The organism is Sulfolobus islandicus Y.N.15.51, from assembly GCF_000022485.1.
Taxonomy (GTDB): Archaea; Thermoproteota; Thermoprotei_A; order Sulfolobales; family Sulfolobaceae; genus Saccharolobus; species Saccharolobus islandicus.
On the sequence record NC_012623.1, the window covers coordinates 172,313 to 402,998 of the forward strand.

A 230,686-nucleotide genomic window follows, 5' to 3' on the forward strand; every position below is an offset into this window, starting at 1 on the left:
TTTCTGAAGTACTTTTCTACTGCATCTCTCGGGAGAATATTTGAAACACTGATAGTTCAACATCTGTATAGATATGCGGTAAGAAGATTTTATGAACTGTACTATTGGTCTTCTGAGGACTCGGAAATTGACGTTATTTTAAAGAGCGGAAAGAAGATTCTGCCTATACAGATAACTTATGAACTAAATGATGAAAATGAGGAGAGGGAGTTAAAGAGTTTAAAGAAGTTTAAGAAATATGCTAATTATGATAATTCGCTTGTGATTACGTTTGAGCAGGAGATAGAGATAGAAGGAATTAAAGTTCTCCCCGCATATAAGTTCCTTTTGAATCTGGAGGATTTGTTGGACTCTTTGATAAGCTGACATTTGGAAAAAACAGAGAATGATAGTCTTTTTTATACTTGCTCAAGTTATAAAGGGAAAGGTAAAATTGGATAATGATCACGTATGAGCTCATAACTTATGAGTTGACTTATACTGATGTTAACCTTTAAAGTCTGAGGAAGTAAAATATAAGTTTAATCTTAATGCAATAACATACTTAGAATTAGATAAAATTGAGGTCTAAGAACTTTCCGGCGTTCAGTAATAAATATTTCGGTTGAACTTCAAGCATAGTGTCAACTAAGATTGCCACGTGAATTGAAAGGATTCACGTGGCGATTTTGGGTCACTTGGGCTCATAAGGCTTATTATTATACCAAACGCTCCACACAACCTTAGCCAACTTTCTCGCCAAGGCAGTGTATAACTTCCTACCGTGAAGCTTATCCTTGTGAGACTCGTAAAACCTCAATAAGGTCGGGTTCTTTGAACAGTTCATCTGCGCAAGAAAGTAGAAAAGGCTGCGCAAATACTTGTTACCCCTCCTTGAGATTCCCTTACTTACCACCGCCTTACCGCTCCTCTCCACTACCGGATCTAGACCGCAATAAGCTACGAAAGACTCAGGCTTAGGGAAGCGCCTAATATCACCTACAACGCCAATGATTATCCCTGCAGCAAGCTTCCCAACTCCCGGAATCGTCAGTAGGACGTGGTCTTCCGGTACTTGGCTCTCTATCATCTCCTTGACCTCTTTTAACTTCTCTTGCGTCTCAAAGAGGGCCTTAGCCAGTATTTTGACTTCTTCAAGTACTATTGGCGTGTATTCAAGTTGGTAGAGTACTTCTTGTGCGAAGTCTCCGCTTGCTAGTCTTTCCAATCTCTCCTTGTTTATCTTGTCGTTGTCGCTTACTAGGAATAGTGCTCTCTTTAGTCTGTTCTTTTGTTTTACTTCCATGTCCTTTAAGAACAGGTATAGAGTTACGAGTTCTCTAAGGACGTTATACTCGTACTCCTTTGCCTTGTCGACCATGTTTTCTAATTTTTCTGCGTCGTAAAAATCTGTTTTCTTTTCCCTGAAGTCCTTTTCCCTTGATAGCACGTTTGGGCTTACTTGTAGTACTCTTATTCCTTTTTCCTTGAAGTATTGGGAAGGCTTTATTGAGTATACTCCGGTGGGCTCTAGGACTATCGTGCAAGGCTTCATATCGAGGATTTTCTCATAGCCTTTTAGGTTGTTCTCGTATTTTCCTCCCCTGCTCGTGATTAAATTATCTTTTGACACGTCTATTCCTAGGACCCCTACCTCCTTGTCACACCTATATGGGTGGATTTTCCCACAATGTTCAGTCCGACAGTAGGGGTCGGTCACGCCGGAAACCGAAGACTTAGCTTCAGAAATACTACCGACCATACTCCCAACCCTAGGAGTATTACTCTTTACTCTCTAGAGCTAATAAAACCTATATAGGTATTCAGTGAGAGAGAGGAAAATTGATTATTGATAACTTGATCCGGTATTATTGAAAAAGTCTTTAAAGTACCGTTATAGTAATAAACGTAAAGTTGGTTTGAAGCGGGTAAGTACCAGAACCCTAAACCTATTTGTTGCCCAACACTGATTGAGCCCACAGACACGTTTAACTGTTTCACACCGTCAAAGTATACGAATATTCTATACGTTGGGAAACTCCCTTTTTCCAGATAAACTACAATCCCATCAGAGGCGTAAGGTAATGCGGATGCATAGCTACCCGTAAACCCTGAAGGGAAATTTACACCGTAGCCTATGGCGATTGAACCGTAGGATCCCGTATTGCTTGAGGACGCCAATAACCATGTGACGTTTAGAGCGATTTGTGATGATGAAAGAGAAAGAGATACGTTATTTGAAATGTACTCTTGGTTCGGCAAAACTTGAAGGTAGTAAGTGTTGTATATCGAAACGTAAGTTGGGTTAAGCCATGGAAGGTTCAGCAAACTAGAACCCGTTTGGCTCACTGTAACGAGTTGTGTAGAAGATGGCTGAACAACAATATTCTCTGAGTACGTAGAGTAGCTAGCCCCACCACCCCAACCGAAACGTGCTATTAATCCGTTTGTTGGTAAGAAGAAGATAGGTAAGAGTAAGAGGGTTAGTAGTAGTAAAGATGGGCCCCACTTCATTAAGCGATAAAAAATTATGTGGCTTTATAAAGGGCTAAACTACTTCCGAGTGTAGCGGCGTATTTTGCTTATCAAACCATTCCTAAGCTCAGGTGAAAAGTAAAAAGTTAACACAGTAGCTACAATACCCGCCACTATAATGAACTCTGGTATATATTGTACATACCATGGTGGTGGTGGTTGATTTACTACTATTGCGGGTTGTTGAGATATTTGAACTGAGGGTGAGGGTGGGGGTGAGATGCATAAAGAAGGAAAGTAAATCTTCATAATCCATCTAATTTAAAAAGGAAAAAAGCAATAAAAAAGATTTTCCTTATAGCCCATATGTAGTTTGACCAGCTCCCGGATAGTAAAATTGGTATAGGTAATCCCATCCGCCATTATTATTAGCCCATCCGTTATATATCTGAGCCTGAGCTACATTGTAAGTTGATGGTTCGTTAAGAGTATAAACGTCTGCATACATATTACCTACGGGATTATTACTAGGCCCAATATGCTCATTGCCATCAGAACCGACATATGAGAAAGTGAAGTGGATCATTCCACCAGATACATATGGTAACTCAGCATAAGGCCCGGAAGTTGAAAATGAAGGTGCTTCGACTATACTCATGGCTGAACCCGTATTAGTCCATGGTATTGATGTATATATTGTTGTAGTCCAATAAGTCCCATTGGCGTAATATACGTAGAGTTGAGCTAGCGCTGTGCCGTTTCCAAGATTTTCTAAGAACACATCCAAATAAGTTGCTTTTCCGGCGGGGACATAGTTTTCATTATTATATACAAGTTGTCCATTTACAATAGTCGTCACAAAATAATTAACTGATACATATGATCCCACATCAATATCAAACCCCGCCTGAATAAAGTTAGTCTGTTCTGAACCAGATGAAGAATCGGTACCGTATCCTATTTGTGCGGGACTTAACCCAATCCATATACTTATATCTTCAGTATATATGTAGTTTGGGTAAGAAATGTAACCTAACGTAAGGTTTCCAACATATATACTTTCACTAGCCCACAGTATGGGCCCCCAGTAGTTTGTAAACCACGATTTCCATTCAACAGAGTAAGCTACACCAGCCCAATTGTCTGAGTTATAAGTATTTACTATTTGACTTGCACCTATCTGACTTGCAGTTATGGCACCGGTAGGTGTTGCCAATATTAGTAACTCTATGGATAGGGTTAGAAGGGCTAGAAGGGCCTTCCTCATTGTAAGCGAAAAAAGAATGTAGACTTTATAAAGAGCTTAAAACGGTGGGGCGTAGTTAAAGAGAAGGATAAATGTGTTTTGTGTGTCTATCAGTATCGACAACACGACAAACGGTAGTAATGAAAGCCACTTATACTTACTTACTTTTAATAGGTCGAAAAGTCCTGTATACCAGTAGACTCCGGTGAAAAATAGAAGTTTTACTGATATCAGCATTAGTAACGCTAAGATAAACGAGATGTGGCCTTCATAATAATAATAGAACCAGATAAAGTAGTTCTCTTCAAAGATTGCGTTCTCTTTCAACCAATATATTGCAGATATTATGACGTCATAAACATTTAGTAGGATGAAGAGAATCCATACTATTTTAAGGATTCTCATCAACATCACCTAACTAACGCAGATATTATGTTTTTTGCAAACATGGTCTAAGAGTGCGTCAGTCTTTGCAAACTCCTTACCGCACACCGGGCAAGTCTTTGCGTGTTCCGTATAACGGATGTGTTGTTTCAGACTAACTGAGGAACTAAGGGGCATCAAACAGAGGGGATAAACGTAAGGCGAGACTGCTTTACTCGTCAGTAACTTATAGAGATAAATAATAAGAAATTCCCGCCGGGCGTATATTATCTAATTCGCAAAAATGGGCGTATGATATTGGTCGTGAAGAAAATTTGAATTTTTTATATTAATGAGAAATTTTGCCTTCCACTTTCAATTCGTCGCGTTTTTACGGCAAAAATTTACGGGTTGTCAATACTTATAAACATGTTTTTGGCAACCATAATACTCGAGGCGAAATGATAGAAAAACAACGTAGATATAAATTCGACGATTATCTCTTGAGGGAAAGAAAAGGTCGGTATTATGTTTACAAGCTAGAGTATGAAAACGGTGACACAAAGGAAACTTACGTTGGTCCTTTAGCGGACGTTGCTGAAAAGCATATTAAATTGAAAGATGAAATTGGGGGTGTGGGGTACCCCCACAAAGCCGCGGCCGGGATTTGAACCCGGGACCTCTGCCTTACCAGGGCTAAATAAGGAGGCCGAACGTCGTAAAATATCGTTAGTTGCCAATTTACGTCAGTATGCGACGGAAGGCAACTTAAACGCCTTCCGTGAATATCTCTTAAATGAGAAGAAGCTCGATGAGACTACAGTGCAAACACGTTTGCTTTATTTAAAGCCGGGGAAGAAAATAGTTTTCAATAATCAAAGCGTTAAGTCGTACCGTGCGTTCGCAAAGTTCTTAGCGTTACGCGGCTTAATAAGCGAAAATTTCGCAAACGAAATATTGAAAGAGTTGAAGAGTGTAAGGACGCAAAGCGATTTAAGAGTCCCAACATTAGACGATGTAAAACGTACACTGCATTTAGCGAAAGAATATAGTGAAAACGTTTATTTCGTTTATCGTATCGCTCTGGAAAGCGGAAGTAGGCTTTCCGAGATTTTATGCGTACTTAAAGACCCGAGTCAAGACGTTTGTGATTCCGGGATCTGTTATTATCCCCTGGCATGGCAACGCGGATATAAGGGCGTTTTCTACGTCTTCCATATAACGCCGTTACGCAAAGTCGACATTACGAGATACGCTATAGCTGATTTCGAAAGGCGTCGAGACGCGATAGCGATAAAATACTTCCGCAAATTCGTCGCAACGAAGATGGCCGAACTTTCGATACCTCTCGACATTATCGATTTTATCCAGGGTAGAAAGCCTACCCGCGTATTAACTCAACACTACGTTTCACTTTTCGGCATAGCGAAAGAACATTACCGCAAATATGCAGAGTGGTTGTCCAAAATGGAACATATGGCGTAAGATTTTGATGGGTTTAAGGTGGTTGTAGGATCCCCGTCACCACCTCTTTCTTTATGCCTACCCCACGGGAGCCACACGTGCTTTTTGCCTATATGGTCTAATAGGCCATCAGTGTTTGCAAACGTTTTCCCGCAATACCTACACGTCTTCTCTTTTTCCTCATACCTTAAATGCATAATGAAAGCCTGGTATGTTTCGAAAGGAGTTAAGCAAATAGGACAGACCCATTTATACACCGCCCTGAGTGAAACGTAAAGCATTAAGTCGTTACTCACGGGCGTGAACTGGTTCTCTATAGCACTCTTTAGAAACTCTAGAAATCTTTTCCTTAAATTCTCCTATTTCCTCCGGTCTAGAAAAGAGGTTGTGTATATAAGAAATGCAAGAAACTGAAGGAGAAGAACAAACCTTGTTAAGCTCATCCCTAAAGTTTTCTATTTCTCCTATTTCATCAAGCATTAAAGGAGATAAAACTTCGTGAAGCCTTATAGTAGAATCCCTTAATTGGAGGCATTCTTGTACAGACGACTCTTTCTTCATCTCATCTATTTGAGTTTTCAAAAGCTCCGTCTGCTTTCTGTAGTAATAGATTGTCCATACTAGGGCTACTGTAGAGACTACAGAGCTCAAGCCAGAAGCTGTGCTTATAACTTGCTGGAGAAATGCCATAGCTTAAGTTTAAGATTTATCAAGAATAAAGTTAATGATGGAATCAAGAATAAAGGAGTACTTACAGAGTGAAGATAAGGAATTAAAGCACGAAGCTTGGAATTATGTTGAGGCTCATTATAAAGAACTTGGCAAAGATTTTATTATAGAAATGTTAAAATTTCCAGACACAGGAACTAGGTATAGAGTCTGGAATTTCGTAAAGAAATTGGTGGAAGAGAAGTTTTTAACAGTTGAAGAATGTAAAGCCCTTTCCCCTTACTTTTTAGAAATGTTAAAAGATAATAACGTCGTAGTAAGAGCCTTAAGTTGGTACGTAACTTTAATTCCGTTAATAGACATCGGAATAATTGATAAGGAGAAAGTTGTTAAGGAATATTCTAGAATATTGAGGGACTTAAATAGCTTGAAGGTTAATGATGCGCGTTTTAAGAATTACGAAGAGTTCGTGGAGGACGTTTATTCCTCGATCTGCAATATTCCTTACTCCTCGTCCAAGGGCGAATGCGAACTTTTAGAAGAGATTGAAAGAATGAAGAACGAATATTCTGAAATTATTAAGTTGACCGACGTACCACTAATTAATGATATAAAAGGTAATATAATGAAGGAGATCGAACTCGGCAAGGAAGTCGGCAAGCTGGGCATTGACGATTTATTTGATGTCGTGGATAAGTTCTCTTTCATAATAGACGGCAAATGCGGAGATAAAACTTGTAAGGACGTTTTCCCACTAAGAGACGTGATAGAAGGGAAGATTAACCCATTGAAGGAAATGATAGAGAATCCAAAGGAATTTTGTAAAAAGTACGGTCTGGAATTGGGATGTGACGAATATAAACCTCTTTTAGTAAAAATAAGGGAAGTAGTAGAGGATGATGAGGAGTCAAAGGTGTTTTATTCAATACTCTACTTGAACTGGATATCTAATCAATTTAAGACAATGGTTAATACAATTCAATTGCCTTCTGAGATTGATATAAAAGTAAGGATGAAAGCTGAGCTTGAGAGAATAACTTGCATTTCGAGTTAGAAAACCTTAATACTCTACTCGATGGCAAATTAATAGATGATGAACACCAACCTCCAGAAGAGTGAAGAAGGCTAGATTGTCTGAGCAGTTAATGTACTTACTTCTTTTCATTGGGTTCTAATTCCGCCAAGGATCTTACACCTACGTCAAGGAAACTCCATTACTCCCCTGATCACTAATTAGGGAGATAATTAATGAATAATAGTTGTAATATTAAACGTAACTTGTCGAGACGAGCAGTGATGTAAAACGTTAAAGCCTTTTAACTTATTATTAACCCTAACATGCTCACTAGGACTGCTATTCCTCCTAACATGAAGTCAATTAAGTAAACCTTCTTAGTCTTAGCAATTTTTAGTAGAAAGCCTATTACAACTAAGCCGGTAAGTAAGGCTGAAATTACAGCGAGAGCGATTCCATCAATACCAATTAATGATACCACATAACTGATGTGATGTCTTGTAAAGAGAAGAGTTGTCCCTACAGAACCTATTGCTGCCGGTATATAAGCTAAGTAAGAGTAGTGAAATGCATCCTCAGGATTTATTCCTAAAACTAACATCGTTGACACAGTCATTCCTGACCTACTTACTCCTGGAAGTGCTGCAATACCTTGTGCTATGCCTATTAATATCATTTCCTTGGTGGAGAGGTTCTTGAACTCCCTTGTTCTAGATCTTGAATACCTAATATAAATTCCGTCTGCTATTAACGCTATGCCTAAGAATATCATCGGAATTGAAGGGTTATATGCGTTCTGAAGTAGTTTGTCAGAAATTACGTAGAGAGGTACTCCCACTATTCCAGTAAGGGCTGTGACCACGACCAGAAATTTTAGAAGGAATTTATCGTGGAAAACCCTCTTAACGTCCTGTCTAAAATAAATTAATGCGGAGCCAATCGACCCCATCTCCATAAATAAGCCAAAGGTGTAAGCGATACTTACGTCTAGGCCGAGTAAATAATGGGAAGCGATTAATTCCTGAGTTTTACTACTTATAGGTAGCCATTCCGAAATTCCTTGTATTATTCCTAGAAGAATTGAAACCAAGAAGTTCATTTTTACCACCTGCTTAAGAGCGCTAACTCTAGGCTTATTGCCGTAATTAAGTCATTATGGAAAGGCAAAGAGAATATTGGAGATACGACAAAATGCCTAGGCAAGCTTTTTCTAGATATAGAAATTATGAGGAGGAGGAATAAAATAGGGATTAAGAAAATATCTTTTCCCAATATACTTATTGATAGAAGGCCTAGAGTACTTAAAGTAGTGAATTTCATATGCTTAGAGTTTTTACCAGGATAATAAAAATAACCTATATAATCTATATATACAATAGAAGGATATATAAAATATGTAGACGGGATTAAGATCTAAGAGTATGATTCGGAAAAATATAAATAGACAAAAAACTAGGGATATTTGTGGAGCATTCACCAGCTTTAACGGCCTTTATCATACTGATAGGGATAATTGCTTCAACTTTTGCAGTAGTTTATGTTGCTTACTCTTTAGTTTCAAGTTTATTTACTCAACAGTCCTCGATTATTCTTTATAGTAGTTGTGTCTTCGAGAATGGTACTCTTAAGGTCAACTTATTCTCTCCTAAGTAACTGACAGTAAGTTATGTTAAAATTAATGGCGAGGTATTTTACCCTGAAAATCAGATTATGATCTATCTTGGAACTAATACCTATTATATCAATACTGAGGACCAGAATTTGTCTCCTCAGTCTAAGGTCATGGTTGAAATATTCTTTAATAATGGTGAGGAAATAAGCTTCAATACTACAGTTATATAAGTAAGCGCAATATTTTTCATCATTTCAGACAAGATCCTCTAAGCTAAAATATGTTTAGCATATTCTAAGGCTTTTACAAAATAGCCTTCTTTGTAGGCGAAATTCCCTCATCTTCGTCACCATATTGAAGGTTCTTTTTCGGTCCTTAACCACATTGAAGCCTAAGTTACATAATTTAATTCTTCTCTTAGCCAATTTGTAATCTATCTTTATTAACCTTTAATAATTCTCTGGATCGTAGGTTTTTGTGCACTTAATAGATAACGCCCTTAACATTTACTTTATAGAGAGCTTTACTATCTCTTGAGATAAACATAGAACGCGAAATATTCTCTTTCAAGTTATATTTTGCGTAATCCTTATTTGCCGATTGTAAATATAAGTTTTACTTTAATCGCTCTGATTTAACGTGGTTCAGTCCTTGGACTTTTTAACTCCGTTGCTAAAAATGATTTGATGGAATCTAAAATACCTACTATTGAGAAACACAGAAATGCTTACGTAAAGATAAGGATAATAGAAAGTTTAGATGAGTTAGCTTTAGGATTAAAATTACTAAAAGAAGGATTTAGTAGAAATTCTGCTAATAAAGTGTTCCTTTCTTGGAAGGCTATAATTAGTGCGTTGACAGTCATGAATCTTGAAAAAATGCCTAGAAATGAAAAAGAGAAGGAATGGTATTATAAATCAGGCTTTCTTGCTCCTACCACTGGATTAAAAGGAATTTCGCAAAGGCTTGAAGAACTGGGATATAATGTAAACTCCCTAACTTCAGTTGCGTTAGAATTACATAGATATGCTTATAATGGCCTTTATAAAGGAGCCAGCGATTATTATGAAAGAGAAGAAGCTATTAACGATATCATTTACTTATCTAAGGAAATTATGAAGGTTATAAAAGAATTCTTTAAAGAATATTGGGATGAGGAAATTGAAAAGCATTATAACCTTGCCGAGAAGGAATTAATGAGTAGTACTAAGAATCTTTAGTGCAACTACGTTCAAGAGAAATTTTGCATTACAGACTTTTCTTTATCCACATTCTAGCAGAGTGTCTTAATCCAACTCTAGTAGGTAAATCCGAAGGTAAGGCGTATTTTCCTCTACCTAGCTTTATTACAAATCCGTAGTTAATGAGAGTGCCCAATAATTCGTTAAGCCTAGAATTCTCAATTCGCTCCTTAAATAATGAGTTAATTACATCCCTTATCTCGCTTAAACTTCCCTTATTCCCTAATCTTGATAAGGCTAGAATTATTTCAGCGTATCTAGTAGGCGAATTTGAAGTTTTTAGGAATCTTGTGAAATCCTTTGAAACCTCCTTTGCTGCCTCTTTCAATATTACTTTAATATCAACTTTGTGAGAATGTTTAACTGCATAAGAGTAACTCCTACCGAATAAAGCCAACCAACCTGGAATTCCGTCGAAAAGCTTCACTGCCTCATCTATAACTTTCTCATCCACAGCAATTCCTTCCTCTTTAAATCCTAGAGATAAAAATTCCTTTGAGGTCTCTTCATTGAACCTCTCTAACTTTATCCTAAAGAATTTCCTACCGAAGAAAGGTTTCTCTTCCTCAACTTGATTTAAAATTTCCTCAGTAACGCCTACAAAACTTCCAGAAACTACGATAACAGTATTGTCACACCATTCGTAAATGTCATGTAAGAACGAACCAAGATCGAAGCCCTTCACTTTCTTAATATTTTGTATTTCATCAATAAAAACCACCAAGAATTTTTTTATTATCTTTAGAAATTGAATCTAAAGCCCTAATGACCTCGTTGATATCTTGGGTATTAAATTCTCTTAGTTTTATTCCTATTTTTATCCAATTTAATTCTAGGATATCGCTAGGATCTACTCCTAGCCTATTTGCAATAATTCTAGAGGGTTCACTTGGGCCTCTTTAGCCTTTATAGCTAATTTCGTATGCTCTTTAGCTTTCACCAAAAGCTATATATTTTATCAAATGATTATATAGCTTATGGAGTCTCACGAAAACACACACTCACAAATTATGGAGTATATTAAGAAGAACCCCGATTTGCAGAAGGCTATAGAACTACTGAGGCGTGAGGGGAAAGTAAGTAGGACTGCTCTACAGTTTGAATTCGGGTGGACTGAGTGGAAAGCCCGTAAGGTCTATGAGGCGTTACGCTATATGTGCTATAAAGGTTTGGCGTTTAAAGAAGACGAGAGCCATGAGACAATTTGTAGGACTTACCACGGCTATGTTGAATTAATCAGCGTAGGGCGTGGATCTGACAGTGACATGGTTATTGATGAGGATCTAAGTGAGGAAAGGGAAGAGAAGATGGAAGAGGAAGAAGATTGGGAAGAAGAGACTGAGGAAGAAGAGGAGGAATAGCCCGAATTGACCTAAAAAATAACGGCTTTTTAGGGTAGATAACGGGGTTTGGGTCACTGTCTTTGTTTCGTGCAGTCCAGTATCAGCATTCTGAGGTATGCACTTAGGCTTAGCCCTTTCTCTTCAGCCTCTTTTTCTAACCTTTCAGCCACGTCTTTGGGCAAATAAACCACAACCCTAGTTGTGTCTTTTCCCACTACCATATAATAAAGTATCACAGAGTGGCATAAAAGTTTATATAGTGATACACTATATATATACTTAGTGACTAAAATGGCACAAATCCAATTCGGGGATAAGTGGGTTCAAGTTAAAGGAAGTATTTTTTATCTAACTCCTCACGCCCTAGAAATCCTGAAAGCGTGGTATGACTGGTCTGTGAACTACGACACTGAGGCGTCTGAGGAGTTCAGGGCTGAGGAAGTTGAGTATTTCGCTAAGGCTTTCGAAATGCTAAAGCCACAAAGCCATGATGAGGCGTTTCACTACTTAACAATATTGGAAAACGCATTCGTGCAGACTGATTACAAAATTAAGGAAATAATAGACAGAATCCACGCAAACAAGAGCGGTAACATATTGGTGAGGGAACTATGAACTTAATGAAGACTGATTGGGATTGTATTGAGGAGTTAATAGAGAAGGCCCTAAATGATAGGATTAGGGTTTACGACAGTTACAAGTAAATGCTGATTGATGACTACCATTTGTTAGTGAAGGTTTATAAAGGCAATCAGTTGATCTTCACAATTAAGTTTCAGCTTAACGGCGAAAAGTTAGAAGTTGTTGAGGCATGGTAAAATGAAGGTTAAGATTCCCTACCGCTTTCTTGAAGATAATACGTGGTGTGTGAAAGAATACGGCGAATGGTACCCTTATGCTGATGATGCGGAATACGAATTCACTGTAGATGAATGCGAATTCGATTATGCTGACCTGGAAGACATAGTTAATGAGTACACTGCTGACATTATCGATATACTACTAAGGAATCATAGGAAGGAGTTAGAAAAAGCGTTAGCGAAAGGCATGACTCGCCTATGAATAACTGTTTACTCATACATGATTCACATATGAATAATGTTTACTACGACAGAAATCCATCTATCTATCCGTATGGATTTCTGTCTATCTATACTCTATCTCTATATACAGTATTACCACATCAAAGTAATACCAGAAAACACCTACGAATTAACTTAAAACTGTTTAACAGTTAAAGTATAATAGTGATAGCAAAATGTCCACTAGAACTATAGCATTCGTTAGGCTAAAGGAAGAGGATAAGATGATAATAAGGAAGATAGCCGAATATTATGACGTTTCGGAATCTGATGCAATAAAAATAGCGGTGAAGCATTTGGCAAAAGAACTAGGCCTACTTTCTTCATAAGTTAATCCGTTTTTTCGTTTTCGTCACATAATCGGAAAAAAGAGGTGATTCGTTTATGAGACCCGGCCTAAATTCATCTTCAGTTAGAAAATATAAAAGGTTTATTGAATGGTTAGCCGAAAGTAGGAAGGAAGTTTCTAACTTATTGCGGTATGATAAGGAGTTAGAAGTACTCCTAATAATATCAAGATTTGAAGAAGGAGTAACTAAGCATAGGTTAGAGAAAGAAGCCCATATAAACGGCAAAAGGCTGAATGAAATCTTATTCAGGCTGAGGAGTAACGGCCTAATTTATGGACTAACTGACGGTAAAAAGCACCTAATCTTCCTCACTGAAAAAGGTAAGGAAGTAGTTGAACTAATTGTAAATTTATCTAAATTGGAGGTGAAAAGTGAATGAGTCTTAGAAATGCTAAAACTAACGCTAACTCAGACTCAAGAGAATGTCCCAAGCGGAAATAATTGAATAAATCTATGTATAAGTTTGTGGATAATTATTCAAAAGAAAAATGAATTACTGACAAATTTTGAATTTTCTCTTCAACTTAAAGGTGGAGTAATACTTAAAGGGAACCGGGACCATGTAGTACCGATTCACATGAAGCCTTGGATAGAATACTACAACGGCCCGGTCCCCTATGAACATTTATCAGCAAGGCATAAAACACTTGTGAAAATGAACTACATGCTGATCACATCTGAAGTGCTGTCGCGTCTCTCTGACCTCTTCATACTGAGAGCGTTAATAGTTATGATTGTGTGGACGTGCTCCTACAGGGACGTGTGGAGCTACTACGAGTCAGACGTGGTGGTAAGGTGGTTCCTAGGCGAGTACAAGTCTAAGTCGGAGATCCATAGGAGGGCAAAGAAATTTAGGGGAGAGGTAAAGTGGGGCTACTGGGTATAGTTGTGTGAGAAAATATGTAAGCAGAAGGTTAAAAGTCTTCATCAAGACTCACCTGGAACCTTGAAGCGTGGAGTTGTTTGAGATGATATGAGTAATGCCTTATCACCGACATGGGCCTGAACTTCCAACGCGAATTACTTTCATGGATCGAAACGTAGAGATAGACCTCCAAGGAGCGAAGAGAGGGAAAGTAACCTCCGAGCTCCTCCTCGAACCTAGCCAGGGTCGAGTTGAAACTCTCCGACGTGTTATTAGTGTAGAGGTAGTGTCTAATCTCCCTGGGGAAGTTGAGAAAGGAACAATACTTGTCAGCAGCGTCAAGAAGCCTCTTGGCTCGGGCTGGAGAAAAGGGTTGGACAAGTTGGCTGAGGGACAATATAGCCTTCCTTCCCTCCTCCACGTTCCTGGAGGACTTTAGATCCCTAACTCTAATCATTAGTTCCTCCTTCTCCTTGTCTGGGAGGACCCTCATGAGGTTCCTAACCATGTGTGTTATACAGAGCTGGTGTTGAGAGGAGGGAAAGAGCGTGGACACGACGCGATCGAGTCCAGAGAAGTCATCGCTCACGATTACGTCAACCCTGCTGACTCCCCTGCTTACGAGTCCGCTCAAGAAGGACTTCCAACCGTCCAAGTCCTCCCTATCCCTAACTTCGTAGTCCAAGACGAACTTATTCCCTTCTAAGTCAACTCCTATGGCAATGTAAATGGCTCTCTCCATGATCGACTCGCTGATTCTGACCTTTACGATCTTCACATCGATGTAAAGGGCTAGGAGATCGTGAGGTAGTTCGCGGCTCTTGTATTCCTTGAGTTTGTTGGATATTCTCTCGGCAACCCGATTCATTACGATCTCACTATACGGTATTCCCTTGGCTGCTAACACGGCCTTGACTTGACTTGGAGTCATGCCTGATAGAACGAGCTGCTGGAGGAAGTCCTCGTAATCTGGGCTGGTCCTCTCGTACTTCTCCGGAAGGATCTTGGGTCTGAAGCCACCCTTTCTGGTTCTCGGTAATCTGAGTCTTAATACTCCGTCTCCGGTTCCCAGATATCTGAAGTAGGTCCCGTTCTTGTGGTCGTCCTCAACTTCTAGGTAGGCTTCCCTCTCTTCCATCATGGCCTCTTGCAAGATTATCTCCTCTATTTCCCTTAGGCTAACTCCTTCTTTGATTGCCTTTCTTATCTTTTCTCTTATTTCTTCCATTACCTTCATGGTATTACTCTCCCTTATGGTATTACCCCTTCCGGGGTTATTTTTACTTTTTGTCATTATTTTTCACCTTTTGCTACCACAACTATAACTGGTAGCCCCCATTTTCACAAGTGTTTTATGCCTTGCTGATAAATGTTCATAGGGGACCGGGCCGTTGTAGTATTCTATCCAAGGCTTCATGTGAATCGGTACTACATCGTCCCGGTTCCCTTTAAGTATTACGCGACTTTTTGCTTCAAGCGAAAATTCAAAATTTCTCAGTAATTCACGATATCTTTTGAATTATTATCTATAAACCTTTACATAGATTTATTCAATTATTTGCACTTGGGACACTCTCTCGACTTGCTTTCCACCGAATCGTTCCATAAACACGCTGAGATGAGGGTTCTCGCCACCTCTTCCCCTTTCTTTCCCTTGAAGTTCAGCATGGAAAGTAATTTATATCCTATTTGTTGTAAGTTGTTTTGGTGAGGGAGTACCGGTGTTACCATCTCACTTACTCACGTGGTAATACCACATCTCCCTCACCTTAAACCTTTCTTCAATTGAATTCTTAATACTCATATAAATCCTGTTATCTATCATGAATCGATATTATTCTGTCAGAATTATTTTTCATAATACGATTTTGGGTCTACCGTACCAAGGCAGCGCTCTAGCCAGGCTGAGCTACCGCGGCACTATTATGCAGATTTTAAGTAAAGGGTTATAAATGTATCGTGACTATTAAGAATACATTTTTACGTTGAAGCTATATCGTCATCTATGCCTTTGCAAGTTTTTAATTATTTATAGCTTAATATTGCTTTGTGGAATTCTTCAGTTTTTCTCAAAAGGAACATATAATTAACTTTTAACTCAACGTAGGATTTAGAATTTATTTTACTTCTTCTAGTCTAAGACCTAAGAAATTTCAACTAATCCACAAAGCAGCATGACAGTTATTTATATAGTTAGTATTCAGCTTACTTAGTTCTTAAATGGATTAAAAGTAAAAAAGTTAAGAAATAATAACACGAAATGTTACAAACTAATTAACACATTTTTATGAGTTTTCTAATAATTCTTCATAATATGATAATTCGTAAGATTAAAAGAGAGGATTTAGATAACGCTGCAAAGGTAATGGTAGAGGCAATGAATGCAAACTTAGAAGGGGCTAAAATAACCTTTAATCTTTTTCTTGAATTAGGAGAATGTTTACTAGCTGAAGAGGAAGGAGAAATAATTGCTACAGCATGTTACATTCCATATAAGATATTATCCTGGATAGGAAACGTTGCAGTTAAACCTCGATATCAGCGTAAGGGTTACGGTAAGAGGTTGATGAGTGAGCTACTTAAGTTAATAAGTACAAAGGTCATAAGACTTGATTCGACTACTGAAGGTTACCGACTTTATAGGAGCTTAGGATTTATAGAAGAGTATGAAACTATCCTTTATGAGTTAAGGGATCTAAAAGGTAGTAATAACGTTAAGACAAGCGATAAATTGGAAGACTGGATGATGGACTTGGACAAGAAAGCTTTTGGTGACGATAGGGGAAAATTACTAGGTCGAATAAACGGATTAATATTATATACACAAGGGGGTTATGGAATATTAAGCCGAAACATTTTAGGACCTTTAGTAGCAGAAGACGATTTTATCGCGGAAAGTATAATAAGAAAAGCTGTAGAACTCGGTGCAAGGATAATAATAACAATAGAGGATAAGACTGAGTTCATTGAAGATTTAGGAGGAAGAAGATTGTATACATGTACAAGAATGATGCTAGGTGAGTCAATTAACGAGAATAGAAGTCTAATTTATGGAATTTATAGATATGCATTTGGATAAAAAGCTATTAAAAGTTCCTATAATTAATTGATATGTAAATTATAATGTATTGTAATTATAACTAGACTTAATGCTCATCCTTATAATGTTAAAAAGCATGTTCCTAACTTCTTTTATAATCAGAAAGGTCTATGAACTCCTCATATTCCTATGCCTTCCATAATATTATGTTATGTAATGAATAAATAAAACCCTTAATTAAGCTTAAATGATCTTCTCTAAGTACTTCATTTAGTGGAAATTTTATAGCAAAATCCTGGAAATAAGTTAATTTACTAGGAAATATGTTTCCATTATCATTTAAAAGTATTTAACAAGGTTATCTTTACTATCAATTTAATTTTCATATAGTGTAGATATTAAGCTATAAATTATTTAGAAGCAATTTATTGCATAGTATAATGTTGCTCATGTCTTTATAAGTTTACTAATCTGTTCGTAGCTTAATAACTGTACTATCTCATTTTTCCACTTATTTCACTTAAAAAAAATTTCTATAATATCTCTCCATTACTTTATAATAACTGTATAAGGCTGGAATTACCTTAATCTCTTTGCAGCCTCCTTATAAATTGGATCTAGGAACTCATAATCTTTAATAATACTTAACTTTTCTAAATTAGTTATAATATTGTCGAATACACTAGAAGATATTGTAGACCCCTCTTCCTCCTGTAAACATTGCAAAAGCGAGGACCACGTATTCTTCCCTCTTGCTAGGCATCTTAAAGTATTTTTATATCTCCTCCCAGTTATTTGAGATACATTACTTTTCTCCTCAATTAAGTGTTCTAATTCTCTTTTAGCTATAGATATAGCTCTTTCTTTAACCTCTTCAATTTTCCTCATATTTAAATACGCATTACCAGCAAATGTTAGCCATCCAGGAATTCCGTCAAAATAGTCTGCAATCTCCTTAATGATATTATCCTCAACTTTTAACGAAAACTCTTCAAATCCTCTTCTTAGAAATCCTTCACTTAAATCTCTGCTAAATCTTTCTAAGGATAATTCGAAATAATATCTACCGTAAAGCGGAGAATTTTCGTTATCTATATCTAATAAATCATGAAGAAGACCGACTTCAGATCCAGTTAGAATGAAGGTTAAATTCTTATCGTAATCGTATGCGTGGGCTATAGCATCTTTCACCTCATTACTCATGGGTCCCCTTAATCTCTGCGCCTCATCTATTGCAATTATTAGTCTTTTTTTATTTAAGTTATCTAAGAGATCTGAGAGACTTAAATACTCCCTACCTTTCCATTTTATTTCAACGTAGTTTCCTAATATACTTATTCCTCTAACTCTCTCAAGAATGTCCCTTAAGTAAGAAAGTTTAGATGATAAGGCTTGAGAGAAAAGAGAATATAGGTCTTTTCTTCCGTAATTTTCCTTTAATTTTCTACAATCTATTAAGATAAAGTTTTCCTTAATCTCGTTTAACGCAACTAGCAATACTGACGTTTTACCTATTCTTCTGACTCCTGAAATTACAATTAAAGGTCTTCTTATGTTATTTTTAATCGTTAAAATTTCATTATCTCTATCAAATAAATCCTCCCTTCTCTCTTTAGGTCTTTCATCAAACAACATATTCTACCCCAGAATTCATATTCTGCCCCAGAAGTTATAAGTATTAATAACGATGATTATAACTCCCTAGATTTCATCATAATTAATAGAGAAAAGTGTTACATTTATTCTATATAATAATTATTTATTAACAAAGAAATACTCTTTATAGAGTAGAAATATAAAATAAAATTTCTATATGTCTTATAAACAAAAACCAAATTTGTAGCTTAATAACTACAGTATCAATTTTCTAAACTTTTCTTATCCTGCAGTTTTCAACATTACGGCTTGTCGGGGAGAAAAAGTTAACGTTATTTAATGTTGTTTAACAATCCTAACCTCTTTAATGAATAGCTCTTAAGTTTTCTCCATATAATGATTTCGACTTCTAACTTTAAAGCAATATAATTTTTATTCAATAAAACTCAAAATTAATGATGTTAATTTACTTCCTCGTTATTTATATTCTTGCTCAATAACCTTATCTTATGGTTTCTAGTGAAGCTAACGAATTAATGGAAAAGGCTAAGAGATACTTAGAATTAGCTAAGATTTCGCTTGAAAAAGGATTTTACTCTGAAGCTTACTTCCTTTCTAGCCTTTCAGCTGAATTGTACATTAAAGGAGTTAGTATTTCATTAGTTGGAGGTTTTCCTACAGTCCATGACATTAGGGAAATTTTAAGCTATATAAGGTTAAAAAGAAAGGATCTTGAAATTATTGAAGATTTTATAAGGAATAATAGGGACAAACTAAAAGATATAAGTAATGAATACCTAGTTTCAAGATATAATCTATCTTATACATATAATAGACAGGATGCAGAGGAGTGTTTAAATACTGCATTAATGGTGATAAAATTTGGAGAAAATCTTCTTCATTCAATTAGCGGAAAAGATTAGACCGATATTTGGAAAGATAGCTATAATTCTCCACGGTAGTAGGATTAAAGGAAATTATTATACCGCTAGTGATCTGGATATTTTAATAATTAGTAAGAATTGCTTAGATAGAAAAGGATTGAAAATCCTTTACTCATTTGGTGAAGAACTTAATGGAATAAAACTTGATTATCAATTAGTTTGCTATAAAAATAAAGATTATTGGATAGTTAAGAACGTTCTTTCTTCACCTCATTTAGTTATTATAGATGATTTTAACGAGTTCATGACATAATTTTTAGGATAAAAGTCAGTGGTGTTTGAAAATGTCGTTATTAAGCTATAAATTTTATATTTCAATATATATACTAATCATTGTACTTAGTGCAGAAAGTATATTATAATGTTATGATGATTTTTGTAGCTTAATAATTACACTATCGCAACTGCTGACGCTTTAGAGCAGAAATCTGAAACAAATACAAAACTATCAGAACTCAAACTTAAAATGAAGCAAGTAAAGAAGGAAATAGGAGCAAAAGACGTGAAAAATATTCATGGGCATCTGTCAATCCTGCCCAGATTTACGTTAATTTTAGTTGTTTGGGCTAAGAATCGCGGGTAAAAAGTTTAGAGAGTGCTGTTTGAAGTACCGTGAAGAATTGGTAAAGTAACGATTTAATGTTAACCTACCTACACCTATAAAACAGGAAACATAACTTAAGCCATGCTTTTCAACAGACTTTTTCAATACGTTAAGCTTTTTCTGGTCATCTATCGTATTAACGTTAATTCTTGACATAAAATCTCCCTACCATTTGCCAACTTTTACACTGTTGCAAATTTAACCTTTACTGTTGCATTCAGTATCATTCTATTAAAAGAGTAGAACATAAAATAAGCCGCGGCCGGGATTTGAACCCGGGACCTCTGCCTTACCAGGGCAGCGCTCTGGCCAGGCTGAGCTACCGCGGCATCATAATGTTTAATTTGTAACTGGTTAAAAAGTCTTCTAGTCATATCTGCACCGTTATCATCTTAATGGTAATTAGATTATTCCACTAGTTGATACGACGAAGCCCATAATGTATAATATTATTGTAGCTAGTCTTCTCATTATATTTTATGGTACTCTAATGATCAAGAATCTAGATATTAGGAGAATCTGCAAAAACTATCCCACTAGGTATTACACGAAGGAAAGTCTCCCGCTATCATCTACAAACTAATAATAAAGATAACGACCTCTATTCCCTCGCCTATTATTGGTAAAAATGCAATTTTGAGTTTTGGATATTCGATTAGTATAAGTGCCGTATCCATACCTAAAGACAGTATTTCCAATGCGAACTTCAAAAAGTGTTCTATAAGATCTGAGACTAAAAATGGTAATAATAAATAGGTGAAATAGGTGAGAGCAATTACGCCAATAATCCCAAAGATCGTACCCAAATTTCCATTATAGACTTTGATGCTAAGAAGGAGAAGAAACCCATCTCCAATCCTTCAAAACTTGAAGGTAAAAATGAAATGAGGAATGCTGGTAGTTCATTTCTTTCTCCCCCTAACTAATAATGCTGTTCCTCCAATTACTCCTATCAGTGACGAATATAGATAAAATTCTGCAATAAAACTATATAAATTATAAAAAGTATAATAATAAGTCGAAATTCCAAGCACAATCAGTAACACTATGAGACCTATAGGAGTCAGTATCTTTTTCCTCACTATTATTAATATGATTCCGACTATTTCTAGAGGCAATAGATATTGCAATGAAGGGGCCGGATAGACTGTAGTATAACTTTTGTAGTCGTTAGTAACTACAGCAATGTAACCATAATGGATAGGATTTTGTAATGGAATCGGATAAGTCCAATTACTTGGTGAGAGAATGATAGGGGACCTTGGCTTAGATGAGAAGTTAAACGCTTGTAATAATCCTTGCAAGTCACTGTTCTCCACGTATTTAGTTAACCACGGTAAATGCCAATTATAGTCAATAAATGCCAGTAACGTATAACCGGAGATGGTGTAATTATCCACGTAACCTTCCTTTGCATAAGGTGAAATTATAAATAACGGAACTCTCTGCCCTAGTCCGTAGTAATTAATTGCAGGAGGAGCTATGTGATCATAATACCCACCGCCCTCATCAAAGGTTATAAATATTACAGAGGAGTTCCAAGACTTACTCTCCATTACAGCATTAATTACTTTAACAAGTTCCATTTCACTAGCAGTAACATTATAGGGTGGATGCATATCATACTTATCGCTATTACCTCCTAAGAACATCACCCAACTAACGGCTGGAAGGCTACCATTGTCCAAATCCTTAAAGAACACTGATAAATCGTAAATATAAGTCATATTAATTCCCGTAAATGCGGTTAGAGGCCATGGTATTCCATTAATGTTATAAACGAAATAACCCCAACTTATATTGCCCTTCTCTAGCTGATACATTATGGTCTCGTTGAAGGGTACTACGTTATACGCTTCATCGCTGAAGAAGTCAGGAGGAAATCCAGTTAAATAAGCTACCCTATTTGGTTCAGTCAATCCTAATACCGGCGAGAAGTAAGCATCGGCTAGTGTGTATTCCTCAGCGTAATCCCAAAGTATTCCAGCTTGTTGATAAGAAAAGTAGGCCATTGACTGTGTACCGGAGTAAAATACGAAACCAATTGGTTTTCCAAGCCAGTAATCTCCATGGTATACAGTCCAACCTTCAGAAGGATCTACTGTATCATAAGCATTAGCGTAATATGGATGGGAATACGACAATGGTAACCAAGGGATTGTAGGTACTGATATCCAATCAAGGACTCCGTTTTTAGTGTTCTCAAGCTGTATGTAGTTATCGTATAGTCCATCCGGCCACATTACGGATAGTGTAATATTGTTTATAATTGGTGGGTAACCAAATGGATAAGTCCCAAATAAATTATCGAATGAGTGATTCTCTTCTATTATTATAATAACGTGTTTTATTGTCATTGAGGTATTTGCATGGAAGGTATTATTCATCAATAAAAGTGGGATTAGTATTATTAGAATTAACAACTTTTTCATATATTAAAATGTAACGTATAGATTTTAAGCGTTGCTATATAGAGTATATAATCCATCTATGGTGAAAACGTATTAGGAAGTCAAAGAGTTTTCAACTTTCATTTAAAAGCTGTAATACTAATAAGGCCGAGTTCTTAACCAGAGTTACGTTATTTAAGGCTTCGTTTTTAGTTAATCCATCTGTAAACATTAGCCTAGCCACTTGAATTGACTTCGGTTCCTTATCATTAGGAGTGAAGAAAAATTCTACATTCATTCTCAATAACTCTTTCTTAATTTGTTCAACTAATCTTGAACTGTTTTTTAATTTCTCTTGATCTAACTCTAGTAATACAGCCACTATGTAGTATGTTGAATCTTGTCTAGGTCTTATAACAGACACTGGAAGACCGCCCATTGGAGGTGCTACTGTAAAGTGAAAATATAAGTCACCACTTTTAATTTGCTCTACCTTCATCCCAAGCTCTTTAAACCAACTGAATAATTCAGTATCACTAACCATTCCTAACACCGCAACGCTGAATCCCCCATTCCAGACTCCATCTTATGTTGTGCTGTAATCTCAGCCAACTCAATTAGATTCTTCCTTATCTCTACCTTTATGTCTTTGGGCAATGATATTAAGTTACGAATTAAAATAGTTCTCGCACCCATGTTGCTTATAGGAATAGCGTAATCTATATGGGGAGTAATGAAAGTAATTGAGCCTAATGGTGAATTAGCTTTTCTAGATATGAACATTAAGACCTCTTTTGAGGGAAAGTATTTATTAGTGTCCTCTGGTGTTATTACGTCTTGTACGAATGTATCTATGTTATGTCTTAAAAGAAGTGATTTAGCGTCTATTTTAGGTAAGTTAGTTACAACGTAAATTCTAGCCCTATAATTTAACTCTTCTAGATACTGTGAGTCAGGGTAGGGTTTAAATTTAGAAATATCGAGATCTCCTATTACTGTCTTCAGCAAATCCTTAGGTGGATAGTATCTTACATTTGAGAGGGATGAAGTGATTATTCTATAGATTTCAATAGAGGATAGATCGAAGATTGCATCTAAGTCAATAATGTATGGTATCATTTCTTACCACTCAACAATTTCTCCAACCAGATCTTAGTTAATATTTTTTGCTTACATTCATTGCAGACATCAGTATACTGTGCAGTTCCAGCGAATCCATATTGTATTAGTAGAGTATCAACCTTAGTCTTGATCTTCTCTGAACCCAATGGTTTTCCACAAAATCTACACTTGGCCACCTCTGCCTTATTTACAACTTTCTTTTTAAGGTTAGAAATCTTGGCGAAACCAGTTACAACTACGGCTTTCTCTGGGCAATTCCTAACACATCGTTGTGAACCAATACAATAAGGTATATTATAGCTTAACTCTAAAGTATTATTACCCTTTAACTCGGGAACTAACATTTGACAAGCCCTTACACACACTCCACATAATACGCATTTGTTTGGATCCACTTCTACGTTATAAACTTCTGGGACAACATCATCTTCGTTTAATTTAACCTTTTTCGACATTTCTTCTATGGACCATATTAGGAGCGCTCTTCTCCTACTACGCTGTAAAATAACGTCTAGGGGTATTTCGGATCTACTAAGTTGTGTCAGCTTAATAGAGAGGAGTGTCCTTTTAAGCTCCTCGTCATCTTTAGCCTTACTAATGGTGAAACTAGTACCGGGAAAATGAGATGGTAATTCGTCTAATCTCTTTAACGCAATATCCCTACTTCCACATTTTGATGAAACGTGAACTATAGGAGTTATTCCAGCGGCATATGATGCAAGAACGAAGGAGTCGTGAACTCCTGCAGTACAAGGCATTAAGAATGGGAATATGCCTTCTGGTACCTCGTCTATTATTGAGTCTGTAAACAATAATGCAGCTTGTTTATCCTCATAGTATCTAACTATTACATTAATGAAACTCACTACTTGATCCGTAGTCGCTGTTGGAATTTCAAGATACCCTAAGTATGAACTCGCGGAGCAATAACCACATACGCTGCATCTCTCTGGATAACCCACTGATGGACCTTCTGGAGCTTTAACTATTAACCCTTGAGGGCAAGACTCAATCGCTCTATTTATTTCCCTTTCTGCATGAACTTCATCGAATAGTACTGGGTATGGTTTGTATTCGCATGTTTTCAATTTAAGCAATGATCTTCTGGAGACCGAGGAAGTGGGAGTAGGTTGAACTCTATAAGCTAAATCCATTAATTCTATTCTCAAAGAATATGCCGTAAGTAAGGTAAAAACGTACTTCTTACTCTTATCTTTAAACCAGCTCGGAGGTATTATAAGAATAGCTAATGGCGAAATCCCCAACTTCTGATCTATATCCTCCATCCATCTTTCTCTTCCATTTTCACTAACTACTAACAAAGCTTTTAGCTCATTATTCTTAACGTCATCTATTATGTAATCACCCATCTCAGCAACATAAGGTAGTTTAGCCTCTTCAAAAACCTTCTTTAGTATCTCATCCCCTATTATCTCCCTAGCTTTTTTCGATACTATTAATCCAGCGTTTAACATTAATTTACACCTAAATATTTTCTCTCAAATTGAAGAAACTTAGCCAATTCAGAACATACAATTTTGTATATATTTGATCTCGGATCGTTAATTACGTCATTGATCCAATCGGGAATCCACGAGAAAATATGGGTTAGTGTGAAATTCTTCTCATCTTGTACTATTTTAAACGGATCTCTTCCTTCACTTCTGTGCTCATACTCTTCCTCAATAAGCAAAGACATGAATGCGAAAATAGAAGAAACGTGATCAGGTTCAGGATTAAATTGGGATGAGAATTTCATAACAATCCCCTTGGATTTGTAGAACCTAATAACATCAGTGTACTTGAAAGTGGCAACTTTCTCTCCCATAAGCTGAAATAATCTCTTACTTTCCACTGGCAACAAGGGTTTAACTCCAAATCCAGAAAGGAATAAGGTTGAGTATTCCAACAGATAATCTGACCTTTTAGTCTCACTAAAAACCCTTTTTATTTCAGTAGCTCTTATCCCCATAACCTCTTCCAATTGTTTATCTAGTTCTCTATCCACTACGTCAATCTTCTCCAAGAGCTGTTTATACTCATCTTCTACAAACTTATAAAGGAAGAGATCCGCGAATAAATCGTATAACGCATGCCTAACGTTTAACAAGACGGAAACTGACAATATAAGTCACCAAACAAAAAAATTATGAACTTGAATTAGAATTTGAGCCATTACCTTCAGTATATGTAGAGTTGTTCCCTTGAGCTCCAAGTTGTACAACGCCGTTAGCGGTCCATACGTTATAGTACTCAGCCTCACTAAGTAATTGGACATCACTTTCAGCGTATTTGCTACGCCATGGTAAATAGCCACTAGCAGGCTGTGCTCCAGTTTCAGGTCCCATTACAAATCCTCCTTTATCGTAGAACAGGATTGTACCAGGATCAGTTGGGTCTAAGATATTAGCCCAAATTCTCGCTTGAACCATACACCCGTGAATACACGCTGGTATTCTCTCTTCTGGAGGTAACGTAGGATCATAAATCCTATCGAAGCAATGGGTGCACTTCTTCGTAACTCCCTCTACATAATCGAAGAATCTGTTCCCATAAGGACATGCGTAAATACAGTACTTAGTCCCTATGCATTCGTTATAGTCAACTAAAACTATACCATCTTCAGTCCTCTTGAATGTAGCGCCTACTGGGCAAACTTCAGTACAAGGCGCATTTACACAGTGGAAACAGTTTATTGGTATATTGTAAACCTTAGTCTGGGGGTATGTCCCCACTTCTACATATAGTACTCTTAACCAGAACATAACGTCTAATTCTCCGTAAGGATTTAGATCTGGTATTGGTCCAAACATTCCAGATGTGTTCCATTCCTTACATGACATTTGGCAGCCTCCACATCCGAAACACTTGTTTAGGTCAGTTATTATGGCGTAGTTTGCCTTTAAGCTGAACGGTGGAGCATGTTGAACCCCACCTTGTCTTATATCTAATTTAATTTGGGGTGTGGTCGTATTTTGGGGAGAAGACATATTTATCACCTTAAGAGGAAGAGGGTTCTGTTGCGAACCCATATCTTATCTTATATTGCCCTATAGTATAAGTTGGGGCTAACGAACCAGGTGCAACATAACTCCATAGACTAGTTGACGTAATATTATTAATGTCAAATCTCAGATGTGGAATATCGATCGGTTGTGCAAATGTTGGTTGTGATGGCGTATTATTTACTGTTATTTGACCTCCCATTTTGCTTACTATTACGCTAAGTATATCTTGGTTTGAAAAGTCCTGACCCATGTAAGTGAACTTATTGGAGACTACTTGGACTTGTGTTGATGTACTTTTACCCACAATTCTTATTCTACTATCATGCCATGAGGTTTGTCCAGTAATTGGATCGAGATACAATATTGGGAACGCATTATCTTTCATAGGATCTAATATTCCACCTCTGGATGGAGGCATATAAGAGATATTAGCCCAATTGTTAAGTATGCTATATTTAACTTGTGGTGAATTAGTTGCTTGACTTCTAAAGCCTGGTAAGGCTTGCGACGATACAATCACCCATGCCGTACCTGGCCTTGTTGCGTTATCTAAGAAGGCAATTGCGGTAATAGTAGTTCTTTGTCCTCCACTAGACGGTTGGTTAACTGCTTCAAATTGTACCATATCACCACTTTGGATTCCCATGCTCTTAACGTATGGATCTGCTGCACTCAGCATTACTGGTGTGTATGGCATTATTGCAGTTAACCATGGTACTACGTAAGACCACGAATGGTACATTCTATCATGTCTTCTAACGAAGAAGGTTAACGGATACTGACTTAAATTTATTCCATCAGAAGTTATATCTGACTGCCATGCTGGTACAGGATAATAACCACCAAATGGTCTGAAGTAATCTAGAATATTCTTCTGTAGAGCTTTACCATAACTATCATTCGGAAGCTGTGATCTTACTAGGAAGCTAGTGTTCTTAGTTTTTAAATAGTAATAGTAGTAGGCAGCGTCATAACCAGTCCATTTTCCAGCAGCTGCTAATCTAAACTTCTGTAGATATTCTAAGTATATTCTATGTACGTATGGTAAACCTATTGGGCCATAGGCTCCAGGCATGTAAGCTCCCCATCCAAGGAAGTAGAACATATTAACATTTCTCATGTATCTTATTGAAGGTGGTAGTACATACACTGCTCCTCCTTTTCCTACTTTAACATAACCAGGGTTGATATCGTCTAGTGTCATTTTTCCCGCAGCGTATTTATTGATTATGGTCTGTAACATTGATTGCAACTTAGGTTGAAACTCTACTGAAATCCTAAAGTAATGTTCTACTCCACTTGATCTATTGCTAGCACTATTCTTGTAAGTTGGAGCAGTAGAGAATTTTTGCCCACTGGGTACACTACTTAGTATCTGATTTATTACCGCATCTTGTGTTGAATTGTTTGGTACGGATGATGCATAAAGCTTTAATTGTTGAGGATTAGGCGATTGTTTACCATTAGCATCTGTCAAAATGTACTGGAATCTATTACCATAACCTGCCAACAATATTCCTTGTTTTAATATAAACATTCCAGTGGATATTAATCCAGGCTGACCTTGTTGTAGAATTGCAGTTCCAGTGAGTGGATCATGTAACGTTATAGGGCTAATCAAGTCTCCACCAGTTATAGGATCTTGAGTAGTATAGAATGGGTTCTTCATGGGGTCAATTGTATTTTGACTTGGATATGCCCTCAATATCCATAGTAATGTTAATAGAGTATCGCCAGTACTTAATACTGGATATAATGAGGGTAATGCAGGCCAGTTCAATGAATCAGAAGGACCTTGAGGTAATGAAGTTGGTCTATCAAAGGTACTGTGGAAACCGTATACTTCAAGGAATGATAAATCTGGCATAATTAGATCAACTACATTATTAGTTTCATGCATGAATAAGTCGAATGAGATTGTAAATGGAATAATGTAATTCCCACTGCTATCTTTTTCAGTTACCATTTGAAGTACTTCTGCAAGGTTATATGCGTTATTCCAGAATGGTGATGTTATGTACCACATCATGGCATTTATTGTGTATGGTATAACTTGCTTTGGATACTTGTTCATAAGATATGAGGTAGCCGCTACAGCTGAAATCGACCTCTGCGTTGTTAGTGGTAGTTCCCAAGAATAACCTCTGTCTACTAATAATGGCCTTCCAGTTTTATATATTACTAAATCATCTGGGCCATCGGGGAACCCATAGGGTCCAGCGCCTACAACTTGTACATTCTTTACATATACTGTTCCATCATTGTATATGTATTCAGTTTTTAAGAACCCACTCCTACTTTTGGGTATCGTTAGATTTAGCCCTTGTATTGCGTTTGCTACATCTGGATCTATTTGCGGAGCATTAGCTAATGGATGTGGTGGTACTGCGTGACCGGGGAGCTTCCGGTATAAAAACCTTTCCATGAAAAATCGAGCATAGTCCACACTACTTACGCAAGTGATGAAACCTGCTTTACTCACTAGCATCAAATGGTTTATTATAATACAGCACAGCCCAAGTAATAACAGCCAATTTCCTTGCACAAGCAGTAATCAACTTCTTACCCTTTAACCTACCCTTGTGCTCCTCATAAAAACGCTTGATAACAGGATTAACCTTGATGGCAGTCAAAGCTGCCAAATAAAAAGCCCTCCTCAAAACAGCATCACCCCTCTTGGATATACCCCTTGAGACAACACTCTTACCACTAGACTCAACAAGAGGGTCGAGACCACAATAAGCAACAAACCTCTTCTTATCACTAAAGCGCCTAACATCACCAACCCTAGCCAAAATAATACAACCCAAGGTTTTACCAATACCGGGAATAGTGAAAATCAAACTATCCTTGGAAACAACATTCTCAAGCTCCTTCTCAATCTCCCTCTTCCTAGTTTTAAGCCTCTCAAGCTCCTCCAAAAGAAACCTAACCTCAGCCAAGACAATACTATCCCCACCCCTCAAAACCTCCTCCAAGTTTTTCTTAGACAAACTATCCCTATAGCCTAAAAGTACCAAATCCCTCCTCAACCTATTCTTAACCCTAGCAATACTCCTAGTAACAAAATCCCACTGGCTAGTCAACTCCCTAGCATCACTTGTTGTAAACCCACTACCCATACTTACAACTATTTCCGCAAGCTTTTTAGCATCATTCTTATCACTCTTCTTACCCCTAAAACCCTTGAACTTCTTGAGAATAAAGGGATTAATGATCCTAACATCATACTCATTATTCAAGTACTTTGCTAGGTTAACGTGGTAAACTCCAGTACTCTCAATACCCACTTTGCAACCCTTAGGCAAGATCTTCCTTATCTCCTCAAACCCTTGCCTATCATTAGGAAACTCGTAGAGTTTACCTTGAAAATACATAATTAATTTATCTTTTGATACATCTATTCCTGCGACTGGGGCCTCCAATTATACTCACCCTTATGTTTTATTCGGGCTTTTTGCCCAACTTCCGGTTCGAATTGGAGGAGGCCAAGCTCCCCGTCGAGCTTTAAGCCCAAGGAAGTCAACGGCCTACACCCCAGTCAGATCTGTGTAATACAGATCTGACTAATATGTTTTATATAAGGTAGTGCGGATAAGGATATTTGTACAGATCAGCACCTGGGTTGTCCCACGCACCTACCATTAATACTAGATAATAGAGCGATGCGGCACTCATAAAACCATTTGCATGGGCAGCTAAACCTCTCATGAAGTAAATGGAAACTGGCCTACCTACCACGTGGTCGTGGAATCTACCTAAATAATCTACCCACTTAGCTGGTTCGTATATTGCCTTTTGGAAAGCTACATTAGCAATCTCATTAGCAATCCTCACTACAGTTTGATGTGGAATTCCGGTAACTGATGCAACGTTCAGTGCTCCATATTGTGGGGACTGTGATAAAGGTGTGTAAGGATCATAGTTCAATAACTCAGCTCTAAATAATTCAAATGCAGTTGTTGCTGTCAAGGTAATTATATCTTGAGAACCTAACGCTTTAGGAACTGTAACTTGGATAGCTGGTATTTTTACTACAGTTCCGTTCTTTAGTTTATAAGGTACTTGAACTATCTGTGATTGCATACTCTGGGGCAATTCGTCTAAAGTAAGAATTGGTATTACACTCTTCTGCCATGGAATATCAACGTATGCATAGACATTACCATCATTGCCCATTACTGCTTCTAGCCAAGGATGATTACTACTATATTGAGGATTACTTACGGACATCCTTACGTGAAGACCTACGTTATTCCCAGCAGTAGGATCTGTTGGATCAAGACAATCACCGTTTTGTGGATTTGGGTTTACAATTACTAACCACGATAAGTTAGTGTAATACCTTAAGAATTCCTCATCTATATGAGCATATACTGCCGTGGAAGGAATATCACCTAAACTTGATAGAGCTACTACTTGACCAGATGGGGTTATTGTTTGCATCCATAATTGACCAGATGCTGGATTAACTGCAAGTTGGACTGGCTGTAACGTTATTGGGTTAAGTACTTTTTGTCCTTGAGAAACCTTATATATGTAGTAGTGGAAGTCAACTAGTACTCTGATCCAACCCATTACTAGTGCTCCATCTGTTGCTGGGTTAACGAATAGATGTTCATCAGAAACTGAATAAAATCCATACCTCTCCGGGGCTATCGTTAGTACCTTTCCACCATTCTCCCTTATTCTAGCAATTATCCTTCTCATCCAATTGGGGAAGTGGTCTCCAGCTAGCCCAGCTAAAATAAAGTATTGTGATCTTTCCTCATCTGGTCCTGCATACTCCCACACTGGTGCACCTGTAACGTAAACTCCTGCTGTATATACATTCATTGAACAGAAACCACCGTGGGCTGCTGCATTTGCTGTACCGAAGTTTGCTGAGAAATACCCACCTGTTATACCAGGTATTAATTGATCCCTTCCTTCCCAAAAGGCTAAAGCATGAGGATTAGTCTCTCTAATTTTAAGCAATCCAGGGAAGTTTCCAATACCTAATTGTTGGGGATTTAATCCTAACTTACTCCAACTTTGTGCAGATGTACCATTTACTATAATGTCAAATGCAATATCGTAGTCTACAGCAATCCACTTTCCAGAACCCCTATCACTTGCTCTCAGTAAGGGATACCTAAGTCTAGATGGTGCAAAATAATAGAAGACATCAGCCGCACCTCTAGGGCAAACTCCTCCATCATTTATATGCCATCCGATAGTTCCAGTCACAAACCTGGGGAAACCGGTAGGAGTTCTAACTACTTCTATTGCACATCTGCCTAAGCATTGGAAACAATTAGTGTATACTAATTCGTCGCTAGGATAATTAAGAGTGTAATTCGTCTCAGAAACACTATCAAATATCCTCTTCGCTACACTATTTCCTCCTAAAATAAACGCAGTTGCTACAGCAGTTGCACCAGATATTTTAAGAAAGTCCCTTCTACTTAACTTTAGCATGATATCTCTTTGTTCACTTCCGTGTGTTATTTATTTAAATATTCATTTCATTTTACCGATATTTCCGATTTCACATATTTCTATTTCTTGAAAAGATTTTCTATAATTGATTTAATGGATGGATCTAACTTAATGGCCTCCTCTACTTCTTGGGAGAACTCCATGTTAAGTTCTTTAAGTATTAGTGCCTTTAGTATATGGTAATTAGCTTTCTCACCCTTTGATAAGGCTAAATCCATGTATGTTAAAGCGTCGTTATACATTTTCAAGTTGTAGTAGCAAGCTGCAGCATTGTAATAATGATCTGGATTATTAGGATCGTAATGGGCAGCTATCTTAAATTCGCTTAAGGCTAGTTTATAAAATCCAGTCTCAAAGTATATTTTACCCTTTAGCTCGTGAAGGGATGAATCCTCTTTCTTAACATTTAATGCACGATTAATTTCTGATAAGGCGTCTAACTTTAATCCCATATTGTAGTAGCAAAACGCTTTCATGACCCTAGCGTCAACATTATTTGGATTTAGTCTTGAGACTTCAGTTAACTCTATATTAGCTTCTTCATACCTTTCCAACTTAAACAATATCCTAGCCTTTATGAATCGATATTCTGAGGAAAAGGGCAAAATTTCCAACGCCTTATTTATGTTTTCTAATGCCTCTTCTAATCTTCCTTCATTCTCCAAAACCTCAGCCTTAGCTGACAATATTGCATAACTGAAAGGAAAAGTTTGAACACCCTTATCTAATTCTACTAAAGCCGCTTTTGAATTGCTCATTCTTAAATAGGCTTCAGCTCTAAGCAAGTATACTTCTACACTTTCAAAGTTCTCTAAGACTTTCAAAACCTCGTTATACCTACCTTTTTCCAATAGTTCTTCAGCCTGCTTAATGACATCCTCCACATTTTAATATATAATTATATTAGCAAAAAAGTTTATTTAAAAATATGTACGATTGAACATATCGGAAGACTGAAATGAAACTTTATTTAAATTATTAGTCAACTTTATAAATGATAAAAATGGGACTATTTAATGCACCTGAACCAGGAACGTCCTTTGGAGTACAAGCTCCCATCATCCAGATAAATCAGTATCCATTATGGGGAGAGTACGTAGCACTAGCGTTATACTTCACTGAGATAGCAGGTATGCTAATGGCCATAATAGGTTTAATGGAAGTAACTGGAAAGTATAAAGCGTTCAATAGGAGGGCATCTGTTGCGGCTTTTATCGCATCCATTTTAGCTTTACTGTTTTTTGATATTGATTTAGGTAGACCAACTGCAGCTATACTTGCCCCAGCTGAAGCCTTATTCTATTTTGCTTTCTCTTGGATGGCTAGAGGTATAATATTTGTAGGTGGGCTATTACTTTTCTAGTTCCTATATATGGTAATTTCTTTACTTAATGTGAAGAACAAGTGGTCTAGAGGAGTCGTAGCTGTATTAGGAGCATTTGCAGGAATATTCTCCACAACTTATAGTGGATTTGAATTAGCTGCTACTACTGGAATACCGTTCTGGAATAACGGTGGATTGCCAGCACTCTATCTAGCTGATGGTGTCTTCGCTGCTAGTGGACTTGGATATTTGATAGCATTAGTAGGTAAAAATGAAGATGTTATAAGGGCTAGGGTAACACTCACTAAAGTATTGTTCTATTCCAGTATCGCAATTTTAGCAACATGGTTTCTATTCCTAGCTAACGTTAATTACTTGAATGTTTTTAATCAAGTAGCCTATGAATATTTGTTATCTCAAGCGACTTTCTATGTAGATATAACATTATCTGTACTAACCTTGATAATATCTGGAATAGGTTATATGTCAATAACTAGGTTCCTAATGTTCGGAATAAAGCAAAAAGCTCCAGAATCAGCGATAGGTCAAATTCCAGTAATGGATCTGCCAACTGTAATTAAATACGTAATAGTTGTGGCTGCAATATTTGCGCTAGTTGCTGGTTTCTTAGCAAGAGCTGATGTATTATTTGCTGGGCAATATGCATATCAACTATCCCCAATGACTCCATTCCAGTCAGTCTCTAATCAGCCAATTCCAATTGGTTCCTTTGGCTGGAGAGGTTAAAAGGAATAATCGTTTTTATACTCTTTTTCATTTATTAGATTTAGTGTTTCTTTAAAAAACTAAGCAATTTAAGAAGTAGTGTTAGTTGAGTAGAGAAACATAAAAATTTTTTTGCCCTAAATCATGATAATAAGAATATATAAACTGACATAATATATTTATTATTGATGAGTATCAAAATCCTCGATGATAGGGATACCATAATATTAGAATTCTTAGTAATATATGGATATCTAACTTCTTATAAATTAGCTATAATCTCAGATATTCCAATGGCTACAGTATGGCGTATACTAGTTAACTTAAAATCCTTAAGTCTAGTGACAAAACAAAAGAAGGGATTTACAATTACTCCACGTGGCTTAGTATTTGCATATTATTTAACAAAGAAAGATAATATACGCTTACAAGCTCTTCAAAAGCTTAAAGAATCATGGAAGTATGACGGTTCCGTGAATGAGATTAGATCATTTTTAGATGCGTTGAATCAATTTTTGAAAAAATATGAAATTTCGCTAATAAGTGTTTGTTTTAACCATCCGCTTTCCGTGATAAGCCTTATGTTACCCAAGGCAAAGGAATTAGATGAGTTTAGTCAACGTTTACTAGCTAGATTCATATTGAAAGCATTTCCAACAGTCGTTCTTCCTACAGGATGCAAGGCTATCATAAGCTTTGACGAAAAAGGTGAACCTTATGCACTAGCTGCAGATTGTAAAGATGAGGGAGTACACATATTCCATAAGTGCCCCTATATAAATAAATACTTTAGTGTAGAGGTTAAACCAAGGTGATTCAACTACAGAGGAAATTTTTCCTTAATCTCTCCCAATTAGTTAAACAAGGTTTCCATCCAGCCCTACTCCTAACTGGTTGTCAGAAGAGGGCATTACCAGTTATGAAGATTATTAACTCGAACGGAGACTTAAGAGGTGATCTTAAGATAAACTTGTGTATTAGGATGGGATTGAGGGAGGATAAAAGTTGTGAATTCTTTTATCCATCCACGAGGGAAATTACTTACAAAAAGGAAATCTCTACGTCTAAAGGTAATGGATTGCTTTTAGCTAGTAGTGAAGGTTTACTCTTAGTAGATGCCATATACCCTGAGAGGAATAAGGAAATACTAAGAGCTACACTATCTAATTTAATAACAATATGGGGAGTTAAGTGGTACGAAATTGAAACTAAGGATAATATAGTAGGTTTCGTATGGGGTTTTACGGATAGGATATATATGGAAGTTAAGGAAGGAATGAAAGTAGGAATGATAAATAGACCAGGAGGAACGTTGCCAGTAAAGTTGCTTTATAAGGCATTAAATGGAAATATTGAATATCTTGAGAAGAGAGGTATTGGTATTAATTATATTTACGAACTAGCAGAAGAGACTTTCAGTAGGGCTACTAAAATATTGAAATTAAACAGTAACGTTTTGCCAATAAATATTACTAGAATAGGAATTAATAATATAAATAGTTTATTTGCAAACTATTCACTAAAAATTCAATTACCAACGCCATGGTATGCAGAAATCATGAGAGAGATTGCTCCCCTTATTCAAGACCCATTACAGTCAGAGTTGTTAGTACTTGTAATAGGCGAAAAAAGAGAGGTAGAAGATGCCCTTCAAGAGGCAGAAAAACAAGGATTTCCATCTTTCCTAGTTGGCGAAGTGTTAAGGAGATAGGAAAATTCTACCATCCCTCTCTTTAGAGAAAAGTTCTTTCAGAGCTTGTTTACCCTCCTCTAACTTAAATATCTTCCATGTCTTTACTTTACAATCCTTACAAATGTCTAATAATTCTACAAAGTCCTTCCTATTACCCCTATTAACACCTAGAATACTAATGTGTTTGCTATATAACTGACTTAAATCAACCTTCACATTGCCACCTAACAATGTTCCAAAGGTGACTAACTTACCCCTAATCCCTACAACTGAAAAGCTCTTATCCCAAAGTTGTTCTCCTAAGGAATTGACAACTACGTCAGCCATCTTAGCATTTGTAATTTCCTTCACCTTTTCCTCTACTTCATTATAATCAACTACAAAATCGGCTCCATATTCCCTTAACCAACTCTTTCTTGATACAGCTATTACTTTTGCCCCAAACTTCTTACCCAATTGTACCAAAAACATTCCAGTATTTCCAGATGCCCCAAATATAACCAGCGTTTGTGATGGCCTCAATTCTGCTTCCTTTAATGCATGATAAGCTGTTAAAGCAGCTACAGTCAAGCTCGATCCCATTTCCCACGTATATTCATTTGGTAACTTAAACACATACTTCTCTTCAACTGCAATATACTCAGCCCATCCACCATTAGCGTCAACTCCTATTCTTCCACCATTTCTACAGACTGTTTCATATCCAGTCATGCACATGTCACAAGTTCCGTCAAATATTCTACCATAAATTGTAACTCTGTCGCCTACACTTAAACTTTTAACATGATCTCCAACCTTAGCTACCTCCCCGCTAAATTCAACTCCGGGTATATGTGGTATCGGGTTCGCTTTTAGTCTCTCAACAGTATAATAGTCAACTGGATTTACGCCTGCCAGTTTCACTCTTATTAATACTTCATGGTTACCTATTTCTGGGTCTTTATAATCTGTAAACTTTAGGTTTTCTATTCCGTTCTTATCAAATACGAGAGCCTTCATCACCTTTAACTTAAGCTTAAAAGGTTAATAAGTTAACTTTAGATTGGTAAAGATAATAAGCAAAGTTAGGAGAAAAATTATCTTAAACGCATCTCGTTAGATTGCTCATAAGTCCAACGATTCATGTTTAATAGTAACGTCTGCTTAAGCACTTTTGTGAGAGGATGAGTATTAAGAGAAGGTCAAAATATACGTTAAGCGTTCTTCTACTTGCTTCATTTTTAGCTATTATAATGGGATTAGCAAACGTTCCAATGGCTCAGACTTCTCCGCAAATTCCCGTTTATAAAGTAGTTGGTAGTGCGGATTTGTCAAATCCTGGATCTGCAAGTTATTGGAACCAAATACCATGGATTAACATTTCATTAACTGCAAATATACCAATGGCTCCCACATCTGGATTAACTCACTATTTATTAGTTAAAGCAGTATGGAATGGATCTTGGATAATAATATTAGAAAGATGGTACGCTCCAGAACCCGCATTTGGTGCTTGGTCAGCAGCCGCAGCAGCACTTTATCCCCCTGCTTCTGGTCCAGGTTTGTTTAGACAAATAATGCTGACACCTAGTACTACTTATACGATAGAAAAGAATTATACTAACTATTTCTCAATAGTTAATGGAAATACTATACAAGGGAGATTAGTATTAAACTACTCTGGAATCTTGTTACCAACTCCAAACAATACACAAATTAGTGTAATGTCTAATGGTACAATAATATTATGGCATTCCCCAAGACCAATGGAAGATCTTCTTTATTCAGATGGAATGTTTTATGGTTATTATACTAACTCAACGTGGTATTATCCAGATAGAGCTGCTATAATGTGGTATATGGGTAGTGTAATACCACCTACTAAAGATGGGATGAATATTGGTGGCAAAGTCCCTGGCCAAACATTTGATGGTGTGACTTTTAAAGATGCCGGAGGCTCTTTAGTACAGTCTGGAGGCGCAGCAAATATATGGATGTGGGTATCAGGGGCTACATGGAACAACGCAACTTATGATCCTGCATTTAAAGCAAATCTCTGGCAGAACACATCACTAACTGGATTATCTTATGTAGACCCTAATAATCACGGATTTGCAGTTCCACTATATACTAATAATACTAACATGTATGAAGTAGACACTTCTGGAATATGGTATGCACCAGTTGCATCAAGTGGATTAAACGGATCGCTATTCTTTATATGGACTGGTGCAACATATCAGAATGGTTATTGGACATTAGAGTTTGCTAGACCCCTTGCAGTTCCTTCGGCTTATGCAAATTGGATGCCTAATATAACAGTTGGTAAAACCTATTATGTAGCGCTTGCAGTATGGCAAGGAAAACTTGGTGAGACGTTATTCGACAAGTCTATTACGTCAAACTTCTTAACATTAGAATTAGTTACTACTCCACCTACGAGCACGACCTCCAGTACAACGCCTACCACTTCAGTTACTAATACAACTAGCGTTATTACAGTTACAAGCATACCCTCTGCTACAATATATGTTACAATAGTTGGCGTCGTGATAGCTATAATAGCACTTATAATACTTTATGTGGTGTTTAGAAGATGAAAATAGTAGATGAATTAAAAGGTAATTTAAACCTTTTTTTAATTTCACTTGGCATTTCCAGCCTTTTACAGTTTTCATTCAAACAAGCCTTTATGTTTCCCTCTATCCTACCTCTTAATATCCCTAATACAAATTTACTTCTCGTTATAGGAAATATCTCGTTCTACTTCTTCTTCGTATTTCTGTTGATAGTCAGTATAATTTTATCCTTTACAAACCTGGGGGCGTTCAGTAATAAATATTTCGGTTGAACTTCAAGCATAGTGTCAACTAAGATTGCCACGTGAATCCTTTCAATTCACGTGGCGATTTTGGGTCACTTGGGCTCATAAGGCTTATTATTATACCAAACGCTCCACACAACCTTAGCCAACTTTCTCGCCAAGGCAGTGTATAACTTCCTACCGTGAAGCTTATCCTTGTGATACTCGTAAAACCTCAATAAGGTCGGGTTCTTTGAACAGTTCATCTGCGCAAGAAAGTAGAAAAGGCTGTGCAAATACTTGTTACCCCTCCTTGAGATTCCCTTACTTACCACCGCCTTACCGCTCCTCTCCACTACCGGATCTAGACCGCAATAAGCTACGAAAGACTCAGGCTTAGGGAAGCGCCTAATATCACCTACAACGCCAATGATTATCCCTGCAGCAAGCTTCCCAACTCCCGGAATCGTCAGTAGGACGTGGTCTTCCGGTACTTGGCTCTCTATCATCTCCTTGACCTCTTTTAACTTCTCTTGCGTCTCAAAGAGGGCCTTAGCCAGTATTTTGACTTCTTCAAGTACTATTGGCGTGTATTCAAGTTGGTAGAGTACTTCTTGTGCGAAGTCTCCGCTTGCTAGTCTTTCCAATCTCTCCTTGTTTATCTTGTCGTTGTCGCTTACTAGGAATAGTGCTCTCTTTAGTCTGTTCTTTTGTTTTACTTCCATGTCCTTTAAGAACAGGTATAGAGTTACGAGTTCTCTAAGGACGTTATACTCGTACTCCTTTGCCTTGTCGACCATGTTTTCTAATTTTTCTGCGTCGTAAAAATCTGTTTTCTTTTCCCTGAAGTCCTTTTCCCTTGATAGCACGTTTGGGCTTACTTGTAGTACTCTTACCCCTCTCTCCTTGAAGTATTGGGAAGGCTTTATTGAGTATACTCCGGTGGGCTCTAGGACTATCGTGCAAGGCTTCATATCGAGGATTTTCTCATAGCCTTTTAGGTTGTTCTCGTATTTTCCTCCCCTGCTCGTGATTAAATTATCTTTTGACACGTCTATTCCTAGGACCCCTACCTCCTTGTCACACCTATATGGGTGGATTTTCCCACAATGTTCAGTCCGACAGTAGGGGTCGGTCACGCCGGAAACCGAAGACTTAGCTTCAGAAATACTACCGACCATACTCCCAACCCTAGGAGTATTACTCTTTACTCTCTAGAGCTAATAAAACCTATATAGGGTTAAGGGAGCGGAAAGCCTCGCCCCTTCTCGGTAGACCCAAAATCATATTAGAAAAAATATTTCTGATAGGATAATATCGAATTTATAAAAGATAAAGAAATTTATAAGAGTATAAAGAATTCAATTGAAGAAAGGGTTTAAGGTGAGGGAGATTGAGTATTACCACGTGAGTTAGTGAGATGGTAACACCCGGTCTCCCTCACCAAAATAACATTCAACAAATAGGATATAAATTACTTTCCATGCTGAACTTCAAGGGAAAGAAAGGGGAAGAGGTGGCGAGAACCCTCATCTCAGCGTGTTTATGGAACGATTCGGTGGAAAGCAAGTCGAGGGCTTATGGCGTGTCCCCACAGACCGTGAGGAATTACGTGGAGGAGCAAGGGGTGGAAGTTATTGAGAAACTCTTGGAAAGCGCCAGGAAGATATCCTTGAAGGTACTGAAGGGAGTCAAGGAGATAGACGTCTCAATAGACTGGACAACCAAGACGTGGTACGGGAGACCGGTGGGAGGGCTCGGGAGTTCGGAGGAGGGAAACTCTTGGAACTACGCAACTGCGACGACAAAGTTTAATGGGAAAGTGCTCCTACTGGCCTTCATCACTCAAGTCAAGGGGATGACTAAGGAAGAGATCGTGAAGGCCCTCGTGGAGCAAGTCGTCGCGATGGGGTTCAAGATAAGGTTGATAACTCTTGACGCTGGTTTCTATACTGTTGATGTGCTCAACTTCATTTCACAGTTTAAGTATATAGTTGCTGTGCCTGTTGGGGATGTTAAGGTTTATGAGGAGTTTGACGGGGATTACACAACTAATAGTAAGAGGCATAGGAGGGATGAGCAGGTCAAGTTCAGGCTTCTCGTGTATAGCAAGGAAAAAGTGAGGAGAAAGAAGAAGAGTCTTGTTTATTTTGCTAGGGCTACTAACCTAGACCTATCCAAGAGGGAAGTGTTGGATTTGTACAATAAGGTAAGAGGTCCCATAGAGACCTCTTACCGGAACATCAAGGCTTTTCTTCCATTTACTAGTTCTACTAAGTTCGTCTTCCGCACGTTGATCTTCGTGCTGGCCGTGGCCTTCTACTCCCTGTACACCGTGTTCAAGGGGGAGGTGAGGAGGGAGCAGTTCAGGATACTCCTAATACTCTTGTTTTCTGATGATTTATTCTATCTAAAAGATTTTCTATTTAAATCAATAGAACCGCTTATTAATAATATAGATTTATTTTCAAGGAGGTGATTTTGGGTCTACCGTTCTAGGGCAGAGAGGAAGTCAGTTTCGCTTTAGATATCTGATTTTTGAGGGGTCTTTTATTAAGAGTCTATAATAGATATCAATGAAAGTTGCAGTCCAGTCAAAACTTTCTGACCCTATATATTTTTTCTTAATCTTTTTCGCTTTTACAAATTTTTTCTCAACTAACAATATCTCTGTTGTACGGTTGTACTTATCTTTAGCGTGAATTTCATACACCCCTTTTTTCAGACTGAACGTGCACGGCTGCCAATTTACGCCGTTTAACGAATACTCGACATATATTGACACATATTCCTCACCAGGTATAATATGTGCGGTGTTCTGCCCTATGAATTTCTGTCTATAAATCACGCCCTCCTTCGGCTCCCATATACCCACCAGTTTCTTTAGGATCCTTAGCATATCATGTTTATTAGAAACTGCTTTGTTGATCTCTTCAATTTATTTCATAAGCATGATATGATACACTGAGAATTTTTCAGTAATTAATATTTATTTCAACGTTATTCGCAAGCTCACACCCTAATACCCGGAGCTCTACCAACTAAAGAATTAGCCAAGTGGACCATCCATGCATAAGCCCAGAACTTGAGCTTAGCCTCAACCACTTGTCCTAAAAAACTCCTACGGGGCAATCCACGCAAAACAAGAGAACGAATAAAACCAAGTATTACAAGAGAAAAGGAAATAAACAAGTAAGGAGAAAAACAACATAAGCTCATAGAAAACATGGGGATAAAACCCCATCTACAAGGCTAGCTGTGAAGCCCCTAGAACGATCTAACAAGAGGGGATAAAAACCCCCGAGTAGGAGGTTGTAACAAAATACTCTAGGGGCTGAAACACTTAACACTATGCAAAGAAAACAAGGTATTATGAGAACAAAAAATATCTCGAGAAACGCGTAATACACAAGCATGGAATTAAAAGTTACAAACAAGGCCTTCGCAATTGATATTTCACAAAGCAAACTAACAGCAGCAAAGGGAGAACTAGTAGTAGAACAAGAAAAATCAGCAGTATACGTCAAGGAGGTAAAGGAATTCAACCACGACAACGAGGGAATAGAGGAACTAATTAAATTCCTAGGAGAATATAAGGAAGGAATAATAGAGGCAACTGGAATATATTACTTCTACCTACACGAAAAACTAACGGAAAAAGGATACAAGGTAACAGTAATAAACCCACTACACCTAACAGAAATACTAGGGAAAAAGACAGACAAACTCGACGCACAAAGGTTACTAGTAGCACACATGACCGGAGTAATCAAGGGATCATACATACCAACAGGAGAAATAATGGAGCTAAGAGAACTAACGAGATATAGGGAAAGCTTAGTAGAGAAGACAACACAAGTAAAGAACGAGATAAGGAAAATATTAGAATTCGCGGGATATAAAATACAACCATTCGACAAGAAGGGAAGAAAACTACTTGAAAAGCTAGTAAAGGGGGAGGGACTAAGCAAGGAAGAGAAGGAGGAACTAAAAGAAAAACTAGGGAGAAACTTAAACGACGCGGAAAAACTAGCGTTAAAACAATTAGTTGAACTGTTAAAAAACTTGGAGAAAATGATTAAGGAGGTTGAGGATATGATAATTTCCAAGATTCCAAAACCAGTAATTGAGTTGAGTAAGATCCCCGGAATTGGTTTGATTAGTGCTGCAACTATTTACGCTGAGTTCGGTGATGTTTCCCGTTTTTCCAGTTCTAAGGCTGCTAGGGCTTATGCAAGCTTTGCACCCAAAACTAAGCAGAGTGGTGATAGCGAGTCTCACTCCGGTATGATTAGGGGTAATAAGTATTTGCGTAGAGCTCTCTACTTGGTTGCCAAGGTTGCTAGGGGTCTTGAGCCTTTTAAAGGGTATTATGAGAGGCTTATTGCTAGGGGGAAGAGTGTTACTCAAGCTACTTGTGCTCTTGCCGGAAAGCTTGCAAGCATTTGTTATCATGTTATAAAGGACGGTGTTTACAAGGGAGTTGTCAAGAAGAGTTTTAGGATTCCTAGGGGTAAGGAAGTTAATGTCAAGGACTTCGACGTGGGAGACGCGCTAGACTCGTTATCCCCATAGGTTTGTTAGAGGCGTCAGCATGTAGTGCCTTGTAGCCCTAACAGATTCCCCAAAAGTACGCTTCACAGCATAGAACAAGGACTCAATCCTCCACCTAACACCATAACCCTTCTCCTCCCTCCAACGATTATAACCCAACTTCTTGAACTCCCTTACAGCCTAGCAGGATGGCCACGCCTAGTAGAAGCGTTCTTCCTAGGTGGGACAACAACCTCAACCCCAGTCTTGTAAATTGACATCATAAGCCTTATCCTCATAAAACCTTCTTTCCCTTATCTTGTAAATCCTTAACCGTCTTAACTGCAGTCTGAACCTCGTTGCTGGTTACTTCAGCGTTTATTACGTTGAATTGGTCCTTATCCATTACTATTTCGATCTTGAGGAATTTTGAGTCCTTGGTTTTACCCCATTTTGCAATTGTCCTCCTTTGTTTGTGCTTATTCCCGTTGCGTCTGCTTCTAGTTGGTCATTTGCCTCTGGGAATTTTATGTTCATGTTTCTTACTCTTTCCCATATTGTTGAGTAGTCTAGGCTTGATGATTTTCAGTCTTTCTAGTGCTCTCAATACTCCTTCTATATAAGGTAGGAAGATGTGGAGGAATGCTAGGAATTCGTTGAACTCCTTTGGTGCCTTGTAGGTTTTCTTGGCATGCCTATTCTCCTCTGCTAGTTAACCAGTGTTGGAAGACGTAGAAGGGGAACATTAGGGTATATCTCGTTATAACGTTCTCGTCGTACTTGTGCCAATCCCTCTTGTACTTACTCTTTCCCATGGGTAATACTCGGTATAATTATTTATAAATTTTTGTATAATTCTGAAGTAGCCCACAAAGCAATTAGAAACAAAATATTTAAATCATGTCTACTTTAAAAGCGCTTCTTTCACATTCCCGTACTGGTCTACGAACACTAAGTGTTTGCCGTTGACGCTAAGAATTTTTTTCGCGTTCACTGTACCGTTTATCGTGTTGAGTTTGATCGTTTCGTTATTATCTCCAATCATTTCGATATCGTTTTGTTTGCGCGAAAAGAACATCATAATTAAAATAAGGTGTTGAGGAAAAAATGATTTTTTGTTAGAATGGGGATTCTAATAAACGCGGTGGCAGTTAATCCTACTCGAATCCCCTATAGCACGCGTGGTTTCCGACAATTTAAAAATTGTTACTTAGCCATTCGGCGTATTTTCTGTAATGCTCTTTTGCTATTCCGAAAAGCGAAACGTAATGTTGCGTTAGTACGCGGGTAGGCTTACGCCCCTGAATAAAATCGATAATGTCGAGAGGAATCCCGAGTTCTGCCATTTTTGTGGCCACAAATTTCCTAAAGTATTTAGGCGGTACTAAGCCCAATTTCTTTGTGTATTTATCTATGTAAGACTTAGAGACCTTAACCCTCCGCAATTGGGTCAAGTGAAACGCATAGAATGAACCTTTCTGACCCCTGACCCAATTAATTTCGTATGCACATATACCGTTTTCACACCTATCACGTGTACTATCGTAATCATTAAGTATCTTTAATGCCTCACTTTCCCTTATCCCGCTCTCTAAGAGTAAACTATATAGTAAATATAAATTAGGATATTGTTTAGCCCTCTCTAATGTTTGCCTAATTTCGTCAAGTGAAGGGATGCGTAAGTCTGCTTTAGTCTTCTTAATTTTTAGAGTTTCGGGCGGGTCTCTGTTTAGCACGAATTTGTAGAAATTACGCCATGCCTTAATGCAGTTATTTGAGTCCTTCTTATTTTGCTTAATGCAATTAATATATTTCCTTATTGTATCCTTAGAGATATTTTTATCTTTTAACGCTATTTCGAATTTCATTATATTATTTGCTGTTATTTCAGAGTTGTTAACAAACGTTTCTACATAGCCGTTTGTGATAACTTCTTTCAATTCATCATAATTAGCATTGGGGGTCTTAGGGGTGTCCCCCCTAATGCGGGCCTCTCTGAACCCCTCCTAGTCCTCGTTAATAACTACGTAAAGGCAATACGTTTCACCCTATTCTGGTTGAAGGAAAATGTCCCGAACCCAGACGAGAAGGGAGTGTTAGGAAAAGTCCACGAGGAGTTATACAAGAGGTTAAGGGAGGAGTACAATCTACCTTCAAAGGTTGCCGAGGATTGTTATAGGGATGCCCTCTCAGTGTACAAGGGATGGTATAATAATCCTAGAAGAGGGCGTTTTCCTAGAGTATATAGGCCAACTGTTTGGCTAACTCCTAAAGCTAGCTATAATGTGGATTTTGAAGCAATGACTGTTAGGATTGCAAGTGTTGGTGATCTTCAAATTCTGGGTTATCCTAGGAACTTAGGGGAGTATGCAAACTGGAGGATGAAGGAGGCTAGGTTAGTAGTTAGGGGTGATAAGGCTTTTCTAAAAGTGGTTTTTGAGAAACCGTTGGAGAAGGTCGAAGTAAAGGAAAGTGTTGCTGTTGATATTAATATGAGTGAGATTGTTGTAGGAAAGGATGATATTAGCTACGTTAGGATTCCAACTCGTTTGAACGAGGTTCATCACTGGAAGTCTTTAGCTGAAAGCCTACAAAGGAAGTATCCAAGGATATGGAAAGAGAATAAGAGGATCTTGTATAGGATTCATTCCTTCCACCTAAAGGCTAGGAGGATTTCGCTAGGAAGGTTGGGAAGTGGGTTGTTGAAATTGCTAGGGATTTTGGTGCCAATGTTGTTAAGTTGGAGAGTCTCAAGAACCTTGTCAAGAATGTAGATAGACTGCCAAGAGAGTTTAGGGATAAACTCTACTTGATGCAGTATCGTAGGATTCAATATTGGATTGTTTGGCAGGCTAAGAAACACGGTATTCTAGTTCAATATGTTAACCCTAGTTATTCTTCTGTTTCATGTCCTAAGTGTGGTAAAAGGATGGAAGAAAGGGGATATCGTTGGTTTAGGTGTTCATGCGGTTATGAGAATGATCGTGATGTTATTGCAGTTATGAATTTAAACGGGAGGGGGTCTCTGGCCCTCTCGTCTGCCTACCAGATGAGAGATGTAAACCCGAATTGATGGTGGGAACTATGAACCCTCTGGGAGGGGAACCATCGCCCTTCCAGGGCGGTGAGAAAGTCAGTTATAAGTCATTAATACCCTTGACAGTTATATTGCTAGTCTCACCCTTTATTACATTAATACCTAACTACGAGAACACTTTCTTGCTATATTCTCTCGAAATGGCCATCTTATATTAGGATTAGCAAGCACTATTGAAGGCTTAATTAAATCCTCGTTATTATCAATTCTCTTAATTCCTACGTTAATCTTAGTAAATCTTGGAATATTTGCATCAATACTTCTTAGTATATTTCATGACGCATTATTTATAAGCTACCTCAGAGTTTATTTAATTTCTATTGCGGGGGTATTTGGCATTTGTAATATTATGGGGCAAAATTAAATCCTTTAGAAATTACATAGCTATTTCAGTTGGCCTCCTTTCAATTATACCATTTTTATTTTTTGAAAATATGATAAGCCAAAATAGGTACTTGGAAATTTTAATGAATATGATATTGCCCGCAACTCTGGGAATAAACTTGTATAATCCTTATCATATTACTCTCTTAGTGATCGCATTAGGTTTAAGTATAATGGGTATTGTTACATCCTTAATAAAGGGTAATGCTGGTGCAAGTGTTGGATATTTTTTGATAATAACTACTGTTTTTCTTGGAATTGATGGTTTCTCGTTATTAATATATATGCTAACTCCAATAATTGGTTTCTTAGTAATTACTTCTGGTGAAATTGAAAGTAAAAAGCGTTTAATTGATATCATAAGTCCAACGAGAAATGGATAAAAGCTATATTTTACTGTTTATTTTTTGTGATTCAAAATGATTAGATTTAAGTCAGATAAAGAAGATAAGCCTATCTTAGACTACTCTAACCTAACATTTATTAGAAAATTAACGAGCAAAATGAGAGATCCTAAGACAAAATTTGATACAAAAGAATTTGTAAATAAGGGTGAAGACTATTTATTCAACTATACAAATAAGAACGTTGGAAGTGTTGACGAAAAAAGACGAAAATTTCTCAAATCATTAATCTTTGGGATAGCGGCTGCTGCGGTAGTTGGTGTTATACCGGGACTTAAAGTATTGGTTCCACCAACAGTTACAGTTACTACTGGTTTCCCTAAGTCGTTATTGGTAGACTCTTCTGGAAATCCAATTAAAGCATCGCAAATTCCAGTTAATAGTCCATTTATAGTTATATTTGAGTATCCAATGACAGGTGAACCAAACTTTTTAATAAATCTAGGTGATTCCTCAGGGAAACCAGTAGAGATTCCTTCTACAACTGTAGAAGTTCCTCAAAATGGTAAAACCTATACTTTTCCTGGGGGTGTCGGACCTAATAAGTCAATAGTAGCATATTCTGCTATTTGCCAACACTTAGGATGTACTCCGCCTTATATTCACTTTTTCCCTCCACAATATGTAGGTCCTTCCCAGTTAACTGCATCTGAACCAGATCAGCTAACGGCGGCAGCATTATTAGCAGCTAAACAAGCGAAGGTCCCTGCATTAATACATTGTGATTGTCACGGTTCTACTTATGACCCTTATCATGGTGCCTCAGTACTAACGGGACCAACGGTTAGACCATTACCAGCAGTGATATTAGAATGGGATTCATCAACTGATTACTTATATGCCATAGGTGCAGTTGGTGTAGCAACTTATCCGAACGGAAGTAACGGGGTACCTACAGATAATCCTACTGACGATTTAAGCTCAAGTTTCGGTAGCTCTGTTAGTGATAAGACAACAGTGCAAGAAACTGAGAATCCTTTTTCATCATAAGTCCAACGTTTAATACTTTTTACCTCTTTTCCTTAATTTATTCTTATGAGATCTAAATTATCAGATTGGTTTAAGGAGAGACTAGGATTAGATGACTTACCCTTCTTCAAAACACCAGATTATATGTACAAGGTAGACTATTGGCTAGGTGCATTAGTTGCGTCTGCGTTCATTTATACCGTAATAACTGGGCTTATCCTTTTGTTATATTATAATGCCCAAGCTGGATACAATTCAACGGAGTTCGTTATAAATAGCGTACCATACGGTTCAGTTGTGCTTTACAGTCATTTATATGGGGCATATGCCATGATAATCCTAGCCTATGTTCACATGTTTAGGAATTATTTTGCTGGAGCGTATAAGAAGCCTAGAGAATTGTTATGGATAATTGGAGTTATAATGCTAATACTTACTCTGGGCACTGCGTTTTTAGGATATAGTTTAATAGGTGATGCATTGGCAACTAGTGCTGTGGATGTAGGAGAGGGTATAATTAGTAGTATACCGGGCCTTTCCATCTTCATTCCGTTACTATTTGGGAATTACGATGCTGGAGATTACGGTAGGGTATTAGCATGGCACATAATATTTACCGCGTTAATAGGCTTGTTATTCGTCTTCCACTTCTTCATGGCCGAACATTATGGCATGATGCCCTCCAGGAAAGTTAAGGATAAAGTACCAGCAGTATATACAAAAGAAGAGTGGCAGAAATTCAATCCGTGGTGGCCTAGGAATTTCGTTTACATGATGTCCTTAATATTCTTGAGCTGGGGATTCATTCTCATAATACCAAATGCCTTAGCATACATTAATGGATTACCGCAACAATTGAATCCATTCTTAAATCCGAAACCAGCTCCCCCACCAAACAGTCCAGCTGCAGCGCATATAACAACTTATCCACCATGGTTCTTCCTGTTCTTATATAAGATAGCGGACTTTACAAGTGATGTAGTAATATTCTTATTTATTGGTGTAATTATTCCACTAATATATCTTATCATAGTGCCATTCTTGGATAGGATAGAATACTTACACCCGTTAAAGAGGAAAGTGTTTGTAGGGATAGGTATTCTAATGTTAACTTACTTAATACAAACAACCATATGGGGTGACCTAACACCTGGCGTAGAGATTCCAGTTAGTCAACAAGTTTTAGTATATTTACCACCGGCAATAATAGTAGCTTTAGGGCTTGCTGCGATCAAACCAAAAACGGATAACAAAGGGAATATAAAAGGGACAATAAGTCCCATAACAGCTCTGGCATTTGTTTTAGTTTCATCTCTGTTTGTTATAGCTGGAATCGAGCTACTAGCTAATCCTACAATTTTAACGGTTGGAGTATTTATCTCTCTTGCAGGAATATTTATACTAACTACTAAAAAGATCGCACCTATAGCATTAAAGGCGGAACAAAGAAGCGAGAATATGACAATAAGTGAAGAAAGAGTACCAGAGTGGAAAAAGAAACTGGCTGAAGGCTTAGTAGCAGTGCTATTCATTTATGCAATAATATTAGCAGCACAAATATGGACAATACCAGCTACTGGATACTTCTCTAATTTATTCGGTATAGATTTAGGACTAATCTTTCTAATGCTAGGTGAAGGCATTTCCCTATATCATTATGTGGTATATAGGAAATAAGGTGTGTCCTTTATGATTAATGTTGGTTTTTATTATAAGGTTAAGATAGGTTTCGAGAAGGATTTTGAGGATAAGTTTAGGGAGGTTTTGAGTTATTTGAGGGCTAATGCTGATGGTTTTATTGATGCAAAACTTTACAAGAGTGTTGATGAACCATCGGAGTATTTGATTTATAGTGTTTGGAGAGATTTGGATTCGTTTAAGAAATTCATTTCCAGTGATGCGTATAGGAGTACTGTAAATTACGGTAAGAGTATTATTGAGAGTAGGCCAACACATAGAATACTACAAGAAATAAACGAATGAAAGGTAAGATTTTTGATTCTCACTTTCTATGTCAAAAGAAGCTTTATTTAATATAAGTGTTTAAGCATAGAGAATTCAAATATAAAGTTTATTAATATAAATAACACATATTAACATATGGCAGAAATAGACAAAATATTAAAAAATCTTAGTATGGGAGAGTTAAAGTTTTGGGTTGACGGCGTATATTGTAATAATTGTGTTAATAGAATTCATAGAGCGTTAAAGACCATAAGCGGTGTAGAGGATGTCGAAGTTAAACCAAATTTCAAGGAACTTAGGGCTCTTGTAATACTAAAATATAGGGGGGAAGTGAGTAAAAAAGACATTGAGGAAGTCCTCTCAGAAGCTTCAGATGAGACTCCTTATCATGAGTATAAGCCAATTTGGGAGTAGAAACCTATCATCGCTTCCATAATTTTTTGTTTACTCTCCTCAATTCCCTTTTCTTCTAGACATTTATAGTAGTTTTCTTGGATTATTTCGAAAATTTGTCTGAACTGACGTTAAGCTTACTTTTAAATCAACGCTTGATTTTGAATTTAAGAAAATTTGATGAGTTTAGCATCTAAGAAAATTGAACTCATCTACAAAGCATTTTTCTTAATATCTCTTAATGTTGCTAATGAAGCTACTTCCCAGCTCGATTGAGGTATTAATAGGAATGGGACTAAGGGAGGGCATTTACTATCGTCCTACTCTGTATCATGTGCTTCGGAGGAATTCTATGATGGATCCCTTCAAGTGGGGGCTTTCTGACTACTCACAAAATGAGAGATGTACTCTCGAATCAATGGTGGGATTAATGAACTACTGACTGAGGAATCTCGCCTCTGTGAGGGCAGAGAAGGAACTAGATAAAGTGGACTACTATTACTGCTATCTTGCATAAAGTGAGAGCATACATTATAAGGCTTATATCCATCCACTTTACAAATCATTTCGGTTATTAAATTAGCCTCAGAGTAAATTTCTTTATAAACTAAGCTGTTGGGGTTTTGAAGTTGCTCTAGAACATATGTCCAGTTGTGTCCAGATATTAATCCTGGATCTATGCTTGTTCCTACTTTATAGTAGTATTCTGTTATTATGAAAGGAATAGATAGATTTCCATACTCCTCCCACATATTATATATTTGAGTCGGTACTTTATCTAAGGGTTGATAATTTCTGTCTTGGTATTCTATGCCATAAAATGATATGTAGGTACTACTATATGTAGAATTTGCAAAAGTAAAGGTAGGAGTATTGGGATATACATCGGTGGAGCTTGAAAGCATATACTCTAAATTAGAGAAATTCCCAAATCTGAGAAGAGCTATAATTAGAGCCCATCTCTCAGCTGCACAATATGGGCACCATTCTGCACCAACATATATTATAGCTGGTTTACCATTTGATGAGAAGTTAAGTGGTAATACTTTAAAGTAATTGGTAGGTAAGGCACTTATATTATAACCTTGATTACTTATTTCCAGTAACTGATTATATACATCATTCGATATTGATTGACCTATTAAAGGTGAGCTAGTACTCCTTAGCTGTAATAATACACTACCCGCTATCACTATAATAGCTACTATTACTATCGTGAAGTAGATGTATCTTAAGGTTTGTCTTCTCATAGAATATTAAAATTAAAAATTGAATATAAGGTTTGCGTTAGAAACTTTCAAACACATAGTTAAATTTCTGTAATTTAGTATACTATTAGTGATTCAAGAAATGAAAAAAGAACCAAGAGCAGTATCTAATGCGGTTTTTGCAGGAGTAGTAATAGTATTGGTAATAATAGCAGCGATAGGCTTCGTACTATATGCTACAAAACCATCAACTATTTCAACCACATCGCCCCCAACAACCTCCACAACCACCTTAACAGTTACTCAAACGTCTACACAAACTACTACAGCGACAGCAACAATGACAGCCACAGTTACTCAGACTGCTACACAAACTACTACAACAACACAGGTTGTAACTAGGCCAGTTACAGTAAATGCAAGTGGATCGTTTCTCGATGGAAAGGTAATAACATTCTTATATACCAGCCAATTTATGTGCACACCTAATGCTACTGTATTCTTCCCTAATGCTGTAAATCAAAGTAAGGTAGCGATGGGTTGTGAAGTAGGTGCAGGAAATATATCAGCTTTTCCTAAGGGAGCAGAACCAGTATTTGTCCTAGTACCAGCGTTTGCTGGATTATCCATTTTTGGAGTTCAAAGTCTAGGTGCAACTCCTCAAGGATTTCCAACATTCCATTATAATGGACAAAACTATACAATAATAACCCAGTGCGGTGCAGCACTTACTCAAACTGCATGTCCAGATCATATGACTCTAATATACTCTCCAGCGTTTACTGTAGTTGAGCAATACTTAGGTATAAAGAATGGAGTTTTCGGACTACCAGAAGGAGTTTTACCTACACCTGCACATGATCACATAGTAACATTTGCCACTAATACGTCAATACCATGGTATATTGTTGTAGTATTAGTATTTAATCCTAATATCTTTCCTAATCCAATCACTGGACAATGCCAACAAATAGTACCTTCTAACCAAACCAATCCAACTGGATTATGCTTGAATAGTATTAACGCATTAGAACAGGCAATGGGAACTTATGATAGTGCAGTAGCAACTGCTAATGCAAACAATCCCATATGGCAAGCCCTAGGTAAACCCGAACTAGATGTAGTGGTACCTGGAATAAGTTCACCATCTCAGCTATTAACAGCCACTAACTCCAATATGTTACTGTTCTTCAGTGATCCAGCAGTTTATCCATATCCAATTTAATGTTAACTGGTGAGTAAAAGTGAATATAAAGGTGACTATTTTTAATTATATTTTAGATAGGTCTTATATTTTTCTTCTATTCATTCTTTTTATATCTTTAATTTTTCCTATAGTTTCAGCATTCATTAGTCTCATATTTGTGGGTTTACTCTTTCAAGGAATTTATTTAAGAAGACAGAGTTCAGCAAATAGCCCTTATATAGTATTAGAGATACTTTCTATGCTATTATTAATTTATACTGTTCAGTTTTTTGTGTATTTATTAAAAATAACGGATATTGTTCCTTTATCCTACTCCGTAGTAATCTTTCTCTCCTTATATAGGTTAAAGAGAGGAATTAAAAAGAAGACTAATTATTTACAAAATTCAAAAATAGCTTTCGCGTTATTATTATTAGCTTTTTTATTAAGTTGGTTTATTAGTGGGTTTTTAGATTTAAGCCAAGGCAACTTTTCTGTCTTTGGTCAATTTGGCTATTTCTCCTATCCCTTTTTAGCTTTCATGAATTTCATATCAGCTTTTGCATCTGTCACTGCTAGCCCCTGGTTCATGATAGATATGGGAATATGGCTTGGAGTAATTGGCATATTTAGAATAATAGAATATAATAAGATAGAGAATAAAATAAGATATTTGCTAATGATGTTTGCTTATGCGTTCTATAGTATTTACCTCCCAACATTCTCACCCATATCGAGTGAGGTGAAATATATTCCTTATATGTGGTTTAATGGATTAGGAACTTATGGACCAGTTAAATCATCTTACCTGCTAGATGGTATTATAGGAACTTTTACAGTTACAGCAATCCTCTCTTTCATGTTTGGCTCAAGACAAATATGCTCTGTAACGTGCACAGCTCCTTATATGTTGCAAGGGACATTCCTTAATTCTATGAAGAAGTATAACAGATCATCAAAAGTTGGCAGGAACACATTAACATCGAGAATAAGCTCTTGGTATAAATGGATAATAACTATAACATGGATCTCATTGCTAATCTTAGCAATTTTATCATATCTAAAATTTTCAATTTTAGGAAATGATCCAACAATGCTTTATACTAGCTTATATTTTAACGTAATCTGGTACTTCCAATTCATGTTAATGCCATTTTTAGGAAATTACGCTTGTGTAAATAATGGGATATGCGCATGGGGCTCTTTCAATCAATTTTTCGGTTATTTAGGGCTTTTCAAGCTTAAAGTTAGAGATCCGAAAAAATGCTTAACTTGTAAAACAGTAGATTGTGCATATGCCTGCCCAGTAGGATTAACAGATATGAGAGCCTCGTTCATAAAGAAAGGAGAATTTAAGTCATTTAAATGTATAGGTGTTGGAGATTGCGTAGAAGTATGCCCTTATAATAACATAACATTTTATGATGCTAGATCTTGGATAAAAGAAAAGTTACATTCAATAAACTTTAACTTATGAACTACTTGTCCTAATGGAAAGAGTTTCTGCTTTACAGCAAAAAACATTTATGGGAAAAATTTGTAACTTCTTGTCTCCAGTTGTTCGTAAAAGCAAGTAAAGGTGTACACTATCGGATGCCATGAGGAGAATTACCATTTAAAAAACAAATGAATTTACCTTATTATTAATAATATATCCTATTTTATAGTTAGCTTATATACTAAGTGAACTTATATTCTTAGACAAATACTTATCTACGAATACTTGTGGTGTTATCATTTTCTGCAATTCTTTTATCACTGCACTAGGCAATAGTCTACCAAGAAATCCTATATTAACCATCATTGAAGATAAAATAACCAATTGAGAGTTTTCTTCATTTATTTTCTTTATTTTGAATCCAAAATTATATATTAGTTTATCTGCAGTAAATTTATATTCAATGAGATCGATATTTAATTTTGGACCCTCTAACTTTCCCACAATGCTTCGCTTTAAAACTAATCCCATTTTATCTTTACTTAACGGTAAATACAATATAGCCTTATCTCCCATTGGCACAATAACATTTGATATTCCGAATAGCAAATTCGGACTTCTCAGAATATTATACAATATGTCATTTCTTATTCTCAAGTTGAGGCTATCGGAGTGATTTATCCTGTGCCAATTCCTGCTTCTTATATGTTTTTTAAAATCTATTTCTGTCTCAAATGTCGATTCACAGCATGCGTATACCATATGATTTTCTATAAAAAACTTACCTTTATTTTTGTGTTAGAACCTATTTAATGTTTTGTTAAGGATAAAATTATAGATTTACTGAAACATATAATCATATATAATCATTACGTCAGCTGTGCTATCTATTTGCCTAGCTAAATCTATATATTTTCTGGCTCTCTCCATATTATCTGCATAACATACTGTTATTCCAGCATAGCCATCAGTAAATTGCCATAATTTACATTCCTGTAATACTACCGTTATTTCATCTATGTTTTTAGAGAATATAGAGAATATTATGATATCGGTTTTACCTAAATCAATTTGTGGGGCTACAAGTATTAAACCTCTATGCCTTAAATATCTTATGTGTTTTTCGATAATTCTGGAACTAATGTTCATTTTCTTAGAAATTTCAGAAGAAGATAATCTAGGATCTACCTTTAGTATTTCAACTATTTTCTGATCCAAATTAGATGCCCTAAATAGAGATTGCAGAGGGAAATAAGACAAAATTGGTTCTCCTAACTCTTTGGTCATGTAACCTATCTTGTCCTTCAATTCGGTGTTATCTGAAGCATATATTCCGTAAACGTTTAGCCACTCAAGACATTTCAGTTTGAACGATATCCAATCCGCGTCTATATCGGTATAATTCTTAAAAGCAATAAAAATCTGATATTTTCCAAAGAAGTTAGGATTGACGTAAAGTTTAAAGCCCTTTAAAATTCCACTATCCATAAGTTTCTTAAATCTATAATTTAGGCTAGCGGGCGTTAGATTTAATAGTGAAGCTATTCTCCTTTGTGATATTCTCCCGTCTTTTAAAAGGTAAAATAGTATTCTCTTATCAATTATATCCATGCCTTTTTCACACTTTCTTTATACTTTGTTTTATCTTGTTTTTCATATCATCTGAGATTTCTTTCATGTGATGCACATTTTTAGCATGAATCTTTAAAATTTCTAGTATTTCCTCTTCTGAACTCGCTCCTTTTACTTCAAATCCACAATCCATACCAACACTTCCACAACTAAACGCAAACTTCTTCTTCTTCCCTATACCAAATACCATTTTCAACCATATATATTTATGGTATAATTAATATATAACCGTTAATTAGAAGAATTCTTACGCTTTTTTATAAACTTAAACTGAAATTATAATATATGCCAAAATACACATTCAAATGTGAGGACGTAGGAATGGATTGTGGATTTGAAGTAAAAAATGCAGGAAGCGAGGATGAGCTATTAGAAATGCTTAAGATACATGCGAAATCGAGTCACGGAGTTACTTCCATTCCTCCAGATCTATTAAATAAAATAAAACAAAACATAAAAAAGGTCGGGAAGTACTATTTCAGCTGTGCTAGCGTAGGAATGAACTGTGGATTTGAAATTATGGGAGCTCAATCTGAACAAGAATTACTGGAAGAGTTAATGGTACACGCTAAGATGTCACATGGGATGTCATCTATTCCACAAGATACATTAAATAAGATAAAACAAAACATAAAGGAAATGTAAAGTAGTTTTTTATTTTGATTTTTCTCTATTTTTCTTTAGCTTCTCTTTAAAAAGTTTTATAATTATAGGAACATCCATTCTTTAAGTTTATGAGGATTAAGGGGACGAAAAGCTTAACCTGCAGAAATAAATAACCCCTCATATTAAAATCCAAAAGCGCGCTCCCAACGAATATTTCTTAGTGATGCTGACGGCGCATTTAGTTCTTTATTGCGAGAAATAGAAGGAAGAATTAAGGTAGAAATGCTAAGGGGAAAAATCCAGGTAAGTCCGGGTCGATATTATTTAATACTAGATATATTGATAGAGTTATTATTGGAGATCCTTTTCCTACTGAAGAGGAGTTAAATGAATTGGGAGAATCAAAGGGATTATACTAAAATTAGAGTCCTTGTATATCTTGGAATAACTGAAGAGGAAAAGAAGATATTTAATATAAGATTTTCGGACGTGAGAGTTAAAAAATACGCCATAGCGTTAAATAAGAGTATCGAAAAATAATATAAAACAAAAATAATAAAGAGATTTAGAGGATCTGTGGCTGTAATGAATGGAAGGAAGAACGTAGTAGAAGTATTGATATTTAAGAAGGAAGTAGAGGCTGACCCTAGATTTAACGTTATAGGTGAAGTCTCACTTGAAGATATAGATATGTTAGATCATATAGGAGAGGGAATTGACGTTAAATTAATCCCAATATAAATGAAATAAAAATGGATTGATTGCTAACAATTTTATTTATAATCAAATTCTCTTGATGGGAATAGTGCACCAACTATTACAAAATTTGGGGCGTTCAGTAATAAACCTTTCGGTCAAACTTCAAGCATAGTATTAGCTAACATTGCCACGTGAGTCCTTTCAACCCATGTGGTGATTCGGGGGAAGGGTTCACCTATTTAGGCTCACAAGGCCTATACCAAACACTCCATATAATCCTAGCCAACTTTCTAGTCAAAGCAGCAGACAACTTCCTATCGTGAAGTCTATTCCTATGAGACTCGTAAAACTCAACAAAGTAGGGTTTCTCGAAGAATTCACCTCTGCTAAAAAGTAAAGCAAGCTCCTCAAGTACTTATTACCCCTCTTCGAAATACCCCTACTTATTATAGCCCTCCCACTCCTATATGCGTGAATTTTATCACAATGTTCAGTCCGACGGTAGGGGAGGGTCACGCCACACCCCGAAGACTCTGCTTCAGATAGTGCCTCGACCATGTTTCCTCAGCCGAGGAGAGATTACTCTCCCCGACTAATATACCTATATAGTCGATAGTGTCGTTATTAAGTTACAAATTTATTAAATAGAGGATTCTCCGATAGAGTATAACCTAGTTCAGATTCTCAGAGACGCTTTTTTTACGTTAAGGTATAAATTTATAGCTTAATAACGACACTATCGACACACTCCGTGAACTCAATAAATTAAAAAACTTATTAGAATAAAATGCGATAAATATTTATGGATTCAACAATAATGGACTACAATCTCAATATAAAATCCATATTTTGGAGAATAGAAAAATTGTATAAAGATAAGGAGATTATATCTCGAACCCATGAGGGAATAGTCCGTTATACATATTCTGATTTCGCATTAAGGGTCAGGAAATTAGCATCTCTCTTGAAGGCTAATAGTATAGCAAGTGAAACGGTTGCCTCAATAGCATGGAATACTCATAGACATTTAGAGTTGTACTTCGCAGTTCCTTTACTAGGTGGGGTTTTGCATACAGTTAATGTAAGGTTTCACGAATCTGAAATGGATTATGTAGTTAAGGCAATAGGAGACAGAGCGGTATTTATGGACAAGGACATAACTTATAAGAATTCCACTTTACCTACTTTCATTTTTGACGAAAGATATGATGAAGATATAAATTCACAAGAACCGACTAGGAACTTTCCTGACGTAGACGAAAGGCAAGGTGCAATAGCTTGTTTTACTTCGGGTACAACCGGGAAGCCAAAGGGAGTTGTATACAGTCATAGGAGTATATTCATTCATTCATTATCACTATTAGCAGCTGACGTACTAGGTATTTCATCTTCTGAAACAGTAATGCCAATAGTTCCCATGTTTCACATATCAGCATGGGACTTACCATTTGCGTCACTTATGACCGGGGCAAAATTAGTTCTACCTGGTCCTAGGCCTAAGGCTGAGGATATAGTAAAATTGATAAAAGAATTTAAGGTCACGGTAGGAGCTGGAGCTCCTACTGTCTGGATTGATGTGGTAAATTATGTGGAAAGGGAGAATCTGGACCTACCACTGAAAGTCGTAGTTACTGGTGGTGCTGAGCCACCATTAGGATTGATCAAGAAACTGAAGGAACTTGGAGTTAAGACTTATCATGCGTGGGGAATGACTGAAACTGAGGCAATAGCTACAGTAAACAAGAGCGATAATATAGAGAGGATCTCGGAACAAGGCTACCCAATTCCAGCATTTGAGGTTACACTAATGGACCCAGAGGGAAATGAGTTACCTTGGGATGGAAAATCGACAGGTGAGTTAGTGACAAGAGGGGCGTTTGTAACTAAAAGGTATCTTAACGATAAATCCGATACACAAATTAGGTGGTTTAGGACTGGAGATGTAGCAAGGATAAATCCTGACGGAAGTGTAAAAGTTGTAGACCGGCTAAAGGATTTAATTAAAAGTGGTGGAGAGTGGATAAGCAGTGTTGATCTAGAAAACGCCATCATGACATATGAGAAGGTGTTAGAAGCAGTAGTTGTTGGAGTTAAGGATGAGAAGTGGGGCGAGAGGCCAATAGCTCTTGTTGTGAAAAAACCAGGGAGAGATGTTAGTGAACATGAAATTATAGAATATTTGAAGTCGTTAAATAAATTTCCAAAATGGTGGTTGCCAGACAAGATAATATTTGTTGATTCAATACCAAAAACTAGTACTGGCAAACTCGACAAGAAATTAGTAAGGGATCAGCTGAGATCAATGATAGAAAGTAGCAAGTGAACGCTCTACACTTATAAGTAAAGAAGGAGAGTTAATATTATGCAATATACTATTCATGCAATAACCCACAACAAATGGGATAATTCCTTACCTCCAATTACGACGATAAGTGATGGGGATATTATAACAGTAGAGACTAAAGAGGCCTCTGATGGCCAAGTTACGCCCTCATCTACAGAAAAGGATCTACTAAAACTAGACTTCTCTAAGATTCACCCATTAACCGGTCCCATAGAGGTAAAGGGGGCAGAACCTGGAGATGCTTTAGAAATAGAGTTTCTGGATTTTAGGCATAAGGGGTGGGGATGGACTGGAGTACTTCCTGGATTTGGATTTCTTGCTGATGAACAATATACTGGACCTATAGATCTCCAAGGCCCTGCCCTCAAGATTTGGAAAGTTGATGAGAGATACGCTTACGCCAAGTTTGGTGATTTAAATGTTAAAGTCCCCATATATCCTTTCCCTGGTGTAATAGGTACTGCATTACCATATAGGGGAAAGCTGAGTACAATACCTCCCAGAGAAAACGGAGGAAACATGGACATAAAGCACTTAACCATAGGCACGAAGTTATATCTCCCAGTGTTTGTAAGTGGAGCGCTACTTTCCATAGGTGATACTCACTTGGCTCAAGGAGATGGTGAGGTATGTGGAACTGCAATAGAGGCTCCCATGGAGGTTACAATGAAGGTTAGGTTAATTAAAAATGTTGGTCTAACTCAACCACTCTTCGTAGCCAAGAAAGTAAAGGAAATGGAATATGACGAATACATAGCTTATCCCGGTATAGATCCTAACTTGTGGAATGCGGCAAAAAAGGCTATTAAGGGAATAATCTCTATGTTGTCCAAACACATGGCCCCAGTAGAGGCTTACATATTGACTAGTGTTGCAGTAAATCTTAGGGTCAGTGAGGTAGTCGATGTTCCCAACTGGATAGTTACAGCGTATTTACCGAAAAATATCTTCGACACGAATGTGGATGTGTTCTGATTAAGTTTAAATACTTTAAAAGGTTTAAATCTTATATTTCTATATTTTGGAAAAATATTCAAGATAACCGTTTTATGATAGAGTTGTGAAGGAAAATAAGGAATTAGCTAAGGGTATCGTTTCGTTTAGATAAGTTGTTACTTAAGGTATTGGTAGTCCCCTGCAATGGCTAGTCTAGTGACACTAACTGAAGGCGCTACTTATGTCTCAATTCCTTCGGCAGTTCTAATTGTAACTTTAGAGTGCTATTAGATACAACCAGATTATCCATTACTGGTAGGTATGTTCAAGAGTGCAAGTGGATATATACCTCTATTTCCGCTGGGTTAGTAAGAGCTAAAGGTTTCATTTCAACAGCATCTATTAACGCCTAGTATTGGCTAGTGGTCACATTATTTATATATGGATGGTAAATGACGCGATTTATAAAATGCTTGCAAATAAGAAAGCAAGTGAAACTTAAAATTTTAAAATCTAAACTTTATTGGATATTTCCACAAAGAATTGAAAAGCTTGTGGCATTTGGGATTGCATGAATATTAAATAATTGTCCTTAATTCCTACAAAGTAGTAAACACTACCATACTGACTAACGAAGCTCAAATTAAAGTACTTCACACCATTAATGGTTGATACTGTGACGTTCTGTCCAGTGCTTCTCAATAAATAGGTAAATAGTGATGATATGTTTGACGAGTTCGCTAGATCTATTGAGATATATGAGTTGTTATACATTATGGTTTCGAAATAAAGGGTGTAGTTTTTAGTTATAGCGTTGCCGAACTCCAAGAGTGAAACGCTACTATTAGCTGGGAATAATAGCTGGTTGAGCTCTGGTTTAAGACCATTTCCACTCTTCAAGGTTTCTATTTCTAGGTTCTCTATACTACTCAAGTCAAACTTGCTTGAGTTACCGGTTATGTTTGCGGAAACCAGATACTTTCCAATCTTAACTCCTTTTAATGTTGTGGTTGAGGAGTTCAATTGAATTACATTGAGCGTTATGGTTTGATTTCCCTTTTGGATGTATTCTTGAAATAAAGCTGTACCTCCAGGGTATTGCCGGTTAACTGCACTACTGTAATTCTCCTCAAATAAACCAGTTATGTTCCACCCATTCCCTAAAATTGAAGAAATTTGGTTTTGGTCAGGAAATACCACTTTTGTCAAATTTGTCTGCTGTTGTGAAACATTATGAATCAGAATAACAATACCAGATACAATTAATATAACGGCAATAACTGCGACCAAAATTATATATAACTTCATGCTAATTAGTCTATGCTGAATATAATAAAGTTATTTTTACAACCGAAAGCCTTGAGGGCAGGGAGCTCCGGTATAAAAACTTTTCCTTGAAAATCGAGCGTAGTCTACACTACTTACGCAAGTGATGAAACCTGCTTTACTCAACGTTAAACTGCTTATTATAGTACAGTTAATTTATCTTTTGATACATCTATTCCTGCAACTGGGGCCTCCATGTATACTCACCCTTATGTTTTATTCGGGCTTTAAGCCCAACTTCCGGTTCGAATTGGAGGAGGCCAAGCTCACCGACGGGCTTTACGCTCAAGGGAATCAACGGCCTACACCCCAGTCAGATCTGTATTACTCAGATCTGACTAATATGTTTTATATAAGGAAATCAGAACAAGGTAAGAAGCCTTAGGGAGAAGAAGAAGTTGCTAAATTAATGTTTACCTCTTTTTCCATTAATTTCATTTCTCCATACACTTCATCTTCGTAGAACCTTAACTTGAAGCCCAGCTTTCTCCCAATTTTTATCATTGGAGTATTCTCTGGTAAGGTGTAGAATTTTATCGCACTTAAACCACACTTTTTAGCCTCCTCAATTAGTGTTTTAACTAGCAAAGTTCCTATGCCTAGAGCCCTATAATTTCTATCTACAACTAGCGAAAACTCTCCATCCTTATGTAAAGAAGCTTCTCCAACAACTTTTCCGTCAACTTCTGCTAGGAATGTAACGTGATCCTCATTAGACGCTATTCTCTTTGCGTCTTCTTCAGTTATCCTATAGAGGTGGAAGAATCTTAAGTATAGATCCTCATCACTCAAAGAATTGTATAACTGATAAATTTTCTCCCAATCCTCCTTAGCAGCCTTCCTTATCTTTATCTGTTCACTCATCCTATTTATACTTTAAAGTATAGGTTTAAATAGATTGCTGTAATCTTTAAACGTAAGATCTAAAACATATATCTATGAAATCTTTTATGAGGAATCGTTCAATAAATAAATATTTTTTTATCAATTACATGAATTTACATGTTTTGCAGTTTGGAAACACGGTGTTCAATACTTTAACTAAACAATCCTCTCTGGATATACCGTTGCATTCGAATAGTTTATAGCCCATTTTAACTGCATCAAGAACTTTATTCCGATCAGTCTGCCTAACTATAAGGATATCGATTTTCTTTGGTATAATTCTATTCATCTTAACTATTAATCCGTTATCGTTTATTAAATAGAAAGTTTCGGTATCATCTTCGAATTTTACAGTTAACTCTCTGTTCATTAGAATATTTATGTAGCAGTACCTTAATAAAGGTAGCATAAAAAAGTTATGTGATATTTTTAATTAGATCTAATGTAGCATTATAATTACTAGAACCTTTCAAATAAGTGAAAACTTTCACAAAAACTATAATTACCGATATTATATAGTTACATAACTTATGTAGTCAATTTAAATCTTTCTTAGATATATCGTCTAATGTTTGGAAAGTTTGTACTGAAGGAAAATCCAGTTTATGAATTCTTAAGTTATTATTAGATTTACATAATATAATAAACTACCTCACTAATATTTTTAAACATTAGGAAGTAAGTACATATTTTTAGTAGGGATACTCTTATTTACCATTATATCTATAATTATATACTGATAACTCATGCGAATAAGCTGGATGATAGGTGGAGCCCAAGGTTCAGGTGTAGACACTTCCGCTAATATTTTTGGCAATGCCGTAGCTGCTAGCGGTTATTACATATATGGAAACAGGGAGTATTACTCCAACATCAAAGGTCGACATTCCTATTTTAACCTAACTATTAGTGACAAACCGCCAAGAAGCATAGCCCAACAAGTTGAGATTTTAACGAGCTTTGATGCAGAAACAATATTTCAGCATTTTAATGAAGTAAAAGACGTATTAATATATAGTACTGAGGTTGAGAGTACCAAGGCTGAACAAGTCCAGAGCATGGAACCAGAAATCACTGAACATGTGATTAAATTCTTGAAAGAAAAAGGTTATGGGACTACAGTAAGAGACGTAATAAATTATTTAAAGAAAGAGAAAGGGGTTAAGGTAATACCAATAGATTACATGGAGATTTTAAAGAAGGTGGCTGACCAAGCTAAGGTACAGCTAAGCGTTGCTGATAGGGCTAGAAACACCATAGCCATAGCTGCTTCCTACAAATTGTTGGGATTAAGAGAGCAATATCTATTAAACTCTATAACCAGAACGTTTAGGCAAGAAGTCTTCGCTAAAATTAACACTATAGCTTCACAATTGGCAATGCAACCAATTCAACCAATGTATAATTTGCCGGAATTACCTAATAATGAAGAGAAAATAAACTTAGATGGTAATACGGCAGCAGCCATAGGTAAGATTTATGGTGGATTAAGGTTCCAGTCATACTATCCAATAACTCCAGCAAGCGATGAGAGTGTTTTCATAGAGGCACATCAAACTGTATTCACTGTAGATCCTAAAACCGGAGAAAAAAGAAAATCTACAATAGTAGTTGTTCAGGCAGAGGACGAATTAGCGGCAATAAATATGGCTTCTGGTGCTGCCTTAACTGGAGTGAGAGCAGCTACTGCCACTTCTGGTCCAGGATTCTCCTTAATGGTTGAGGGAATGGGATGGGCTGGAATGAACGAAGTACCAGTTGTGATCACTTATTATATCAGAGGAGGTCCCTCAACGGGTCAGCCAACTAGAACGTCTCAAGCTGATTTAATGTTCGCTTTAAACGCAGGACATGGTGAGTTCCCCAGAATAGTTATAGCATCTGGTGATCACGTTGAAGCCTTCCACGATGGTACGTGGGCACTTAATTTAGCCCAAAAGTATCAAACGCCGGTAATACATTTAGTAGATAAGGCGCTAGCGAATTCATATTCAATTATTCCCAAGAAACAATTAGGAATGGAGAACATAAGGGTAGAAAAGGGTAAGATTGTAATTAATTCAAGTACACCAGAATTAAAGAGATTTGAAATAACTGAAGATGGAATATCCCCATTTGCCCCATTGGGTACAACTAGGATTCATTATACTGGAGATGAACACGATGAATATGGGTTCATAGCGGAAGCTAGTGAAAATAGGGAGAAAATGTATGAAAAGAGGATAAAGAAATTGTTTACTGCTGACAAGGAAATACCAGAGGAGAACAGGGTTAATATCTTCGGAAATACTGATTCAAAGATAGCCATAATAACTTGGGGATCTCCTAAGGGAGCCATATTGGATGCTATGGAAGAGTTAGAGAGTGAGGGAATTAAACCAATGTTAATTCAGATAAGAATGTTTAGTCCATTCCCCAAGAACCTAATGAAGAAGCTATTAAGCGGGAGAGAGTTTATAATTGATGTGGAAAGTAATTACTTTGGGCAAGCGGGAGAAGTGTTAAAGTTGAACACTGAGATTGAACCTACACATCATATATTAAAGTGGAATGGTAGACCCATGATGAGAGATGAAGTAAAGGAAGCTATAAAAGCAGTTGTTCAAAAAGGAGAAAGGAAGGTGGTCTTACATGGCGGCGCTTAAGGTGGAGTGGAACGATTGGTGCCCAGGTTGTGGTAATTTCGGCATATTAAGCGCTGAGCAGCAAGCAATCCAAGAACTTGGTTTAGATCCCAAAAAAGTAGTGTTGGTAAGCGGTATAGGTTGCTCTGGAAAGATTCCTCACTTTATTAGGTTACCAGTGAGTGGAGTACACACTTTACATGGCAGGGCATTAACTTTCGCCATAGGCGTAAAATTGGCTAACCCATCTTTGGAAGTTATTGTAAATGGCGGAGATGGAGATCAATTAGGTATTGGTGTTGGTCATTTCGTAAGTGCTGGAAGGAGAAATGTAGATTTGACTGTAATAGTTCACAATAATGGTGTTTACGGATTAACTAAGGGTCAAGCTTCACCCACACTAAAGTTGGGTGTTAAGACTAAGAGTTTACCAAAACCCAATATTAATTCTGACGTAAACCCAATAGCTCTTGCGATAAGTGCTGGATACACTTTCGTCGCAAGGGGATATGCTTATGATGTAAAACACTTGAAGGAGATAATTAAGAAGGCTATTAAGCATAAGGGATTAGCAATGATTGATGTATTGCAACCTTGTCCAACTTACAATGATATTCACACTAAAGAGTATTATGATAAGAGAGTTTACAAGTTAGACGACGATCCAGGTTGGGATCCAGTAGTTAAAAAGCCAGAAGAGGCAGAGGACAAGATGAGTAAGGCTATATTGAAAAGCACGGAGTGGGGAAACAGAATACCAATTGGCGTATTCTATCAAAACGAACTAGTGTCAACTTACGAGCAAAGAATTGCTGAAAGATCTCCATCATATTTGGATAATCCACCAGCACACGATGTAATAGAATTTGAAGGAAAGCCGACTACTGATATTGAAGACATTTTGAAGGAAAGAAGAGTAGTATAAGATATAATATTTCCTTTTTCTTTTTATCTCTTTCACAATTTTTATTTTGATTCAGTGAAATCCTTGCAATAAAGGGACTATTTTATACTCTTCACTCGAGAGAGTGTCCAGAATGCAAATAATTCAATAAATATAATGTGATAGAAAAACAATATTATAACTAGTTGAGAATAGAAGTCAATTATATCTTTCAATATGAGGGAAGATTAATATTTTATTGTAATATAAAATAACTTATAGTTGAGAAAAAATGAATTTCAAACATACCCCATATTATTCTAGTTAACCCTAGCCTAGGGTTAACTAGAGAGTTTGACAAATTCCTCTTGCGGAACTTTTGCTAACACGGAAGTGTAAATCAAGGAATTGTAAATTATTCCAATAACGTAAACAAAAACCTCAACCATATCCTTGTTAATAGCGTAAGGTCTCCAATACCTCTTCAAGAAAATACCAAAGAATTCAACATAACGTCTAAAACTAGAAAAACCAATTATCCAAGTTGAGGGCATTCCCAAGAAACCCCTATCAACAACCTTATAACCACTCATACCAAAACCAACCTTATTATCGGGAAAGTTTGCAAACTCAACTTGAATTGCGTGAAGAATCATGGTTGGGGAAATAGCATATAAAACCTTGAAGCCGAAGAAACTCCTACCCCTCTTCTTCGCAAACTCACCCTTAAATCTACGATGAATCTTAGCCCTCATATAGTAGTAAATTAAGTTTGCTGCTTCCCTAAACTTTCCTTGTCTCAAGTTGAGTTCTAGCTTTTTCTTTAATGTCTCCTTGTTTCTCTTTCCGAAGGGTACTTCGATTATGTTGGAATCTATTGCCCAGAGTTTGTTAACTTTGCCGTATAAGGCACTACTTGGCAAGTAGTTTTCTAGTTTGCTTAGCTTTTCCTCAAGTTCTTTTGCGTATTCCTTGAATGCTTTCTTTATTTCTCCCCTAAGTTTCTTTGCCCTTCTGTGGTTTTCGGATTTTGACTTGCGTTCTCCTAGAAACCATCTTACTACAATGTCCGTGTAATAGTATGCTTCTACATCTCTGTAGGAGCATTGCCATATCATCATGACGATGAGTACTCTAAGTATGTATAGGTCTAGTGATGATAGTGCTTTTGAGGTGATTAGTATGTAGTGCATTTTCAAAAGAGTTTTATGCCTTGATGATAGTTTATCATAGGGGACCGGGAGATTGTAGTATTCTATCCAAGGTTTCATATCTCCCAATCCTTGTACTACGTCTTCCCGGTCCCCTTTAAGTATTACTCAAGATTTTACTCCAAGTGAAAATTCAAAATTTCTCAAGAGTTTATGCTTTCTTTTGAGTTATTATCTATAAACTTATACATAGATTTATTGAATTATTTACACTTGGGATGCTCTCTCGAGGACTTTAAATTACATCCTTTTTTGTGAAATCTTAAAAACTATCAAGAATACTCATTATAGAGGTAGAATTGCCGGAACTCAAAGTTGTTGTTTCAATAAAGCAGGTCCCAGATGTGGATGAGCTAAGGATTGACCCAGTAACTAATAATTTGGTAAGGGAAGGAGTACCAGCTGTTATTAATCCCCCCGATTTACACGCAATAGAAGAGGCTGTTAGATTAAAGGAAAGATACGGAGCGAAAACTATAGTTATAACAATGGGTCCCCCACAAGCTGATTCAGCACTCAGGGAAGCTCTGGCTATGGGAATCGATGAGGCTTATCTCATAAGTGATAGGGCAATGGCTGGAGCAGATACTTGGGCAACTTCATATACCGTATCTAAGGCTGTTCAAAAGTTGGGCGGAGCTGATTTAATACTCTTTGGGAGAAGGGCAGTTGATGGAGAGACTGAACAAGTGGGACCTCAGACTGGAAAATGGCTTGGACTCCCAGTTATAGGTTATGTCAGTGAGATAAAGAAGTTAGAAAAGGATAAAATAATAGTAACTAGAACCACTGAATTTGATGAAGAAGTTATTGAAGCTCCTATCCCCACAGTATTAACTATGTTGGAAGTTGCGAATAAACCAAGACAACCTGATATATTAAGCCTAATTAAAGCTAAAACTGCTAAAATTACAGTATGGAACAAGGATGATATTAAGGCTGAGCCAGACAAAATTGGTTTAGCTGGATCTCCTACTAAGGTAATAAAAGTTCAACCCCCACCCAAAACTAGAAAGGCTGAAATAATAGATGGTAGAAAAGATATTGAAAAAGCTGCAAAATGGTTCTTAGATAAGATTTTCGAGTCGTTAAAAGAAGATGAGAGCACATTAAAGGAGTATGTGAAACCTAAACCAAAGGTTAAGGTAAATGGGGAAATTTGGGTATATATAGATCATATTGGAGAAAAACCAAATAGAGCGTCTTTTGAAATTATGGGAGAGGCAAGAAGGATTGCTGATTTAATGGATACTAGTCTTTCTGCAGTAATAGTTGGTGGTGAGGCTACTAAATCCTTAATAGATGAAACTTTTGAATATGGTGCGGATAAAGTATATTTTGTGGAAACTAAGGGATTCGATAGATATGATAATGAAGTGTATACTAGAGCATTGGCCACTGTGATAAAGAAGTACAAGCCAGAGGCAGTTTTCTTCCCAGGAACTAAAAATACGAGGGAATTAGCATCTACTACTGCAATTGAAGTAAATACTGGATTAATTGCTGATTGTACTAACTTCGATGTAGATGATAAAGGAGTTTTACTTTCAACAAGACCAGACTTCGGAGGTAAAGAGATGTCCACCATAATATGTCCTAAACATAGACCAGTGATGGTTACAGTTAGAGCTGGTGTATTTATGCCATTACCAAGAGTGCAGGGTAGAAAGGGAGAATTAGTAAGAGAGGAGATTGATGATCTATTCACTAGACTTAAAGTATTAGATTATAGAGTTATAGAAAAGAGAAACATCTTAGCGGAAGCAGATATAGTAGTAGGCGTAGGTAGGGGTATTAGAAGCCCAGAAAATATAAAGATGGCAGAGGAGTTAGCATCATTATTAGGTGGTGTGGTGGGAGTTTCTAAGCCATTGGCAGATATGGGTTGGTATCCTAAGGAAAGACAAGTTGGTCAAACTGGTACAACAATTAGGCCTAAAGTTTATATAGCGTTAGGAGTTTCTGGTGCAGTGCAACACTTAGTTGGCATATTATCTTCCAGAAAGATAGGGGCAATAAACTTGGACCCAAGTGCGCCAATCTTCGAGAATTGCGATTTTGGAGTGGTTGGAGATATCTTCGAGATAGTACCTAAAATGGTTGAATTGCTTAAGAAAAAGGAGGTGAGTTGAGAATGAAATTCGATATAGTTGTAGTTGGAGCTGGACCAGCTGGTTCATCCGCAGCCATAACAGCAGCTAGAGGAGGAGCCAAGGTTCTATTATTAGAAAGAGGTCCAGAGCCAGGCTCGAAAAACGTTTCCGGAGCAATGATAAGGTTAGAGGATTTCTCTTCAGTTTATGATATAGCTTCTATACCGATAGAGAGAAAAGTAAAGAATGTGGATTTGATCTTACTAAGTAATTCTAATAGAACGAGAATCAGTGTAAATGTTGAATCAAATTTAGCAACTGTTGCAAGGTTAAAATTAGATAAATGGATGGCTCAACAAGCAGAAAAGGCTGGAGCACTACTGATAACAAAAACGACTGTGTTAGGAGTTGAAAGGGAGGGAAATGAATATAAGGTAGAAACTGACAGGGGAGAAGTAAGGGCAGATAGAGTAGTATTAGCTGAGGGCGTCAACGCCCTAGTTTCAATGAAAGCTAATATAAGACCTGATCTAACCCCAGATCATGCTGTGCAAACAGTTAAAGAGGTCTATAGTTTAAATAAGGATGAAGTTAATAAGCGATTTGGATTCAAGGCTGATGATGAGGGTGTGAGTTGGAGGATATTAGGGATAGATCCAGTTCCATACGCGGGCTTTCTTTACGTATATAAGGATGCAGTGGCAATAGGTGCCGGAATTCCGATGAAGATACTTATAAAGAGAAAAATAACACCTTATACTGTATTAGATGAGGTTAAGGAAAGATTGGGCTTTAACGAGTTGGTCAAAGGAGCGTCACTCAGAGAATACTCTGCAAAGGTTATACCAGAATATGGTTTCCCATCTTGGAAAGCTTGTTCAGGTAAAATTTATTTGGCTGGAGATGCAATAGGTCTGGTGGATCCATTAACATTTAATGGTATAGGACCCGCAGTGGCCTCTGGAGTAGTTGCAGGGAAGGCAGCGTTAGAATCTTATGAATGCAGTAAATATGAAAGTGAATTGATGAAAAATAGGGAAGTTAGAAGAGTTGTGAATGGCAGACCATTAGTGAAGGAGTTAATAGAGGAGGAGAACTTCAAATATTATGTGAAAACAATTAATGATCTTCTGCACGGTTGGGTTTACAGTGACTTTTCTAAAGTTAAATTGGACACGTCTAAACTACTTAAACACTTATTATTGGGTATGGGGGTATTTAAGTCATGAGAGTAGAGGAAAAACTTTACACTTTAAGATATAAAAAAGACGAGCAACCTCATTTAGCCATAATCGATCCCAATAAATGTCTTAAATGTGAAGAAGTTAACGGAGTTCCCCAACCTTGTATTGCAGTCTGCCCTGCAAACGTCTATTCATGGATAGATAAAAGAATTGTAGTATCATATGAGAATTGTGTGGAATGTGGTGCTTGTAGGATTGCTTGTCCCTATTCTAACATCTCTTGGAAGTATCCAAGGTATGGGTTAGGCATAGCATTAAGGTATGGGTGAACTATCCAGCCCTCACCGGTAGACCCAAAATCATACTATAAAAAATAATTCTGACAAGATAATATATTGAATTCATAAAAGATAAATGGAATTTATAACAATATAAAGAGTTCAACAAATTGAAGAAAGGGTTTAAGGTGAGGGAGATGTGGTATTATCACGTGAGATAGGAAGATGGTAACACCCGGTCTCCCTCACCAAACATTCAACAAATAGGATATAAATTACTTTCCATGTTGAACTTCCAAGGGGAAAAGGTAGAGAAGGTAGCAAAAACTCTCATCTCCGCGTGTTTGTGGAACAACTCTGTAGAGAACAAGTCCAGAGCGTATGACGTATCCCCACAGACCGTGAGGAATTACGTAGAGAAACAATGGATGGAAGTGATTGAAAAGCTATTGGAAAGAGCTAGGAAAATATCCTTGGAGATATTAAAGGGGGTAAAGGAGATAGATCTTTCAATAGACCGGACAACCAAGACGTGGTATGGGAAACCAGTGAAAGGGAGATCTGAAAAAGGAAACTCGTGGAACTACGCAACAACCAAGTATAAGGGGAAAGTACTTTTACTTGCCTTTATTCCGCAAGTGAACGGTATGACTAAGGACGAGATAGTGAAGGTTCTTGTGGAGCAAGTAATGGCAATGGGGTTCAAGATAAGGTTGATAACTCTTGACGCTGGTTTCTACACAGTTGATGTGCTCAACTTCATTTCACAGTTTAAGTATATAATTGCTGTGCCTGTTGGGGATGTTAAGGTTTATGAGGAGTTTGACGGGGATTACACAACTAATAGTAAGAGGCATAGGAGGGATGAGCAGGTCAAGTTCAGGCTTCTCGTGTACAGCAAGGAAGAAGTGAGGAGAAAGAGTCTTGTTTATTTTGCTGGGGCTACAAACCTAGACCTATCCAAGAGGGAAGTGTTGGATTTGTACAATAAGGTAAGGGGTCCCATAGAGACCTCTTATAGGAACATTAAGGCTTTTCTTCCATTTACTGGTTCTACTAAGTTTGTTTTTCGCACGTTGATCTTCGTGCTGGCCCTTGTACTCTACTCCTTATATACCATATTCAAGGGGGAGGTGGGGAGAGAGGAGTTTAGATTATTATTAATTCTTTTATTTCCTGATTTATTCAATCCAGAGAATTTTACATTTAATCTAGTAGAAACACTTATTTACACTATAGATTTATTTTCAAGGAGATGATTTTGGGTCTACCGAAGGTGGAGGAGGGAAGGAAGGCTATATTGTCCCTCAGCCAACTTGTCCAACCCTTTTCTCCAGCCCGAGCCAAGAGGCTTCTTGACGCTGCTGACAAGTATTGTTCCTTTCTCAACTTCCCCAGGGAGATTAGACACTACCTCTACACTAATAACACGTCGGAGAGTTTCAACTCGACCCTGGCTAGGTTCGAGGAGGAGCTCGGAGGTTACTTTCCCTCTCTTCGCTCCTTGGAGGTCTATCTCTACGTTTCGATCCATGAAAGTAATTCGCGTTGGAAGTTCAGGCCCATGTCGGTGATAAGGCATTACTCATATCATCTCAAACAACTCCACGCTTCAAGGTTCCAGGTGAGTCTTGATGAAGACTTTTAACCTTCTGCTTACATATTTTCTCACACAACTATACCCAGTAGCCCCTCTCCATAGCTATGAGCTGGGTTGGGGAGGGCGAGAAACCCTTGTCAGCTATCTTAATCCCCTTGAGCGGGGACTTAAATCTCGGGGCTACTGGGTAGGCACTTCTCCTCAAGCTTGAAGGAAATTTCCAGCAACTTCTTCCTCACTTCGTATACTCTTCCTACGAAATCGTGTAACGTGCTCTTGCCCACTTTCCTCCCAACGAACCACGCCACAACGACGTTCACGTTGACCATCTTTACCGCGTCTCTATAGGAACAGGAGTAGAGTACCATGACGATTAGTAACTTCAGGTAAACCAGAGTGCCTTCTCTTAGAACTCTTTCTAAATCTAGGGTGTCTAGCACGGGTTTGATATCCGTTAACCATTTTTCCCTCCACGGCATATCCTCTCTTGGGGGGAGAGAATAGTACACTAAGTTTGGGATGCGTCTTAGTGTACGTGCCATGGTACTACTCTCTCCTCCCATAACTTAAGTATTACTACAATTTAATCCAAGATAATGCTAAGAATCAATTTATTCTCAAAAATTAAAATTCAGTTTTTTACATTCCGGACACTCTCTCGTGGTACCGCTTTAATATTTAAATATCAGCTTAGCTAGTTTAACTATAGTGAAACTAGCTTGACTCTAAAAGTGGAAGTTGGAAAGAAAGGTTACATAATTATTCCTAAGGATATCAGAGATCTCCTAGGCATAAAAGAAGGTGACAAGCTTATTCTTAACGTCTATGACGGTAAAATTATCCTTGAACCTGAAAGGAAGGTTGACATTAATGAGATCTTAAAAAGACTTGAGGGACATCACGCTAAAATATCCGCTTATGCAAAAAGCGCTAAATTAGGAGACTTGCTTTATTCGAGCCTTGAGGAGGAATTTGATGATTTTTCTTGACGCAAACTTTATCATATACTTGAATTTGGGTGTAAAGGAAGTAGAAAATTTTTATATTAAAGTCCTACAAGAAGATCGACTAGCTTTAGACCCATTAGTTATAGATGAAGTAATTTATATTTCAAAGAAAAAATATAACGTGAACTTTAACGATACAATAAGTTTTCTAGACGAGATCGTTTTACCTAACTCTCTCATCCTTCCTATAAGAAAAGAAGATTATGATAAAGCAAAAGAGATAATGCTACAATATAACCTAAAGCCTTCAGACGCATTTCACGTTGCCGTAATGTTAAATAACTCAATTAGTAAAATTATAAGTGAAGATAAGGATTTTGATAGAACTAAAGAAATACATAGAGTTTGGATAACTTAAGATGAACTTATCTAGGCTTATTAAATTAACGCCCAATTAATCACATTTTCTCTAATGAGAACTCTAATAGTTTTGAAGAGTACAATTTTAGCTCTTCTTCTATTTTATTAACTTCCTCAATAAGTGAAGGATCTAAATTATAAGTTTCAACCCACTCTTTAACTATGCTAGAATCGACCTCTACGTGAAATTGGACTCCAATAGCTTTACCTAATCTAAATGCTTGGAACCTTTAGGCAAAGAAAAAGTATCGCCGTGAAGTTGAAAAACTTTAATTTTTTTCAGTGCCGAACAATTCCTTAAACTCGTCAATTAGGCTAACTTCTTGAACTCCTACCTCTTGTCCATAAGGACCTTTAATAACCTTTCCACCCAAGGCTTCCGCAATTATTTGAGAACCTGAGCAAACTCCTAGTATCTTTTTTACCTTCGCTATACGCCTTCCGTGAGTTATTACTTTTACTCCTTATATATTAGTCAGATTTGTGTAATACAGATCTGACTGGGGTGTAGGCCATTTTGGGTTTAAAGCCCGAGGGAGAGCTTGGTCGCCTCTGAACCGGAAGTTGGGCATAAAGCCCGAATAAGGGTAAATTTGGAGGTCCCAGTTGCAGGAATAGAAGTATCAAAAGATAAATTAACTGTACTATAATAGGCAGTTTAACGCTAGTGAGTAAAGCAGGTTTTATCACTTGCGTAAGTAGTGTGGACTATGCGCGATTTTCAAGCAAAAGTTAGAAGTCCGAGTTATTATCCTCTCTAATTTTTCAATCTCCCTCTGTAGGGAGTAAGTGTATGAGGGTTGTGTTCTTCCCATGAAAATAAACATGTTGAATAAATAAATAAGCTTAGAGAGTAAACCAAAAGTGAAAAATTGAGGTATTAGTTTCGGCTTTAAAAAGTATTACTTCGTTGAGATTATGCTTTGATGACTCTCCACATTATTCCTTAGGAATCAGTATTACCTTAACCTCTTTAACTTTACTAAGCTCGTGATCGCTCGTTACAGCTGTTGAATTTATACTTTTAGCAGATGCTAATAAAAAAGCATCTCCTAAGGAGAGGTTATACTTAATTTTCAACTTAGCTGTGCTTTTAATTATATCCTCATCGTTAACATCTATTAGCTCAAAGGTGTTTCTTATTAAAGAATATTTTAATAGGGATTCTTTCCAACCTTTGACTTTTGCGTATGAATAAAGGAATTCTGTAAGATTTACTGAATTTACAAAAGCCTCATTCATATTTTTCTCTATTATCTCTTTTGCTTTTTTATTTCCATAAAAATACAAAATTAATGTAGAGGCGTCAAGTACTACTTTCACGTTCTCTTCTCCTCTCCTCTTCCAGAATGTCTAAAGCTTTTATTGCGTCCTTGTCACTACCAAAGTATTTTCTAATATCATCACGAGGAAATATATAAATTCCATCATCGTCAACTATAACGTTAACTTCGTCACCTTCTTTCAAGTTGAATTTTTCTCTTATCTCCTTCGGTATTACAATAATACCTTTCTTATACACCTTCAATCTATACATATAAGAATATTCTCGTTAAATGCTTTAAGTTTAACTTTACCTGAACTTAAGTTAAACTAATGCTGAATTTTAACGGTTTAAATTAATAACTCATTCTTCTCTCTATGACTTATTCCACTACCTAGAAGAGGGATAAAGAGAGATTTTAACAGAATTAAATTGTAAAAATTATCTTAATTTCCAAATATTTTCATAGTGTTAGAATCGTATTAATGAAATTAAACTGGTCTATAAGAGACCAGTTATTACGCAAAACTGGTCGGAAAAAGACGTGAACTCCTACGGCGATTTTCACGAACAACACTCCTAAACAAGAAGACAAGCTTTACAAGAGTAAAACTTTTATAAAGAGAACAAGAAAATAACACAAGCCGAAAGTGAACATGGGGATAAAACCCCATGGGGTAGGCTGGCTATACGTCCCCCGCGATCTAACATGTGGGACAACATCCCGAGTAGGAGTGTGCAAAAATTTAAGGGGACGTTCTCATAGTTAGTTCGCACTATCTCCTAACAAAATTAACAATACAACGCGTATTATTATAGAAAAATTCAAGAATCAGAAAAAGAGTATTACACATGGAAAGGAAGATAAAGCCTAAAGTATTTGCAATAGATGTGGGGGAATCAAGACTTGTTGCAACCAAGATGGAAATAAACAACAACACAGTAAAAGAAGCTGATACGAGAGAATTCAAATACAACGAGGAAGGACTCAAAGAACTTATAAAATTCCTAGAAGGATACGAAGAAGGAATAATGGAAGCAACAGGAGTATACTTCTACCACGTATACAACGTACTGAGAGACAAGGGACTAAAAGTAAACGTGATAAACCCTGTCCAAACAGTTGAAGTCCTAGGCAAGAAGACAGACAAGAACGATTCCATAAGACTCGCAATAGCCTACGCTGCAGGCACAGTAAAAGGATCGTACATACCAACGGGAGAAATGCAAGAACTAAGAGAAATGACAAGACACAGAGAAGGACTAGTAGAGAGAAAGACACAAGTAAAGAACGAGATAAGGAAAGTTCTAGAAACAGCAGGATACAAGCTACCTCCCTTCGAAAAGAAGACAAAGGAAATAGTGAGAAAACTAGCCACTGATGAGAAGCTAACTGACGAAGAGATCAAGGAGTACTCCAAATTATTGGGAAGAAAATTAACTAGAATAGAAGCGTTCATCCTAAAACAACTCCTGGACCTACTGAACATTATAGAAGAACAAATCAAGGAAGTGGAGAACGAGATAATGAAGTTCCTACCCGAGGAAGCAGTAGAGTTGACTAAGATACCCGGAATAGTCCCAATCTCTGCAGCCACAATTTACGCTGAGCTTGGAGACGTGAGCAGGTTTGAGTCTTCGAAACAAGCTGCTTCTTATGCTGGAGTTTCTCCAAGGACTAAGCAGAGCGGGAAGACCGAATTTCACAACGGTCTCATCAAGGGGAATAAGCACTTATCCCGCGTTCTATTCCTTGTTGCAAGGTCCGCTAAGAACACGGTCCAATTTAATGGCTTCTATCAAGCCTTGTTGAAGAGGACAGGTAATTCCAAAAAGGCTACATTAGCCTTGGCCAACAAGATATGTAGGATAGTTTATCACGTACTCAAGGATGGGGAATACAAGGGTGAGACTAAGAAGACTAGGTATAGGGGAGGAGGTGGTGAAGGCCCTCAAGTTGACCCCAATCAAGTAGTTCCTTCGGCTCTTCAAGCCATCGCCTAGCCATGTTAGAGGCAAAGCATGTGGAGCCTACCCCGCCCTCACCGGTAGACCCAAGATCATATTAGAAAAAATATTTCTGGTAGGATAATATCGAATTTATAAAAGATAAAGAAATTTATAAGACTATAAAGAATTCAACAAATTGAAGAAAGGCTTAAGGTGAAAAAGACTGTATTATCACAAGGTGAACCACGATGATAACACCTGGTCTTCCCCACCAAAATAACACTCAACAAATAGGGTATAAATTACTTTCCATATTAGACTTCCAAGGGAAAAAGGCAGAGAACGTAAAGAAAACGCTAATCTCAACATGTTTATGGAACGACCCCATAGAAAACAAGTCAAGCGCATACAACGTGTCACCACAAACCGTGAGGAACTACGCAGAGGAGCAAGGTGTAGAAGTAGTTGAGAAACTCTTGCAATAAATGAGGAAAATATCCCTAGAGACGCTGAAGGGAGAGAAGGAAATAGACATTTCAATAGACTGGGCCACTAAAACCTGGTACGGGAAACCGGTGGAAGTAAGCTCGGAAAAGGGAAACTCATGGAACTACGCCACTGAAATGACTAAACATAATGGAAAAGTGCTCCTACTGGCTTTCGTCACACAAGTAAACGAGATGACCAAGGACTACATCGTGAAGATCCTCGTGGAGCAGGTTACTGCAATGGGGTTCAAGATAAGGTTGATAACTCTTGACGCAGGTTTCTACACAGTTGATGTGCTCAATTTCATTTCACAGTTTAAGTATATAATTGCTGTGCCTGTTGGGGACGTGAAGGTCTATGAGGAGTTTGACGGGGATTACACAACTAATAGTAAGAGGCATAGTAGGGATGAGCAGGTTAAGTTCAGGCTTTCGGTCTATGGTAGTGAGAAGATTAAGAGGAAGAAGGTTGTTTACTTTGCTAGGGGGACTAATCTCGACCTATCGAAGAAGGAGGTGTTAAAGTTGTACGACAAGGTAAGGAGTCCCATAGAGACTTCTTACCGGAACATCAAGGCCCTCCTTCCCTTCACCACTTCCACTAAGTTTGTCTTCCGCATGTTGATCTTCGTTTTAGCCATGATCTTCTACTCCCTGTACACCGTATTTAAGGGTATGGCGAGAAGGGAAGAGTTCAGGTTATTACTAATTCTTTTGTTTCCTGGTTATTTATTCAATCTAGAAAATTCTCTATTTAAGCTACTAGAAACACTTATTAATACAATAGATTTATTTTTAAGGAGGTGATTTTAGGTCTACCGTAAGGAGGGAGACTTCCGCCCCCTTACCCCCCCCCCCATTAATGTTAAAATTCGGGGTATAATCGCCTAATCCCTCTCACTTCCAATAAGTACACTTTTTTATCTTCCATTGCCCATTCAATATTTATATTTCTCTTAAATATATTTTCTACAGCTATAACCATGTTTGCAATCCTTATGGCATCATTATCACTTAGGCTTTCAGCTGATGCTTCCTCCTTACTCAGTTCTACGCTCTTTATCTTTCTGTCCTCGAAATCGTAAGTTAGTTTCATGACCTTCTCAGAAATCCTTTTACTTACCAGTGATCTAGTAGTCTTGCTCACTATATATTGATCTGGAGTGACCATGCCTCTTGTTACACTTTCGCCTAGACCAAAAGATGACTCTATAAATACGTAGTCTGGTTCTTCAGTTATGGGATGTATTGAGAACGCAGTCCCTGCACTAACCGGGTTTATCATTGTTTGGACGAAAATTGCCATTCCAGCTTCATTATGAGTCAGAATTCTATAAGCTATTGCCCTTGGGTTAAAATACGACGCAATAACTCTCTTAATACTCGGAATGAGATTTTCCTTAGTAACAAATAAATCGGTTTCATACTCACCAGCGAAACTTGCACCACTTAAGGGAGATGTGGCTGTAGCCCTTACTGCGACGTATTTTGAACCCAGTTGAGAGAATCTCTCGTATATTTCTTTTTCCATTTCCTCAGGTAATTTCGACATTATGATCATGTTTTTGATCATTTCACTTTTCTTTTCGAGATCTGTCGTATCATTTAGATTAACAGAAGATAGTATTCCTCTTATTTCATCGTCCAGATCTTTAATCGCCTCATTTACTCCTCTTGACGACACTATGAACCCTTTAGGGACGTTGAATCCCATCTTATATAATTCGCCTAGGTAGGCACTTTTTCTACCTACAATTGAAACCATGGATAAACTAACTTCCTCTAGCAAGTATGTATAATTCATAAGTTACATTCTGATAGATAGGTTTAAAATACTACCTATTAATAATGTTAAAAAGTTATCATCTAATATATTCTTTCATCATGAGTGTAAATGTTGAAACTTTTTCCCCGTAGAAAACCTATAAGAGTTAGTCCAGCTTCTTCGGCAATTTCAATAGCTAGGCTAGTAGGAGCTGAAATTCCACATACTATCGGTATTCCCGCTTTTATCCCTTTGCTAACGATCTCATATCCTAATCTTCCGCTAACTTGCATAATGTAATTACTTGCTGGAACCTTATCCTCTAATAGAAGTTTACCAACTACCTTATCAACAGCATTATGTCTCCCCACATCCTCATATATAAGCAATAATTCTCCGTGAGGATCAAATAACGCCGTAGCGTGGAGACCTCCGCTAATGTTAAACACACTCTGTTTCTCCCTCAATTTTTCTGGAAACGAGAAAATCAGCTCTTTTTTAACTTTCAGATCTGATTTAAGTATATTTAACGTATATAGAAAAGCTCTACCACAAACTCCACAACTTGAATTTACAATTAAGTCTCTTATTCTTACTTTAACTGGCTTACTTAATCTAACCTCGACAGCATTATTCTTCACTTGCTCAATACTCTCAACGTCATGAATAGAGTTTATTACACCTTCAGAATATAAAAAACCTAAGGAAAGCTCTTTATCATGCCCTGGCGTTCTCATTATTATGGCGAAATCTTCACACTTTTCAAAACAAACCCTTATATTTAATGGTTCCTCTACTGCAACGAAATCGCTATCCTTATATTCCTCATTCTCCTTAACCCTTACTAAGTTAAACCTCTTTACTTGCACTTCCAATCGCCTTAAGTATCTTTAGTAATAAATATAGTCCTCTCTTTACGTCTGGGTCGTTAAGCTGTTTAATTAATTCAGTTAAACTAATATCCTTAGCTTCCTCTTTCCCACTAAGTACACCATATATTACATTAACATTCCTTATCAACATTGCGTTTTGCTCGGCTAAAAAGGCCAAATTGTGGTCGAGACTATTCACAATTCCTACTAGCAATGGCAAGATTCCAGTCTTTTGTAGAGCGTTAATTAGTTTCAAAAAACTCTCGATGGCTTCTCTACTCTCAATTAATTGTTCAATTAGCTTGTCAATGGTTTGAACTCCTCCCTCTTCCATTTCTTCTCCACCTCTATACCTATTTGTCTTCTCCTTTCATTCACGTGAAATCTCCAATTATCTAAGGGTAAGGGGCTCCCACCCTTGCCCTCTTCTATTTTCTCGATAACAACCGGCGTATCCTTATACCCTGGAGTGCCACTAGCCTTATCTATCACTAACCCAGTTAAGTTATTTACACCTTTGGAAGGATCTGATGCATATAGAGGTATAAAGATCTCCTCGCCCTCTACCCTATCACTAACTATAGCCCTCGCTCTAATTTCTCCACCGAATTTGGACTTAACAAGCACAAGGTCACCGTCTTTGATGGAGTACTTAGAGGCTAACTCTTTAGAGACCTCTACAAATGTCTCTGGAACTTTTCTCCTCAAACCCTCAACTCTCCTAGTCATATTACCTACATGGAAGTGCTCTAATACCCTTCCAGTATTTACAGTCACTTTGTGAACTTCATCCTTTAGTTCTGGTGGCTTCCAGGTTAATGGATAAAGTATAGCCTTACCATCTTTAGTAGCAAAGGCATTTGTATAAAGCAACGGGATATCGCTTCCATCCTCATTAACTGGCCATAATAGACTATTAAACCCTTCTAATCTTGAATAGCTAACTCCAGCGAATATAGGACATAGTTTAGCTATCTCATCCATTATCTCTGCTGGATGTTTATAGCTCCAATTTGCTCCTAATGCGTTAGCAACCATTTGTATTATTTCCCAGTCAGGTTTAGAATCACCCATTGGTTCCATAGCCTTGTAAAACCTTTGTATTCTCCTTTCGGTATTAACGAATGTACCATCCTTCTCTAGGCTAGCAGTTGCGGGCAATATTACATCAGCTAGCTTTGCAGTCTCAGTCATGAACATATCTTGTACCACTAGGAAGTCTACTTTCTCTAAAGCTTGTTTAGTTAAAGGAGTTCCACAATCAACCATTACAGTATCCTCGCCAACTATATATAACGCGTGAATTTTTCCCTCTAGTACACCTTCGATCATCTGTGGTATCTGTAATCCAGCTTTTCTGTTTAACTTAACACCCCAAGCTTCCTCGAATTTCCCTATTATGTTTTCATCCTCTAGTTTTTGATATCCGGGTAAATAATTAGGTAAACAACCGAAATCACTAACTCCTTGAACGTTATTATGACCTCTCATTGGGAATGCCCCACTACCCGGTTTCCCATAATTTCCAGTTATGAGCAATAGGTCTGAAATTATCGTTGAAGTATCAGCTCCGCCTAAATGTTGAGTTACTCCCATTCCCCATAGCACTGCTACACTACTTGCATTATGAACAATTTCAGCAAGTTTAACTATTTTCTCTCTAGGAACACCGGTTATACTTTCCACGTAATCTAATGTGAATCCCTTTATGGATTCCTTAAACTCCTCAAAGCCATTAACCTTCTTATCGATAAATTCCTTATCAACCCATCCTTGATCAATAAGGTATTTAGTAACACCAGCTAAGACTGCTGCGTCAGTACCAGGCTTAGGTTTGATAAACAAGTCAGCCTTTTCAGCGATCTCGTGTTTTCTAACGTCGATTACCACAATCTTTGAACCCTTAATCTTCTTAGCCCTCTTTACCTTACTTCCTATCACGGGATGACTCTCAGTGGTATTGTGCCCAACAATTATAATTAGGTTAGCGTTTTCAATGTCCTTAATTGTACCCGAATCAGCGCCTATTCCCACTGTTCTCCATAATCCAATTGTTGCTGGAGCTTGACAATATCTTGCTGAGTTATCTACATTGTTAGTACCTATTACAGCCCTTGATAATTTCTGCAGTAGATAAGCCTCTTCATTGCTCATCTTATCCGATGCTATGAAGCCAATGGAATCTGGACTATACCTCTCCTTAATCTCCTTTAACCTTTTAGCTATATATGAAATGGCCTCATCCCAACTAGCTTCTCTAAACCTATCTCCTTCCCTTATTAAAGGCTTAGTAATTCTCTCTGGACTATTTACGAAATCCCATCCAAACTTACCCTTTACGCAAGTTAGAATACCATTTGCAGGAGATTCTGGTTTTGGCTCAACTTTTAATATCTTTCTACCCTTGGTCCAAACCTCAAATGAGCATCCAACACCACAGTATATACACACTGTTTTAGTCTTTTTTATTTGCGAACTTCTAGCATTAGCCTCAATTTCACTAAAAGTCATTAATAAGCTAAAGTTATCCTCAGCTTTCCCTATAGCCTCTATTGCCTTTTTCTTTAAATCATTATTAATCCAGGTGAGATAGCCAGCCTCCCCTACCATTGACTTCTCCATTAATGCGTTAACTGGGCAAACAGTAACACATGTACCGCAATTCACGCATGAGGAGTTACCTATTGGATTACCATTATCCCAAACTACCCTTGGGGGATTGAGATCCCAATTAATCCATATTACCTCGTTTACTGCAAAATCTTGGCAAGCCTCAACACATCTTCCACATAATATACATTGAGATGGATCATATACATAGAAGGGTCCACTATCGTCAACTTGATAAGGCTTTTCAATGTACTTCTGAGAGTTAATATTCAATTTTATTACAGACTCGTGAAGAACGCAATCCCCATTATTATTTTCACACATGCTGCAGTACAACTTATGATATCTCAGTATCCTTGAGATTGCGTTCTTCCTTGCTTCCATAGATCTTTTAGAGTTGACTGAAATGTTCATTCCATCTTTGACCCTTGTTGAACAAGCTCTAACTAGTTTCCCATTAACCTCAATTAGGCAGGAATCACAGCTTTCTATGGGAACTAGTCCTTCATTGTAACATATGTGTGGAATATAAATGCCATTCCTCTTTAGGACTGATAAAATTGTCTCTCCTTCGTTAGCTACAATCTCTTTATTATCTATAGCTATTTTTATTGACATAAAAATCATCTCTTGTGGGACTCTTAAAAAGTTTCTTAACTAAAATTTTCAGGAGTTAAAAAATAAGGGGCTTGATAAATTACTTACATGGGTGCACGCAATTAGGGTACATTTCTCCTCACTTTCACATTCAAATATTCTATAACCCGAATGACAGATTGATGTCTTTCGTATTGTATAATATTTTCTCTTTTTTGGATACATAATCTACATTACTTTATACACATATATAAATCTTTATTATTAATTTTGGAAATTTTCCTATTAAAAATGGGCATTTAAGTCATAAAAAGTAATATAGATCCAAATAGACTACCACGAGATACATTATTATCCAAACTAAAGGGATGACGTATTTAAATAGTATTGGATTTTTGATACCTTTTGAAAGTAATAATGACCCAAATCCAGAGACGGTATGCAAGATGAAGAATAGTGCCAATGGAATTATTATAGCTAGATGTAATTCTAAAGAGTTTCCTCTATTTAACAAGTTAAAAGTTAATGTACTAATTATATTTGAAGTTTGTGGACCTGCGCCAAATCCCGAAATACCCTCTAAGATTGATAATATTAGTAGGATTATTGACGTATTTTTTCGAAAATTAGGGCTGTAAATCGAATCCTTAAAAGTTGGGTCAAAGGCCTTAGTAGAAGATATGGAACCTATCATTAGTCCTAATATCCAAACTGGTTGGTAAATTAACGAAAATGATGGAATTATTGCCGAAATAATCATTCCAATGTTACTTTTTCGCATAATCAGGGTACCCCAGAGATTCCCAATAGCCTAAAATGTTTTTAGATGTGAAATGAAGCCTAACTAGCCATTTAATGTAAGTATAACCCCACCATCCTGGTACTGAAAGCCTAACTGGATAGCCATGAACTTGTGGCAATGGTTTACCATCAGCCATGTAAGTTACTAGCACATTTGGATCATTTGCCTTTTCTATAGGCAAATCTGCAGTGTAGCCATCAGCACCGTAACCAACTACTTTTATTACACTAGGCTTAGGTTTAACTATTTCGATTATATTGCTCAATGGTACTCCCTTCCAAACTACATTTGCTCTTAGAAAATAGGGGTCCGAAACGCATTGTATTGTATCCTTAACCTCAATTGAAGGCATGTTAAGTAAATTTTGATAAGTTAATTGTACCGGGTTCTCGACATCACCATCTACCGTTAAAACATAGTTATTTAGTAGAATATCTGGTACGATTTGACTATATTGAACTACATACCAAGAACCAAATGGTGTTAAACCATTTTGAGCATGTTGCATTTCACTAATTGATAACCTACCCAAGACCAACAACGATGAGGATATGAGGAGTAATTTTAAGAAATTCCTCCTATTTGTTAGCTTCATAAGTGAAATAGCCAGGTTAAGCTATTAAGGATTTTTCCCAAATCTAAGCGATTGTTTAAAATATCAATAATATTATACTCTATTTGTGGATAAGGGCAAAATTTGGAATAGGATAGTTATACCGATCCTGGAAAATCTTGTTGCGCCATATTCAGTATTTAAGAGAATCTATATTCAAATAATGCTATTAGGTGTAGCAGTACTCATTAATGCAATAGTTTTTGTGAACTACCAGCATCTAGACTGGATTTCCGCAATTTACGCTGGAGTGAATGTAGTAACAACAGTAGGATTATATTCACCGAACATTTACCAAATGACTTCTACCGAAAAGATAATACTAACGTTGACTATTATCCTTGCGGTAGGATTATATACTAGCATAATACAGAGTATTGTAGCTACCTTAATAAGTAGGGTTACATGGAATGACGCAAAAGCTAGATGGAGAGGTAGACATATGAAAGGTCATACTATTTTAATCGGTAACGGTACTGAAATACTAAGTGCCGTTAGGAGGCTAAATAGACTTGGTGTGGATTACATTGTGTTGACCAGTTCTAAAGACATTGCGAACAATAATAGAGGAGATGCGGTAATTCTAGGTGATCCTAAGGATGATAATAACTTAATTTCAGCTGGTGTCAATTACGCAAAAAACGCTATAGTCATAATGGAAAACGATATGGAAGCTCTATTAATAACACTTAAGCTACAGAAACTTAACCCTCCCCTTAAGGTAATAGTTGCAATTAGGGATTACTCGTTAACTGATATCTTTAAGACAGCTGGTGCAGATTTGGTAATACCTAGAGAAGATATTATAGGTAGAATAGCTGCAAGTGCAGCACTCTCAATCAATATTGCGGGCTTAATATTTCCAGAAAGGACTGGAGATATGATAATTGGAATCTTTGAAGTCAAAAAAGCGAAGAAGATTAGCGATTTACCTAGTGAAGTAGTTCCGTTGGCTATTATAAGGAATAATAAAATAGACCCTTATTTCAATAAGGATACTGAGCTAAAACCTAGAGATCAGTTGATAATCTTAGGAAGTCCGTCGACTTTTCAAAAGGTTAGGGAGCTACTAGAATTACCGGATTAAAATAAGCTTTTCTAAATTTTCCTTAAACTTACTCGCTGGTTTGTCATAAAAATTTTTATCATGATAGATTCTTATTGCGTTTATATATTATGTTCTAAATTTCAACGTATTCCTATAATATTTTCGCTGTTATTTAATTTTCCGATAATGTTTATAAACTTCTACTTGTATATTATTATATGCGAGTTGAACGACGTAAAAGAGGAACAATGGAAATAATGCTTGATATATTGAGGAGTTGTGATCCAGAATGTGGTGTTACAAGGGTAATATATGGTGCGGGTATAAATTATTCGGTAGCTCAAAAATATTTAGATCAATTAATAAAAGTAGGCGCTTTAAGCATTAAAACTGAAAATGGAAAAAAGATTTATGGAATAACTGAAAAGGGTAAATTACTGAGGATGCATATTGAAGAGTTTATAAAGATAAGGGAGAATTTAAATTTAGCTAGAGAGAAAGTCATAGAACTTCTAAAAACCAACTTTCGATGAACAATATGAAGCTAGAGTTTTCTCTTTATTCTCTCTAATCTAATTTTCTCATCAAATGTTTCCTCCAGTTCATTTAATTTATTGGATATATATACCCTCAGCGGCAAATATATTATATACAAATTCTGGAGTAATATGGTAATATTTATTTTATCCTCAATAGCTTGAATATTTATTTTCCCGGAGACACCAGGTGGTCTTTCGAATTCAATAACATGAGTAATATTATAAGAACCTATATATTCTCCACCTTGGAAAATAACTGGTAATCTTCCTATGGCTCCTTCACACCTATATAATTTATTAGAATTTAGAAGAAATTTCCTAACTGGCAGAACTAAAGGTATGAAAAATTCTGGATCAGCAAGTATTTTGACTATCGTATCGGCATCGTGTTTTGTCTTTATTGTCTTCTGCCATTCCATTATATATTAATGGGATCTCGTGTATAATAAAGTTTAAACTATAATGTATAATATAATCTTTTAATACATTTCAATTTTAGTATTGTACTCATCTATTACTTAACTCTTTTTCTTAAGTTCCTAATAAGCCTTATCAAACTCCTCATTTACTAAGCTTAATATATTATTGAGTTGATTTATATCATTAAAATGTAAAATTACAGTGAAAACGTTTGTACCTCCATTTTTTCCCGTAAAATAAATTTCTGGTAATCCGATTTTCATTTTTGAGAAGGAGTTATTAATATAAGCCCTTGCCAAATTAAGTAAGTCATTAGCCGGAACGTCTGCATTAACTAATAATTGATAAGGATATGTTAAGGAGTGTTCAGATTCCAATTTTTGAAATACAGTATTTCCCAGAAACGCTGAATTAGGTATCTTAATAACATTTCCATTAATTGTCTTAACTTCAGTGAAGAGTAGTGATATCTTATTAATCTCTCCGATTATTGGGTTTCCCCATATCCATGATATTAATGAAACGGAATCGTTTAGCCTTATTGTCCTACTAGAAGTCACTAATATTCCGGATAGTATATTTTGTGCAATCGTTTGGACTGCCAAACCAATTACAATACCACCTACAGCTCCACCGACTAATACTCCAGTTAAGTTTACTTTTAATGCTGCTAGTATTACAAGAACGAGAACCGTATAAAATATAATGTCAAGAGCGACTTTTATACTAGACGCTGTACTTTTCTCTAATTTTGTCAGTAATTGACTGTAAATTAAACCTTGTAAAATTCTTATAATGTAAAAACCACCTATGGCTATTATAATAACCGTTATTGCTGTAAAGGCGTCAGAGGTATAGGTGAATATTTTAGGGAAGTAAAATGTTAATGCTTTTAAAATTACATTGGCTAAATAGTCTACGAGGGCTAAAATTACTAGAGTGAAAAGAATTTTTATGAAGGGCTTATAGTCCATAGTATAAAACTTTAAATCATGAGTAATAAGCGTTATCAAAGTATTTCCCGGAATTATTGAATATAAGCCAACTAATATCATAATAATTTAAGAAAATGCTAGGCAAAAATAAAATAGCAAAAAACATTACTATATATAGAATCCCATGAAGATTGAGAATGAAGGTCGTGTCAGCGGCCGACTATGAGACTCTTCATGGGAGTTTTTTCAAAAATCAATAAGATAAAAGGTAAGATAAGGAAGAATAAGCTTACAAAGAACAGTTCATGTATTAAAGTTGTGAGAGAGTTCTGGGAAATATTACTCGTAAGCTCAAGAAAACCATTGTAATTCTTAGAATTAGTCCAATATCCCGAATACGGTAATGAGACTACAAAAGGTGGTTTATCACCATAAATTCTAATCTCTACATCGGAAATGCTATAGTTCCTAACTGAGCTTCCATTTAAGTAATGTGCTAGCCCAGTGAAATTCTCATTATAGTAAACTAGAACTGGACCAAATGTCTTCACTAGTCTTAATCCGGTATAATTTATCTGTGATGCCGAAATGAGATATTTCATTCCGTAGAAAGGATTTGTAAGATTATGAATAAAGCTAGGATTGTAAATGAAGCCACTAAAGCCTGGTAAATATTGCAAGCACTGGTACTGTGTCGCTAAAGAGTAAACATTATTTGGATTGTTTTGAGATAAGTAATCATAGAGTTCATAATACCACGTAGGCATTGGTTGTGGTTTAAAAGAGAAGATTGAATAAGTTGTGGCTTGTAGACCTCCGGTATTGACAAGAAGCACTATTAATAGTAATGAAAGTAAAGGTATTATGAATTCCCTAGTCCTCTTTAAGTAAAACAAACTTAGGTCTAAAAGACCAAAACTTAACAAGTATACTTTAGTTTGAAAAGTTGTTATTGAAGCAAGCAACGCAGAAATGATTGGAATATTAAGTTGAAAGTTCTGTAAAATAGCATAAATTATAAGCAGTAATCCTACCGATGTAATTGTAGCTAACGCGTACTTATTCTTATAAATAAATGCAGTCGTTATTACAATCGTGAATAAAAGTGACGATACTATCGTAGAATAATAGGCTAGCCCTAATCTCACTAGAGTATTCGATGGTGAAATCAATACGTTAGGAACGACGCCAATGTATAGATAAATTTCCCATGAGAGTTCTGATAGAAATCCCAGAAGATCAGCTAAAATAGGATAAAGAAAAAATAGGTATTTTTTCTCCTTGATGGATAATAGGATAAAGGGTAATTGGAAAAAGAAAGAGAAGAGGAACATTTGAAAGAAGAAGATCTGACCTATTACCTCTACAATGCCCAAATAAATGAGATATTTGAATTTATTCTTTACGTCATATAACATCTTGTGCGTAAGATAATACACTAATGGTTGTAATGAGTAAACTAAAAGTATACTTTCACCATCTCCAGTATAAAATATTGAAATGGAAATAGGGTTTAATGTGAAGATCAAGGGTAAAATTAATCTTTTAAATAAATCACCTTTCCTTCCTAACGTAAAATAGATCGAAATTGGTGCTATTAAGAAGGCGAGAAAGTTTAATGTTTTTATTAAATTGTTCTCACCCATCAAGAGGGATAAATAATATTGTATTGTGGCTGACGGCGTGTATAATCCCGGATTAGTTGGAGGAAGTATTGTAGTATCTCCCAGAGTGTAAGGAGGAGATAGCATGTAATTCCTTAGGGCTATTAAAAATACTAGTACAAATACTGATAGATAAATTATATCATCTTTTTTTACTAGTCCTTTTGGGTGCATTAAAATCACCGAGATACAGTGCTAATAGTAAAGCCAAGAAATATATAAGGGACGAATAGAGAAGGAAAGGATACGAGACCAGTTTAATACTATACAGAAGCATAGCCTCCAGTAGGAGTAAAAATAGAGAGAAACCAATGAGCACTTTGATCCAGTTTTGCACGCTATTATCTTAATTGTTTTGGGATTAAACTTTTTCCCAAACCTTATCTTCTTTCAAATCCGAATTTCTCGTACATCATCAACGTTTGTCTATCTAAGCTCGTTTTTACTCTATTCAATACGTTCATGAAATCCTCCAGTTTTACTTCGGTCCTCAAATTACCACTAATTGAGGCCTCTTTTAATAAATTCCTCTTTACCTCCTCCACAACTAGTTTTAAATCTGCTGGGGTGTAATTCTCAGTAAGCTCAGCAACTTTAGAAATAATATTTTTGCTAATAATCAAATCCTTAATAAGAACTTGTAATATTTTCTCTCTCCCATCCTTATCTGGCGGAGGTACATAAATTATCTTATCAAATCTGCCAGCCCTTAATATTGCGGGGTCTAAGTCCCAAGGTCTATTAGTTGCACCAACAACTATTACATTATGAATTTCCCTCAAACCATCCATTTGCCTTAATAATTCCGTCAATGCATTTCTCCACTCATTAGCCATTCTATTCCTCGCTATCATATCTATCTCATCAATGAATATTATTGCTGGGGCATTATCTAGGGCAACATAGAATTTCTCAGCTATAATCTTTGGGGCATCTAGAGGACCTGCACTACTGACCTCTTCTCCAGACAGTTCTATGAAATTGAACCTCAGATCATTAGCTAGGGCCTTAGCAATACTAGTTTTTCCGGTCCCGGGTGGACCATATAACAGTATACCTTTAACCGGATATATTCCCAGTTTCTCTGCAAACTCCTTGCTGGTTATGGGTAATACTATGGACTCCCTTATTATCCTCTTAACCTCTTCTAAATCCCCTAAATCGTTCCAAGAAATGTTAGGAACACCATAAGTCTTTATAATTAGCTTACTCCTCTCGTACTTTCTAGCAACATTTTCAAATTTAATTATAGTTGAAAGTTGAATAGAGGGTTTATAATTCCCAATCTCCCGTAGAAAATCCTCAGTATTTGGACTATTATTCTTACTTAGTACCTTATCGACAACGTTCTTAATGTCTGCAGGAGAAAATCTCTCACTCCTCTTTGCCAATAAGGAATAATCAATATCCTCTCTCTTTATATAACCCCTCCATATCTCCTCTCTACTCTTCTCATCCGGTAATGCTACGTAAATTACTTCGTCAAATCTCCCAGGTCTTAAAAACGCTTCATCAATTTCCTGAGGTACATTCGTTGCTCCAATTATTATCACCCTTAAGCTCTTATCATGTAAATCTTGAAGTCTCATTAACATTATATTTACTAACCTATGAGTAACCTCATGCAAATCACTTTGCCTACTCATAGCTAGGCTATCCAATTCGTCTATAAACACAACAGCTGGTGTGTTCATTTCCACTTGATCGAAGAAATTATCTAACAAGAGTTCACTTTCACCATACCACTTACTCAATATTTTACTTGGTCTTAACTCAAAGTAAGCCCAGCCTAATTTATTCGCTAAGGCCTTCGCTATTGTTGTTTTACCAGTTCCAGGAGGGCCAAAGAGTATAACCCCATATGCCCTTCCATCTTGAACCATTTTAGCTATCTCTTCTAATCTCATTTTAACTTCTTTCAAATCATACACTTCATCCCATCTAATATTAGGAATATAGATCTTAGGTCTTCTACTTCTAGTAGTATTCCCTATCATCATCCTCCTTGAGAAATAAAACCAGAAAATTAATGGAACTAGAAAAAATAATATTGTTAGTATTATCTCTAAGACAAGCTGTATGGTATTATTGCTCAATCCTATAAGTATACTAGAGTTATTAGAAGACACTGTCGACATACATTTTAATTTTACCTCTCAAACTTTTTATCTTTATATGATCCGAGACTTTCTAACTTTATAAAGAAGTGACTAACAAAGAGAAAAGCTAGTTTAATATCTAAGTTATCAAGAACAAAAGTCTATAGTTACTTCACGATACTTATTTAGTAAACTATTTTTCTCAACTAGGAAACTCTTATCACATGAAATTAATAGAAATAACAAGGGATGAGATAAGGGAGGATCTAGTCGGATTAGTGCCAGTTGGAAGTATAGAACAACATGGCCCCCACTTGCCAATGGGTACTGATAGTATAATTTCGGAAAATGTAGCTTCTAAAGCAGAGGAAAAATTAAAGGAGACTACGCTACTCTTTCCCACAGTATATTATGGTGTATCTTTAGAACACAAGGGTTTTCCTTTCATCTCTTTATCCTTTCAAACCGCAATCTCGTTCTTTAATGATTTACTTGAAAGCATTTTCAAGGATTTGGGACTAAGGAGGATAATCATAGTCAATGGTCATGGCGGGAATTCCTATTTTCTTCCATTAGTTCAAAGGGAATTTAATATGAAATATAGCAATGCTAAAGTAATGATTTTCAACATATTTGGTGAAGAGGAGAAACTGCTATTCAACGTAAATGATCTTCACGCTGGTACAGTAGAAACGTCAAAAATATACGCAATAGATAAGAGAGTAGTGAGGTTAAATAAAATAGAAGAGATAAAAAGTTATGATGTTAGAGATGGAGTATTCGTTTATTATTCAACTAAGGAAGCTAATCAATTCGGAGTACTTAATGATGGAAAACCGATCCGAATTGATGAAGAACTTGGTAAAAAGATCTTAGCTGATACCGTGAATAAGTTAATATGGTTGATATTGAACTTTAAGGTATGATAAAGTATGTTAGGTCTCGAGACGGTGAAGATTTGTTAAGAGATATTGTTATTATTCTCGGATTAGACTACATTAATTTAGATAGGGTAAGAGTTGTGTACTCCTATGGAGCTAAATCTAAGGCAATAGCTAGAATTTGGGCAGTCCCCAAAATTGTAATTGAGACTTTTAATTTAGAACCCCTCTACGTAATAGAACTAGTTTCAGAAAGATTTGACAGATTATCCAATGAGGATAAAATTAAAGTAATGATTCATGAAATACTTCATATCCCATATAAGTTTAGCGGAGGGTTAAGAGCACATGGAAGAAAAGTGAATAGTAGAGAGGTTAATAAACTATATAAAAAATATATTAAATTAAAAGAAAAGAGGATTTAATCTAGCCCACTTACTTTACTGGGATAGTTTCAATTACTCTCTGTTTTTTTGCCTTCCTCTGCTGTATCATAGCTTTCTCATATTTTTCATAACACATAAATGTTATGTTTAACTTGCTATCTTATAAATTTTCATTATTAATGAAATAAGCTTGGTTATATACTCTACGTTTTATGCTTATACAAAAAAAAGCAATGTAAGAACTATACTAATTGTTACCTTACGAGCAATTCTTCAAGATTCACAGTATATAATATGTATATAATATTATTTTAGGTTTACGGATGCTTTATAGATAGCTTCAATTTTTATCTGATCTAATGCTAAGCTTACTTTTAATCTAACGCTTGATTTTGAATTTAATAAAATTTAACGAGCTTGACGCCTAAGAAAATTGAAGGATTCAACAAACCATTAGCTCCACAAAGTTAAAAGGAAGTTTCTTAATATAAACTTAATGTATGAGGTTCTAGATTACAAGGCTGATCCTAGATCTTACGTTTACGTAAAAGTAATGGAGACCCTTACTGAAGGTAAACTAGCTTTAGAAATGCTTAAAAAGGGAATGATAACTAACGCCTCATCTAAAGCCTTTATTACAGTCAAGGCCATGGTTAGCGCACTAGTTATAAAGAACTTTGATAAAATTGTACAATCGAAGTCAGAAAAAGAGAAGGACTGGTATGAGAGAGTGGGATACTCGGCACCAACTACTGGTTTAATAGGAATATCTTATGATCTAGAAAAGCTTGGCTATGATGTGCAATTAATAGTTAAAACTGCACTTCTCCTTCATTCCTTCTCATATAACGGCTTTGATCCCAATTTTGTAAATTATAAGGATAAAGGAGAAGTAGAAAGAGATATACTCACTGTAGTGGAGTTCATAAAGCGTAATATTAAAAAATACTTTGAAGATATTTGGGACGAAAAATTAGAAGATAAGCTGAAGGAGCTTAGCTATTGAGTCTGACTTCCACAACTATAAATGGGTGCCTTCCAGGATTGTTTAACTAATCCTTGTAAATCGAAATGATATCCCTATAATCTTCAGCAATCTTAGCCGGTAGTTAGAACTCCTCTCTCAGCTTTTCATAAAGCTCTTGGTGAATAACTCCTAACACAACATTCTCATTAGGGTTTATCTTATTTTCTTTTAGCCAGAAGAGAACGTATCTTAATGTTTTTACATAAAGGTTTGAGAGGGCTAGGAGAGTCTGTTAGCCAATCTTCATGGAAACTATTGCTCTGATTGGATTCCCTCCTAAGCCATTAGATATTCATTAGAAAAGTGCTTTGTTGATCTCTTCAATTTATTTCATAAGCATGATATGATACACTGAGAATTTTTCAGTAATTAATATTTATTTCAACGTTATTCGCAAGCTCACACCCTAATACCCGGAGCTCTACCAACTAAAGAATTAGCCAAGTGGACCATCCATGCATAAGCCCAGAACTTGAGCTTAGCCTCAACCACTTGTCCTAAAAAACTCCTACGGGGCAATCCACGCAAAACAAGAGAACGAATAAAACCAAGTATTACAAGAGAAAAGGAAATAAACAAGTAAGGAGAAAAACAACATAAGCTCATAGAAAACATGGGGATAAAACCCCATCTACAAGGCTAGCTGTGAAGCCCCTAGAACGATCTAACAAGAGGGGATAAAAACCCCCGAGTAGGAGGTTGTAACAAAATACTCTAGGGGCTGAAACACTTAACACTATGCAAAGAAAACAAGGTATTATGAGAACAAAAAATATCTCGAGAAACGCGTAATACACAAGCATGGAATTAAAAGTTACAAACAAGGCCTTCGCAATTGATATTTCACAAAGCAAACTAACAGCAGCAAAGGGAGAACTAGTAGTAGAACAAGAAAAATCAGCAGTATACGTCAAGGAGGTAAAGGAATTCAACCACGACAACGAGGGAATAGAGGAACTAATTAAATTCCTAGGAGAATATAAGGAAGGAATAATAGAGGCAACTGGAATATATTACTTCTACCTACACGAAAAACTAACGGAAAAAGGATACAAGGTAACAGTAATAAACCCACTACACCTAACAGAAATACTAGGGAAAAAGACAGACAAACTCGACGCACAAAGGTTACTAGTAGCACACATGACCGGAGTAATCAAGGGATCATACATACCAACAGGAGAAATAATGGAGCTAAGAGAACTAACGAGATATAGGGAAAGCTTAGTAGAGAAGACAACACAAGTAAAGAACGAGATAAGGAAAATATTAGAATTCGCGGGATATAAAATACAACCATTCGACAAGAAGGGAAGAAAACTACTTGAAAAGCTAGTAAAGGGGGAGGGACTAAGCAAGGAAGAGAAGGAGGAACTAAAAGAAAAACTAGGGAGAAACTTAAACGACGCGGAAAAACTAGCGTTAAAACAATTAGTTGAACTGTTAAAAAACTTGGAGAAAATGATTAAGGAGGTTGAGGATATGATAATTTCCAAGATTCCAAAACCAGTAATTGAGTTGAGTAAGATCCCCGGGATTGGTTTGATTAGTGCTGCAACTATTTACGCTGAGTTCGGTGATGTTTCCCGTTTTTCCAGTTCTAAGGCTGCTAGGGCTTATGCAAGCTTTGCACCCAAAACTAAGCAGAGTGGTGATAGCGAGTCTCACTCCGGTATGATTAGGGGTAATAAGTATTTGCGTAGAGCTCTCTACTTGGTTGCCAAGGTTGCTAGGGGTCTTGAGCCTTTTAAAGGGTATTATGAGAGGCTTATTGCTAGGGGGAAGAGTGTTACTCAAGCTACTTGTGCTCTTGCCGGAAAGCTTGCAAGCATTTGTTATCATGTTATAAAGGACGGTGTTTACAAGGGAGTTGTCAAGAAGAGTTTTAGGATTCCTAGGGGTAAGGAAGTTAATGTCAAGGACTTCGACGTGGGAGACGCGCTAGACTCGTTATCCCCATAGGTTTGTTAGAGGCGTCAGCATGTAGTGCCTTGTAGCCCTAACAGATTCCCCAAAAGTACGCTTCACAGCAGAGAATAAGGACTCAATCCTCCACCTAACACCATAACCCTTATCCTCCCTCCAACGATTATAACCCAACCTCTTGAACTCCCTTACAGCCTTTCTCCTAGCAGGATGGCCACGCCTAGTAGAAGCGTTCTCCCTAGGTGGAACAACAACCTCAACCCCAGTCTTGTAAACCTCATTAGCATCATAAGCTTTATCTCCATAAAACTTCTTGACCTTCTTTCCCTTATCTTGTAAATCCTTAACCGTCTTAACTGCAGTCTGAACCTCGTTGCTGGTTACTTCAGCGTTTATTACGTTGAATTGGTCCTTATCCATTACTATTTCGATCTTGAGGAATTTTGAGTCCTTGGTTTTTCCCCATTTTGCTATAATGTATTGTCCTCCCTTGTTTGTGCTTATTCCCGTTGCGTCTGCTATTACTTCAAGTTGGTCATTTGCCTCTGGGAATTTTATGTTCATGTTTCTTACTCTTTCCCATATTGTTGAGTAGTCTAGGCTTGTTGGGATGATTTTCAGTCTTTCTAATGCTCTCAATACTCCTTCTATGGCCCTATAAGGTAGGAACAAGTGCAGGAACGCTAGGAAGTCGTTGAACTCCTTTGGCGCCTTGTAGGTTTTCTTGGCATTCCTATTCTCTTCTGCTAGTAATTCCCACCAGTGTTGGAAGACGTAGAAGGGGAACATTAGCTCGTATCTAGTTATAACGTTCTCGTCGTACTTGCTCCAATCCCTCTTGTACTTACTCTTTCCCATGAGTAATACTCGGTATAATTATTTATAAATTTTTGTATAATTCTGAAGTAACCCACAAAGCATTAGAAAAGGATATATTTAAATATTTATCATCCCCACCTTGAAAAGATGAGGCTTTCGATCTTTTGTAATCATTGAACTGCAAATTAATTAAGTTAACGGATCTTCAAGAGGAGAAGCCGTCAAACTGATACACTTATATACGTTTTGGGATATTAGGAAGAAAATTTATAACTTAATGTTTACACTACAAGTGAAGACATACTAGTTAGATCGTAGACTGGCTTTTAGTAAGGATTGGTTTACCCCAAATTCCATGGCTTTCATCGACCTCTACGATGTTTCCTAGTTTGATCTTGGTCACAGTTTGGGCATATACTGGAATTGCGGCTTTATTCTATTTAGCAGGGTTTATGAACATAGATAAGACAATAGTAGAGGCAGCGAGGTTGGATGGTACCAGTGCTTTCAAAATACTTTACAAGATACTCATTCCTAATTCGCTAAACTCTTTTATTATTGCCACAGCTCTTCTATTCTTATTCTCCTTTAGAATATTTGATCTGCCTTATGTGTTATCTGGTGGTACTACGAATATTTTTCTTCAAACAAGCGAGTTATATATGTATTACCTTTTCACCGTGGAGTATTTCTCTCAAGCTACAGCGGTTGCTACGATAATAACATTAGTTGCTACGATAATTATTATTCCGTATGCCTTGACTGTAATTAGGAGGTGGATAAGAAGATGAGGCCAGTAATAAAGGCAAGTTTACATTATCTAGCATTAGCAATTATCAGTGTTATATGGCTTATACCAGTTTATGCAATGCTCATAAATGGGTTTAAGAGTAATTTTGAAGTTCTATCTACTCCAGTTTTAGTACCACCTACCAAAATTACGTTCGAAGCTTACGCCTCAGTCCTCTTATCACTAGCTAAACCTCTAATCAATAGTCTAATAATTGTTATTCCTACTTCGTTCATTTCAGCATTCTTAGGTGCCATGGGTGCATATTTCTTCTATACATTATCTTACTCGTTTAGTAGAGCTTCTTCAGCCATAAGTGACGTTTTATTCTCTCTAATATCACTAGCTACATTTATTCCCCAAGAAGCTACACTATTACCGTTGACTAGGCTAATGGTAAGCATGGGATTTTTAGATACTTACATAGGTATAATATTTGCGTTATTGATATTTTATATACCTACTGGAGCTTTATTAATGTCAATGTTTATCACAGTGATTCCGAGGAGTTTAATTGAGGCGGCAAAGATGGATGGGACTGGAGATTTAAAGATATTCATGAAGATAGTGTTTCCACTTTCTATGCCGGGCTTCATTTCAACGTTAATATTTATTATAATACAGACATGGAATAACTTCTTTATCCCGTTAGTGTTAGTAACAACTCCAGGAATGAAACCAACGTCAATAGCTGTATTATCATATAGTGGTGCTTATGGTACTTTATATAATGATACATTCGCGGCTGGAATGCTTGCAAGTATAATACCACTTGCAATATTTGTTTTTCTTGGAAGATACTTTATAAGAGGACTAATGGCATTAGGTGGAGGAGGTAAAGGGGTGTAAAAGATGGTTAAGATTATTGTAAAAAACATCTCTAAAGTTTTTAAGAAAGGCAAAGTAATAGCATTGGATAACGTTAATATAACAATTGAAAATGGAGAGAGATTTGGAATATTGGGACCGAGCGGAGCTGGTAAGACAACCTTCATGAGAATAATTGCAGGCTTAGATGTACCTTCTACCGGGGAACTGTACTTCGATGACAAATTAGTTGCTTCAAATGGCAAACTACTAGTACCTCCAGAAGACAGGAAAATCGGGATGGTATTTCAAACTTGGGCTCTATATCCTAATTTAACAGCGTTTGAGAATATTGCGTTTCCTTTAACTAATATGAAGATGAGTAAGGAGGAGATAAGGAAAAGGGTTGAGGAATAGCCAAGATTTTGGATATTCATCACGTTTTAAATCACCTTCCTAGGGAATTGTCTGGAGGACAACAACAAAGAGTTGCATTAGCTAGAGCTTTAGTTAAAGATCCATCTTTGCTTTTGCTTGATGAACCATTTAGCAATTTAGATGCCAGGATGAGAGATAGTGCTAGAGCTTTAGTTAAAGAAGTCCAAAGTAGATTAGGAGTAACCTTACTTATCGTCAGTCATGATCCCGCTGATATTTTCGCCATTGCTGATCGGGTAGGGGTATTGGTTAAAGGCAAATTGGTTCAAGTGGGTAAGCCTGAAGAGGTATATGATAATCCAGTATCAATTCAAGTTGCTAGTCTCATAGGTGAAATTAATGAACTGGAGGGAAAGGTGACTAATGAGGGAGTAGTTATAGGCAGTTTCAGATTTCCAGTTAGTATCTCTAATGATAAAGTGCTAATTGGTATTAGACCAGAAGATGTGAAGTTATCGAAAGATGTCATTAGGGATGACGCTTGGACTTTAGTGGGAAAGGGGAGGGTCAAAGTTATAGGCTATCAGGGAGGTTTATTTAGGATAACTATAACTCCGTTAAATTCGGATGATGAAATATTCACGTATTCTGATCATCCGATACATTCTGGTGAGGAGGTATTAGTGTATGTAAAAAAAGATAAAATAAAAGTTTTTGAAAAAAATTAAAATCCTTTTTAAAAAGCTGTACTTTTCCATTTTATTCTATGGTTTTTTGTGGTTCTTCAGCCAATTTAGTTCCTAGTGTTTCTGGTCCGAAGTACTGTGCAATACCAACTATTAAAGCTCCAATCATCAATAATACTGCCGTAGAGAACCATATGTTATTCGGTGTATCTAATGACTTAAACAAGTAGTTATGCATTAGAGGCACATATATACTGAACCAACCACCTATGAAAATTCCAGAGGAATAGCCGAAACCCACTCCAGAAGCCCTCATTGATGCTTTAAATCTTTCAGATAAGTAGATTGGTATTATTCCCCAAGGTCCTTGTGTTATTATACCGATGATAATTGAAAATAACATAGCAGTTATAGCGTTACCCGCAATTGCTGCAGTAATAAGCCCATAATAAATTGGTATTGCAATGATAAAGGTGATTATACTCCATATTATTGTTAACCTTCTTCTTCCAACATACTGGGATAAGGTACCGAACATTACTGCACCAGCGAATGCAGCGTAAGTACCAATGCTGTATATGTAGTTTGCCTCTCCAAGGCCAAATATTGATGGACTATGTTCTAAAATAGTAGGTACAAATGCAAATAAAGAATAAGCGAAGAAGAACATCCCCGTCATATATGCCATGACTTGAAAGAAATCTCTTCTATAAGGTGGTTTAAACAAATCCACTAATGGTGTCCTTCTGATTAGGTTCTTCTTTTTAACATCTTCAAAAACTGGTGTTTCTTTCATAGCGAGTCTTACTGCTAAGGCTATGAAAGCTGGTATTACAGCAGTTAAAAACACATATCTCCACGCAAACTCCACAACACCAGATACACCATAAATTCCTATGAAGATGCCCTCTACCACAGCAGCCAAGGCTGCGCCAAATGAGAAACCACCTTGAACTAATCCACTAACAAACCCTCTCCATTTATATGGTGTCCATTCCATAGCAAATGGATGACCAGCTGAGTATTCTCCACCCGCGAAAATGCCTACCGCAACTCTTATTAAAACGAATAGAGCGAATGAGAGAATTCCAGCTTGGGCATAAGTTGGCAATGCCGAAGTAAGTGCACTAGTAATTCCTAAACCCAATACCGTAATTATTAAGTCAGCTCTCCTACCTATCTTATCTCCTAAATTTCCAAATATTGCTGAACCTAAGGGTCTGAATATTATTGTCAGGGAGTAGGAAAGAATGATATTAAATGTCGCAATTAGTGGGCTTGCAGGTGGTAGAATTACCTTAGCTAACACTGGAGCTATGCTTAAAATCATTGTCAAATCATAGGAATCTAGAAGGAATCCTATAAATTGGGATATTATTGCCTTACCTGAATCCCACGTGAACTTTTCTGGCTCCATTTGAGATCTTCTTTAAACTGTTGTTTTAAAAATTAACTTCTTAGAAAAGAATTTAAGTTATTTAAACAGTATATAATGCTCAACATTTTATACCTCGCATAGAGTAAAGTGAGATATGAAAGAGATAAATAGAATAGCGATTATAGGAGGAGTAAGGTCTTTTAGTGGTTCCATAATTTGGCCGTTTATCGGATTTGCATTATATAAAGTTTATGGATTCTCGCTAGATACTATTTCGATATTTTATTTAATCCAAGCGCTTTTAAATGTTATTGCGTCAATCGGTGGGGGAATAGTAGTTGACTATATTGGGAGGAGAAATGCAATGGTTCTTTCCACGATTGTTTCCTCATTGGCTCTATTTACGGCGTATCTAGTCAATCTCCCTATACCTATAGCGGGATTGATTTTATTACAAACATTCTTTAATACTATATACAATATATCTTCTACTGCAATAGTCGGGGATATCTACAAAAGGGCTGATTTAGTTAAGGCGTTTAGTAGGCAAAGGGTCGGAATTAATGCGGGATGGGCTTTAGGGCCCTTAATTGGTGGATATATTTTCACATTCTATGGATTTAAGACGCTATTACTGGTATCAAGTCTGATTGCGATCATCCCAATACCTCTAGTAAGATTATTACCGGAATTTAAGGGTGGGGGAAATATTTTAAATTTTAATGTTAACAACCAATTTATTCTCTTCCTAATTTCTACCTTCCTTACTTTCGTGTTGGTTGGTCAGTTGGGATTCGGTTTACTAACGTATTATAATGCCCAACTTCATTTCACAGAATTTCAGGTCAGTATATTATTTGCCATAAATGGAATTATGATAGTAGCGTTACAAGATCTGGTTGGGAGACTTATAAGTAAGAGGCTGTGGTTAATCGTGATTGGGACGTTAATTTACGCCTCTGGATATTTCGGAGTTGCATTCATCACTAACTTTCTAGTGGCATCCATTGATATTGTGATTATAACAATTGCTGAAATGATAGTGACACCACTATCACAAGCCATTGCTAATTCTTTAACAAATCAGAGTTCTAGGGGGAGACAAATTGGATTATATAGTATGGTTACTGGAATTGGCAGGGTATCGGGATCATCGTTAATAGGTGAGCTTATGAACTATTATTTATATACTCCCGTCATTTTATGGGGAATAATGAGTTCCTTCGGTCTTGTTTCCGCAACTATTTATTTGTATCAAATAAAAATAAAAAGGATAAAAATTTAATATTAACTCATTCCAGCTTTAGATTTTTGCTTAATCAATTTGTACATTGCCGCTAAAATCACCACTCCAATCAAGTCATCTATCGGTATACCAAAATACACTGGATAAAACCAGGCCCATGAAAACGGTAGCTTAAGATCAACTATCCAATACATAATATCCTCAACTATTGACCCGTAAATTAAGTACCATACAGTCTCAACGGATAGTAGTTTACCCGATGCAAGATATGAAGGAAATCCAAAAATTAAAATATAAATTACTCTGTAGAAATAAAGTGATACTGTTGGAGTGAATACGCTTTTCATCCACGCTGGTGAGCTTAAAACCTTGGAAGGATCCCATTGTATTCCTAGTTCGAGGATAGCGTAAATAAACGAGAAAACAGTCATAATTGTTAATCCTCTTCTATTAATCATAATCTTAAAACTTACCTAGACTATTATATATCTATGTTGGATAAAGTGAGGGAGATTGTAAGGAAAATTGACCCAAATGCAGAAATACAAATTAGCAGGAACAAAAAATTTACGAAAATAAGGGTGAAAAGCAATAGATACTGTGATAGAGCTAAGATTTGGATTTCTTTATATGAGTTATTTAAAGATCATGAAGACATCATAATAGAGGTAGAATGATGACAATAGCTAGTAATAATACCGTCATTAAGTAGAAATAATCAAAATTATATTCAGTCAGTTTAAAGAGAATTTTATTATTTTTCACAGATAAACAGTACGTAGTTTCCCTTACAATTACCACTATAATAGGTAAAAGGATAAGACTTAGTTTCGAGAGAATTGAGAGGGTGAGAAGTATTATAAAATTCATCTGAATTATTGAATTCAAGGTTGACCATTGAATAACGTTTAATATTTTAGGTCTCATATTGCTGGGATAGTGGAGAACTTTAGCTATTACGAGTTTTATTAGCACGTGTACCAATAAAAGAGAAAACATTATTCCTCTAGTTAATATATTATCGCTAATGTTAAACAATACTGCTATCATAATACCTATCATATAGTATGTAATACTCGATATGATAGGGACTATGTATGATTCATTCACCTTTCTAAATGAGTAAAAATAATAAGAAAAAAGTAATCCCTTATAGGGATCTAGCCCCTCTACTATCCCTAGGCTAAGGATAGCAATAAGAGTCAGAGGAAGCATCTCCTCCCCTTAACCTAACTTGATGCGACCTAGCCTCTCCAAAATCCACGAAGAACTCCTTATCCACATCTAGACCTCCATCTGGATTAGCATTTAGTTTAACCATCCATCCCTTTAAGCCCTCTGGATAGAACTGGTTATCCCAAGTACTATAAAGGGAATTGGTAACATAAACTCTTTTTCCATCCCTACTAATTTCAATCATTTGAGGACCTCCAGTAAGTTTATGACCAGAGGGGTGGTCAGCCCTATGAAAAATACCTCCTAATCTGACCTTTCCAGTAAGTACTGGTTTAAACGGATTACTCACGTCGTACTGCCTAATCTCTCCTATACCCCATAAGCTAACGTAAAGGAACTTATCATCAAGGCTTAAGTCTATATCAGTAACTAATGGTGGTACAGCCTTAAATGGTTTTAATATCTCCGGCAAACCTCCCTCACTTGGTTCCGCAGGGATTTCAATAACCTTTTCCCCATTCCATTTACCATCTTCGTAGTACCATAACCAGATTGAACTGCTCAGATCCTTTAGGCTTACTACCATATTTATAAATCCCATGAGTTTAGTTGGATCATGTAGTGGTCTAAGCTCTAATGCCATCCTATTCTCTTCACCAAGGGTTACGCTTGATACCTTCTTTCTTCTCCTCAAGTCCCAGAAGTGTATCCTATTTCCATATCTATCTTTAAGATGTTCCAATCGAAGCCCGTTCTCAATAGTGTTTGGCACTGCCCACTCACTAGTTACCATTACTTCATTTGGTAAATTCCACCAGAAATCGTAAGCCAAATATTGGTCACTCCTATCTATCTCCCACTTGCCTAAAGGTTCAAAACTGTAATGGTCTAACATTAAAATTCCCCCCGGACCCTCACCGTTTTCATTGCCAAAAGCACTTATGTAGATACCATCTGGCCCACAATGTACTGTATGTAGCCTACTGTAGCCCGTTACTTTCTTAACCTCCTCTGGTTCTATAGTTTTAACTATATTAGGCTGTCTAGGGTTTAATTTTGTATCTACTATATAAATCCTTGAGGAACGTAAACCGGGTACAACTAAGAATCTTCTCTCAAAATTTGGTCTTCCATTAGGGCATAAGGCGGAACTACAAGCATTCCAACCAAAATGGTGCAGCTCATCATTGACATATGATAATTCAACCTTATGGATTACCTTAGAATAAGTTTCCGATTCAGGCTTTACATCAACTACTGCTATGAAATCTGGCCTATTTATTCCAGTTCCAGTGTATAAGCAAGCAACATAAGCTAAGTCCTCTGGAGGTGATTTCATGGCCATCTTTGGAGATGGATAAAACGTTGGATCTCTCTTAAAGGGAGCAAAAACTGACGGTAATTCCATTAAAGTTATTTTGTATCTAAACCTTATAAAGTTTTATTATTTGTGTAAATTATTGAGGTTGAACATTCATGTTAATTTTCTTATCCCTTATTATGTACCACGTTCCCAATCCAATCGCCCCAAGACTTCCCTCAACGTCTTTAAAAGTAATCTCCACTGCAACTGCAGTTCTACCTTTTCTTATTACATTTGCTTCAACAGTAAACGGCCCCCTATACATTGGCTCTAGGAAATTTACCTTTAGTTCTTGTGTTACCTGATCCATTCCATCGTTTATTGATAGAACTGCCAATCCACCTGTGTAGTCTATGGACGCAACTATCATTCCACCATTTAGAATATTTCCCCTTCTTGTCAGCTCCTTCTTGAACGGTATTTGTGTTTTAGCATATCCCTCCTTTATCTCTAAAATTTTCACACCTAAATAATGAAATACATAATCGCTATCGTATCTCTGTAAAATTTTTTCAATATCATAGTTTTGAGAATCCATTGATATAATAATGTATAAGCATTCTTAAAAATCTACCTATATAGAATTATAAAAAAATATTAATTTCTTGTATCTTATTTGTTAATCTTTTCAAACTCTGCCTTAAACTCCTCTAAAGCTTTTTTAATCTCCTCTACAGAAGCCTCATCCTCCAGTGCAGTTATATCTCCCACTTCTGCCCTAGTTGCAACAGCCCTTACAACTCTTCTCATTATCTTTCCACTTCTCGTTTTAGGCAACTTACCCACGAAGAATATCTTATCTATAGTAGCTATAGGTCCCACCTTATCTCTTACCGTCTTCAGTATCTCTTGTGAAAGCTGCGTATTAGGTGTATAACCTTGCCTCAAAATTACAAACGCATAAGGCACCTCTCCCTTAACTGGGTCTGGGACTCCAATTACCGCTGCTTCCGCAACTGCAGGATGCTCAATCAAAGCTGATTCTAACTCATATGTACCTAGCCTATGCCCAGCTACCTTGATAACTTCATCAGCCCTCCCTAATATCCAGAAGTATCCATCCTTGTCCTTAACAGCGTAATCACCAACATAGAACATTCCAGGGAATCTACTCCAATACGCCTTCACGTATCTTTCAGGATCCTTGTAAATTGTTAATGGCATTCCAGGCCACGGATTCTTTATAACAAGATATCCTCTTTCCTCAAGGTTAACTTGTTTCCCATCTTCATTAACTACATCTGGCTCAATTCCCAATATTGGTGGGCCATTTGTCCCAGGTTTCATTGGCACAAGATACAATCCTGGTAAATGAGATATTAGAATACCTCCAGTCTCAGTCATCCACCAAGTGCTTCCAAATGGTACCTCCTCTCTACCGACTAATTTCCATAGCCACTCCCAAGCTTCCGGATTTATTGGTTCACCTACAGAATGCATTAGCCTAACAGTGGAGGTAATGTGAGCCTTAACCCAATTATCACCATATTTCATGAAGCTTCTAATTGCAGTGGGTGAGGTATAAAGGATTGTGATCCCATACCTTTCAATTATCGATACCCACCTATCCGGTTGTGGATAATCCAAGGCTCCTTCATACATTATTTCAGTTGCTCCTTCCATTAATGGTCCAAACACAATGTAGGAGTGTCCAGTAACCCATCCTATATCTGCGGTACACCAGTAAATGTCGTCATCCCTTATATCGAATACCCACTTCATTGTAGCGTGTAATAATGTCATATACCCTCCAATATCGTGGACTATACCCTTAGGTTTTCCAGTGGTTCCAGAGGTGTAGAGTATATATAACGGGTCTTCAGATTTCATCCTTTCTGGTTCAACGTAAACATTTTGTGGAATGTCCTTGATTACTTCATCAAAGTACTTATCCCTACCTTCAACCATGTTGACCTTATTACCTATCCTTCTAACTACTATTACATCCTTTATTGTTGGGGTCTTCTCCAAAGCCTTATCTACAATTCCCTTTAAGTCAACAACTTTACCCCTTCTCCATCCACCATCTGCGGTAATTAGTAACTTGGCTTCGGCGTCATTAATCCTACTTGCCAATGCGTCAGCGCTAAATCCTGAGAACACCACCGTAAAGACTACTCCGATCCTAGCAGCAGCTAACATGAATATTGGTAATTCCGGTATCATTGGAAGGTAAATCGCTATTGCATCACCTTTCTTTAACCCGTATTTCTCCTTCAAGAGATAGGCTACTCGATTAACTTCCCTATATAGATCGTAATATGTTAACTTCCTAACCTCCTTTGGGTTTCCCTTCTCGTCCACTGGTTCTCCTTCCCATATTATGGCAACCTTATTCTTCCTCCAGCTCTTAACGTGCCTATCTACAGTTAGATAAGAGGCGTTAAGCTCTCCACCTACGAACCACTTATAGAATGGAGGATTACTATCGTCTAGTGTTTTCTCCCATGGTTTGAACCAGTCAATTTCCGAGGCTACAGATGCCCAAAATTGTTTGTAATCTTTTACCGTTTGGCTGTGAATCTCTTTATACGTAGTTATACTTACTAGCCTATTTAAATTCAGTTTTGGGTTTATCTTTTGATCAAAAGGTAGAGCCCACGTTACTGACATATGTTATATAATGGAATTCTAGGTAATAAATGTTAAGTAGAATACTGTAAGGTAATAAACTTTATAAGTATATTATTGCTATATAAAAATGCTATGACAGAACAAAAAAGGGCAAATCCAGCCCCCTTAGGACTTTCTGGTTTCGCACTAACTACACTCGTGTTATCTACCTTCAATGCAGGGTTAATAACACAAGGGGCATCTGTTGTGTTGGGACTAGCAGCGTTTTATGGAGGATTGGCTCAACTACTAGCCGGAATATTGGAATGGAGGGCAGGGAACACTTTTGGCTATACTGCCTTCTTTACTTATGGTGCATTTTGGGAGTGGTATTTCCTAACTGCGGGAGGATTTTTTGGAGGAGTCACACCTCAAGCTATAGGCTTGGTATTAATTGCGTTTGGAATCTTTACGCTAGCAATGTGGTTTGGCACGTTTAAGGCAAATCTAGGATTATTCATGACATTTCTATTACTGTGGATAACGTTCTTCCTACTTGGAGTAGGAGCTATGATTGGAAATGTTGGATTATCCCATGCCGGTGGATATGTAGGAATATTAACGGCAATTGCAGCCTGGTATACTGGACTCGCTATTGTAGTAGCTGAGAGCTTAGGCAAGAGTCCTCCAGTAGGAAGACCAATAATGAAATAAAAAATTATTTACATTTTTTAGCTTGAATCTTATTGTAGTAATTTTTTCATTAATTCATAAAAGTTTTCATAAGGATGAATTGCGGTTACTTCTATTGTTAGTGAATGACCGAGCTCTTTAACTATTGGTAGGGTCTCTAAAATCCCGTCTAATTCCTCATGAGAGTTAACATCTATTATTGCTACAACCTCTCTTCTTCCAGTTACCTTATACAAACCCTTTATCTTCCCAGCCTTAACTGCTGGCATTGCTGCCTCAGCTTCTCTTTTCCATATTTCCATTAACTGCTTTTGCGTTATATTAGTTGGTTGTTTTATCTTAAACCATAGAAGGAATAGCATCAAATAATATTAAGTTTAGTTACTTATAAATTGATTTGTTTGTTTGTAAGTGAATTATATCTACTTATATTTTTGTCCTCTCTCAAATCCATAAAGTACTGAAAAATTAGATACGATTCCAATTGCCAAAAGGAGATGAATTATGGAGATTATTGGAGAAGCGTTTATGGTATATAGATACCCTAATGCGCCAGTAATCACTATCAATCCAATATTTCCTGCAAGGATTCTCTTTTCCATTTGTAGTTTTACCCTAAAATAACCATAGATCGCTAGTGCTAAAAGTATAATTGCAACCAAGACGTGAAGTAGCAATAGATAAGGAGAGTTGTAAAAAACGATTATATTTCCTAAAAGTGTTTGTAAAATAGCTATTCCAGCACTAACTAGCCATATGTTCAAAACGTTATTACCTCATATCCTTGATTGACGTAATAGGATACTCTCTCACCGGCTGGCATCAATGACACTCCTAAATTCTCTAGATGTGGCTTTATGTTCATTGCCTGCGCAACTCCTATGCAAGCAGAGTCTACTATTTTATTTTGAAGGAGCTCTTGGAACATGTTTTTCATATCGCCATCCAATTGTGTTAATTTCTTCTGACTTGGTCCGAAATATATCACTTTAACGTCTTCATATCTCTTATTTTTCACTGAGTTATAAGCCATTCTCATTGCTAGATCGAACTTCTCGTCTCCAGACATTATTAAGAAGAGGACTTTTGCCATATTTTCATCTTTTAAAATCACATTAAAAAGTTTAACTTAATAATGTTCTTGATCTAGAGATTAAAATTCCCAAAAACATCAAGAAAATGCCGAATAACTGTATAGGAAAAGGTAAAACGTGGTACAGTAGGAACTCTACTAGAGTAGTTAGAATAGGCACAGAGAAGCTGAGAACTGTTACCTTAGGTATCTTCTCAGCCTTAACCATCATGTTCCAAAGGAAGAAGGAAATGGCCCCACCTAAAGTTGAAGTATACGCGATTCCTATATAAAATTCTGGGTTTGGATCAATGTTATGGTGTATTGGGAGTAGTAATGCTAGGATTATGCTACCTATCGAGAATTGACTTGCATTTACTGTTATAGGATCGTAACCCTTTAATTTTCTGTAGAAAACTGTAAATAACCCCCAAAATAGGGCATTGACGATAGTTATAATTGAACCAAATAGTGTAAGACCATGAACCAATGGTAAACCGTATAAAATTACGCCTGAGAAACCTATTACTACTCCAACAATCTCAAGTACCGCGGGTCTTTCCAATAAGATGATAAAGGAAATGGGTATTGAAAACAAGGGCATTGTATAGCTTAGCACAGCTGACTCAGCTGGGCTTACATAAAGTAAACCATACGCCCATAATAATGATGATACTGTAGTGTAAACTGCCAATTGTATTACGTCTCTGTTAAAGATAATCTTTCCCCTACTAATTGATAAAAATATAATAGAAGAGATAACATACCTAATGAGATTGAAAAAGATAGGTGACGAAAACGTTATAGCATCCTTTGAGAAGTAGTAGTTAAATGACGTTATTGTTACATAAGGTAGCAGGTATTTTAATATTTTCACGTGCTAAATGTTTGGGAGTAAACTTTAAAGTTACCTAACAAAAGTCAGTGTATTCATTTATAAATTTGTTTTATGATATATTTTTTCATGGTTGATGCTGTAGAACTGTCAAGGAAATACGAGGGAAAAATTGAGATATATCCGAAAGTTCCTATCACCTCTTATAACGATTTCGCTCTCATATACACCCCAGGTGTTGCTGAGGTATCTAAGGCGATTTATAAGGATCCGGATAAGAGCTTTGAGTTAACAAGTAGGTGGAACACGATAGCAGTAGTAACAGACGGAACTAGGGTTTTGGGATTAGGAAATATTGGCCCAACTGCAGCAATGCCAGTGATGGAAGGGAAATCTCTATTGTTCAAATACTTAGGAGGAGTTGACGCAATACCTTTGCCAATTAACGTAAAGAGTGCAGATGAGTTCACAAATGTTGTAAAAGCTCTGGAAACGTCCTTTGGCGGGATTAATCTTGAAGATATTGAGTCACCAAAGTGTTTCTATATTCTGGAAAAATTGCAATCCATGTTGAATATTCCAGTATGGCATGATGATCAACAAGGTACTGCGGCAGCTATCCTAGCAGGGTTGATTAATGCGATGATATTAACCAATAAAGACCCTAAGGAAAGTAAAGTCGTATTTTACGGAGCTGGAGCATCAAATATTGCAGCAGCTAGAATTTTAGCTAAATATGGATTCAAATACGAAAATATTGTAATGATTGATAGCAAAGGTCCATTGTATGCTGATAGAGAGGACGTAGATCACTTAATGTTACATCATAAGTGGAAGTACGAATTGGCTATAAAGACGAATAAATGGGAAGCTAAGGAGATAAAGGACGCGTTTAGTGGCGCAGATGCAGTAGTTGCGGCATCTACTCCAGGTCCCAATGTAATAAAGAAGGAATGGATAAGTCTGATGAATAAGGAGGCAATAGTCTTTGCCTTAGCCAATCCAGTTCCAGAGATATGGCCGCAAGACGCTAAGGAGGCAGGAGCGAAGATTGTTGCAACGGGTAGAAGTGATTTCCCTAACCAAGTTAATAACTCCCTAATTTTCCCGGCAATATTTAGGGGAGTTTTGGATAGTAGAGCAAAGGCGATAACAGATGAGATGACGATTGCAGCCTCTGAGGCTCTAGCTAAATACGCTAGGGATAGGGGGATAAATGAGAACTACATAATACCTAGAATGGATGAATGGGAGGCGTTTTATGAGGAAGCAGCAGCAGTGGCTAGTAAGGCAGTAGAATTAGGGTTAGCTAGAGTTAAAAAGAGTAGAGAAGAGTTCAGGGAAATCGCTAAGGAGAGAATAATAAGGGCTAGGAAGATAATGAATTTGGTGATATCCACATGGTCACCATAAGGAGGGCTACTAAAGAGGACGTCAAAACGTTAATAGATTTTTTCAGTAGGATGTATAGGTTAAACAGCGAATTCGATCCACTACTATTGACTCCAGAGAATTTGGAGGAAAGGATTAACAAAGTGGTAGAGAAGAGTCTTGAAGATCAAAATGAGATGATAGTAGTAGCGGAAGATCAAGGTAGGATAGTTGGCGCTGCCAGGGTTTTAATAATAGATAGGATATTTTATACACCGGAAAAGGAAGCATTAATTAGGGAGTTTTACGTACATCCTTCATACAGAAGGCAGGGAGTAGGTAATGAGATAGTAAATTTCATAATAAGCGAGTTGAAAGAGAGGGGAATAGAGATACTAGGAGCTGAATTCCCTTCTAGAAATTTAATAGCAATTTCGTTCTATAGAAAAATGGGCTTCAGAGAAATATATTGTGAATTCGTTAAGAAAATTTAACCATTTTTTATTCCGGTAAATACTCTTCCATACCAGAAATTCTTCTCAAGTCTTCTAAGGTCTTAGTTACACTCTCTCTTCCAAACTCCCTTTCGTAATCGAAAATGCCTTTAGGAAAGCTTAATCCTAATCTGACACCTAGGTCAATATCTTCCTTGCTTGCAATTCCGTTTTTAACCATCCAATTTGCCTCACTTATCGCAGGAGCTATAATGTATAACGGATTTATTTTTTCAGCTAGTTGTGGAGGTAAATTAGGCTTAATATACTTATTTGATGGATAAGTATAGAACCCTTTTCCGCTCTTTACGCCGAGATCTTCCTTTTTTGTCATCTCCTCTAGTGTCTTACACGGATAGGCCTTAAATCCCCTTTCCATCATTGCAGAGCTTACGTAATAGTTAACATCCACACCAGTGTAATCCACAAGTTCAAAAATTCCCATTGGAAATCCCAATTTATATCTAGCTACTGCGTCTATCGCAGTATATTCACAAATCCCCTTTTCAACAAGCATGCAAGCTGTGGTGATAATCCTCAATAATATTCTGTTAACCACAAATCCCGGTACGTCCTTATTAACCATTATTGGTATCTTTCTAAGGGATTTAATGAATTCATAAGTCTGTTTAACAGTGTCGTCTGAAGTTTTACTTCCCCTTATTATCTCCACTAACTGCATTAACACTGGGGGATTAAAGAAGTGAGTTCCTATAACCCTTTCTTGCCTTTTTACAGCAGAAGCAATTTCCGTAATTGGTAAGCTACTAGTATTAGTAGCCAATATCGCATTATTGGGTAATAGTTCCTCAAGCTTAGAAAATAGTTGTCTCTTTAAATCCAATTTCTCTGGTATTGCTTCTATTGATATATCAATTTCCCTTAACTCATTCGATAACCCTTCTATGGTTTTAATTCTTCCCAAAACGTCCTCAACACTTTCCTTTAAGTTACCTTTTTCATACAATTTCTCCAAACTCCACTTGACCTTCTGTATTGCGTTATTCAATATATCTTTAGATACATCACTCAGATAAACGTTATACCCAGCTATGGCTGAAACTTCGGCAATTCCGTGGCCCATTGTCCCTGCTCCAACTACCAATACATTTCTTATCATGAAATTTCAACCTACTGGAACCAGTTCATAAGTTAGATATCCTTCTGGTTTCCTCTCAATAACCTCAAGTTTAACCTTCATCCCGACTCTAACTTCCTTAGCCCTTACCCAGCCTAGAACATTTACTCCATTACTCATCCTAGCTATACCCACTATATAATCTTGATAGTGAGAGAATGAGGGAGGTTTGACGTTAACTACGGTATATGCCACAATTTCACCTTCCTTAGGCATTTCAATCCATTCTAAATTTGATATTTTGCATTTTGGACAATCATCTTGAGGCGGAAAATATATTGAGCCACACTTTGGACATTTCGTGGCTAGAATTTTACCCTCCCTTAATCCCTCAAAGAATTTGAATATCCTTTTAACTGGAATTTGATACCTTAGGTCAATCTCCCTTACGTCAATCCAAAGGGGGTTATTAGTCTTTTGTTCATTCACTATTGGTAATTTAGTTGTCTTTATCGCGTTATCAAGCATCAACAGTGATTGGGAAATTTCCTTTTGCATCTTATCCCTTATTTCATTTAGACTCATGTAGATGGCCTCCTAGTTGAGTATATTGTTACGTATGCGTAATGTCCAGTTCCTCCAACGTTGTGCGTTATTCCCATCCCGTTCCTAACTTCCACTTGTGTTCCCTTATGTGCTCTGTATAATAACTGTCTTGTTATTGATACTGCCATGCTTACCCCAGTTGCCCCTATTGGGTGTCCCTTTGCTTTCAACCCTCCATCAACGTTTACTGGTATTTTCCCTCCTATGTATGTTTGTTCTTCTCTTGCCAATAGGTATCCCTCACCTCTTTTTGCGAATCCTAAATCTTCATATGCCATTATTTCCGCTATTGTGAAACAATCATGCACATCTGCTACGTCGAAGTTCTTCCATGCGTTATCGAATTCTATTCTAGCTCTCTTATACGCTTGCTGTGCTGCAATGTGAGCTGCTTCTATATGTGTGAAGTCAGTTCTCCTACTCAAGTTTGCAGTGCCACTAGCAACTCCTTGTGATACTATCCATACTGGAGAATCAGTTATCTTTTTAGCAACTTCCTCAGATGCTAAGACTATTGCAGCAGCACCGTCAGTAATTGGAGAGGAGTCCAGAAGCTTCAGGGGATAAGCAACTGGTTTGGACTTCAAATATTCCTCCATAGTTATTTCCTTTTGAAATTGTGCATAAGGGTTCTTAGCCCCATAATAATGATTCTTAATGGCGATCTTTCCTAAGTCTTCCTCTTTCATACCATATTTAGCCATATATGCGGAGGCGTGAAGTGCGTAATATCCTGGGAAGGTAAGCCCAAAGTTCTCAAACTCCCAGAAATAACCCCCAGCCCTGCCAATTAGTTCAACTACTTGGGGATTAGGTGCTTGATGCATTTGTTCTACTCCTACGACTAGTGCTATATCTGCTTCACCAGATTTAATTGCTAGATAGGCATCTCTTATTGCTGCGCTTCCAGTGGAACATGCTGCCTCAACTCTCATAGTCCCCTTTGGTGTTAGGTTACAATACTCCCCTACTATTACTGCTGGTAATTCCTCGGAACTCCAATTCCCTACATTACCAACAACGAAGTATTGTATTTCATTTTGATCTATGTTTGCTTCTTCAAGAGCTTGTTTAACAGCTTCCCATGCTAGTTCTTGCAAATTAACATCTGTCCTTACCCCGAATTTGGTGTGTCCAGTTCCGATAATTGCTACATTTCTCATACTTTAATCTACCACTTGATAGTTTATTTAGTTTGTGTCATGTCTCTAAGTACCTTTTTATCTATCTTATTGGTTGAAGTTAGTGGCATGGAACTTATGAATATAAATCTATCTGGAATCCACCACTTTTGAATTTTACCCTCGTCCGCAAGTTTCAATAGGAATTGCCTTATTTCCTCTTCTGACACTTGCTCTTTCGGAACTATGAATGCAGCTGGTCTTTCTCCCCATTTCTCGTCCTTAATTCCAACTACTGCAACTTGAGACACCTTGGGATGTAATGATATGGCGTTCTCTAAGAGTAGTGAAGGAATGAATTCTCCACCGCTCTTTATTGCGTCCTTCTCTCTATCAACTATATGTATATATCCGTACTGGTCCATGTAGGCTAAGTCACCGGTGTGTAACCATCCTCCCTTCCATAATGCCTTAGTCTTTTCTGGATCCTTATAATACTCTTGAGTTAACCACGGTGCTCTAACTACTATTTCCCCTATCTTACCAGTCTCCTTTTCCTTTCCAGTAGCTGGATCGACAATTTTAATTTGAACTAAAGGAATTGGTGCCCCGGCAGTTATTTGTTCCATAAATTTAGTGTTGTCGTCCAATCCTTCAATTGCAGAGTTATAATAACCGACTGACAATACTGGACAAGTTTCAGATAAACCATATCCTCCTATTACAGTAATACCTAATTCTTTCGCCTTTTTGGCTAATCCTTCTGGTAGAGCGGAACCTCCTATTGTAACTTTCCATCTTTTGAATACGTGAAGGTATTTAGGAGCATCTGGGTTTGTTAGCAATAGATACAGTATAGTTGGTACCATGGCTGAATATGTTACGTTCTCCTTATCCATTAACCTTAGTATAAAACTGTAATCGTATTTACCGGGTAAAACGTATTTAACTCCTGCCATCAGTGCTACATATGGATATCCCCAAGCGTGCACGTGGAACATTGGTACTAGGATCATATATACGTCGTTTGAGGTCAAGCTTAATGGGGGTCTAGCACCAACTAGGCTTACGCTCATTGCATGTAATACTATTTTCCTATGATTAAACCATACGCCCTTTGGTTCTCCAGTAGTACCAGAAGTGTAAAAGATCGTTGCCATATCGTTTTCATTAACGTTAATCTCCTCTTCCAATGGCTCATTTGACTCAATCAATTCCCAAAAATCTATTGTATCTAATGGGCTTCTCACCTTTTCCTTAGAATCACTATAGGATATCACTTTCATTCCCACAGGCATTATTCCCTTTGCTTTTTCAATAAGTGGCATGAACTCGTCTCTTACTACTAAATACCTATCCTCTGCGTGTAATATTGTCTTTGCTATTAACTCCAAGGGATATCTGATATTTACCGTGTGTAGCACTGCACCTACCATTGGTATTGCATAATAATTATGCATATAGACATCAGTATCCCAATCTATAACTCCTATCTTTTCCCCTTTCTTAACTCCTATCTTTCTTAATCCATTTGCTAACCTTTTTACAGAATTTGCGAAAGATCTAAAGGTATATCGTCTAATATCTCTGTATACTATTTCTCTATCTGGAAAACTTCTAGAACCAGAATCTAATATCTTATCTATTGTTAATTGGGACTCATAATATTCGCTATTCATGTTATAATACTTAGAAAAACAACTATAAAAAATTTTACATCTTAATTCCGAGGAGTCTTCTCGCAGTTTCCCTTAATATAACTAGTTTTTGAATATCGTTAGCACCTTCATATATTCTCATTACCTCAACATCTCTCAACAATCTCTCTACACCAGTAGAAGTAGCTACACCATATCCACCATGAACAGTTATTGCCCTAATTGCAACCTTCTCTGCAATATCTGTTGCGTACAATTTTGCCATTGATGCTGCTACTATAGCCTCATTCTCAAGACCACGATCAAATAAACTAGCTGCCCAGTACGTAAGTAGTCTTGCAGTATTTACTTCAGTTAGTGATTCAGCTATCTTCTCTTGAACCATCTGAAATCCTATCAATGGACTCTGGAAAGCAAACCTCTGAGTAGAATATGTAACCATTCTCTCTAGCGCGGCTTGTGCAACACCAACTCCTTGAGCGGCAACACCAACCCTTGTCCTATCAAAAGTCGCCATTGCGTACTTAAACCCGTTTCCCTCTTCTCCTAGTAGATTTTCTGCGGGGACTTCAACATCCTCAAAGGCTAACTCTGCAGTGTTTGAAGCCCTTAGTCCCATAGTCTCAATTCTATTTAATACCTTAACTCCTTTCCATTCCCTTTCTACTATGAACATCGATATCCCTTTCCATCTGGCATTGGGCTCTGGGGGTGATGTCCTAGCTGTAACTACGTAATAGTCAGCTATCCCACCATTGGTGATAAAGATTTTTCTACCATTAATAACGTACTTACCATTTATCTTTTTAGCAATTGTTTGTATTCCAGCAACGTCAGATCCAGCGGCTGGTTCAGTATTAGCAAAAGCTGCGACTTTATCTCCTCTAGCCACTGGAGTAACGTACTTTTTCTTCTGTTCTTCATTACCGAAAAGCAATATTGGAGTTATGAATAGGCCTCCAACAGATACTCTCGTAGATAACGAGGCCCAAACTCTAGATATTTCCTCTTGGGCTATGGCAGTCATTAGTGTATCTCCACCTTGTCCACCGTATTGTTCTGGTACTGCAACGCCATATAGACCTATTTCCTTAGCTTTTTCTAGCACCTCCTTTGGTACTGTACCTTCTTTTTCACCCTTTTCAACATAAGGTGCAACGTCTCTCTCCATGAATTCCCTTACTGCTCTCCTAAATAGTTCATGTTTCTCAGAAACGTTTACAGAAAATGCTTCCACACTATTGAAAGGTAAAACCATATATAGTTAAGACCTACTAGACTGATTATAACTCTTTCTATCATTAGGTTTTATTTTAGCCTATAATTTAGCGTATACTTACCTCAAAAACTAATACGTTACTCATGATGAATTAAAGAAAGGTCAACGTAAAAATATAATATTTAGGTTATCACCTTATGAGAACTACATGTATAAAGAAGGTTAAACTACCTTTAATACAGCTCTTCCCAGAACCTTTCTCTCCATCATTTTCCTATACGCCTCATTTATCCTCTCTAGTTCGTAAATCTCATATATCGCTTTTATTTTCCCTTCTCCCACTAATCTAATAGCTTCCTCGTACTCTGCCTTAGTATAAGATGCCGAACCTATAATTTTTTGTTGTCTCATTATAGTCATGGCTGGCCTTAACAACGTTATTGGCTCGCCTTCAGTATTTCCTATCAAAACTAGAGTACCCTCCTTCTTTAGTGCCCTCAAGGAATCGTTTATTGTTTTAGAGCCTACCAGCTCAAATATTGTATCAAACTTCTCACTTCTTATATCACTAATGGGCGTTACTCCCAATTCTTGTAGCTTTTCCCCTTTAGACGATAGCCCATAAACACTAGAAATACCCAAATATTTCAAATATTGTACGAGATGAATACCCACTCCTCCACCTGCACCAGTTACTAAAACTTTACTATCTCTATTTAAATTTGCAAGCTTAGTTGCGTGAATTGCAGTTGCTACGGGGTCCATGGTTGCGGCGTATTTTTCTAATTTATCGTCTGGTAATGGTATAATGTTTCTTTCTGGAATTATAACCTCCTCAGCATACCCTCCAGTTATCTCTCCTTCTCCTAAAATTCTAGCATTGTCGCACAGATTCTCCTTCCCACTTTTGCAGTACTCACAGCTTCCGCAATTCAGATTTGGATAAACCGCAACAGGTCTTCCCTTATAGTAGCCTACTATTTCATGTCCTAAGATTAAAGGCAATTTAAGGTTTTTAAATCCACCCTTCCATATAACTAGATCTCTTCCGCATATTCCAGCATATGCTACATTTACTTTAACTCCAACCCCTTTAGGCTCAGCGTTACCTATAACAAAAGGTGAGTTAAACTGTGTGAGAATAGCCGCTTTCATGTATTAAAAAGGGAATTGATTGTTAATATATTCATTGTTGACTTAAAGACTTAGGTACAAACATACACTTATCCTCAATCTTTCCAGCTAAAGCGTCATCTAATAGAAGATAAGGATTCTTAACTTCTTGTAAGCGTTTTCCAGTACCTCCTCTAAGTTCTAGCACTACCTCAGATAATATGCTCAACGCTATCTCCTCTGAAGTCTTTGAACCGATATCTAAGCCTAATGGGGAGTGCAATCTTTTCTTAATTTCCTCTAATGGGATGTTTCTCTTTATTAGTAATGAAATCATTAAAGCTGCCCTCTTTTGGCTAGCAAGTAACCCAACGAACCTAGCCTTCTTTTTCATTGCGATATATAACGCATCTATATCGTATGGTTTGCCTCCCTCATTTGCGACAATTACAAATGAATCCTCACTTACCATTTGTTCTAAGAGATTTAGATCATTTGAAATGGCGTAAACTCCAACAAAGTCCTCTTCCTTAACATCACTAGATCCAACTACTGCAACGTAATAGCCCATATCTACTGCTAATTTTGCTATAAACTTGGCAATAATACCAGACCCCACTACTATTATAGCCGGTCTAGGTTCTACTGGTGTAATGACTAATTTTCCATCCTCTACATCCTTTTGAATTACCTCACCCTTTTCTAATGCTTCCAGTGCAAGTCCAATTACTTCCTTATCCAAACTTCCAAGAAGTACTTTTCCATCAGATACTAAAGTCCTCTCTAGCCTATTTCCCTTGTAAATTGAAACTATTGCAAAGCGCTTCCCTTCGGCACTTAACTTTGAAATTAATGGAAAGATCTCACACGAACTCATAGGTAAATATTAAATTGGCTAATTAAATACCTTTTTCTCTAACTAGTTTTAATTCTTTAAGCATCTAGGGAAACGCTAGTCCGATATTAATTTCAATAGATGAGTTCATAAAATTCACGATATTAATTTCTTATTATAGCAATTAATTAAAAAACGATATAATAGAAAAGTTTTTTATATAGAAAAATTAACTTATTTATGCCACAGCAAAATACTGAAAGAGTTGGATTAGAAAATGTTAGGAAAGGAGCTATCTATTTCCTAGTCTACTCCATACTAAACATTATTGCATCAGCGGGAGTTTTTAGTAATACTATTGTCAGTATTCCGTTTACCTTTAACAATTAATAGCATGTTGGCACACTACGGGATTTACGCTGAGATTGCTCTAGTAACTGAAGCAATCTTATTACAAAAATTGGAGGTTAGGGGGCGGAAAACCTCGCCAGCGGGGATGGATAGCCCCTTATATTTAAATAATCCTTTTTTCTGAAATTCTTTTAGTGATGTTAATGATGCTCCTCCCCAGCTCGATTGAGGGCTTAATGGGACTGTGGGAGGAGTATCTAGTATCTCTTAAGGGACTAGACGTTATGGATGAAAGTCCCCTTCTATTCAGATGGGAGTGGATCTCTGATCCACTCGACTGCCAACCAGATGAGAGATGTAGTCCCGAATTGATGGTGGGAACTATGAACCCTCTGGGAGGGAACCCTCGACCTTTTCAGGGTGGTGAGAAATTCAGTCGGAAGCAGATTGCACCTCTTCGCACTCCTTATCACTAACCTTTTCAAGCCACTCTACTGCCTTACCGTTTATTTTTTCTTGAATAGCTATATGGATCATTGTAGTTGTTGCAGTAGCACCACGCCAGTGCTTCACACCGGGCGGAATCCATATTACATCTCCTGATTACATCTCCTGCTTTTATCTTTCTGGGAGGACTTCGCCAAGTTTGAATTAATCCCGTTCCGTAAATACCTATCAATAACTGTCCTAATGGATGGTAGTGCCAATTTATTCTTGCATCTGGTTCAAATGTTACGACACTGGCAGTAACTCTGGATGGTTCTTCCGAATCGTGTACTTGTTTAACAATTACGTTTCCAGTGAAGTATTTCGGATCTCCCTTAGTGAAAGGAACTATACCGTTTTTCTCGATTATTAGATCCATACTAACACTAACTTCTATCCTCTTGTCTTTGCTAATTATCTTTATGTTTTTCACTTTTCTCCTCATCTTCAAGTTCCTTAATAGCCTCTTGTGCTATTCTGAAGCTCTCCATGGCTGCGGGCAGACCACAATAAACTCCTACTTGTAATAGTACCTCCTTTATCTCCTCCTCAGTACAACCGTTCCTTATTGCTCCTTTAATGTGTAATTTAAGTTCATTTTGCCTGTTCAGAGCGCTTAGTATTCCAATATTTATTAAACTTTTTATCTTCCTTGGAATAATATCTTCTCTAGTCCATATTAGCCCCCATGCGAAAATTGTCACCATTTCTTGGAGTTCCCTATTAAAGTCTGTAGCTTGACTTAATGACCTTTCCACGTATTCCTTTCCCATCACCTTTTTCCTAACTTCAAGTCCTTTGTCATAAAGTCTCTTTAGTTCGGGGTCCTTGTCAAATAGGCTACCCATATCTATATCAGTTAAATATTAAGATAAAAAGTAATTTGGTAAATAAAAAAGGCTTAAATTACCTTATGAAATAATCTATCACGACTTTCTTTACCGCTTCATCTAATCTTTTCAAATCACTATCTCTCAGTGACCATTCTAGACTGCCCAAATTCTCCCTAAGGTGATCCTCTTTTGTTGTGTTGAAAATTGCGAATACGTTATCCTTACTGACTAACCAATTTAGAATTATTTGTGCTGGAGTTCTATCTATTTCCTTCGCAATTGAAGATATTTCATCCACAAGTGGTTCTAAGTTTTTAACGTAAGCTTCTCTGGCAAGAACGTACCACTTGTACTCATTTCTGATCTCCTTTCTCCCTATTAGATAACCCAGTCCTAAAGCGTCATATGCCAACAAGGGAATATTTTCCCTTAACATGTAAGGGAGAATCTCCTTCTCAACTTCTCTGAATAAAACGTTATAGTGTAACTCATTCGCCGCAACGTCAGTCTTGGATAAATGTTCTCTAAATTCTCTCAATAAGGGAAGGGAAAAGTTACTTAGACCAATATATCTAATTTTCCCCTCATTAAATAGCCTTTCCATTGCCTTGGCAGTTTCTCTTATGGGCACGTAGTGATTAGGCCAATGGACAAGGTATAGGTCTATATATGAAGTGTTAAGCCTTCTTAAGCTTCCCTCGCAAGCCCTTAAAACGTCATCATATCTTAAGTGGTCAATTGATACTTTAGTTATTATGAATAAATCTTCTCTCTTGAATTTGCCTATGGCTCTTCCAATAATTGTTTCTGAGAGACCATTTCCATAAGATTCGGCAGTGTCAATGGCGTTAATTCCGAGCTCTATTGACTTTTGAATAACTTTTATAGCATTGGTCTCATCAACTATGGAAGGGGTACCGAATTCCCAAGAACCTAAAATAAGTGGAGATATCTTCTCATTCGTCCATCCTAATGTCTTCTTTTCCATGAATAAGTAAGATATTGTTAGATATTTAAATGTTTATCAATTGAGTTTAGCCTAGACCAATTTTCTTTTAATTTTGAGTACGCATTAATTCTTATGGAGAGGGAGATAATTAGGATCTTATCCGTAATTGAATTCCATCCTTTAATCATGGCTTTTCATCTTGGTTTAATGTTAGTAGGAGTTTCTCTGCTCAGCTACTCCGTGTTCTCAATAATTATCAAAAAGGTAGATATTATGTTCCAACTATTAACTGGTTTCATGGTTTATCTTATGTCATTAATACTTCTTATACTAATTTTACTTCTAGAAACTTACCGTTTTCTGATTGTTAATGGAAAAATCTTGGTAAAAAATAGCCTTTTGAGAAAAAATAGATTTGAGTTTAATCTAAAGGATAAAAATTTAATAATTGGGTTTTATGATAAGCCTTTTCTCGCGAAGTTTGCAATAATTTATGGTGATAGATTACTTTTTAAATTTTTAACTCGACAAAAAAATATAGCATTAATAAAAAATTTTGTTCTAAAGTCAAGTTACAGAATGGGTGGAACTTACAAGATTTGTAGTTTTTGTGGAAGCATAAATGAAGAAAACGCAGAATACTGCGATTTCTGTGGCTCAAGAGAATTATCACCTTACGATCTCTACTGGATAGACTAAATAAAAAGGAGTAAAACAAGCAAGAAAAATTTAGAAATTTTTACCAAAAATGGGATTAGGGAACGGGAAGCTTCGCCTTTAGGTGGTACCCCCATAATCGTTGAATTAAATATAATAATTGCAGATTAATAAATCTTTACTATTATCTTATAAATGATAAAATATATCTAAAAGGAAGGATTCTATCTAGATTTTTGTGATATTAGAGGATTTCCTCTCTAATTGTGATTTATAAATTGATTTTTCATTTATGGCTTTTATTGATTTAAAAGGAAATATTTGGTGTCATTCATAAGAAATAAAATACTCACTTTTAAACATAATGTTGCCGTTAACCTAATTTATTTTTATATTACGAGTATTTTAGGATATAATTAAGTATTTTATTGCCCTTAGTCTTGTGGGACAAGACGGTCATCCTTGAATTTATAAGTTAATAACGGCACTTATAACTTTCAAAGGCTCAATAATGTTATAAACTTACTTAACATAGTGTAACTATGCCTTGTAGAGGTTTACACGCAATACCAGCTGGTCCTCCAGAGTTTCCCGAACTAGCAACAGTTTACGTAATTTGTGGGGAGAAGCTTAACGTAATGATAGACGCTGGTGTTACAAATTCAATTATGGACTCCTCTTTTTTAGACAAACTTGATCTCGTTATATTGACACACATTCATATAGATCATATTGGGCTATTACCAGAAATTTTAGATAGGTATAAGAATGTTAAAGTTATGGTAAGAAGTGGTTTTAAAAAGTTTTTGACAACTGACGATGGGGTAAAGAGATTGAATGAGAGCTCAGAGAAAGTATTGGGAGATCTTTATTATATTTACGGCGAGTTCACAAAAATAGATCCAGACAAAGTGGTCGAGGTTGAGGGTGGAGAGATGATTGATCTTGGAGATGGAAAGACTTTGAAGGTAATTTATACCCCAGGCCATGCTAAACACCACATTTCCGTAATAAGTGAAGATATTTTATTCACTGGGGATAGTGGGGGAGCTTACTTTAACGGTATCGTGATCCCAACAACTCCCCCACCATTAGACTACGATAATTACGTTAATAGTTTAAGGTTACAAATTTCCTTAAAACCTAAGGTGGTTGGCTTAGCTCATGGTGGACTTGTAAGTCCTAACGTATTAGAACAACACCTAGAGCAAATGTTGGGTAAAGAGAGTTTGAATATTAGTGAAGAAATTGATATTGGAGGTATAGGCGGGGAAATTCTTAGGAAACAAGTAGAGGTCAACTTGAGAGGCCTAAATGAGGCTTTAGAAAGAAGGAGAAAAATATGATAGTCTTATGACTTATTTTTATTTATAATGACGATTTAAACTTTATCAAATTAAAGAATATAAGATATATCTTTATATTAGACTTATGGTCTGGAAAAGAACTATATCCGCAAAAGCCTTAGAAAAAGCGAAAAGTGCAGCAGTTAAGGTAGAAGATAAAGTTGTTTTTATAGCTAATATTAAGGGAGTGTTATACGCTATGGATGCAGTGTGTTCACACGCAAGGTGTATTTTAGGTCAACTAGATGAAGAGAAACTTACTGTAAAGTGTTATTGTCATCATGCATTGTTTGATTTAAGGAGTGGTCAAATGCTAGAACCACCATATGTTGCCCCAGATGCGCCAAAGGAAAAATTAGGATTAAAAACGTATCAAATAAGAGATAATGGCGGTTGGATAGAAGTGGATATTTAATTCTTCCTAACAGATTCGACTAAAGGCTTTAGGACAAAGTCGACTCCACCGCTTAAACTGGCCCAATATAAGCTAGTGAACGCTTTTTTCATATAACGATAAATTGATGTAGGTCCTAAGGCCTTGCTCTTCTCGTAGTTTAACCAAACTAACATACCTTCATTTGGTCCAGAGTAAACTGCACACATTGCAGTACCATCGTAACTCTCTTTACTCCTATTTCCCTCTATCTCAGCTAGTATATTATTTACAACAACCTCAGCTTGAAAGTGGGCAGCAGCACCAGTTTTAGGTGTCGGGGTATTATTAGCATCACCGACCACGAAGACGCCATCCCTATAAACTAAAGTGCTCTTATCAACTGGAATTAATCCAGACTTATCTGCAAATTCTGGAAAATTCGTTGAGATTGGCGTATCTATAATCAAGTGATCAAAATTGATCTTATCTCCCTCAGTTGATACCACGTATCTCTCGTTATGGTTCACTTCTTCTATCACAAATCCTTTATATACTTTTATTCCTAACTCGTTAGCCTTCTTATTAAACATGTTTGACATTGGAACTTGTAATGGTGGTGGTTGTTTAGCTGGGACTATTACACTGACATTAGCATCTGGATATTTTCTCTTCATCAAAAATGATAATTCCCATGGTGCAGCTGGACACTTTATTATTCCCGGAAGAGACCCAATAACGAAGTTTTTTCCTCTTGGATTTAAAACCTCATTCCTAATTACTTTAGAGTCATCAATTCCATGATAGCCTTTTAAGTTATATATGTCTTTATTTTGACCTCCAATTGCTATTACTAAGTAATCGCCCTCATATGTTTTTCCGTCCTCAGCTACTACAGCCCTATCTTCTGGTATTATTTTGGTAGCTTTAGCCCTTACCCATTCTACAGATGGTTTTAATAATAATCTAGTAGGCATTTGTATTTTAGTCTCATCTACCTCCCCAGTAATATAATCCACTAATCCAGGTTGATAAGTGTGATATTCATTTGGCTCTATTACTGTAATTTCTAATTTTCCCGCTAACAGATTTGCTATTAACGTTCCTGCATTTCCCCCTCCTACTACGACTAATCTTTTCATGAGTAAATACTGTTAATGGTATAATTTAAACTTTCTGTAGAAAAAAGTTTTTATAAAAAATATTAAACTTATGTACAATCCCTTAATACTTCTAGCTTTAAAAAATTATCCTCCTTCCCCTTTTCCTCAATTTTCATTTTAAGGTCATTAATTTTTAGAATGTATTTTAAGCTTAGCAGCCAATCATAGTCATTAATTAAAATTTCAACACCTTCATCGCACTCCTTAATTTTCATAATAACCTCTAGCATTATCGATAATGGACTTCTAGATCCACAAGATTCTAATTTATCTAATTTAACTTTTTCTATGATCTTCATGGTTCAGTTCCTTTCTTAACTGGAGCTCCTACAATGTTTCCCCATTCTGCCCAAGAGCCATCATATACTCTAACAGCTGGATATCCCAGAAGGTATTTTAGAACGAACCAAGTATGGGAAGCCCTCTCTCCTATTCTACAATACGTAATTATCTCCTTTTCTGGAGTTATACCAGCACTCTCAACTAATCTTCTCAACTCCTCTATAGACTTGAACTCACCAGTATCTGGGTTAACAGCTTGAGCCCATGGAAAACTTACAGCACCGGGTATATGCCCACCTACTTGAGTTTGTTCATCAGCGTATTCTGGAGGAGCTCTAATTTCACCAGTGTACTCTTTGGGAGACCTAACGTCAACTAGTATGGTAGTTCTCCCCACTTCACCCTTGGTTATCTTCTGAAGAACTTCCCAGAAGAAAGCCCTATGGCTACCCCAATCTACCTTCTTAACCTTATAACTGCCTTTAGGATATTGAGGTTCTTTTGCCCCTTGTTCTGTAGGTAAATTCTCCTTAGCCCATTTAGTCCTCCCGCCATTTAAAATTCTGACATCATCATGGCCGTAAGACTTAAACAACCAAAAGGCATAAACTGCAAACCAGTTATTATAATCACCATATAGCACTATAGTAGTGTTATTACTTATTCCCTTTGACTCCATTAACTTCTCAAACTGACTAGGTTCTATGAAGTCCCTTAAGACCGGGTGTCTTAAGTCTTCCCTCCACCTTACTAGAACTGCTCCAGGAATATGCCATACATTATAAGCCGTATTTGGATCATAGTCTACTTCCACGATTCTAACCTTCTGATCTTTTAAATGATCTAACACCCACTTATTGTCTACTATTACTTGTTGTTCTTGTACTTGACTCATTTACACTCCCTAAATTATTCCTATTCCCCGTACGTTATATATCTATTGATATGTGCAAATTTGGCATTTAACTGCTTTGTGGGTTACTTCAGAATTATACAAAAATTTATAAATAATTATACCGAGTATTACTCATGGGAAAGAGTAAGTACAAGAGGGATTGGAGCAAGTACGACGAGAACGTTATAACTAGATACGAGCTAATGTTCCCCTTCTACGTCTTCCAACACTGGTGGGAATTACTAGCAGAAGAGAATAGGAATGCCAAGAAAACCTACAAGGCGGCATTTAACGCAAAATTTAAAAATAAGAATAATAGGGTTTCTAAACACATATATCAACTAGATTTCCATAAAATACATCTCAATTTAACAACATCTCCTAAAACCAGCATGGAGGGAGTAGCTAAATTACCAATTTTAGTTAATTCCCTCAAGTTGATAACGTTTACTTTCTGGTCAAAATAAGTTCCTCTTTGTATAACTGCAACCTCTTCAGAAGGATCCCTCTTTGTCATTAGCTCTTTACTTACCTCCTCTAATCTTTTACCGCCCATTAAAACTACTAAAGTCCCATCAGCTGGAATTTTTTCAAAGTCAAAGAGCCTACCACCTTTTGTAACAGCACTTATAACTGTTATCATATCAGAGATACCGTTGAAAGTAAGCGGTATTCCAGCATATGCTGGAACTGAGTTAACTGATGAAACTCCCGGTACCACTTCACACTCTATGCCATCTTTAATTAACTCTTGGCAAATTTTCCCTCCCCTTCCAAACACGTAAGGATCTCCATTTTTTAACCTTATTACTAGTTTATTTTCCAAAGCGTACCTCCTCAGTAACTCAATTTCAATATCGTCACTACTAAGTAGTATAACGCTACAAGATGGCTTAGCGTAACTAATTAGCTCTCTAGATACTAACTTATCGTAAACTATTACATCAGCCATTTGTAAGTATTTAATACCCTTTAACGTTATTAGTTCAGGGTCTCCTGGACCAGCACCTACTAAAACTACCTTACCTATACCTATTCACCTCTTCCAAACGCTTTCTCAACAAGTCGTGATATTCCCTATAACCCTCGATCTTTTTATTAAACTTATGAGGTCTCATTAGGTCTCTAGTCTTCTCATGGCTCTTTAACCATTCAATTATCTTCCTATTACCTATTACTCTGAATACTTTTCCTGGTTCCTCACTTATATCCTTATTTCTCTCGTATAATTCAAACAACGCTTCAGTCACGTCTGCTAATCTATTGGCTGGAACTTGATATAGGTAAATTACATTTTCATCCCAGTCAATTAGCGGCTCTCCCAAATTACCGTTTCCTCCACCTATCTTTAACATATAGAGCTCATATCCACTACCAATCCAACTAATGGGATGAACGGCTGGTCTCGAACATTGAGCGACACATCCCGATAGTCCTATTGAAACTGGAATATCTTTCCATCCTCTTCTCTCCAACTCGTCAATTAGACTCGGAAGGAATCTTTCGGAATCTGTAAATGATAATTTACATGTTGGAAATCCTACACATGCAATCGAATTCGTTCTTAAATTCGAGTAAGGTTTTCCATCTCTAAAGCCATAGTTGAAATCCCTTAGTGTTTTCTCAATTTCCTCCCTCTGATCATCGTCTATTTCCGTAATTAATAAGTGCTGACCTGGAGTTATGTAAAACGTTAAATTATGGAAATTATCCGCAATGTATCTGATCATACTCTTTACCTTACCGTTTTTTCCATCTATTAGTCTACCGTCTTCAACGAAAACACCATAAGCCCACTCGCTATTACCTAAGTCTATCCATCCCAAGTGTAAGTCACTATGATCTAAGTTTACATTCACTATTTTACATAATCGAATTCCTGAATATTCCCATACTTTTTCCCTTACCCACTCTAATCCCATTTTATATACAACGTACTTAAACCTAGCCCAATGCCTATTCTTCCTATCTCCCCATTGCTCGTGTAGTCTCACAATTGCATCCAATACTCTCAATAACTCCTTATCTTTAGATACAGTCCCAATTGGAAGTCCGAGGGCTGAAAAAGTGGGATAGGAGTTATTTTCACCCATTGATCCACCAACGTATATCTGATAACCTATTACCTTTTCCCCTTCTATTAGAGGGACTATGCCTATATCGTTAGCTCGAACCTCAACGCAATTGTCAATTATGTACTTTCCGTCAATTGTCCTCATTACTCCAGCTATTCCAATCTTAAACTTTCTGGGTAGAAGATTATCAGCATATTTGAAGGATTCTTCATTATTAAATTGCCTTTCTTCAGAAAGAGGTATTTCAAAAACTTGAAGATACAGCTCTGAAGGTAATCTAAAGTAGTCAGCAATTTTTCTAGCGAGCGTATTTGAGTCGAAAATCCAAAACTTGGAAAGTGGACAAGCTATCGTATTCCTTAAATTATCCCCACAGCCATTTATGGTAAGAAAGCCAGATTCTGCAATCTCCCTTATAAGGTTAGGCAAATCCTTTTTCTTTACATGGTGAAATTGAATAGCTTGTCTCGTGGTTAGTTTCAGAGAAGGTAAAGGATATCCAGTATATGCATCTGATATGGTATACTTATTTGAAACATCATCTAAAATTCTCCATTGGTCAAGTCTTATTGGACCTCCTCCTGGAATCGGTAACCTTACCATGTAGATCCAGTCTTTTATTGCGTTTGATTTCATCTTATCCCTATTGAATTCCATATAAATTCCAAAACTTTTAGCTATCAAAGATACTTCCTTCTCGAGGTCGTCCCTAGTAAAATCATGAAATGATGAATATATCCCTATGGTATCCTCAGTTAATCCCTTCGTTTTCAGCTTTACTCTCTCTTCCTCACTGTAATCCTTAGGATCTGTTCTAAAATTGGGCTCTATGGGAATCCTCACTTCACCCCTCTATAGTGAAGTCCACACTCCTTGTCACTATTCTGCTCCCACCACCATCTACCAGCTCTTGGATGCTCCCACGGTTTTACTGGTCTAGTACATGGTACGCATCCTATGCTCTTATAACCCTTATCGTAAAGTTTATTGTAGGGCACGTTGTTTTTCTTTATGTATTCCCATACTTGTTCCCATGTCCAGTCAGCCAAGGGGTTTAACTTAACTATACCTCCATTAACCTCATCTATTTCTATCTTCTTAATTCCCCCTCTCGTGAAATTTTGTTCTCTTCTTAGCCCAGTTATCCAAGCCTGCATTCCCTCTAATGCTCTTCTAAGGGGGAGAACTTTCCTCACTTCGCAGCATGCTTTTCTAAGTTCAACACTTCTATAAAATAGATTTATTCCGTGTTTATTGACTAGAGCTTCTACCTCTTTATAGTCTGGAAAATATATCCTTAAATCAGTGTTATATTTTTTGTTTATCTCCTCTATTAACTCATAACTCTCTTGATGAAGTCTACCAGTATCTATTATGAAAACCTTTGGTTTTTCAACTACCTTACTTAACATATCCAGTATTACTAAATCTTCAGCCTGAAGACTGCATGCTAAGACTATTTTAGGATGAAATTTCTCAATTCCCCATTTCAACACTTCTAATGGTTCCTTATCTTCAAACCATTTGTTTAGAGAGTCTAACTCCTCTTTGCTAAGCATCAGAATAACCAAGTAAAGATTAATACTTTAGTGTTTCGATATGTGCAAAATTTGCACAAATAGCTAAATATATAAGCTTACCCTTAACAGGATTAAGACTGTGAATCTAATAGGGCACGGCAAGGTTGAGATAGTTGAGAGAATAAGAAGGATTTCAGACTTTGAAGAACTGCAAAAAATTGAAGTGAAGAGACAGTTAGCCCATGAGATAGTAAGTATAGCTTATGGTTTTTTATCTCCACTAAAGGGTTTCATGAACTATGAGGAAGTGGATTCTGTAGTGGAAAACATGAGATTACCAAACGACGTATTATGGCCAATACCAATAATGTTCGATTATAGCCAAAATGAAATTGTCAAGGAGGGGGATACTATAGGGATAACTTATTTAGGAAAACCATTGGCAGTCATGGAAGTAAAGGAGATCTTCAAATACGATAAGGTGAAATTGGCTGAGAAGGTCTATAAGACTAGAGATATTAAGCATCCTGGAGTGAAAAGAACATTAAGCTACGCAGATGCGTTCTTAGCGGGAGATGTTTGGCTTATTAGGGAACCACAGTTTACTTCACCATACTCCGAATTCTGGTTAACTCCTAGAATGCATAGAGTAATTTTTGAAAAGAAGGGTTGGAAAAAAATAGTTGCATTCCAGACTAGGAACGTTCCCCATACTGGTCATGAATACTTAATGAAGTTTGCTTGGTTTGCAGCGAATGAGAATCAGAAGGTTCATGAACCTAGGACAGGTATCCTAGTAAATGTTGTCATTGGGGAGAAGAGAATAGGTGACTACATAGATGAGGCAATTCTTTTAACTCATGAGGCATTATCTAAATACGGTTACATAAGTAAGAAAGTGCATTTACTTTCATTTACTTTATGGGATATGAGGTATGCTGGACCTAGAGAAGCTTTGCTTCACGCTATAATTAGGAGTAATTTAGGATGTACCCATCATGTCTTTGGTAGGGATCATGCGGGGGTTGGGAATTATTATTCACCTTATGAGGCACATCAAATATTTGACAACATCAATGAAGACGACTTGTTAATAAAGCCGATATTCTTAAGGGAAAACTATTACTGCCCAATATGTGGTAGTATAGAAAACGAAATACTTTGTGATCACAAGGATGAGAAACAAGAGTTTAGTGGCAGTTTGATAAGGAGTATAGTATTAGATGAGGTAAAGCCAACTAAGATGGTAATGAGGCCAGAAGTATATGAGGTTTTAATGAAAGCGGCAAAGCAATATGGGTTCGGGAGTCCTTTCGTGACTGAAGAATACCTAGAGAAGAGACAGAGTATAGTAGGGTGAATGGTAATGAAAATATACATTTGGCTTAGTGAGGAAATGAGTAGAAAATTGGAGGAATTAGAATTGAATTACGCAAGGGAGGTATTGGGAGGGATGAAGCGTATAGAAATAGATGTGGAACAAGAGATAGTAGAAGAAATAGTTAAGCTGTTTCCTAACGCGAAAGTAGATTCTTCAACTACAAAATCAATTGAGCTTCTGCCTAGGAGTTTCAAAAATGAGATATTGAGGATAATCGTGGAAAAGAGAATTGAACCGAAGAAAGCCCTAATGGAAGCCATAAAAAGATTAAATGGTGATATTTAACGTCAGATTTAACTTATTTGTCAGTGATTCTTTTCATTGCCTCTATACCTTCTGGTGCATTTGCATATGGATTTTCGGCCACTGTAACACCGCTATTACTCATAAGGTATACTAATAGACAAATCTCCCCAATACTGAATTTTATAGAAATATTTCAAAATGCTGCTAATGTTATGTTAAATTTTAGGAACTACACTAAAAAATCTCTAATAATCACCATCTACGGAATACCTGGAATAGCTATAGGCTCTTTACTTGGGGCTTATCTTTTGAAAATTTCGGTAAATGACGCACTGCTAAAGGTGATTGTGTATAGCGTATTGATACCATTAATCCTACTGCAAGCTTCTGGTTTTAGAAAGGAGATAAGTTTAGATAAGTGGAAAAAGGTCGGATATTTAGTAACCTTTCCAGTAGGTATGGAGTATCGAAAATAAGTGGACCACCTTTAGCCCTAATAATAAACAATCAAGGGTTGACAAAAGAAGAGTTTAAGTTTGCTATTTCTGCACTTAGGGTTGCAGAGAGTATTACAACGTTTAGTGGTTACCTTACATTAGGAGTGTTTAGTTCTCAAGTTCTTTATTATGTAGCTATCACTTCTCCAGCCGTAATAACAGGGATGGCAATAGGAGTAGTCACGGCAAGGATAATTAAACGAAAGGAGGATTTCAGAAGACTTGTTATGAGTTTTGATAGTTGGGTAAGTGGATATGGACTTTCGTTTAACTTAGGTAAAGTTATTGGCTATGATGTATTATACTGGCCCATGATTGTAGTAATTGCTATTGACTTATACCTTATATCAAAGTACATAGTTAAAAGAAAGAAGATTGTTAGGGAGATTGATTAAATCGCTTTTATAAGGCCTTGAATCTAAATTAATTATGTGGAAAAGCCCGACTTTGAGGAAATATTATACATAGTCTCTGGAGTTATATTTCTCGCTTCCTTAGGTGTCGGACTTGTTATTGTAGGAGATTACGTAATAGGAGATATAATGTTATTTCTCTCAATTTTGTGGGCATTGAGTATATTTCTCTTCATGAGATATGTGGAAAGAAAAGACAGTGAGGAATAGATACTAGTTATCTTGTTACTGAAAATATTGTAAAAGAAAGGAATAGTATAAATAAGGAAAAGGCCGAAAGCAATACAGAAAAGGAAACATCGTATAAGATAGGTAAAACGATAAGGTGTTCCCTTATGAGGCTAAATGTGTCAGTTGAGAAAACAGCTTGTGGAAAGATTACTGACCATAGAGATGGATGATATCTTATAATTTTGACAGAAATTAATTTCAATATGCTTACCAATATTACTATGGGTAAGAGAAATAATGCTAAGTAGTAGAAAACCAAGCTTACTAATTTAGAAAAAGGGGTGATTGCAAAAGAGATAAGTGCAGATAATCCCATTTGGATCCACGTAGCTCCATTTATAATCCCAATTATATCTCTTTTTGTAGTCATAATGCTCTTCAGTATGAGAGCAGTTATTGTAAAGTATATTAAAATACCTATGCTTGCAAATATTAGCGACAATAGAGTTATGTAACTTCTTAGGCCGATTGAAAGAAGTGTGATTGCAACTCCTAGTAAGTGATGTTTAAACGTTACTTGTTTAAGTGACACAAACACCTTATATGCAATTACGAAATAAAAGATTGATAATATCATAAGGGGAATGAAATAGAATGGAGAAGGGTAAGATAAACGTAACCTAGTAATGAGTAAGGTAAGACCTGAAATTATTGAGATAAGGTCAACCATTTCGTATTTCAATCTTTTTAGATTAAGAATGAAGAAAGAAGTTAGGAGGATTAAAAATACTAGGGCAATCCAAAATGAGATTAATGAGAGTAGGGTTAATTTACCTAAATATGATGCTATCGATATTCCGGCAATACCCATAAGCATTGTGAAACATATTGGCTGTCCTAGAATGTCAGTGAGATTCATACAAATAATTGATAGTTTAATGATAAAAAGATTTATCGCCACTAACAAATTGATATAATTATAATTAAGAGTATACTCTATTTTACTGATCTCCTCCCTACCTTGAACGGTAGACTCAAAATCGCTTAATTAAATGTAATAATAGGAAATTAATAAATGTTTACTATCTTATATGTGACAAAATATATCGAAAGGGTGATTCTATCTAAATTTTTGTGAAGCTAAAGTATTTCTTTCCCGTTTTCCTAATATCTATAAGAAAATATGAAAAATTATGTAAATTATACTACTGCTTCTTAAGTTATACATTAACACTGGAATATTTAATAACATTTTCACTTTAAATTTCTGTGATTATTAAGAAATTGTAAACTTTAACTGCTTAACTATTATGATATTTAGGTATAGATTATTTCTGAGAATAGATTTTGGGATTACTGTTTATGGCGGTATTAAAGTTAGACTCATCAAAGATTTATTCTTAACAAATGTAAATTGTTTATCCACTAGAAACTAAAAACTACAAAAATATTTAACCCTTACCATAATATCCTCCGCCACCTGGAGTTTCAATTATCACCTCATCACCTTTATTCAAAATTGTTGAAAACTTACTAGGTATTTTCTCCTTTCTACCATCAACCCTTATTATTGTAACCCTTGCAGGCTTACCGTTCCTACCACCCTTCAAACCCCAAGGGGCAATCTTAAATCTCTCCGCGATAATTGATAGTCTAGTCTTTTCCAGAATCTTAAATGCCCTAATTATACCATCACCACCCTTATACTTGCCATCACCACCACTACCTTCCCTTATTCGATACGTAGTAAACATTATTGGATAATACCTCTCAGCAATTTCAATGGGAGTATTCAAAGTATTAGTCATGTTAACTTGAACAGCTGAAACACCTTCCTTATTTGGCCTCGCCCCAGTACCGCCATCTATTGTCTCATAGTAAGCCCAATATTTACCCCTATAAATTCCACCCATCATAATATTCATCATAGTACCAGAACCAGCAGCGGGAACGTCGATAAGGTGAGATAAAGCCTTAAAGGTAACATCGGCAATTCTCTGTGAAGTCTCTACGTTTCCACCACCAACTGCTGCTGGCTTATTGGGATTAACTATAGTACCCTTAGGCGCATCAACATTAATTAGACTGTAAAAGCCCTCATTAATAGGAAAGGATATTCCTATTAATGACCTTATGACAAAACTAATAGCCGAAAACGTAACTCCATATACTGCATTTAAAGGTCCCTCAATCTGGGTATCAGTTCCAGCAAAATTAGCGTAAACACCATTCTGATCAATCTTTACCTTTAGCCTTATTTTCTTTAGCTCATCACCTATTTCCAAATAATCTTCATCCTCACCAACACCCTTACCCCATTTTGAAATTTCAGATAACGCCAATTTTTTCCCATACTCCATCGAGATCTTCCACGCATTAAGAACGTTCTCGTAACCGTACTTATCAAACATTTGCTTAATTCTAGCTATACCATTGAGGTTCACTGAAATTTGGGCGTTCAGATCGCCTATTGATACCTCGGGTACCTTGAAGTTATGCTTAATTATATTAATAATCTCATTATTTATCTGCCCTTTCCTCATCAACCTCACTGGGGGTATTACAAAACTCACCTCGTAAATTGTCGTTGCCTATGGATTTAAACTACCTGGCATTGGTCCACCTACATCAACGTGATGTGCCTTATTTACAACATATCCTATTAGCTTACCATTATAGTAAACTGGGGCTAAAACCATTATGTCATTCAGATGAGTACCAGATATATAAGGATCATTTAAAATAACCATATCACTCTCTTCTATTTCGCCTATCAAATTTAATGTGTTTTTAACTCCAATGCTAAAAGAGCCTAGGTGAACTGGTATGTGTTCAGCTTGGGCTATAATATTACCCTCGACATCCGTTATTGCACAACTATGATCCATCCTCTCCCTAATGTTTGGTGACATGGCTGATCTCTTTAGCATAACGCCCATTTCCTCTGCAATGAACTCAGAGGCTTTGTGAATTATTTCCCAACTTGTCATTCTCTCACCAATATTATTGAATCATCTATAATTGCATTCCAACCATCCTTTATAACTGTAGTCGAGCTGTATTCCTCAATTATTGCTGGCCCCCTTATTCTAAAGCCTTTAGATAACTTCTCCCTAACATAGACGTCGACATTTACCCAATCGTCATCAATTATGACTTTCCTAACCTCCCTTGGCTTATCACAATTTCCAAATGTTACCTTTATTTTAGGTAATGGTCTCTTCTTGATAGCGAAAACCCTTATTGTAACAATCTCTATCTCCCTATCATTCATCACGAAACCATAAGTCGCTAGGTGCTTCTCCTCAAACACTTTCCTAATCTCATGAACGTTATTTACTGGAATTGTTAACTCCCATCCTTGTCCCTCATATCTCGCATCTGCAAGTCTCAAGAAGTAGTCGACGTTCCCCTTCAACTTATCATATAGCTCCTTTTCCAATCGCTTAAATTCACTCTCTAAGTCTTTAGGATATGATTTCCTAACTTCAAAACGCCAATCAGCTAGTAATAATCCTAAAGCACTGAATAATCCTGGATGAGGTGATATTATAACCTTACCTATCCCCACCTCCTCAGCCAAATATAATGCATGTTGCGGACCAGCACCTCCAAAGGCTATTAAGGAGAAGTTTGATGGGTCTAATCCCCTCTCCACTGTAACTAACCTTATTGCTCTAGCCATCTCCAAGTTTATCAATTCTAAAGCATTCTTACTTACCTCATATGGATCGCCTAATCTACTCATCCCCTTTATTGCACTCTCTTTATCTAACTTTAGATTACCACCAATGAGCTCTGTCCCCAATCTTCCTAAAATCAGATTTGAATCAGCTATTGTAGGCCTATTTCCTCCCTTTCCGTAGGAAATTGGTCCAGGATCAGCACCAGCACTTATAGGTCCAACTTTTAAAGCATTAGCCTCGTCCCTCCATATTATCGTACCCCCACCAGCAGATACTTCGGCCAAATCAACAAATGGGAATCTTACTGGATACCCGCTACCCTTAACTATCCTTCCGTAGTTTACTTCCCCTCCAACTTCATACTCAGTGGTCATTTCAAAATTACCATTAATTATAACGCCAGCCTTAGCGGTAGTACCCCCCATGTCAAAGCTTATAAAACGCTCATTAGGCAAGAAGCTAGCCGAAGCTATTACACCAGCTGCTGGTCCGGATTCAATTAGCTGTACTGGCTTCTCAGACGCTTCTTTAATATCTACTAATCCTCCAGAACTTGACATAATATAGAAGTTTTCAGTTGGTAAAGAGGCTTGTAATTTCTCAAGATATGCAGATACTAATGGCATTAGCACTGCATTAACTACTGTAGTAGAAGTCCTCTCGTATTCTCTAGGTTCTGGTGCTATTTTTGAGGAGATTGAGATGTATTTGAAGTACTTCTTTAACACATTTTCAGTAATTAGCTCATTTTTTGGATTAAGATAAGAGTGCAGATAACTTACTGCAATCGGTATTACATTTTCGTCTAAAAGTTTTTTAGAAATACTCTCTATTTCGTCTGGATTCACCTCCTTTATTATATTCCCTTCAGCGTTGATCCTCTCGTCAATCTCAAATCTTAAACTTCTGAGGACCAATTGTCTTGGCTTCTCAAAATGTAAATCATAAAGCCTAGGCCTATTCTGTCTACCTATTTCGATAATATCCTTGAATCCTTTTGTAACGAGTAAGGCAGTCTTTGAGATGGTCAGGTTTTCCTGCCCTAATAATGTATTTGTTGCAAGTGTCGTGGCGTGAGCTATCTCATTTACGTTGCAGTTTAAAGTGCTTATTACATCTTTAATGACTTGTCCAGGGTCTTTAGGGTTAGTTAGGACTTTTATTGTCTTAATTTCCCGTTTGTCCCTACACTTTCATTTCAATCATTTTATGTTCATTCATGATCGAGTGTAGGGACTTAGCCCTCAACCACTTACTTACTGTAGGTGGGTCATGGGACTCCTTCGAGCCCAACGGCACGGGGCTCACATCTCCAGCCCTCTTCGCTAAGTTGTACAGTGCAACTACATCCCTATGCCACTTTTCCTTCCCCTTCTCACAAACACCAACCCTTGGGGCATGGCCCCCATCGAGTTGGTAAACGATCTTCGCCCCATGAACTGGGCAAACAGTGGAAGTATAAGATGGGTTAACTAAGACCACGGGGACACCAAACTCCCTAGCCTTCTCAATAATAGCGTTCTTCATTGAGGAAAATGCAGATCTATAAATCCTCAACCTAAGTTGTTTATCCTTCACGTCCTTTATCATATGCTCCGGAGTTCTCCTAGGCAAGTCCTCTAAAACTATGACACTCCTACTTTCAAAAGCCTCTTTAACGATCAGCTTGGCTAATTTCCTCCTAATGTCTACTTTCTTATCCCTCTCCCTCAGCCTCTTTAACTTCCTCCTCACTTCCCTATCCTTAGTTGACTTACCAGTGATTGTCAACTTCCTCCTATACTCATACCCCAGAGTAATTTTCTTAGTGTTAGTCTCTAAAAGCATCGGTTTTCCATCAACTAATACAGAGACTGAATTCTCATTTAGATCAACTGGGATGAAACCCTTAGGTTCATAAGGTTTAACATCCTTCTTAAAAATGACGTAGAACTCTACAACATTTCCCTTCATCAGCCTAAACCTGGCCTCACTCGCAATCAACCAACCCTTATTATAATATCTCCAGAAGATCTTAGGGAAGGTTGGTGAAATGAGAATCCTACTCCTCTTTGTGGAAATTGAAATCCTATCAAGGTTGAACTTCCACAGATGATCGTCGAGGTGAATAGTAACTCTCCTCACAGACGGTTTCTCAGTGTAACTTTTACCTCTCTTCTTCAACTTCTCAAAACTGTCTAATCTCTCGCTTGCATCCTCACAAGCTGTGTAGATGTAGTGTGAGGGTAAGTCCTTATGTTTCTCCCTCTCAGTCTTGTAAACTCCAGCTTTAATCCTGGTGAAGGAGGTAGTCTTGTTTGACAGCCCATAATTTATTGCCTCCTCTAGAACCTCTCTGTACTCCTTCTCGACCTCCTTAAGTGCTGAGTATGTAGAATAGTCAACCCTAACCCTTAACTTCACTGTCCTCTCCACTCAACTCACCTATTAACTTTTTTACGCCTTGAACTAGGAGTGTTTTCTTGTGACTCCTCATTCCGTAAATTTTCCCTGCGAATGAGGTAATGATGTAGATTAAGTCCTCAACTAGCTCTTGTGCGTCATCTTTGGGCTCCTCACCGAAAACTACTTCAATCTTAACTCCCATGGTTGAGAAGAACTCCTCAATGTACTCAAATCCAAATCTTGTTAACCTATCTTTGTAGGTTATTAATACGATGTCGACACTCCTTCCCTCAACAAGTTTGAATAACTTAAGCAATCCTTTCCTTTGTGTGTTCAACCCGCTTGCAATATCTTTCAGTACTTCAACTACCTTGTAACCTTTTGCCGTTGCGTAGTTCGTTAGGTAGTTTATTTGTCTTTCCAAGTCTTCTCTCTGATCGGTAGAGGAGACCCTTGCGTAAATTACAGCCCTCGTCTCTTCCCTCCTTTCTAAGTACTTCTTTATCTCGCTGTAAGGTATCCTATACTTCCCTCCTTCAGTCGTTACCACCTTTATTTTTCCTTCTCTAATCCACCGTAGGAGTGTTGAGTATGAAATGCTGAGTAGTTGGCAAGCCTCCTTAGGTCTCAGTAGTCTCTCCACAAGATTAGTTGATAATAAATAAATATAAAAAGATTTCTGTTAACGTGAGAAAGGATTCACCCCTCACTGGATAGGACTATGAAATCAGTAAACGTCCCACCAATATCTATTGCCACTTTACACTCCATATTTATCAACCCTTTGTTTTGGGTATAAATGGCTTATCAAACAATACCTCACCGTTTATTAATCTAGCTCTTATAAGTTTGCAATTAGGTGAACAAGGTGTTTTGGATTCTGGCGGTTTTATGAGTTCACCGGTTATGAGTGAGAAGACTACTAGATGAAATGGACAAATTATATTATCTCCCTCAATTTTGTATCCAATATCAGTTATTGGTTTTTGCTTATGAGGACGTCCAACAAAGTAAGTGGACTCTTTTCCATCTTTTTTCATAAATCATTATCGGATAGCCGTTGATTTCAATTACCTTATGCATATAAGGGAGAATTGTTAACAAGGAATAAGTTGTCCAATAAGGTTAGTATTTCAATTACAATAGCGCTGTAAAAGCGTTAAATAACATTGGAAATAGAGATTTCTGATAAGTATAAGGAATTAACTAGAAGGATAATAGCTTTAAGAAGATTTGGAATAGAACCATAAAGTATTAACTGAAATTGAACAGATACCTCCATTAACCTAATTTATACTTCGAAGTCATGAAAGAGGATTCCTAAAAATAATATAAACGTCGATGAGGTGATATAGAAAGAAGTTCCAAAGTCTTTTTATTAAATATAATAGAAGAGCTTGAGTATACGGGACAGAATGTGAAGATCTGTCCCTCATTTATAGTTGATGACACTTGAAATCCTTAAATATAAGATGTACAACCTCTTAATCTGGATCAATTCATTATCATAATATAATATTTAAGATTTCCCTGAAAAATTAGGATACTGAAATACTAATTTTATTGGTAAATTTTTATGGGATTCTCTAACCTACCTATCTTCTCGACTTCAGCTACCATTAATGCATATTCAATTGGCTTTAGGGTAAACTCGGAAGCGTCAGAAACGTTAGTATAACCAATACTTCCAGTCGATACAACACTAAACGGGGGAATTGTAACGATTTTAGAAAGCTCTACTAATATTTCTTCTATAGAGAATATAAATTCACTTGAATATCCATCTTGTACTAATTCGCCATTGTAATAACTTCTCATCCTTAAGGAGTTAACATCGCCTATCTCCTCCTCGGTTACAATATATGGTCCCATTGGGGCAAAAGTATCTCTAACTTTATTCCTAAAATGAGTACCTCTCATTAATAACTTCTTAACATTACCATCTGTAGGATCTCTTCGCATAGCATAATACGAATCCTCCTTTAGGCCTGGAGGATAAGTTATATCATTAAATACTGTATATCCTAAGATATATTTCTTAACATCACTTCTATTTATGTCTTTCATTTTTAATCTAGTAATAATACCAATTTCTACCTCAGGTCTTATAGCATCCGGGGGCGATATAATAGGTTGTCTATGAGCAATTGCCACAGTAGGGAGTTTAATGAAAAATTTCGGACTTTTCACCATTTCCCTAGCCTCATTTTTGTTATTAACTCCAACCATTTTTGGAGAATTTACTAATGTGCATATTATTGCTAACGGTTGTATCGGAATATCTAAATTTATTTCATTTAATTTATAAGAATTTCCTCTTTCCTTATCCTCACCAATTTCAGAAACCTCATAGACGTAGTTTCCTTCAACTACGCCTATCTTCCTAAGGTTACCTACGTAAAATGAAACATATTTAGCCATATATTCTCATTACTAGTAGAGGTAGATATGTGTTTAATCAAACTAGTTTTATCGCACTAGTTTTAGGAAAAACTATTAAGCAGTAAACGATAATGTTCTAGCAATGATAAAAGAAGATCTTCCGAAAATAAGTGGAAAAGGAATGTATATTGATGACCTTAACCCTATGAATACAGTTTACTTAGGTATAGTTAGATCACCCATAGCCAGAGGTATTATAAAGAGTATATCAAAACCAGAAAAAGCTCTGCTCACTCTAACATGGGAAGATGCGAAGATTTACATGCCAGTAAGAGCTGACCCAGAGACACTAAAGCAATCCAATATAGTGAAAATGCCTATACTTGCTGATGGTAAAGTAAATTTCGTTGGACAGCCAGTCTTAGCCTATGTAGTAGAAGACAGATACGAGATTGAGGACATTACAGATGAGGTATCAATAGAATACGAGGAACTTAAACCAATTATTAACATAGAAAAGGCTATGAACAGTAATGATGAGATACATTCTGGGGCTAAAAGAAACATCTCTGTAGATAAACTGTTAGAAGGAGGGGAATTATCTGCTAAGAAAAGAGCAGAAATTATAGTGAGTAGAAAGATAAACCAAACTAGGATAATTTCAAATCCTATGGAGCCTAAAGGGATTATAGCATTCTGGGATGGAGAGCATTTAAACATATATGGCTCATTCCAATCCTCTTTTAGGGTAAAGAATGATTTAAGGGAAGCCCTAAACTTACCACCAGAAAAAATTAGAGTATATTCTCCGCAAAACGTTGGAGGAGGATTTGGAAATAAAGTACCAGCTCATCCTGAGTATGTAATAGCTTCTATGGCGTCCATGAAATTAGGCAGACCAGTAAAGTGGATAGAGACTAGATATGAGCACTTAAAAAATCCTACTGTTGGAAGAGGAGTTCTCTCTGATATCAAAATGTATGCTACTAAACAAGGTGAAATACTAGGAATAGAAGGTTATATAGCTGTAGATTTAGGTGCGTATAATTATACATTAAATCCTACCACCCCAGCATTCATAGCTCAATTACTTACCGGACCCTATAAAATGAAGTTTGCGTCAATAAGAGCTTACGGAATATTCACAAACTTGCCTCCCACTGGTCCCTACAGGGGTGCTGGTAGACCAGAGGCTGCGTTAATTCATGAGACCCTTGTTGAGGATTTGGCTAATGAATTAGGTATGGATCCTGTTGAGATTAGGAGGAAGAATTTGATCGGTGATAATGGTTATGTTACGCCTTTAGGCGTTAAGATTGATCCTGCTGGTTATAATCAAGTGTTGAATGAGGCTGAGAAGTATTATAGGAAAGCTAGGGAGGTTTACAAGGGTAAGGGAGTATCAATAACAGTATTTACAGATATTGTAAGATTATCTCCGGGAGAAGGTGCAAGAGTGAGAATAGAGAATGGAAAAATTAAGATCTTTGTGGGGACAGGGCCACATGGTCAGGCTCATGGTTATACTTTTTCGAAATTAGCTTCAGAGATATTGGGAGTTCCTCAAGATTTGATTGAAGTAATTACTAACACAACTGATGGAGTAAAAGAAGGAATAGGGAGTTTCGGTTCTAGAAGTGCAACTGCAGGAGGTTCAGCAGTTATCGAAGCTTGCAAGCAATTATTGAGTAAAATTAATATGCCTATAGAGAAAGCGCTAAAGGAGATAAATGGTGTAGAGGCCGAGGTATTCTATAAGTCAGATGATATATTTTCTCCTGGTTCTCATGTGGCGGTTGTTGACGTAGATAAAGATACTGGGTTCGTTAAGGTCCTTGAATACTATGCTGTAGATGACGTAGGTAGAACATTGATAAAAGAAGAAGTTGAAGGTCAAATTATTGGTGGGGTATTACAAGGCATTTCACAAGTATTATGGGAGCACGCGCCGTATGATGAAAATGGAAATCCACTATTCTCGTCAATTGCAGACTGTGGAGTTCCCACTGCTGTCGAAGCGAATTATAAGATTTATGTCAATGAGGTTGAATATCCATCTGTAACATCTGCTAAAAGCAGAGGAATAGGAGAAGCAGGTACTACTGGTGCTTTACCTGCTGTGTTTCTGGCCCTAGAGAAAATTACACATAAAAAGTTCAATAAAACTCCAATATATCCTTGGGATATTATAGAACAATGAGATCTTGTTTTTTGTCTTATTAAAATTTATATTTAAAAAATAAACTACTTTACAAAGTAATGGTTAAGGAGTGGAAAACTTCACCCAAGGAGATGGATAGCCTCTTATATTTAAATAATCCTTTTTTCTGAAATTCTTTTAGTGATGTTAATGATGCTCCTTATATAAAACATATTAGTCAGATCTGAGTAATACAGATCTGACTGGGGTGTAGGCCGTTGACTTCCTTGGGCTTAAAGCTCGACGGGGAGCTTGGCCTCCTCCAATTCGAACCGGAAGTTGGGCAAAAAGCCCGAATAAAACATAAGGGTGAGTATAATTGGAGGCCCCAGTCGCAGGAATAGATGTATCAAAAGATAAATTAATCATGTATTTTCAAGGTAAACTCTACGAGTTTACTAATGATAAGCGAGGTTATGAGGAGATAAGGAAGATCTTACCTAAGGATTGCAAAGTGGGTATTGAGAGTACTGGAGTTTACCACGTTAACCTAGCAAAGTACTTGATGGGTGAGTATGATGTTAGGATCATTAATCCCTTTATTCTCAAGAAGTTCAAGGGTTTTAGGGGTAAGAAGAGTGATAAGAATGATGCTAAAAAGCTTGCGGAATTAGTTGTAAGTATGGGTAGTGGGTTTACAACAAGTGATGCTAGGGAGTTGACTAGCCAGTGGGATTTTGTTACTAGGAGTATTGCTAGGGTTAAGAATAGGTTGAGGAGGGATTTGGTACTTTTAGGCTATAGGGATAGTTTGTCTAAGAAAAACTTGGAGGAGGTTTTGAGGGGTGGGGATAGTATTGTCTTGGCTGAGGTTTCTTTTGGAGGAGCTTGAGAGGCTTAAAACTAGGAAGAGGGAGATTGAGAAGGAGCTTGAGAATGTTGTTTCCAAGGATAGTTTGATTTTCACTATTCCCGGTATTGGTAAAACCTTGGGTTGTATTATTTTGGCTAGGGTTGGTGATGTTAGGCGCTTTAGTGATAAGAAGAGGTTTGTTGCTTATTGTGGTCTCGATCCTCTTGTTGAGTCTAGTGGTAAGAGTGTTGTCTCAAGGGGTATATCCAAGAGGGGTGATGCTGTTTTGAGGAGGGCTTTTTACTTGGCAGCTTTGACTGCCATCAAGGTTAATCCTGTTATCAAGCGTTTTTATGAGGAGCACAAGGGTAGGCTTAGGGGTAAGAAGTTGATTGTTGCGTGTGCTAGAAAGTTGGCTGTTATTACTTGGGCTGTGCTGTATTATAATAAGCCCTTTGATGCTAGTGAGTAAAGCAGGTTTCATCACTTGCGTAAGTAGTGTGGACTATGCTCGATTTTTCATGGAAAGGTTTTTATACCGGAAGCTCCCCAGCTCGATTGAGGGCTTAATGAGACTGAGGGAGGAGCAAAAAGTATCATTTTCCCTTTCACGGGATCCAGACAACGTGGATGATGGATCCCCTCAGTTATGGCTTTCTGTCTACCCCGACTACCCACCAAATGAGATCGTGAATCGATGTTGGGAACAATGAACCCCTCATGGAGGAACCTATATGAGGCGGTGAGGACTCAGTTAAAAGCCTCTTAAGTTAGATTTAAATTATTATAAGAGTAATTTAATATGTGAGTTTAGAAGAAGAAATTAAAAAAGTACTGCTTAATAATCCATCGATATTAGTGGACGTTCTAACTGCTAAACCAGAGATAGTTTATCAGGTTTTAGCTAGGATAACTCCATGGCAAAACCTGGCTACTAAGCAAGATATTGAAAGACTAGATAGGACTATAAATGAAATTAAGAACACGATGGCTACTAAGCAAGATATTGAAAGACTAGACAAGGAGATTGAGGAAACCAAGAAAATAATGGCTACTAAGCAAGAGTTGGAGGAAATTAAGAACGTGATGGCCACAAAAGAAGACTTGAAGGGAATGGCCACTAAGGAGGATCTAAAGACCATGGCCACAAAAGAAGACTTGAAGGGAATGGCCACTAAGGAGGATCTAAAGACCATGGCCACAAAAGAAGACTTGAAGAGATTAGAAACTATTATTACCGGTCTTGGGGCTAGATGGGGAATTATGAATGAGGATTCCTTTAGGCAAGGAATTGGTGAGCTTTTGAGTAATAGTGGTTGGAAGGTTTCTAGGGAAGTGCTTTATGATAGGAGTGGATATGTTTATGATGAGCCTTCTGATGTTGAATATGATATTGTAATTAAAGACGGTAGTGTTATATTGGTTGAAATCACTTCCTCTTTAAAAAGAGGGGACTTACCAACAATAAAGAGGAAGAAGGAGTTCTATGAAAAAGTTAAGAATATTAAGGTTAATTTAGTTTATGTTGTAACACCATTTATTCACGATAGGTATCCTGAAAGAGTTAAGGCAATGGCTAAGGATATGGGGATAGAAATAATATACCCCTCAAGCTGATCAAGTAGTGTAGACTAGGCTCGATTTTCTTTAGAATGGTTTTTATATCGGATGCTTTGTGGCGTTCAGTGATAAATCTTTCGGTTGAACTTCAAGCATAGTGTCAACTAACATTGCCACGTGGGTCCTTTCAACCCACGTGGTTTACGGTAGACCCAAAATCACCTCCTTAAAAATAAATCTATAGTGTAAATAAGTGTTTCAATTACATTAAATGTAAAATTCTCTGGATTGAATAAATCAGGAAATAAAAGAATTAATAATAATCTAAACTCCTCTCTCCCCACCTCCCCCTTGAATATGGTATATAAGGAGTAGAGTACAAGGGCCAGCACGAAGATCAACGTGCGAAAAACAAACTTAGTAGAACCAGTAAATGGAAGAAAAGCCTTAATGTTCCTATAAGAGGTCTCTATGGGACCCCTTACCTTATTATACAAATCCAACACTTCCCTCTTGGATAGGTCTAGATTAGTAGCCCTAGCAAAATAAACAAGACTCTTTCTCCTCACTTTTTCCTTGCTGTACACGAGAAACCTGAACTTGACCTGCTCATCCCTCCTATGCCTCTTACTATTAGTTGTGTAATCCCCGTCAAACTCCTCATACACCTTAACATCCCCAGCCGGGACAGCAACTATATACTTAAACTGTGAAATGAAATTGAGCACATCAACAGTGTAGAAACCAGCGTCAAGAGTTATCAACCTTATCTTGAATCCCATTGCCATTACTTGCTCCACAAGAACCTTCACTATCTCGTCCTTAGTCATACCGTTCACTTGTAGGCAAGTAAAAGTACTTTCCCCTTATACTTGGTTGTTGCGTAGTTCCACGAGTTTCCTTTTTCAGAGCTCCCTTTCACTGGTTTCCCATGCCACGTCTTGGTTGTCCAGTCTATTGAAAGATCTATCTCCTTTACCCCCTTTAATATCTCCAAGGATATTTTCCTAGCTCTTTCCAATAGCTTTTCAATCACTTCCATCCCTTGTTTCTCTACGTAATTCCTCACGTTCTGTGGGGATACGTCATACGCTCTGGACTTGTTCTCTACAGAGTCGTTCCACAAACACGCGGAGATGAGAGTTTTCGCTACCTTCTCTACCTTTTCCCCTTGGAAGTTCAGCATGGAAAGTAATTTATATCCTATTTGTTGAATGTTATTTTGGTGAGGGAGGCTTGGTGTTACCATCTTCCTATCTCACGTGGTAATACTCCATCTCCCTCACCTTAAACCCTTTCTTCAATTGAATTCTTTATACTCTTATAAATTTCTTTATCTTTTATAAATTCGATATTATCCTACCAGAAATATTTTTTCTAATATAATTTTAGGTCTACCGCTCTACACTTTAAATAATTATCCTAAACCATTTAAACCATACTGTTATGCCTCTTAAGGTACGTATTCCTCTCTATTAGTGAGGCTTTACCCTTTTATTACTTCTATTGTATGAAAGGGGTTAAACTTATTAGTTTAACTTATGAGTTAAAATTATGGAAGTTAGGGTAAAGGTTAATAAGAAGGGTATTATAGTAGTTCCTAAGGCGATAAGAGAAGAGGTCAGAATTAATGAGGGCGATATTGTTAAGATGAGAGTAGAGGGAGGTAAGATAATTATTGAGAAAATAGATCTATGGGATAAGGTGTGGAAATGTTGTAAGGGGTCTACCGAAGATGCTGAAAGGGAATTAGATGAGGAGGAAGAGGAATTTTGGAAAAGAGCATAATAGTTGATACTTATGCTATCTTGGCAATGGCATATGGTGAGTTAACGAAGAGGGGAGAGGAGGTTATGGCTGGTATAAGGAGCGGTTTATATGAGGGGGTAATTCCTTCTACCGTAGTTTTTGAATTTATTGTGTATTGGCTTAGGAGTAGAATTCCCTCCCTTAAGTCCATAGATGAAGCCAGAACATTTCTTTTCACTTATTTCAAGGTTAATGAGTTGACTTCTGACGATTTTATTGACAGTGCTAAAATTAAGAAGGAGGGTGATGACATCTTGGCAAAGGAAATAAATGGAAGAAGGTTAAGCATAGTTGACTCTACAATAATTCATTTAGCTAAGAAATTAGGTGTAGGAATAATAACTGGAGATAAAGATCTCACTCTAGTTGCGAGGAAGTTAGGGATAGAAATTATTTGGTAATTTTTTGTACTTTGTCAGATTTTAAAGGGCAAGATTTATATTCTATAAGTAATACTAACTTATTCCAAAATCCCACATGCTAAGATGTTACGCAAAATGCTATCCTATAATTGCACTCATTAACGCTTTCAGTGCTTTATGGATTTCTTCAATTTTCATCAATTCTAACGTTAAACATTCCTTTAATCTAACACTTGATTTTGAATTTAAGCAAAATTTATGAGTTTAAGTTCTGAGAAAATTGAGGGGATCTAATAAAGCTCTGATCTTTAATTTCTTTATCCGCTTGTAACTTACGTTAATCTTTTGCCTTTATATCTTTTATGGTATTGGAGAATATTGTAAATAGCACTATTAGTAGCATTATTGTCGCATTACCTATATAAGTATATGTGATCCCCACGACAGTAGCTATTATCGATACTAAAGTGCTCACTATAAATATTGAGACTTGTGTTAAAACTGCTTGTGTGACTGTGACATTTACATAAACATCTTTATTAATAATATATTGATAAATAGAATTAATATGGATGAAAACATAAGCCACAAGCACTGACTGTAAGAAAGTTAAAACTGAAATAGTTATTAAATCGCCACGGATGAAGGGGAATACATATTCAATTGATATGGCAGGGAGTGATAAGAGCAAGAATTTTCTCGTGGTCTCCGACTTCCACTTTAGGGCAATAATGGCACCAATTGCTTGAGCTAATATACTCACTACTAAGACTACAGTAATGTATTCTGGGAATGTCTCCTTGTTTACGTAAACAAGTTTGAGAAACAAAACGGTCGATGCATTAGCTAAGGCCATAACTGGATATACCCGTGTTTCTAAGAACATGAATATGCGGTTACTCTTTATATAGTTTACCCATACCTTAAAGGAATTGGTGGAAGAGAGGGTTATCTTAACGTCATTTAATCTCATGGATAAAAGGACTACTATCAATAGAGGGAATCCTATAATCGGTAGATAAGTTCTGGGCAAGTATGTATTAAATAGCCCCGCTATTATTAACGCGATGATAGAAGCACCTAAAAAGAAAATTTGCTGAATAGAATTATAATCTATGAATTCACCGTATTTGTCTAGTAAAGTTCTTGCATAATATCCTAATGATCTGATTACTGTTAAAATTAGGAAATCGAATAAAGCTATTAGAAGGCACCACATGCTTCGCCTCTTATATAAAACATATTACTCAGATCTGAGTAATACAGATCTGACTGGGGTTCAGGCCGTAACGCCTCTTGGGCTCAAAGCCCGATGGGGAGCTTGGCCGCCTCCAATTCGAACCGGAAGTTGGGCAAAAAGCCCGAATAAAACATAAGGGTGAGTACAATTGGAGGCACCCAGTTGCAGGAATAGATGTATCAAAAGATAAATTAATTATGTATTTTCAAGGTAAACTCTACGAGTTTACTAATGATAAGCGAGGTTATGAGGAGATAAGGAAGATCTTGCCTAAGGGTTGCAAGATAGGTATTGAAAGTACTGGAGTTTACCACATTAACCTAGCAAAGTACTTGATGGGCGAGTATGATGTTAGGATTATTAATCCCTTTATACTCAAGAAGTTCAAGGATTTTAGGGGTAAGAAGAGTGATAAGAATGATGCTAGCAGAAATAGTTGTAAGCATGGGTAGTGGGTTTACAACAAGTGAGGCTAGGGAGTTAACTAGCCAATGGGATTTTGTTACTAGGAGTATTGCTAGGGTTAAGAATAGGTTGAGGAGGGATTTGATACTTTTAGGCTATAAGGATAGTTTATCCAAGAAGAACTTGGAGGAGGTTTTGAGGGGTGGGGATAGTATAGTGTTGTCTGAGGTTTCTTTTGGAGGAGTTGGAGAGGCTTGAGGCTAGGAAGATTGAGGATAGGCTTAGAGAGTTAGTCCCCAAGGATAGTTTGATTTTTACTATTCCGGGTATTGGTAGGACGCTGGGTTGTATTATCTTGGCTAGGGTTGGTGATGTTAAGCGTTTTCCTAAACCAGAGTCCTTTGTGGTTTATTGCGGTTTAGATCCCGTAGTTGAGAGGAGTGGAAAGGCTGTAATAAGTAGGGGGATTTCCAAGAGGGGTAATAAGTACTTGCGTAGCTTGTTCTACTTTTTGGCAGTGAGGAATTATTCTAGGAACCCAACCTTATTGAAGTTTTATGAGACACACAAGGATAGGTTGAAAGGTAGGAAGTTGTATGTTGCTTTGGCTAGGAAGTTGGCAAGGGTTGTTTGGAGTGTATGGTATAATAATAGGCCTTATGAGCCTAAATAAGTAAGCCCTCCCCCGAATCGCCACGTGGGTTGAAAGGACCCACGTGGCAATGTTAGCTAGTACTATGCTTGAAGTTTGACCAAAAGGTTTATTACTGAACGCCCGTAGGAGCCTCCTCAGAAACGGGGTTGATCCCCTCTTTTCCCTACAATAATGAAAACGTTAGATTTTTTAATTACATATATCCATATCATAAGAGAAATGTTAGCATATGTCTTTTGGCATCAAAGAGCTAGAGATTTTCCAGCTAATGAATATGAAAGTTCGCTGTTGAACTTTCATGACTACTTTAATAAAAAAGCCAAGATTGAGGGCTATTTAGGATCCCTTGTAGTAAAGGTAGATCATGTCCCTTGGATTGAAGGAGAAGTTTATGAAGACTGGTATTTCATAGAAACCTCAAAGACATTGGATTTACTTAATGATATAATATTGGAATCAAATGATATAAAAGCAGTTCATGATTCTATAGCAAAGATTGCTAGAAACGGTAAGGGTGGGTTATATAAGCTCCTAAACGGAGAGCAATTATCCCCATCTTATAGATTTGGTTATTGGATATCTAAACCAGTTGGTATGAGGTATGAAGACTTCTATACTGAGATTAAACCTTTTTCACAAAATTTATGGAGAAAGCAATTAGCTATGGGCCCCCTTAGCGAGTTCTGTATATTTTCAAATGAATATTTTAAAGTTCCAGAAAAATATTTTCCGGTTTATCAGCAAAGAATTTTATTATACTCTTCCGTTCTCAGCTAGATTGGTATACCTCCTTGATATTTGCCACTATAAATCCTTTCAGTTTTCTGATCTAATTCTAAAAATATTAAATGATGAGTGCTAATTCCCTTAGCTAATGAAGAACCATAGACGGAAGTTATAGCTAAGTAAATCTTTCCCTTGTACCCAGCATCAATAACAGTAGGAGGAGCTAGAAAACCGTTCCTAGCCATAGTACTTTTTAAGGTTATCAACACCGCTAAGTTATCTGGCATGTTAAACTCCTCACACGACTCGAATAAGTAAGTATTAAGGGGTGATAGATTAGCAACCTCTTTAAAAGGTATTTCCCTAATTTTAGCCTTTATACTTGGTAATTTAGCACCCTCTTCAACTTCGTAGTATTTTTCACCACATATTCTTAAATCGTAGCCGTTCTCCCTTACGTTCTCCTCAACGTAATTCATTATCACTTTGCCTAACAGCTTTTTAATTGACTGGTGAGAAAGTATCATCAATGAATTAATTCGCGTGAAAAGCTAAAAAGGGATTCTGCTTATTATAACTTTACCTCCCTAAGCTTAGGATGTAATAACCACGAAGCTAAGACAAATACCATTCCCGCAATGCCTAAAATGATGTAGTATATTACGTTAATGGTTATCAAGTATTGGGCTAAGAGTATAATGAGTATCTCAAGTGAGCTTGTAACTAAGACGTCCAATCCTAATACACTTCCCAAAAACTCATCACCAACGCTTTGCTTTATTGTAGCCATTACGTAATTCTCGATAAAGCCACTCCCAAATCCGTAAAGCAATAATGAAATTAGCAAAACGTAGGGTGAAGGATATACTAATACCATGTAAAACAAGAAACCACTCAGTATGTAAGTAACTGCTATTTTAACTGGGTCTTTCATCTTAGTCATTATAAAGCTAGCAATAACTAATACGCCGTACAGTACAGTTTGTGATAGACTATATATTTCCTCAGTACCGTAATATACTAGAATTAATAAAGGTAACAAGTAATTTATAGAATAAGTTAGCCCGTCCGTTACAGAATATAACAATATTATGCCCCTAATCCTCTCATCCTTTCTGAAGAAATCTATTCCAGTAGTTAATTTAACCCTCTCGCTACCACCACCTATGTTAAACCCCTTTAGCATTGCCAATCCAATAAGGCCTAATATGGCAGTTAGTAACAAGTCATAAGCACCAATTGATTGATATATTAAAAACCAAATAGCACCAGACACCACTCTTGAAGCCATTGAGAATATTCTTATATAGAATATTGCCTTAGCCCTAACTTGTTCTGGAACTACAGCATAATAAGCAACGTAACCAACGTTATTTGACAATTCAACAATTATTGTCCTAATGTAGTAAACTCCAAATATCCAAGGTATAGAATGGTAAATAAAGGCTAAGGTTAAGGGTAAGAGTAATATGGCAGCCACACCCCTAGTTATGTAAAATAGTTTAGCCCTATTGTATTTATCAGATATATAACCCATGAAGTAAGAGACGAAAACTCTCACTAAAGGTCTAGCTATTACTCCTAATCCAAACAATGTTATCTCTTGACGGAATAGGAGAATGAAAAGCCAATAAGTGGTTAACTCGTTTTGTATAAAAGAGAATCCTGCAAATACACTAAAGATAGTAAACTTGGTGAATTGTGAATAGTGAAAAGGGGATGACATAGGTTTATACAGAAAAAGAAATTAATAAATATTAATGTGAGGGTGGGAGTAATATTATTTTCTCCAGATTCAAATACTGATTTCATAATATCCTTAACGTTGTTCCGTTAGTATTTTCACTAAATTATTAAGCATTTTCTGCTCAAAATCGCCATCATCAGAAAGCTAGAGACTTATTGAATTTACTTGTATATCTTTGTCCTAAATGTTAATTCTATCTTTACAGTCCCAACGCTGAATAAAATTAATCCCCATAGTTGTAAGAATAGCAATTATAGTACTCTTTTCTTATTGAGTGCAATACCATTTGATTAAACCAGTGTTAAGATCTTTAGCAAACCTTATGTGAGAGGATGGATTATAACTATTATGAAAAAGACTCTAGGACATTCTTTTTCTTTTTAGGAATTACCAACTTTATCAATATATTTTTCCTAAAAATTAGGTTTTGATGGTATGCCATACTCCTAGATATCGAATAAGATGACTGCAAGTGCTTTGCGGGTTGCTTCAGAATTGTACAAAAAGTTTATAGATTATTCCGTTAAGTATTACCCATGGGAAAGAGTAAGTACACTAGGGATTGATACAAGTACGACGAGAACGTTATAACGAGATATACCCTAATATTCCCCTTCTACGTCTTTGAACACTAGTCAAGTGTATAAATGACAAGCTACCATATGATCGTTATCAATAGTTATTAACTGTGGCTCTTTTACTTTACATATGTCTTTCGCAAATGGACATCTGGAAAAGTAACTACATCCTTTTGATTGGTTCTTCGAATCATCTATCTCTGAGATTTCAAATTCCCTTATGTTGGCTTTATATCCGTTTAATGGTACTGCTTCAATAAGCTTTGTGGTGTATGGGTGGAGTGGTTTCATAATCACGTTTTTGCTTTTCCCTATTTCAACTAATTTTCCGTGATATAGTATTGCTATTCTATCAGCCATATATTTAGCTACGGATATGTTGTGTGTGATAAATAGATAAGTTAGATTTTTCTGTATTTGTAAATCTAGTAATAGGTTTAAGATTTGTGCTTGTATTGATACATCTAAGTTGGACGTCGGTTCATCTAATACTATAAATTCTGGATTGCTAATTAACGCCCTAGCTATTAGTACTCTTTGTCTTTGTCCTCCAGATAACTCATATGGATATCTCTCCGTAATTGATGGATCTAATCCTACTTGCTCTAGGCTATTGCGGATTTTATCTATTACATGATCCGGATTAGCCAGTAAGGGTTCCCCAACTATATCCTTTATTCTCAATTTTGGGTTCATGCTAGAGTAAGGATCTTGGGGTACCAATTGCATTAGCTTCCTTATTTCCCTCATTTCCTTTTCCTTTAAGTTGGTTATGTCATTTCCCTTAAAGTAAATCTTTCCCTCATCAACTTTAACTAATTTAAGTATGGCTAATCCTAGTGTGGTTTTCCCACTTCCGGACTCACCTAATACTGCTAGAGTCTCTCCTTTAGTAATACTCAATGTTACGTTATCTATGGCAATCTTCTTCCCTTCTCTTACCTTGTAACTGACTCTTAGGTTTTCTATTTCAACTATAGAGGTGGCATGCGACACTGTGAGACTCACCTATGCTTTTCAATTTAGGTAATTGAGATTTACAAACTGACATTGCCAAATTACACCTCGGGTTAAATGGACAACCTTGAGGTAGTTCAAATATATTTGGAGGAAATCCTGGTATTGAAGATATTTTACCCTTCCCTTTGAAGTAATTGGGTATTGATGCGACTAGTCCCTTAGTATATGGATTAAGGGGGTTCTTAAGTATTTCCTCGGAACTAGCTTCCTCCATGACAATTCCTCCATACATAACAATTACCTTATCACTGATTTGGCTCACTAATGTAATGTCATGACTTATGAAGATAATCGACGATTTATATTCTTCCTTTAGTTCTAATAACATTTTCAATACTTGTGCTTGAGTTATTACATCTAAGGCTGTTGTAGGTTCATCAGCTATGAGTAGTTTAGGTTTTAATAGATAAGCCATCGCTATCATTATTCTCTGTCTTTCCCCTCCAGAAAGTTGATGCGGATATTTATCTAGAATCTCATCAGGGTTTCTGAAACCAACTTTCTTTAGGGATTCTATTAGTTGCTTCTCATCTCTAACTATCTCACTTTTATTTACTTTACCGATAAACCAGTGGCTTAAGGTATTAACACTATTTTCATTGGGTCTGTTCTTTATTATTTCTACCAATTGCTCCTTAACTTTTATTGTAGGATTTAAGCTTGTCATGGGGTCTTGAAATATCATAAAGATCCCCCTTTTGCCTCTGAACCTATAGAAATCACTTTTGTTTATCTTAGCTAGATCCGTCTCTTCGAAAATGATTTTACCCTTTTCAACCTTTGCATTATTAGGCAGTAAACCTATTATGGAGTGACCTAAGGTTGATTTTCCAGAACCGCTTTCACCAACGATACCTACGACCTGATTGTAATTGACCTCTAAACTCACTCCTCTCACTGCATACGCAGATTTATTCCCCTTGTAGTAAGTTATCCACAAATTCTCCAATGATAGTAATTTATTAGACATTTGTCCTTTCACCTAATCTTGGATCTAATATATCTCTTAACCCATCTCCTGCTAATGAGTAGCCTAAGGCCATTAGCGTTATGATTATTGCGGGAAATATTGATGACCACCAGTTTTGTGGAAGTGCCGAGAGGCCATCATAGACCATTCTCCCCAGTTCCGGAGTGGGCGGTGGAGCTCCTAATCCGAAGAACGCTAAAATGGAGTAATTTAATATTATTGTGCCCATATCCAACGTAGTATAGACTAATAATAGGGAGACTAGGTGTGGGATTATATGCTTTTTTATTATCTGAAAATTATTTAGCCCAGCTACCTTAGCTAAGGTTATATATTGCATGTTCTTTACTTGCAAGATTTGTGCTCTTACTAACCTAGCGTAAATCGGCCAATTTACAATAGCCAAGGCCAACGCACTTAAGTAAAGTCTTAGTGATAGATGGGTACTCCCTAAGATCTCACTTATGGCCAAGGCTAATAATATTCCTGGAAATGCTAAGAATATATCTGTAATTCTCATTAGAGCCTCATCCAATAGTCCACCGAAGTATCCGCTTAAAATCCCTATGATTGTACCTATGAGCATCGAGATACCTACGATTAGGAAAGGTATTGAGAAGTCTATACGTAAAGCCGTCAAAGATCTAGTAAAAACATCTCTACCTTCTTGGTCCGTACCGAAGACGTGATTGGAAGAGGGAGGTAAGTTAGCTTGGCTGAAATTGAGTTGATTTGGATTATAGGGTGTTAATATGTGTAAATCAGCTGTAGAAATTATTGTTAAGACTAAGAAGGAGAGAATAATAATCAGTCCTACGGTTAGGTTCATATTTTTGGTTATATCCTTTAGGTTCATAGTGCTTCCCTTATCCTAGGATCTAATAATGCATAGGAAATGTCTGCGACGAGATTCGATATTACAACTACAATTGTTATCACAACTGTAGCTGCTATTAACGTTGGTGTATCTAAGTTTAGTAAGCTTTCAGCTACTAAATAACCAATTCCGTAGTAGTTGAAAATGGTCTCCACTACTAAGCTTCCCTGCATTAGACCAGCAAAAATTACACTTATAAGCGTTATAGAGGATAGTAGCGCATTCCTTAACGCATGCCTCGTTATTACTATTCTCTCTTTTAGACCTTTAGCTCTAGCAGTCTTTATATAGTCAGTATTTAAGACTTCAAGCATTGAGTTTCTAGTGAGCCTAACTATTCCTCCAAAGCCGAATAGTGTGAGGGCTAAAGCTGGTAATATGGAATGATCTAAAGCAGATACGAAAGCCGGAATATCACCCACAAGTAATGAATTCAAAATTGGCATGTTATCTATGAACCAGAAATAATATTTATGCCCTCCTATTTGAATGTAAAACTTGCTCTCATGTAAGGCTAGGATTGGATTCATATAATATGAAGAAGGGAATACGTGAAAGTAATAGGAAAGGATTAGGAGTAATAATAATGCTACTATAAATGGGGGTGCACTTCTTGTTATAGTATATACTACTCTTATTGAGTTATCTAATAGACCATTGGGTTTCAAAGCGGATAAGATTCCTAGTGATATTTCGAGAATTATCTTTAGGATTAAGGCGATAATTGCTAATTCTATTGTAACTGGTAAGTATTCCTCTATCAATGATATAACTGGGGTTTGATATAATGGTGATATTCCCCATTTTCCAGTAAAGAAATTGCCTAAATAATAGTAAAGCTGGATATACCAAGGTTGATTTAAATGATAAAGCTCGGTTACGATTTGGATTTGTTCTGGTGAGGCTTCTGGGCCCGCCCAAACTGATGCTGGATTAGGAGCTGCGATATTGGCTAAATAAAAAACTATAATAAGTTCAGCCATTATTACTAAGAAAGCCTCAATAGCTCTCTTAATCAAGAATTTATAAGAAATCATATTGAAATTTACACCCCACTATCTTTTCAGTATAAGTCAGCATAGAATAACCCATCTAATCCGGGGCTATACCAGAATCCATGAATACTTGACGATGCTACCGTATAGGCTAAAAAGTCATCTAACCATACATACTGTGCTTGTGCTAAGGTTAGTAAAGTTATTTCATTATATATATGCTGTAATTGCTGGGGGTTATTGGTTCTTACAGCCTCTACGATTAACTGATTAATCGTACTATTATCTACGAAAGCTGGATTTCCGTGGTGTAATCTAGCTTGAGACAGTAAGTATATTGCTGGGTCTATGGGGCTGAGCACTGGAGGGAAGTTACCGGCTAATTGGAAGGCAGGATATGCTGATGAATTGGGTGGATTTATATACGATTCTACTATTGTTACCGCGGATTCAGGATTTAGCTGAACTGTTATTCCTATTTGAGCTAGCTGTTGTTGAACCAGTAATGCCTCATCTTGTAGAGCTGTACTACCAGTTTGATATGTTAAGGTAATTGTTGGGAAAGGTTTTCCATTTGGATTTACTGTAGTTCCATTAGGTAGTGTTAATTTGAATCCTGCTTCTTCTAGTAGTTGTATTGAAAGGGAGGGATTATACGTATAACCTATTATTGATGAGTTATAGTATGGTAATGATGGATCTAAAGGTCCAACATAGTTTATTGCAAAACCCTTATAGACTTGTTGTTGAATTTGTACAGGGTTTATTGCATGTGATATGGCCAATCTTACTGCTGTTATGTTAAATGGGTATTGATATGCATCTATTGCCAAGAAGTCTATTTGTGCTGAAGGCCCCCAAATATAAATTGTCACATTACCACTGGTATAGGTTGTTGGGAACGTCTTTCCATTAACCAGATTCTGAAGTTGTTGCACACCAGAGCTACCTATTAGCTCCTGTAAGTTTATCACGTCAATCTGCGAAATTTGTGCCTTCTCTTGCTGTAAGTCTAATATTCTTACTGCCTCGTTAGTTTGATAATCTATAATTATCGTCTTAATCTTAGGTGTCTCCAACATCGGATTTAGATCTTTTGTAGGGACTTTACTTGCCCAATAGTTAGGACTAGCATTTAGCACTACGTAAGACCCTCCTATTGGAGTTTCCAGAATATAGGGTCCAGAGCCTAAAGCATGAGTGGAAAGATAAGTATTAGAAGTATCAATTTGAACTCCGCCATTCTCATCAACAAAAACTGGATTTACTATAGCCCCAGTACTTGTGGAAAGCGCAGCTAGAAATGCTGAATATGGGTAATCTAAATTAAACTCTACGGTATATGGATCGATAACTACTACTGCCTGATGAGGATATGACATTACCTTCTGAATTGTGGTATTGCTTACATTAAAATGGGATAAAATATATGCCAAATCATATGCAGCTTGTTCCATCGCAATAGTTTTATTTGACGAAAAATTATATCCAGCATACTCTAATGCTTGTAGTATGCCATTAGGTAGCATTATTGTACCGTATTTCCCGTTGGGTAATTTTCCTACAAAACCAAGACCATTATTAACAGCTAAAGCTTGACTAGTATAAATTGATATACCTAAATTAATAAGCATCGTCCTGTATATTGAAAACCATACATCTGTAGCGTTAAGAGGATTACCATTACTGAAAGTAATAAAGGGCCATAGATGGAAGATATAAGTAGTACCATTGTTCTCTACAGTCCAATTTTCTGCCAAAACTCCAATAAAGGAAGATGTATTAGTCCCATTATAAAATACTAAAGTTTGATAAACATTCTGAATAATTTCTCCACCTGCTATATCATAGCTACTTGCCGGATCTACACTTACTGGTGTTGCAGCTTCTTCCACGGTAATACTAGAAGGTATTGAAACGCTATTAGGAGGAGATGTTGAGGAAGATGTTGATGGTAGGGTAGTTGTAGAGATAATACTAGAAGAAGTTGTAGTAGTGCTTATATTATTACTAGATGGGTGATTACCTAATAATACTCCAACAGCTATTCCAATTACAACAATTACAACAACAATTATTGCTATAAAGGTTCTACTTAAGCCCTTAAATGCCTTACGAGACTTCATAAGAGATTTATCTCCAAAAGTAATAAAAAAGCCTTATTTAGTTCATCTTAAAAAACTTTTTAATTTTAAAGGATCTTAGTTAAATTATTTAAAATACTATTGTAGGAAACTTTCTATGTTCTTTCGTTAGTGTTTATCATGAATTTATATAGAGAAAGGTAAAACTCCTATAATAAACATAAGAAAGCCCGATTAGAGATAAAAACTCTTTAATTACTTTTAAATGGGACTACCAATAGCTAAACAAACTTCTTAACGCAATATTCAATGAAGTTAAATGGATAGAATTGCCTAGTAGATTGATACTATAGGATTAAATTTAAAATATTTTACCGTTATGTTATCTCGTTAGAGAAAACAGTAGTACTAAATTTTAGGTATATAAAGATATCTATTTCTAATATCACTACTCCTATATTGATGAATGTCATCGCAATATTTAGTCCGATGATAGTGGTTTACCATACCTTTATGAGACGAATTCAAACTTATTCGTTATTTGCTCCAAACAAAGAATGAAAATCCGTTCTCCTCTCCATACCAATCTAATTTGAATTTATGTTCCAAATCCTTCTTTATTTTGCCTCTAAATACTAAAGTATCGATAACTACAAACTTTCCTTTCTCTTTTAACACTCTATAAACCTCATCACTTATCTTAACTCTACCGTCTTTACCAATATTTGATAGAAACATTACACTATATACAGAGTCGAAATAAGTATCTTGATATGATAAAGTGAATTGATCTTTAAACTCTCCTAACATTATCCTAGCTTTATCAATCTCAATATTCCTAATTAAATCATCTCTAGAGACCTTTTTCCAATCATCGACTGCGTGAAATTCCGCATCACTCATCAATCTTGATAAGATCACTGTAATTAGGCCATTTCCACAAGCTAAATCTAAAATCTTTTTTCCATCTCTTATTAATGGATACAGTCTCCTAGCAAGGTAAATCATCTCGTCAATGGATATCCCCATTCTCATTAGTGGCTTATATCTAGTGTCAACATTTTCTATTGTAATTCCAATTCTCATGAATTCTGGATGGGTATTGTTAAACATGCTCATTGGATAACTTCTCTCTACGTATAAAATAAAGATGACTACTAATGATTTAGGAAAAATTTTTAGACGTATGTTAGTATTATTATTAATGAATAGAAGAAATTTAATTACAGCAATAATAGGAATTATTGTAATAATAACTGGAGTTATTGCATATGTTACTCATTTTGTAGTGTCTGCTCAACATATTCCTGCGGGGAAATTCATTAAGATAAGTAATGTTGACTTAGCCCCAAAGGGTAAGGTGATAATAGTGGAGCAGTCTTGGTATGGCTGTCCAGTAGGTGCTGCGGCATCTTGGGCAATATATGATTTTTTGCAACATTATGGCAATTTAAGCTATAAACTATGGTACTCTGACCCATACCGTACCCCAGCTAATATTCCAGGGTTATTATTCACTAATTTTACGAGTAATTCTATAGTAGATTTTTATATAGCATACGTTTATAATGAGTATTTAAATGCCTCATACAATGGAACGCCTATACCTCAAAACGAGTTAGTTCCGGTTGGTGAACAGATAATTAAAGAGGAATATACGCAAATGGGTGCCCTCTCAAGTAGTCCATTACATTATCCAATACGAAACGCAAGTACCAATACAGCAGTATGGAGAGCCTTCAGCGTTTTATGGCAAACTATCGCACTTAAATTTTGCAATACTAATCTCTGGTCCGAATGGTACTTACATTGTGACTACACCGATAGTTAATCCTATAGTTCTTGAAGGGTATACGCCAAGTTACGTTCTCAATAATTTAGACCAGTTTCCACAAATAGTTCAAGCATCTTAAATGATACAAAATACCATATTAGAAGCTGCGGGACCATTGGCTGGAGAGTGCCCAACAATTTTTTAAAAAATAACTTTTTTATATTTAAATAGAAAAATTATTTTTAGTTGCTCACTAGCTTTTCCCCTTAAATTTCCTTTCTAAGTTCAATTATACTATTTAATATTCTTCTGGTCTCTGTTTGCCCTTCGATTGACATTTTATCTATGTTTTCAACTACGTAATCTATTAATTCTTCCACTCTATCACAAGCTTCACAGTCTATACATCTTTTACATTCCTCTGAAAGAGATAAAATTTGAGAATATATTTTCTTCAAGTCAACAACATTCATCAAATATATAATATTCTCTCGGTAGTAAATAAACTTTTAATTTCTCCTAAGGAGTTTGTTGTTTGATGGATTATGCATTACTGAGCTTAATGCTACTTTTTACCTTACTACTTGCATTCATCTTAACTAGGTTAAAGGTCTCACCAGTTATTGCCTACCTCTTAGGTGGGTTAATTGCTTTCAATTATTTTCATTTTGATTTTAACTCCTCATATTTTGAAATACTGAACTTCCTAGCCTTAAACTTGTTGGCATTTGAGATTGGTACGTCCTTCGATATTTCAAGAGCTAAGGAGTTATTTAGAAGGGCTATAGGAATTGCATTAACCGAGTTAATACTCATCTTGTTAATCTCTTATTTCATTGGCCTTTATTTACTCCATCTAGATCCCTTTGATTCACTATTTCTCGTAATGGCCTCCATAGATACTAGTACTTCCATTCTATACAAGATAGCTGGGAATAAACTTGCCAAGAATGATAGGGATTTGTTAATAGCAGTTGCCTCAGTAGAGGATGTTGAAGTTTTCTTCTTATATTCTGTTGCGATAGCCATTAACGGTTACTTTAACTTTTTTAGAACATTTTTCGTAGTCCTAGAAGTTTTTATAGCTTCCCTAATAATTTACGCGTTTGCAAAGTATTTTCTAACCGGATTATCAATATTTAGGCTCACTAGTTTGGAAGATGAGAGCATTTTGATATTATTGCCAATAGTTCTAGTATTTGTATTTGAGTACATTTCTCAAGTTACTCAAGTTCCAACTACCTTAACCATGATCCTTGCTGGTATAGCTTTTTCATCAATAAGTGGTAGTGATAAGATAATAAAATATACTGCACCCATAAGGGAGTTTGCTTTGATCTTCTTTTTCTTGTCAGTAGGGAGTTATCTGAAAATTACCACGGCCATAACTACGTTTATTCTAATATCCTTCATAATTCTTGTAATAAAGTATTTTTCATTCAGTACGGCATCTTGGGTTACTGGGACTACTTTCGTTAAGGCGTTTACTAATGGCTTGTACATGTTGCCATTAAGCGAATTTGGAATAATAGTATCGTTAGAGGCAATGCAACAAGGTGTGAATATTGCCATAGTCTACTACATCTCGGTAGTAGTAGTATTAGTGTCCTCAATCATTGCATCAATTTTAGCTGTAAGAGTAAACGTTCTTCAAAGAATTATTGGAATAGTTTATTCCCAATCATACTTTTTGAGACAGCTTGACTCCACGATGGTATGGCTTAACAAGACGCTTAACGCAAATCTCTCACCAATATTGAGATCAGTGGTGTTTAGGGGATTTGTGAAGATGTTTCTATATTTAATTCTACCTTATGTACTATTTCCTATTATAAACAGTCTAGTAACGAGTATAATAGATCCCATAAATAATTTAATTCTACAATATGTGCTTTACGCAGGAGAAATATCCATTGCCCTTTTCCTCCTATATTTATTTCTGTCACAAGGATCACGATTATATTCTACAATCAATAATCAAATTTTAGTTAAGATAACCAAGGTAAGGAGTAGACTATTTAGGGAGTTCTGGTTTGGACTAACTTCATTCTCTTCAACCTTCTATAGTGTAATACTTACTGTCGTCTATATTACTTTCGAAATAATTCCTCTACTATACAACTTCCCCATAAGACTTATATTCATCCCTCTCCTAGTAAGCTTATACTTTATATATAGATATAGGGTTCCTCCCATAACCTTTACGCGTATAAGTAATAAAAATGGAGAGGAATTAGTAAAGCTTACTGTAAAAGTTATCAAAAGAATGAGAAAAAAGAGGAGGCCCAAGGGAATATCAAGAATAATACATAGTTAATCTGACATAGGAGATTTTCACGACATTATTACAATTATAATAGATTAATGATTAATTACTATCAAGTAATCTCACACTATAACTTTCTTATTATTTAGTCATTCTCCCTGAAATGTTAAATTGTTTTAAACCGCCATTGAGTTTATGGAGTGAGCTTGATAGATGTTTTAGGAATATTACTGTTATAATTGGAAGGGATACGTAAGCTATAAACACTGCTTGCCATAGCGACGTTGTTAAGAATACCAGATTGCTTACTTCTATAGACTCAGCTAGCAAGACTGGTATTGAAACGCAACAGGATGCTCCAGCTATAATACCTATTAGTGGAATGAAGGCAAGATACCCCAATTTTTTATTTAAGGAGATAAGTGTAACTAAACTAGATGTTACTAAAATAGCTATATAGAGACCCATTGATATACTATATAGAGAAAGGTCAATAACTATGTTAGGCGGTATGAAGGCGGTTATGGTTGGGTTAAAAATCAATGATAAACCTAAGTTGGTTAAACTAGGTGAACTGCCAAAGGGAGTACTAAATAGGGAGACAAAGGCTGTTTGGGGATAGGATAGTGCGGGTTTGTAAATATAAGTTAGCAACTCGACTATAGCTATACTGTAAACTATGTAATGAGTTATTAGATAAGAGAAGAAAAGACCCCATTTTGTACGTTTCCTTTTATATAATCTCATAACTTGAAGTTCTCCTCTTAATATTGTATTAAAGAGCAAATATGTTAAAAATATCCAGAAAGTAACTATTGGGATTAGTTCATTAAATGGGAACATATAAGTTAATACTAGGCTTATGACTATTGGGATTATTGAAAGAAAATATAACTTCATAAATAAAAATAAGTGAGAAGGGATTAAAATTATTTTATCAAACTCAACAATTGACTTATGGATGGCATTGAAGTAGAGGCAGTTGCTACATAGCTGATATAGTATACCTTACCTCCATTAAGGACATAAAGAGATTCTGAAAGTCCGTGAGAGTAATATGATATTATATTGCTCCCATATTGTTCAATATTTCCTAGAGAGTTAGCGTAAAAGAAGTTCTGTGCTAGAGAAGAGGATGGGAAGGAGTATTGGGTGATAACCAATACATCTCCTTGAGAATCTATTAAAATTTCGGTCATTGTATTATTCCCAGTATAATAATTCTGAACACTCCAATTTCCACCTAGAGCCTTACTTACTGCACTAGTTGATATGAAGGGATTCCTTCCAGCGAGAACGCCAGATGAGAATACTAATAACACTATCACTACTATTACTGTTATTGGTACTATAATTTTACCTTTTTTCATTACTCTCTCCTAATACTATACTATCTAAAAGCTATTTAATAAACTTTTCTCCTTAATCATAAAAATTAGTATAACTTCCCTAATTATTAATATTTATCGATTTTGAGAGAACATAAATGGAGTGGATGTAACTTGATAATTCATATTTATTAAAATAATTATATTAAATAGAAATAAAAAAGTGATTAACTTTAGTTTATTCTGGATAATACAACTTATAAACAAGGTAGATAATTGACGCGAAAAGTAGCAAATCTGCTGAAGCTAGTATACCAGTAATAAATTGATAGGTTGACATGATAAACATTTCATATGTTACTATAATTGCAAATAATAAATCCAAAATTAATGCGACGTAATAATAACTCATTATGTTTATTGCTCTTCTGGTAGTTTGAACTTCAGATGGGGCTCTAAATTTAACTGATAAGAACACTATACTCCCCATGAAAACTGCGAAAACACCACCTGCTGCTATATAAGTTACACTCCATAATGTTTGCACATATGTTGTTATTGGACTTTGAGTAAGATATACCAAATTTCCGAAATCCCCTATCCATAAAAAGAAGAAGAAAAATGCCAATATCGTGACTATCCACAACACATAATCTTTTGGAGTCATTCTCTTATTGGTACTCATGCTAACTCACCACTATCAAGGTTCCTTTCATTAAGTAATGGCCAGGGCCACAGAATTCAGCACACCATATATCATATACTCCAGGTTTATTAACGATTATATAGAAATCGTACACATATCCCGGTATCGCTTCAAACTTGAACCCTAACTGCGGTATATAAAAGGCGTGAATAACGTCTTTTGATTGGATTTCAAGTACATAGGTCTGATTGGCCTTCAATACCAATTCATTGGTTGTGGTAGTCCCATTAGGATATACGAATTCCCAAGCGTATTGCATAGCTATTACCTTAATAGGAATAGCGTCTTGCCTTTGAGTAGTTGATAGATAGGCTCCAGTGTTTATTGAATTCAGATAAATATCTGAAAAAATGCCCAGAACTGTTAAGATTACAATTGCAAATACTATAGTTGACAGTTCAAATATCCTGGCTTTTTCCAATCCCCATCACCACGTTTATGAAAATTGAGATCGAAAACAAAATTAGGGAAGTACCTAAAAATTGACCTATTAAAAATTGGTTAATCATGGGATTGCTTGAAAGTGAAAACACCTCATATAGAGAATATATTAGCCCACCTAGTATAGACACGTTAATCAGTAGTACTGCTAGCCCACTTAATATCCTCCTTTCCTTATACTCAATTACCACACCTCCATCAGTTAATGGAGAACTCTGCCATTTAGCTAAAACTCTAGGTTGCACAACATATCTTAATAATGGCCAAATCACTGCAAAACAAACTAGGAAAATAATACCGTCAACCTCAGCTCCTATCGGTCCAATATCTCTTCCAGGTGTTAAAGCTGCCCAAACACTGTTAACTATAAAGCTGACAATGAAACCACTACCTATTGCAATAGACGCTGGCCTTAATGCTGGATGTGGAGCCTTATGCCTAAATATATATTCCTCTATAAATGGAAATAGCACAGTAACTACAACCCAGCCTAGGAATATCAGAGAGGCATTAGTTGGACTTACTGCCTTGTAGAAGAAGTAAATGAATAAGAAGTACCAGTCAGGGACTGGTGGAGTTTGCGCAGCTTCCACTGGGTTAAATGCAGGCATTATATATTTAGGAGTACCACCGGTAATAGCAATGTTAAATGGTATCGCTCCTGCTATCAGAAATATCGCACCAAAGGTTAGTAGGAATATCATTATCACCATCCCTATAGACCTCATTAACGGTTGAAGTTCCCATTTGAGATCAGACCTTATCTTATCTTGGTATTCGTCTATTAGCTCGGGGTAGCCTGGCCTAACTTGAGATACTGGTGGAGTTATGCCATGTTTTTCAAATATGTAAAGATGTAGACCTATAAGCGCTAGTATTAATCCACCTACTATCCAGTGAAACACGAAGAATCTTTGTACTAGAGGATCCACACCAGACATTATACCGGGTTGATCGGGATTTACTACAGTAAATAGTGAAATTAGATAACCCAAGTTAAATGGCATGTATGAGAATAAGTTTAGCCCAGTAGTTGTTGCAACCCATGAGATCAAGTTGTAAGGTAGTGAATATCCTAAATAAGCCTCAGTTAATGTTAAGCCAGCTAATCCAGCTCCAACTACCCACATTATTTCTCTTGGTTGTCTATAAGCTCCTACAAAGAAGTTTCTGGTCATGTGAACTAACAATAAGAAGACCATGGCGTAAGCTCCCCAGCTATGAAGACTAAATAATAAGGCACCGTACGGTATTTTACTTATTAAATAAGTGGTTGATGTGTATGGATCGCTTGGCGTATAGTAAAGTGCAACTAAAGCACCAGTTATTACTTCGAGTATGAACGCTGATAATACCAGCCCTCCTAGCCAATAATCTATCGAGTAAGCATATCTAGGCGCAGGTCTTAAAGTATGGCCGTAAATTCCTAACCTATCATCTAACCATTTCATAAATCTATCGAATAAACCAGCCTTTTGCTCATCTACCATGCTAACCACCCTTGCTGCAAGACGGATTAGAAGGTACGCTATAGTCATATCTAGGATCGTAAAGCAGGTTATCAGATGGGGTAGTTCTGGGTATTGATGCACTGAAATAGGGAGCATTAGTGCCTACTGCGTATATGTCACCAGAACTCTGATCATATTCTAATAGTATTATAGGGAGAGGTCTTGGAGCTGGTCCCCCAATAACTACACCACCCTTGGCTAGCAAGTACAAGGAACCATGGCATGGACAATGGAGGACTGAATTTTGAGTATCTAAACCTGGATTATTTTCAGAAGTTACTAAAACTTGTGCAGGGAGTTGGCAACCCAGATGTACACAAACATCAGAGAACGCGTAAATGGAGTTATTTGGACCTACACCACTTATGGTCTTCATTTGTCCTAGTGGACCCGCATATTGCCCATAGTATGGATTTGGTATTTCTGGAACAGGTTGACCTAAAAGCACTTGCAAGTCAACTAGGAAACAAGGTTCATTGGTTAATGGATAAGCGAAGAAGTAGACTGGACAGCCAGAACTTAACTGTTGCTGTATATCTTTAATATTAGCTATCTTATATTTTGGAAATCCAGCTAATCCATCAGTATTATTTACTACTAAGTATTGCTTTGACATGGTACCTAATTCATTGTAGAAATATGCTACGTAATCCGCTAATGGCTTTATTAAAGGGGCTATTGCAACTGCAGCTCCTACTATTAAATACAGTCTTAAGAATGTCCTTCTGTTCATCATTCTAATATACCTTGATAAGATATTTAAGTTTTATCATATAACATTATTAACTTATGTTTACATTCTTTAATATAGAATATGATTATGATACTCTACATAAGGTAATAAATTTATAAATCTTAGTTACAAGAATTTAGCATATGAAAGCACAGTCCTCTATGCTACCCGTAATCGTTGGAATCCTAGTTGCAATAATAGCAGTAGGAGTTTCAGTATACGCTTACTATGAATACCAAGTACTCTCAGCACCTACTCCAACAGTTACAAGCACTTCCACTTCAACCTCAAGCCAAATTCCATTGAATAATAATTCTGCAAATAAAACAGTATTTTTAACAATTGCCGTTTTAACGAGTGGACCAACTTTTAATTTTAATGGTACTAGCAATGGACAACTGAAAATTTATATCCCTGCAGGATGGTCAGTTTACGTGAAATTCGTAAATGAACAATCCTTGCCCCATAACTTAATCCTTTTACAAAACACTACCGCAACTCCTAGTAATCCAGATGTTGGGCAGTTTGGAAAAATATTATATGTAGTAGGCGCTAGCACCAGCAATTATCAAACCAGCGGAATTTCAAGCGGTCAACTAGATAGTGGATTATGGGGGCCATTAAACGCTGGAACTTACATGTTAGTATGTGGCATCTTAGGACACGCACAAAGTGGAATGTGGGCAGTGGTAATTGTTTCATCAAATGTGACTACTCCTTATGCTACAACAAGTTAAGTAGATAAGATACATGTGTTTTTTATTTAATAATCTAAGTAACTCTAAATTGATTAGGTTAGTTGGCTTTTAATAGAAAGATTTAAAAAATAAAATTTTAACACTTATTATGATGAACATAAAAAGAGTTTTAAAAGTAGCATTATACACGACAAGTGCAAGTGATATTGGACAAATGTATATAACACTGGGTATAATTGCACTATTAGCAGGTGCAGTAAACGCAGCCTTAATAAGATACCAGCTAACTTATCAAAGCTTAAGTGCCGTAGATTATTACAACGCTGTGTCATTACACGGTATCTTCATGATATTCTTCATGGTAATGCCTATTTCAGTGGGTTTCGCAAATTATCTTATTCCCAGAATGATAGGAGCCCATGATTTGTACTGGCCTAGAATTAATGCGTTATCCTTTTGGATTTTAGTTCCAGCAGTTTTCTTAGGACTAATAGCCCCATGGTTCGGCCCCATAAATACAGGTTGGTATATGTATGCGCCTCTCTCCATCGAGACATCAGTGAATTATGGGTTAGGTGTAACGTTAGTCGAGATTGCCCTTATATTATCAGGTATTTCATCAACACTAACAGGAGTTAATTTCCTTATGACTATTATAAAACTGAAGAAAATACCGTATTTTAAGATGTCATTATTTACGTGGTCATTCTTCGCCACTGCGATATTACTAGTGGTCGCAATGCCTCCATTAACTGCAGGACTAGTTTTCGCCTATCTGGAAAGATTGTGGAACTTACCGTTCTTTGATCAGGCTTTAGGTGGAAGTCCAGTATTATGGCAAAACTTGTTCTGGTTCTTTGGACATCCCGAGGTGTACATATTAATGTTACCTGCAATGGGGCTAGTTGGTGAGATCTTGCCTAGAATGGTCGGTAGGCAAATTTACGGTTACAAAGCATTGGCACTATCGTCAATGGCCATAGCATTTCTAAGCGTACTAGGAGTATGGATGCACCACATGTTCACAGCTATTGATAATACAGTAGCACAGATAGTGTCATCTGCAACAACAATGGCAATTGCAGTGCCTTCTGGAGTAAAGGTATTCAACTGGACTGCGACTTTATATGGTGGAGAGATTAGATACAAGGCACCTGCAATTTTAGTGATATCGTTTATAGCCATATTCTTGGTTGGAGGAATAACCGGAGTGTTCTTCCCATTAGTACCTCTAGACTATGCTTTTAATGGTACCTATTTAGTGGTTGGACACTTCCATTATATGGTGTTCGCAATACTATTTGCACTACTAGCTGGTTTGATTTACTATTTCCCATACTTTACTGGTAAGTGGTATCACGAGGATCTAGTGAAAAGTGGAACTATAATGATAGTAGCTGGTGCATTTCTAATAGCCACTGGTATGATTATTGATGGAGTTCTAGGAATGCCTAGAAGATATGCCGCAGTCCCCTCAGTAATTTACATACCATTTCAGCAAATGACTGATGTTGGAGGAGTATTAATGGGGATAGGATTAATAATGGCATTTGGTGATTTGTTATACTCATGGATAAAGGGTAAGGTAGTGGAAACAATAGATCCATGGAACGCCATACAGATAGGCTTACCAGATTTCTACATCAAACCAGTAAAATTACCATTAAGTTTTGGTAAGTCATTGGATGGCGCTCATTATGAAGAATATCACGGAGTAAGCTTCCCCTATTACAGCATACTTGGAATTGTAATGTCGTTTATACCTTTAGGTTTCATGTTCATGTTCATCAATTTAATACCAATTGGGATTATATTATTACTAGCTTTCATAGGAACTGGATTATATTGGGCATATGATCAATGGTTCAAACAAATACCTCCGCCTATGCAACTAGACGGTGGTTCACCAGTCTCAGCTGGTAGCGTGAATAATGGTATGGCTTTAACGCCTTCATTAGGAACTATTGTAATGAGGGATGCGAGGTCTGCAGTATTATGGTTCATATTAGCTGAGATATGTTTGTTCGGATCTTTTATAGGAGGATACATGTTTGTAGCAAGCCCAATTACTAATCCTATAGCGTATGCAAATGTACCGCCATTAAGAGTTGAGTACTTCCCGTTGCCAGTAATAATGACAGTTATACTGCTTTCAAGTTCCATACCAGCACATTTAGCATATGAAGAGTTTAAGAAAGGAGATATGAAGATGTTTAAGGCTCTAGGGATACTAACTGCGGTAATGGGATTCACGTTCTTAATGGGACAAGTTTACGAGTTTACGCACGTAATACACTTTACCCCACAACAATCAGCGTTTACAGCGTTCTTCTTTAGTACAGTAAGTTTACACGGATTCCACGTAATCATGGGATTGGTAGTGTGGGCATTTGTACTATTAAGGGCTTATAAGGGAGTAACACCATATGGGGGATCGGTTGCGGCAACGTACTATTGGCACTTTGTAGATGCCATATGGGTCGTAGTATTCAGTACATTCTACCTTCATCTTTTCGTATAAAAGGTGAAAAAGTGAATAATTATTTTTTTATAGCAGTTCTTATTTTCTGTATCTTTCTTATCGCGGTTTCTGTTAATCCATTTACAGAGGAGTATATGTTCATTAGCCCAATACCCTATATGTTAGCTCATTATTCACTTTTTGGGGCTGGTATTCTTCTTTCATATTATATCATAAGGAGGAAAATCGTAGACAAAAGTATAGCTGTAATAGTTGGTGCTTCAATTGCTTTCCTATGGCATTATTCATATTTTTTTAACTTAGGAGCTGAGATCTTATCTGTACGACTAATTGAGGAGGTTTCTTTAGTAATTGGAGGTTTAATGATAGGTTCTTCTCTAAAGGAACTTAGCAGAAACTTTAAGGTTCTTCTTTTAGCCCTATGGATGATAGGAGATAGTATACTTTCCTTAATATTAATGATAAGTCCATCACTCTATACTACTGTATATGCTCCCCAAGGGTTAGAGTATTTAGGTATAATCATGTTCTTAATGATGAACCTAATTGCGGTCTATTTACTGCTGAAATACGTAAATAATTTATTAAGAGATGAGAAAGACGTTGTTAATGAAAACTAACAGAGAAATACCTATCCCAAGAATGAGCACTAAATCGAGTTTAGTATATTTATAAAGAACATATATTAAACCTAACACGCCAACCTTTATTAGAAGGAATACCACAACGAAAATCGGAAATGGTAGTGATGAATATAACGCGTTAATTATTGGATTGCTTTCCATAAGTCCCTTAGATAATCCCAGTGCTGTAGTTATAACGTCAAGCATCATAAAAGTTGTTAGCGGTACTAAAAGGGTTTTCACAAGATAATATTTTAATTTTTACTTAAAAAGACTATATGTATTTTTATGTACTGTTATGTGCAGCTGTGTGCAATTGTATTTTGAGAAATTATTTTTAATAAGGGGGAGTATGATATTATAGTATGAGCTTAGAAGATCAAGTACTAAAATTCCTCACTGATATTTCAAGAAAGGAGGAAGAGATTGAATATTTAATAGTTAATATGTTTAAACCGCAATTGGAGAGCAAGGGAGTTAAATTAGCTAAAATAAAGAGGGAGTTTTTGATAGACGATGAGGGCATTTTAAGAATAGGATTCTCGTTACCAATCATGTATTATGAGGAGGGAGATGAGATTTACTTATTTTTAGCCAAAAACTACGCAGACTACTCCACTATAGAGCAGTTGTTAATTAGAGAAAAAATCCTAAAAAATAAATTTTCTAAAAAAGTGAGAAGTTTCTTGATAGTGTTTGCTATCCCTAAAAAATACTATGATCTAGCCTTAAAGTTGGGAATAGAGGTGATAAGTGAAAAAATTATTAGTTAGATAGAATTCAAATACCTTGCTAACTGAGATAAATACTCCTTAAATATTTGGAAATCACTTAGCCTATTTTCAATCCTAATTTTGAATGCTTCGTTATAGATATCGTATAGTTGAGGGTTTCCAACCTTGTACGCAACTGATTTTATCACATTATCTTGATCCTCCTTTGTCAACGTAGGCATTCCCAATTTGTTCCCAACTGCCGTAATTAAGTAGAAAATAGCCTCCCAATAATATCTCATAGCCTCAGCTAAGTTACCTTGAGTTTCGTAATAGCTTGCAGTGTTCCAACTCTGGTTGTATCTAGTTATATAATCGGCGTATGTTGGTTGTTGAATTTGAATTACATTCTGTTGTTGAGTTACTGGTGTCTTTACTTTAATGTATTTGTCAGCTCTTTTTTGTAAGAATTCGTAAAGGAAGTACAAGAATACAAAGGCTGGTATTGAATAAAGCCATAATATATACGGATTGCTTACGTAAAACTCACTTGATTCAACCAACGCAGCTAAGAATAACTCTATTGGGACAATTATGAGGGTTAGTAGACCTCTCACCCACTCCCTTGGTCTAATTACAATGTATAACCCACTGGATGCAGCTACGGCATAAGAGGGTAGTTCAAGCCATGAGTGTGGTAATGTCATTAAGCCTAAGGCGGACAAAATTCCAGGAACATTAAGACTAGATGAAAACGCACTTAAAACTGCCCCAGTTGAGTATATACTTACAGCCAATATGATCATTCCAACAGCAGGTATGAAATCCAAGAACGCGACCCTTACGTTGTTACCAAAGATCATTAATACCTTACCGAAATAAGATTGGTTTAATACTTGATTTTCCGTACTGTTAAACGCTGATACTAATGAGGGATTATTCTGAGGTATGCTTGAGGCTATTAAGAATAACACTACCTCAAATACGAAAACTATCAAGATAATCTTTGTTAAAACTCTCATTAAGGTTAATTCTGACTTGATATTTAAATTACTTTTCCTAAGTTACCTTTCAACGATTTTTCTAATATTCTCATGGAATGGAGGATATATTATTCCCTTTTCAGTTATAATACCAGTAATATATTTAGGCGGAGTAACATCAAATACTGGATTATATACATTTACGTCCTCTGGAGCTATTGGTATCCCTCTAATTGTCCTTACTTCATTGGGATCCCTCTCCTCAATCTTAATGTCGTTAACGTCACTCTTTAAGTCGAAACTGGAAGTTGGTGCTAGTGCGTAAAATGGTATACCCAATTCATGGGCTATAACCGCTTCCTTAAATGTCCCTATTTTATTGAAGACGTGCCCATCTCTCAATATCCTGTCAGCACCAACCATTACGTTATTCACCATATCTCGATACATTACTAAACCAACTGCAGTATCTGTTATTAACGTGACCTTTATTCCTTCCTCCATTAATTCGTAAACGGTTAACCTACTTCCTTGCAACCAAGGCCTTGTCTCTGGAGCAATTACTGAAACGCTCATCCCTAAGGCCTTAGCTAATTTCACTGAAGCCAATGCAGTTCCTAACCCAGTACCAGTAGCCAAACCACCTGCATTGCACTGCGTTAGTACTGTGTCACCATCGTTTAATTTCTCTAAACCGTAAAGCCCCATTTGTATTTCAGCATCATACTCCTCATCGAAAATCTTCTTAGCCTCAACTTTCATTAGTTCTATTAGTTCATTTACAGCCTTGGCGTTACCACTTTCCACTGTATTTTTAGCTAAAGTTAACATTCTTGAGGTCGCCCAAACTAAATTAACAGCTGTAGGTCTAGCTGAATCTAATATGGTCTTAGCCCTAGTTAATTCCCTAATAGCGTCATCTAATGTCTTTACATTCTTGTTGTTGATCAACGCTAGTACCATTCCGTATCCGGCAGTGATTCCTATGGCTGGAGCACCTCTAACTTGCATATTCTTTATGGCTAACGCTGTGTTTTCAACATCCTTTAAATCCACGTAAACCTTTTGAAAAGGCAATAAGGATTGATCCAGGATTGTCAGGGTATTACTTTCATCTTTCCAAATTATTGGTAATAATTTTGGCTTAAAAAGCTCCTTAACTTCCTTTACTGTAAGCTTCATATGATATAATGGGTAAAGGAAGATTTAAAGCTTAGGGAAGGAAAAGGAATACGTGAACTTAACTATTATTGAATTTGAAAGTAATGTCTTGAGAGATAATCCCTTGAAAGACCCAAATAGGAGAAGAGTGGGAATAATTTACCCTGAAGAATATGAGGGAAGACCAATATTGATCTACCTTAGTGGCTACCTCTCTTCTTCTCTAACCCAAATCAATTACAATCCATTGGGAGAGGATATGAAGAGAAAGGTTGAGAGATTGATTAATGAGGGGAAAATGAAAGGTTCAGTAATAGTCCTTCCAGATATGTTCACTAAGGTTGGTGGAAATCAGTATATAAATTCTTCAGCGGTGGGAATGTATGAGGACTTTCTCATAAAGGAATTAATACCTTTCTTAAAGGACAAGTTCAAGAGCGATAAGATAGGAATATTTGGGCACTCGTCTGGAGGATACGGTGCACTGGCATTGGGAATGAAATATTCTAATGTCATCAAAGCCATAGCTGACCACGCGGGCGATTCCTATTTCGAATACGTCTACTTACCTACATTTCCCAAAGCGATTGAGCAGTTAAGGAGATTTAAGACTCCCGAGGAATGGTTAGAAAATTATTGGAAGAAGGAGAATAAACAACATAGGGAAGATTTGAATACATTGAACGTAATTGGTATGGCAGCATTTTATTCTCCTAAGGACGAAAAAATCGAGTTACCATTCGATTTGGAGACTGGTGAAATACTGGAGGAGGTTTGGAGAAAATGGCTAGACAAAGACCCGGTCAGGATGGTTGATAAATATGCTGATAATTTGAAAATGCTTAAGTTTATATTTATAGATGTGGGCAAAAAGGATGAGTTCAACATACAGTATGGGAGTAGGACTTTACACAAGAAGTTGCAAAAATATGGAATAAATCACTATTACGAGGAGTTTAATGATGGCCATCTTCACACAACCTATAGATATGATATATCCCTAAGCCTTCTTGAAAAGGCACTAATGTCCGAATAATCTTTCCTTAATTGCTAGGAAGCTAGAGTAGGTAACTTCCCACTTACTTACTGCGCGAAGGTTTTCTGTGTATATGCTATCTCCAATATTTCCTACCAACATTTTGATATTAGCTTTCCTTAAAATTGAATAGGATGGATAGCAAAGAGAACCATGCGCAGCAATTACCATTTCGGCTCTTAACCTTACACACTCCTTAGCAACTAATGGCCTTTTCGTTGAGGAGTTTAGGGCTGGATTCTCCTCTTTAAATAGAATCTCCCTATTTTTACTGTCAAATAATACTACGAATTTCCCTCTGGAGAATAAGTCCAATCTATTTGAATCATCTACAACAGTGCACATTATCATAAGAATTTTAATAACTTGCATAGTAAAAAGGTTAATCCTAAACGTTCATATAATCTTATAGTATCTTGCCATTTCCTTAAACGTCTCAACCCTTACGTCCTCTGGAATGTAACCCAATTCCCTTTCGGCCTTCTTATAGGAATACACTAACTCCCTAGAAAGAACGTCATAGGCCATTTTTAACATCTCATGTGAAGACTTGAAAGGCTCTATGAGTTTTACGCTAAATGGGAACCAAGACTTTATTTCTCTATTTATGGCTTTTGCTGCATCGGAGAAAAGACTTGTTAAGTTAACGGGTTCCTTATCGGTTATGTAAAAATAATCGTTACTCTTATATTTACAAGCTAATTCTATTGCCTTAGACGCATTTCTAGTTGAGACTACGCTAAACATATTATCATTTTTTATGCCAATACCATGAGAAGTCAACCACATGAAAATCCTCCACATAAGGATTCTACTATATGGACCGTAGATTATTGGAAACCGAAGTATTACATAATTGGGGAATTTCGATATACTCTTTTCCCCTTCAAGCTTCGTAATTCCATGAAGTGTATTTGGCTTTAAACCTTCTCCATGGGGACTCTCCTCAAGGATAGGTCTTTCTTTACTGTCGATATTTTCAGACACTCCTATACTGCTTATATATACGAACTTACCTGAATTAACTTGAAAGAACTTCCTTCCTATTTCAGTAGGAAATTTTACTTGTAAGTATTGAAATTCTTTAGGATCTTTAGTCCACATCGCGCCTATAAAATAGACTAAACAATCAACGTCTTTCGAATGATCGTCATAAGAGAAAATTATATTTGCACCAGCGTTTTGTAAGGCTTTTGCGTAATCGTTCATATTCCTAGCGTAAACTAGTACATCATGCCCCTTACTCAATGCGTATCTTACGAAATTGCTACCTACGAATCCAGTACCGCCAAATGTTAAGATTTTCATATTAACATTTTTGCAAAAAAGCATAAAAAGATGTCATTAGGCACTTTTGCTTAAAAAGTATCCTAATAAACTAACATGTTGTGAACTATTCAAAATTTTGGACAAGGTTTAAGGAATGGGCTTTAACAACAAATGATGAAGATATCTTACCTTATAAGTTAAGAAAAATAATTGAAATAATCAGACAAAATCCAGACATAACCTTGGTCAGACTAGCTGGTTATTTAGATACTGACGCCCTATACTTGGCTAGGTATTTGCTTAATAGTTATAAGAGTCTCGTTGAAACCTAATCTATAAGCTTTAGGTTTTTTAATTCAGTTCTCGATTTTAGCTATATGAAGAAGAGTGAAATTAAGGAGATTGAACCATGGGGCGTTAACATTCCTTTTATATTCTTGGCAATAGCATATTGGGCTTTGGGTTCGTTATCACTTCCCCTCAATTGGTCATATCATCCCTATTTCATGATGTTGGGAGCTTACGCGTTGTACTTTGGTATGATACAGAGACTATTCTTTCCTGCCAAAAATTACCTAGCATTACATATAGCCTCTCTAATCTTTTTAGCAATTCCGATATATTATTTTCAAATTATTGCATCAGTTGCACTAGCAATTACTGAAGTCAAAGCTTTACTGGATCTGAGAAATTATGGTTATAATGCTAAAAAATTGCCAATTAACGCTTTGGTGCTTTCATCGCCATTTGCATCTATAATTACATGGCTACTCTATCCAAATTACTGGCTTCTCATAACTCCTTTACTCTTATATATATTAGGAGTTAACGTGGGAGTGTTCTCCGTTAATTTAAGAACGAGGCCAGTATTCGGATTATATCAGTTACCAATATTTCTAATTATAATATCGTCATACTTCTTCCCCATTCTATTTCCATTTATCGGAGTGGTGTATTTTCTAACAATATACAGAAAAACATTTACGTTTAAGAACACTAGTGCAATCTCATCTTTACTATCTCTCATAGTGATCCCCCTTTTATCACTCTATTTTGGAGATTTCGTCCACGCATTCACCTTAGGTATTATGTCGACCTTATTCTTCTCCTGCATTACGTACTCAACTAGTAGATATAATTATGATAAGATAGTAATTTCAATAATTCTCTCAGATTTGGCTTATATATTGCGATTCTTTTACTTTAAAATCTCTGGAATTTTCTGGGTCATTGCAGTGCTCTATTTCCTCTATTTAATTAGAGATAATTTCTATTTAACTTCCATAAAATTAGGACTATCAATGAGGTTTATAAGAATGCAGAAAGAAAGTCATGAGTCTCCTTAGCTACGTTTGCCCATGACGAGTGTAATTCTAAAAACTTCTTCACGTTCTCATCTTCATGCTCGCTCTCATATTCCTCATCTTTCATACTCAATATATTGTTTGCAATCTTCGCCATTTCCTTCACATCATACTCTCTCACTGCTCTAACTGGTTTTAAATTGGAAAAAACGAACCTAATTGCTGGTATGTCATATGCTACGACCGAAGTACCTAAAGCTAAGGTATCTAAAACAACTAGGGAAAAACCATCTTGATGGGAAGGATATATTAAAACTTTGGCCTTAGCTACTGTACTATACACCTCCTCTATTGGCCTATAACCCATATATTCAATTTTAGGATGCGACATTAGAATCGCCCTATCCCTCTCGTTGAAAATTTTTCCAAATACAACTATTTTACTATTTAGTAAATCAGCAATTCTAGGCAATTCCCTAATGCCTTTCTGTGGTACTAATCTAGCAAAGAACACTGCATAGTCTTCTTTACCCTTAGTCTTCCTATACTTATAAATAATATCCCTATTGAAAGCGTTGCCGACCTCGTAAACCTTTAATCTCACGTCACGTGCAATCTCTTCAATCCCAGATAAATAAAACGATGCCTTAGATACACCAGCTATTCCCCTTAGTACTCCATCATTTATTGAACGCAAAAACGCCCTCTTATCAAATTTGTAGAACATCCACATTAAGATATCATAGGCTAAACCCTTGATTCCTAGAAATCTCTTGTATCCCCTTCCGAAGGAATTCCTGAATGGTTCATCATGTAGAAGTTTAACTAATGGCTTATCCAATTTTTTTGAAATATGATAAGATAATCGCAACGTTATTGAGTCCTCGTGCATATCGTATATCACGTCAGGTTTAATTTCCTTTAGTTCATCAATGTATTTTCTATCCTGTCCCAAATCATTCCATCTCAAATAGACGGTATGAGATTTTATGAAATAGGGTAATGTACCAACTTCTTCAGCTTCTTTAACTTCATACACGGAATGATGAACGTTAACATGCGCGTTCTCTAAATCCTTTAGCACCTCATAGTTTCTTCTAACTAGAAATGATGGAACGTATAACGTTACTTCGTCTCCCATCTTTACTAGTTCTTTTAACACGTTTTTTATGTGAACTGATACTCCAGAAGGGTTAAACACGTTACCAATTGCTAGCACTCTCATTTCTCTCACTTTAGTTTAACACTATGAGTATGATAGTTTGAAGAAAGAAATTAATGGTTTTTCCCATCTGGAAGTTATGAAAGGTGATATAATCTCTACCTTAACAGCTTTCTGCTTTTAGTCTTACCTTAAAAATTCTCGATATAGTCTTGAATATGTTAGTAATTTATAATCCTCTTCATTAATTATCTTGCAAGGAATTACCACTATTTTTTGTCGCGAGTAGCAATAAGTTATATTACTGTAGTTATTTAAGATGTAAACGTGGATCCTATAATCCTATCATTATTACTAGGTCTTTCCCACGGAATTGAGCCCGATCACGTAGCTACCGCCAGACTCTTAAGGAGTAGATGGAAAATTATCCAATTCGCTTTAGCTCATTCAGCAGGATTCATTATAATAGCAATACCACTTGTAATTCTTATAGGTGATAATAAATTTCTGGAAATGATCTCAGATATAGTAGGTATTATATTTTCAATTCTACTGTTGGTCCAAGCAATATTCAATAAGGAAATAGATATAGGGGCAAATAAGGCAGGATTACTACAAGGAGCTTTCGTTATAACTCCAACTAAAGTATTAGTTATAGTTATTGCTTCAACTGGTTATACTCTTCTCTATTCCATAGAGATAGTTTCGTCGTTTATAATAGCCTCTGCAGCTTCAATAATATCCCTTTCGTTGTTCAATCTTATACCTAAGAGGATATATAAAATAGTAGATATAGGAATAGGTCTTCTAACTATGGCTTACTTGATCTTCCTTCTTGTTAGCTGATAGTTCTTTTCTTACCTCATATATTATAGTAGCTAATTCTAACTCAATCTTTCTCATATTTCTAAAATGTTCTAGAACTTTTCTCCCTTTTTCAGTTAATTTGTATTCACCATCAACCTCTTGAATAAGCCCGTCATCAGTTAGCATTGACAGATACTTTTTTGCTAGTGATGCGCTAAGATTAACATTTTTCATAATACTAGATATCCTATTAATGTTACTATCAATCGCCTCTAAGATATCACCTATTATATCATCTCTAGTCCTTCTCATACATTTACTACTACTCTTTAATCATTTATATTTTTTATCATGGAGTTCCTCAGTAGCGAATGGGACGAAAAGCCTAAAAGTGAGAACGACAAATTTCAAACTAAACACAAGTTAAAATTATTTTCTTACATCTTCTCGAACATCAGATGTAGTTCTAAGTTTATGAGAAACCTTCAAGATGGAAAAACTCTAACGTTGATTCTCAGTTCCTCCCTTTATCTTCTGTAATGTATTTTTAATTTCCTCAGCGTCTTTTTCTCCCCTATATTTACCTACCAAAGAGATGAACGTATTTATTTCATCCTCAGTCATGGATTCTTGTATCAGCGGAGATAGTTTTGACAAAAACTCCTTGTATAGATTTTCCAGAACCTCCATGTATTCTGGCAATGTTAGAGCTGGTAACTCATCTAGCAATGATACTATTGAAGATGAAATGGAGGAAAGCAGATCTTTTAGTATACCCTTGAAAGCTATAGCTTGTTGTTGTTTCTCCATTTTGCTAATATCCTCTACTTTTTTCTTCAATTCGGTTAGATTTTTAGCTAGTCTATACTTATGAAATTCCAAATTAATAATAGCATTTCTCACATTTTTTGACGCAATGTATCTTATCTCGTCTCCATCTTTCAGAACGTTAATATAACCTTGCAAGTAAAGATTCTCAATGGTTTCTTGTATCGTATTTTTGGACAAGATGTAACCTAATGCTGAAAGTTGCGAATAAGTGGTCCCACTAGGTCCCGATTGGGCTATAGCAACTAATACTAGCCTTTCCCTTTTACTTAGGAATTCCATTTGCCAAAGAATTGTAGTTAAAGATTAAAAAGCTAATAAGGAATATGGAATGTGATAAGGATTAGCGCTCCTGGAAAAATACTTTGGATAGGAAGTTATAGCGTAGTATTTGGAGGTATATCACACGTAATTGCAGTTAATAAGAGAGTGAGTTGCAGGTTAAGAGAAATTCAAGAGAGGAGTTTGATTTTCCACACTAGTTATGGCGATTTTAAAAATTCAGGTAATGAGTTAATTAATTCAGTCCTAGATACTTTTAGAGAAAGATTTACCCAACTTCCTCAAGGCTATGAAATTGAACTTTATAACGATAAGGAATTCATATTAGATGGTAAAAAAACGGGATTAGGCAGTTCTTCAGCTGCTACAGTTTCCCTTACCGCCTGCCTATATTACGCTATCAATGGTAAACTGGATTTATTTGAAATACATAAATTGGCGCAAATTGCCAATTTCAAGAGACAAAAGGGAATTGGAAGTGGGTTTGATATAGCTTCAGCTGTTTTTGGAAGTATAGTTTACAAGAGATTTACTGATTTGGAGAAAATGGACTTCTATTACGAGAAGTTAAAGCTGGGTAATTATGATATGGTACTTGGCTTTACGGGAAAGAGTTCTGAAACTGTGGGTTTAGTCAAGAAATTTGTAGAGAAGAGTAATTTAGAGGATTTTCGGGAAATTATGAGGCTTATAGATGAGGAGAATAATATGGCAATTAGACTCGTAAAATTAAATAAAATCGACGAAGCTGTAGAGCATGTAAGGTTAGGGAGGAAGTATCTAAACTATATAGCTGAACGTATAGTCGGTGTTAAACTAGTAAGTAAAGAAGAGGAGGAGTTGATAAAGATAGCTGAGGACGAAGGCGCATTAATAGCCTTGTCCCCTGGAGCTGGTGGTGGGGATTCAATTTTCGCTTTGGGTAATGATTTGAGTAAGGTAAGGGAGGCATGGAAAAGAAGAGGTATTATAACTATTGACGTGAAGGAGAATGAGGGCTTAAAGCTAGATTCTAATTAAAAAATTTTGTCATTCTCTATTCAATATCTTAGGTCCATCTCCAACTTTAGATACTATAATTCTCTTTATTTCTAGAGATTTTAAGAATTCTAAGATGTCTTGTACATATCTTTCTGTAGTGAAAATGTGGGGATTTGGTCCAGCATCGAATGTGTAACCAGCCTTACCGTACTCTTGTATCCATTCCATTATCCTTATTGAAGTATCGTTTAAGTAGAAGAATGACGGCCAACTATCTAATATTATTGCATGCATACTGTTGCTATGTCTCATGACGAGATAGTAGAATTTCCTCTCATCCCTATTCCTTATAGCCTCGATGACTTCATTAAAGGTCTTCTCAACGAATTTTAGCCTACACTCCATTAATTCTGAAGTCTCAGCTGATCTTATCATACCCTTTCTAGAAGATATCTTCTTTTCTTTCTCGCTTAATATCGGAATTATATCGACTAGTTCACTCCAATGTCCATGTTGGAAGATTTGATAGCAATAGGAATCCTCACCATCTTCTCTTAGACCCTTATTCCATACAACAAATCCTCCAAACATACTCCTACAAGCACTCCCAGATCCTAGTCTGGCTATTTTGGAAAGTTCTTCAGGTTTAAGTTCCAATTCCAATAGTTCATTCAGGCCAAAGGTTAATGCGGCAATTCCTGCCGCAGATGACGCTAATCCAGCGTTAACGGGGAATTTTGCCTTTGACTCGACCTTAACGTGAAACTCCTTGCCAACGATTTTCTTAAAGGCTTCCAAGACTCTTCCAGCATATTCTTTCATTTCATCCTCTGGTAAGATCCTTTCATTAACTATTACAATGTTCTTATCGCTCAAGGTAACTTTGGTAATTACTGATAACTGGTCATCTAATGTAATCGACAATGAGTTATTAAGTGGTAAATTTAACCTTTCATCTCCTCTTTTTCCCCAATACTTCACTACGGCTATATTTGAAGGTGCTGAAACTGTTACAGACTTTAGCACGATTCTAAGAATACGTTATTACTTATTAACTTTAACTAACTCATATAATTCCTTTTTAGATACTTCCTCCTCCTTTTTTAATATCCCCTTCTCTCCAATTGTAATATCCCCGATTATAATCTCATTATCCTCAATTCTTAAATCTAAATCAATTAATTTCTCAATCAATTCTAAATCCCTTACTCCATAGTATTTAAGGAGAAGCAAGGCTCTCATATCCTTAACCTTTTTAATTCTACCCACATTGAAGGGTTTTAAATTAACCTTATCGAAAATTAGGCTTAAATAATATGTTGCCTCTAAATTCGTTTCATCAATGAACGTGAACCCATTTACTGTCCTTATCTTAACCTTATCCTTAAATACGTCAACCTTAGAGTAAGGAAGCTCAGTGGATTCTAGCCTATCTAGAATCTCTCTCTTAGAGGGTATATTGTGAAATTCTATGCCAAATCTGGTAGTGTATAATTCCTTTGATTCTTTTAGAATATCTTCCAATTCCTTTATATATAGATTTGATAAGTTTAAAACAGCATTTCCTCTTATTACTCTAACACTAACCTTGTCACGTAGAAATTCAACCTTGTAATTATACGCTTTTACGTTGTATTTTCTTAGTGTCTGTACTAGATCATTTAGGATATTATCATCATTACAATCAGTACGAATGACGTATTTGTTAACGATAACCTTATTCACAATTGTTCTTAGACGATATTAATATATATTATTATAAGGCCACTGGGCCATTCAGGTTTCCATTGCGAATTCACTTTATTTCTATAAAATGAGATTAGAATAATTGATTGTACACTAAGAGGAAGTAATACTAATAGGGGACGAGAAGGATATTATACTATGCAAGAAGCACAATTCATGAACGATCGTGGAGTCCTCCACTCCACGGTCCTCCTCGCCCCAAATATACTTCAACAAAACGCATTATTAAACAAAACGGTTGACGAGATCGAGAAGATAGCCCTTGAAGAAGCAGAAAAATAAGCCCAAAATACGCAAGAGGAAAGAAAATACAAAGAAGAGGCTACTCACACTACAAGTTCATCAAAGGATTCAACATCACAAAGACAGGAAGAAGAATAACTTACAAATTACACTGGATAACTATAACCTCCCAATCCTTTATAAGGACGTGAAGAGAGTAAAAACGAGAACTGAAGAAGAACTCCAAAGAGAAAGCAAACTAATCCTAAAAGAATATTATCCTTCTACTCTGTGCTCGGAGGGAAACTTAACGTTAAGTTATTATTGCCTAAACTTGGGGTTCAAGGAAATTTCAAGTACGTTATAGTTGATGGTAAGTACGTTAAACTCGTTGACGGTGAAAGGGGTGTTTTGCTTGTGGCCTTGAGCGTTACTGAGGAAGGTAAACGGGCAGTGCTTGCTGAAGAGGAGGATTATAGGAGACTTCTTGTGGATTTGTGGGGGAAGTTTAACCCGGTTCTTGTCGTTGCTGATGGTGTTAAGGCTCTCGATAGGGCTATATCTTTCTGTATTAATGTTAGGAGGTTAGTATTGTGTTGTTTATTTGAAGCGTTCCATGAAGAGGAGTGAAAGGGAGGAGTTGAACGAGATTCTTTTCTTGGCTGTTAAACTTTTTGATAATCTGGGTGTTCTTAATTATCTTCTTGCTCCTAAGGAAGTTTGGTGTTGGTTAAAGGTCGAACAACTTGGTTGAGTCTTTTAATTCCTTACTTGAGCGTAGGCGTTTTGGTAAGTTCCACTCGCCTTGGCGCATTCTACAGATAGCCAAGGCGATTGCCTTAGAGTACAATTCATTAACTTGTTTTCTCATCTTAGTAATAATATTACACTAACCCTCATTACTCTCAATAACATAATATATAATCAATTATTTCTTCATAGAATTATTCTTATTGAGCGAAATAAAGTGAATTCGCAAAGGAAATCTGAATCGTCCAGGCCACTTAATATATATATAATTACCTAGAACATAATATTTATTTACTCTATAGCATATTATAGTACAAGAATAATGAAAGAATAGGTGAAAATTTATGATTCTTAACATATTGTTTTTAGAGATTATATTAACTTCAGCATTCTTATTGATTATTTCGACTGGATTGCAGTTTTACCTCGAATCTAGATTACCGAGTTTATCTAAAGACTTGGATAAAATAACATTTTTAGCTAAACTGGAAGCATTACTATCCCTTGTTCAGCTTCTATCATCGGATAAGGTTTCAGATATGCTCGAAGGTACGATAATTGCTAGTCCACTTAACGTCAAAATTGAAGAATTGAAAAAATATGTCTCAGCCAACTGGGATAGCCTTAAGGGTTCTATAAATATACTGAACGAGAAGATTAAGAATGTAGATAGAATAATTTTCTTATCCGAGGAAGTAAGTGTAGCAGTGTCTCACATAGTTAATGAGAACAAAATTTCACTAGTTCTCCTTATTTTCTCGTCGTTATTCTTATTGTTAAATCTTGTGAGTATTGCCTTCATATTTTCTGGTTTAGCCTTTGGGATCTTAGTCATAGCAATTACATCTAGTTTAAATTGTGTAAAATACGCTAACGAGTTGAAGTCCTTTTACTCTAAATACACATTGCATCGTTGATAATTAGTATTTTAATATTTGGTTATACCTTACTTTAAATGTGGTATATAGACAGTGTATAAGATGGAAAAAAGGGCTAGTGAATACACAGTGTGAGATAGAGGTTCAAATTAGCGATGATGATGAAGTTTACATTATAAAAAATGGCATAGTTAAAAGAGTTAAGGGTGAAAACGATATCATACCATATATAAACGCAATATCTCCCGCATTTAGAGCATTAGTACTAAGTAAATTGCCCAATACGATGTCAGAGAACCTTTACAGATTAGTATACAAGACACAGCCATTTAACGAAATAAGGAAAATCTCGGAGAGAACATTCTCCATATGGAATGGCTCCTATCCCAGCTTTATCACTTTCCTCAATTTACCTTCAGAAGTTATAAAATATTTACCACCTTCTAGAATGATTGAGATAGATCCACAATATTATGTTCACATAGAACCTCTGTATAAATCTATTGAAAAACACTCTGAGTGGGCAAACGATACAGTATACTTCTATGGTCAACAAGTCTGTATAGCATTGAGAGGTTGTACTTACTTCGGAGACGAAGCTTATAGCGTAAAGGACATAGATCAAAGTTTAAACGTTATAAAATTATGGTTATTTCACATTATACTAGGTTCTGGTACTGTTGTGGTTGATGGTAACGTAAAAAATCTAGAAAAGTTCTTAATGCTAAGATATGACAAAGGCTTTGAATTTTTGGAAAGTAAAGAGGAAGCTGGAAAATTGGAAATAGAGGTTAATGATAGGAAAATAAGGATGACATTGAACGATAATGAATTATTAAGTCTAGATTACACTTCCCCTCGCTATATTAAGTTTAGTTATCCATTAAGCTGGAAGAGTAGATATTCAATTTCAGATTTCATATCCTCCTTAAAAATGTGGAAAGGAACCTAAATTATTGCAAGTATTCCCCCAGTGAGTATAATTATAACGGTAATCCAATAAATGATCATTCTAGTTCTTCCATATTTGTAGTTCATCATTAAGTTCTTATCCTTTATTAAAATTCCAATCAATACCGAGGGGATTATAACTATAAATGGTGCTATTGACATTAAAGTTAGGGCAAAGTTTATCACATTATCGTAATTGTTGGTGAAAAGTAGCGTAATTGCGAGTGAAGGAATCGATTCGGAAATATATAATAGTAGAAAGTTGCTAAAACTGTTTTTACCTAAAGCTTCTAAAGTTCCCCACGCACTTCCTAAAGACTCCACTATTAATGCTAGAAAAGCTGCACTAATTAAGCCAATTCCAAATATATATGGGGAAATTGGACCTGAAATTAAGGATAGTGAATAAGACATTTCCTTGTAATTTAAAGGATCTACTGATGGTGAAATTCCAGTAGTTGCCATTTCTATAGCCACCATTATAAGCTCTGATACTATGGCCCCGATAAACGTCTCTATGGAGGACCACTTCACCTTAGTTTCTATTGGCGAAGCTACATCTTGGTATTTATAAGCAGTTGCCGAGGTTTGGTAAAATATCATAAAGGGCATGACTACTGCGCCTATATTTGCAGCAACAAGAAACGTAAAGGATTTGGAAAGTGAGAAGTAAAATACGTTTTCTCCAGGTATGATGCCCCTTAATATAGCTTCAAGCATAAATGCAACTATCAAAATTAAAGATATCGGTATTAGGAATTTCTCTATTTTATCATATTTTTTAGTTGATATTATAATTAGATGAAATATAAAGAAAATTGGAAGAGTTATATAAGGTGGAACTCCTAGCACTAATCCCCCGACTGCTATTCCAACGTATTCAACTATGTACGTGAACACGTCAACCATGAACATAGAAAGAGAGGCTAGTAGCGATATTTTAACTGAGTATCTCTCCCTAATAATCTCCCCAAGACCTTTACCATTATTTACTGCACCTAATCTTCCGGCAGCTTCTTGGATAACATATAAGGGAAAGGCTAAGAGTAGCAACAGCCAGATCAGTCTATATCCGTACTCTTGCCCATTGGCTACGCCAGTTAATACGCTTGCTGCGTCAACATCCGCCATCATTACTATCCATGCTGGACCGAAAAGTCTTACTATCTCTCTAATGCTCATATTATGATACACAATGTTCAGTATATATATGCTTTACGCCTAATCGTAAATGTATATATTTATTAATGATGGAATAAAGCTTCACTTTAAATTCTTAAAATTATTATATATCACTCATGACTATAAAAAAGATAGGCGTGGTTGGAGCGGGTACCATGGGTCATGGAATTGCTGAGGTTTCTGCACTTGCCAACTACAAGGTCAGCGTAGTGGATATATCGTGGGATTTCCTAAATAGGGCAAAGGAGAGGATAATGGAGTCATTAAACAGATTTTATGAAAAGGGGCAAATAAAGGAAAGACCAGAGGACGTAATGAAAAGAATAGAATTCTCGACGTCTTATGATATAATGCGAGATGCTGATTTCATTATAGAGGCAGTGCCAGAGATTATAGAGCTTAAAAGAAAGGTGTTTGAGACTTTAGATAATATAACCCCTTCCCACGCGTTTCTAGCCTCGAATACTTCATCAATCCCGATATCGACTATAGCTGAAGTCACTAAGAGGAAGGAGAAAGTTATCGGAATGCACTTCTTTAATCCTCCACCAATTATGAAGCTCGTAGAGGTAGTTCCTAGTAAGTACACCTCAGATGAGACCATTAACGTTACAATAGATTTGGTGAAGAAAATGAACAAAATCCCAGTTAGACTTAAGGTTGAAGTTCCCGGTTTTGTTAGCAATAGGATATTTTTGAGGCTAATGCAAGAGGCTTGCAGGGAAGTTGAGAGTGGTGAAGCGAGTATTGAGGAAGTTGATAGTACTGCTAGGAATAAGCTTAAATTACCAATGGGCATTTTCGAGCTATCGGATTATGTGGGATTGGATGTTGCAGTTGATTTATGGAATGTGATAGTAAATAGCGGAACTGCTGAAGATGTTAAGTGTGAGATGTATAAGAGGAAGTATGAGGCTAAAGAATTGGGCGTTAAGACTGGAAGAGGATTCTATAATTATCCTGCAGCTGGTAAGTATAAAAAAGTTGATTTACCAATTAGTAGTAAGGTTGATCCGGCTAGATTAATATCTTTAGCAGTAAATGAGGGGGCACGGCTCATACAAAATGGTATAGTAAGTGCTAAGGATATTGATACTGTAATGATTTATGGCTTTAATTTCCCCAAGGGTTTAATGCAAATGGCTGATGAACTAGGTATAAAGAACATTTACAATCATCTAGTCGATATCTATTCGAAAGGATATAGGGCGTATAGGCCAAATAGTTTAATAGAGGAATTAGCTAAAAGTAGCAAGGGTTTCTACGACTAAAAAACCCTTTATTCTTTCTTTATATAAAACTTTATCAGTAATTTATAATTACATTTTCAAAAAATAACTTGAAGTTATATCTAGGTTTATGAGTTAGGAAGTTCATACATATTTTATAAATTATAATCTGGCCAGTATTTCCTCATAACCTCATCATCTAAATCAACACCTAATCCTGGATCCTCGGTAAGCTTAATTACACCATCCCCTATAATCCTTCTCTTAGGTTTAACTATCTCATTCCAGAAAGGCACATCATGACCGTGAAATTCCACGAAACCGAAAGTGTTTGCAATCGACCCTACATGAGCGTGAGCCATAGTACCTATTGGTGAAGCAATATTATGAGGAGAATATTCTATATCGTACATCGCAGCTAATTCAGCTATTCTTCTTCCCTCAGTTATCCCGCCAGCCTTAACTATATCTGGAGCCCATACTCTTGTTCCAGTATTCAGTAAGTCCTTGAACTGGTATACTGTATAAAGATTCTCACCAGTTTCTATTGGAACTGAGCACTGAGATGTCAACAACTTCAATTCGTCGTAATTGGGAACAGCCATTATTGCAGGTGTTGGATCCTCTAGCCATCTTAGCCTATATGGTTCTAATGACTTACAAATCCTAATAGCAGTGTTTAAATTATATCTCCAATGCAAATCGAACATTATTTCGACTTCATTGCCAACGGATTCCCTAACAGCCTTAACTATTTCTGCCATGTAGTCGATGTCTTTAAGGGATAAATCCCCATTTCTCACTCTCCTTAAATCTATATAAGGTGTAGGAACGTCTAGGTCAAATTTCATGGCTTTATAACCCTCGTTCTTCATCTTCAAAGCTCTCTTAGCGTAAGCCTCAGGGGAGTAGTCCTCATTCCACTTTTCCATTGACAACCTACCATGAACTGGATTATTGGTTGTGAGCAACCTACTTGTCTCCACTTCAGCTTCCTTTATCCAAGGTAAGTTAACTGGTAAGTGTAAAGCGTTAATCGCTTCTAATCCTTTCCCTCCATGAGCGTCAACATATACTGGTATTTCCGTCTTATCCCCTCCTAACAATTTGTATATTGGTACATTTAGGAATTTTCCAATAATATCGTATAATGCTATATTAATGGCTGAGATCAGATGATACACAGTAGTCCCGGAGTATAGTGCGGCATATCTCAGTTTCTCAACTATCCTATTAATTTTAAACGCATCTTCGCCAATTAGTAATTGTCTAAACTCGCTTTCCATTCCTTTTAAACCCGGTGCTGGACCAGCCTCACCAGTACCATACAAGTCCTTGGAGTAGATTCTCACGAAAGCCCATTCGAAATTGGCCTGAGCTACGAAAACTTTGAAATCAGTGATTTTTAGTTCCATAAAGTAATAAAGAAAACCTAAATAAAATAATCATATCTTAACCTTTTAACCTAAGTATGGATTTGGTTGTTGTGGTTGGGGTTGTTGCTTTGCAGGTGCTGCAGCTATCATATCATCGATCTTTAAAATCGCAGTAGCAGCTTCCGTGGCGCTCTTTAAAACTTGCTCCTTAACCTTTAGGGAATCAATTACTTTAAGCTCGAACATGTTATCGTAAATTCTGGCCTTAACTATGTCAATCCCAGCATTCTTTAATCCGTTTGCGTGTTTATGCCTTATTTCGGTTAACGCACTTATGGGATCCATGCCAGCAGTTTCTGATAGTATTGAAACGTACTCCTCCAAAGCATCTGCAAATGCATTAAATGCCAATTGCTCTTTCCCGGGAACCTTTCTAGCGTTCTCCCTTAACCTCTTAGCCAACTCCTCCTCTACAGCACCGCCGCCAGCCACAATATAGGGTTCTAGTAACAAGTTTCTTATGGAGTTAAAAGCGTCATTTAAACTCCTTTCTGCTTCATCAGTTACCATGTTATTCGAGCCCTTTATGATTACAGTCACCGCTTTAGCTTTATCAGATTGAATGAAGAGGTATTTGTTCTTTCCTAAATTTCTAACCTCCACTAATTTAGCTTCTCCTAAATCACTCTCATTAGCGTCTTTCATGCTACTTGCAATTTTCGCACCAGTAGCTCTACTCAGTAACTCTATGTCGCTCCTCTTTACGTTCTTTAACGCTATTATCCCACTTTTTCCCATTAAATATGAAGCGACTTCATCAATGTCCTTCTGTGTAATAAACAATTTAACGCCCATAGCCTTTATCTTATCCACCATTTGCTTAACATATGCTGTTTGTTCATCCAAGTATCCCTTTATCTGAGTGGGGTCACTTATTCCCAGCTTCATACTAATTTCTGTTTTTTCAAGTTTTAATGGAAAGTCAGCTAACATTACCTTAACGTTTTCCAATCTTCTCGGCATATTCTCATTAGTTGGTTCCTTATCTACAACGATTCCATTTACAAGCTCACTATCGTCAAATTCCCCACCATTAACTTTTACAATCTTTATATTCTTAATATCCAGATCATAGGTTCCATCTCTTTTATCCAATACCGCCAATGAAGCTTCAATAACTAGATTTATTATCTTCTCTAGAGTGTGTTCCGTCGAGAAGAACTTACTTGATAGAGTAGTATATACTAGATCATGAATTATCTTCCTATCCTCTGGACTAATCTTATCTGCAATATTTTTTAGCAAGTCTAATGACGAATTTAGAGCCTTCCTATAACCTTCTATTATGGCAGTTGGATGGATCTTCTGATTCAGTAAATCCTCAGCTTTTTCTAATAGTAACCCGGCAAGAACAACTACTGAAGTTGTCCCATCTCCTACCTCGGTATCAACAGTTTTAGCGGTTTCAATAAGTAATTTTGCAGTAGGATGCTGCACTTCCATGTTTTTGACTATTGTTGCACCGTCATTAGTTATTGTAACGTCTTGTCCTTCCACCAACATTTTGTCTAAACCCTTAGGACCTAGGCTTGACTTTAGCATTTCCAGTAATATTTTGGCTACAGTTATGTTGTTTAGTATTACCTCGTTTCCAGTAGATCTTTGCGTTCCTTCTCTTAATAAATAGGCCATGTTTTCTTTCACTCCGACTCTACTATGTTTAGAAAAGTATAAAGTTTGTGTTTTATCTAAGGATCTGAACAGTAGAATAAAAATAGTGTCAAGTTAAAATCTCAGCTACGACCAGACCACTTCTTTTGCCTCCATATTGTCATGAGAGCAAATATATCAGCGAAGAACATTAATGGAAATGCCAATAAACCTAAAGCAAATCCCCTTATTCTTCTTGTGTATAGCAGGATAGACACAATCATTACAATGCTAACTATTGTTGACACTTCACCCACAAATGTATGAAAAACATAGAAGTAGTGAAATAGAACCATTTCTGTACTCAGTTTATTACCATAAATCAACATAATCCCACTTGGATTGAAGTGATGCGGAAAAAAATGGCTAAATTTATGGAAAATTGGCGTGGGATCTATATCAAATAAATTATCAATTCTGTATACTATTACATTCTCTATGAACTTAGTAGGGTTTGTGATTATTGCTCTTACAATGAAATCCCAATGCTTAGCTACATGTGATAAAATTATTTCAGTATATAAGCTATAACTTAGTAACGTAAGTAAAGGTAATGCGTACCAGTATAATACTGTAAACATGTAAAAGAAACCCTTTTTAAAGATAGTACCATCACCTATTTCCTTAATCAAGAAGAAATTATTTGATCTATACCATCTAACCATTTGCTTTAGTAAACCGCTAATCGTATCTGGAGCTTTAGTCTTGACTACTACATCCTTAGTTACAGTTGCCTTATATCCATTTGAATAGATATAATTGGTTATCTGCCTGTCATCCCCTAAAATTGTGGAGAACCTCCATAATTTAACACTATTAAATTCCTCAGATTCGATCAGCGGCCTTATTACGTCAGTTCTTACTAGTATACATTGGCCGTTGAGTGATACTATACTGCCGAATCTACCTAACGCCCTATAACTTATTTCCCTCAACCTTTGCATCATCTCGGAGACATGATAAGCTATTATATTTTTACCTGGCAATACCGAAATCTCTGGGCTAACAGCAACTATATCCCCTATTAATTTAGAGGATAAGAGATCAACTGAATCATCTGGAAGTATTGTATCACTATCTAAAAGTAAAACATATGGGGTTTTAACGTATTTGAATCCTTCTCTTATTGCCCTCCTCTTACCCATATTCTTATCTAGTTTAATGAACAAACCTCCCTTCGTCCTTACTATACTTTTATATGGTTCATCACAGCCATCCCCTACAACAATAAATTTCAAATCTTGCTTTTTAACAGAATCTATAACTTCTTTAAACACATCCACGTCTTCCTTATAAACGGGAATCAATACGGTAATTTCACTTCTTTTTATACTGGCTTGAGATGACTTAGGCCTATACGTAAATGCTAGAGGTAAGGTAAAGGAAATGTACAGAATAGTAAGAATAGATATCAAGGTAGAGACTAAAAGATAAAATGTAATGTCAAGTCTCATATAAGTCCGAGTATAAACTATTAACCCATCAATATAAAAGATTTTCACTAATTTTTCATTTATACTCACTATAACTCTCCCTTATGTTATATCTTGCTTGAATATAAATACTGAATTTATATCGAACCAAAAACACCATAAAACCTCAAAATCTAATTCAAGTACTGTCATATTAGATATACCATAAGTGGAACCTATCTACACTCAAAAGTTCTGATATAAAAAACTTAGACTTTTATTGTATTATTCCCATAATATTCTTATCTTAATTTCTCCACGTTCCTTTTCCTTTAGCACCTTAAGTAATTCCTTTTCATCATTTATACTCACAGTCTTAGTGACTAACATCTTAGAAGTCTTAGGATACAAAGTCTTCCAAGAGGCTAAATGAACTACAGCTTGCTGAAAGTGGGGCTTCTGACCGTTTACCAAACCTATTATCGTCTTATTTGCATGTACTATTTCTTGTAATGTCTTATAGTCAAGTGGAACTGAACCGGAAGTTGAGAATCCAAAGAGACCTAAAACTCCATTCCTTCCTAACAATGGAATAACATTACTTAATATATTTACATCGGCCCCAGTAGCGTCTATAATCACATCGAACTTACCTACAGATTCTTTCAATTTATCGTATCCATTGGCTGAGTTATAGAAGTTAGTCTTGGTTTCCTCTATGACAGTTTGCTCAACTTCAGTTGGTTCTCTTCTATTTGATACCCAGACTTCTAATCCATAAGTTCTGAAAAGCAGAGTAAATAGTATGCCAATTGGCCCTGTACCTACAACTAAAACCTTTCTACAATTCAAAGTCCCATCATCACACGTCCATACTGGAACCCTCTTCTGAACTTCCAATATTTCCTCAATGGATTTCTCGATGTCAGCTAATGGTTGAGCTAAAATTCCAATATCTTCTATTGACTTGGGAATTCTAACCAAATACTTAGGATCATCGTACCACCATTCCCTCATAAACCCATCCATTTTGTGTATTCCAGCCTCTCCAAATTCACCTGTTTCGCAAAAGTCTGGTCTTCCTACCAAACAATTTCTACAAATACCGCATCCTCTCCTATTAACTGGCATTACCAGATCTCCTTGAGAAAAACCGTAATAAGACTCTTCTACAACGCCTATTGCCTCATGACCTAACACTAAGAAATCCTTTCCCTTAGGTAGAGTTGATAATGTTAACTTGCCATTAACTATCTCTCTATCAGTACCGCAAATACCGTTATAGATAGTTCTTATCCTTAGTTTCCCGTAACTATCCAATTTCTTTTCATCGACGTCCTTGATCTGCACTCCTGCATTTGGGGGTTTCACTATTATAGCTTTCATTAAAAGCTATGTTAAGGTGGGAAAGATATAAACTTTATGCCTAATATAACTTAAAAATTTTAAACCTACGTAAATTTCTAAGATAGTATCCTCAAAATCATTACCTTTTCCTCAGCTAGATAAGGACCCTCTTATTAACCTCTTATTAATCGGAATTGCATTCATAAGAAATAGAGAGGATTAGAGAACCTATCACATATGAAGTATTTTTAATGGTCAAGAGGATTTATTTAGCTCTAAGGCATTTAGCCTCATTGTATGGTAAACATAGTTCACAATAGCTTTAAGAACTCATCTAATTTACTTTTTATATTTTCCTTATTATCTGCTTTTCTAATTTTTTCAATTAATTTTCTAATCTGATATGAGAACTCTACGTCATTAAATAGCATAGTTAAGGAGTCTTGAATAACGTTCTCATCAATATATATCATTTTAACTGTCATCCCTCCATCTATTGTGAAATTCACACCGCTAATCCATGAAGCATCGTCAGACACTAAAAATGCAACTAATGAGGCTACATCTTCAGGCTTTCCAACTCTTTTAGTCAGATGTTGTCCATGATCCAAACTAGATAGATATGACTCTCTAGGAGGGACTTGCCAACTACTAGTATCAATCCACCCTGGACTTATGGAAACCACCCTTATATTGTACTTACTTAGACTAACAGCCAAGGAGTGGGTTAATGCAATTATACCACCCTTAGAGGCTGAATAAGGCTCAGTGTTCGGTTCCGATTGGAAAGCCCTAGTTGATGCTACGTTTACGATAACCCCACCAGTATTCTTCATATACTTCACTACGTATTTGGAACAAAGCCAGACTCCGGTCAAATTTGTCTCAATCACTCTCCTCCATTCATGCAAAGTTTGTTCTTCTATACTCTTTCCACTAAATCCTATACCAGCGTTATTAACAAGGGCATCAATCCTCCCATATCTATCATAGACCCTTTCAACCATATTTGAGACGTCCATTTCCGACGAAACATCAGTCTTAATGAAAAAGGAATCTATTCCCTCACTCCTAAAATGGTTCTCCCTATACTTGCCAGCGTTTTCGTCTATGTCAGCAATAACTACTGCATACCCTTGCTTCCCCAACCTATAACCTATTGCTGCACCTATTCCCTTAGCCCCTCCAGTAACTATACTTACCTTTTTCATTTAACCCCTCACACTTATTGTGAGGATATCCCTATTCTTATATTTTACCTTAATCCTATTACCATCTGTTCTAATGTCCCTCGAAATCTCATTCAGCTCTAGCAAGTCAAGACTCCTAGCTTCAATCACATTAAAAGGTAGTTCAACAACAGCTTCTCCTCTGGTATTCTCGTATTCGTAAAGCCTTAATATAATGCTATTACTATCGCCCTCAGCAACTTTCACAGCCTCTAAAATCAACTTATCGCTAACCCTAATGAAGCTCTCACTTTTAACCTCACTAATTCCCCCAACTACTCTCAATGGTACGTTTAGCTCATAAGCCCTCTTAACCACCTCAGCCCTCTTCCAATCACCAACGTGGGGATATAACGAATAAACGAAAGTGATTTCCTCTAGATCAGTAGAGGGATCTGGATATATTGGAGTTTTAGTCAAACTCAAACCGACTGAAGAACCTCTCAACGTTGCCCCATACTTTCCGTTATTAAGCAATGCAACGCCATAATCGCTCTCAGAGAAGTCAACAAATTTTTGGATTGGAACTTCAAACCTAGCCTTATCCCAGCTAGTATTAGTCCATGTGAACCTCTCAACAACTCCAAAGGGAATATCGGAAACTGCCCTCTCCACGTTTAGGTCAAATTTAAACCAACTCTTTATTAATACTTCCCTATCCTTCATCTTCAATGTAGTTATGAAGTCAATCCTTCTACTATCAGCGTAAACACGGATGATTTGAATAATTTCTGATCTCCTAAATTTATAGGAAAATTTAATTGAAGCTACAATACCATCATTATTGACTATCTCTGATGAAGAGGCCTTAATTTCAAAATGAGTCTCCTCAAATCCCTTCTCAATATCCCACGCATCTGCCCACCCTGGAATATTCTCATACGCGACTAGTAGGTTACCCCTATCCTTTAAAACCTCCCTATTAGCTTCCTTATCGAATATTGACAGAAGCTGTCCAATTTTACTTACCCTTATCCTATAGTATTTGTTCTCAATAAGATACTCATCTTTGTTTTCACTAACTGTGACTTTATCCCTAACTTCAAGAGGTTCCAACAACGAGAAGCCTACTGATGGAACCTTAACCTTAACTAATTTGCCATTAACCTCCACGAACTCCTCCCTATCCCATGATAGTGAATTAAACACAAATGTCTTATCGCCATTACCGCCAACTAGCTTCTGCATTGCCTCATATGCAATATTATTAGCCCTATTTATCACATCTTCTAATTCTTGATAAGCTACCTTGTAAACGTCTTTTATAGCTGATCCCGGCAAAACGTCATGAAATTGATCCTTTAATACTACCTTCCATAATTTGATAAATACTTCTTTATCATAAGTCCTAGCCAAAGTGCTCCATAGCTCAGCTTCCCTTAACGCGATTTCTGCCATCCTATTAAGCAATTTCATTTTTGAATGTGATGTTAATACACCCCTGTGGGTTTCTAAATATAATTCCCCTCTCCATTCTTCCACTGGAACTATCCTTTGTATATAATCATTTACACCACTTAATTCAACCTTAGGTAATATAGGTAAAAGGTTAATTGCCTCGGCTCTAATTAACATATCCTCGTTTGGTCCTCCTCCTCCATCACCGTATCCATAAGAATATAGGATTGGTTGATCCTTTTGAGCCCAGTTATTGTACTGTTCTAATACGCTTGAAGCTGAAAAGTCAGAATTATATCCTCCCTTTCCGTGGCCAAAGGTAACTGCAGGTAATCGATCACCATTTGGCCCTACCCATTGGAAAACATTGAATGGAAATGCGTTGGTATCGTTCCAAAAGACTTTATGAGTTGCGAAAGCCTTTACTCCACCCAATTTGGCTATCTGAGGCAATGATGCTGAAAATCCAAAGGTATCTGGCAACCATAAAATATTGGCAATTCTTCCGAAGTTCTCTAGATAGAACCTCTGAGAGTACAAGAACTGCCTAGCCAACGATTCGCCTGAGACCATATTTGCATCCGATTCAACGTATAGTGCTGCTAACTCCCACTTCCCTTCCTTAACCTTTTCCTTTATCCTTTCAAATAGTTCTGGAGAATCTGCCTTTATCCACTCATAATATATTGCAGCGCTTTGAATGAAGTGAAAGTCGTACTTATCTAAGAGTGTTAAAATAGTTGAAAACGTTCTTAAAACTTTCCTTCTAGTCTCATCAAATGGCCACAGCCATGCAGTGTCGATATGGGCATGACCAGTACCCACTAACTCCCCTCTTTTGCCGTACTTGCCAACTAATCTCGATAATTCACTCTTCAAAACGTTCAAAGCCCTTTCGTATTTACCCCTATTCTCATCTTCCTTGTATATGTCAAGGGGATCATCAATCTCTTGAATCATTCTACTTACATCCAATGTCGTTCTTATCAGCTTTGATAGAACGAATAGTTGCTCTTTTGAGATTGACTCAAAATATGCCTCACGCAAAGCCTTACTTAAGGAATTACTCAAATCGTCCTTAACTTCATTGTCATTTATACTTCTTATCAGGTCTAGAATCTGAGATCCGTATATGTAAAGCCTATAGGCGTTAGAGTCTATCTCAGTATAAAACGGAATTCCAGGTGAAATGTCGACTTTTTCACCAAAGTCCATGTAGTTTGAAAGTTCTAAGCTAATCTTATGACTACCAAAGGGAATAGGTATTAACGTGTGATATCTATCTAACTCGAAATACGGTTTTCCATTTAGTCTAATAAGTCCACTTCCCTTGTGGTCAACGATTACCAAATATGAATTTCCCTTGCCCTCAACCTCTAGGTAAGCCTTATTGTGATTTTCAAGATTCCATCTTAATTGCCTTAAATTTCTAAAGGAGTTACCGAGTATTAAGATCAGTCTCGCTTCAAGCTCGTTAACGCTTCTCATAAATATACTTCTTGCATAGAAGTATATAAATATGAAATTATGATTCTTAAATATGAAAAAGTTCATCTTAGGCTTCAACTATTGGCCTAGGATATCAAATATAAAGATGTGGAGTAGGTTTGAAATTGAAGAAATTAAAAGAGATTTCGAATTAATGAGTGAACTAGGGATAAACACTATTAGGGCATTCGTATTGGATGAGGATTGCGCAGATCAACTAGGTAATCTGAAACATGAATGTAAAGGTAAAATTGGGAGATTTCTTGAAGAGGCGGAAAGGCATTCCATAAAAGTTCTATTAACCTTAATTGTAGGTCATATGAGTGGAAAGAACTGGGGTATCCCATGGGATATTGATAATACAATTTACGACAAGATTGAACAAACGAAGAGGTTTGTAGGAGATGTTGTGAATAGTTTTAAGCAAAGTAAGGCAATAATGGGATGGATACTAACAAACGAGATATCATTAGTGAGAGTACCACAAAATGACGATGTGTTCTTGAGATGGCTTAAGGAATTGTATAGTTACATTAAGGGAATTGATGACCAACACGTAGTCTCGGTTGGAGATAACGTTTCTCCATTTTCCCACAATTTCTTAAGACCAGAAAACGTTAAGGGAATTGTCGATTATGCCTCTCCACATATTTATTTGTACGATCAAGATCCAGTTAGACATTCATTTCAATACTTCATGACCTTGGAATACGATCAAAGTTCCAGATTGCCGGTAATTCTAGAGGAGTTTGGATTTCCTACTTCATTGTACTCTGAGGAAAGTCACGCTAAGTTTATAGGATTAATACTGAGGGGAGCGTTAGTTTACGGTGCTGATGGTGCATTGATATGGTGTTTTTCTGACTTCCCGAGGGAGGGTGATGAACCATATCTATGGGAACCTCACGAATTAACCTTTGGAGTGATAAGACAAGATGGAAGTGAGAAGATTGCTGCAAAAGTGGTAAAGGATTTCAGTAGCAAAATAAAGGATATTGAGCTATCATCTTATAAAGTGCCTAAAAGGGATTCAGCAATACTAGTACCCTCGTGGTTTTATAGGAACTTCCAATTCGTTTACGAGCAAAACAAGAGATGGGATTTCGCTAGGGTATTGAATCAAGCGTTTACGTTCGCTAGACTATCCAACATTCAAGTTACATTTGCAAGAGAGGAGGATGAAAATTTATCAAGTTATAAATTATTAATAATACCCTCCGTTACTAGACTACTTACAACGACGTGGAGGAAATTATTAAAGGTAGTTGAAAATGGTAGTACTATCTACTTCTCAACCTATACTCTAACGCATCTGTCTGCAACACACTTATGGGAGGAACTTTTTGGAGTAATCCCCAGCAATTACGCAGGGAGTAAGGGAGTTAAGGTCCCAGAAAGAATAAGATTAGATAATAATATATACGAGTTGGGACAATCTAATTTATACACCTATTCATTTAAAGAAAAAGATGCTAAAGTAATAGGAGTAGATGATAACAACAATGGTGTAATTTTCATTGCTAAAAGAGGAAAGGGCAACGCTATCCTCTCCACAATACCTCTAGAGTTAATATCCTCAAACAACGAGATAATGGATAAACGCCACTTATCACTTTATAATTATATTGGGAGAGTAGCCAATATAGAACAGAGCTTTCCAAAACAAGACTTTGGTGTTGAAATACAGTACCTTGAAGGAAAAGGAGAGAGCTTAATAGCGGTTTTAAACCACACATGGGAGGATAAGGAATATGAACTTAACGTGAAAGTTAAAGAGGATATGGACTCATGCCAAGGAGTAGTTAGAGCTAAGTCGGGCTGTCTAATGAGAGTTTAACCTATATATTTTTTAATTATTGTTACAAACTTATTTTATGGCTTTAGGTATCGCGTTTTTAGGAAGCGGGTTTTCAGCTAGGTTTCATCTAAGGGGATTAGTGGGAGTTAGAAATGTAGAAGTTAAGGGAGTTTATTCTAGAAATCTAAACTCTTCTAAAGAATTTGCTGGATTATCCGAACAACTGGGATTAGGGAAACCTAAAGTGTATGACGATATTAGTAAAATGCTATCAGATAAGGAGATTAATGCAGTATGGCTAACTGTCCCCAATGATGCACATTTAGAATACACGAAATTAATTAGCGAAGAGGTCTCACAAGGGAGATCTAACGTAAATGGAATAGCCGTAGAAAAACCCTTAGCTAGAAATGTGAAGGAAGCTAAGGAGATGATCAGATTGGTGGAGAAGGCTGGTCTACTGCACGGATACTTGGAGAATCAGATCTTCATGCCTTCTGTGGTAAGGGCTAAGGAGGCTATCTGGGAGATGGGGGCGAGGAATTCCGGAAGACCATACTTGGCAAGAGCAGCTGAAGAGCACTCTGGCCCTCATAATAGCTGGTTTTGGAAACCAACTATTTCTGGTGGAGGGGCATTAATAGATATGACTTGTCACAGTTTGGAGGCAACTAGATTTTTACTAACTGACCCTTCAAAGGATAAATCCTCACTTAAGCCGAAACACGTGTACGCTGTGATAGAAACGTTAAAGTGGAATAAGGAAGAGTATGCTAGGCATTTAAAAGAAAGGCATAACGTGGACTTCGTGAAGGAACCAGCTGAGGATTACGCATTAACTGTTATAACTTATGAGGACGATATAGGGAATTTAATAATGGCTGAGACCAGGACTTCGTGGAACTTCGTTGGAGCTGGGCTTAGATTATCGGTTGAGGTGTTAGGGCCGGAATACAGTGTTAACATTAATACTCTACAATCGGAACTATCAACGTTCTTCAGTAGAAACATTAAACTTCCACCATCTGAAACTTTTGTCGAAAAGCAAAATGCAGACCAAGGATTAATGCCAATTATATCGGATGAGGCGGTAACTTACGGGTATCAAGGAGAGGATAGGCATATGGTTGAGTCTTTCCTATCCCGTAAAATGCCATTAGAAAATTGGTATGACGGATTATTAATAGTCCAACTTATGATGCACGCTTACCTTTCAGCTGAGAATGGGAGGAAGATTAGTTTCGATCCACAGCAAGTAGAGGACTTCATACCCAAGGTAGCTAGAGAGAGTGTCCCAAGCGCAAATAATTGAATAAATATAGTATGATAGAAAAACAATTTTATAATTAATTAAGAATAAAATATAATTATATCTTTCAGTATAACGAGAGATTAAGCTTATATTGTAATGGAAAATAATCAAGTATAGAGAAAAACAGAATTTTCAACATAGTCCACACTACCTTGATCAACTCTCGCGGTACAAGTTAGTGGGCGAGTTGACTCTCCGGAACACGCGATAACACAGAAGTGTAGATGTAGGAGTTGTAAATCAACGCGATAACGTAGACAAAGAGCTCGACCATACCCTTTTCAGTAGCGTAAGGCCTCCAATACCTCCTCAAGAAGATCCCAAAGAACTCCACATACCTCCTGAAACTAGAGAAACCTATCAACCAGGTCGAGGACTTCCCCACGAAGCCCCTATCCACTACCTTATAACCGCTGCGAGAGAAGCCAACCTTATTGTCCGGAAAATTGGCCAGCTCGGGGCTACCAGTTATAGTTGTGGTAGCAAAAGGTGAAAAATAATGACAAAAAGTAAAAATAACCCCGGAAGGGGTAATACCATAAGGGAGAGTAATACCATGAAGGTAATGGAAGAAATAAGAGAAAAGATAAGAAAGGCAATCAAAGAAGGAGTTAGCCTAAGGGAAATAGAGGAGATAATCTTGCAAGAGGCCATGATGGAAGAGAGGGAAGCCTACCTGGAAGTTGAGGACGACCACAAGAACGGGACCTACTTCAGATATCTGGGAACCGGAGACGGAGTATTAAGACTCAGAGTACCGAGAACCAGAAAGGGTGGCTTCAGACCTAAGATCCTTCCGGAGAAGTACGAGAGGACCAGCCCAGATTACGAGGACTTCCTCCAGCAGCTCGTTCTATCAGGCATGACTCCAAGTCAAGTCAAGGCCGTGTTAGCAGCCAAGGGAATACCGTATAGTGAGATCGTAATGAATCGGGTTGCCGAGAGAATATCCAACAAACTCAAGGAATACAAGAGCCGCGAACTACCTCACGATCTCCTAGCCCTTTACATCGATGTGAAGATCGTAAAGGTCAGAATCAGCGAGTCGATCATGGAGAGAGCCATTTACATTGCCATAGGAGTTGACTTAGAAGGGAATAAGTTCGTCTTGGACTACGAAGTTAGGGATAGGGAGGACTTGGACGGTTGGAAGTCCTTCTTGAGCGGACTCGTAAGCAGGGGAGTCAGCAGGGTTGACGTAATCGTGAGCGATGACTTCTCTGGACTCGATCGCGTCGTGTCCACGCTCTTTCCCTCCTCTCAACACCAGCTCTGTATAACACACATGGTTAGGAACCTCATGAGGGTCCTCCCAGACAAGGAGAAGGAGGAACTAATGATTAGAGTTAGGGATCTAAAGTCCTCCAGGAACGTGGAGGAGGGAAGGAAGGCTATATTGTCCCTCAGCCAACTTGTCCAACCCTTTTCTCCAGCCCGAGCCAAGAGGCTTCTTGACGCTGCTGACAAGTATTGTTCCTTTCTCAACTTCCCCAGGGAGATTAGACACTACCTCTACACTAATAACACGTCGGAGAGTTTCAACTCGACCCTGGCTAGGTTCGAGGAGGAGCTCGGAGGTTACTTTCCCTCTCTTCGCTCCTTGGAGGTCTATCTCTACGTTTCGATCCATGAAAGTAATTCGCGTTGGAAGTTCAGGCCCATGTCGGTGATAAGGCATTACTCATATCATCTCAAACAACTCCACGCTTCAAGGTTCCAGGTGAGTCTTGATGAAGACTTTTAACCTTCTGCTTACATATTTTCTCACACAACTATACCCAGTAGCCCCCCAGCTCCACTTGAATCTCGTGAACTATCATTGTTGGCGACATGAGGTTGAAGACCTTGAAGCCGAAGTAACTCCTGTTCCTCTTCTTTGTAAACTCTCCCTTGAACCTCCTCCTCACTTTGCACTTAATGTAAAAGAAGAGCGTGTTAGCCGCCTCCCTGTACTTCCTCTGCCTTAGGTCTAGCTCAAACTTCTTCTTCAATGTTTCCTTGTTCCTCTTCCCGAAGGGTACCTCGATTAGGAAGGAATCCACGATCCACAGCTTTCCAACCTTTCCGTATAACGCACTGCTAGGTAAGTAGTCAGCAAGTCTACTCATCTTCCCCTCCAACTCCTTGGCGTACTCCTTGAACAGAGTCTTTACCTCTCCCCTAAATTTCTTTGCCCTCCTATGGATCTCCGACTTAGACTTGTACTCGCCTAGGAACCACCTTACCACCACGTCTGACTCGTAGTAGCTCCGCACGTCCCTGTAGGAGCACGTCCACACAATCATAACTATTAACGCTCTCAATATGAAGAGGTCAGAGAGACGCGACAGCACTTCAGACGTGATCAGCATGTAGTTCATTTTCACAAGTGTTTTATGCCTTGCTGATAAATGTTCATAGGGGACCGGGCCGTTGTAGTATTCTATCCAATGCTTCATGTGAATCGGTACTACATCGTCCCGGTTCCCTTTAAGTATTACGCGACTTTTTGCTTCAAGCGAAAATTCAAAATTTCTCAGTAATTCACGATATCTTTTGAATTATTATCTATAAACCTTTACATAGATTTATTCAATTATTTGCACTTGGGACACTCTCTAGAGGATTATATTCCACCATTTAAAAATAATACATTTAATAGTATAACTGATAAGTTTAGAGTTTCTATACTATAATTATAGAATATGTACTTTTTACTTAGTATGATGAAAGTAAAGTTTTTAAGCATAGATTTTCAATATATAGCCATGGGATAGGGCCAGGGCAAATGGGGTAATAAAAGGGGGTTATGGGGATTTAATGGGGAGTTGCCCTGGCCTCCCTTTCAAGAGATAAGGTTTAAACTCTTTTGAATAGGTTAATATAGTTATCCTTTACTTGTTAAGTTTACCAAGAGATGTATTACGAAAAGACCGTCGTAATAAAGTTTTTATTAACAAAGAACATATCTTAAACCATGCCAAGAGAAATAGGAAGACCCGTTAGGAGGATAATAGAAGATCCCTCTTTAATTACAGGGAAAGGCAGATTTGTGTACGACATTGACTTTAAGGGTACACTTTACGCAGTATTTATAAGAAGCCAGTACGCGCATGCAAAGATAAAGAGTATAAGATGCCCAGAAGGTGCATTATGCTACACTGCTAAAGATTTACCAGATCTCATCGGATTAGCTAAAGAAGAGGCACTTTATCAAGGGCAACCATTAGCAGTTGTTTTAGCTGAAGATGAATACAAGGCTAGGGATTTGGCTGAACAAGTAGAAGTGGAATACGAACCATTACTTGCAGTTATTGACGTTGAGGAAGCGTTGAAAAACGTTAATAAAGCTAAAAGCGACTTGAGCTCAAATATTGTTCTAGAGGATAATGTAGAGATAGGAGATGTAGATTCTGCATTTAAAAACGCTTATAAGGTAGTTGAAGCTGAGGTCATAAACCAAAGAGTGATTCCATCAGCAATGGAACCTAGAGGTGCTGTAGCCTACTTTGATGGAAGAAGGCTAACGGTATGGAGCAGTACACAGAATGTATTTGGATTAAAGGATACTCTTATACAACTCTTATCAAAATATGGAGTAAATGACGTTAGGGTAGTTCAGCCATTTGTTGGAGGAGCATTTGGTAGTAAAATCTATATTTATCCCGAAGAAGCTCTAATATCCTATTTGGCAGTTCTTACTGGGAAGCCTATAAAGTGGTTTAATACTAGGACTGAAGAGTTTATGTCGACAAATCATGGAAGGGACATGAGGTTAAAGTTTAAGGCTGCCTTTGATAAGGAGGGAAAATTGTTAGGAATAGAAGGAACTCTGATCATGGATTTAGGTGCTCCAATAAGGGAGATTTATGAAGATTCCTTTGGAATGGCCACTACGGCAGCTAGATTATTGGTAGGTAGATACAAGGTTAATGCCCTAAAGGTTAAGGTACTAGGTGTTGCTACTAATAAGACGTTTATAGGTCCATATAGGGGTGCTGGTAGACCTGAGGCTACATACTTCGTAGAGAGGATTCTGAACCTTGGAGCTAGGGCTTTAGGTGTTGATCAATTTGAAATTAGGGAAGTTAATATAATTGATGAGGTAAGTCACTATAATACTCCGACTGGAATGTACTATGACAGTGGAAAATACAGGGAGACATTAAAAATCGCTAAACCGTTTTATCATGAGCTATTAAGGAAACGTGACGAGTTAAGGGCTAAGGGTAAGTTAGCTGGAGTGGGAGTAGCTATTGTATCAGAGATAGCGTCCTTCGGGACTGGCACTGCTAGAGTACAACTTACACCCAATGGTAGGATTCAAGTCGTGAGTGGGTTTACTCCACATGGGCAAGGAGATGCCACTGCATTTGCACAAATAGCAGCTGAGATATTTGATGTTGATGTAAGCCAAATTGATGTATTATGGGGAGATACAGACTTGATATCCCATGGTAGTTTAACGGGTGGCAGTACAACTTTAACAGTTGGAGGTTCGGCAGTGTATGAAGCCTCAATAAGATTAAAAGAGAAGTTGCTTAGAGTTGTAGGTGAAAAGTTAGGTGTAAGGCCAGAGGAAATAGAGTATAGGAATGGAAAGTTCTACCATAAAAAGGGTGAAATGAGTTTAGCTGATACCGCTAGAGAAGCACTGCGTATGGGAGTATATCCAGAGGAGGAATACTCTTACACAATTAGACCTTATACCTCACCATATGGAATACACATAGCACTAGTAGAGGTAGATAGGGAGACTGGATTTGTGAAAGTGTTAGAGTACAAGGCAATTGACGATGTGGGAGTTGTTGTAAATCCGCTTTTAGCTGAGGGACAAGTTCATGGAGGTGCTCTTCAAGGTATTTCCCAAGCACTATATGAGGAAACTGTTTACTCGACAGAGGGCTCATTAATAACTTCCAACTTCTCCGATTACGTTATTCCCACTGCTATGGAAGCTGTTAAAGTGGAGTGGAAGTCTCTAGCACTGGCTAAATCAGACACCCCATTAGGGTCTAAGGGGATTGGAGAGCTGCCAGCCATTGCTGCAACTCCAACAATTCTACATGCCGTAGAAGACGCCATAGGTAAAAACATCTATATAATGCCAACTAAACCGGAATTAATTTTAAAACTTTTAAATAGCTAATCATTATATGTTTTTTCAAAAAATTTTAAAGGGAATAACTTTAAAAGATTAAACTATTAATCTCCATTATGACCTCTATTGAAGCCATTGAGACTCTATTCACTTCTTAACAATTTGGCTATTAGTCTCGTAAATCCCTTCGTATCGTTCTTTACTGCATCGTATGGAATAACGGGTGCTTTATTGGCAATAGTATCCTCTGCCAATACTGCATTCCCTGGAATAATCCAATATGTATTAGCAAATTTGTACATAAAAGCCAAAAAGTTAATTGCAATTGGAAGTTTATTTGGGGGTTTACTGTGGATATTAATAGGAGTTTACGCAATATACAATGAGTATTTCGTATTGGTTTACTCGATTATAAGTGCTTGTCTGGGTGCTGCGAACTTCGGTTGGTTACTGATTTTGGATAAAATAAGTACAACCCATAGAGGAAGAACACTAGCATATTATAACTTTTACGCCTCAATAGGTGGTTTAATAGCTACATTAATAACTGGATTTATCGTAGGTAATAATTTAGACTTAATGCGGTACTTTTTTATCATTTCTGGTTTAATATATGCTTTTAACGCTTACGTAATCTATAATTCAGATGTTGATGCGGAGTTTGCAAGAGGTAATGGTATAAAACTGTTTTCATCAAATCTTGAAGTAAGAAAATTCATCTTGACAAACTTTATCTTTACATTTGTATGGTCAATGGCATGGCCGATTTTTCCATTGGCACAAGTGTATAAGTTCCATATGAACGAATTTCAAGTAGCTGTAATTAACGTTACAGGAGGAACATCCACCCTAGCATTACAGAGGCTCGTGGGTAGATTAGTTGATAGGCATAGAAAATTCGTTATGTTCTTTGGAAGATTTGCCTTAGCAACTTTCCCACTAGCTTATGCATTTTCCACCACACCTTATGAGATATATATTGCTAATCTAGTTTCTGGATTTACGAACTCCGCCTCAATCTCTTATACTGCGTTCCTATTTGACCACTCTGACTATTACGAAAAGAGGATTAATATAGCTCTATACAACATGTTTAACGGAATTGCCGCACTTTTAGGTTCAACAATTTCAAGTTTAATGTTCAATCTTATTTCAGAATGGTTCAGTTTAGCAGTTGGCATAAATATCATGCTAATTGGAATAGGAATAATGAGAATGTTAATGTCACTATTGTATCTGAAAATAAAAGAGGTTTTCTAAACATAACCAGTCTCTCATTATAGAAAATACCGATTTCTCTTTATTCTATTTACCAAATTACGGGTTTATTTAAGTACTGACTCTCATCAGCTCTGAGGGATGAAGTTCATCTCACTCTTTCATCATACTAATTAAGGATCTCAGCTTTCATAGAACTAGAGGAGCTTTAATTCTCCAAGCTCAATCAAGTGTATTTTCAGGTGAGTTGAGATAGCAAGATATGAAAGCAGTCCTTTTTATTTTACATAACGCTCGTCAAATAAAGTTTTTAAATCTAATAATTAAATGTTAGATATGAAATTAGGAATTGTAGGGCTAGGAGGATGGGTAACTACTGGCCATCTTCCAGCACTAACTGACTTGGGGATAAAAGTGGACTACTGCGCGGACATAGATGAAAAAAGAGTGAAAGATTTCTCTCAAAAAACAGGGTGTAAAGGTTATTTAGATTACAAGGAAATGCTAAGAAATGAAAATCCAGACCTCGTTTTAGTAGCAGTACCCCACAGCCTTCACGCAACCATAGCATTAGATGCCATAAATAGTGACGCAAATGTTTACGTGGAAAAGCCAATGGCTACTTCATTTCAAGAGGCTTTAACACTAGTGGAGGCTTCGAGAAAAAGAAATAAGGTATTAGTTGTAGGCCATGAAAATAGGTTTAACCCAGCGATGTTAATTGCTAAGAAATTGATAAGAAGTGGTGAAGTAGGTAAAATATACCATATGAGAGGATTTTATATAAGGCAAAGAGGAATACCTACCTCACCGACATTCATTAAGAAGGACTTAGCTAAAGGTGGTGCAGTATTTGACATAGGTACACATATCGTAGATTTATTACTTTTCCTCTCAGACTTCCCAATGCCTAAAAGTGTTACGGGTAAAACATATAGCGCTTTCTCTAATGACAAGACTAAGTTCTCAGTTTATCCCTCACCTAATCTGCCTAACTTTAAGGTTGAGGTTGAGGATTTTGGTTCAGCCTTTTTAAATTTAGGGGACGAAATATCAGCCTACATGGAGGTGAGTTGGGCTTCATATATAAAGGAGAATAAAATGGAAGTAGTAGTTTTAGGAAATAAGGGTGGAATACATATAGATAATGGAATGTTAAATTTTATGAGGAATATTGCGGATGAACTCTTCCTCAGTACACCTTCAACTCAACAACAAAGAGGAAGCGTATATAGAGAGGTGTGGAGAACCGTCATGGATTCCATTTCAAAGGGAATCCCGGAGTACCCATTATGTTCAGCGGAACAAGGTGCTATAGGAGTAGCCATACTAGAAAGTATATACAAATCGGCTTTAGAAGGGAGAGAGGTGAAAATAGATATCCCTCAATGGCTTCTTAAACAGTCTCAACCAGTATCTTAAAGCTCTTCCTATCTATCTTATCCAGATCAATTTCGTAAAGATTATCGTTTTTATCAATCAAAACTACTTTAGAATCTAGGACAACTACGTTCCTCCTTCCAATCGTGTAGACCTTTATTGGACCTTTATTAGTTTCCACGTCCCATTCCAATTGATCACCCTTTATGTTAATCTCGTTTATTTTCCTCACTTGGAATATTAAATTATTATAAGCTAATGCGTTCTCTAATACTTTACGAGATTTTTCGTCCAATTTAGTATAATCATCTATCAAGAATATCTCCTTACCACTCTCGTCATAAAGACCTATAAACGTTGGTTTAGTTATTGGAAATAACATTTTTGGCACTAAAACCCGGTACACCTTCCCTTGATAAATAACATCTACGGTACTTCTCCTAACAGATTGATCTATCTTCACATTATGAATATCAATAAGGTTTACAATAATTTTCTCCTCTTTGCTATTTTGTTTCATTCTGGCGAAGACATTTTCCTCGTTAATCTGTTCCTTAAACATTTTATAGAATTCCCCTTTCTTATTTAGTAACTCAATTGGCTTTCCTTCCTCCACTACTTTACCATTACTTAAGACTATAACCTTATCTGAGTTCATAACCTCATGCACATTATGCGTTATCATTATTACCGTCTTACCTTTAGAGACATCCATCATTGTTTCGTAAACCTCTCTTTCACTTGTAACGTCCAAATTAGAAGTTGCTTCATCAAATATCAACACATCTGGATTCTTTATAATTGCCCTCGCAATACTTAACCTCTGTCTCTGTCCTCCTGATAAATACGTTCCCCTTTCCCCTAAAATTGTATCATAAGCGAACGGTAACTTAACTATCTCATCGTGGATTTTGGCAATCTTACATGCTCTAATTACGTCAACCTCACTTAGATTATCTGTACCATATACAACGTTATATCCTACCGTGGTATCAAATAATACGACGTCTTGAGGTACATACGCCACTTTCCTTCTTAGATAATTTAAATCTATTTCTCTAATATCTATGCCATCAATGAGAATTCTACCCTCATTAACGTCATAGAATCTCAGAAGCAGTTTAGCTATCGTACTCTTCCCTGAACCGCTTTTGCCAACAATTGCTACTTTTTCCCCAGGCTTTATTTCAATATTAATATCCTTAACTACGGGGAAGTGCGGATCATAACCGAAGTAAACATGTTCGAAACGTATCTCAGCAGGCATATTAGGTCTCTTAGGGTTTTCCGGATTTGTTATTTGAGGTTTAACTTCTAACACTTCCCTAATCCTCTCTGCAGATGTTAAAGACTGTTGTATAAATGGCAAAACGTTACTTAAGTTATTGATTGGTCCGTAAAACTGGGAAACGTAAGCTATAAACGCTGTTATCACACCTATTTCTATAATACCAGAGATTACCTCATGTCCTCCTACCCACCATATTAATACAGTTGAGAGATTAACTACGAATCCCATTAAAGGCCAGTATACTGAGTTCATCTTATTAATCGCAATACTGGATTCATAAAGCTTATTTAACATTTCCCTTAGCCTTTTGGACTCATATTCCTCTTTGGAAAAGGATCTAACTACGAGGAAGTTAGGTATTGTATCATTTATCCTAGAGGTAATATCTGCACTTCTCCTCCAATTTCGATGGTAGAGCCTATGGGACTTTCTTCTATATGAGATGATCAGGTATATTATTGCGGGTACTGGGATTAATATGAAAGCTGCTAACGTAGGATTTAATGTAAATAAAATCACTCCTATTCCAATTATTGTAAATAAGTTGGTAACAAGTGTCGGCAATCCCCAAACCAATAGCCAATTTGTATTTCCTGCATCAGTCGTAAGTCTAGAGAGTATCCTACTAGGAGATATTCTCTCTATGAATGAATAATCGTGGTTAATCGCATGTTTGTACAGTATTTCCCTTAAATCGTTTATTATTCTGGAACCTAGATTGTTTAGTGTTCTATTCTGAATAGAAGATAATAAAGCAAGTGCCGAATATGATGCTATTAAATACACTATAATGTTGATGAAGAGCGTGGAAGGGTGAGAGGGCGATAATAATACGCTATCAATTAATATTTTAAGTAAGTATGGAGGAACTAGATTAAGGCCAGTTGTTATTAAGGAAAGAGTAGCGCCAAATATCATTGTCTTCCTATATCTAGAAGCAATGTTCCAAAGCCACCTTAGTGTGCCTACACCAACTCTTACACCCTCCTCACTCTTCTCATCCTTTACTTCTATCTGCTCACCCTTATTAAACGCATCAATAACCTTCTTGAATAATTCCTCTTTTCTCTTGGTGAAATAAGCAATCTCAATTTCCTTACCGTCTGAAGTAAAGCCTATTAGTTTATCCACGCTTATACCTGTCTCCAAGGAAAGTTTTATTACATTATCCACACTGAATACCTCCTTATCGCCATCAAAAACTGACACCCTATTACCATCAATTTTAACTAACTCTTCTCTCAAATTCAATTCCCTATCCAAATCGGTCTTAACTTCAGCCTTAAACTTCGAAGTCACTATAGATGCTCTCTTCACGAATAGCCTTATTTTTTGATTTAACTTAAAAAGATTTCTATTACCGCACCATAAAAGGTAATGTTTAAATATTTAAAAAACTAATTTATTAGGCTGTGAAAATTGCTGTAGTGGGATGTGACGGTTTCGGAAAAGTACATTTAAGGGCTATGAAGAATATAAGCGGAATAGACTATTACGTATTTAGCAGAAATGACGAAAAGGCAAGGGAGTGTGCAAAGGAGTTTAACGCAAAGAGTTATTTTACAAATTACGAAGATGTTATAAAATCAGATGTTGACATCGTTGACTTATTAGTGAGTCATGACCAACACTACCCAATGGGCGCAATGGCCATGAAGGCTGGGAAACACTTAATGCTTGAGAAGCCAATAGCGAGGACAATAGAAGAGGCAATGGGATTGATAAATACTGCAAAAGAGACTAAAAGGAAATTCATGGTTTTGGAACAATTCTATTTCGAATCATCAGTTAGAAAGGCGAGGGAGCTTTTATCGAGATTAGGGAACCTATCCCTAATAATTGTGAGATCAACTCACTTATATCAGCCAAAGGGATGGAGAAGAGAAAAGGAGAAAATGGGAGGAGGAGCACTTATAGATGGGGGTGTTCATTTCATAGATACATTGCTTAATTTAGGTGGAGAATACGAAAGCGTCAAGGGAATTTGTGGGAGATACTTCTCGGGTATAGAAGGAGAAGATTTAACTTTAGCCACTTTTAAGTTTAGAAAAGGACATCTAGGGCTATTATTATATAGTTGGGCAACCCCAAATCCACCAAAAGTGCCAGCGTTTGAGGTTTATGGGGAGAAAGGGAGTTTAATAGAAGATCCGAATACGAGAGTTATGGGAAAGCCTTACGGAGATCTGATATTAAACGTTGATGGTAAAGAGGAAAGAATAGAGGTTGAAAAGGTGAATCCGATAGAGGAAGAAATAAGGGGATTTGTAAACGCTGTGAAAAACAATACTGAAGTACCTATGCCACCTGAAATTGCCTTGAGGGATTTAAGAGCAGCTCTTGACGTTTACAAGTCATGTGGATTTTCCTAATATTTCCTCTATTCTTTTCATATGCTCATCTCTCAAATTCACATTTAACGCAGATAGGTTGTCCTCTAAATGCTCAACTTTACTGGCTCCAATAAGTGGGATTACTGTAACACCGAGCTGTTCACCTCTCTTGAGAAGCCACGCGATAGCCAATTGGGACAGGGTTATCCCCAGTTCTGATGCAATATCCTTAAGCCCCAATAATATCTTTAAATTAGCGTCGGTAAAGTATCTTTTCTTTAAGTCTTCACTTATAGTAGCTCTACTAAGTTCCTCAACCTTCCAACCATTTCTATCCGTATACTTTCCAGTGAGAAACCCTTGAGCTAACGGTGAATAAGCCATAACTGCTAATCCATACCTTCTTGCGATATCAACCTTATCTTTCTCTATATCCCTTTCCAACATGTTGTATTTCTCTTGCATTACCACGAATTTCTCCAAGTTATACCTCTTACTTAAATGTAGGAATTCCATCACATCAATTGCAGAATGATTACTAACGCCCAAATAATAAACTAAGCCATTGTTCACTAAACTATTCAGCGTTCTTAGGGTTTCCAGCTTGGGAGTATCGGGATCTGGCCAATGGATGAAATAGAGATCTATGTATGATGTGCCTAACCTTTTCAAGCTTTCCTTAATTTGCCATTGTATATGTTTCCTGGACAAACCTTCTCCATTAGCGAACTCACCCATCTTACCCCTAACCTTAGTCGAAATTACGACAGATTCCCTATTCACAGTTTTTAGAAATTCTCCAACAATGCGCTCGGCATTACCTACATGTGCCAAATCCACTGGTGCCATAGCGCCGTGATATCTATTTGCAGTATCTATGAAGTTAACTCCCTCATCATATGCTCTTTTAAGGATCTTTAATGTAGTTTCTTTATCCACTTTATGTATACCTAGTTCGTCCTTCTCTTGTAATATAGGAAGAAACCACGTACCTATAGCAACTTGAGATACCTTAACTCCAGAATCACCTAATTTAATATACTTCATATATATAAAACGAGAATACAGCTATTTATAGTTTCAAAAAACACCTATATCCTTTTACCTTTTGCAGATACTTCCAATCGTTTGGATATTCAAGTCTTAAATACTCTTCTGGTAGTTTATCAATTGATATTATTTCTTCTCTCTCTTTTTCATCTTCTTTCTTTGGTTGTTCTTCTTTCTTCCTCAACTGTAGTAAAGCCATTTTGTTTCACTAATATATAAATGTATATTCAAGTTTTTAAAGCTTACTGCCATATACTTATATCAATATAGGAATGTATAAATTACGTTTTCAAACGTTGAAAACTACGTTATCATTTAAAAGATTTTATTTAAAATACAAAGAATATAGTGATCTTTTATTAATACAAGTGATACTATTAAGAATTTTTAACAAACTTAGGGGTAATATATTTCATCTTTTCAACTGTTATTTATACTTAGTCAGACCTTAAAGAGCAAGATTTATATTTGATTAAGTAATACTAGCTTGTTATGCCGAAACCCAGCATGCATGGAATAAGGCTTAACAAGAAGCAAGAGGAAGAGAGAAGGATCAACGCAGTAAAAGACGTGAGGAACGGAATGAGCATTAAGGAAGTGGCGAAGAAGTACGATGTTTCCATCTTCACAAGTGGTTGAGGATGGAGGATTTGAGCGCTAAGCCTAGGAAGGGATCTACGAAGCTGAAGGACAAGGAAAAGCTCATCCAAATCTTGGATAAGAGCCCTAGAGATTTCGGGTTAAACTACGACTTCTAGACCTTGAAGCACATAGCGTACATACTTGAGAAGGAATTTGGGATAAAATATAATCCGAGGAGTTTAAGCTCCATACTTAAGGAATTGGCCTCAAGTACAAGAAGGGTAAGAGGACCTACGTTAGAGATGAAAAAGCCGTAGAAGGATGGATAAAGGAACAAGGGGAGAGGCTTTTAAAAAATAAGGGAAGGGTATAAGATACATGTCTTCGACGAGTCGTACGTATCCTACATAAACAAGGGTAAAGGTTGGATGAAGGTAGGAGGAGGAATAAAGGTTAATCCAAAGAGGAAGAGGTTTGCAGTAGTGTGAGGGATAACGATTAAGGGAATAGCTTTCTCCTATTCGACCTATAAGAAGTCTTCACTTAACTCAAAAGATATCATACTTTACTTGGGAAGGGTGGTAAAGGACGAGAAAATCGTGATAATAATGGACAACGCTAGAATTCACGGTAACGAAGTGAGGGAATTCCTTGAGGAAAATAATTGGAGTTTATCTACCTACCGCCTTACTCTCCAGACAAGAGCCCAACTGAGGGACCTTGGGCAGTCCTCGAGAAAAAGCTTTACTCAAAAATGTACACGGACTTCGAGACCTTAACATGGGACGCAAAGAGATTCTTGCGCTCCATATCTAAGAAAGTAAATGACCTCATATACAGTGTGAATAGATACGGTGAACCTTGGACGTTAATACTGAATGAAGTTACCTTGCCCTTTAAAGTCTGACTAAGTATAAACTTTGCGTATGATAGTTTATAACCTTTTGTAGCATATAATACTTATGAAAATTAGATACGGAGTCATAGGAGTAGGTGGTCACGGAAGAAATAGACATCTAATTCCATTGACTAAGCTGAACGATAAAGTAGAAACCATAGCTATAGCTGATGTAAACAAAGAAAGATGTGAGGAAGTGTCCTTACAGTACAAGATTAAATGCTACTTGGACTACATGGAGATGATAGAAAAGGAGTCCCTCGATGCCGTAAGCATTGTAACGCCAACTGGATTACATTCCAAGATAGCCATTGACGTACTAAATAGGGGAGTTAACGTTTTAGTTGATAAACCATTAGGGGCTAACTTGGATGAAGTTAAGGAGGTAGTTAATGCGGCTAGAAAGAAGGGATTAAAGTTAATGGTAGGATACTGGAGTAGATTCTCTCCAGCATTGCAATATGGCGAAGAGATCGTAGCCAAGGACTTATTGGGAGAGCCTTACGTAGCCTATGGGTATTTAGTTAGGAGGAGAGGCATACCGGGGATACCTACGTTCATTGATAAAACATTTTCTGGAGGAAGGGGTGTGCTATTAGATATTGGATGCTATTTAATAGATAATTTACTTACCTTGTTAAAGTTCAGGAAGCCAAAAAGCGTTGTAGGTAAGGTATATACGAAATTCGGAAATAAAAAGGAAGAAGTTAAGTTCAATTGGGGATCTTGGGATCCAGAGAATTTCAGTTTGGATGACTACGCTGTTGGATTGGTAAAGCTTGAAGGTGATGTAAGTTTAATAATAGAAGTTGGTTGGGCAGCTAATGTGTCTCATATGGAGGAGAAGAGTTACATAAGGGTATTAGGGGATAGGGGAGGAATTGAGGCAACTGGGCATGAGGCGATCACGGATATTTCCTTCCACAGTAGAACTGAGAACTTCCTTACCGATACTAAACCCGCACTAAGAAAAGTTGACATATACTTCGAAATGGTAAAGGCTTTTGTGGATAGCGTTTTACAAGATAAGGAACCTCCAGTAGCTGGTGAGGAGAGTGTAATCCTTCATTCTATTATTGATGGAATATATAGGTCATCAATTGAAGATAAGGAAGTAAAAATATCACTATAAGGGCTTATATAAGGCTTTTGGATTATTGCTAGCCATATCGAACTTTGCTTTTTCGCTAATGTTTATGGACAAAAACTCCTTTAGGTTATATGAGATACTTTTTATACCCGGCCCACCGTAATCACTGCCGTAAATCGTCTTATACCTTATTTCCTCAAGTCTAGGCAAATATTCCAATAGTTTCTTGGGAGGAATGGAAGAGATTTCACCGTAGATGTTCTTCCTTATCCTAACCAGTTGGAAAGCTGTTGGGACGTAATTGGGCCTCCCCATATGGGCTAATACGATCTTTAGCCTTGGAAAATCCACAGCTATGTCATCAACGAATATTGGATCAGCATACTTATTCCTAGCCTTTAAGAACACACTAGTACCAGTGTGAATAATAACTGGTAAGTTGTGATCTTGCGCGAACTCGTAAAGTAACTCAAGTTGTTTCAGCCCACCTTCCTCCTCTCTATAAGCATTTGGCTTTACATGAGAGTGGACTGGATGCAACTTAAAGCCGGAAACCCCGGCCTCATATTGCTTTTCTAACCACTCCTTAGCCTCATTGAGGTTCAACTTGTTTGGCTCGATCCCACCAACAATGGAAAACCTATTTGCGTACTCCTTCACAACTCTTATCATGTTGATTGGAAAGTCCTCCTTAGTACGCCATATCTCTCTGCTGGGATATGCTATTATCACTATATAGTCGATATTAGCACTGTCCATTTCATTTGTAATATCTTGAACGCTAGGTGGTGTATACTCATAGCCCGAATCGTTAAAGAAGAAATCCTTGGGTAGAGCTTCCTTAAACCAAACGTGTGTATGAGCGTCTACATAACCCATAAATACATTTCAATTTGGTACCTTTTAAATTAATCCGTTTATAAATACAAAAATTAATCCTGACACATTAATAAAATGTAGGAATTATACTATACATTTTAAAGCTTTCTATTATGAATAACCTTGTAGTATTACGTTCAAATTTAGAATTTTTAGGTTTGGTATCCATTCACTATTGTAAGTTAACTTTTAATTTCCTAATGGAAAATTACTAGTGAACTTGATTGAAATATCTAAAAATTTTTGCAATCTTATCAAATCTTGCAAATAATCTGGTAAATCCATTCATATCATTTGTATCCGCGTACTTCGGAATGAACTCAGAGGAATTAGCCTTAATCACATCAGCAACTAATGCAGTACCTAACATTTCGCAATATTTCCTAAACTTCATTAAATCCAAAGCTAAACTCCTAATATTTATAGGTACATTAGTTAACGGGCTACTATGGGTTATAAGCGCGTTTATACCCTTTAACCTAACATTCCTTATTGTCTATTTTATTATCACGATAAGTATTGGTATTGCAAATTTTGGATGGAATTTGATAATGGATAAAATAAGTAAGAATAGTAGAGGATCCACATTATCCCTATATCTAGTTTACGGAACAATAGGGGCATTGGCAGCCACTTTAATAACGGGTTTAATTACGGGAAGTAACACGGAGCTAATAAGAGAATTCTTCCTTATCTCTGGATTGATGCTTGTTGGTTCTGCTTACTTGTCTAGAAAGATAGAGACAGATACGACATTAGAGGAAAGGGGAGTTAAAAGTACATCTTTGTTAAAAAGATTTTTAGCTACTGTATTCCTCTTTAATCTAGTATTATCATTAGCGTGGCCAATTTTCCCGTTAGCACAAGTATATAAATTCCACATGAACGATGAAAATATAGCAATATTAAGTGTGGAAACTGGAGTTACCACAATCCTGTTTCAAAGGATTGTGGCTAAATTAACCGATACTAAGAGAAGATTAACGCTTTTCCTCGGTAGCGCACTTTTTACCATTTATCCATTATCTTATGCACTATCTAATTCCATTTACATCATTTATATTACTAACCTAGCCAGTGGGTTTACTAACGCTGTGGGATCAGTGACTTACATTGCTTATATATTTGATAACTCAGATGATTTCACAATAAGGAAAAATTTGGCAGTTTATAATTTAACAGTAGGTTGCGGAGTAATGACTGGATCAATATTAGGGGGAGTAGCGTATAGTTACGTCTCACAGTTTTATAATCCAATGTACTCAATAAATCTCATGCTTATCATTTCATCCATACTAAGATTCTCTGTATCTCCCCTATTCTTGACGATAAAAGATACTCGCTCAAAGCTTAAATAATACTGAGCTTAAATAAAGTTATGTATTCTTTTCCAAAAAACTTTAGGTTCGGTTGGTCTCAAGCCGGATTCCAATCTGAAATGGGCACACCAGGGTCAGAAGATCCAAATACGGACTGGTATAAATGGGTGCACGATCCAGAAAATATAGCAGCAGGATTAGTAAGCGGAGATCTCCCAGAAAACGGACCAGGCTATTGGGGAAACTACAAGACATTCCACGACAATGCACAAAAAATGGGATTAAAAATGGCTAGACTAAATGTTGAATGGTCCAGAATATTTCCAAACCCACTACCAAAACCACAAAACTTTGACGAATCAAAACAAGATGTTACAGAGGTTGAAATAAACCAAAACGAACTAAGAAGACTCGACGAACACGCAAATAAAGACGCATTAAACCACTATAGGGAAATATTCAAGGACTTGAAAAGTAGGGGGATTTATTTCATACTAAACATGTACCATTGGCCCTTACCCTCGTGGCTACACGACCCAATTAGAGTAAGAAGAGGAGATTTAAGCGGACCAACGGGTTGGCTAAGCACTAGAACAGTTTACGAATTCGCCAGATTCTCAGCCTACATAGCGTGGAAGTTTGACGACCTAGTAGACGAGTACTCGACAATGAACGAACCTAATGTAGTTGGAGGTTTAGGATATGTTGGTGTTAAGTCTGGTTTCCCTCCAGGATATCTAAGCTTTGAACTTTCCAGAAAGGCTATGTACAACATTATTCAAGCTCACGTAAGGGCATATGATGGAATAAAGAGCGTTTCTAAGAAGCCAATAGGTATAATTTACGCAAATTCTTCATTCCAACCGTTGACGGAGAAAGATATGGAGGCCGTTGAAATGGCCGAATACGATAACAGATGGGCGTTCTTTGATGCCATAATAAGGGGTGAGATTATGAAAGGGAGGGAGAAGGTTGTGAGAGATGATTTAAGGGGTAGGTTAGACTGGATTGGTGTTAATTACTACACTAGGACTGTAGTTAAGAAGACCGAAAAGGGATACGTTAGCTTAGGAGGATATGGTCATGGATGTGAGAGGAATTCAGTAAGCTTAGCAGGATTACCAACAAGTGACTTCGGCTGGGAGTTCTTCCCAGAGGGGTTATATGACGTTTTAACGAAGTATTGGAATAGGTATCATCTCCATATGTACGTTACAGAAAACGGTATTGCGGATGATGCAGATTATCAAAGACCTTATTATCTGGTGTCTCACGTTTATCAAGTTCATAGGGCAATAAATAGTAGTGCTGATGTTAGAGGATATTTGCACTGGTCCTTAGCTGATAATTACGAATGGGCTTCAGGTTTCTCCATGAGGTTTGGCCTGTTAAAGGTGGATTATGGTACTAAAAGACTGTACTGGAGACCTTCAGCCCTTGTATATAGGGAAATCGCTACAAATGGTGGAATAACTGACGAGATAGAGCACTTAAATAGTGTACCACCTATAAGACCATTAAGGCACTAGACATTTTCAAGTCTCAGCACACCAAAAGAGTTTTCTTTTAACCTCACCCTGACCTCATTTTCATTAGATTGCAATAATTTCATGTCTTCAACACTCTTTATTTTGTACTTTTTAGAATCAACACTTAACGTTAATCTAATTGGGAAGTCATTTAGATTTAAAACTGTCACAACTCCATCTCTTTTAACTATTAATGAAAACAAGAGGGGAGAAGCGGAAATAGCCTTTATACTGATATGCTCTCCAACGATATCCCTAATTATTTGTCTCGCAATACTAGGGTAAAACTCTGAAATCAGATATGGTAAATAGGAAGTAAGGGATATAACGTAAACTTTAGCATTGGAATAGGTATTCTGGAAGACTACTGGATAAAGTTCCGAATTGTCATAGGCGTAAAGAATTGGTGCAGCGCCGTTTAAGGAAAATATAGGCCCAATTGGAAAGTTTCCTTGCCTCTTATAGTATGCCCAATAAAAAGTCTTTCCATCCTTAGTTAACGCATTTGCATTAACACTATCAAAAATTACGTTACTCACGCCAAGGATCTTTAATGCAGTATCTCCCAGAACTTCGATGAGTTTTTTAGCTGCACTGGCCGTGAACAGTAAGTTAACTCCTCTATTTAGTAAGTCGACAATGTCAATATGGTAAATATCTGACTCAGTAATGAGGACTATATCGTTTGAATTTACAACGTTAGAAACTTCTAATGGAATTCCTATTATTCCCAAGTGATCTTCTACATATTTATCCACCCTTTGAGGTACAAAATGCTGTACTGGTAACCTCTTCAAACCCATATTGCCATATTCCTTAATGTCTACTCTCCACTTCTGTACCTTTTCCTTATTTTCCTTAATACCCTCAAATAAGTGCCACCTCTCAAGGTCTAAAATATCCCCAGCCTCAAACAAAGTTAACTCTTCAGTAAGGCCAAATGCACTCAAAATGAATTGTTGTAAATACGTTTTAAGACTACCGTAATCCCCACCTTCTCCACCTATGAAGGTATCAAACCAAACTCCCTTTAACTTATCACCAACTATACCCCTTACGTAGTCCACTATGTAAAGTGAGCCATATCTCGCAGTGTATTCCCTAGCCTCAGTACCTACATAAATGTTATCAAAGATTTCAGACAACTTATCTAACTTAAGACCTTTATGATAGAAGTCTTCTCTCCACTCAGCAACCTTTAGAGTTATCTTAATTTTGCCGTTTATTCTCTTAGCCGGCTCTACAACGTAATCCCTTGAAACGTTATAGACCAGAGAAGAAGAGTAGTCACACCATAAACGTGATATGACTGGATCTCTCAACATTTTAACTAACGTATCTCTAGTGAAGTTTAATCCATACATCGAGTTAAACAGTTTAACGTCAATCTCAGAGTGGCACCAATTAGCCCAAAAATCGTCAATTATTATCTCGTCAAAAACACTTGCGTGCTCTTCAACAACTCTTTTGACTAATTCCCTATTTCTCTCATCAGCTAAACAAGCTACTTTGAAACCAAAATTCTCCATTTCACCCCAACCTTCACCCCACGTGCCAATAGCAATCCCTCCAGCAACTTCAAACTGTTTCCCAAAAACCTCTTTGAACTTAACCATTGTATTCGCATCCAGCGTTAGCCCATCCCTATAATTCTCCAAATAGACCTTAGATACTCCCAGCTCTTTAAGCTTTTCAATAAGATGATTGGTCCTTTCTTCATTTAGACTCTTTAGAGTTGGGGCTGTAACGTAAACGGCTAACTTGAATTCCTTCATTGTTAAGACAAAAGAATAATAAAATAAAAATACTAATGTCTTTTAACCGTAATACTTTCCTTACCATCATATTCTACCTCCACGTCTGGCTTCGAGTACTCAATACCCTTACCTTTTTCAACCCAAGTTATCATGATTCTCTTCCTCATCTCTAGGTCTCCTCTTTTCTTTCCTATGGTGAGCTCTTGTTTATTATCATCCCATCTGATAGGTACGATAAAGTACTTTCCCCTTTCGTAATCATACGTAACACCATCGTCATCGTATATTTCGAAGTAACCATCTTTACCTGGATATATCCTTAAGTGAAGTACATCCCAGTCCTCCATTGCATTACTCACATCTTTTCCCAATAATGGTAGAACGGCACCACCTCTCACAAATAGGGGTATTGTACCTAATGAAACTTTAACGTCTGTTGTTCTTCCTCCTTCCAACTTCTCATCAGTCCAGAAGTCATACCAATACTCGTCAGAGGGTAAGTAAACATCTTTTTCTCTAATACTTGGCAATGTTACTGGAGATACCATTATATAAGGACCAAACATGTATTGTTCATCAAGATCGTAAACGTTTTTGTCGTTACGAAAATCCATAACTAGTGGTCTCATAATTGTGTATCCATTGCTATACGTCATCCATGCCAATGAGTAAATGTAAGGAAGTAATTCGTATCTAAGCCTTATATACTTAAGGATAACGTCTTGATATTCCTTTGGAAATCTCCACGGCTCCTTAGGAAATATTGTACCGTGAACTCTAAGTATAGGGCAAAAAGTGCTCCACTGGAACCACCTAACGAAAATCTCTGCATAAGCCTTAGTTTCCGGATTTCCAGAGAAGAATCCACCAGTATCAGTAGTCCAGTAGGGTATGCCAGAAATTGAAAAGTTAAGACCAGCGGGGATTTGAGACCTCAATGTAGCCCAATCCCCTAATACATCCCCAGACCAACTTATTGCTGAATACCTCTGTTGACCGGCAAATGCAGATCTAGTCAATATTGCAACTCTTTTATCACTAATTCTCCTTTGCCCCTCATAAACAGCCTTAGTTTCCATTAATGGGTAAGCGTTCAAATGTTCATATCCTTTTCCAATTCCTAAATCCACATCATGAATTGGGGAGAAGAAGACTAAGCCTAGTCCAGTTTCGGGCTCTGAGGCATCTAACCAATAGGCATCTATTCCTATATCGTAAAACCTCTTTACGTAACTCCAGAAAAGCTCTCTACATCCCTCCTTAAAGGGATTAACTGCTGTAGTCCCCGGAATTATACACCCTTTACTCTCCATATTCTTAAACACTTCAGTCTCCTTCCCAAAAGTGGGCCATATTGATATTGCCAACTTAGCTCCCATTTTATGAATTTCCTCGACCATATCTTTAGGTCTCGGAAAATCTATCTCATCAAATTTGAAAGCGTTCCACCCATATTTTCCCCAATACCGCCAGTCTAGCACTATTACATCTAGGGGTATCTTCCTTTCTTTAAACTCCTTAACTACGCTTACTAACTCATCTTGTGACTTATACCTTTCCTTACTCTGCCAATACCCATAAGCCCATTTAGGTAAGAGAGGGGTATCTCCAGTCAACTTCCTATAACCCTTTATCACATCGTCTATGAAGTCATCGAAAATTACGTAGTAGTCTATCTTTTTACCAGCTTCAAACCAAACCCTCAATTCGTTCCCCTTAAGACTTATTGATCCTAGGGAATAGTTATCCCACAATATTCCATAACCTTTACTAGAAATCATGAATGGAATGCCGATATCAGTATTTCTCTGAGACAACGTGATGGAAAGACCATTATAGTCTAACTTGTAGGCTGAGGATTGACCTAAACCATTTCCACCTGCATGTTGTCCCAAGCCATATAATCTTTCACCCTCACTCAACCCAAACTCTTGCTCAACGTTGTAAGTTGATAACTCCTCGTTAAATTTCAAATCCCTTCTCTTCTCCTTAACAACAATTCCCCCCTTGTTGTCCTTTATTATTAACTCTCCGTTAGAAGTGTTTATATCTACACTGAGAGATTTACTGGACAAAGAGATTATAGATGGACTCGTACTTTCCCCTTTAATGCTTAGCTTCTCTAGGTTCGGTAATACAACTAGACTATTATCTATTACGGCTTCCCTTCCATAATAGTACAAAACTCTGAGAATATTATCTGCGATAAATTCTATTTCCACATTAAAATTCCCTATTCTCATTATAGAGCTTCTTCATGAGCTATTATATAAGATTTGTGGTATTTACCTTCCCCTTCTCTAATGAGAGAAGTATATGTTATTATAATACTTAAGGAGATTTGATAGTATGGTCTTAAGATTTTGCACCCTTACTAAACGGGCATAAATTGAATGACGTTTTTATTGTTGGAGAAGAGTGAAGACTACTGTAAGGAGAACACTTTTGAGGGATTCAACCCCAATGACTACTGGGAATTTAGTTGGGATGAGTATGAATATCTAAAATTCAAGAATGCTAAATATGGCAAACCAAAGAGCTTATTAACTGACATCAAAAGAAACGTTTACTTATGGCCTATTATCAACTTATAGCCAAATTGGCCAGAAGGATTTTCGATAAGGATTCCCTAATGCTGTGGGTTGGATTTGAGGCAGATGATCTGTTCGCTGGAGGAATATGCTATTTCTCCGTCATAAAGGGTATCCTAAAAGCCAACGTTGGTAGATTTGGAAAAATGGTTGAGATTCCCCTTGATTTCGTTGATCTAAATAAATGCGTAGAGGAAAAACCTTGCGTACTCAGTATAAAATTATATGAGAGTGGAGCTGCATGATAAGTGAATGATATGCCAGTTACATTTACCGTTATTCACGGATGAGGTAGATATTATTAGTTCTTCAAAGCCTTATGCCATAGCTTATTCACCTCAACCATCGATTAACTTACCAGTGCTACTAGATATCGATGGGGGAGATGTGGATAAGGAGTGGATTTGGGGATGGAGTACATCCACTGGGATTAAGAGTGGCAAGTGGTTAAAAAAGGAGTTATTGGCATTAATTTAAGCTATACTTGGGATGAGAAATCATCAATGGAAGTACACCTATACCGGTACTCAATAAGACTTGCATGTTAATAGAACCAAAGGAAGACACAACTTTAGAATTATATTACTTGACAAAAGATCATTCAAGTTTAATAGACGAAGTTAAGCTGAGGGGAAATAAACTTAACGTTATTCCAATAAGCGTTAAGGGAACAATAATGAAACCAATCATAAGACGCTGTAAGGATGTAAATATCGCAAAAGCTAAGATATTATTTTGATAAGTAAATCTATAAAAATATTTTATCTTTTAAATAACAATAGTTAAGATTTTTAACAAGATAAAAAGGCTATCTACCTTTAACACTTCTCACTTCGAAATCATAGTTTCCAGAGCTAGCCTCAACTATTATCCAATCAGATCCTTCCTTAATGGAGAGTATTCCGGGAGTTTTCTCACTGATAATAGATCCGCTCTCTAGCACTTCAACCTTCTCACTAATTTTAGGTAAGTGAATTTCAGCAAATGAAGGTATCGTAGCTTTAAGTTTGAATACGCTATTCCTAAGCTCCCATTCAACGGAAACTAACCCTCTAATACTTCTCACAGATGCTGAAGCGTGACTAAGCCTCTTATAGAGCCAAGGCTTTATCAAAACTTTCTTAAAGCTTGGTTCTAAAACCTCTAAGCCGGCAACATACTTGTAAAGCCAATTATCCACACTTCCAAACATATGATGATTATGAGAATTCATACCACTTCTAGTAAGTTTTTCCCATCTCTCCCAAAGTGTCGTAGCTCCTTCTTTGATCATATAGCCGTAACTGGGATAACTTTCCTGTGTTAAAGTGTCATATGCAAGGTCAACATATCCATACCTTGCCAACGCCTCTGGAACGTATTTAGCCCCAATTATTCCTACGTTTAGATGCTTATCCCAATCTACCTCAACACTCTTAACAAGGGATTTCACAACTTGTTCTAAGGCCTCTTTGGGAACCATATCCTCAACTAGAGGTAATGCGTTACACGCTTGAGACCCACCGAATTTCACCTTTGATCCATCTGGTGAAGTATATGTAGAGTAATAACCCATAGTAGAATAGTGACTCATAGAAACCTCACTCAAGAAATTCCTATTAAAAGCCTCAAGAATCTGCTTTGCTTTCTCCTCAAACAACTCAGCCTCAGTATCTTTCTTAAGTATCTTAGCTATCCTCGATAGAAGTTTTGTATCCCTATAAAGTATCCACGTTGAGATAATCTCTGGTGGACAATGTTCAACCGACCTAACTCTTCCAGGAGGAACCCAGTCACCATACTTATTGAAATATAAGATTCCGTCCTTAGTCATCGAATTTAAGTAATTCCACCACTTCTTCATAGCGTCATAGCTGTTTTCCAGAATCCTCTTATCGTTATAATATACGTAAAGTGCCCAAGGTATGTATATGAGTGCAGTACCCCAGGCTGGATCAGCCGGGTAGATTTCCCAGTATGGAGGTGCAACATCTGATATCGACCCATCTCCCTTTTGGGATTCAATGATATCCTTTATGAACTTCTCGTAATACCTAATCATATTGAAGTTAAGTACTGCTGAATCTGAGGATAACCAAGCATCTCCAAGCCAACCCATTCTCTCATCCCTCTGTGGACAATCAGTTTCAACTCCATTCATCAAGTTCCCCTTAAGACTCCAAAGTGTTATTCTATGAATGCTATTGAGCAGATTGTTTGAAGAGACAAAGGAACCTATGGGCTCTAGATCTGCGTGAATGACTTCTGCCTCAACATCATCCATTGACGGAGTACCCGGGTATCCAGTAATCTCCACATATCTAAAACCGTGAAATGTAAACCTAGGCTCCAAAATCTCAACCTCCTCACCCCTTAAAATAAATACATCTGTTGACTCAGCCCCTCTAAGGTCAAGGGTGTTTAGTGTACCATCAGGGTTCAAAAGCTCTGCATACCTAACTCTTATTTCACTACCCTCAATACCTCCTTTAACCTTAACCCTCACCCATCCCGTAATGTTCTGACCGAAGTCAAAGACGTGAATACCGGTAGCGGGATTTAAGTGGTCCCTAGGTTTCAAAATAGCCATTACTTTCGTTGCTGGTATTGTTGCCGATGATCTAAGTTTACCTATAGGAGGAAGTTTAGAGCAAGACATCCAAGAGGAATCATCGAAACCCGGCAAGTCCCATCCCTTTAGTTCAAGTCTAGCATCGTACCTAAAACCAAGATATATATCATCACTTATTATTGGTCCACTCTGAAGGCACTTCCAGTTTTCATCAGTATTAATTTCCACTAAACTTCCATCAATAAGTTTAACCCTTAACATGACCGTGGCTCTAGGTTCACCGTAATACTTTACACTTCCAAATCTTTGACCAAACCTTCCCCTCCCCAATATTACGCCCGTGGCGTTAACTCCTTTCCTAATTAGCTTAGTAACGTCATAAACGCTATAATACACTGTCTTAGTGTACTCACTCCATGGTGGGTCTAACGCTTTATCCCCTACTCTATTTCCGTTAATCCTCAACTCGTAGTATCCCAACCCACTTATATATACTCTAGCCTCTTCCACCTCTTTGTCAATGACGAACTCTTTTCTCATTAATTGACCTCCTCCTATCCATGTCCAATCCTTTGGCTCAATTACTCCAGCCTCAAACCACGCTATATCACTTGAATATTCCTTACCTTCCTTGTCCCATACCTTGACTTTCCAGTAGTATCTAGTGTAGCTCTTTAATGGAAGTCCTTTATATTCCACGATATTATCGTCAGATTCGACAATTCCAGAATCCCAAACGTCACCGCTATCTTTAGTGATGTTATTTAAACTTCCTACTACAATTCTATATGCCTTTTGTGAATTACCTCTGATTGCTGTCATGAAGATCCAAGAAAATCTAGGTTTTGGTTCGTCTAGCCCAAGGGGATTTATCGTGAACTCAACTCTAAGGTCTATTATTTTTGACATCTAGTAGCTATTCGTAATATTAAATTTAAGTATTATTACTAACTTGTACGTATTCATGGCTTATCTTCAAATGGATGGATATATTACCAGTTTAACGCCATTAACGTTTAATTGGAAGCTAATGCATAGGTTCAGTAATATCCTTAATACTAGTTGAAATCCTTAGGAGTTACGTAATCTCTTTGTAATAATCAGATCCCTATATATGGGCATATTAAAACTATTTTTCATCACAATTTTTCATCACAATAGAGATACTAGTTATAGGATATGTTTTAATACTTTAACGAAAAAGAAGGAAATCAGAGGGTGGTTAAAATTAGAATTAAGGACGTTAAGGTCAAGAGTATAGCTGTCCCAATAAGGGGAAAATTGTTAAGAGTTGCTGGTGAACACCCTGGAAGAAATGTATTCACTTTAGTGGAAATAATTACCGATAAGGGAGTCACTGGATATAGTGAAACTGGAGGTGGTGGATTCTCATTAGCTCCACTCATTGAAAAGTTGAAAGATCAATTAATAGGTGAGGACGCGTTTAATATAAGGAAGTTAAAGTGGAAAACTGCTTCTCCAATAACTGCAACCTATTATAATCAACTATTAACCGTTTGTCCCTACACTTTCATTTCAATCATTTTATATTCATTCATGATCGAGTGTAGAGACTTAGCCCTCAACCACCTACCAAACTTAACAGTAGATGGGTCATGGGACTCCTTCGACCCCAACGGCACGGGGCTCACATCTCCAACCCTTTTCATCAGATTGTACAGTGAAACAACATCCCTATGCCACCTTTCTTTTTCCTTCTCACAAACACCAACCCTTGGGGCATTGCCCCCATCGGGTTGATAAACAATCTTCAACCCGTGAACTGGGCAAACAGTGGAAGTGCGAGACGGATTAACTAAGACTACGGGGACTCCAAACTCCTTAGCCTTCTCAATAATAGCATTCTTCATTGAGGAAAATGCCGAACGGTAAATCCTCAACCTAAGCTGTTTATCCTTAATATCCTTAACCATATGCTCTGGAGCCCTCTTGGGCAAGTCCTCTAAAACTATGACACTGTTGCTTTCAAAAGCCTCTTTAACGATTAGCTTAGCTAATTTCCTCCTAACATCAGCCTTTTTATCCCTCTCCCTCAGCTTCTTTAACTTCCTCTTCACTTCTCTATCCTTAGCCAGTAGTTATCAACTTCCTCCTATACTCATAGCCCACCGTAATCCTCTTAGTGTTTGTTTCAAGCAACACGGGTTTACTGTTGATGAGCACTGAGACCGAATTCTCGTTAAGGTCGACGGGAATAAACGCTTTAGGCTCGTAAGGTTTAGGCTCATCCCTCTTAAAAACTATGAAGAACTCTACAACATTCCCCTCCAACAATTTAAACCTAGCCTCACTCGCAATCCTCCATCCCTTATTATAATACTCCCAGAAGATCTTAGGGAAGGTTGGTGAAATGAAAACCCTACCTTGCATTGTGGAAATTGAGATTTCATCAAGGTTGAACTTCCACAAGTGGTCGTCGAGGTGTACGGTAACTCTCTTCACAGACGGTGTATCAGTGTAACTTCTACCCCTCTTCTTCAACTTCTCAAAGCTGTCCAACCTCTCGCTTGCATCTTCACAAGCGGTGTAGACGTAGTGTGAGGGTAAGTCCTTGTGCTTCTCCCTCTCAGTCTTGTAAACTCCAGATTTAATTTTTGTGAAGGAGGTAGTCTTATTTACGAGTCCATAAATTATTGTGTCCTCTAGTATCTTTTTATACTCTTCTTCAACTTCCTTCAACTTCTGGTAGGTCTTATTGCCCACTTCAACCCTTAACTTCATCGTCCTCTCCACTTAACTCACCTATCAATTTTTTTACACCTTGAACAAGCAGTGTTTTCTTATGGCTCCTCATACCGTTACCAGCGAATGAGGTAATGATGAAGATTAAGTCCTCAACCAGTTCTTGTGTGGCATCTTTGGGCTCCTCGCCGAAAATCACCTCAATTTTAACTCCCATGGTTGAAAAGAACTCTTCAATGTACTCGAAGCCGAACCTCGTCAACCTATCCTTGTAGGTTATTAATACGACATCAATGCTCCTCTCTTCTACCAGTTTGAAGAGGTTCAGTAATCCTTTCCTTTGTGTGTTTAACCCGCTAGCTATATCTTTC

213 protein-coding genes, 1 tRNA gene and 32 pseudogenes (2 of these 246 cut by a window edge) are annotated in these 230,686 nt (G+C 36.8%); 112 read left to right on the plus strand and 134 right to left on the minus strand.

The window, feature by feature from the left end:
• Nucleotides 1-366, plus strand: partial view of an ATP-binding protein gene (locus tag YN1551_RS00940; RefSeq protein WP_012717000.1) — the 3' end only. 951 nt of this gene lie to the left of the window's left edge; 366 of the gene's 1,317 nt are visible here — the last part of the coding sequence; the start codon falls outside the window, past its left edge; its stop codon occupies nt 364-366.
• 307 nt (nt 367-673) lie between these two features.
• Here the strand turns inward: YN1551_RS00940 and YN1551_RS00945 are convergent, their stop codons facing one another.
• From YN1551_RS00945 to YN1551_RS18025, 5 genes are all read right to left on the minus strand, one after another.
• Complete coding sequence (locus tag YN1551_RS00945) at nt 674-1,741, minus strand: IS110 family RNA-guided transposase (RefSeq protein WP_012717001.1); 1,068 nt, start codon at nt 1,739-1,741, stop codon at nt 674-676.
• Between the two features lie 26 nt (nt 1,742-1,767).
• Nucleotides 1,768-2,493 (minus strand): hypothetical protein, encoded by a 726-nt coding sequence (locus tag YN1551_RS00950; protein WP_012716759.1) that lies wholly within the window; start codon nt 2,491-2,493, stop codon nt 1,768-1,770.
• A gap of 316 nt (nt 2,494-2,809) precedes the next feature.
• Entirely contained in the window at nt 2,810-3,721 is a 912-nt protein-coding gene (locus YN1551_RS00960; protein ID WP_012717003.1) for a hypothetical protein, read from the minus strand.
• A 36-nt stretch (nt 3,722-3,757) separates the two neighbouring features.
• A complete protein-coding gene (locus tag YN1551_RS15580) occupies nt 3,758-4,105 on the minus strand; it encodes a hypothetical protein (protein ID WP_012717004.1) in 348 nt (115 codons plus the stop codon).
• A 9-nt stretch (nt 4,106-4,114) separates the two neighbouring features.
• Nucleotides 4,115-4,261, minus strand: coding sequence for a C2H2-type zinc finger protein (locus tag YN1551_RS18025; protein ID WP_012716756.1), 147 nt, complete (start codon nt 4,259-4,261; stop codon nt 4,115-4,117).
• Nucleotides 4,262-4,524: 263 nt separating this feature from the next.
• On the opposite strand from YN1551_RS18025, the gene YN1551_RS00965 reads away from it, so the two are divergent.
• Together YN1551_RS00965 and YN1551_RS00970 are read left to right on the plus strand one after the other, a co-directional pair.
• Nucleotides 4,525-4,734: a putative integrase gene (locus YN1551_RS00965; protein WP_048052411.1), complete on the plus strand. Its 210-nt coding sequence runs from the start codon at nt 4,525-4,527 to the stop codon at nt 4,732-4,734.
• 52 nt (nt 4,735-4,786) lie between these two features.
• Nucleotides 4,787-5,548 carry an integrase gene (locus tag YN1551_RS00970; RefSeq protein ID WP_202943842.1) on the plus strand — a complete coding sequence of 254 codons (762 nt, stop codon included), beginning with the start codon at nt 4,787-4,789 and terminating at the stop codon, nt 5,546-5,548.
• On the opposite strand, the gene YN1551_RS15590 is transcribed toward YN1551_RS00970, so the two are convergent.
• Complete coding sequence (locus YN1551_RS15590) at nt 5,500-5,808, minus strand: C2H2-type zinc finger protein (protein ID WP_012716755.1); 309 nt, start codon at nt 5,806-5,808, stop codon at nt 5,500-5,502. The genes YN1551_RS00970 and YN1551_RS15590 overlap by 49 nt on opposite strands.
• Before the next feature lie 7 nt (nt 5,809-5,815).
• Nucleotides 5,816-6,217, minus strand: a complete 402-nt coding sequence (locus tag YN1551_RS00975; protein WP_012716754.1) for a hypothetical protein — start codon at nt 6,215-6,217, stop codon at nt 5,816-5,818.
• Between the two features lie 37 nt (nt 6,218-6,254).
• Here YN1551_RS00975 and YN1551_RS00980 point away from each other — a divergent pair, with 37 nt between their 5' ends.
• The gene (locus tag YN1551_RS00980) at nt 6,255-7,250 is read left to right on the plus strand and encodes a hypothetical protein (protein WP_238527863.1); all 996 of its coding nucleotides are present in this window, start codon (nt 6,255-6,257) and stop codon (nt 7,248-7,250) included.
• 262 nt (nt 7,251-7,512) lie between these two features.
• On the opposite strand, the gene YN1551_RS00985 is transcribed toward YN1551_RS00980, so the two are convergent.
• Nucleotides 7,513-8,310, minus strand: a complete 798-nt coding sequence (locus YN1551_RS00985) for an undecaprenyl-diphosphate phosphatase (RefSeq protein ID WP_012717006.1) — start codon at nt 8,308-8,310, stop codon at nt 7,513-7,515.
• Between the two features lie 365 nt (nt 8,311-8,675).
• Between YN1551_RS00985 and YN1551_RS16405 the strand changes: the two genes are divergently transcribed.
• Complete coding sequence (locus tag YN1551_RS16405) at nt 8,676-8,864, plus strand: hypothetical protein (protein WP_012717007.1); 189 nt, start codon at nt 8,676-8,678, stop codon at nt 8,862-8,864.
• Nucleotides 8,865-9,509: 645 nt separating this feature from the next.
• Nucleotides 9,510-10,043 (plus strand): PaREP1 family protein, encoded by a 534-nt coding sequence (locus YN1551_RS00995; RefSeq protein ID WP_012716750.1) that lies wholly within the window; start codon nt 9,510-9,512, stop codon nt 10,041-10,043.
• Nucleotides 10,044-10,071: 28 nt separating this feature from the next.
• Here YN1551_RS00995 and YN1551_RS01000 read toward each other — a convergent pair whose 3' ends face one another.
• The gene (locus YN1551_RS01000; RefSeq protein ID WP_148206562.1) at nt 10,072-10,785 is read right to left on the minus strand and encodes an AAA family ATPase; all 714 of its coding nucleotides are present in this window, start codon (nt 10,783-10,785) and stop codon (nt 10,072-10,074) included.
• Between the two features lie 256 nt (nt 10,786-11,041).
• Here YN1551_RS01000 and YN1551_RS01005 point away from each other — a divergent pair, with 256 nt between their 5' ends.
• Nucleotides 11,042-11,425, plus strand: a complete 384-nt coding sequence (locus tag YN1551_RS01005; protein ID WP_012717008.1) for a hypothetical protein — start codon at nt 11,042-11,044, stop codon at nt 11,423-11,425.
• 53 nt (nt 11,426-11,478) lie between these two features.
• Here YN1551_RS01005 and YN1551_RS15595 read toward each other — a convergent pair whose 3' ends face one another.
• On the minus strand, nt 11,479-11,628 hold the full coding sequence (locus YN1551_RS15595; RefSeq protein ID WP_012717009.1) for a ribbon-helix-helix domain-containing protein: 150 nt from the start codon (nt 11,626-11,628) through the stop codon (nt 11,479-11,481).
• Nucleotides 11,629-11,698: 70 nt separating this feature from the next.
• Between YN1551_RS15595 and YN1551_RS01010 the strand changes: the two genes are divergently transcribed.
• From YN1551_RS01010 to YN1551_RS16410, 5 genes and pseudogenes are all read left to right on the plus strand, one after another.
• The gene (locus tag YN1551_RS01010) at nt 11,699-12,022 is read left to right on the plus strand and encodes a hypothetical protein (RefSeq protein WP_012717010.1); all 324 of its coding nucleotides are present in this window, start codon (nt 11,699-11,701) and stop codon (nt 12,020-12,022) included.
• Nucleotides 12,023-12,226: 204 nt separating this feature from the next.
• Nucleotides 12,227-12,469, plus strand: coding sequence for a hypothetical protein (locus YN1551_RS01015; protein WP_012717012.1), 243 nt, complete (start codon nt 12,227-12,229; stop codon nt 12,467-12,469).
• Nucleotides 12,470-12,665: 196 nt separating this feature from the next.
• Entirely contained in the window at nt 12,666-12,818 is a 153-nt protein-coding gene (locus YN1551_RS01020) for a ribbon-helix-helix domain-containing protein (protein ID WP_012717013.1), read from the plus strand.
• 55 nt (nt 12,819-12,873) lie between these two features.
• Nucleotides 12,874-13,218, plus strand: coding sequence for a hypothetical protein (locus YN1551_RS01025; RefSeq protein WP_012717014.1), 345 nt, complete (start codon nt 12,874-12,876; stop codon nt 13,216-13,218).
• A 198-nt stretch (nt 13,219-13,416) separates the two neighbouring features.
• Nucleotides 13,417-13,707, plus strand: a pseudogene (locus tag YN1551_RS16410) (IS5/IS1182 family transposase); the annotation flags it as partial.
• A gap of 46 nt (nt 13,708-13,753) precedes the next feature.
• On the opposite strand, the gene YN1551_RS01035 reads toward YN1551_RS16410, so the two are convergent.
• Together YN1551_RS01035 and YN1551_RS15600 are read right to left on the minus strand one after the other, a co-directional pair.
• Nucleotides 13,754-14,998, minus strand: a complete 1,245-nt coding sequence (locus YN1551_RS01035; RefSeq protein WP_012717015.1) for an IS256-like element ISC1332 family transposase — start codon at nt 14,996-14,998, stop codon at nt 13,754-13,756.
• Between the two features lie 281 nt (nt 14,999-15,279).
• Nucleotides 15,280-15,435, minus strand: a pseudogene (locus YN1551_RS15600) (DUF4322 domain-containing protein); the annotation flags it as partial.
• 583 nt (nt 15,436-16,018) lie between these two features.
• On the opposite strand from YN1551_RS15600, the gene YN1551_RS01040 reads away from it, so the two are divergent.
• Complete coding sequence (locus YN1551_RS01040) at nt 16,019-16,783, plus strand: GNAT family N-acetyltransferase (RefSeq protein WP_048052257.1); 765 nt, start codon at nt 16,019-16,021, stop codon at nt 16,781-16,783.
• Nucleotides 16,784-17,323: 540 nt separating this feature from the next.
• Here YN1551_RS01040 and YN1551_RS01045 read toward each other — a convergent pair.
• Complete coding sequence (locus YN1551_RS01045; RefSeq protein ID WP_012717018.1) at nt 17,324-18,379, minus strand: AAA family ATPase; 1,056 nt, start codon at nt 18,377-18,379, stop codon at nt 17,324-17,326.
• A 497-nt stretch (nt 18,380-18,876) separates the two neighbouring features.
• On the opposite strand from YN1551_RS01045, the gene YN1551_RS01050 reads away from it, so the two are divergent.
• The 3 genes from YN1551_RS01050 to YN1551_RS18030 all read left to right on the plus strand — a co-directional run bounded on the left by YN1551_RS01050 (nt 18,877) and on the right by YN1551_RS18030 (nt 19,916).
• Nucleotides 18,877-19,263: a HEPN domain-containing protein gene (locus YN1551_RS01050; protein ID WP_238527864.1), complete on the plus strand. Its 387-nt coding sequence runs from the start codon at nt 18,877-18,879 to the stop codon at nt 19,261-19,263.
• Nucleotides 19,223-19,537, plus strand: a complete 315-nt coding sequence (locus YN1551_RS01055) for a nucleotidyltransferase domain-containing protein (RefSeq protein ID WP_012717020.1) — start codon at nt 19,223-19,225, stop codon at nt 19,535-19,537. The genes YN1551_RS01050 and YN1551_RS01055 overlap by 41 nt, the downstream gene beginning before the upstream one ends.
• A gap of 304 nt (nt 19,538-19,841) precedes the next feature.
• Nucleotides 19,842-19,916, plus strand: coding sequence for a hypothetical protein (locus YN1551_RS18030; RefSeq protein ID WP_148206578.1), 75 nt, complete (start codon nt 19,842-19,844; stop codon nt 19,914-19,916).
• 226 nt (nt 19,917-20,142) lie between these two features.
• Here YN1551_RS18030 and YN1551_RS01060 read toward each other — a convergent pair.
• From YN1551_RS01060 to YN1551_RS01110, 11 genes and pseudogenes are all read right to left on the minus strand, one after another.
• Nucleotides 20,143-20,217, minus strand: a tRNA-Thr gene (locus YN1551_RS01060).
• 573 nt (nt 20,218-20,790) lie between these two features.
• Nucleotides 20,791-22,320: a phospholipase C gene (locus tag YN1551_RS01065; RefSeq protein WP_012717022.1), complete on the minus strand. Its 1,530-nt coding sequence runs from the start codon at nt 22,318-22,320 to the stop codon at nt 20,791-20,793.
• Between the two features lie 91 nt (nt 22,321-22,411).
• Nucleotides 22,412-22,822 (minus strand): DUF2299 domain-containing protein, encoded by a 411-nt coding sequence (locus YN1551_RS01070; protein WP_012714500.1) that lies wholly within the window; start codon nt 22,820-22,822, stop codon nt 22,412-22,414.
• Between the two features lie 2 nt (nt 22,823-22,824).
• Nucleotides 22,825-23,397, minus strand: a complete 573-nt coding sequence (locus tag YN1551_RS01075) for an HAD family hydrolase (protein ID WP_012717023.1) — start codon at nt 23,395-23,397, stop codon at nt 22,825-22,827.
• Nucleotides 23,394-24,875, minus strand: coding sequence for a 4Fe-4S binding protein (locus YN1551_RS01080; RefSeq protein WP_012717024.1), 1,482 nt, complete (start codon nt 24,873-24,875; stop codon nt 23,394-23,396). Before YN1551_RS01080 ends, YN1551_RS01075 begins: the two co-directional genes overlap by 4 nt.
• Nucleotides 24,875-25,525, minus strand: a complete 651-nt coding sequence (locus YN1551_RS01085) for a TorD/DmsD family molecular chaperone (RefSeq protein ID WP_012717025.1) — start codon at nt 25,523-25,525, stop codon at nt 24,875-24,877. Before YN1551_RS01085 ends, YN1551_RS01080 begins: the two co-directional genes overlap by 1 nt.
• A 22-nt stretch (nt 25,526-25,547) precedes the next feature.
• On the minus strand, nt 25,548-26,390 hold the full coding sequence (locus YN1551_RS01090) for a 4Fe-4S dicluster domain-containing protein (protein WP_012717026.1): 843 nt from the start codon (nt 26,388-26,390) through the stop codon (nt 25,548-25,550).
• Between the two features lie 10 nt (nt 26,391-26,400).
• A pseudogene (locus tag YN1551_RS01095) lies at nt 26,401-28,809 on the minus strand (oxidoreductase); the annotation flags it as partial.
• A 73-nt stretch (nt 28,810-28,882) separates the two neighbouring features.
• Nucleotides 28,883-29,833, minus strand: a complete 951-nt coding sequence (locus YN1551_RS01100; RefSeq protein ID WP_012717027.1) for an IS110 family RNA-guided transposase — start codon at nt 29,831-29,833, stop codon at nt 28,883-28,885.
• 157 nt (nt 29,834-29,990) lie between these two features.
• Nucleotides 29,991-31,868: pseudogene (locus YN1551_RS01105) on the minus strand (twin-arginine translocation signal domain-containing protein); the annotation flags it as partial.
• An 80-nt stretch (nt 31,869-31,948) separates the two neighbouring features.
• Nucleotides 31,949-32,773: a tetratricopeptide repeat protein gene (locus tag YN1551_RS01110; protein ID WP_012717028.1), complete on the minus strand. Its 825-nt coding sequence runs from the start codon at nt 32,771-32,773 to the stop codon at nt 31,949-31,951.
• Nucleotides 32,774-32,883: 110 nt separating this feature from the next.
• Here YN1551_RS01110 and nrfD point away from each other — a divergent pair.
• The 3 genes and pseudogenes from nrfD to YN1551_RS01125 all read left to right on the plus strand — a co-directional run bounded on the left by nrfD (nt 32,884) and on the right by YN1551_RS01125 (nt 35,650).
• Nucleotides 32,884-33,960 (plus strand): annotated as a pseudogene (nrfD, locus tag YN1551_RS01115) (NrfD/PsrC family molybdoenzyme membrane anchor subunit).
• 167 nt (nt 33,961-34,127) lie between these two features.
• Nucleotides 34,128-34,754 carry an IclR family transcriptional regulator gene (locus YN1551_RS01120; protein WP_012717029.1) on the plus strand — a complete coding sequence of 209 codons (627 nt, stop codon included), beginning with the start codon at nt 34,128-34,130 and terminating at the stop codon, nt 34,752-34,754.
• Nucleotides 34,751-35,650: a hypothetical protein gene (locus YN1551_RS01125; protein ID WP_009991440.1), complete on the plus strand. Its 900-nt coding sequence runs from the start codon at nt 34,751-34,753 to the stop codon at nt 35,648-35,650. Before YN1551_RS01120 ends, YN1551_RS01125 begins: the two co-directional genes overlap by 4 nt.
• On the opposite strand, the gene YN1551_RS01130 is transcribed toward YN1551_RS01125, so the two are convergent.
• On the minus strand, nt 35,639-36,631 hold the full coding sequence (locus YN1551_RS01130; protein WP_012714493.1) for an alcohol dehydrogenase catalytic domain-containing protein: 993 nt from the start codon (nt 36,629-36,631) through the stop codon (nt 35,639-35,641). The two genes, YN1551_RS01125 and YN1551_RS01130, sit on opposite strands and share 12 nt — an antisense overlap.
• A 164-nt stretch (nt 36,632-36,795) precedes the next feature.
• On the opposite strand from YN1551_RS01130, the gene cbsA reads away from it, so the two are divergent.
• Both cbsA and YN1551_RS01140 read left to right on the plus strand, forming a co-directional pair.
• Complete coding sequence (gene cbsA, locus YN1551_RS01135; RefSeq protein WP_012717030.1) at nt 36,796-38,211, plus strand: cytochrome b558/566 subunit A; 1,416 nt, start codon at nt 36,796-36,798, stop codon at nt 38,209-38,211.
• A pseudogene (locus YN1551_RS01140) lies at nt 38,208-38,426 on the plus strand (cytochrome b558/566 subunit B); the annotation flags it as partial. The gene cbsA and the pseudogene YN1551_RS01140, both read left to right, overlap by 4 nt.
• A 101-nt stretch (nt 38,427-38,527) precedes the next feature.
• Here YN1551_RS01140 and YN1551_RS01145 read toward each other — a convergent pair.
• A complete protein-coding gene (locus YN1551_RS01145) occupies nt 38,528-39,595 on the minus strand; it encodes an IS110 family RNA-guided transposase (protein WP_012717031.1) in 1,068 nt (355 codons plus the stop codon).
• Between the two features lie 239 nt (nt 39,596-39,834).
• Here YN1551_RS01145 and YN1551_RS01150 point away from each other — a divergent pair, with 239 nt between their 5' ends.
• Nucleotides 39,835-40,893, plus strand: coding sequence for an ISH3-like element ISSis6 family transposase (locus YN1551_RS01150; RefSeq protein WP_012717032.1), 1,059 nt, complete (start codon nt 39,835-39,837; stop codon nt 40,891-40,893).
• 33 nt (nt 40,894-40,926) lie between these two features.
• On the opposite strand, the gene YN1551_RS01155 is transcribed toward YN1551_RS01150, so the two are convergent.
• Together YN1551_RS01155 and YN1551_RS16425 are read right to left on the minus strand one after the other, a co-directional pair.
• Nucleotides 40,927-41,313, minus strand: coding sequence for a hypothetical protein (locus YN1551_RS01155; protein WP_048052259.1), 387 nt, complete (start codon nt 41,311-41,313; stop codon nt 40,927-40,929).
• A gap of 113 nt (nt 41,314-41,426) precedes the next feature.
• Nucleotides 41,427-41,534, minus strand: a pseudogene (locus YN1551_RS16425) (IS5/IS1182 family transposase); the annotation flags it as partial.
• 294 nt (nt 41,535-41,828) lie between these two features.
• On the opposite strand from YN1551_RS16425, the gene YN1551_RS01165 reads away from it, so the two are divergent.
• Entirely contained in the window at nt 41,829-42,989 is a 1,161-nt protein-coding gene (locus YN1551_RS01165; RefSeq protein ID WP_012715521.1) for an IS110 family RNA-guided transposase, read from the plus strand.
• On the opposite strand, the pseudogene YN1551_RS15610 reads toward YN1551_RS01165, so the two are convergent.
• Nucleotides 42,978-43,762, minus strand: a pseudogene (locus YN1551_RS15610) (transposase). The gene YN1551_RS01165 and the pseudogene YN1551_RS15610 sit on opposite strands and share 12 nt — an antisense overlap.
• A gap of 381 nt (nt 43,763-44,143) precedes the next feature.
• Nucleotides 44,144-44,887: an integrase gene (locus tag YN1551_RS01185; RefSeq protein WP_048052261.1), complete on the minus strand. Its 744-nt coding sequence runs from the start codon at nt 44,885-44,887 to the stop codon at nt 44,144-44,146.
• A 3-nt stretch (nt 44,888-44,890) separates the two neighbouring features.
• Between YN1551_RS01185 and YN1551_RS01190 the strand changes: the two are divergent.
• The 6 genes and pseudogenes from YN1551_RS01190 to YN1551_RS01215 all read left to right on the plus strand — a co-directional run bounded on the left by YN1551_RS01190 (nt 44,891) and on the right by YN1551_RS01215 (nt 50,180).
• Nucleotides 44,891-46,020, plus strand: a pseudogene (locus YN1551_RS01190) (RNA-guided endonuclease TnpB family protein).
• Between the two features lie 59 nt (nt 46,021-46,079).
• Nucleotides 46,080-46,811, plus strand: a pseudogene (gene cbsB, locus YN1551_RS17285) (cytochrome b558/566 subunit B); the annotation flags it as partial.
• A gap of 36 nt (nt 46,812-46,847) precedes the next feature.
• Nucleotides 46,848-47,822 carry a Rieske iron-sulfur protein SoxL2 gene (soxL2, locus tag YN1551_RS01200; RefSeq protein ID WP_012714490.1) on the plus strand — a complete coding sequence of 325 codons (975 nt, stop codon included), beginning with the start codon at nt 46,848-46,850 and terminating at the stop codon, nt 47,820-47,822.
• 45 nt (nt 47,823-47,867) lie between these two features.
• Nucleotides 47,868-49,478, plus strand: coding sequence for a proton pump complex cytochrome B SoxC (soxC, locus tag YN1551_RS01205; protein WP_012714489.1), 1,611 nt, complete (start codon nt 47,868-47,870; stop codon nt 49,476-49,478).
• Between the two features lie 12 nt (nt 49,479-49,490).
• Nucleotides 49,491-49,784 carry an antibiotic biosynthesis monooxygenase family protein gene (locus YN1551_RS01210; protein ID WP_012714488.1) on the plus strand — a complete coding sequence of 98 codons (294 nt, stop codon included), beginning with the start codon at nt 49,491-49,493 and terminating at the stop codon, nt 49,782-49,784.
• Between the two features lie 117 nt (nt 49,785-49,901).
• On the plus strand, nt 49,902-50,180 hold the full coding sequence (locus tag YN1551_RS01215) for a heavy-metal-associated domain-containing protein (RefSeq protein ID WP_012712426.1): 279 nt from the start codon (nt 49,902-49,904) through the stop codon (nt 50,178-50,180).
• A 344-nt stretch (nt 50,181-50,524) separates the two neighbouring features.
• Here YN1551_RS01215 and YN1551_RS01220 read toward each other — a convergent pair whose 3' ends face one another.
• The gene (locus YN1551_RS01220; RefSeq protein WP_012717035.1) at nt 50,525-51,409 is read right to left on the minus strand and encodes a DUF929 domain-containing protein; all 885 of its coding nucleotides are present in this window, start codon (nt 51,407-51,409) and stop codon (nt 50,525-50,527) included.
• Between the two features lie 100 nt (nt 51,410-51,509).
• On the opposite strand from YN1551_RS01220, the gene YN1551_RS01225 reads away from it, so the two are divergent.
• A complete protein-coding gene (locus YN1551_RS01225) occupies nt 51,510-52,592 on the plus strand; it encodes a hypothetical protein (RefSeq protein WP_012717036.1) in 1,083 nt (360 codons plus the stop codon).
• Between the two features lie 19 nt (nt 52,593-52,611).
• On the plus strand, nt 52,612-54,030 hold the full coding sequence (locus YN1551_RS01230; protein ID WP_012716735.1) for a 4Fe-4S binding protein: 1,419 nt from the start codon (nt 52,612-52,614) through the stop codon (nt 54,028-54,030).
• A 195-nt stretch (nt 54,031-54,225) separates the two neighbouring features.
• On the opposite strand, the gene YN1551_RS01235 is transcribed toward YN1551_RS01230, so the two are convergent.
• The 3 genes from YN1551_RS01235 to YN1551_RS01245 form a co-directional block, all read right to left on the minus strand.
• A complete protein-coding gene (locus YN1551_RS01235) occupies nt 54,226-54,753 on the minus strand; it encodes a hypothetical protein (RefSeq protein ID WP_012717037.1) in 528 nt (175 codons plus the stop codon).
• 78 nt (nt 54,754-54,831) lie between these two features.
• The gene (locus tag YN1551_RS01240) at nt 54,832-55,602 is read right to left on the minus strand and encodes a winged helix-turn-helix transcriptional regulator (RefSeq protein ID WP_012716733.1); all 771 of its coding nucleotides are present in this window, start codon (nt 55,600-55,602) and stop codon (nt 54,832-54,834) included.
• A 7-nt stretch (nt 55,603-55,609) separates the two neighbouring features.
• A complete protein-coding gene (locus tag YN1551_RS01245) occupies nt 55,610-55,813 on the minus strand; it encodes a DUF1059 domain-containing protein (RefSeq protein ID WP_012717038.1) in 204 nt (67 codons plus the stop codon).
• Nucleotides 55,814-55,908: 95 nt separating this feature from the next.
• Between YN1551_RS01245 and YN1551_RS01250 the strand changes: the two genes are divergently transcribed.
• From YN1551_RS01250 to YN1551_RS16435, 3 genes are all read left to right on the plus strand, one after another.
• Nucleotides 55,909-56,268: a DUF1059 domain-containing protein gene (locus tag YN1551_RS01250; RefSeq protein WP_012716731.1), complete on the plus strand. Its 360-nt coding sequence runs from the start codon at nt 55,909-55,911 to the stop codon at nt 56,266-56,268.
• A 348-nt stretch (nt 56,269-56,616) separates the two neighbouring features.
• Nucleotides 56,617-56,769 carry a hypothetical protein gene (locus YN1551_RS16925; protein ID WP_012716730.1) on the plus strand — a complete coding sequence of 51 codons (153 nt, stop codon included), beginning with the start codon at nt 56,617-56,619 and terminating at the stop codon, nt 56,767-56,769.
• A gap of 15 nt (nt 56,770-56,784) precedes the next feature.
• Nucleotides 56,785-56,970, plus strand: a complete 186-nt coding sequence (locus tag YN1551_RS16435; RefSeq protein ID WP_274378966.1) for a phospho-sugar glycosidase domain-containing protein — start codon at nt 56,785-56,787, stop codon at nt 56,968-56,970.
• 193 nt (nt 56,971-57,163) lie between these two features.
• On the opposite strand, the pseudogene YN1551_RS16440 reads toward YN1551_RS16435, so the two are convergent.
• A pseudogene (locus YN1551_RS16440) lies at nt 57,164-57,393 on the minus strand (transposase); the annotation flags it as partial.
• A gap of 337 nt (nt 57,394-57,730) precedes the next feature.
• Here YN1551_RS16440 and YN1551_RS01255 point away from each other — a divergent pair.
• Both YN1551_RS01255 and YN1551_RS01260 read left to right on the plus strand, forming a co-directional pair.
• Nucleotides 57,731-59,251 carry a long-chain fatty acid--CoA ligase gene (locus YN1551_RS01255; protein WP_012717039.1) on the plus strand — a complete coding sequence of 507 codons (1,521 nt, stop codon included), beginning with the start codon at nt 57,731-57,733 and terminating at the stop codon, nt 59,249-59,251.
• A gap of 39 nt (nt 59,252-59,290) precedes the next feature.
• Nucleotides 59,291-60,247 carry an acetamidase/formamidase family protein gene (locus YN1551_RS01260; RefSeq protein WP_012717040.1) on the plus strand — a complete coding sequence of 319 codons (957 nt, stop codon included), beginning with the start codon at nt 59,291-59,293 and terminating at the stop codon, nt 60,245-60,247.
• Nucleotides 60,248-60,721: 474 nt separating this feature from the next.
• On the opposite strand, the gene YN1551_RS01265 is transcribed toward YN1551_RS01260, so the two are convergent.
• The 3 genes from YN1551_RS01265 to YN1551_RS01280 all read right to left on the minus strand — a co-directional run bounded on the left by YN1551_RS01265 (nt 60,722) and on the right by YN1551_RS01280 (nt 62,828).
• On the minus strand, nt 60,722-61,516 hold the full coding sequence (locus YN1551_RS01265; protein ID WP_012716726.1) for a hypothetical protein: 795 nt from the start codon (nt 61,514-61,516) through the stop codon (nt 60,722-60,724).
• A 399-nt stretch (nt 61,517-61,915) separates the two neighbouring features.
• Complete coding sequence (locus YN1551_RS01275) at nt 61,916-62,398, minus strand: GNAT family N-acetyltransferase (protein ID WP_012717041.1); 483 nt, start codon at nt 62,396-62,398, stop codon at nt 61,916-61,918.
• A gap of 124 nt (nt 62,399-62,522) precedes the next feature.
• Entirely contained in the window at nt 62,523-62,828 is a 306-nt protein-coding gene (locus tag YN1551_RS01280) for a hypothetical protein (protein WP_012714479.1), read from the minus strand.
• Between the two features lie 337 nt (nt 62,829-63,165).
• On the opposite strand from YN1551_RS01280, the gene YN1551_RS01285 reads away from it, so the two are divergent.
• Together YN1551_RS01285 and YN1551_RS01290 are read left to right on the plus strand one after the other, a co-directional pair.
• Nucleotides 63,166-65,064: a 2-oxoacid:ferredoxin oxidoreductase subunit alpha gene (locus YN1551_RS01285; RefSeq protein ID WP_012716724.1), complete on the plus strand. Its 1,899-nt coding sequence runs from the start codon at nt 63,166-63,168 to the stop codon at nt 65,062-65,064.
• On the plus strand, nt 65,051-65,968 hold the full coding sequence (locus YN1551_RS01290; protein WP_012717042.1) for a 2-oxoacid:ferredoxin oxidoreductase subunit beta: 918 nt from the start codon (nt 65,051-65,053) through the stop codon (nt 65,966-65,968). The genes YN1551_RS01285 and YN1551_RS01290 overlap by 14 nt, the downstream gene beginning before the upstream one ends.
• Nucleotides 65,969-66,267: 299 nt before the next feature.
• Here YN1551_RS01290 and YN1551_RS01295 read toward each other — a convergent pair whose 3' ends face one another.
• Nucleotides 66,268-67,197, minus strand: coding sequence for a transposase (locus YN1551_RS01295; protein WP_012715708.1), 930 nt, complete (start codon nt 67,195-67,197; stop codon nt 66,268-66,270).
• Nucleotides 67,198-67,436: 239 nt separating this feature from the next.
• On the opposite strand from YN1551_RS01295, the gene YN1551_RS01300 reads away from it, so the two are divergent.
• The 5 genes and pseudogenes from YN1551_RS01300 to YN1551_RS16445 all read left to right on the plus strand — a co-directional run.
• Entirely contained in the window at nt 67,437-69,269 is a 1,833-nt protein-coding gene (locus YN1551_RS01300) for an FAD-binding protein (RefSeq protein WP_012716723.1), read from the plus strand.
• A 2-nt stretch (nt 69,270-69,271) separates the two neighbouring features.
• On the plus strand, nt 69,272-70,459 hold the full coding sequence (locus YN1551_RS01305; RefSeq protein WP_012716722.1) for an NAD(P)/FAD-dependent oxidoreductase: 1,188 nt from the start codon (nt 69,272-69,274) through the stop codon (nt 70,457-70,459).
• The gene (locus YN1551_RS01310; RefSeq protein WP_012712409.1) at nt 70,456-70,743 is read left to right on the plus strand and encodes a ferredoxin family protein; all 288 of its coding nucleotides are present in this window, start codon (nt 70,456-70,458) and stop codon (nt 70,741-70,743) included. The genes YN1551_RS01305 and YN1551_RS01310 overlap by 4 nt, the downstream gene beginning before the upstream one ends.
• Nucleotides 70,744-70,917: 174 nt before the next feature.
• Nucleotides 70,918-71,951, plus strand: a pseudogene (locus YN1551_RS01315) (ISH3 family transposase).
• Between the two features lie 17 nt (nt 71,952-71,968).
• A pseudogene (locus YN1551_RS16445) lies at nt 71,969-72,340 on the plus strand (transposase); the annotation flags it as partial.
• 37 nt (nt 72,341-72,377) lie between these two features.
• Here the strand turns inward: YN1551_RS16445 and YN1551_RS01325 are convergent.
• A pseudogene (locus tag YN1551_RS01325) lies at nt 72,378-72,855 on the minus strand (IS5/IS1182 family transposase); the annotation flags it as partial.
• Nucleotides 72,856-73,011: 156 nt separating this feature from the next.
• On the opposite strand from YN1551_RS01325, the gene YN1551_RS01330 reads away from it, so the two are divergent.
• Together YN1551_RS01330 and YN1551_RS01335 are read left to right on the plus strand one after the other, a co-directional pair.
• On the plus strand, nt 73,012-73,281 hold the full coding sequence (locus YN1551_RS01330; RefSeq protein WP_012716719.1) for an AbrB/MazE/SpoVT family DNA-binding domain-containing protein: 270 nt from the start codon (nt 73,012-73,014) through the stop codon (nt 73,279-73,281).
• Nucleotides 73,268-73,657 carry a type II toxin-antitoxin system VapC family toxin gene (locus tag YN1551_RS01335; RefSeq protein WP_012716718.1) on the plus strand — a complete coding sequence of 130 codons (390 nt, stop codon included), beginning with the start codon at nt 73,268-73,270 and terminating at the stop codon, nt 73,655-73,657. The genes YN1551_RS01330 and YN1551_RS01335 overlap by 14 nt, the downstream gene beginning before the upstream one ends.
• 271 nt (nt 73,658-73,928) lie before the next feature.
• On the opposite strand, the gene YN1551_RS17940 is transcribed toward YN1551_RS01335, so the two are convergent.
• The 3 genes from YN1551_RS17940 to YN1551_RS01345 all read right to left on the minus strand — a co-directional run bounded on the left by YN1551_RS17940 (nt 73,929) and on the right by YN1551_RS01345 (nt 75,196).
• Nucleotides 73,929-74,111 carry a glutamine amidotransferase-related protein gene (locus YN1551_RS17940; RefSeq protein ID WP_338107615.1) on the minus strand — a complete coding sequence of 61 codons (183 nt, stop codon included), beginning with the start codon at nt 74,109-74,111 and terminating at the stop codon, nt 73,929-73,931.
• A 487-nt stretch (nt 74,112-74,598) separates the two neighbouring features.
• Nucleotides 74,599-74,982: a type II toxin-antitoxin system VapC family toxin gene (locus YN1551_RS01340; RefSeq protein ID WP_012716716.1), complete on the minus strand. Its 384-nt coding sequence runs from the start codon at nt 74,980-74,982 to the stop codon at nt 74,599-74,601.
• On the minus strand, nt 74,966-75,196 hold the full coding sequence (locus YN1551_RS01345; RefSeq protein WP_012717047.1) for an AbrB/MazE/SpoVT family DNA-binding domain-containing protein: 231 nt from the start codon (nt 75,194-75,196) through the stop codon (nt 74,966-74,968). Before YN1551_RS01345 ends, YN1551_RS01340 begins: the two co-directional genes overlap by 17 nt.
• A gap of 579 nt (nt 75,197-75,775) precedes the next feature.
• On the opposite strand from YN1551_RS01345, the gene YN1551_RS01350 reads away from it, so the two are divergent.
• Both YN1551_RS01350 and YN1551_RS01360 read left to right on the plus strand, forming a co-directional pair.
• Nucleotides 75,776-76,927, plus strand: coding sequence for an IS110 family RNA-guided transposase (locus YN1551_RS01350; protein ID WP_012717048.1), 1,152 nt, complete (start codon nt 75,776-75,778; stop codon nt 76,925-76,927).
• 194 nt (nt 76,928-77,121) lie between these two features.
• Nucleotides 77,122-78,168: pseudogene (locus YN1551_RS01360) on the plus strand (ISH3 family transposase).
• A gap of 58 nt (nt 78,169-78,226) precedes the next feature.
• Here YN1551_RS01360 and YN1551_RS01365 read toward each other — a convergent pair.
• The 6 genes from YN1551_RS01365 to YN1551_RS01390 form a co-directional block, all read right to left on the minus strand.
• The gene (locus tag YN1551_RS01365; RefSeq protein WP_012714469.1) at nt 78,227-79,165 is read right to left on the minus strand and encodes a PEP/pyruvate-binding domain-containing protein; all 939 of its coding nucleotides are present in this window, start codon (nt 79,163-79,165) and stop codon (nt 78,227-78,229) included.
• 62 nt (nt 79,166-79,227) lie between these two features.
• Nucleotides 79,228-79,995 (minus strand): formate dehydrogenase accessory sulfurtransferase FdhD, encoded by a 768-nt coding sequence (fdhD, locus tag YN1551_RS01370; RefSeq protein WP_012716713.1) that lies wholly within the window; start codon nt 79,993-79,995, stop codon nt 79,228-79,230.
• On the minus strand, nt 79,976-80,332 hold the full coding sequence (locus YN1551_RS01375; protein ID WP_012712406.1) for a helical membrane plugin domain-containing protein: 357 nt from the start codon (nt 80,330-80,332) through the stop codon (nt 79,976-79,978). Before YN1551_RS01375 ends, fdhD begins: the two co-directional genes overlap by 20 nt.
• The gene (gene fdhF / locus YN1551_RS01380) at nt 80,296-83,235 is read right to left on the minus strand and encodes a formate dehydrogenase subunit alpha (RefSeq protein WP_012717049.1); all 2,940 of its coding nucleotides are present in this window, start codon (nt 83,233-83,235) and stop codon (nt 80,296-80,298) included. Before fdhF ends, YN1551_RS01375 begins: the two co-directional genes overlap by 37 nt.
• A gap of 274 nt (nt 83,236-83,509) precedes the next feature.
• A complete protein-coding gene (locus YN1551_RS01385) occupies nt 83,510-83,986 on the minus strand; it encodes a hypothetical protein (RefSeq protein WP_012714466.1) in 477 nt (158 codons plus the stop codon).
• Nucleotides 83,973-84,602 (minus strand): molybdopterin-dependent oxidoreductase, encoded by a 630-nt coding sequence (locus YN1551_RS01390; RefSeq protein WP_012717050.1) that lies wholly within the window; start codon nt 84,600-84,602, stop codon nt 83,973-83,975. The genes YN1551_RS01385 and YN1551_RS01390 overlap by 14 nt, the downstream gene beginning before the upstream one ends.
• Before the next feature lie 85 nt (nt 84,603-84,687).
• Between YN1551_RS01390 and YN1551_RS01395 the strand changes: the two genes are divergently transcribed.
• Nucleotides 84,688-85,707, plus strand: a complete 1,020-nt coding sequence (locus tag YN1551_RS01395) for a potassium channel family protein (protein WP_012717051.1) — start codon at nt 84,688-84,690, stop codon at nt 85,705-85,707.
• A 179-nt stretch (nt 85,708-85,886) separates the two neighbouring features.
• Nucleotides 85,887-86,201 (plus strand): winged helix-turn-helix domain-containing protein, encoded by a 315-nt coding sequence (locus YN1551_RS01400; RefSeq protein WP_014513167.1) that lies wholly within the window; start codon nt 85,887-85,889, stop codon nt 86,199-86,201.
• A gap of 11 nt (nt 86,202-86,212) precedes the next feature.
• Here the strand turns inward: YN1551_RS01400 and YN1551_RS01405 are convergent, their stop codons facing one another.
• The 4 genes from YN1551_RS01405 to YN1551_RS01420 all read right to left on the minus strand — a co-directional run bounded on the left by YN1551_RS01405 (nt 86,213) and on the right by YN1551_RS01420 (nt 91,364).
• The gene (locus YN1551_RS01405; RefSeq protein WP_012716708.1) at nt 86,213-86,626 is read right to left on the minus strand and encodes a DUF3211 domain-containing protein; all 414 of its coding nucleotides are present in this window, start codon (nt 86,624-86,626) and stop codon (nt 86,213-86,215) included.
• 120 nt (nt 86,627-86,746) lie between these two features.
• Nucleotides 86,747-87,682, minus strand: a complete 936-nt coding sequence (locus YN1551_RS01410; RefSeq protein WP_012717052.1) for a mechanosensitive ion channel domain-containing protein — start codon at nt 87,680-87,682, stop codon at nt 86,747-86,749.
• 89 nt (nt 87,683-87,771) lie between these two features.
• Nucleotides 87,772-89,400 (minus strand): hypothetical protein, encoded by a 1,629-nt coding sequence (locus YN1551_RS01415; protein WP_012717053.1) that lies wholly within the window; start codon nt 89,398-89,400, stop codon nt 87,772-87,774.
• Nucleotides 89,401-89,606: 206 nt separating this feature from the next.
• Nucleotides 89,607-91,364 carry an AAA family ATPase gene (locus YN1551_RS01420; protein ID WP_012716705.1) on the minus strand — a complete coding sequence of 586 codons (1,758 nt, stop codon included), beginning with the start codon at nt 91,362-91,364 and terminating at the stop codon, nt 89,607-89,609.
• 185 nt (nt 91,365-91,549) lie between these two features.
• Between YN1551_RS01420 and YN1551_RS01425 the strand changes: the two genes are divergently transcribed.
• The 3 genes from YN1551_RS01425 (at nt 91,550) to YN1551_RS01435 (ending at nt 93,598) form a co-directional block, all read left to right on the plus strand.
• Nucleotides 91,550-92,251: a creatininase family protein gene (locus tag YN1551_RS01425; protein ID WP_012717054.1), complete on the plus strand. Its 702-nt coding sequence runs from the start codon at nt 91,550-91,552 to the stop codon at nt 92,249-92,251.
• Nucleotides 92,248-92,631, plus strand: coding sequence for a putative metallopeptidase (locus tag YN1551_RS01430; RefSeq protein ID WP_012714457.1), 384 nt, complete (start codon nt 92,248-92,250; stop codon nt 92,629-92,631). Before YN1551_RS01425 ends, YN1551_RS01430 begins: the two co-directional genes overlap by 4 nt.
• Before the next feature lie 457 nt (nt 92,632-93,088).
• Nucleotides 93,089-93,598, plus strand: a complete 510-nt coding sequence (locus YN1551_RS01435; protein ID WP_012714456.1) for a PaREP1 family protein — start codon at nt 93,089-93,091, stop codon at nt 93,596-93,598.
• 106 nt (nt 93,599-93,704) lie between these two features.
• Here YN1551_RS01435 and YN1551_RS18035 read toward each other — a convergent pair.
• Nucleotides 93,705-93,845, minus strand: a pseudogene (locus YN1551_RS18035) (RNA-guided endonuclease TnpB family protein); the annotation flags it as partial.
• Nucleotides 93,846-94,018: 173 nt separating this feature from the next.
• Nucleotides 94,019-94,126 (minus strand): annotated as a pseudogene (locus YN1551_RS16455) (IS5/IS1182 family transposase); the annotation flags it as partial.
• A gap of 294 nt (nt 94,127-94,420) precedes the next feature.
• Here YN1551_RS16455 and YN1551_RS01445 point away from each other — a divergent pair.
• Nucleotides 94,421-95,581: an IS110 family RNA-guided transposase gene (locus YN1551_RS01445; protein WP_012715521.1), complete on the plus strand. Its 1,161-nt coding sequence runs from the start codon at nt 94,421-94,423 to the stop codon at nt 95,579-95,581.
• Here the strand turns inward: YN1551_RS01445 and YN1551_RS01450 are convergent.
• On the minus strand, nt 95,570-96,403 hold the full coding sequence (locus tag YN1551_RS01450; protein ID WP_012717055.1) for an IS5 family transposase: 834 nt from the start codon (nt 96,401-96,403) through the stop codon (nt 95,570-95,572). The genes YN1551_RS01445 and YN1551_RS01450 overlap by 12 nt on opposite strands.
• Before the next feature lie 350 nt (nt 96,404-96,753).
• Between YN1551_RS01450 and YN1551_RS01455 the strand changes: the two genes are divergently transcribed.
• The 4 genes from YN1551_RS01455 to YN1551_RS17305 are packed head-to-tail and all read left to right on the plus strand — an operon-like array spanning nt 96,754 to nt 99,067.
• Nucleotides 96,754-97,155, plus strand: coding sequence for an ABC transporter permease subunit (locus YN1551_RS01455; protein ID WP_238527865.1), 402 nt, complete (start codon nt 96,754-96,756; stop codon nt 97,153-97,155).
• Nucleotides 97,152-98,003 carry a glucose ABC transporter permease GlcU gene (gene glcU, locus YN1551_RS01460; RefSeq protein ID WP_009989853.1) on the plus strand — a complete coding sequence of 284 codons (852 nt, stop codon included), beginning with the start codon at nt 97,152-97,154 and terminating at the stop codon, nt 98,001-98,003. Before YN1551_RS01455 ends, glcU begins: the two co-directional genes overlap by 4 nt.
• 3 nt (nt 98,004-98,006) lie before the next feature.
• A complete protein-coding gene (locus YN1551_RS17300; protein WP_274379005.1) occupies nt 98,007-98,378 on the plus strand; it encodes an ATP-binding cassette domain-containing protein in 372 nt (123 codons plus the stop codon).
• Between the two features lie 8 nt (nt 98,379-98,386).
• Nucleotides 98,387-99,067, plus strand: coding sequence for an ABC transporter ATP-binding protein (locus tag YN1551_RS17305; RefSeq protein ID WP_274379006.1), 681 nt, complete (start codon nt 98,387-98,389; stop codon nt 99,065-99,067).
• Between the two features lie 31 nt (nt 99,068-99,098).
• On the opposite strand, the gene YN1551_RS01470 is transcribed toward YN1551_RS17305, so the two are convergent.
• Nucleotides 99,099-100,442 carry an MFS transporter gene (locus tag YN1551_RS01470; RefSeq protein ID WP_012717056.1) on the minus strand — a complete coding sequence of 448 codons (1,344 nt, stop codon included), beginning with the start codon at nt 100,440-100,442 and terminating at the stop codon, nt 99,099-99,101.
• Between the two features lie 115 nt (nt 100,443-100,557).
• Here YN1551_RS01470 and YN1551_RS01475 point away from each other — a divergent pair, with 115 nt between their 5' ends.
• Nucleotides 100,558-101,688 carry an MFS transporter gene (locus YN1551_RS01475; RefSeq protein WP_012717057.1) on the plus strand — a complete coding sequence of 377 codons (1,131 nt, stop codon included), beginning with the start codon at nt 100,558-100,560 and terminating at the stop codon, nt 101,686-101,688.
• A 2-nt stretch (nt 101,689-101,690) separates the two neighbouring features.
• Here the strand turns inward: YN1551_RS01475 and YN1551_RS01480 are convergent, their stop codons facing one another.
• Nucleotides 101,691-102,107: a hypothetical protein gene (locus tag YN1551_RS01480; RefSeq protein WP_012717058.1), complete on the minus strand. Its 417-nt coding sequence runs from the start codon at nt 102,105-102,107 to the stop codon at nt 101,691-101,693.
• Between the two features lie 33 nt (nt 102,108-102,140).
• Here YN1551_RS01480 and YN1551_RS01485 point away from each other — a divergent pair, with 33 nt between their 5' ends.
• Complete coding sequence (locus YN1551_RS01485) at nt 102,141-102,326, plus strand: hypothetical protein (RefSeq protein WP_012716696.1); 186 nt, start codon at nt 102,141-102,143, stop codon at nt 102,324-102,326.
• Here the strand turns inward: YN1551_RS01485 and YN1551_RS01490 are convergent.
• The 4 genes from YN1551_RS01490 to acs all read right to left on the minus strand — a co-directional run bounded on the left by YN1551_RS01490 (nt 102,307) and on the right by acs (nt 106,801).
• Nucleotides 102,307-102,864, minus strand: a complete 558-nt coding sequence (locus tag YN1551_RS01490) for a hypothetical protein (protein ID WP_012717059.1) — start codon at nt 102,862-102,864, stop codon at nt 102,307-102,309. The two genes, YN1551_RS01485 and YN1551_RS01490, sit on opposite strands and share 20 nt — an antisense overlap.
• A complete protein-coding gene (locus tag YN1551_RS01495; RefSeq protein WP_012717060.1) occupies nt 102,833-104,233 on the minus strand; it encodes a selenium-binding family protein in 1,401 nt (466 codons plus the stop codon). The genes YN1551_RS01490 and YN1551_RS01495 overlap by 32 nt, the downstream gene beginning before the upstream one ends.
• A gap of 49 nt (nt 104,234-104,282) precedes the next feature.
• Nucleotides 104,283-104,726, minus strand: coding sequence for a PaaI family thioesterase (locus YN1551_RS01500; RefSeq protein ID WP_012714446.1), 444 nt, complete (start codon nt 104,724-104,726; stop codon nt 104,283-104,285).
• A 74-nt stretch (nt 104,727-104,800) separates the two neighbouring features.
• The gene (acs, locus tag YN1551_RS01505) at nt 104,801-106,801 is read right to left on the minus strand and encodes an acetate--CoA ligase (RefSeq protein WP_012717061.1); all 2,001 of its coding nucleotides are present in this window, start codon (nt 106,799-106,801) and stop codon (nt 104,801-104,803) included.
• A 93-nt stretch (nt 106,802-106,894) separates the two neighbouring features.
• Between acs and YN1551_RS01510 the strand changes: the two genes are divergently transcribed.
• A complete protein-coding gene (locus tag YN1551_RS01510; RefSeq protein ID WP_009989838.1) occupies nt 106,895-107,455 on the plus strand; it encodes an acetate uptake transporter in 561 nt (186 codons plus the stop codon).
• 29 nt (nt 107,456-107,484) lie between these two features.
• On the opposite strand, the gene YN1551_RS01515 is transcribed toward YN1551_RS01510, so the two are convergent.
• Genes YN1551_RS01515 through YN1551_RS01530 form a run of 4 tightly spaced genes read right to left on the minus strand, consistent with a single transcriptional unit; the run spans nt 107,485 to nt 109,383 of the window.
• Nucleotides 107,485-107,796 carry a muconolactone Delta-isomerase gene (locus YN1551_RS01515; RefSeq protein WP_009989836.1) on the minus strand — a complete coding sequence of 104 codons (312 nt, stop codon included), beginning with the start codon at nt 107,794-107,796 and terminating at the stop codon, nt 107,485-107,487.
• 60 nt (nt 107,797-107,856) lie between these two features.
• Complete coding sequence (locus YN1551_RS01520; protein WP_012717062.1) at nt 107,857-108,198, minus strand: hypothetical protein; 342 nt, start codon at nt 108,196-108,198, stop codon at nt 107,857-107,859.
• Complete coding sequence (locus tag YN1551_RS01525) at nt 108,195-108,527, minus strand: DsrE family protein (RefSeq protein WP_009989834.1); 333 nt, start codon at nt 108,525-108,527, stop codon at nt 108,195-108,197. Before YN1551_RS01525 ends, YN1551_RS01520 begins: the two co-directional genes overlap by 4 nt.
• A 31-nt stretch (nt 108,528-108,558) precedes the next feature.
• Complete coding sequence (locus YN1551_RS01530) at nt 108,559-109,383, minus strand: DMT family transporter (protein ID WP_012717063.1); 825 nt, start codon at nt 109,381-109,383, stop codon at nt 108,559-108,561.
• 87 nt (nt 109,384-109,470) lie between these two features.
• Between YN1551_RS01530 and YN1551_RS01535 the strand changes: the two genes are divergently transcribed.
• The gene (locus YN1551_RS01535; RefSeq protein ID WP_029552528.1) at nt 109,471-110,754 is read left to right on the plus strand and encodes an NAD(P)-dependent malic enzyme; all 1,284 of its coding nucleotides are present in this window, start codon (nt 109,471-109,473) and stop codon (nt 110,752-110,754) included.
• Nucleotides 110,742-111,206 (plus strand): GNAT family N-acetyltransferase, encoded by a 465-nt coding sequence (locus tag YN1551_RS01540; protein ID WP_009989830.1) that lies wholly within the window; start codon nt 110,742-110,744, stop codon nt 111,204-111,206. The genes YN1551_RS01535 and YN1551_RS01540 overlap by 13 nt, the downstream gene beginning before the upstream one ends.
• A gap of 7 nt (nt 111,207-111,213) precedes the next feature.
• On the opposite strand, the gene YN1551_RS01545 is transcribed toward YN1551_RS01540, so the two are convergent.
• From YN1551_RS01545 to YN1551_RS01575, 7 genes are all read right to left on the minus strand, one after another.
• The gene (locus tag YN1551_RS01545; protein WP_012717064.1) at nt 111,214-112,326 is read right to left on the minus strand and encodes a 3-hydroxyacyl-CoA dehydrogenase; all 1,113 of its coding nucleotides are present in this window, start codon (nt 112,324-112,326) and stop codon (nt 111,214-111,216) included.
• 6 nt (nt 112,327-112,332) lie between these two features.
• The gene (locus YN1551_RS01550; protein ID WP_009989827.1) at nt 112,333-112,869 is read right to left on the minus strand and encodes a Zn-ribbon domain-containing OB-fold protein; all 537 of its coding nucleotides are present in this window, start codon (nt 112,867-112,869) and stop codon (nt 112,333-112,335) included.
• Nucleotides 112,866-114,053: a thiolase domain-containing protein gene (locus tag YN1551_RS01555; RefSeq protein ID WP_009989826.1), complete on the minus strand. Its 1,188-nt coding sequence runs from the start codon at nt 114,051-114,053 to the stop codon at nt 112,866-112,868. Before YN1551_RS01555 ends, YN1551_RS01550 begins: the two co-directional genes overlap by 4 nt.
• A gap of 23 nt (nt 114,054-114,076) precedes the next feature.
• Nucleotides 114,077-115,690: a long-chain fatty acid--CoA ligase gene (locus YN1551_RS01560; RefSeq protein ID WP_012717065.1), complete on the minus strand. Its 1,614-nt coding sequence runs from the start codon at nt 115,688-115,690 to the stop codon at nt 114,077-114,079.
• A 34-nt stretch (nt 115,691-115,724) separates the two neighbouring features.
• Complete coding sequence (locus tag YN1551_RS01565) at nt 115,725-116,927, minus strand: acyl-CoA dehydrogenase family protein (RefSeq protein WP_012714438.1); 1,203 nt, start codon at nt 116,925-116,927, stop codon at nt 115,725-115,727.
• A 183-nt stretch (nt 116,928-117,110) separates the two neighbouring features.
• The gene (locus YN1551_RS01570; RefSeq protein WP_012714437.1) at nt 117,111-118,043 is read right to left on the minus strand and encodes an alcohol dehydrogenase catalytic domain-containing protein; all 933 of its coding nucleotides are present in this window, start codon (nt 118,041-118,043) and stop codon (nt 117,111-117,113) included.
• 31 nt (nt 118,044-118,074) lie between these two features.
• Entirely contained in the window at nt 118,075-118,878 is an 804-nt protein-coding gene (locus YN1551_RS01575; RefSeq protein ID WP_012717066.1) for an XdhC family protein, read from the minus strand.
• A gap of 198 nt (nt 118,879-119,076) precedes the next feature.
• On the opposite strand from YN1551_RS01575, the gene YN1551_RS16930 reads away from it, so the two are divergent.
• Both YN1551_RS16930 and YN1551_RS17945 read left to right on the plus strand, forming a co-directional pair.
• Nucleotides 119,077-119,226, plus strand: a complete 150-nt coding sequence (locus tag YN1551_RS16930; protein WP_012716688.1) for a hypothetical protein — start codon at nt 119,077-119,079, stop codon at nt 119,224-119,226.
• Between the two features lie 155 nt (nt 119,227-119,381).
• Entirely contained in the window at nt 119,382-119,663 is a 282-nt protein-coding gene (locus tag YN1551_RS17945) for a hypothetical protein (protein WP_048052264.1), read from the plus strand.
• 23 nt (nt 119,664-119,686) lie between these two features.
• Here YN1551_RS17945 and YN1551_RS01585 read toward each other — a convergent pair whose 3' ends face one another.
• The 3 genes from YN1551_RS01585 to YN1551_RS01595 are packed head-to-tail and all read right to left on the minus strand — an operon-like array spanning nt 119,687 to nt 121,494.
• Nucleotides 119,687-120,118, minus strand: a complete 432-nt coding sequence (locus YN1551_RS01585) for a cupin domain-containing protein (RefSeq protein ID WP_012716684.1) — start codon at nt 120,116-120,118, stop codon at nt 119,687-119,689.
• Nucleotides 120,084-120,521 carry a carboxymuconolactone decarboxylase family protein gene (locus tag YN1551_RS01590; RefSeq protein WP_012714435.1) on the minus strand — a complete coding sequence of 146 codons (438 nt, stop codon included), beginning with the start codon at nt 120,519-120,521 and terminating at the stop codon, nt 120,084-120,086. Before YN1551_RS01590 ends, YN1551_RS01585 begins: the two co-directional genes overlap by 35 nt.
• A 58-nt stretch (nt 120,522-120,579) precedes the next feature.
• Nucleotides 120,580-121,494, minus strand: a complete 915-nt coding sequence (locus YN1551_RS01595) for an aldo/keto reductase (RefSeq protein ID WP_012714434.1) — start codon at nt 121,492-121,494, stop codon at nt 120,580-120,582.
• A 93-nt stretch (nt 121,495-121,587) separates the two neighbouring features.
• Between YN1551_RS01595 and YN1551_RS01600 the strand changes: the two genes are divergently transcribed.
• The 3 genes from YN1551_RS01600 to sdx all read left to right on the plus strand — a co-directional run bounded on the left by YN1551_RS01600 (nt 121,588) and on the right by sdx (nt 123,873).
• Nucleotides 121,588-122,154 carry a zinc ribbon domain-containing protein gene (locus YN1551_RS01600; protein WP_012716683.1) on the plus strand — a complete coding sequence of 189 codons (567 nt, stop codon included), beginning with the start codon at nt 121,588-121,590 and terminating at the stop codon, nt 122,152-122,154.
• Nucleotides 122,155-122,654: 500 nt separating this feature from the next.
• A complete protein-coding gene (locus YN1551_RS01605) occupies nt 122,655-123,458 on the plus strand; it encodes an MBL fold metallo-hydrolase (protein WP_012714432.1) in 804 nt (267 codons plus the stop codon).
• Between the two features lie 85 nt (nt 123,459-123,543).
• The gene (sdx, locus tag YN1551_RS01610; RefSeq protein WP_012714431.1) at nt 123,544-123,873 is read left to right on the plus strand and encodes a sulredoxin; all 330 of its coding nucleotides are present in this window, start codon (nt 123,544-123,546) and stop codon (nt 123,871-123,873) included.
• Here the strand turns inward: sdx and YN1551_RS01615 are convergent.
• The 3 genes from YN1551_RS01615 to YN1551_RS01625 all read right to left on the minus strand — a co-directional run bounded on the left by YN1551_RS01615 (nt 123,870) and on the right by YN1551_RS01625 (nt 126,171).
• A complete protein-coding gene (locus YN1551_RS01615) occupies nt 123,870-124,973 on the minus strand; it encodes an NAD(P)/FAD-dependent oxidoreductase (RefSeq protein ID WP_012717068.1) in 1,104 nt (367 codons plus the stop codon). The two genes, sdx and YN1551_RS01615, sit on opposite strands and share 4 nt — an antisense overlap.
• 68 nt (nt 124,974-125,041) lie before the next feature.
• Complete coding sequence (locus YN1551_RS01620; RefSeq protein WP_012712358.1) at nt 125,042-125,293, minus strand: hypothetical protein; 252 nt, start codon at nt 125,291-125,293, stop codon at nt 125,042-125,044.
• Nucleotides 125,290-126,171: a sulfurtransferase gene (locus tag YN1551_RS01625; RefSeq protein WP_012712357.1), complete on the minus strand. Its 882-nt coding sequence runs from the start codon at nt 126,169-126,171 to the stop codon at nt 125,290-125,292. The genes YN1551_RS01620 and YN1551_RS01625 overlap by 4 nt, the downstream gene beginning before the upstream one ends.
• Nucleotides 126,172-126,305: 134 nt before the next feature.
• Between YN1551_RS01625 and YN1551_RS16460 the strand changes: the two are divergent.
• Nucleotides 126,306-126,455 (plus strand): annotated as a pseudogene (locus YN1551_RS16460) (IS5/IS1182 family transposase); the annotation flags it as partial.
• Nucleotides 126,456-126,508: 53 nt separating this feature from the next.
• Here YN1551_RS16460 and cobA read toward each other — a convergent pair.
• Genes cobA through YN1551_RS01640 form a run of 3 tightly spaced genes read right to left on the minus strand, consistent with a single transcriptional unit; the run spans nt 126,509 to nt 129,805 of the window.
• Complete coding sequence (gene cobA, locus YN1551_RS01630) at nt 126,509-127,201, minus strand: uroporphyrinogen-III C-methyltransferase (protein WP_048052265.1); 693 nt, start codon at nt 127,199-127,201, stop codon at nt 126,509-126,511.
• Complete coding sequence (locus YN1551_RS01635; RefSeq protein WP_012717071.1) at nt 127,194-129,089, minus strand: nitrite/sulfite reductase; 1,896 nt, start codon at nt 129,087-129,089, stop codon at nt 127,194-127,196. Before YN1551_RS01635 ends, cobA begins: the two co-directional genes overlap by 8 nt.
• Nucleotides 129,086-129,805 (minus strand): phosphoadenylyl-sulfate reductase, encoded by a 720-nt coding sequence (locus YN1551_RS01640; RefSeq protein WP_012714426.1) that lies wholly within the window; start codon nt 129,803-129,805, stop codon nt 129,086-129,088. Before YN1551_RS01640 ends, YN1551_RS01635 begins: the two co-directional genes overlap by 4 nt.
• A gap of 100 nt (nt 129,806-129,905) precedes the next feature.
• Here YN1551_RS01640 and sat point away from each other — a divergent pair, with 100 nt between their 5' ends.
• The 4 genes and pseudogenes from sat (at nt 129,906) to YN1551_RS01660 (ending at nt 132,513) form a co-directional block, all read left to right on the plus strand.
• Entirely contained in the window at nt 129,906-131,126 is a 1,221-nt protein-coding gene (gene sat / locus YN1551_RS01645) for a sulfate adenylyltransferase (protein WP_012717072.1), read from the plus strand.
• Between the two features lie 6 nt (nt 131,127-131,132).
• Entirely contained in the window at nt 131,133-131,432 is a 300-nt protein-coding gene (locus YN1551_RS01650; protein ID WP_012717073.1) for a DUF6955 family protein, read from the plus strand.
• A gap of 17 nt (nt 131,433-131,449) precedes the next feature.
• Nucleotides 131,450-132,285, plus strand: a pseudogene (locus tag YN1551_RS01655) (sulfite exporter TauE/SafE family protein).
• A gap of 36 nt (nt 132,286-132,321) precedes the next feature.
• Nucleotides 132,322-132,513, plus strand: coding sequence for a hypothetical protein (locus YN1551_RS01660; RefSeq protein WP_012712350.1), 192 nt, complete (start codon nt 132,322-132,324; stop codon nt 132,511-132,513).
• Nucleotides 132,514-132,520: 7 nt separating this feature from the next.
• Here YN1551_RS01660 and YN1551_RS01665 read toward each other — a convergent pair whose 3' ends face one another.
• The 7 genes and pseudogenes from YN1551_RS01665 to YN1551_RS01695 form a co-directional block, all read right to left on the minus strand.
• A complete protein-coding gene (locus tag YN1551_RS01665; RefSeq protein WP_012717074.1) occupies nt 132,521-133,435 on the minus strand; it encodes an SLAC1 family transporter in 915 nt (304 codons plus the stop codon).
• A 490-nt stretch (nt 133,436-133,925) separates the two neighbouring features.
• Nucleotides 133,926-135,464: pseudogene (locus YN1551_RS01670) on the minus strand (hydantoinase B/oxoprolinase family protein).
• A pseudogene (locus YN1551_RS01675) lies at nt 135,461-137,335 on the minus strand (hydantoinase/oxoprolinase family protein); the annotation flags it as partial. The pseudogenes YN1551_RS01675 and YN1551_RS01670, both read right to left, overlap by 4 nt.
• Nucleotides 137,336-137,345: 10 nt before the next feature.
• Nucleotides 137,346-138,563: an RNA-guided endonuclease InsQ/TnpB family protein gene (locus tag YN1551_RS01680; protein WP_012717076.1), complete on the minus strand. Its 1,218-nt coding sequence runs from the start codon at nt 138,561-138,563 to the stop codon at nt 137,346-137,348.
• Complete coding sequence (locus YN1551_RS01685; RefSeq protein WP_012717077.1) at nt 138,547-139,188, minus strand: IS607-like element ISC1913 family transposase; 642 nt, start codon at nt 139,186-139,188, stop codon at nt 138,547-138,549. The genes YN1551_RS01680 and YN1551_RS01685 overlap by 17 nt, the downstream gene beginning before the upstream one ends.
• 133 nt (nt 139,189-139,321) lie before the next feature.
• On the minus strand, nt 139,322-139,585 hold the full coding sequence (locus tag YN1551_RS01690; protein ID WP_012714419.1) for a Rieske (2Fe-2S) protein: 264 nt from the start codon (nt 139,583-139,585) through the stop codon (nt 139,322-139,324).
• Between the two features lie 520 nt (nt 139,586-140,105).
• Nucleotides 140,106-140,966 (minus strand): fumarylacetoacetate hydrolase family protein, encoded by an 861-nt coding sequence (locus tag YN1551_RS01695; RefSeq protein WP_012717078.1) that lies wholly within the window; start codon nt 140,964-140,966, stop codon nt 140,106-140,108.
• Nucleotides 140,967-141,069: 103 nt separating this feature from the next.
• Here YN1551_RS01695 and YN1551_RS01700 point away from each other — a divergent pair, with 103 nt between their 5' ends.
• The 3 genes and pseudogenes from YN1551_RS01700 to YN1551_RS01715 all read left to right on the plus strand — a co-directional run bounded on the left by YN1551_RS01700 (nt 141,070) and on the right by YN1551_RS01715 (nt 145,537).
• Nucleotides 141,070-143,127, plus strand: coding sequence for a xanthine dehydrogenase family protein molybdopterin-binding subunit (locus YN1551_RS01700; RefSeq protein ID WP_012717079.1), 2,058 nt, complete (start codon nt 141,070-141,072; stop codon nt 143,125-143,127).
• 319 nt (nt 143,128-143,446) lie between these two features.
• Nucleotides 143,447-144,392 (plus strand): annotated as a pseudogene (locus tag YN1551_RS01705) (IS110 family RNA-guided transposase).
• 332 nt (nt 144,393-144,724) lie between these two features.
• On the plus strand, nt 144,725-145,537 hold the full coding sequence (locus YN1551_RS01715; protein WP_012717080.1) for a PD-(D/E)XK nuclease family protein: 813 nt from the start codon (nt 144,725-144,727) through the stop codon (nt 145,535-145,537).
• A 161-nt stretch (nt 145,538-145,698) separates the two neighbouring features.
• Here the strand turns inward: YN1551_RS01715 and YN1551_RS01720 are convergent.
• A pseudogene (locus YN1551_RS01720) lies at nt 145,699-146,729 on the minus strand (ISH3 family transposase).
• A 305-nt stretch (nt 146,730-147,034) separates the two neighbouring features.
• Between YN1551_RS01720 and YN1551_RS01725 the strand changes: the two are divergent.
• Nucleotides 147,035-147,268 (plus strand): AbrB/MazE/SpoVT family DNA-binding domain-containing protein, encoded by a 234-nt coding sequence (locus YN1551_RS01725; RefSeq protein ID WP_009990964.1) that lies wholly within the window; start codon nt 147,035-147,037, stop codon nt 147,266-147,268.
• Complete coding sequence (locus YN1551_RS01730; protein ID WP_012717081.1) at nt 147,253-147,690, plus strand: PIN domain-containing protein; 438 nt, start codon at nt 147,253-147,255, stop codon at nt 147,688-147,690. Before YN1551_RS01725 ends, YN1551_RS01730 begins: the two co-directional genes overlap by 16 nt.
• A 298-nt stretch (nt 147,691-147,988) precedes the next feature.
• Here YN1551_RS01730 and YN1551_RS01735 read toward each other — a convergent pair whose 3' ends face one another.
• Nucleotides 147,989-148,870 (minus strand): hypothetical protein, encoded by an 882-nt coding sequence (locus tag YN1551_RS01735; protein ID WP_012716668.1) that lies wholly within the window; start codon nt 148,868-148,870, stop codon nt 147,989-147,991.
• Nucleotides 148,871-149,088: 218 nt separating this feature from the next.
• Between YN1551_RS01735 and YN1551_RS01740 the strand changes: the two are divergent.
• Together YN1551_RS01740 and YN1551_RS01745 are read left to right on the plus strand one after the other, a co-directional pair.
• Nucleotides 149,089-149,969, plus strand: a pseudogene (locus tag YN1551_RS01740) (IS110 family RNA-guided transposase).
• A 153-nt stretch (nt 149,970-150,122) separates the two neighbouring features.
• A complete protein-coding gene (locus tag YN1551_RS01745; RefSeq protein WP_012717082.1) occupies nt 150,123-150,728 on the plus strand; it encodes a hypothetical protein in 606 nt (201 codons plus the stop codon).
• Here YN1551_RS01745 and YN1551_RS01750 read toward each other — a convergent pair.
• Both YN1551_RS01750 and YN1551_RS01755 read right to left on the minus strand, forming a co-directional pair.
• Nucleotides 150,725-151,204 carry a dCTP deaminase gene (locus YN1551_RS01750; RefSeq protein ID WP_009988366.1) on the minus strand — a complete coding sequence of 160 codons (480 nt, stop codon included), beginning with the start codon at nt 151,202-151,204 and terminating at the stop codon, nt 150,725-150,727. The two genes, YN1551_RS01745 and YN1551_RS01750, sit on opposite strands and share 4 nt — an antisense overlap.
• Before the next feature lie 44 nt (nt 151,205-151,248).
• On the minus strand, nt 151,249-152,403 hold the full coding sequence (locus YN1551_RS01755; protein WP_012717083.1) for an MFS transporter: 1,155 nt from the start codon (nt 152,401-152,403) through the stop codon (nt 151,249-151,251).
• Between the two features lie 557 nt (nt 152,404-152,960).
• On the opposite strand from YN1551_RS01755, the pseudogene YN1551_RS16470 reads away from it, so the two are divergent.
• A pseudogene (locus tag YN1551_RS16470) lies at nt 152,961-153,056 on the plus strand (IS5/IS1182 family transposase); the annotation flags it as partial.
• A gap of 3 nt (nt 153,057-153,059) precedes the next feature.
• On the opposite strand, the gene YN1551_RS01760 reads toward YN1551_RS16470, so the two are convergent.
• The 6 genes from YN1551_RS01760 to YN1551_RS01785 form a co-directional block, all read right to left on the minus strand.
• Complete coding sequence (locus YN1551_RS01760) at nt 153,060-153,998, minus strand: ABC transporter ATP-binding protein (RefSeq protein WP_012717084.1); 939 nt, start codon at nt 153,996-153,998, stop codon at nt 153,060-153,062.
• The gene (locus YN1551_RS01765) at nt 153,973-154,992 is read right to left on the minus strand and encodes an ABC transporter ATP-binding protein (RefSeq protein ID WP_012717085.1); all 1,020 of its coding nucleotides are present in this window, start codon (nt 154,990-154,992) and stop codon (nt 153,973-153,975) included. The genes YN1551_RS01760 and YN1551_RS01765 overlap by 26 nt, the downstream gene beginning before the upstream one ends.
• Nucleotides 154,985-155,848: an ABC transporter permease gene (locus tag YN1551_RS01770; RefSeq protein ID WP_012714410.1), complete on the minus strand. Its 864-nt coding sequence runs from the start codon at nt 155,846-155,848 to the stop codon at nt 154,985-154,987. The genes YN1551_RS01765 and YN1551_RS01770 overlap by 8 nt, the downstream gene beginning before the upstream one ends.
• Complete coding sequence (locus YN1551_RS01775) at nt 155,845-156,906, minus strand: ABC transporter permease (protein ID WP_012717086.1); 1,062 nt, start codon at nt 156,904-156,906, stop codon at nt 155,845-155,847. The genes YN1551_RS01770 and YN1551_RS01775 overlap by 4 nt, the downstream gene beginning before the upstream one ends.
• 26 nt (nt 156,907-156,932) lie before the next feature.
• A complete protein-coding gene (locus YN1551_RS01780) occupies nt 156,933-158,990 on the minus strand; it encodes an ABC transporter substrate-binding protein (RefSeq protein WP_012717087.1) in 2,058 nt (685 codons plus the stop codon).
• Between the two features lie 495 nt (nt 158,991-159,485).
• On the minus strand, nt 159,486-160,067 hold the full coding sequence (locus YN1551_RS01785; RefSeq protein ID WP_009988357.1) for a class I SAM-dependent methyltransferase: 582 nt from the start codon (nt 160,065-160,067) through the stop codon (nt 159,486-159,488).
• Nucleotides 160,068-160,152: 85 nt separating this feature from the next.
• Here YN1551_RS01785 and YN1551_RS17825 point away from each other — a divergent pair.
• Together YN1551_RS17825 and YN1551_RS17830 are read left to right on the plus strand one after the other, a co-directional pair.
• Nucleotides 160,153-160,527, plus strand: a pseudogene (locus YN1551_RS17825) (DUF929 family protein); the annotation flags it as partial.
• Nucleotides 160,528-160,615: 88 nt separating this feature from the next.
• A complete protein-coding gene (locus YN1551_RS17830) occupies nt 160,616-160,861 on the plus strand; it encodes a DUF929 family protein (RefSeq protein WP_187146882.1) in 246 nt (81 codons plus the stop codon).
• 127 nt (nt 160,862-160,988) lie between these two features.
• Here YN1551_RS17830 and YN1551_RS01795 read toward each other — a convergent pair whose 3' ends face one another.
• Nucleotides 160,989-161,195: a hypothetical protein gene (locus YN1551_RS01795; protein ID WP_048051937.1), complete on the minus strand. Its 207-nt coding sequence runs from the start codon at nt 161,193-161,195 to the stop codon at nt 160,989-160,991.
• Nucleotides 161,196-161,260: 65 nt separating this feature from the next.
• On the opposite strand from YN1551_RS01795, the gene YN1551_RS01800 reads away from it, so the two are divergent.
• A complete protein-coding gene (locus YN1551_RS01800) occupies nt 161,261-163,039 on the plus strand; it encodes a cation:proton antiporter (RefSeq protein WP_012717089.1) in 1,779 nt (592 codons plus the stop codon).
• Nucleotides 163,040-163,129: 90 nt separating this feature from the next.
• Here the strand turns inward: YN1551_RS01800 and YN1551_RS01805 are convergent, their stop codons facing one another.
• From YN1551_RS01805 to YN1551_RS01830, 6 genes are all read right to left on the minus strand, one after another.
• Nucleotides 163,130-163,888, minus strand: coding sequence for a hypothetical protein (locus tag YN1551_RS01805; RefSeq protein WP_012716661.1), 759 nt, complete (start codon nt 163,886-163,888; stop codon nt 163,130-163,132).
• Between the two features lie 29 nt (nt 163,889-163,917).
• Nucleotides 163,918-164,358: a hypothetical protein gene (locus YN1551_RS01810; protein WP_009992561.1), complete on the minus strand. Its 441-nt coding sequence runs from the start codon at nt 164,356-164,358 to the stop codon at nt 163,918-163,920.
• Between the two features lie 196 nt (nt 164,359-164,554).
• Complete coding sequence (locus tag YN1551_RS01815; protein WP_009992562.1) at nt 164,555-165,001, minus strand: hypothetical protein; 447 nt, start codon at nt 164,999-165,001, stop codon at nt 164,555-164,557.
• Between the two features lies 1 nt (nt 165,002).
• Complete coding sequence (locus YN1551_RS01820) at nt 165,003-165,443, minus strand: cytochrome c oxidase subunit II (protein WP_009992563.1); 441 nt, start codon at nt 165,441-165,443, stop codon at nt 165,003-165,005.
• Complete coding sequence (locus tag YN1551_RS01825) at nt 165,421-166,953, minus strand: cytochrome b (protein WP_012717090.1); 1,533 nt, start codon at nt 166,951-166,953, stop codon at nt 165,421-165,423. Before YN1551_RS01825 ends, YN1551_RS01820 begins: the two co-directional genes overlap by 23 nt.
• A gap of 1 nt (nt 166,954) precedes the next feature.
• On the minus strand, nt 166,955-167,710 hold the full coding sequence (locus YN1551_RS01830; protein ID WP_012714401.1) for a Rieske 2Fe-2S domain-containing protein: 756 nt from the start codon (nt 167,708-167,710) through the stop codon (nt 166,955-166,957).
• A 140-nt stretch (nt 167,711-167,850) separates the two neighbouring features.
• On the opposite strand from YN1551_RS01830, the gene YN1551_RS01835 reads away from it, so the two are divergent.
• The 3 genes from YN1551_RS01835 to YN1551_RS01845 all read left to right on the plus strand — a co-directional run bounded on the left by YN1551_RS01835 (nt 167,851) and on the right by YN1551_RS01845 (nt 171,507).
• A complete protein-coding gene (locus tag YN1551_RS01835) occupies nt 167,851-168,444 on the plus strand; it encodes a sulfocyanin (protein WP_012714400.1) in 594 nt (197 codons plus the stop codon).
• Nucleotides 168,445-168,556: 112 nt separating this feature from the next.
• The gene (locus tag YN1551_RS01840; RefSeq protein WP_187146883.1) at nt 168,557-170,926 is read left to right on the plus strand and encodes a cbb3-type cytochrome c oxidase subunit I; all 2,370 of its coding nucleotides are present in this window, start codon (nt 168,557-168,559) and stop codon (nt 170,924-170,926) included.
• A gap of 11 nt (nt 170,927-170,937) precedes the next feature.
• Nucleotides 170,938-171,507: a DUF1404 domain-containing protein gene (locus tag YN1551_RS01845; RefSeq protein ID WP_012716658.1), complete on the plus strand. Its 570-nt coding sequence runs from the start codon at nt 170,938-170,940 to the stop codon at nt 171,505-171,507.
• Here the strand turns inward: YN1551_RS01845 and YN1551_RS01850 are convergent.
• Entirely contained in the window at nt 171,472-171,753 is a 282-nt protein-coding gene (locus YN1551_RS01850; protein ID WP_048051935.1) for a DUF5658 family protein, read from the minus strand. The two genes, YN1551_RS01845 and YN1551_RS01850, sit on opposite strands and share 36 nt — an antisense overlap.
• 122 nt (nt 171,754-171,875) lie before the next feature.
• Between YN1551_RS01850 and YN1551_RS01855 the strand changes: the two genes are divergently transcribed.
• Nucleotides 171,876-172,283 carry a hypothetical protein gene (locus tag YN1551_RS01855; protein ID WP_012714396.1) on the plus strand — a complete coding sequence of 136 codons (408 nt, stop codon included), beginning with the start codon at nt 171,876-171,878 and terminating at the stop codon, nt 172,281-172,283.
• On the opposite strand, the gene YN1551_RS01860 is transcribed toward YN1551_RS01855, so the two are convergent.
• The gene (locus YN1551_RS01860; RefSeq protein WP_012714395.1) at nt 172,280-173,245 is read right to left on the minus strand and encodes a stage II sporulation protein M; all 966 of its coding nucleotides are present in this window, start codon (nt 173,243-173,245) and stop codon (nt 172,280-172,282) included. The genes YN1551_RS01855 and YN1551_RS01860 overlap by 4 nt on opposite strands.
• Before the next feature lie 42 nt (nt 173,246-173,287).
• Nucleotides 173,288-174,388, minus strand: a complete 1,101-nt coding sequence (locus tag YN1551_RS01865; RefSeq protein ID WP_012716656.1) for an S-methyl-5-thioribose-1-phosphate isomerase — start codon at nt 174,386-174,388, stop codon at nt 173,288-173,290.
• 52 nt (nt 174,389-174,440) lie between these two features.
• On the opposite strand from YN1551_RS01865, the gene YN1551_RS01870 reads away from it, so the two are divergent.
• Nucleotides 174,441-175,403 (plus strand): alpha/beta hydrolase, encoded by a 963-nt coding sequence (locus YN1551_RS01870; protein ID WP_012717092.1) that lies wholly within the window; start codon nt 174,441-174,443, stop codon nt 175,401-175,403.
• Here YN1551_RS01870 and YN1551_RS01875 read toward each other — a convergent pair.
• Both YN1551_RS01875 and YN1551_RS01880 read right to left on the minus strand, forming a co-directional pair.
• Nucleotides 175,389-175,775: a NifB/NifX family molybdenum-iron cluster-binding protein gene (locus YN1551_RS01875; protein WP_012716654.1), complete on the minus strand. Its 387-nt coding sequence runs from the start codon at nt 175,773-175,775 to the stop codon at nt 175,389-175,391. The two genes, YN1551_RS01870 and YN1551_RS01875, sit on opposite strands and share 15 nt — an antisense overlap.
• Nucleotides 175,776-175,799: 24 nt before the next feature.
• Nucleotides 175,800-176,735 carry an NAD-dependent epimerase/dehydratase family protein gene (locus tag YN1551_RS01880; RefSeq protein ID WP_012717093.1) on the minus strand — a complete coding sequence of 312 codons (936 nt, stop codon included), beginning with the start codon at nt 176,733-176,735 and terminating at the stop codon, nt 175,800-175,802.
• Nucleotides 176,736-176,791: 56 nt separating this feature from the next.
• Here YN1551_RS01880 and YN1551_RS01885 point away from each other — a divergent pair, with 56 nt between their 5' ends.
• Together YN1551_RS01885 and YN1551_RS01890 are read left to right on the plus strand one after the other, a co-directional pair.
• Nucleotides 176,792-177,004 carry a hypothetical protein gene (locus tag YN1551_RS01885; RefSeq protein ID WP_012712312.1) on the plus strand — a complete coding sequence of 71 codons (213 nt, stop codon included), beginning with the start codon at nt 176,792-176,794 and terminating at the stop codon, nt 177,002-177,004.
• Between the two features lie 45 nt (nt 177,005-177,049).
• Nucleotides 177,050-178,018, plus strand: coding sequence for a hypothetical protein (locus YN1551_RS01890; RefSeq protein WP_012716652.1), 969 nt, complete (start codon nt 177,050-177,052; stop codon nt 178,016-178,018).
• On the opposite strand, the gene YN1551_RS01895 is transcribed toward YN1551_RS01890, so the two are convergent.
• The gene (locus tag YN1551_RS01895; RefSeq protein ID WP_012716651.1) at nt 177,981-179,201 is read right to left on the minus strand and encodes a glycosyltransferase family 4 protein; all 1,221 of its coding nucleotides are present in this window, start codon (nt 179,199-179,201) and stop codon (nt 177,981-177,983) included. The two genes, YN1551_RS01890 and YN1551_RS01895, sit on opposite strands and share 38 nt — an antisense overlap.
• Before the next feature lie 264 nt (nt 179,202-179,465).
• Between YN1551_RS01895 and YN1551_RS01900 the strand changes: the two genes are divergently transcribed.
• Entirely contained in the window at nt 179,466-179,984 is a 519-nt protein-coding gene (locus YN1551_RS01900; protein ID WP_012712309.1) for a hypothetical protein, read from the plus strand.
• On the opposite strand, the gene YN1551_RS01905 is transcribed toward YN1551_RS01900, so the two are convergent.
• Both YN1551_RS01905 and YN1551_RS01910 read right to left on the minus strand, forming a co-directional pair.
• Entirely contained in the window at nt 179,946-180,257 is a 312-nt protein-coding gene (locus YN1551_RS01905; RefSeq protein ID WP_012712308.1) for a winged helix-turn-helix domain-containing protein, read from the minus strand. The two genes, YN1551_RS01900 and YN1551_RS01905, sit on opposite strands and share 39 nt — an antisense overlap.
• 189 nt (nt 180,258-180,446) lie before the next feature.
• A complete protein-coding gene (locus tag YN1551_RS01910; protein ID WP_012716650.1) occupies nt 180,447-181,055 on the minus strand; it encodes a hypothetical protein in 609 nt (202 codons plus the stop codon).
• A gap of 51 nt (nt 181,056-181,106) precedes the next feature.
• Here YN1551_RS01910 and YN1551_RS01915 point away from each other — a divergent pair, with 51 nt between their 5' ends.
• Nucleotides 181,107-182,075: a phosphomevalonate kinase gene (locus YN1551_RS01915; protein ID WP_012714386.1), complete on the plus strand. Its 969-nt coding sequence runs from the start codon at nt 181,107-181,109 to the stop codon at nt 182,073-182,075.
• A gap of 9 nt (nt 182,076-182,084) precedes the next feature.
• On the opposite strand, the gene mvaD is transcribed toward YN1551_RS01915, so the two are convergent.
• Entirely contained in the window at nt 182,085-183,062 is a 978-nt protein-coding gene (mvaD, locus tag YN1551_RS01920) for a diphosphomevalonate decarboxylase (RefSeq protein WP_012714385.1), read from the minus strand.
• 18 nt (nt 183,063-183,080) lie between these two features.
• On the minus strand, nt 183,081-183,761 hold the full coding sequence (locus tag YN1551_RS01925) for a hypothetical protein (RefSeq protein WP_012714384.1): 681 nt from the start codon (nt 183,759-183,761) through the stop codon (nt 183,081-183,083).
• 177 nt (nt 183,762-183,938) lie between these two features.
• Between YN1551_RS01925 and YN1551_RS17315 the strand changes: the two are divergent.
• From YN1551_RS17315 to YN1551_RS01940, 3 genes and pseudogenes are all read left to right on the plus strand, one after another.
• Nucleotides 183,939-184,897, plus strand: a pseudogene (locus YN1551_RS17315) (IS256 family transposase).
• A 201-nt stretch (nt 184,898-185,098) separates the two neighbouring features.
• Nucleotides 185,099-185,671, plus strand: coding sequence for a hypothetical protein (locus YN1551_RS01935; RefSeq protein ID WP_012714383.1), 573 nt, complete (start codon nt 185,099-185,101; stop codon nt 185,669-185,671).
• 40 nt (nt 185,672-185,711) lie between these two features.
• Nucleotides 185,712-186,584 (plus strand): hypothetical protein, encoded by an 873-nt coding sequence (locus tag YN1551_RS01940; protein WP_012714382.1) that lies wholly within the window; start codon nt 185,712-185,714, stop codon nt 186,582-186,584.
• Here the strand turns inward: YN1551_RS01940 and YN1551_RS01945 are convergent.
• The gene (locus tag YN1551_RS01945; protein ID WP_012717094.1) at nt 186,581-187,765 is read right to left on the minus strand and encodes an NRAMP family divalent metal transporter; all 1,185 of its coding nucleotides are present in this window, start codon (nt 187,763-187,765) and stop codon (nt 186,581-186,583) included. The two genes, YN1551_RS01940 and YN1551_RS01945, sit on opposite strands and share 4 nt — an antisense overlap.
• A gap of 116 nt (nt 187,766-187,881) precedes the next feature.
• Between YN1551_RS01945 and YN1551_RS01950 the strand changes: the two genes are divergently transcribed.
• Nucleotides 187,882-189,036: a 3-hydroxyacyl-CoA dehydrogenase gene (locus YN1551_RS01950; RefSeq protein WP_012714380.1), complete on the plus strand. Its 1,155-nt coding sequence runs from the start codon at nt 187,882-187,884 to the stop codon at nt 189,034-189,036.
• Nucleotides 189,037-189,149: 113 nt separating this feature from the next.
• On the opposite strand, the gene YN1551_RS01955 is transcribed toward YN1551_RS01950, so the two are convergent.
• The 6 genes from YN1551_RS01955 to YN1551_RS01980 form a co-directional block, all read right to left on the minus strand.
• Nucleotides 189,150-190,409 carry a mandelate racemase/muconate lactonizing enzyme family protein gene (locus YN1551_RS01955; RefSeq protein ID WP_012712299.1) on the minus strand — a complete coding sequence of 420 codons (1,260 nt, stop codon included), beginning with the start codon at nt 190,407-190,409 and terminating at the stop codon, nt 189,150-189,152.
• Between the two features lie 45 nt (nt 190,410-190,454).
• Nucleotides 190,455-192,062: a thermosome subunit alpha gene (gene thsA / locus YN1551_RS01960; RefSeq protein WP_012714378.1), complete on the minus strand. Its 1,608-nt coding sequence runs from the start codon at nt 192,060-192,062 to the stop codon at nt 190,455-190,457.
• 101 nt (nt 192,063-192,163) lie between these two features.
• A complete protein-coding gene (locus tag YN1551_RS01965; protein WP_012717095.1) occupies nt 192,164-193,603 on the minus strand; it encodes a glycosyltransferase in 1,440 nt (479 codons plus the stop codon).
• A 174-nt stretch (nt 193,604-193,777) separates the two neighbouring features.
• Nucleotides 193,778-194,878: a glucose 1-dehydrogenase gene (locus YN1551_RS01970; RefSeq protein ID WP_012714376.1), complete on the minus strand. Its 1,101-nt coding sequence runs from the start codon at nt 194,876-194,878 to the stop codon at nt 193,778-193,780.
• A gap of 272 nt (nt 194,879-195,150) precedes the next feature.
• Nucleotides 195,151-196,050 (minus strand): SDR family oxidoreductase, encoded by a 900-nt coding sequence (locus YN1551_RS01975; protein ID WP_012714375.1) that lies wholly within the window; start codon nt 196,048-196,050, stop codon nt 195,151-195,153.
• The gene (locus YN1551_RS01980; protein WP_012716645.1) at nt 196,051-199,020 is read right to left on the minus strand and encodes an alpha-mannosidase; all 2,970 of its coding nucleotides are present in this window, start codon (nt 199,018-199,020) and stop codon (nt 196,051-196,053) included. It lies immediately after the preceding gene.
• Between YN1551_RS01980 and YN1551_RS01985 the strand changes: the two genes are divergently transcribed.
• Both YN1551_RS01985 and YN1551_RS01990 read left to right on the plus strand, forming a co-directional pair.
• On the plus strand, nt 199,007-200,791 hold the full coding sequence (locus tag YN1551_RS01985; RefSeq protein WP_012716644.1) for a glycoside hydrolase 5 family protein: 1,785 nt from the start codon (nt 199,007-199,009) through the stop codon (nt 200,789-200,791). The genes YN1551_RS01980 and YN1551_RS01985 overlap by 14 nt on opposite strands.
• A 37-nt stretch (nt 200,792-200,828) precedes the next feature.
• The gene (locus YN1551_RS01990; protein ID WP_012717096.1) at nt 200,829-202,064 is read left to right on the plus strand and encodes a Gfo/Idh/MocA family protein; all 1,236 of its coding nucleotides are present in this window, start codon (nt 200,829-200,831) and stop codon (nt 202,062-202,064) included.
• Nucleotides 202,065-202,239: 175 nt separating this feature from the next.
• On the opposite strand, the pseudogene YN1551_RS01995 reads toward YN1551_RS01990, so the two are convergent.
• Nucleotides 202,240-202,521: pseudogene (locus YN1551_RS01995) on the minus strand (IS5/IS1182 family transposase); the annotation flags it as partial.
• Between the two features lie 42 nt (nt 202,522-202,563).
• Between YN1551_RS01995 and YN1551_RS02000 the strand changes: the two are divergent.
• Entirely contained in the window at nt 202,564-203,808 is a 1,245-nt protein-coding gene (locus tag YN1551_RS02000; protein WP_012715675.1) for an IS256-like element ISC1332 family transposase, read from the plus strand.
• A gap of 37 nt (nt 203,809-203,845) precedes the next feature.
• Here the strand turns inward: YN1551_RS02000 and YN1551_RS02005 are convergent.
• A pseudogene (locus YN1551_RS02005) lies at nt 203,846-204,502 on the minus strand (IS5-like element ISC1290 family transposase); the annotation flags it as partial.
• 518 nt (nt 204,503-205,020) lie between these two features.
• Here YN1551_RS02005 and YN1551_RS02010 point away from each other — a divergent pair.
• The 3 genes from YN1551_RS02010 to YN1551_RS02020 all read left to right on the plus strand — a co-directional run bounded on the left by YN1551_RS02010 (nt 205,021) and on the right by YN1551_RS02020 (nt 209,784).
• A complete protein-coding gene (locus YN1551_RS02010; protein WP_012716643.1) occupies nt 205,021-207,192 on the plus strand; it encodes a xanthine dehydrogenase family protein molybdopterin-binding subunit in 2,172 nt (723 codons plus the stop codon).
• A 78-nt stretch (nt 207,193-207,270) separates the two neighbouring features.
• Entirely contained in the window at nt 207,271-208,404 is a 1,134-nt protein-coding gene (locus YN1551_RS02015; RefSeq protein WP_012716642.1) for an MFS transporter, read from the plus strand.
• Between the two features lie 285 nt (nt 208,405-208,689).
• Nucleotides 208,690-209,784 (plus strand): Gfo/Idh/MocA family protein, encoded by a 1,095-nt coding sequence (locus tag YN1551_RS02020; RefSeq protein WP_012714369.1) that lies wholly within the window; start codon nt 208,690-208,692, stop codon nt 209,782-209,784.
• Here YN1551_RS02020 and YN1551_RS02025 read toward each other — a convergent pair.
• Nucleotides 209,759-212,350, minus strand: a complete 2,592-nt coding sequence (locus YN1551_RS02025; RefSeq protein WP_012716641.1) for an ABC transporter transmembrane domain-containing protein — start codon at nt 212,348-212,350, stop codon at nt 209,759-209,761. The two genes, YN1551_RS02020 and YN1551_RS02025, sit on opposite strands and share 26 nt — an antisense overlap.
• Nucleotides 212,351-212,445: 95 nt before the next feature.
• Between YN1551_RS02025 and YN1551_RS02030 the strand changes: the two genes are divergently transcribed.
• Nucleotides 212,446-213,405: a Gfo/Idh/MocA family protein gene (locus YN1551_RS02030; RefSeq protein ID WP_012714367.1), complete on the plus strand. Its 960-nt coding sequence runs from the start codon at nt 212,446-212,448 to the stop codon at nt 213,403-213,405.
• On the opposite strand, the gene YN1551_RS02035 is transcribed toward YN1551_RS02030, so the two are convergent.
• Both YN1551_RS02035 and YN1551_RS16955 read right to left on the minus strand, forming a co-directional pair.
• The gene (locus YN1551_RS02035; RefSeq protein WP_012716640.1) at nt 213,388-214,413 is read right to left on the minus strand and encodes an aldo/keto reductase; all 1,026 of its coding nucleotides are present in this window, start codon (nt 214,411-214,413) and stop codon (nt 213,388-213,390) included. The two genes, YN1551_RS02030 and YN1551_RS02035, sit on opposite strands and share 18 nt — an antisense overlap.
• Before the next feature lie 25 nt (nt 214,414-214,438).
• Nucleotides 214,439-214,615 carry a hypothetical protein gene (locus YN1551_RS16955; RefSeq protein WP_012716639.1) on the minus strand — a complete coding sequence of 59 codons (177 nt, stop codon included), beginning with the start codon at nt 214,613-214,615 and terminating at the stop codon, nt 214,439-214,441.
• A gap of 293 nt (nt 214,616-214,908) precedes the next feature.
• Between YN1551_RS16955 and YN1551_RS15640 the strand changes: the two are divergent.
• Together YN1551_RS15640 and YN1551_RS02050 are read left to right on the plus strand one after the other, a co-directional pair.
• A pseudogene (locus YN1551_RS15640) lies at nt 214,909-215,905 on the plus strand (IS630 family transposase).
• A 55-nt stretch (nt 215,906-215,960) separates the two neighbouring features.
• Nucleotides 215,961-217,028 (plus strand): Gfo/Idh/MocA family protein, encoded by a 1,068-nt coding sequence (locus YN1551_RS02050; RefSeq protein WP_012717099.1) that lies wholly within the window; start codon nt 215,961-215,963, stop codon nt 217,026-217,028.
• Here the strand turns inward: YN1551_RS02050 and YN1551_RS02055 are convergent.
• On the minus strand, nt 217,023-217,865 hold the full coding sequence (locus YN1551_RS02055; RefSeq protein ID WP_012714365.1) for an amidohydrolase family protein: 843 nt from the start codon (nt 217,863-217,865) through the stop codon (nt 217,023-217,025). The genes YN1551_RS02050 and YN1551_RS02055 overlap by 6 nt on opposite strands.
• 224 nt (nt 217,866-218,089) lie before the next feature.
• Here YN1551_RS02055 and YN1551_RS02060 point away from each other — a divergent pair, with 224 nt between their 5' ends.
• Together YN1551_RS02060 and bgaS are read left to right on the plus strand one after the other, a co-directional pair.
• Nucleotides 218,090-219,223 carry an MFS transporter gene (locus YN1551_RS02060; protein WP_012714364.1) on the plus strand — a complete coding sequence of 378 codons (1,134 nt, stop codon included), beginning with the start codon at nt 218,090-218,092 and terminating at the stop codon, nt 219,221-219,223.
• 20 nt (nt 219,224-219,243) lie between these two features.
• Nucleotides 219,244-220,713: a beta-galactosidase BgaS gene (bgaS, locus tag YN1551_RS02065; RefSeq protein ID WP_012714363.1), complete on the plus strand. Its 1,470-nt coding sequence runs from the start codon at nt 219,244-219,246 to the stop codon at nt 220,711-220,713.
• Here the strand turns inward: bgaS and YN1551_RS02070 are convergent.
• Both YN1551_RS02070 and YN1551_RS02075 read right to left on the minus strand, forming a co-directional pair.
• The gene (locus tag YN1551_RS02070) at nt 220,710-222,488 is read right to left on the minus strand and encodes a hypothetical protein (protein WP_012716636.1); all 1,779 of its coding nucleotides are present in this window, start codon (nt 222,486-222,488) and stop codon (nt 220,710-220,712) included. The two genes, bgaS and YN1551_RS02070, sit on opposite strands and share 4 nt — an antisense overlap.
• Nucleotides 222,489-222,520: 32 nt before the next feature.
• Nucleotides 222,521-224,713 (minus strand): glycoside hydrolase family 31 protein, encoded by a 2,193-nt coding sequence (locus YN1551_RS02075; RefSeq protein WP_012717100.1) that lies wholly within the window; start codon nt 224,711-224,713, stop codon nt 222,521-222,523.
• Nucleotides 224,714-224,863: 150 nt separating this feature from the next.
• Here YN1551_RS02075 and YN1551_RS02080 point away from each other — a divergent pair, with 150 nt between their 5' ends.
• The 4 genes from YN1551_RS02080 (at nt 224,864) to YN1551_RS02095 (ending at nt 225,800) form a co-directional block, all read left to right on the plus strand.
• Nucleotides 224,864-225,064, plus strand: a complete 201-nt coding sequence (locus tag YN1551_RS02080) for a hypothetical protein (protein WP_012716634.1) — start codon at nt 224,864-224,866, stop codon at nt 225,062-225,064.
• Nucleotides 225,043-225,306 (plus strand): hypothetical protein, encoded by a 264-nt coding sequence (locus tag YN1551_RS02085; RefSeq protein ID WP_048052267.1) that lies wholly within the window; start codon nt 225,043-225,045, stop codon nt 225,304-225,306. Before YN1551_RS02080 ends, YN1551_RS02085 begins: the two co-directional genes overlap by 22 nt.
• 7 nt (nt 225,307-225,313) lie before the next feature.
• Nucleotides 225,314-225,538 carry a hypothetical protein gene (locus tag YN1551_RS02090; RefSeq protein ID WP_012736163.1) on the plus strand — a complete coding sequence of 75 codons (225 nt, stop codon included), beginning with the start codon at nt 225,314-225,316 and terminating at the stop codon, nt 225,536-225,538.
• A gap of 64 nt (nt 225,539-225,602) precedes the next feature.
• Nucleotides 225,603-225,800 carry a hypothetical protein gene (locus tag YN1551_RS02095; protein WP_012717101.1) on the plus strand — a complete coding sequence of 66 codons (198 nt, stop codon included), beginning with the start codon at nt 225,603-225,605 and terminating at the stop codon, nt 225,798-225,800.
• Nucleotides 225,801-225,869: 69 nt separating this feature from the next.
• Here YN1551_RS02095 and YN1551_RS02100 read toward each other — a convergent pair whose 3' ends face one another.
• A complete protein-coding gene (locus tag YN1551_RS02100) occupies nt 225,870-228,521 on the minus strand; it encodes an alpha-L-rhamnosidase (protein WP_012717102.1) in 2,652 nt (883 codons plus the stop codon).
• A gap of 309 nt (nt 228,522-228,830) precedes the next feature.
• On the opposite strand from YN1551_RS02100, the pseudogene YN1551_RS17835 reads away from it, so the two are divergent.
• Nucleotides 228,831-229,124 (plus strand): annotated as a pseudogene (locus YN1551_RS17835) (enolase C-terminal domain-like protein); the annotation flags it as partial.
• An 11-nt stretch (nt 229,125-229,135) separates the two neighbouring features.
• Here YN1551_RS17835 and YN1551_RS02110 read toward each other — a convergent pair.
• Nucleotides 229,136-230,354, minus strand: a pseudogene (locus tag YN1551_RS02110) (RNA-guided endonuclease InsQ/TnpB family protein).
• A protein-coding gene (locus YN1551_RS02115) for an IS607 family transposase (RefSeq protein ID WP_012716631.1) crosses the window boundary here: on the minus strand, nt 230,338-230,686 show its 3' portion. 287 nt of this gene lie beyond the right edge of the window; the window shows 349 of its 636 coding nt (coding positions 288-636); the start codon falls outside the window, past its right edge; the stop codon is at nt 230,338-230,340. The pseudogene YN1551_RS02110 and the gene YN1551_RS02115 overlap by 17 nt, the downstream one beginning before the upstream one ends.

Excerpts from the sequence above, each read along its gene's own strand:
- YN1551_RS00945 (WP_012717001.1), bottom strand. The coding sequence starts at position 1,741 with ATGGTCGGTAGTATTTCTGAAGCTAAGTCTTCGGTTTCCGGCGTGACC.
- YN1551_RS00950 (WP_012716759.1), bottom strand. The coding sequence starts at position 2,493 with ATGAAGTGGGGCCCATCTTTACTACTACTAACCCTCTTACTCTTACCT.
- YN1551_RS00960 (WP_012717003.1), bottom strand. The coding sequence starts at position 3,721 with ATGAGGAAGGCCCTTCTAGCCCTTCTAACCCTATCCATAGAGTTACTA.
- YN1551_RS15580 (WP_012717004.1), bottom strand. The coding sequence starts at position 4,105 with ATGAGAATCCTTAAAATAGTATGGATTCTCTTCATCCTACTAAATGTT.
- YN1551_RS18025 (WP_012716756.1), bottom strand. The coding sequence starts at position 4,261 with ATGCCCCTTAGTTCCTCAGTTAGTCTGAAACAACACATCCGTTATACG.
- YN1551_RS00965 (WP_048052411.1), top strand. The coding sequence starts at position 4,525 with ATGATAGAAAAACAACGTAGATATAAATTCGACGATTATCTCTTGAGG.
- YN1551_RS15590 (WP_012716755.1), bottom strand. The coding sequence starts at position 5,808 with ATGCTTTACGTTTCACTCAGGGCGGTGTATAAATGGGTCTGTCCTATT.
- YN1551_RS00975 (WP_012716754.1), bottom strand. The coding sequence starts at position 6,217 with ATGGCATTTCTCCAGCAAGTTATAAGCACAGCTTCTGGCTTGAGCTCT.
- YN1551_RS00980 (WP_238527863.1), top strand. The coding sequence starts at position 6,255 with ATGGAATCAAGAATAAAGGAGTACTTACAGAGTGAAGATAAGGAATTA.
- YN1551_RS00985 (WP_012717006.1), bottom strand. The coding sequence starts at position 8,310 with ATGAACTTCTTGGTTTCAATTCTTCTAGGAATAATACAAGGAATTTCG.
- YN1551_RS00995 (WP_012716750.1), top strand. The coding sequence starts at position 9,510 with ATGGAATCTAAAATACCTACTATTGAGAAACACAGAAATGCTTACGTA.
- YN1551_RS01005 (WP_012717008.1), top strand. The coding sequence starts at position 11,042 with ATGGAGTCTCACGAAAACACACACTCACAAATTATGGAGTATATTAAG.
- YN1551_RS15595 (WP_012717009.1), bottom strand. The coding sequence starts at position 11,628 with ATGGTAGTGGGAAAAGACACAACTAGGGTTGTGGTTTATTTGCCCAAA.
- YN1551_RS01010 (WP_012717010.1), top strand. The coding sequence starts at position 11,699 with ATGGCACAAATCCAATTCGGGGATAAGTGGGTTCAAGTTAAAGGAAGT.
- YN1551_RS01015 (WP_012717012.1), top strand. The coding sequence starts at position 12,227 with ATGAAGGTTAAGATTCCCTACCGCTTTCTTGAAGATAATACGTGGTGT.
- YN1551_RS01020 (WP_012717013.1), top strand. The coding sequence starts at position 12,666 with ATGTCCACTAGAACTATAGCATTCGTTAGGCTAAAGGAAGAGGATAAG.
- YN1551_RS01025 (WP_012717014.1), top strand. The coding sequence starts at position 12,874 with ATGAGACCCGGCCTAAATTCATCTTCAGTTAGAAAATATAAAAGGTTT.
- YN1551_RS01035 (WP_012717015.1), bottom strand. The coding sequence starts at position 14,998 with ATGACAAAAAGTAAAAATAACCCCGGAAGGGGTAATACCATAAGGGAG.
- YN1551_RS01040 (WP_048052257.1), top strand. The coding sequence starts at position 16,019 with ATGATAATTCGTAAGATTAAAAGAGAGGATTTAGATAACGCTGCAAAG.
- YN1551_RS01045 (WP_012717018.1), bottom strand. The coding sequence starts at position 18,379 with ATGTTGTTTGATGAAAGACCTAAAGAGAGAAGGGAGGATTTATTTGAT.
- YN1551_RS01050 (WP_238527864.1), top strand. The coding sequence starts at position 18,877 with ATGGAAAAGGCTAAGAGATACTTAGAATTAGCTAAGATTTCGCTTGAA.
- YN1551_RS01065 (WP_012717022.1), bottom strand. The coding sequence starts at position 22,320 with ATGAAAAAGTTGTTAATTCTAATAATACTAATCCCACTTTTATTGATG.
- YN1551_RS01070 (WP_012714500.1), bottom strand. The coding sequence starts at position 22,822 with ATGGTTAGTGATACTGAATTATTCAGTTGGTTTAAAGAGCTTGGGATG.
- YN1551_RS01075 (WP_012717023.1), bottom strand. The coding sequence starts at position 23,397 with ATGATACCATACATTATTGACTTAGATGCAATCTTCGATCTATCCTCT.
- YN1551_RS01080 (WP_012717024.1), bottom strand. The coding sequence starts at position 24,875 with ATGTTAAACGCTGGATTAATAGTATCGAAAAAAGCTAGGGAGATAATA.
- YN1551_RS01090 (WP_012717026.1), bottom strand. The coding sequence starts at position 26,390 with ATGTCTTCTCCCCAAAATACGACCACACCCCAAATTAAATTAGATATA.
- YN1551_RS01120 (WP_012717029.1), top strand. The coding sequence starts at position 34,128 with ATGAGTATCAAAATCCTCGATGATAGGGATACCATAATATTAGAATTC.
- YN1551_RS01130 (WP_012714493.1), bottom strand. The coding sequence starts at position 36,631 with ATGAAGGCTCTCGTATTTGATAAGAACGGAATAGAAAACCTAAAGTTT.
- cbsA (WP_012717030.1), top strand. The coding sequence starts at position 36,796 with ATGAGTATTAAGAGAAGGTCAAAATATACGTTAAGCGTTCTTCTACTT.
- YN1551_RS01145 (WP_012717031.1), bottom strand. The coding sequence starts at position 39,595 with ATGGTCGGTAGTATTTCTGAAGCTAAGTCTTCGGTTTCCGGCGTGACC.
- YN1551_RS01150 (WP_012717032.1), top strand. The coding sequence starts at position 39,835 with ATGGTAACACCCGGTCTCCCTCACCAAAATAACATTCAACAAATAGGA.
- YN1551_RS01155 (WP_048052259.1), bottom strand. The coding sequence starts at position 41,313 with ATGCTAAGGATCCTAAAGAAACTGGTGGGTATATGGGAGCCGAAGGAG.
- YN1551_RS01165 (WP_012715521.1), top strand. The coding sequence starts at position 41,829 with ATGGAATTAAAAGTTACAAACAAGGCCTTCGCAATTGATATTTCACAA.
- soxL2 (WP_012714490.1), top strand. The coding sequence starts at position 46,848 with ATGATTAGATTTAAGTCAGATAAAGAAGATAAGCCTATCTTAGACTAC.
- soxC (WP_012714489.1), top strand. The coding sequence starts at position 47,868 with ATGAGATCTAAATTATCAGATTGGTTTAAGGAGAGACTAGGATTAGAT.
- YN1551_RS01210 (WP_012714488.1), top strand. The coding sequence starts at position 49,491 with ATGATTAATGTTGGTTTTTATTATAAGGTTAAGATAGGTTTCGAGAAG.
- YN1551_RS01215 (WP_012712426.1), top strand. The coding sequence starts at position 49,902 with ATGGCAGAAATAGACAAAATATTAAAAAATCTTAGTATGGGAGAGTTA.
- YN1551_RS01220 (WP_012717035.1), bottom strand. The coding sequence starts at position 51,409 with ATGAGAAGACAAACCTTAAGATACATCTACTTCACGATAGTAATAGTA.
- YN1551_RS01225 (WP_012717036.1), top strand. The coding sequence starts at position 51,510 with ATGAAAAAAGAACCAAGAGCAGTATCTAATGCGGTTTTTGCAGGAGTA.
- YN1551_RS01235 (WP_012717037.1), bottom strand. The coding sequence starts at position 54,753 with ATGGTATACGCATGCTGTGAATCGACATTTGAGACAGAAATAGATTTT.
- YN1551_RS01240 (WP_012716733.1), bottom strand. The coding sequence starts at position 55,602 with ATGGATATAATTGATAAGAGAATACTATTTTACCTTTTAAAAGACGGG.
- YN1551_RS01245 (WP_012717038.1), bottom strand. The coding sequence starts at position 55,813 with ATGGTATTTGGTATAGGGAAGAAGAAGAAGTTTGCGTTTAGTTGTGGA.
- YN1551_RS01250 (WP_012716731.1), top strand. The coding sequence starts at position 55,909 with ATGCCAAAATACACATTCAAATGTGAGGACGTAGGAATGGATTGTGGA.
- YN1551_RS16925 (WP_012716730.1), top strand. The coding sequence starts at position 56,617 with ATGAATTGGGAGAATCAAAGGGATTATACTAAAATTAGAGTCCTTGTA.
- YN1551_RS01255 (WP_012717039.1), top strand. The coding sequence starts at position 57,731 with ATGGATTCAACAATAATGGACTACAATCTCAATATAAAATCCATATTT.
- YN1551_RS01260 (WP_012717040.1), top strand. The coding sequence starts at position 59,291 with ATGCAATATACTATTCATGCAATAACCCACAACAAATGGGATAATTCC.
- YN1551_RS01265 (WP_012716726.1), bottom strand. The coding sequence starts at position 61,516 with ATGAAGTTATATATAATTTTGGTCGCAGTTATTGCCGTTATATTAATT.
- YN1551_RS01275 (WP_012717041.1), bottom strand. The coding sequence starts at position 62,398 with ATGAGTGAACAGATAAAGATAAGGAAGGCTGCTAAGGAGGATTGGGAG.
- YN1551_RS01280 (WP_012714479.1), bottom strand. The coding sequence starts at position 62,828 with ATGCTACCTTTATTAAGGTACTGCTACATAAATATTCTAATGAACAGA.
- YN1551_RS01285 (WP_012716724.1), top strand. The coding sequence starts at position 63,166 with ATGCGAATAAGCTGGATGATAGGTGGAGCCCAAGGTTCAGGTGTAGAC.
- YN1551_RS01290 (WP_012717042.1), top strand. The coding sequence starts at position 65,051 with ATGGCGGCGCTTAAGGTGGAGTGGAACGATTGGTGCCCAGGTTGTGGT.
- YN1551_RS01295 (WP_012715708.1), bottom strand. The coding sequence starts at position 67,197 with ATGAAACCTTGGATAGAATACTACAATCTCCCGGTCCCCTATGATAAA.
- YN1551_RS01305 (WP_012716722.1), top strand. The coding sequence starts at position 69,272 with ATGAAATTCGATATAGTTGTAGTTGGAGCTGGACCAGCTGGTTCATCC.
- YN1551_RS01310 (WP_012712409.1), top strand. The coding sequence starts at position 70,456 with ATGAGAGTAGAGGAAAAACTTTACACTTTAAGATATAAAAAAGACGAG.
- YN1551_RS01335 (WP_012716718.1), top strand. The coding sequence starts at position 73,268 with ATGATTTTTCTTGACGCAAACTTTATCATATACTTGAATTTGGGTGTA.
- YN1551_RS01345 (WP_012717047.1), bottom strand. The coding sequence starts at position 75,196 with ATGTATAGATTGAAGGTGTATAAGAAAGGTATTATTGTAATACCGAAG.
- YN1551_RS01350 (WP_012717048.1), top strand. The coding sequence starts at position 75,776 with ATGGAAAGGAAGATAAAGCCTAAAGTATTTGCAATAGATGTGGGGGAA.
- YN1551_RS01365 (WP_012714469.1), bottom strand. The coding sequence starts at position 79,165 with ATGAATTATACATACTTGCTAGAGGAAGTTAGTTTATCCATGGTTTCA.
- YN1551_RS01375 (WP_012712406.1), bottom strand. The coding sequence starts at position 80,332 with ATGGAAGAGGGAGGAGTTCAAACCATTGACAAGCTAATTGAACAATTA.
- fdhF (WP_012717049.1), bottom strand. The coding sequence starts at position 83,235 with ATGATTTTTATGTCAATAAAAATAGCTATAGATAATAAAGAGATTGTA.
- YN1551_RS01385 (WP_012714466.1), bottom strand. The coding sequence starts at position 83,986 with ATGCGAAAAAGTAACATTGGAATGATTATTTCGGCAATAATTCCATCA.
- YN1551_RS01390 (WP_012717050.1), bottom strand. The coding sequence starts at position 84,602 with ATGAAGCTAACAAATAGGAGGAATTTCTTAAAATTACTCCTCATATCC.
- YN1551_RS01400 (WP_014513167.1), top strand. The coding sequence starts at position 85,887 with ATGCGAGTTGAACGACGTAAAAGAGGAACAATGGAAATAATGCTTGAT.
- YN1551_RS01405 (WP_012716708.1), bottom strand. The coding sequence starts at position 86,626 with ATGGAATGGCAGAAGACAATAAAGACAAAACACGATGCCGATACGATA.
- YN1551_RS01410 (WP_012717052.1), bottom strand. The coding sequence starts at position 87,682 with ATGATATTAGTTGGCTTATATTCAATAATTCCGGGAAATACTTTGATA.
- YN1551_RS01415 (WP_012717053.1), bottom strand. The coding sequence starts at position 89,400 with ATGCACCCAAAAGGACTAGTAAAAAAAGATGATATAATTTATCTATCA.
- YN1551_RS01420 (WP_012716705.1), bottom strand. The coding sequence starts at position 91,364 with ATGTCGACAGTGTCTTCTAATAACTCTAGTATACTTATAGGATTGAGC.
- YN1551_RS01425 (WP_012717054.1), top strand. The coding sequence starts at position 91,550 with ATGAAATTAATAGAAATAACAAGGGATGAGATAAGGGAGGATCTAGTC.
- YN1551_RS01430 (WP_012714457.1), top strand. The coding sequence starts at position 92,248 with ATGATAAAGTATGTTAGGTCTCGAGACGGTGAAGATTTGTTAAGAGAT.
- YN1551_RS01435 (WP_012714456.1), top strand. The coding sequence starts at position 93,089 with ATGTATGAGGTTCTAGATTACAAGGCTGATCCTAGATCTTACGTTTAC.
- YN1551_RS01445 (WP_012715521.1), top strand. The coding sequence starts at position 94,421 with ATGGAATTAAAAGTTACAAACAAGGCCTTCGCAATTGATATTTCACAA.
- YN1551_RS01450 (WP_012717055.1), bottom strand. The coding sequence starts at position 96,403 with ATGGGAAAGAGTAAGTACAAGAGGGATTGGAGCAAGTACGACGAGAAC.
- glcU (WP_009989853.1), top strand. The coding sequence starts at position 97,152 with ATGAGGCCAGTAATAAAGGCAAGTTTACATTATCTAGCATTAGCAATT.
- YN1551_RS17300 (WP_274379005.1), top strand. The coding sequence starts at position 98,007 with ATGGTTAAGATTATTGTAAAAAACATCTCTAAAGTTTTTAAGAAAGGC.
- YN1551_RS01470 (WP_012717056.1), bottom strand. The coding sequence starts at position 100,442 with ATGGAGCCAGAAAAGTTCACGTGGGATTCAGGTAAGGCAATAATATCC.
- YN1551_RS01475 (WP_012717057.1), top strand. The coding sequence starts at position 100,558 with ATGAAAGAGATAAATAGAATAGCGATTATAGGAGGAGTAAGGTCTTTT.
- YN1551_RS01480 (WP_012717058.1), bottom strand. The coding sequence starts at position 102,107 with ATGATTAATAGAAGAGGATTAACAATTATGACTGTTTTCTCGTTTATT.
- YN1551_RS01485 (WP_012716696.1), top strand. The coding sequence starts at position 102,141 with ATGTTGGATAAAGTGAGGGAGATTGTAAGGAAAATTGACCCAAATGCA.
- YN1551_RS01490 (WP_012717059.1), bottom strand. The coding sequence starts at position 102,864 with ATGCTTCCTCTGACTCTTATTGCTATCCTTAGCCTAGGGATAGTAGAG.
- YN1551_RS01495 (WP_012717060.1), bottom strand. The coding sequence starts at position 104,233 with ATGGAATTACCGTCAGTTTTTGCTCCCTTTAAGAGAGATCCAACGTTT.
- YN1551_RS01500 (WP_012714446.1), bottom strand. The coding sequence starts at position 104,726 with ATGGATTCTCAAAACTATGATATTGAAAAAATTTTACAGAGATACGAT.
- acs (WP_012717061.1), bottom strand. The coding sequence starts at position 106,801 with ATGTCAGTAACGTGGGCTCTACCTTTTGATCAAAAGATAAACCCAAAA.
- YN1551_RS01510 (WP_009989838.1), top strand. The coding sequence starts at position 106,895 with ATGACAGAACAAAAAAGGGCAAATCCAGCCCCCTTAGGACTTTCTGGT.
- YN1551_RS01515 (WP_009989836.1), bottom strand. The coding sequence starts at position 107,796 with ATGCTATTCCTTCTATGGTTTAAGATAAAACAACCAACTAATATAACG.
- YN1551_RS01525 (WP_009989834.1), bottom strand. The coding sequence starts at position 108,527 with ATGGCAAAAGTCCTCTTCTTAATAATGTCTGGAGACGAGAAGTTCGAT.
- YN1551_RS01535 (WP_029552528.1), top strand. The coding sequence starts at position 109,471 with ATGGTTGATGCTGTAGAACTGTCAAGGAAATACGAGGGAAAAATTGAG.
- YN1551_RS01540 (WP_009989830.1), top strand. The coding sequence starts at position 110,742 with ATGGTCACCATAAGGAGGGCTACTAAAGAGGACGTCAAAACGTTAATA.
- YN1551_RS01545 (WP_012717064.1), bottom strand. The coding sequence starts at position 112,326 with ATGATAAGAAATGTATTGGTAGTTGGAGCAGGGACAATGGGCCACGGA.
- YN1551_RS01550 (WP_009989827.1), bottom strand. The coding sequence starts at position 112,869 with ATGAGTCTAAATGAAATAAGGGATAAGATGCAAAAGGAAATTTCCCAA.
- YN1551_RS01555 (WP_009989826.1), bottom strand. The coding sequence starts at position 114,053 with ATGAGAAATGTAGCAATTATCGGAACTGGACACACCAAATTCGGGGTA.
- YN1551_RS01560 (WP_012717065.1), bottom strand. The coding sequence starts at position 115,690 with ATGAATAGCGAATATTATGAGTCCCAATTAACAATAGATAAGATATTA.
- YN1551_RS01565 (WP_012714438.1), bottom strand. The coding sequence starts at position 116,927 with ATGGTTTTACCTTTCAATAGTGTGGAAGCATTTTCTGTAAACGTTTCT.
- YN1551_RS01570 (WP_012714437.1), bottom strand. The coding sequence starts at position 118,043 with ATGAAAGCGGCTATTCTCACACAGTTTAACTCACCTTTTGTTATAGGT.
- YN1551_RS01575 (WP_012717066.1), bottom strand. The coding sequence starts at position 118,878 with ATGAGTTCGTGTGAGATCTTTCCATTAATTTCAAAGTTAAGTGCCGAA.
- YN1551_RS16930 (WP_012716688.1), top strand. The coding sequence starts at position 119,077 with ATGCCACAGCAAAATACTGAAAGAGTTGGATTAGAAAATGTTAGGAAA.
- YN1551_RS01585 (WP_012716684.1), bottom strand. The coding sequence starts at position 120,118 with ATGAGGAGAAAAGTGAAAAACATAAAGATAATTAGCAAAGACAAGAGG.
- YN1551_RS01590 (WP_012714435.1), bottom strand. The coding sequence starts at position 120,521 with ATGGGTAGCCTATTTGACAAGGACCCCGAACTAAAGAGACTTTATGAC.
- YN1551_RS01595 (WP_012714434.1), bottom strand. The coding sequence starts at position 121,494 with ATGGAAAAGAAGACATTAGGATGGACGAATGAGAAGATATCTCCACTT.
- YN1551_RS01600 (WP_012716683.1), top strand. The coding sequence starts at position 121,588 with ATGGAGAGGGAGATAATTAGGATCTTATCCGTAATTGAATTCCATCCT.
- YN1551_RS01605 (WP_012714432.1), top strand. The coding sequence starts at position 122,655 with ATGCCTTGTAGAGGTTTACACGCAATACCAGCTGGTCCTCCAGAGTTT.
- sdx (WP_012714431.1), top strand. The coding sequence starts at position 123,544 with ATGGTCTGGAAAAGAACTATATCCGCAAAAGCCTTAGAAAAAGCGAAA.
- YN1551_RS01615 (WP_012717068.1), bottom strand. The coding sequence starts at position 124,973 with ATGAAAAGATTAGTCGTAGTAGGAGGGGGAAATGCAGGAACGTTAATA.
- YN1551_RS01620 (WP_012712358.1), bottom strand. The coding sequence starts at position 125,293 with ATGAAGATCATAGAAAAAGTTAAATTAGATAAATTAGAATCTTGTGGA.
- YN1551_RS01625 (WP_012712357.1), bottom strand. The coding sequence starts at position 126,171 with ATGAGTCAAGTACAAGAACAACAAGTAATAGTAGACAATAAGTGGGTG.
- YN1551_RS01640 (WP_012714426.1), bottom strand. The coding sequence starts at position 129,805 with ATGCTTAGCAAAGAGGAGTTAGACTCTCTAAACAAATGGTTTGAAGAT.
- YN1551_RS01650 (WP_012717073.1), top strand. The coding sequence starts at position 131,133 with ATGAAAATATACATTTGGCTTAGTGAGGAAATGAGTAGAAAATTGGAG.
- YN1551_RS01690 (WP_012714419.1), bottom strand. The coding sequence starts at position 139,585 with ATGAAAAAAGATGGAAAAGAGTCCACTTACTTTGTTGGACGTCCTCAT.
- YN1551_RS01695 (WP_012717078.1), bottom strand. The coding sequence starts at position 140,966 with ATGGCTAAATATGTTTCATTTTACGTAGGTAACCTTAGGAAGATAGGC.
- YN1551_RS01700 (WP_012717079.1), top strand. The coding sequence starts at position 141,070 with ATGATAAAAGAAGATCTTCCGAAAATAAGTGGAAAAGGAATGTATATT.
- YN1551_RS01725 (WP_009990964.1), top strand. The coding sequence starts at position 147,035 with ATGGAAGTTAGGGTAAAGGTTAATAAGAAGGGTATTATAGTAGTTCCT.
- YN1551_RS01735 (WP_012716668.1), bottom strand. The coding sequence starts at position 148,870 with ATGTGGTGCCTTCTAATAGCTTTATTCGATTTCCTAATTTTAACAGTA.
- YN1551_RS01745 (WP_012717082.1), top strand. The coding sequence starts at position 150,123 with ATGAAAACGTTAGATTTTTTAATTACATATATCCATATCATAAGAGAA.
- YN1551_RS01750 (WP_009988366.1), bottom strand. The coding sequence starts at position 151,204 with ATGATACTTTCTCACCAGTCAATTAAAAAGCTGTTAGGCAAAGTGATA.
- YN1551_RS01755 (WP_012717083.1), bottom strand. The coding sequence starts at position 152,403 with ATGTCATCCCCTTTTCACTATTCACAATTCACCAAGTTTACTATCTTT.
- YN1551_RS01765 (WP_012717085.1), bottom strand. The coding sequence starts at position 154,992 with ATGTCTAATAAATTACTATCATTGGAGAATTTGTGGATAACTTACTAC.
- YN1551_RS01770 (WP_012714410.1), bottom strand. The coding sequence starts at position 155,848 with ATGAACCTAAAGGATATAACCAAAAATATGAACCTAACCGTAGGACTG.
- YN1551_RS01775 (WP_012717086.1), bottom strand. The coding sequence starts at position 156,906 with ATGATTTCTTATAAATTCTTGATTAAGAGAGCTATTGAGGCTTTCTTA.
- YN1551_RS01780 (WP_012717087.1), bottom strand. The coding sequence starts at position 158,990 with ATGAAGTCTCGTAAGGCATTTAAGGGCTTAAGTAGAACCTTTATAGCA.
- YN1551_RS01785 (WP_009988357.1), bottom strand. The coding sequence starts at position 160,067 with ATGAGCATGTTTAACAATACCCATCCAGAATTCATGAGAATTGGAATT.
- YN1551_RS01795 (WP_048051937.1), bottom strand. The coding sequence starts at position 161,195 with ATGAATGTTGTTGACTTGAAGAAAATATATTCTCAAATTTTATCTCTT.
- YN1551_RS01800 (WP_012717089.1), top strand. The coding sequence starts at position 161,261 with ATGGATTATGCATTACTGAGCTTAATGCTACTTTTTACCTTACTACTT.
- YN1551_RS01805 (WP_012716661.1), bottom strand. The coding sequence starts at position 163,888 with ATGAAGTTATATTTTCTTTCAATAATCCCAATAGTCATAAGCCTAGTA.
- YN1551_RS01810 (WP_009992561.1), bottom strand. The coding sequence starts at position 164,358 with ATGAAAAAAGGTAAAATTATAGTACCAATAACAGTAATAGTAGTGATA.
- YN1551_RS01815 (WP_009992562.1), bottom strand. The coding sequence starts at position 165,001 with ATGAGTACCAATAAGAGAATGACTCCAAAAGATTATGTGTTGTGGATA.
- YN1551_RS01825 (WP_012717090.1), bottom strand. The coding sequence starts at position 166,953 with ATGGTAGATGAGCAAAAGGCTGGTTTATTCGATAGATTTATGAAATGG.
- YN1551_RS01830 (WP_012714401.1), bottom strand. The coding sequence starts at position 167,710 with ATGATGAACAGAAGGACATTCTTAAGACTGTATTTAATAGTAGGAGCT.
- YN1551_RS01835 (WP_012714400.1), top strand. The coding sequence starts at position 167,851 with ATGAAAGCACAGTCCTCTATGCTACCCGTAATCGTTGGAATCCTAGTT.
- YN1551_RS01840 (WP_187146883.1), top strand. The coding sequence starts at position 168,557 with ATGAACATAAAAAGAGTTTTAAAAGTAGCATTATACACGACAAGTGCA.
- YN1551_RS01855 (WP_012714396.1), top strand. The coding sequence starts at position 171,876 with ATGAGCTTAGAAGATCAAGTACTAAAATTCCTCACTGATATTTCAAGA.
- YN1551_RS01860 (WP_012714395.1), bottom strand. The coding sequence starts at position 173,245 with ATGAGAGTTTTAACAAAGATTATCTTGATAGTTTTCGTATTTGAGGTA.
- YN1551_RS01865 (WP_012716656.1), bottom strand. The coding sequence starts at position 174,388 with ATGAAGCTTACAGTAAAGGAAGTTAAGGAGCTTTTTAAGCCAAAATTA.
- YN1551_RS01875 (WP_012716654.1), bottom strand. The coding sequence starts at position 175,775 with ATGCAAGTTATTAAAATTCTTATGATAATGTGCACTGTTGTAGATGAT.
- YN1551_RS01880 (WP_012717093.1), bottom strand. The coding sequence starts at position 176,735 with ATGCTTTTTTGCAAAAATGTTAATATGAAAATCTTAACATTTGGCGGT.
- YN1551_RS01890 (WP_012716652.1), top strand. The coding sequence starts at position 177,050 with ATGAAGAAGAGTGAAATTAAGGAGATTGAACCATGGGGCGTTAACATT.
- YN1551_RS01895 (WP_012716651.1), bottom strand. The coding sequence starts at position 179,201 with ATGAGAGTGCTAGCAATTGGTAACGTGTTTAACCCTTCTGGAGTATCA.
- YN1551_RS01905 (WP_012712308.1), bottom strand. The coding sequence starts at position 180,257 with ATGAGAAGGACTAGAGATGATATAATAGGTGATATCTTAGAGGCGATT.
- YN1551_RS01910 (WP_012716650.1), bottom strand. The coding sequence starts at position 181,055 with ATGGAATTCCTAAGTAAAAGGGAAAGGCTAGTATTAGTTGCTATAGCC.
- YN1551_RS01935 (WP_012714383.1), top strand. The coding sequence starts at position 185,099 with ATGATTCTTAACATATTGTTTTTAGAGATTATATTAACTTCAGCATTC.
- YN1551_RS01945 (WP_012717094.1), bottom strand. The coding sequence starts at position 187,765 with ATGAGCATTAGAGAGATAGTAAGACTTTTCGGTCCAGCATGGATAGTA.
- YN1551_RS01950 (WP_012714380.1), top strand. The coding sequence starts at position 187,882 with ATGACTATAAAAAAGATAGGCGTGGTTGGAGCGGGTACCATGGGTCAT.
- YN1551_RS01955 (WP_012712299.1), bottom strand. The coding sequence starts at position 190,409 with ATGGAACTAAAAATCACTGATTTCAAAGTTTTCGTAGCTCAGGCCAAT.
- thsA (WP_012714378.1), bottom strand. The coding sequence starts at position 192,062 with ATGGCCTATTTATTAAGAGAAGGAACGCAAAGATCTACTGGAAACGAG.
- YN1551_RS01970 (WP_012714376.1), bottom strand. The coding sequence starts at position 194,878 with ATGAAAGCTATAATAGTGAAACCCCCAAATGCAGGAGTGCAGATCAAG.
- YN1551_RS01975 (WP_012714375.1), bottom strand. The coding sequence starts at position 196,050 with ATGAAAAAGGTAAGTATAGTTACTGGAGGGGCTAAGGGAATAGGTGCA.
- YN1551_RS01985 (WP_012716644.1), top strand. The coding sequence starts at position 199,007 with ATGAAAAAGTTCATCTTAGGCTTCAACTATTGGCCTAGGATATCAAAT.
- YN1551_RS01980 (WP_012716645.1), bottom strand. The coding sequence starts at position 199,020 with ATGAACTTTTTCATATTTAAGAATCATAATTTCATATTTATATACTTC.
- YN1551_RS01990 (WP_012717096.1), top strand. The coding sequence starts at position 200,829 with ATGGCTTTAGGTATCGCGTTTTTAGGAAGCGGGTTTTCAGCTAGGTTT.
- YN1551_RS02000 (WP_012715675.1), top strand. The coding sequence starts at position 202,564 with ATGACAAAAAGTAAAAATAACCCCGGAAGGGGTAATACCATAAGGGAG.
- YN1551_RS02010 (WP_012716643.1), top strand. The coding sequence starts at position 205,021 with ATGCCAAGAGAAATAGGAAGACCCGTTAGGAGGATAATAGAAGATCCC.
- YN1551_RS02020 (WP_012714369.1), top strand. The coding sequence starts at position 208,690 with ATGTTAGATATGAAATTAGGAATTGTAGGGCTAGGAGGATGGGTAACT.
- YN1551_RS02035 (WP_012716640.1), bottom strand. The coding sequence starts at position 214,413 with ATGAAGTATATTAAATTAGGTGATTCTGGAGTTAAGGTATCTCAAGTT.
- YN1551_RS16955 (WP_012716639.1), bottom strand. The coding sequence starts at position 214,615 with ATGGCTTTACTACAGTTGAGGAAGAAAGAAGAACAACCAAAGAAAGAA.
- YN1551_RS02050 (WP_012717099.1), top strand. The coding sequence starts at position 215,961 with ATGAAAATTAGATACGGAGTCATAGGAGTAGGTGGTCACGGAAGAAAT.
- YN1551_RS02055 (WP_012714365.1), bottom strand. The coding sequence starts at position 217,865 with ATGGGTTATGTAGACGCTCATACACACGTTTGGTTTAAGGAAGCTCTA.
- bgaS (WP_012714363.1), top strand. The coding sequence starts at position 219,244 with ATGTATTCTTTTCCAAAAAACTTTAGGTTCGGTTGGTCTCAAGCCGGA.
- YN1551_RS02070 (WP_012716636.1), bottom strand. The coding sequence starts at position 222,488 with ATGAAGGAATTCAAGTTAGCCGTTTACGTTACAGCCCCAACTCTAAAG.
- YN1551_RS02075 (WP_012717100.1), bottom strand. The coding sequence starts at position 224,713 with ATGAGAATAGGGAATTTTAATGTGGAAATAGAATTTATCGCAGATAAT.
- YN1551_RS02080 (WP_012716634.1), top strand. The coding sequence starts at position 224,864 with ATGACGTTTTTATTGTTGGAGAAGAGTGAAGACTACTGTAAGGAGAAC.
- YN1551_RS02085 (WP_048052267.1), top strand. The coding sequence starts at position 225,043 with ATGGCCTATTATCAACTTATAGCCAAATTGGCCAGAAGGATTTTCGAT.
- YN1551_RS02090 (WP_012736163.1), top strand. The coding sequence starts at position 225,314 with ATGATATGCCAGTTACATTTACCGTTATTCACGGATGAGGTAGATATT.
- YN1551_RS02095 (WP_012717101.1), top strand. The coding sequence starts at position 225,603 with ATGTTAATAGAACCAAAGGAAGACACAACTTTAGAATTATATTACTTG.
- YN1551_RS02100 (WP_012717102.1), bottom strand. The coding sequence starts at position 228,521 with ATGTCAAAAATAATAGACCTTAGAGTTGAGTTCACGATAAATCCCCTT.